Here is a 169,628-nt window from a genome sequence, read left to right as displayed (position 1 = left end):
CTCGACACCGCGGAAATGCTTGGGCTACCGAACCCCGGCGGAGGTCTTTCGCAAGAAACTACTCGCGCAAATCCGACGTGTCGGCTAGCGTCCAACGCGCAAGTCGCAGTTCGGCGTGAACCTACACCGCAAAGTTAAAGTGTCCTGTTTCTGCAAAGTTGGAATGTCATTCTCCCCGCGTCTGAACGGCGTTTGGGAGTTTGCGGATGGGACTGATTGCGATGAGCGAGCGTGATCTGCAGCGGATCGAGATTTTGTCGAAGGTAATCGCCGGCCGGATGACGTTGGCGTCGGCGGCGCATGTGCTTGACCTGAGTACGCGCCAGGTGCGTCGGCTGCTGGATCGAATACGGACTGACGGCGCGGCGTCGATCCGCCATAAGGCGATCGGCCGGCCGTCGAACCACCGGATCGGTGACGGCGTTCGGGATTATGCGGTGACGCTGGTTCGTGAACGTTATGCGGATTTCGGTCCGACACTGGCGGCCGAGAAGCTTGCCGAGCGCGATGGATTGCGAGTGTCGCGCGAGACGCTGCGTCGCGGGATGACGGAGCCGGGTCACGGCGTGAGGCCTGTGGCGAGCTGGTGCAGATCGACGGGTCCGAGCATCGCTGGTTCGATGACCGTGGTGATCCGTGCTCGCTTTTGCAAGCATGACGGACCTTTAGCGCGAAGTCCTCCAGACGATCCGCGAGCGATGCACGAGACTTGGAATGGGGCGCTGAAATCAGCGCCCCAAGCTGTTGTCGAGGTCGCGGCTACCCGACAAGCGCGTTGTCGGCACGCTTGATCGCGAGGATGGTCGAGCGTGGCAATTTGCCTTCGCCATCCGGAAAGGGCGCATCGGGGTGCTGAATGCCGACGAACATCGTCCGCTTGTCCGCCGACCAGGTCGTGCCGGTGACTTCGGACCCCTTCGGGCCTGTGAGGAAACGTTCGATGCGGCCGGTCGCCGGGTCGCCGGCGAGCATCTGGTTGTTACCCTGGCCGAGGAAGTCGCCTTCGTTGGTGTCTTCGCCGTCCGTCTGGATCCACAAGAGGCCGGTCGAGTCGAACATCATGCCATCAGGCGAGTTGAACATATTGCCGGAGTTGATGTTGGACGAGCCGGCATAGGCATCCTTGTGAATGTCGGGATTGCCGGCCATGACGAACAGGTCCCATTTGAACTTGCCGCCGGCATGGTCCTCATTTTCCGGATACCAGCGCACGATCTGGCCGTAGGCGTTTTTCTCGCGCGGGTTGACACCGCCGACTGGCATTTCGTCGCCGCCGGCATTCTTCTTCACGCCACGATTGGTGTTGTTGGTGAGCGCACAATAGGCCTCGATGGCGACGGGGTTGACGGCGACCCACTCCGGCCGGTCCATGGTCGTGGCTCCGACCTTGGAGGCGGCCTGCCGGGTAAAGACGCAGATCTCGTCCATCTTCATGCCGGTCGTTTCCGGCGTCAGCGCCAACCACTCGCCATTGCCGTCATCGACGAACTTGGCGACGTAGAGCGTGCCATCGTCAAGCAGTTTGGAGGTGTCGCCGCCTGGCACGTAGATGCCGTTGGAGACGAATTTGTAAAGGAATTCGCCACGTTCGTCGTCTCCCATGTAGACGACCACCCGACCATTGCGGGCAATCACGACGGCGGCGTTCTCATGCTTGATGCGGCCGAGCGCAGTACGCTTGATCGGGGTGGACTTAGCATCGGACGGGTCTATTTCCACGACATAGCCGGCGCGGCGCGGCTCGTTCGGGTTTTTCGACACGTCGAAACGGGGATCGAAAACCTCGTAGCCATACCGGGTTTCGGCGGCGATGCCGTAGCGCTTGAAGTCGTCGGGCATGGCAAAGTTCGGATCGGACGAGCCGAAATATCCGTTGAAGTTTTCCTCGCAGGTGAGATAGGTGCCCCAAGGCGTCTTGCCGGCGCCGCAGTTGTTGAAGGTCCCAAGACAGTCGGTGCCGTTCGGATCGGCGGCGGTCTTGACAAGATCGGAACCAGCGGCCGGACCGGAAATCTTCATCGGCGTCAGATGCGTAATACGGCGGTTGAACGGGCTGTCGAGCACGATTTCCCAACCGTTTTCGCCTTCGGCGACTTCCATGACGGTGACGCCCTGAAGGTTCTGCAGGATCTTCACGTCGTCCGCGCTCTTCGGCATGCCCTTTTCATTGTGCGGAAGATTGATTTCGTTGTTCACATATTCATGGTTGACGGCGATGACCTGACGGCCGCCGATCACGAACAGTTCCATGCCGTCGGTGTTTTCGCCAAAGACCTTATCCGAATTTTCGACGCTGACGCCGTTGGCAGGATCGACATCCGGAACGTTGGAAAACAGCGGCTGGCCCCACTTTGCGAGCGGCTTCCAAGCATAGCCTTCCGGGACATGCACGGTGTTGTCGGTGAAGATGGGAATCGGCTTGAACGCGAAGCGCGAGGCAGCGTCCTGCGCCTGGGCCGAGGTGGAGGACATCAGATTTCCGAGCGTCCCCATGGCGGCGGCAGCCGAACCGACGGCCAGGATACCGCCGAGGAAGCCGCGGCGCGAGACAGCCGATTCGACGACACGATCGAAATCGGTTTCGGCCGGCGGTGGATTTTGCAGTTCATCCCATTCGTCCCAGGACAGTTTGCTGGTGTCTATATTAGCCATGGCGCTTCTCCTTTGTTGCTTTTTGGAACAATTCCAACAGCGGCTTTATCTCCGTAAGATCACATCCGGATGATGTGCGAATAGCTGTTGGCATGAGGGATGAAACCGTTTCCGAGAGGCCATTCATGGTAATTGGCCAACTCCAACCATCTTTCCGCCAGCGACGCGCAAGCGGGAGCATGACTGCGGTGGTGACTAAGTGCTCTCTGCGTCACCAATGCCTTTGATCTGGTGCTGCAGGCTCATGCGATCCAGCGACGCAAACGGCAGGTTGATAAAGATGTTCAGGCGGCGCTCCAGCCCAGCCAGCACCTGGATAAAGGCCTGCTTGCGTTGCCAACCCTCGTCTTCGACGAGGATCGGGTCCGGACAGCGCCAATGCGAGGTGATCGGCAGGCCCGGCCATTCCGGAAGCGGTTCGCCGGCGGCGGTATCGCTGAGAGTGAAGACAAAATCCAGGTCGGCGGCGCCAGCATCCGCAAAGGCGCCGAAATGCCGCGGCTTTATATCTTCGATTGGGTAGTCTGCGTTTCGAAGCAGCTGCAGAACGGTAGGCTCTATCACCGGCGCCGGATCGACAGCAGCGCTGACTGCTCTGAACCGTCCTTTGCCAATCTTGTTCAAGATTGCTTCAGCCATCACGCTACGTGCGGAATTGCGGCGCGATAGAAAGAGCACGCGATAGATTCCGTCGTGCATCAATCCCCCCTCGGATCGAGTTATCGGAAATCAATCGAGCTATGCCAAGGTTGGGTGACAGTTTTATGAAAGGAAGTGACTTGTGACATGCCCCGGCCACGCGAACTCAGACAGAGCACAAACCTGCCTTGTGACCGAGCGCATATACGACATCCTCGCTCCGGACTTGTGGGAGGGAACTGCGGCCTCAGCCGATCGACTTACCCGACTATGACGTGCGGCACAAAACGGGACAGATTTGCGGTTATTCGAGAGCGGTCCTCGCGGACGGCAAGGCCGCAGGCGCGGTCACCGACGATCCAGCTGCCGAGCACGGCAAAGCCGTTATCGGTTTCGAAAAGCGGTGCATAGGCCTGAACGATGAAGCCTTCCTCGCCATAGTCGCCGGGCGCGGAAACCAATTCCCGCCCCTCTCGAAATATCGTGACGTTCTCGCCTTCTCGCGACAACAGTGGTTTGCGAACGTAGTCGGTCAGGGTCGAGGCCGCCGGGTCATCGGTAAAATAGCTGGGCAGCAGGTTGGGGTGATTGGGGTAGCGCTTCCAGAGCAGCGGCAGAAGCCCTTTGTTGGAAAGCACGGCCTTCCAGGCGGGCTCGACGAAAACATCGCCAGAGCGCGCCAATTCGCGAGCGAAGGGCTCGCGCAGCATGAATTCCCACGGATACAGCTTGAAGCAGCGGTCGATCACCCGATCCTTGAGGTCGGTGTAGCGGCCCTGCGCATCGATGCCGATCTCCCGAATATCCAAAAGCTCGACGCGATGGCCCGCCTGGACCGCACAATCCATGAGATAGACCGTCGTGCCACGATCCTCCTCATTGTCGGTTATCGCTGCGAAGTGGAAGATCGACTCCTTGGGAAATTGGTCGAATGCCTCGACGAGGCTTTCCTGCAGGAAATTATACTGGTCCGCATCCTTGGGTAAAACACCCAAAGCGATCTGATCGGTCAGCCAGTTGAACTGGAAATAGGCGGTCTCGAACACCGAGGTGGGGGTATCGGCGTTGTATTCGAGTAACTTGACCGGGCCATTGCCATCATAGGCAAGATCGAAACGGCCGTAGAGGTGCCGGTCGCGGCGCTGCCACGACCGCTGCACCACATCGCGCAGGTCTTGCGGAATGGCCAGCCTATCGAGCGACTCTTCGCTGCTGACGATCTCGCCGACCAGATCCATGCACATATCATGCAGTTCCTGGCTGGGCTCCTCGATCTGCATCTCGATCTCATCGAGGGTGAACGTATAGGCGGCATCATCGAGCCAGTAAGGCTCGCCATACATGACATGAAATCCGAAGCCGACGGCGCGCGCCTTGTCACGCCAGTCAGGACGCGCCGGGAGAGTGATGCGCTTCATGTCAACCGCCGAAACTGAAGGACGAACGGCCCCCGAAGCCTTGTCGGGCAACGGTGCGGGTATTGACGTTGACCGGCTTGACGCTCTGGCGCGAGGGCGCAGTCACGCTGTCGCCGCCTGAGCGAACGGTGGTTGTGACCGTCTGTCCCGAGCGGTTGCGATAAATCGGCGTCGAACCGTAATAGGAACCGCTCTGCTCCTGGCGCCGGCGATAATCGTAATAATCGCCGATGTTGTTTAGCGCCGAAGACATCATGTAGCCTGCCAGGAACGGCACGAAGAAGCTGCCGCCTCCGCCGCTATTGTTCGGGGCAGTGCCGGCCGGCTGTTCGGTGCACTGGCCGGTACCGTATTCGGCCTCGCAGGCGGCCATCCCGTTGAACCGTGGCGCGACGGCGAGATGGGCGCGCATGGCATCCTGATAGCCGGCCTGGCAAACCTGCCGATCCATCCCTGCAGCCACGCATTGGTCGACGGAGGTGAACATGACCTCCGAAGGAGTCTGATCGCCGCAGCTGGACAAGGCCAGGGTCGAGGCAGCGATGGTGCCAAGGGCCAGGAAAGGTCGCCTGTGCCCGCTCATGCGTCTGCGCATCTTTCCCTCCCTCAATAGGTCATGCAGGCGGCGTTGAGGATACCGACGACGAGCGCGATGCCGCCGCCCCATATGCCGGCGGCGATATCGTCGGCAGTGATCTTTTCATGGAGGTCCTTCATGGTGAAATTGGCAATATAGAAAGCAAGGATCTGCGCCAAAATTCCTATTACCGCCCAAATGATATAGTCGACGATGCTGACCGAATTGGCTGCGGCCGAAGCCAGAGGCAGGCTGAAACCGACAAGGGCGCCTAAGAATGCTGTGACTGCCGCAAGATTGCCGGCGCGAATGAGCTGAACCTCTTTTTGCGGCGTTAGCCAGGTGTAGATCACAGTGAAAACCCCGTATGCGGCAAGACCGACGGCGAAATAACCAAGGAATGCAGGCAGGCCCGCCACGTAGTCGAGCATCGAAAAAATCCTCCGTTAAAATTTCTAGGCCATCAGACGCGGCGAACGTCGGCCGGAGCCAGTCCGTAACCGATCAGAAATTCCACCGAGCTGCCCGCCTGGGTCTGCCCGAGATCCAGGTCGCGTTCGACATTGATCAGAAGCATTTCGCGGGTCGAGCCCAGCGGGCGGTAATACAGCATACAGGTTTGGTGGATTGAGCGCTGCGCTTCACCATCATTGACCTTTTCGACAAATTCCACCAACTGCGCCCGCTCCGGGCCGTCGCCCCAGAATCGATTATAGAGGATGCCATCGGCGTCATAGGATGGTTGGCCGATCAGGCCGCTCGGTCCGGTCCAGCGGTTCCATTCGCTCGGGCCGGCGGGCACCACGCTGTCCCAAGGCTGATAAAAGCTGATGTCGTCGATCGCTTCACCCGGCTTGCCCGACGCTGACATTACCTGAATCATCCGGTTCTCTTCATCGTAGTAGCGCGACAGAACAGTCGCTGCGTCGAGCGAAACCTCACCATAGCCGGCAATGATGAACGGCCCGCTTCGGGGCAACGGCATAGCCAGTTCGCCGCCCAGCGCATCGGCTTCAAGGGAGAGGAAATCGATTTCAAGCGCCCCGCCGATGGCCGCGCTCAACGGGCCAAGCTCTTCGGGTAAGGGCTTCTCATTGTTGTTTCCGCCGAACCAGCCGATCATGTCACGTCTCCCATTCGAGCCCAGGCGATGGCAGCGGGATCTAGCCGTATCCCGCTGATGTAGTAAAGGGTCTCCCCGCCATGCATCAGCGTCTCGTCCCGGCAATTCAGGTCGGTTACGCCGTGGCTCAGCATGCCTACGAGCGTCACATTATGCCGACGCTTGAGGCTCAAAAACACCTCGCCATAGGACAGCGGCGTTTGCAAGGGCGGCACCGCCAGGGAAAAGGCGGTGTCGGTGGAGGCAGCCGACAACAGCCGTGCAGCGATTTCCGAGGAGCCCGGGTCACGCGCCGAACGCGACAGAAGTTCCTCGGCGAGCGAGCCCACCGCTTCGACGCGCGGCCGCAGCTGTTTGACCATCTGTGCCGTGCGGTCATCGGCGAAATAGGCCACGATATGGGCATTGGGCGCGTGATCCTCGGCAATCAGGACTGCGGCCAGCGTTTCATCGTCATTGGCGCCGCGCGCGATGATCGCACGCGCCTGGGCCACACCGGCCCGCATCAGAGCGTCGGCATCGGCAAGCCGATCGCTTCTGATATAGTCAGCGTAGTCGGCGGCGGGATTTTCCGGCAGATCCTTGGCAACCAGAACGCTCATCGGTTCGTTAGCATGGCGTTCGGAATGCAGGAGTCGCAGCGTCTGGTATGTCTGCCCCTCTTGCCAGCCCAGAACGATGATATGGCCGGCGCGTTCGCTGTAATCACCCAATCCGCGCATGCGATTCCTCCAGATCGTACCAATAGCTGTCAACAACTTGCCAAGAACTGCAGTAAAGATGGCAATCCCACCAGGAAGAACGACCAGGACGGCGATGATCCGGCCGGGTGCTGACTTTGGAGAAAGATCGCCATAGCCGACAGTCGTTGCAGTGACCATATAGTAATAAAGGAAGTCGACCGGGTTGCCGACGAGATCGCCCTCGCCTGCCAGCATAAAGAGCAGGTAAGATACGATTAGATGGAGAACGAGGATAAGAAAAACGGCTGACCATGCCAATTCGCCGAGCGAAAGATATATACGCCGCAGAAATGAAGCGATAAATGGCAAGCGATTCACCCCGTTGCTAACGTGCACCCTACCGAAATTTATTTCGCGCGCCAGACCTTTAAGTTGTAAACCGACTACCCAGATATTTTTGACGCTCTAACCGATGGAGGACTTTTTGGAGACCTGGAACCTCACCACTTTAACGCGCCTGTTCGCCGCCGATCCGGAGGCGCTCGGCGATGTTGATGTCGCCGTACCCGAACACGGGGACGTCTTGTGCGTAACGCTGAAGGAAAAAGGCGATCTTGACGTTTTCGTCACGGTGAGCGGCGAGCGCGACATCCTCGTCAGCGTTGTTCTGGTGCCGTGCAAGGAGGTGCCCAAAAGAGAGGCCTTCGAACGCATGGTTCTGAAGACGCATAAGTTCGTGCCACTTTCCAGTTTCGGCATCACCACGATCGACGGTGAGGAATGGTACGAATTGTTTGGCTCGCTTTCAGCACGGTCGCCGGCCGAGACCGTCGTCGAGGAAGTCGCAATTCTAGCTGCCAATGCGGTCGATGCGGCGCATATGATTGAAGAATGGAAAAGCGGGGAGATTGCAGCGTGAGCACCTGGGGAAAGATTTTTACCGCCATTCGAGGCGGCATCAACGAGGCAGCGGAAGCCGCCGCCGACAGCCAGTCGATGCGCATTCTTGACCAGGAAATCCGCGACGCCGAACAGTCGCTGCGCCGGGCGCGATCCGATCTGGCCGGCATCATGGCATCGAACAAGAGCGTCATGCGCCGGCTTGAAGAAAACCGCGCAAAGGAAACCAAGGATACCGACAGCGCCCGCGCTGCGATCTCCGCGGGCCGCACCGATCTCGCACAGGGTCTCGCTCAGCGCATTGCCAACAGCCGCGCCGAAATGCAGCGAGACCAGGAAGAGCTCGACCGGCTGCTGCCCCGCCAACAGCAGATGCTGCGCACTATCCAGGAAACCGAGTCGCGCATTGCTCAGATGAAGCGCGAGGTGGAGAACGTCAAGGCCAACGAGTCGCTGCTGCGCGCTCAGTCGGCGATCGCCCATAGCCAGTCGGGCATCAACACCCGTCTCGGCAGCGCCGTCCAAAGTCTCGAACGCATCAAGAAGCGCCAGGAAGTCACCGCCGGACGCATCGAAGCCGGTGCGGAACTGGCCGCATTGGAAAATGGCAGCGATCTCGACCGTCAACTGCGCGAGGCCGGCATCGGCAGTTCGAGTGAATCTGCCGACGACATCCTTGCACAGCTGATGATACCGAAGCATTCCGCCGAGCCGGTCCTGCTGCCCGCCCCCGCAGACAACAAGAAGTGATAATTTCCGAAGCGGCCGCCCTGTCAGCAGATTGATTTTTGAAGACAGAAGCGGCCGCGAAACTTCCGGAATTGCAGCGAGCAAATCGAAGAATGATGCGGCTCCTGCCTTTGATCTCGTGAGACCAGCGAAGCCGTGCTCGCCTATGACGCAATCGCGATCATGAATTTGCGGCATCGAATGCGGCTTTGAACCGAAGCTCTCGCAGAGATAGGCGCCTCCTGAACAGTTCTGGATGAAACACGTTTGAATGGCGATCGCCACGGGACGCGCATCAGCGCTTCCCGCCTTGCGCTTGCAGTCAAAGCACGCTAATTGGCGCCTGTAATGTTATTACATGACAAACCGTGCACGAGTTGTGCGGGCCAATCGAAAGGTTTAGCGAATGAAACAGGCGATCACGACTATCGGCTACGCACTGGCTGTATCCGCAACATTGACATTTGCAGGAACGGCAGGCGCCCAGACATCTTCAGGAAACAATCACAGCCACAGCCATTCCCACGATAAGAAGGGGTCGGTGCATGATGGGTATTTCGATGACGATCAGGTAAAGGCGCGTCAGCTGTCGGACTGGGAAGGCGACTGGCAGTCGGTCTACCCCTATCTTGTCGACGGAACCTTGGATCCGGTGATGGCCGACAAGGCGAAACATGGCGACAAGAGCGCCGGGGAATATCGCGCCTACTATGACACGGGATACAAGACCGACGTCGACCGGATCGTCATCAACGGAACGAAGGTTACGTTTTTCCGCGGCAAGGACTCCGTCACCGGAGACTATGAGGCGGATGGGCACGAAATCCTCACCTACAAGAAGGGTAATCGAGGGGTTCGTTTCGTCTTCAGCAAAAGCGCCGGTGATGACGCCGCACCTCAGTTCATCCAGTTCAGCGACCACATCGTCGCCCCCGAGAAGGCCGACCACTACCATCTTTACTGGGGTAATGACCGCACCGCGCTGCTGAATGAGGTCACCAACTGGCCGACCTACTACCCCGCGAACCTGAACGGCAAGCAGATTGTCGAAGAGATGCTGGCCCACTGACCAGCCGGGGCAACCGCACGCGGCCAAATCGGGCGCCGAGCGCCCTCTCAAGCACGCAGCATCCGGCGGTTTCCCGCCGGGTCTCCTCCCCGAAGCTGCGGCGCGTCGAGGAACCTTTGGCAATCACCAAAGTTGAGGTTTCGAAGTCTCCAGCACTAGCGACTTCGGCGAAGAGAGCCTCCACCTGTGTGAACAGCTTGAGCCGCTTCGCGCCACCGCAATCGACGACAACCCGGGCATTCAACATGCACGTCGAAACGACAATGTTCGAGCCGAGCGACTGGGTCCCGAACAACCAGCGCCTTCCTGTATTGCTTTACAAGGGGCTTGTTGACGACGACGGACCTTGTGATTTCGAAGAGCGCTTCGCGGCAAGCGGTTGGACAGGCATCTGGACAAACGGTGTCTTCGATTATCAGCACTACCATGCCGGCGCACACGAGGCGCTCGGAGTGTCACGGGGTAGTGCCACCCTCTTGATCGGCGGTCCCAGCGGTCAAGCAATGAAGGTCATGGCGGGCGACTGTTTGGTGCTTCCGGCCGGGACAGGGCACCAAAATCTCGGCTGCACGTCGGACTTCCAGGTCGTCGGCGCTTATCCCAAGGGACAGCATGCCGACATTCAGACTTCGGCTGCATCGAGCGACATGCTGGCAAAAATCGCGTCCGTACCCCTCCCCCACAGCGATCCCGTTCAAGGTCCGTCGGGATTTCTCACCAAAAGATGGCACTAGCTGTTCGCCGCCCAATCACGCGGCCACCATGACGACTCTCATGCAGGTCGCCCGGAAGTGTGCAGCGGTTAGGGACAACGACATGCATAAAAACAAAGAGCTAAAGCGCGTCGCATGAATCAAATTTGATGCGACGCGCTTTAGCTGACACCGAGAAACTGCCTGAGCTCGGCAGTGTGAGGATTGGCGAAGACATCCTCCGGGCGGCCTGCTTCGTGGATCCTGCCCTGATGCATGAAGACGACGCGGCTGCAGACGTCGCGAGCGAACTTCATCTCATGCGTGACCATCAGGAGCGTCATTCCCTCGGCGGCAAGCTCGCGCACGACGGCCAGAACTTCGGCGACCAGTTCCGGGTCGAGCGCCGAGGTAACCTCGTCGCAGAGAAGCGCGGTCGGCTGCATGGCGAGCGCGCGGGCGATGGCAACACGCTGCTGCTGGCCGCCCGAGAGCTCATCCGGATAGGCATCGAACTTCTGACCCAGCCCCACCCGCTCCAGCATCTTGCGGGCGGTCGCTTCTGCCTCGGCCTTCGGGGTCTTCTTGACCACGGTCTGCGACAGCATGACATTGCCGCCGGCGGTCAGATGCGGGAAAAGGTTGAACTGCTGAAAGATCATGCCGACCTTGAGGCGCAACGCCTTCAGATGGACTTCGTCGTCGAGAAGCTGCGCGCCGGCCACGGAGATGGAGCCGTCGGTAATGGTCTCCAGACCATTGATGCAGCGAAGCAGCGTCGATTTGCCCGAGCCGCTCTTGCCGATGATGGCAATGACCTCACCAGGCTCCACATTGAGGTTGATGCCCTTCAGCACCTCGTTGGTCCCGTAGTTTTTGCGGACGTCAGTGATTTCGATGAGCGACATTGAGTTTTCTCTCCAGGATCTGGCTGCTTTTTGACAAGGGCCAGCAAAGGGCAAAATAGATGAGCGCGACGAGCCCATAGACGGTGAAGGGCTGGAAGGTGGCGTTGGTGACCACGGTGCCGGCTTTCGACAATTCGACGAAGCCGATGATCGAGGTCAGCGCCGTCCCCTTGACGATCTGAACGGAGAAACCGACGGTCGGCGGTATGGCGATCCTCAGCGCCTGCGGAAGGATGACGTAGCGCATCTGCTGCAGACGGCCCATGCCAAGGCTGGCCGAGGCTTCCCATTGCCCCCTCGCAACCGCTTCGACGCAGCCTCGCCAGATTTCGGTGAGGAAGGCGGCACTCCATAAGATCAGCGCCAATCCCGCCGCAAGCCAGGCCGGCACGTCTATCCCGAAGAGACCGAGACCGAAAAAGGCGATGAACAGCTGCATCAGCAGCGGCGTACCCTGGAAGAGCTCTATGTAGTATTTCGCAAAAGCCCTGGCGGCCTTGCGCCTGCTGATGCGGAGGAATAGCAGACACAGGCCAACAAGACCCCCGCCAACGAACGAGACCAGCGAAAGAAGGATCGTCCAGCGGGTGGCAAGCAGCAGGTTGCGCAGGATATCCCACAGTGTGAACGTGATCATCGTGCTGTTCTCCTCGGGAAAATGAACCCGCCGATCAGACCCAGCACCTGCCGGAGCAGGATCGCCAGCACGAGATAGATGGCGGTCGAGACGATATAGGCCTCGAAGGCCCGGAAGGTTCGCGATTGTATGAAATTCGCCGCGAACGTCAGATCCTCGGCGGCGATCTGCGACACGACCGCTGAGCCGAGCATGACGATGACCACCTGCGACGACAGCGCCGGCCAGATGCGCTGCAGCGAGGGCACGAGAACGACATGCCGGAAGGTCTCGAAACGTGTCATGGCAAGGCTCTCGCCCGCCTCGAACTGGCCTTTCGGCGTGGCCTGGATGCCGGCACGGATAATCTCGCAGCTATAGGCGCCGAGATTGACGATCATCGCGAGGTTGGCGGCCGTCAATTCGGAGAGCTGGAGGCCAAGCGACGGCAGACCGAAAAAGATGAAGAAAAGCTGGATCAGGAACGGGGTGTTGCGGATCAGTTCGACATAGGCCGCGACGACCGGCTTCAGCCAGGCCGGGCCGAGCGCCCGCACCCAGGCGCAGATGATGCCGAGAGAAATGCCGAGCACTCCGCCGACCGCGATAAGCTCCAGGGTGATCAGTATGCCCTTGATGATCTCAGGGTAATATTGAAGCAACCAGCTGAATTCGAAATGGTAGCTCAAGGAATGTCCCCTCTTGCGGTGACGGAGCGCATGTCATCCAGCCTAGCGGGAGACATGCGCAAGATCCTGGTTCGTTACAGATCGGCCGGCAGATCGGCGCCGAGCCACTTCTGCGATATGGCGTTCAGCGTGCCGTCGGACTTGGCAGCAGCGATAATGCCGTTCACCTTCTCCAGGAGGGCGGACTGTTCCTTGTTGAGGCCGATGTAGCAGGGTGAGTTCTTGATCAGGAATTTCAGCTCAGGACGCTTGGGAGGATTCTTGGCGAGGATCGCAGCCGCCACGACATTGCCGGTGGCAATGATCTCGACCTGGCCAGACAGGAAGGCCGAAATCGTGCCGTTATTGTCCTCGTAACGCTTGATCGTCGCATCGGCCGGCGCGATCTTCGTCAGTTCGAGATCCTCAACGGCGCCGCGCGTAACGCCGATGCTCTTGCCTGCGAGATCTTCCGTCTTGGCGACCGCAAGATCGGCGGGTCCGAACACGCCGTTAAAGAACGGAGCGTAGGCAACAGAGAAATCGATCACCTTTTCGCGCTCTGCATTCTTGCCAAGGCTCGATATGACCAGATCGACCTTGTTCGTCTGCAGATACGGCACCCGGTTGGCACTCGTGACCGGCACGAGCTCGGTCTTGACGCCCAGCTTTCCGGCAATGAGATTGGCGACGTCGATATCGTAGCCCATCGGCGCCATATCGGTGCCGACGCTGCCGAAGGGCGGGAAATCCTGGGGGACAGCGACACGCAGCGTACCGCGCGCCGAAATGTCGGCGAGAGCATCGGCGTGGGACGGCGAGTTGAAGCTGAAGGTCGCGGCCAGGGTCGCGATTGCGAAGAGGACTCGTCTTGTCAGCATGTGTTCATTGCTCCTTTGAGGTTGTGGTTTTTAGGTCCGATTGTTGGAGGACGGCTAAAGCCGTCTTGGGCGGAAGCGACAGGGAATTGCGCAGATCCGAAAGCGGATCCGGCCGCGCCGTGAGGTCGAGGCCCATTTCAACTTCGTCAAGATGTTCGACGGAGAGCGCCGCAGCTCTGACGAAATCGCCCGCCCGCATGGCCTCGAAAATGCGGCAGTGCCCCTCGTGGGACTGCGCTGCATGAAATTCCGATTGATAGAGCATCGAAATGAGGATTGTTCGGGCGGTCAGATCACGCAGGATATCGACGATGATGGCATTGCCGCTCAATTCTGCGATGCGGATATGGAAATCGCCCATCAAATAGGTCAGGCGCTGGCGGTCGCCCGCTGCCATCGCATTTCGTTCATCGGTGAGATGCGCTTCGAGGGCCTTGCTGCCCTCGTCCGTCAGCGCGCGCATGCTGCGCAGCAAGCCGGCCTCGACGACACGCCGTGCCTCATAAACCGCGATCGCATCTTCAGCAGACGGCTCGACGACAAACCAGCCCCGCCTGGGGCTGACATGCACGATACCGCGTGTCTCCAGGCGCATCATCGCTTCACGGACGCGGGTGCGGGACACGCCGAAGAGTGCCGCCAGCTGATTTTCGCCAAGGCGCGTACCAGGCCTGATCTTGGCAGAGAGGATGCCGGAGACGATCGTCTCCTCGATCGACTTCTGCGTGCTCTCGGATGTGTGACTATCTTGCATACAAGACAGAAAGCAAAGCGCATGCCAAAATCCTGCGCTCAGGATTTCAGTATGGCTCGGATGCTTTGCGGAGAATTTGCCTGCCGGGAATGCAGACTGAACGTAATTTAGGCGAGCAGCCCCTCCCCGACAGCGACCTCTCGATCTCCGGCCGAGCGCGGCGCCGGCGCCCGAAGTCGCCGAACTGCCGCAGTCTTTCGCTCCTTCTTAGCTGAAGCTCGAGGTCTTGAGGAATTCAGCCAGCCGTTCGGTCTTCGGGCGGACGAACATTTCCTTGGGATCGCCCTCCTCGCAGATGACGCCCTGGTTCATGAAGATGACACGCGATGAAACTTCGTAGGCAAAGCGCATCTCATGGGTGACGAGCAGCATCGTCATGCCGTCGGAGGCAAGCCCCTTGATCACCTGCAGCACCTCGCCCACCAGTTCCGGGTCGAGCGCCGAAGTCACCTCGTCGAACAGCATCAGCCGCGGCGACATGGCGATGGCACGGGCGATCGCGACGCGCTGCTGTTGGCCGCCGGAGAGCTGACCTGGATAATGGTTGGCGCGGGCGGAGAGGCCGACACGGTCGAGCCATTTTTCCGCAATAGCGCGGGCCTCCGGCTTCGTCATCTTCTTCACCTTGACGAGGCCGAGCATAACGTTTTCAGCGGCACTCATATGCGGAAACAGATTGAATTGCTGGAAGCCCATGCCGGTCAGCGCGCGCTGGCGGGCAATCTCCTTCTCGCTCTTGCGCCGCCGTGTCGCGCCGTCAACGCGATAGCCGATCTCTTCGCCATCGAGGCTGATCGTGCCTCCCTGAAATTCCTCGAGCATGTTGACGCAGCGCAGCAAGGTGGTCTTGCCGGAACCGGACGAACCGATGATGGAGATGACCTCGCCTTCCCGGACGGCGCAATCGACGCCTTTGAGGACTTCGTGGATGCCGTAAGTCTTGCGCAGACCCTTGATGTCGAGAATGGTCTTGGCCATCGGAAAGTCTCCTCAGGACGGCAGGGCGGTCTTGCGCTCGACATATTTGCCGAAGTGCTCAATGCCGTAATTTACGATGAAATAGAGACCACCAGCCAGAAAATAGAACTGGAGGCTCATGAAATTGCGCGAAATGATCTCTTGCGTGCGCAGCAGAAGCTCGGCGACGCCGATAACCGAGAGCAGCGTCGAAGCCTTCACCATTTCGGCAGCCGTATTCACCCAGGCCGGCAGGCACTGGCGCACGGCCTGCGGCCACAGCACCGAGGTAAAGGTCTGGGTAAAGGTCAGGCCGATCGCCTTGGCGGCTTCGGTTTGCCCCTTCGGGATCGCCTGAAGCGCTCCACGCACGATCTCGCCGACATGGGAAGAGCAGAAGATGGCAAGGGCGAGCACCCCGGCGGAGAACGGCCCGAGATCGAGACCAACGGCGGCGGAGACGTAATAGCTTGCCAGGACGAGCACGAGCACCGGCGTGCCGCGGATGATATCCGTATAAGCGCGCACGATAAGGCGTAAAATCACGCCGCCATAGACGAGCGCCAGGCCGACGAAAACGCCGAGGACGGAGCCCGCGAGAATGGCCAGCAAAGAAATCGACACCGTCATGGCCACGCCGTTCATGATGACGTAGCGGGCGATCCAGAGTTGTTCGAGAAATGTGTGAGACATCGGGATTATCTCGGCAGGGCCAGACGGCGCTCGACGAAGCGCATCAAGGCGGCGATGAGGAAACAAGTCGCGACATAGAGGGCTGATGTGACCATCCAGGTTTCTATGACGCGGAAGCTCTCGACATTGATCTTGCGGGCGGCAAAGGTCAGTTCGGGCACGGCTATTGCGGCGGCGAGCGAAGTGTCCTTGAAGAGCGAGATGATTGTCGAGGAGAGCGACGGCAACACGTTGCGCAGCATCAGCGGAGCGATAATCGAACTGCGGATTTGCATTCCCGTCAGGCCTATCGCAAGGCCGGCTTCCGTCAATCCTTTCGGTATCGACAGCAGTCCGGCGCGGAACACCTCGGCCAGATAGGCGCCGGAATAGAGGGAGAGAACCAGCACAAAGCTTTTGTACTTGTCTAAGCGCAAACCCATCTGCGGCAGCGCGAAAAAGGCAAAAAGCACCAGGACGAGAATGGGCAGGTTGCGAATGACGGTGACATAGACGCGCGCCGGCACGAGCGCAAAGCGGTTCCTCGACGTCAGCGCGAAAGCCACGAAGAGACCGATGGCCGCGCCGATCAGGATCGAGATCACTGCAAGGCCAAGGCTGAGGGCAAGTCCGCTTAGAAGAAAGTCGAAATTGCGCCAGACGGCAGCGAAATTCAGCGTGTAACCCATGCGGCCCTTTCAGATCAGAGCATGCCGTAGAACGTACGAGCGGGCCGGACGACGTCATGCTCCAACCATTCGATTCGAAAACAGGATTCAGATCTTTGCCCGACCTGAACCAATATCATTCTGTTCCAGCGGAGCGGGATTGCGCTCCCGCTCCCGCATCCGGGGTTACTTGAATTCGACCGGAAACCCGATCTGCGGTGGCGTCAGATCCTTGCCGAACCAGGTCTTGAACGACTTGGCGTAAAAATCGAATTCGACCCCGGTCATCGCTTCGTGGAGAGCGGTGTTGACGAAGTTCAGCCAGTCCTGATCGCCGCGTTTGACGGCGCAGGCATAGGTCTGGGGATTCCAGCCGTAGCCGGCGTCCTTGTAGCGGCCGGGGTTCTGCGTCATGTACCAGGCGAGCGAAGACTGGTCAGTGGCGGCGGCGTCGGCCCGACCGGACTCCAGCGCCTGATAGATCAGGTCGACGGATTCGTACTGGTCGACGGTTGCTTCGGGCAATGCGGCATGCACCATAGACTCGGCATAAACATTCTGCAGAACCGAGATGGTGACCGAGGAACCTGCCGTCTTCAGCGCGGCATAGTCGGCATATTTTCCGTCTGCCTTGAGCATCAGGCCGACACCCTCGCGGTAATAGGGAATGGTAAAGGCCACCTGCTGGGCGCGTTCGCCGGTCACGGTCATGAACTGGCAGGTAATATCGACCTTGTCGGTGGTGATGTTCGGGATGCGGGCGTCCGAGGACTGGTTGACATATTCGATTTTCTCAGGATCGCCGAACAGGGCCTTGGCGATGATACGGCCCATGTCGACATCAAAGCCCTGAAGTTTGTCGTCCGCGCTCTTGAAGTGCCAGGGCGCGTTGGTGCTGCCCGTGCCGAGGACGAGGTGGCCGCGGGCCAGCACTTCATCAAGTTTGCTGCCCTCGGCCAGCACAGGCGTGGACAACAAAGCGGCGGCGACGAGCGATATCACGCCGGTGCGAAAGAAAATGGTCATGGCGTTCCCCTTATGATGGTTCCCATTATTCCAATATAATGGACGCATGTCTGTTTTACTGGAATAATGTATCAAGTGCCATCAGGGCTGAATTGTCAATGGGTCATGCCGAAAAAACGCGCAGCAGTGCGCGTGGTGATTTTTTTGGCAGTGCAGCATTGCACCGCTTGCGGGGCGGACCGCTGGCTCCGTTCTACCGTTTCGGTTTGCCAAAGTTAATCGAAGCAAAATGCGCGGCGTTCTTGGCGCGGAGGCGGAATGCAACGAGGTCGCCGAAGCGCCTTCGGAAGAACTCTCCTATAAGAAGTGTTTCCGATCAGTCCTGGGGCGCGGCTCCCGTTGACTGAGTTGTACGGGAATATCGTCGCCGGGAAGCCAGGAGTCAGAAATGTCTCTGGTTCGCTCAGGCGGCGCCGATACCGGCGGCAAAAATCGCAATTGAGCGGCGAAGATGGGCAAGCAGCGCCGCCCGATCGGGCCAGGCCTGCGCACGGCCCTCCGGCGGTCCCATGCCCCCGAAGATCATGTCCATCAGCATGCGGGCGCCGCTCACCGGGTCATCCAGGGTGAGCCGGCCCTCGGCCCGGCGATCGCTCAGCCAGTCAGCCAGTTCCTGTCGGCTGGCAAGCATGCCTTCCCGTTGCAGGATATCGACAAGCTCAGGGAATTGCGCTGCTTCACGGAAGACGAGTTGCAGGAAACCGGCGCGGTCCGCATCTCTGTCCTCGCCCATGTCGAGCATGAAGATCCGTTCAAGGCTCTCCGCGATCGAACAATCTTCGGCAGGCCGCGGCAGATCAAGCATCAATCGCCGATGTGCAGCGACGACGGCGGCGAACAACTCTTCCTTGCTCTCAAACAGACGGTAGAGCGTCTGTTTGGAAACGCCCGCATCGGAGGCGACGACCGAGGTCGTGCTCCCGGCATATCCATATTTCACAAAAGCCCGGCGGGCGACTTCGACGATCTGCAGCCGCTTGTCTTCGTCGGTGGAGACTTTCGGCCGGCCTCGTCTGCGCGGCTCGCCTGCGGGCTCATCCATAGCTTTCATGATTGTCTAAGCCGCCCCGCCGAAGTGCATGCCGAAGACCTGAGACAAGCCAGTACGATTTCTGAAGACTAATGTGTGAGGTTGTAGCATCAGCAATTTCGGTTTATAGAACTCATCAGTTCTGTAATGCGTTGCTCCTACCCGTTAGCGATGGAGCGCTTATGACGACCATTTTTGCTGCAACATCAATCTCTCCCTATTCTTATAGTAGGAGCTAGACGTCCGCACCCGAGGACATCTTTCGTGTAATACGGTTTCAGAAAATAAATCAACCACAACCCAGCAGTTCGCCGAACACGCCTCCAGCAGCGCCGTCAACTTATGTCGCAGGTGATGGAATTGTCGACGAACCGATTCTCGGATCAACCCTGAGTATAAATCCGCCCCCTCCGCCATCAGAGTGGCGGGAGACGGCTCGATACCCAATATAGGAAGATCGACCCAATTTTGGTCACTTGACAGGCCCGCAAATAGCTCGCCGAGGCCCCTGAGATCCAGAAGTATTAACTATATTGCAGCGTTCTTGCGGAATAATGATCTACGTAAATCAGGCGCCTCGAAGAAGAGACGCCTCAAGTTATTTGGAGACGGTCTTGGCATTTACTATTGCCCGCAGTTTGGTGGCCTTCGGCGTCGCTGTTTCAACCGGCATTTTCATGTCGATCGGGTTGCAGCAATCGGCGCTCGAACGGCTGAAGGTCAACGGCCCGGTTTATGAGCAGGTGGTTTACGGCAAGGATCTGATCGCCGATATTCTGCCGCCGCCGCTGTTCGTGGTCGAATCCTACATGCTGTCTTTCGAGGCGAGTAAATTTCCCGAACTGAGCGAGACCAATCTCGCCAAAATCGCAAATCTCAAGGCCGCTTACGACGACCGACGCGCCTATTGGAAATCAACGCGGCTGCCGCAGGCTTTGAAAGACGAGCTCGAGAACGATGTGCTCGCCAAGGGCGAGGCATTCTGGGAGGTGATGAACCGCGCGGTCATCCCGGCCCTGAACGCCAGGGACGATAACAAGGCGCACGGTGCGATCGAGCAACTGCGCGTCGCCTTCCACGCACATCAGGACGCGGTCGAGAAGCTCGTTGCAAATTCCGACGCTTTCCTGAAGGGCGAAGAGAGAAATGCCGCCTCGGAGATTGTCACCTGGACGATCTACGCGGGCGCCGCGGGCTTCGGCTCCTTCGCCCTGCTGCTGGTCGGCCTCTATCTTCTGCGCCGCCGGGCCATCGTGCCGCTGGATGGCATGAAGGCCTATATGGGCAACCTCGCCGAAGGCGATTTTTCGACCGAGGTCCCCTACGCCAACCGCTCCGACGAAATCGGCGCCATGTCCAAGGCTGTGGCGGTTTTCCGCCGCAACGCGCTGGAGCGGCAGGACGCACAGAAGCGCGAAACGGCGCTTCGCGATCAGGAATTCCAGCGCGAGCGCAGCCAGATGGCCGAAAAGGCTGCCGAGGAGCAAAGCCGAGAAAGGGTGATCGATCAGCTGACTTACGGCCTGGACCAGCTCTCGCTCGGCAATCTCGATTGCCGGATCACCACAGCCTTCGCCCCCGCCTACGAAATGTTGCGGGCCAAATTCAACGACAGCATGAATGCGCTTGGCGCCTCGATGGCGCAAATCGCCCACACTTCCAGACAGGTGGGCAGTTCTTCCGCCGGTATCACGAATGCCGCCGACAGCCTTGCATTACGCACCGAACAGCAAGCCACGATGCTCGAAGAGGCGACCGCCGCGCTCGTCGAAATGAACGCCAAGGCCAAGGACGCTTCCAATCATGCCGGCAAGGCGACCGGCATGATGGCTGAGACCCGCAGCAGCGCCGAACATTCGGCCGCCGTCGTTCGCGATGCGATCGCCGCCATGCAGAAAATCGAAGGCTCCTCCGCCCAGATCGGCGCGATCGTCAACGTCATCGACGAGATTGCCTTCCAGACCAACCTTTTGGCGCTCAATGCCGGCGTCGAGGCCGCCCGCGCCGGCGAAGCCGGCAAGGGTTTCGCCGTCGTGGCCCAGGAAGTGCGTGAGCTCGCCCTCCGTTCGGCCAACGCCGCCAAGGAGATCAGATCTCTGATTTCCAGTTCATCGTCTGAGGTTTCCACCGGCGTGGAGCTCGTCAACCGCACCGGCAAGGCGCTTATGGAAATCGAAGGCCAGGTCGAGCAGGTCGCCGGCCTGATCGCCCGCATCGTTTCGGTATCTTCAGAGCAAGCCGTGGCGATCGGGGAAATCAACGCCTCCGTCAATGCGCTCGATGAGGTCACGCAGCGCAACGCTGCCATGGCTGCGGAAACCGTCTCGGCCTGCCGCGCGCTCGGCGGCCAGACACAGACGCTCGAAGGGGTTGTCAGCCGCTTCCAGATCGATGCGGCAGCTGCCGGGTCGAGATCGCCGAAAGCGGCTTGAGATGGCCGACCGGCGAAACGCATCTCGCCGCGCCTGCCCGTCATCTCAGCTCGTCACGGTCGCCATCACCGCAACGCAGTCGCCTGGTTTGACGAGCCCCGGAAAATGCCGGGCGCAGAGAATACCGTCCATGGCGGCGTGGATCTCGCGCGGCGCCTCACCCGTCCGCCCCGTCGGATAGATGCGAGCGATGACCGCACCCTCAGTGACGACGTCACCGAGGTCGATGACGGCTTCGATCAATCCACCCTCCTCCGCGAAGGAGAAACAACGGCCATCCGGCATGTCCAGCCAGGTCGTCGCACCGGTATCGACGGCGCCGGCGACGATCCCCGCATGTCGCAGCACGTTTATCACGCCGCGTTTGGCGATCGCCGCACTTTTGGCGGTCGCGGTGCCGCCGCCGCCGAGTTCGGTGGTGATGAAGATCTTGCCCATTTCCTCGGCCGCCGTGTCGTACATGCCGACCGCATCGATCTCCAGCATCTTCATCGAATAGGGTGCGGCAAACGCCGTGACGAAGTCGAAGGCTTTTTGCTCCTGCTGCTTGTTGGGCAGAATGTGCGCGGCACAGAAGGGCAAAAAATCGAGCGTCTTGCCGCCGGAATGGAAGTCGAGGACGATATCCGCCAGCGGCAGAAGCACACGGCTGAAATAGTCGGCGATCTTCTCGGTCACCGTGCCGTCCGGCCGGCCGGGGAAACTTCGGTTCATATTGCCCCTGTCGATCGGCGACGTCCTGGTGCCCGCCAGGAACGCCGGATAATTCATCGCCGGCACGACGATGACGGCGCCGCTTACCTCGTCAGGCTTCAGCGAGCGGGCGAGATCGAAGAGCGCGATCGGTCCCTCATACTCGTCGCCGTGGTTGCCGCCGGTCAGAAGCGCCGTCGGCCCCTTGCCGTTCCTGACGACCGTTATCGGGATCATCACCGATCCCCAGGCGGAATCGTCGCGGCTGTAGGGCAGCCTGAGGAAACCGTGCTGGACGCCCTCGGCGGCGAAATCCACCGTCGCGCTGATCGGCGACGGCCGCAAGCGGGTCTCTGTCATGACAGCCTCAATCCTTGACCATCAGCTTGCGCGGCACGTTGGCGAGGCACTCGACACCGCTTTCGGTGATGAGAATGCTCTCCGTCGTCTCAAACCCCATATCGTCGAGCCAGAGGCCTGTCATGAAATGGAAGGTCATGCCGGGCTTCAATTCCGTCCGGTCGCCGGGGCGCAGGCTCATGGTGCGCTCGCCCCAGTCCGGCGGATAGGAAAGGCCGATCGGGTAACCCGTGCGGTTGTCCTTGACGATGCCGTATTTCTTCAAGACCGCGAAGAAGGCGTTGGCGATATCCTCGCAGGTGTTGCCGGGCTTGGCGACCGCAAGACCGGCTGCCATGCCTTCCAGCGTCGCTTTTTCGGCATCGAGAAACGCCTGCGTCGGCTTGCCGAGGAAAACCGTGCGCGACAGCGGCAGGTGATAACGATTGTAGCAGCCGGCGATTTCGAAAAACGTACCCTCGCCCTTCTTCAACGGCCGGTCGTCCCAGGTCAGATGCGGTGCCGATGCTTCGACGCCGGACGGCAGCAGCGGCACGATCGCCGGATAGTCGCCGCCGATGCCGTCGACGCCGCGAGTGCCGGCGTCATAAATTTCCGCCACCAGGTCGCACTTGCGCATGCCGACCTCGATCTTGTCGAAGATGCGGGCATGCATCGCTTCGACGATGCGGGCCGCATTGCGCATGTACTGGATTTCGGTGTCACTCTTGACCGCGCGCTGCCAGTTGACCAGCGCGGTCGCATCGACGAAACGCGCGTTCGGTAGGTGCTTCTGCAGCGCGGCGAAGGCTGCGGCGGAGAACCAGTAATTGTCCATCTCGACGCCGATCGTCAGCTTGCCGAAGCCGCGCTCCGTCAGGATGCCGGAGAGATAGTCCATCGGATGGCGCTCGGTCGACTGCACGTAATGATCGGGATAACCGACGATATTGTCGTGGCTGAGATAGGCGGTGAGCTTGGCGCCGTTGGCGTCCTGACCGCGGCCGAACCAGATCGGCTCGCCCTGCGGTGGCACGATCACCGCCTGATGAACGTAGAAGGACCAGCCGTCATAGCCAGTAAGCCAGGCCATATTCGAGGGGTCGCTGACAATAAGCAGATCGACGCCTCTCGCCTCCATGGCACGCCGTGTCTTTTCCAGGCGCTCGGCATATTCTCCGAGCGAGAACTTCAGATGGGGCTGGGTCATATCTCTTCCCTTCTTGTCCGGCGCCGCGCCGGTCAGCTTTCGAATGTGGTGCCGGTATTCGTCGCGCCGGCGCGGGCAAAGGCGAGCGTGGCGATGGCGGTGTCCTGAATGCCAGTTCCCGTGAGGTCGGCGATGGTGATCTGGTCGCTACTCGTCCTGCCCGACATCCGCCCGGCGACGATCCGGCCGAGTTCGGCGAAATCGGCATCCCTATTGACGAGGCCTGCTTCGATCGCATGGTGCAACTCGCCCAGCCGGCGGGTCTGCTTCAGGCTGTCGGCGACATAGAGACCGGCGCCGGCTATGGCCGCGGGATCGATCTCGTTCTTGTGCTCGGCATCCGATCCCATGGCCGTCAGATGCTGCCCGGCTTCGAGCCAGCCGGCGTCGATGATCGGTTTTTCTGCCGGCGTGGTGGTCACGATGATGTCTGCGCCGGACATTGCTTGCCGCGGGTCGGATATCGCGTTGACGGGAAAGCCGAGCCTGGCCGCCAGCTCCGCAGCCACGCCCTCGGCCCTCGCCGCATCCCGCGCCCAAATCCTGGCGTCACGGATCGGCCGCACCAGCGTCAGCGCTTCCAGCTGCAGCCGCGCCTGCATGCCGGCGCCGAAGATCGCCGCCACGCTGGAATTCTGCCGCGACAGATGCTTCGCCGCGACGGCGCCGGCCGCGGCCGTGCGCACGTCGGTGAGATAGCCGTTGTCGAGGAGCAGCGCCTGCACCAGGCCGGTTCGGCTCGACAGCAGCACCATCATGCCATTGGTGCTCGGCAGACCGATTTTTGGATTGTCGAAGAAGCCGGGGCTGATCTTGATCGCAAAACCCTCGATGCCGGGCACGTAGGCGGTCTTCACATCGACCTCACCCCGATACTCGGGAATGTCGAGCCGCAGGATCGGCGGCATGGCGACCGCTTTCGTCGCAAGCGCGGCGAAGGCCTGCTCGACGCAAGCGACCACGTCGGAATCGAGCCCCACAACCTTGCGCAATTCCGCTTCCGTCAGAATAATCATTCGGCTCATGGGTTATCCTCCGCGAACGCCGCACCCTCGCCGTTGATCACCCCACGGTGCTGTTCCATGTCGACATTCCGTCCCGAAAGGATCGCAACGACCGGGCCGCCGGAGCGGGTCTTTCCGGCCAGCAGTGCTGCGATGCCGACTGCGCCCGCCCCCTCGACAACCTCGCCCTCGCGGGCATAGGCATGGCGCATGCCGGCTGCGATCTCCGTCTCCGTCAGCAGGACGACGTCGTCGAGAAGTGCGCGGCACATGGCGAAGGTCACGCGGTTGTCGAGGCCAATGCCGCCGCCGAGCGAGTCGGCAAGGCTCCTCACCTCCTCGACCTGCACCGGCCGTCCGGCATCGAGGCTCGCCTTCATCGCCGCGCCCTGTTCCATCGTCAGGCCGATCACCTTCGTCTTGGGATTGACGCCCTTGACCGCGGCGGCGACGCCCGCCGCAAGGCCGCCGCCGGAAAGCGGCACCAGCACCGTGGCCACCTCAGGCAAGGCGTCGACGATTTCGAGCCCGAGCGTCCCCTGCCCGGCGACGACGTCAGGATGGTCGAAAGGCGGGATCATCACCAGACCCTCCTCTCGCACCAGCCGGTCCACTTCCTGCTGCGCCTCGTCCTGCGATCGGCCGACGATGCGCACATCGGCGCCGAGACGGCGGATTTCCGCAACCTTGTTCTCCGGCACCAGCCGCGACATGCAGATCGTCGCGACCGCGCCTTGCGCCTTCGCGGCATGGGCAAGCGCCCGGCCGTGATTTCCGGTCGAGGCGGCGACGACGCCGCGCGCCCGTTCAGCCGGTGACAGTGACAGCACCGCATTGGTCGCCCCGCGCAGCTTGAAGCTGCCCGTCGTCTGGTGATGTTCAAGCTTCAGCCAGACCGGAACGCCGGCAATCTCGGCAAGCGACGCCGACTGCACCATCGGTGTTTCGACGACCCGGCCTTCGATCCGCCGCGCCGCCGCACGAATGTCCTCCAACGAAACCGGCAGGGCGCTCGCCATGATCTCAGCCTTCCCCATAGGACCTGGTCATCAGCTGACCGAGCTCGGGCAGCGCCCGTTCATCGCCGCAAAGCTTCAGGCAGGCCCAGGCGGTTGCGAGATTGCTGGTCACCACCGGCTTGCCGGTCTCGCCTTCGATGCGGGCGGCGACCTGTGCGGCGCGGAGAGCAGTGCAGGAGATGAACAGCGCGTCGGATTGCGGCGCCAGCGCTTCACGCGCGAAGGCGGCGATATCATCCGGCGCAATCCGCGCCATCTCGCGGTCGTCGCTAAGGCCGAGGCAGGTGAAGCGGTCGATCGCAAAGCCGAGATCCGCGAAATAATCCGCCATCGGCCGGCTGGTCTCGATCGTATAGGGCGTCAGCACCGAAATCCGGCGGGCGCCGAGCGCCTTCAGGCCCTTCACCGCCGCCGCCGTGGGCGTCACGACTGAAGCACCCGGTTTCGACGCGTGGATCGCCGCCTCGATATTGCGGTCGCCGATGACGACCGAGGCGGAGGTGCAGGAATACATGATCGCGTTCAGCGACTCATCCGGCAGGATCAGCCCGGCGCCTTCCGTCAGCGACGGCTGCATCTTCAAAAGGTTTTCAGGCGTCACCGGATTGGTGTAGTGGATGCGGCTGACATAGACGCCGATGCGGTCGCTGGCGACCATGCGCTGGAAGTCGACTTCGGTCGTGTGGTCGGTCGCCAGGATGACGAGGCCGATGCGCTTTTCGAGTGGCCGGTTGTCCAGTCGCGGCCGCCGGCTGGCGGAGATGATTTCGATCCTTGTCATGTCAGTCATCCATCCTGGCGTAGCGCTCCTCGAGCCAACGCAATCCGAGGACCGAGATCAGGCTGATGACGAGGAAAAAGACGCCGACCAACGTCATCGGCTCGATATAGCGATAATTGCTGTTGGCGATGCTCTTTGCCTGGTTCATCAATTCGAGCACGGTGATTGCCGAAAGCAGCGGCGTTTCCTTGAACATGGCGATGAAATAATTGGCGAGCGCCGGGATCATCGGCGGGATCGCCTGCGGCAGGACCACGTGGATCCAGGCCTGGCGCGTCGTCAGATTGGTGGCCTTGGCCGCCTCCCATTGTCCGCGCGGCACATTCTCGATGCCGGCGCGATAGACTTCGGCGGTATAGGTCGCATAGTGAATGCCCATGCCGATGACGCCGGCGGTGAGCGGCGACAGCCGGATGCCGATATCCGGCAGCACGTAGAAGATGAAATAGAGCTGCACCAGCAGCGGCGTGCCGCGGATGAATTCCGAGACCAAACCGACCGTGCGTGAGACTGCGGCGACCGGGGATCGCCGCACAATGGCAAGCGCCAGCCCGATGACCATGGCGACCGCAGCGCCGAGGACGGTGGCAAGAATGGTGATCTTGAACCCTTCGAGAAGGGTCGGCATGATCTGCCAGACGAAGTCCCAATCCCATTCCATCTGGTCAGGTCCTTATGCCGTCGACGCCACGCGCCATCCGCCGCTCCAGCCAGCGCATTGCCGCCGAAATCGCCAGGGCCATGAGAAAATAGAGGATGAGGATCGTTGCGAAGGGCACCAGCGTATTGCCGGTCTGCGCCCGCACCACCTGCGCTTGGAAGGTCATGTCCGTCAGTGAGATCAGCGACACCACGGCCGTGCCCTTCAATAGCTCGATCGCATTGTTGCAGAAGGTCGGCAGCATCAGCGGCAGCGCCTGCGGCAGGATGACGTGGCGCATGCGCTGATAGCGCGACAGGTTGAGCGCGACACAGGCTTCCGACTGTTCGCGCCCGACGGCCTTGACGGCGCCGCGCACCACTTCCGCGCCATAGGCGCCGACATTTAGGCCGAGCGCCAGCACGCCGGCCTGCAGCGGCGTCAGTGTCACGCCTGCGAAGGGCAGTACGAAATAGACCCAGAAGAGCTGGACGAAGATCGAGGTGCCGCGAAAGAATTCGATATAGGTTGTCGCCAGAGCCCGGACGGCAAAGAAGGGCGACAAGCGGCCGAGGCCGGCCAGGAAAGCCATGACAAGCGCCAGCGCCGAGCCCATGACCGTCAGCTGGAGCGTCACCAAGGCGCCCTGAAGGATCAGTGTCAGATAGCCGGACCATACCGACATCGGCAACTCGCTTCTCTGGAGATCATTTGAGGAGCACGCCGGCCGTGGCATGGCCGGCGTGCTCACATCAGGTTACTTGGCCGGGGCGCAGAGCTTTTCGCGGCTCGTTGACATCGCCGCCTTGGCCGAGAAGCCGTAGGGTTCGATGATCTTGGCGAATTCGCCGGATTCCTTCAGCTTCTTCAGCTCGACGTCGAAGGCGTCACGCAGCGCGACATCCTGCTTGCGGAAAGCGGCGCCGTCGCAATAGACCGGCGCATTGACGACGGGGGCGACGGTTTCGAGATTCGGATCCTTCGCCTTCGCCATCAGATCGTGGATCGACAGGACCGGCAGCGAATAGACGTCGATGCGGCCGTCCTGCAGCATCTTGATGCCGCTCTGCCCATCCGGAACGACGATAACGCGGTCACGCGGCACGCCGGCTTCCAGCGCCAGCTTCTCTTCCGTGCCGCCGCCCGGCGCGCCGATCTTGGCATCCGGATTGTCGGCAATATCCTTGTAGCTCGTCAGCTTCAGCGGGTTGCCCTTCTTGAGGGCGAAGGCCTCGGCATCGCAAAGGATCGGTTCGGAATAGGCAACGGCGTTGCAACGCTCGGGCTTCATGAAGAGGCCGGCGGTGATCGCGTCGTGACGGCCGGCCTGCAGGCCGGGGATCATCGCGCCATATTCCGAGATCGAGGCGACGACTTCCTTGACGCCAAGCTTTTCGAAGATGGCACGTGCCACGTCGGGCGCGGCGCCCGATACCTTGCCGTCTGCGCCGACGGCGGTGAACGGCGGCTCGTTGGCGATGGCGATGCGGGCAAAACCCTGTTCCTTCAGCTGTTCGAGCTTGTCATCGGCAGCGGATGCCGGAGCGGCCGCCGTGATCAGAAGCGCCGACAGGCTGGCGGCGCTCAAAAAATATCCTGCTTTCATCGTTCCCAACTCCTCTGGCTTTCTCTTTGAGTTTTGTTCTTGCGGGCAATGTCTGAGGTCAGACGCGGTGCCCCGCCGCAATGATCTTGCGCAGGAAGGTCTGCGTCCTCTCCTGCGTCGGATTGCGAAAGATATCGCCCGGCTTGCCTTCCTCGACGATCTTGCCGCGATCGAAGAACAGCACGCGGTCGGCAAAATCATGGGCAAAACCCATCTCATGGGTGACGAGAAGCATCGTCATATCGGTCTCGGAGGCAAGCTTCCGCATGACGTTCAGCACCTCCTCGACCAGCTCCGGGTCGAGTGCCGAGGTCACCTCGTCGAACAGCATGATCTTCGGCGACAGCGCCAGCGCCCGGGCAATGGCGACGCGCTGCTTCTGCCCGCCGGAAAGCTGCGCCGGCACGCTTTTCGCCTTGTCGGCAAGGCCGACCATATCCAGAAGCTCCATCGCCCGCTTCTCGGCCTGCGGCCGCTTGATGCCCTTGGTCAGCATCGGCGCCAGCGTGACGTTGTCGAGGACGCATTTATGCGGGAACAGGTTGAAGTGCTGGAAGACCATGCCGATCTTTTCCCGCATGCGATGCAGGTGCCGCTCATCGGCCGCCACCAGCCCGCTGCCACCAGGCATGTGGTAGAGCTGCTCGCCGTCGACCTCGATGTGGCCGCCGCTGATCGTCTCCAGCGTCATCAGGATGCGCAGGATCGTCGTCTTGCCGGAGCCCGACGGCCCGATCAGCGCCAGTTTCTCGCCCGGCATGACATTCATCGACAGGCCGTCGAGCACGGTCAGCGGACCGTATCTCTTGACGATGTTGTCGATGCGGATGATGGGCGCAGGCATTCATGTCTCTCCTTGTTGAGACAAGCAATGACCTAACGATGACGGCCTACGAAAATCATGTCAATTCGCAAAATAATATCATGACAATTATTCTGCACCTGCCGGGAAATGCGGCAGCGTCAAATCGCAAGCAGCAGTTCCTCCGGATTTCCCTGCGCCAGCGAGGCAACGATCCCGAGTCCTGTCCGCAGCTCGCCTTCCGTCGTCGAGCCGAGCGAGATGCGCACCGCCGGCGTCCAGCCGTGATCGGTGGTGTGAAAGGATTTGCCCGGCGCGATCGCCACGCCGCGCAACCTTGCCTGCGACACGAAACCATCCTCCGTATGGCTGCCGGACAGCGGCAGCCATACATGCAGGCTTTGCGGGTGCGTTCGATAGGACAGGCCGGCCAGCATCTCCGCCGCGATCGCGTGGCGTCCGACAAGAGCGCGGCGCTGCCAGTTGACGAGTTCCATCGCCGTGCCGTCGCTGACCCAGCGGCTGGCGATCTCGGCCATGGCAGGCGTCGCCATCCAGCTGGAGACGAGATGCCGGTTGGCGACGGCAGCGACATAGCGGTCGGGCGCGACGAGGTAGCCGATCCTGAGGCCTGGAACGGTGATCTTCGTAAAGCTCGTGACGTAGAGCGTGCGCTCCGGCGCAAAGGCCGCCATCGGCGGCGCCCGGTTCTCGACCATCGGACCGAGAATATCGTTTTCGATGATCGCTATGTCATGCTTGGCGGCGACGGCGGCAAGCGCCTGCCGGCGCTCGGCACTCATCAGCGCGGCCATCGGATTGATCACCGAGGGCTGCAGGAAAATCGCCCGGATCGGCCCGATCCGGCAGGCCTCGTCCAGCGCTTCGGGGATCATGCCTTGCTCGTCGATCGCCAACCCTTCGAGGTGCAGGCCGAGATAGCCGCAGAGCGGCACCAGCGTATGGTGGCTGACCGCTTCGGTCGCAATCGTCGAGCCGGGCGGCGTGACGCTCATCAGCGCCACCGTCATGCCGGAAGTCGCGCCATTCGTCAGGCTGATGTTCAGCGGCGACACGTCGAGCCCGCAGCGCGCCAGCCATTCGGTGGCGACGACGCGGTGCCGCGGAAACACCATATTCGGTCGGAACGACAGGGCCGAGCTGGAAGGCAGGTTTTCGGAAAGCCAGCCGAAGGCCTGGCGCATTTTTTCCAGATGGATCTGCTCGCAGACCGGCTTCAGGATCGACAGATCGATCACCTCGCCCAGCCGTTCCGGCAGATAGGGCGGCTCCGGCTCAGGCGGCCGCGTCTGCACGAAACTGCCGCGGCCGATCTCGCCTGAGATCAGCCCCCGGCGGCTGAGCTCGTCATAGGCGCGGCTGACCGTCTGCACGGAAAGATGCAGATCATCCGCCAGCTTGCGATGCGGCGGCAATTGCGCCCCGTCGGAGAGCTTTCCGTCGGTGATCGCGTTGGCGATCTGCTCGGCGAGGGAGAGATAGGCCGGCCGGCGGAGTTGCGAGGGATCGGGGCGCCAATTTGTCATGATTTCAACAGTGCTGAAAATCAGTCCAATTGACAATGCCAAAATGCGCTCCCATTGTCTTTTCGCTGCGTTTGAAATGATTTCTTTATAGAAGAAACCACCATGAAGCTCGACGCCATCGACCTGCGCATTCTCGACGCCGTCCAGCGCGACGGCCGCATCACCAAGCTGGCGCTGGCCGAAAGGGCCGGACTGTCGCCGACGCCGTGCTGGATGCGGCTGCGCAAGCTTGAAAAGGCCGGTATTATCACTGGCTACCACGCCCGCATCGCCCCGCGGCGCATCGCGCCGGTCGCCAGCGTGATGATGGAAGTGACGCTCGCCAATCATCGCCAGGCCGATTTTGAACGCTTCGAACGTACCATTGCCGCAATCCCCGAGATTGTCGCCTGCTGGTCGGTGGGTGGCGGCGTCGATTACATTCTGAAGATCGTGACGGCCGATATTGACTCCTACCAGCGACTGGTCGATGGGCTTCTCGACCGTGAACTCGGCATCGACCGCTATTTCACCTATATCGTCACCAAGACGGTGAAGGAGGAAACAGTCGTTCCGGTCTCCTCCTTCGCCGCGTCCGGCGGTGGCGAAAGCGCTTCCTAGACAATCTCTCTATCCGGCGGCTGTGCTTTAGCCCGTTTCTCTCTTTTCGCCATCGCCCAAGGACAATCTCTCGTCCGCTCCTGTGGAAGACTTCACGTCACCGCAACTAGGAGATTGGACATGACTGCCGTTTTTGCCCGCCCCGCCTATCACGACGCGCTGTCGCGGCTCGCCGATCGTCATCTCCTGCGCGATCTCGCCTATGTCGGCGGCCGGTGGATCGCCGGGACCACGGGAAAGAGCTTCGCCGTCACCGATCCGGCTTCTTCGGCGACACTCGCCTGGGTTGCGAGCCTCGGTGCCGAAGAGACGGCAATGGCGATCGATGCGGCGTCGGAGGCCCTTAGCGCGTGGCGCGCGATCCTGCCGCAGAACCGTGCGGCGATCCTGCGCAGATGGCACGCGCTGATGCTTGCGGCGAAAGAAGATCTGGCGCTGATCATGACGCTGGAACAGGGCAAGCCGCTTGCCGAAGCCCGCGGCGAGATCGATTACGCCGCCTCGTTCATCGAGTGGTATGCCGAGGAAGCCAAGCGGCTGAACGCCGAAAGCGTCACCAGCCATCTGGCTGGGGCGGAAATGATCGTCCGGCGCGAGGCGATCGGCGTCGTCGGCGTCGTCACTCCGTGGAACTTTCCTTCCGCCATGCTCACCCGAAAGGCGGCCGCGGCACTCGCTGCCGGCTGCACGGTCGTGGCCCACCCCTCCTCGGAAACGCCGCTTTCTGCCCTCGCGCTTGCCGAACTCGGTGAACGCGCTGGCATTCCGGCCGGTGTCTTCAATGTGGTCACCGGCCATGCCGCAACGATCGTCGGACGCATGTGCGCCGATATCCGCCTGCGCGCGATGAGCTTCACCGGCTCCACCGAGGTCGGCCGCCTCATCGCCGCGCAATGCGCGCCAACGATGAAGCGGATGGTGATGGAGCTCGGCGGCCACGCGCCGCTGATCGTCTTCGAGGATGCCGATGTCGCAAAAGCGGTCGAGATCGCCGTCGACGCCAAGTTCGCCACATCCGGCCAGGATTGCCTTGCCGCCAACCGCATCTTCGTCCAGCAACGCATCGCCGATGCCTTCGCCAAGGCTTTTGCCGCCCGCATCGGCGCGCTGAGGGTCGGCGCAGGGCTTGAGGATGGAAGCGAGATCGGGCCGCTGATGCATGAACGCGCCGTCGTCAAGGTTGAGGAGCAGGTGGCCGAGGCGCTGGCGCAGGGCGCCCGGCTCGTCATCGGCGGCAGCCGCCACAAGGCCGGCCGGCTCTTCTATCAGCCGACGCTTTTGACGGATGTGCCGGCGAATGCGTTGATCATGCGTGAGGAGACTTTTGGGCCTGTAGCGGCGTTGACCACCTTCGACACCGAAGACGAGGTTGTCGCCCGCGCCAACGATACCGAATACGGCCTCGTCGCCTATGTCATCACCGAGAACGGCGCCCGGCAGATGCGTCTCGGGCGCGCGCTGGAATACGGCATGGTGGCGGTCAACCGCGTAAAAATCACCGGCGGCCCCATTCCCTTCGGCGGCTGGAAGCAGTCCGGCATCGGCCGCGAGGGCTCGCGCCACGGGCTCGAGGCCTTCACCGAGCTCAAATATCTCTGCATCGACACCGCCGCCTGAGCACCCAATTTCAAGAAGAGGACAGGACATGCTCGACAAAAGCAACGAACTCACCGCCTGGGACCGCGATCACTTCTTCCACCCCTCGACCCATATGGGCATGCATGCGCGCGGCGAGACGCCGACGCGCGTCGTCGCCGGCGGCGAAGGCGTCTACATCACCGATACGAGCGGCCGCAAAAGCCTCGATGCCTTTGCCGGGCTCTATTGCGTCAATGTCGGCTACGGCCGCCAGAAGATCACCGATGCAATCGCCGAGCAGGCGAAGAACCTCGCCTATTACCACGCCTATGTCGGCCACGGCACGGAAGCCTCGATCACGCTGTCGAAGATGATCATCGACCGCGCGCCCGATGGCATGAGCCGCGTCTATTTCGGCCTCTCCGGTTCGGATGCCAACGAGACCAACATCAAGCTTATCTGGTATTACAACAACATCCTCGGCCGCCCGGAGAAAAAGAAGATCATTTCGCGCTGGCGCGGTTATCACGGTTCCGGCGTCATGACCGGCAGCCTCACCGGTCTTGCTCTCTTCCACAATGCCTTCGACCTGCCGCGCGCGCCGATCCTTCACACCGAGGCGTCCTATTATTTCCGCCGCCCCGACCGTTCGATGAGCGAGGATCAGTTCTCGCAATATTGCGCCGACAGACTGGAGGAGATGATCCTCGCCGAAGGCCCCGATACCATCGCCGCCTTCATCGGCGAACCGATCCTCGGCACCGGCGGCATCGTGCCGCCGCCGCAACGTTACTGGCAGAAGATCCAGGCGGTGCTCGACAAATACGACATCCTGCTTGTTGCCGACGAAGTCGTCACCGGCTTCGGCCGTCTCGGCACGATGTTCGGCTCGGATCACTATGGGATGAAGCCGGATCTGATCACCATCGCCAAGGGCCTGACCTCCGCCTATGCCCCGCTTTCCGGCAGCATCGTTTCGAGCAAGATGTGGCAGGTCCTGGTGCAGGGTTCCGATGAATTGGGAGCGATCGGCCATGGCTGGACCTATTCCGCCCATCCGATCTGCGCCGCCGCCGGCATCGCCAACCTTGAACTGATCGACGAAATGGAGATCGTGGAAAATGCCGGCAAGACCGGCGCCTATTTCCGCTCGGAACTGGAGAAGGCAGTGGGCAGCCATCGCAACGTCGGTGACGTCCGCGGCGACGGCCTGATGGCAGCCGTCGAATTCGTCGAGGACAGGGATGATCGGAAATTTTTCGATCCCGGCCGCAAAATCGGTCCGCAGGTCGCTTCCGCCCTTCTCGAACGCGGCGTCATCGGCCGCGCCATGCCACAGGGCGACATCCTCGGCTTTGCGCCGCCGCTCTGCCTGACGCGTGAGGAGGCGGACATTATCGTCAAGGCGACAGCGGACGCGATCGACAGCGTCTTCAAGAACATCTGAGGAGAAGCCGCATGACGATCCCTGAAAAGATGGCAGCCGTTTTGCTCACCGGCCACGGCGGATTGGAGAAGCTCGTCTACCGCACAGACGTCCCCGTTCCGGCGCCGGCGGAGGGCGAGGTGCTGATCCGCGTCACCGCCTGCGGCATGAACAATACCGACATCTGGGTACGCCAAGGCGCCTATGGCACCGAAGACGACCCCTCCGCAATCTCGACTTGGCGCAGGCAGGGCAATACGCTGACATTCCCGCGCATTCAGGGCACCGATACGGTTGGCCACATTGTCGGCGTTGGCCGCAGTATCGACCCCGCGCGCATGGGCGAACGCGTCATGGTGGACTTTTCGATCTACAATCGCGATGACGACAGTCTCGCCGACATCGACTACATGGGTCATGGCCGCGACGGCGGCTACGCCGAATATATGGCGCTACCGGCCGAAAACGCCCATGTCGTTGCAACCGATCTGACCGATATCGAGCTCGCCACCTTCTGCTGCGCCTATCTGACCGGCGAGCGCATGCCGGAACGGGCGCGGCTTGCCGCCGGCGAACGCGTCCTCGTCACCGGCGCCTCGGGCGGTGTCGGCTCAGCAATCATTCAGCTCGCGCGCGCCCGCGGCGCCATCCCGATCGCCATCGCCGGACCGGGCAAGGAGGCGGCGATGCTCGATATCGGCGCCGAAGCGGTCGTGACCCGCGGCAAGGGCGATCTGGTCGAAGCCGTTCATTTCGCCAGCTGCGGACAACCGATCGACGTCGTTGCCGACCTCGTCGGCGGGCCACTGTTCAACGATCTCCTGAAGATCTTGCGACCCGAAGGCCGTTACACGACGGCCGGCGCCATTGCCGGCCCGGTCGTCCAGCTCGATCTCAGGACCATGTATCTGAAGCAATTGGAGCTGCACGGATCGAGCCAGGGAAGCCGCGCCGACTTCCGCCGCCTCGTCGGCTATATCGAAAGCCGGAAGATCCGGCCTCTCGTCGGCGGTGTCTATCCGCTGTCTGAATTCCATCGCGCCCAGACCGAGTTCATGGCGAAGAATTTCGTGGGCAAATTGGTCGTGGTGCCCGACCGAGGATAAGGCGACATTCCGATCGCGCCACTGGCGAACCTTATCGGCGTATCGGCGTTTCACGGCCATGGACAATCGTTGCGATCACATCCGCCATTCGTTGCGCCAGGGAATCTGGGGCGTCTCTGCGGCCTTGAGGGAGGCGAAACCCGCAGTCGCGCCAGAAGGTCTCTGATGCCGACCGCCAAGACGACATATCTCACCCCTGCCGAACTCGAAAAGATTCGCCGTGCTGTGGGCATAGCACGGCTGATGGATACGGCGGTCCGACTGCCTTTTATCGGTGTACGGATCGGCGCGGACTCGGTCCTCGGCCTGATCCCGGCGGTCGGCGACGTTGCCGGCTCTCTCATCGGCCTTTTCATCATCGACGAGGCACGGCGCCTTGGCCTTCCTGCCCACAAGCTCGCCCGCATGGCGGTCAATCTCGGCGTCGACGCTGCCTGCGGCACGGTTCCCCTGATCGGCGATCTCTTCGACGTCTATTTCAAGTCTCACCGCCGGAACGTCGGCATCATCCTCGACCACTTCGGTGTGAGCGAGGAGGAACTGAACCGCCGCATGTGACGCAGCCGGCGCCCGCAATAGTGGACTGCATTCCTCTAAATGCGCGTCGGATCAAATTAGATTCATGCGACGCGCTTTAGCCCTCTGTCTTTGTGCATGTCGTTGTCCCGGAATCGCTGCACACTTCCGGGCGACATGCGCTAAAGCTCAGTCAGAGCGCCAGCCGTCTTCACGGCGTGGTCGAGAACAAATTGCAGCTTGGCAGCGTGGCCAAAACCCGGCTCATCCGGCTGCCCGTTTCGCACGGCCTTTGCAAAACGCTGGAAGTTGGTGATGACCGGTTCGACCTCGATCGTGCGCCAGATCGCCTTGTCGGCATCGGCGCCTTCGCAGACCCTGAGAGTCGAACCCTCAGGCGTATGCACCACCTCAAGGGCGCCCCTGTCCCCATGCAGGCGCAGCCGCAGCTCGTTCAGATGGCCGGTTGCCCAGCGCGTCGCGTGGATGACCCCTGCCGCACCGCTTTCGAGTTCGGCCATCATCAGGAAACTGTCATTTGCGTCGAGGTCGTACTCGCCGATCCGGTTTCCGGGGCTCTTGTCGAACACTTTGAGGTGCGATGCCGCCGCCTTGACGTCGCTTCCGGCGGCAAAAACCGCGAAGTCGAGAATATGGATACCGACATCGCCGAGCACACCGTTGGAGCCATGCTTCGTCGACAGCCGCCAAAGCCATTGCGATTCCTTGGTCCAGTCGCCCCAAGCCTTCGAGACGAGCCAGCTCTGGAGATAGGACGCTTCGAAGTGGCGGATCGCGCCGAGGCGCCCGTCCAGCACCATCTTGCGGGCTGCCTGCAACGGCGCCACGTTGCGATAGGTGAGGTTTACCATCGTAACCTTGCCGGATGCCGCCGCGGCGTCGGCCATCTCCTTGGCCTCGCGGTAGTTGACCGCCAGCGGCTTCTCGCAGAGCACATGCTTGCCGGCGCCGAGTAACTTCATTGTCGTGGAATAGTGGGCGCGATCCGGCGTCACATTGGTGACGGCGTCAAACTCGCCCCAGGCAAGGGCGTCATCAAGCGACGTGAAAGTCAGCGGGATGTCGTGCCTGAGCGCGAAAGCCCGCAGCCGGACCTCGTCCGTATCGACGGCAGCGACAATTTTGACGCCGGCGATTTCGGAAAAATGCATGGCATGGGTATTTGCCCATCCTCCGGTTCCGAGAATGATCAAGCGCATTCTTATGTCCTCATGGTTGTTCATCGATTGCGTGAGCGGCAGCGAGATCATCGCGGCGTCTGCGGCGCCGAACGCGGCGCCCGCGCCCACGGCGTCTCATCTCTTATCGGTAACCGGCTTCGCCGGCCAGGTGCAGTTTCGGGCCGCGTTCGACGATCGGCTCCAGCGCCTTTTCTACCGGCACATTTGGAGCGTCGGTAATGGCAGTCAACGCCGCTTCAGGGTTATAGGCCCACTTGACGCCGTTGATCAGCACCTTCTGGATGGTGGCGTCATGATAGGTCGGATAGGTCTCGTGGCCGGGGCGGAAGTAGAAGATGTTGCCGGCGCCGCGCCGCCAGGTCAGGCCCGAGCGGAACACTTCGCCGCCCTGGAACCAGGAGATGAACACCGTTTCCAGCGGCTCCGGCACCGAGAACTGCTCGCCGTACATTTCCTCGTTCTCGAGCTCGAAATGCTCGCCGATGCCGGCGGCGATCGGATGGCGCGGATTGATCGTCCACAGCCGCTCGCGCTCGCCCGCCTCGCGCCACTTCAGCGCGCAGGGCGTGCCCATCAGCCGCTTGAAGATCTTGGAGAAATGACCGGAATGCAGCACCAGCAGGCCCATGCCCTCCCAGACGCGCTTGGCGACGCGTTCGACGACGACGTCGGAGACGGCGCCGTGATCCTTGTGGCCCCACCAGGTCAGCACGTCGGTTTCGGCAAGCCGGGCTTCGCTCAGCCCATGCTCCGGCTCCTGCAGCGTCGCCGTCGTCGCCGAGATGGCGGGATCGGCATTCAGCGCATTGGCAATCGCCGTGTGCATGCCCTCGGGATAGATGCCGCGGACGATCTCATTGGTATTCTCGTGGATGTTTTCACCCCACACAACGGTGCGTATGGTCACGTCGTTTTCTCCTTGTCGTTTAAAACGGATCGAGTCTTGGGAGGAACATCGATCCTGGGAAGGTCAGGCAGCCTGCATGGATTGACGCTCGAGCGCGCGGCCCGAACGATCGAAACGGTGGACGTGGCCGGCAAGCGGGGCAAGGCCAAGCAACTGGCCCGGCTCGTGACGGGAGACACCGGCCTCGCGCACGATGAGCGGCTCGTCTGCCCCGATATCCACATAGACGAAGCTATCGGAGCCGAGGATTTCCGAATGGATAACCGTGCCGCTCCAAACCGGTGACTCGGGCGCGATGCGAACATGCTCCGCGCGCACGCCGATCGTATGGCTGCCATAGGGCTCTGCCAGTCCGGCCGACAGGAAATTCATTTTCGGCGAGCCGATGAAGCCAGCCACGAAAAGCGAATTGGGGCTTTCATAAAGCTCCAGCGGCGTGCCGATCTGCTCCACGACACCGTCCCGCAGCACGCAGATCCGGTCGGCCAGAGTCATGGCCTCGACCTGATCATGCGTCACATAGATCATCGTCGTGTTGTGCATGCTGCGATGAAGCTTGGCGATTTCGAGCCTCGTCGCGACGCGAAGCGCCGCATCGAGATTGGACAACGGCTCATCGAAGAGAAAGACCTTGGGGTCGCGGACGATCGCCCGGCCGATTGCAACGCGCTGACGCTGTCCGCCGGAAAGCTGCCGCGGCAGGCGCTCGAGGTACGATGAGAGCTGCAGCATGCCGGCCGCCTGTTCGACGCGCTGGCGGCACTCGTCCTTGGTGCGTCCTGACAGTTTCATGCCGAACGCCATGTTGTCGAAAACAGTCATATGCGGATAAAGCGCGTAGGACTGGAATACCATGGCGATCCCTCTCTTCGAGGGCGCGTGCTGGTTCACCATCACGTTGTCGAAGGCCAGCGTCCCCGACGTAATGTCCTCAAGGCCGGAGATAAGCCTGAGCAAGGTGGACTTGCCGCATCCCGACGGTCCCACGAAGACCATGAACTCGCCGCGGCGGATGTCCATCGTCACGCCCTTGATCACCTCGAAAGCGCCGAAGCTCTTCCGGATGTTCTCCAGTCGGATTTCTGCCATGTCCCACTCCCTCAACCTTTGACGCCGCCGGCGGTCAGCCCCGAAATAATCCGGCGCTGGAATATCAAAACGAGCACCACAACCGGCACGGTAACGATCACCGAAGCCGCCATGATATTGCCCCAGGGGATCTCGAATTCGCTGTTTCCCGAAAGCAGGGCGATGGCAACCGGGACAGTTCGCTGCGTATCCGACGATGTGAATGTCAGCGCAAATAGGAACTCGTTCCACGCGGTAATGAAGGCGAGCAGCCCTGTTGTCACCAGCGCCGGCCACATCAGCGGCATGAACACCTGGGTGACGATGACCCATGGCGAGGCGCCATCGACGATCGCCGCTTCCTCGATCTCTATCGGCAATTCACGCATGAAGGTCGTCAGTACCCAGACGGTGAAGGGCAGCGTGAAGATCATGTAGGAAAAAATCAGCGCAAAGGGCGTGTTGAAGATGCCGATCCAGCGAATGAGCTCGAAGAGGCCCGCAAGGACGGCAATCTGCGGAAACATCGACACCGAGAGGATGGTCAGCATCAACAGCGCCCGTCCGCGGAAGTGCACCCGTGCCAAGGCGAACGAGGCGGTGACCGAAAGCAACAGCGACGCTGAAACCACGACGCAGGCGATCATCGCGGAATTTGCAAGACTGCGGACGAACCCGCCCTGGCCCATCACGGACGTATAGTTGCTGAACGAGATCGAAGTCGGCCAATAATCGACTTTGAAAAGGGCCGTGCCGGTCTTCAGGCTCGTGAGGATGGCATAGTAGAACGGAAAGACCGCGATGATGACGATGACCGTGACGAGCAGATAGAAGAGCGTATTCTTGGCGATCGACGGCAGCATCAGCGTTCCTCCCCGCCGAGCCTGACGCGGCCGAGCCAGATATAGAAGACGGTGACGGAGGCAATGATCAGGAAGAGCACCGTCGATGCCGTGGCGCCATAGGCGAACTTGTCGAAGTCGAACAGGTTCTCGCGCGCCATGACCGACATGGTCTTCGTCTGCGCATTGTTGGGCGTCAATACATAGATGAGATCGAAGATGCGCATCGCGTCCAGCATCCGGAAGATCACGGCAACCATGATGGCAGGGCGGATCAGCGGCAGCGTCAGGCGCCAGAAAACCTTGATCGGATTGACGCCGTCGATCTTGGCGGCCTCATAGATATCGCCCGGAACCATCTGCAGTCCAGCAAGGATCAGAAGCGCCATGAAGGGCGTCGTCTTCCAGACGTCGACGATCAGCACCGCGACCATCGCTGTCTCAGGATTGGCGGTCCAGGCAATCTTCTCGCTGATCAGGCCGAAGCCGAGCAGGACATCGTTCAGGATGCCGAACTGGTCGTTGAGCATCCAGGCCCACATCTTGGCCGAGACGATGGTCGGGATCGCCCAGGGAATGAGGATTGCGGCCCGTACGATCCCGCGCCCGACGAATCGTGCATTGAGCACGAGCGCGACGATCAGCCCGAGCATGGTCTCGAGCACCACCGAAAGGATGGTGAACTTGGCAGTGTTCCAGACGGCTTTCCACCAGACCGGATCGGCAAGCAGCCCCCGATAGACGGTCTTTCCGCTCTTCAGCGTCACCCACGACAGATAATTGTCAAAGCCGACGAAGCGAGCATTGCCAAGCTCGTTGAGCGAGGCATTCGTGAAGCTGAAATAGATCGTTCTGAACAGCGGCCATCCGGCGACGATTGCCAGGATCAGCAGCGTCGGTGCCAGAAACATCCAGGCGGATCGAACACGCTCGGATCGCAGCTCAGTCGCGGCTCTGAGAGTGGAAATCCTTGGTTCAACTGCTTGCGGAACTACGATTTCAGTCATGAAACGCCTATCCCCTGTTCAGCCACTCGGAGACTGGACCGACGACCTGACGGCCGCCGATCCCGGAACTTACCAGGCATCGCCCTTGAGGGTCGTCAGGTCGGCTTCGAGAAGCTCGAGGTTCTCGGCAGCTGAGCCGCTGCCGGACAGGGTGTTGTGCACTGCCGTCCAAAACTTCGAAGAGACTTCGTTGTACTTTACCTTGGCGGTCGCCGAAGGACGCGGCACCGCATCCTGGAAAATCGGTTTCCAGTTCGGCATGAAGGGCTGCGCGGCGGCCACATCCTTGTCGTCATAAAGGTCGGTCAGCGTCGGCAAATTGGACAGCTCGATAGCACGGGCCTTTTGAACATCCTTCGACGCCAGGAATTTTACGAGCGCGATGGCTGCTTCCTGTTTTTCGGAATATTTCGACACCGCCAGGTTCCAGCCGCCGAGTGTCGAGGATGGCTTGTCGCCGGCGGCTGCAACCGGCAGCGTCGTCACGTCGAACTTGCCCTTGACGGCGCTGTCGGCGCCGTTGCCGAGGGAATAGGCATAGGGCCAGTTGCGCATGAAGACGGCATTGCCGGTCTGCCAGACGCCACGCGACTCTTCTTCCTGATATGCGAGCACGCCCGGCGGCGAGATCGTTCCGATCCAGCCCTTGGCGCGTTCAAGCGCTGCTGCCGCCTTCTCGTTGTTGATCGAGATCGTCCCGTCCGGCTCGACGATCTGGCCGCCACCCGACGACTTCACCCATTCCAGCGCGTTGCAGGTCAGCCCTTCATAGGAATTGCCCTGGAAGACGTAGCCCCAGAGATCCTTCTGTCCGGCCTGACGCTCCTTTTCCTCAATCTCCTTGGCGGTTGCGGCCATCTCGTCCCAGGTCTTCGGCGGCTGCTTGCCATATTTGTCGAGCAGGTCCTTCCGGTAAAACAGCGCCGGAGCATCGGTAAATAGCGGCAGCGCCACGAGCCGGCCGTTGACAGTCTGCGAGGCGATGATCGACGGGAAGAACTTGCCGGCCACGTCATTGGTGGCCTCCTTCAGATCGATAAACTGGTCGGCGAGCTGCGGCGCCCAGATGACGTCGGTCTGGTAGACGTCTATGTCCTTGTTTCCGGCGGCAAGCCACAGGCGATATTGGGAAAACTGCTCGCTGCTCGATGAGGGCATGGTCACCAGCTTGACCTGGTTACCGGTCTCCTTCTCGAAAATCGCCAGCTGCTTGTTGAGGAATTCGACGTTTTTTCCTGTGGTGTTGGCGGCAAATGAAATTTCAGCGGCATGGATCGGACCGGCAGCGATCGCGACGCCGAGCGCGAATAAAGCCAGAGCAAGCTTTTTCATAATTTCCTCCCAGAAATTGAAATCGATTTGGCAAAGAGAACATTGCAGAAGCTCGGAACGGCGTCAAGACACCGAAACAGCTTCTGGCAGTTGCATTTTAGCGAACAAAACGATTACCGCACCAAGCAAAACGCGTAGTTTCGGTCTTGTAGCGGACATTTTGAAGCGGAACAATTGAAAACGTTTTCAATTGTTCCGCCAGTTGGCACTTGCCCGTTGCGCATCGTCAACGCATCGTCCATTGATTGCGCGGACAAAGAAGACACCGATGAAACTTCGTGAATTTGCAAAGCAGCTAGGGCTTTCTCCGACGACGGTCAGCCGCGCACTCAGCGGCTATCCGGAGGTGAGCGAAGCCACGCGCGCAAGGGTTGCCAGCGAAGCAATGCGGCTCGGCTATCGCCCTGATATCAATGCCGTGCGCCTAAAGACCGGACGAGCCGGAGCGATAGGCGTTATGATGGGACGTTCGGGAGAAATTCATTTCGCTGAATTCGTGTCTGGGATGGCGCAACGCCTGGAAACCGCCGACACGGATATTCTCATCACACCTATCACCGCGCACAATGATGAGGACGAGATCCAGGCCTATCGACGACTGGTCGAGAGCCGCCGGGTGGATGCAGTAATCATTCATTCGCCACGTCCCAACGACCCACGGATCGAGATGCTGAACAGCCTCGGCGTGCCTTTCCTGGTTCACGGCCGCTCGGAGACGGAGCACGTTCATGCTTGGCTCGATATCGATAATGAAGGTGCCGTGCGCCGAGCCACCGAACACCTGCTCGATCTCGGACACCGGCGCATCGCCATGATCAATGGTCTGCGGGGCAAGACTTATGCGATCCATCGCGAGCAGGGATTTCGCATAGCCCATCAGGAGCGCGGGCTCACCGCAGATCCCAATCTGATGGTCTGCGATAAATTCTCCGACGAGAGCGGCTTCCGCCATGCCCGCTCTTTTCTCGAGAGTGCGAATGCACCAACCGCCATCGTTGCCGGTTCCACCATGACAGCGCTTGGCGTTTATCGCGCCGTCCGTTCGCTAGGGATGACAGTGGGACAGGACGTTTCCGTTATCGCCCATGACGACGTCTTCCCTTATCTGACGGCCGAAAACATGGTGCCTTCGCTCTCGACCACGCGATCCTCAATGCGTGCGGCGGGAACGCGTTGCGCCGAGCTAACGCTCCAGCTTATCGCTGGGCGGGCCGTAGACGAGATCCACGAATTGTGGCCGGTTGAGCTGATCCTGCGGGAAAGCACCGCGCCGCCGCGCTGGCGTTGAGCACCCCCTCACCAAACCGCTCGCCAGCAGCCGATTAGGGCCGGTGTACCGGCCGAGTGCGAAGTGACGCATACTTCCTACCACTCGTACCATTCAGGTTGCCGATCGCATAGGAGGACACAAATCGCTCTGCCGAAAATTCGGGCAGTGTCGCGCTTCTTTCTCGACGAAACGGCGCGGCTCCGAGCTTCCCACTGACAACATCGGTGCTATCGCCAAACACCAGGGCACTACTGCAGTGCAGCTCAACCGGCATGGCGTCTCGCTCCACCATTGGCACGCACAAGCGCCATCAGCATCGGGCCGATCGCAAACTCGCCCCTCTCGGTCCTGCGGGTCAAATCGCGGAGATAGCCACCAGGCGAATTGATATGTCCTCCCCTTTCCAGAATGCAGGCGATCACTGTCGCAGCGTTCTCCGGTCCCATGCCCACACAAGCTTCCTCATAGGCCGAGGGACTGACGCCGAGCATCGAGCGCACAATGACGGCGGCCGACATCAGATCTCGCCAGCTGTCGATCGTTCCGCCCGGCCCATAGTCGACAATCGCAGGGCAAGCCTGGAGAACGAGACCGAGCGGGAAGGATTTCAGGCTATTGCCGGCCAGCGAAGCGGTCGTGCCCGGAGCCTTGCTGTCCGTTCCTATGGACGTCCTCGGCGGCTCCCGCCTTGCCTCACCGAGCGGCTCGGCCTTCGGGTCCTTGCCGGCCACTGCCTTTTCGCCCTGCTTCGTCTCGAAGCTTGGTTCAAGTTCAGATATGGAGTCGGGGTTTGAATTCTGTTTGTGACGCTCAATTTGAGACTCATTGGAGTCTATTTTTTCCGTTTTAACACGTCTTTCCAGCAGGTTGACGACTTCGTCGCGCAGCAGCCCCATCTCGTCGAGCAATGCTGTCAGCTCCTCAACGCCTGCCACCCGCGGAATCCTGGCGACAAGCGCCCGAAACATCGTCGTCATCTGCTCCCAGTCTCCGGGAATCGCTTCCTCGATAGCTGCCGAAATCAGCTTGGAGATATCCCGGCGGCAAATCGTCAGGCGCTCCCTGGTCACCCTCAGCAGCTCCCGATCGGCGGCCGCTTGGGCTGCCAGACCTTCGATTTCGACTGCGCGAGCGAGAAGCGGCGCGACGCTGAAGCCGAAGGCCTCACCAATCACCCCTTCCCTGTCGCGGCGGACATAGCGCTTTCCATTCGGGCTGTCCTTGCGCAGGATCAGGCCGGCCTCCACCAGCACGGCGAGATGCCGACGCAGCGTCGCCGGGGTCATTCCGCGAGCGCGAAGCGACAGTTGCGCGTTCGAAGGAAAGACGATCAGACCTTTCTCCTCGGAAACCTCGTCATCTGGATAAAAGCTCAGAAGCGCATCGAGCACGGTCAGCGCCCGGTCGGTCACACCGAGTGCCGGCCGTGCCTCGCAGATTGCGCGAAACAGTTTCCATTTGCTGCGTTTCATCCCCGGCTCGATCGCCTCGGCCAATTGCTGGCTTGCCAGCATGCCGAGCGACATCGGCCGCCGCCCAAAGGGCGTCGTCACATATCCACTCTCCATTGCCTTCACCTTCGTTCAGGCAAAAGAAAACCATCCACCAATTTGGTGCCTAAGACTCTTGACTGTGATTCGTGGAAATGCGATTCTCGATGTGCTTAAGATCTGAGAAGGGCTTCCACGACGGCGTCGTTGGGGGCCTTTTTCTTTTGCGCGCTACGCTCCTCTGTGCTTCTTGAATTCCTGGAACAGGCCTTGCAGCCGTTCCTGGACGAATTGATCGAAACCCGGCGCCGTCTTGCCGTCGAAGACGAAAGTAGCGCCGGCTGCAGTCTTCTTGATCATCACGGGAACGCCGCTGATTTCGGTTTTGGCCACCGCCGGCTTCGGCGTGGCAGTCTTCTTCGTCGCCAGAACCAATGCCCGGTGAAAGCGTTCGTCGCTCGAAATCTTGCGCGCGTCGTCCGCGGACAACTCCGCGATGATCGCCCCGACGTGGGCTTTCTCCAGCCGCTCGCCCAGCTCCAGCCAGCGGCGGCGGCCGATCTCGGGCGCAGCACCGATGGCGTTGATGAGGTCGAGAGGCACCTGCCGCATGACGATCAGCATTCTCGACAGCGCCGCCTTGTCGACACTGAGCGCTGCCATGATGACATCCCGGCCGAAGCCGCGTTCCTCGAGCCGCGATGCAAAGAGCGCGCGCTCGATATAGGAGAGATTGGTCCGGGCGCTGTTTTCCTGCCCCTGGCTGACGACCAGCTGGTCATCCGTGAGATCGCGCACGACCGCACGAACCTTGATGCCGAGGTCCCTGATGGCCGCCAGCCGTCGATGGCCGTAGGCGACCTGATAACGTCCCTTGGCTTCGGGATGCGGACGCACGAGGATCGGAACCTGCTGCCCGTGTTCGCGGATCTGCTCGACGAGATCGGCCAGTTCGGCCGCGTCGATCGCAAGGCGGTCGCTGACGAAGGAGGCGTCGATCAGGCCCGGGTCGAGTTCGATGATCATCTGGCCCGCCGCAAGCTGCCGTTCCAGCTCGCTTGCCCGCTCCATCTTCTCAGTGATGTTGCCGAGCGTCTTCGTAATGCCGCCGACCGGCACGCCGACCCGTTCCTGCGGCACGAAGCCAGCGATCGGGCGATTGTCGCGGGGCGCGATCGATTCCACCCTTGCCGGGTTCGGAGCGGAGATTTCGATGAGATTCTTGCGCGCCATTTCTATCTCCTTCCCCAGGTGGAGCGAATGTGCGCTTCGATCTCGCCATTCACGAGGTTCAGCGACTCCAGCGCCCGGTCATAGGTTCCGCGCGTGAACTGCGACCGCTCGACCTCATAAAGGGTTTGCTTGGTGACGCCGGCGTCGGCGACGGCCGTCGATTTCACCATGGCGTTATGGAGCATGCGATTGCCGAAGATCGCCCGCATGAAGCCGGTCATCTGGCTCTGCGGTCCGTCATTAGGCTCGAACCGCGTCACGAGATAGCGCATCCAATCATAGCTGGTGCGCCCGCCGGCCCTCTCGACGACCGACATGAGCTCGCTCGTCATTGTCAGGAACTGCGACATCGACATGACGTCGAGCATCTGCGGGTGAACGGTTATCAAGACCGAAGTCGCCGCACAGAGCGCCGACATAGTCAAGAAACCGAGCTGCGGCGGGCAGTCGATGACCACGATGTCGTAGAGGCTTTCGATGTCGGTCAGCACCTCGCCGATGCGGGCGAAGAACATCGTCTCCGCCGTGCCGGACGCCATCGCCTTCGGCGTCTCGTGCTCGAATTCCATCAGCTCGAGATTGCCCGGGATGAGATGCAAATTGGGCGTATAAGTGGCGCGCACGATATCGGCGATCGGCCGCGGATCGTCATAGCGGATCGCGCCATAGATCGTCTCGCCTTCTCCGACGTCGAATTCCGGCTGATGACCGAACAAGGCTGATAGGGAAGCCTGCGGATCGAGGTCGACGGCGAGTACGCGGTAGCCCCGCAGCGCCATGAATTGCGCCAAATGCGCAGCAGTGGTGGTCTTGCCCGAGCCGCCCTTGAAATTCATCACGGAGACGATCTGGAGCTTTTCGCCTGGCCTACGGGCGGGCACATATTTCGGCGTTCCGTTTCGCTCGTCGAGAACGCGGCGGATCCGGTCCATGTCGGTTGCGCTATAAAGCCTGCGTCCGTTTGCCAGCGGATCCGGTCCGTGGCCATCGGCCGCCACCTGCCTGAGGTAACCTTCGCCAATGCCGATGAAGGCGGCGGCTTCCGCCGGCGAGAAGGTCCTGATCGTCTTCTGGGAAAGCGGCGGAAAGATTTTTGCCTGATGCTGCTGAAGTTGATAGGACAACTCCTTCGCGTCTGTTGCCAGAAGCGACGGGAGATGCTCTTGATCGTCTTGAAGAGCAAGACTCGGCTGCATGATCGTTTTCCCAGGCAACTGCGCAATTTTGAACGAAAGCGCTTCAGTTGCGCAGTTACTATATGCCGCGATTCGTGACCGAATTACAAATGCTTAACCAAAACGCGCGTTGAGGCGCGCGAAACCGGGCCGGAAATCCAATGGTTGCGCGGACAAATCGGCGGGTGATTCGCAGAAGCCGAGGCGCTGGAAGGCAAGGCCGACGTCCCGCGTTATGCACATGAAATTCATCGATTTTCGCGAGGCCCGCCGCCAGGACTGAAAGGCCCCCGGCCGACTATTGCCCGTCATCTTTCAGGTAGTTCTGACCGTTGATCACCAGAAGCCCATCGGAACCCTTGTCCGGTTCGAAAACGCTCAAGCTTTCCGTCTTGCCGCTCGTATCGGTCAGGTCGAGGCGATAGCCGGAAAGCCTGTAGCGTCCGCTGGCGCCGGGCCGATTGCCTGATGTGCTGACACCGGTTTGCGATCCGCCGATTTCATTGGTCATCGAGGCGGCGGACCAGCCGGTGCGTTCGAAAGTGCCGTTGCTGTGCAGCGCCAGGGTACGGCTTGTGGCGACCGAGCCGGAGGAGGTGGCGGTCATGCCGCTCAAGGCGAAGGTATAGACCCATTCGCCGTCGAGCGTGGCGCCGTCCTCGAACGGCGGTACCGCACGGTAATCCTCGTCATCGATGACAAGGTCGTCGCCCTTCTTCGAGAATGTCTTCGTCTCGACCTCGATCGTACCGTAAGGCGAAGTGACGCTGCGCATCTCGATCGACCCGACGGGTTCCAAGGATGCGCAATCGTATCGATGAACGTCATGTTTCGCCGCGCATCAAAGCCATGATCGCATCGGTATCAAGGCCTTTGCCAGCGTGACCGCGCAACTCTTCCAAACGGCTCGACGGCCGTTTCTCGTCGGCGCGCACGAGAACGACGCGGCCGTCGGTATCACGGTGAAAATCGACCCTGCTGCCAGGGACGATACGGAGCATATCCCGCACCGATTTGGGGGATAGTCACCTGCCCTTTCGCGCTAACGATCATGGCCATATTCAAGCGCCTTTGTCATACTTTCTCTTGGAAAGTACTCACCTCAGCAGCGGAATTTCGAGCCTCATGCTCGCCGCTAAGCCGCCATCGATCGATAGAGCCAGTCGGAGAGCTTTTGGGTCGCCACGCGCGCGCCGACATGCGGCAGCAACACATCACCCATCAGTTCGACCCCGAAATACGGGGTGGAAGGATCGCTTATCACCTGCCGCTGGTCTTCGTTCGCGGCGAGATAGATCCGGGCGATTTCGTCGATGCCGAACTGTTCGGGGCCGCCGATCTCGATGATATGCCCCAAGGGATCTCCGGTTGCCAGTTCCGCCAGGAATGCCGCGACTTCCCGAGCCGCGACCGGCCTCATCGGGGCCGGTGGCAAGCGGAAGACGCTGCCTTCGGCGCCGGTGTCGATCACGCCGTTGATGAATTCGTAGAACTGCGTCGAGCGGAGGATCGTGTAGAGCCGGGTTGAAGCCCGGATGAGATTTTCCTGCACCGCTTTGGCGCGGAAATAATCGCTTTCCACAAGGCGCGGCGTGCCCACGACGGAGAGCGCGAGATAGTGCCGGACGCCGGTTTTCGTCGCGGCCGCGAGCAGGTTCTTCGTCGAAGCCTTGAAGAAATCGAGCGCCGAATTGTCGCCGAAGGAGGCAGCATTGGTCACGTCGACGACGACCTCAGCGCCTGTCATTGCCGCTTCGAGGCCCTTGCCGGTCACCGTATCGATGCCGAGCGACAGAGATGCGGCCGTGACGTCGTGGCCCGAGCGCCGTAGATCCGCCGTCAGTTGCGTTCCGATGAGGCCGCTTGCTCCCGCTACCATGATTTTCATCTCAGCCTCCTCTGCTGCATCGCCTGTATGCTCGCGCGGACGGAGAATGACCGGAACGCCGGACGCCTTCCATCATACTCGAGGTCGGACATCCGAGACGCAGGGCATAGCGCAGCCAACCCAAGGTCTAGGATGTCTGATCGGAAAGATTGAGAAGCCCGCCAGCGGCCGCGAAATCCAGCTACATACCCGCGCAATGTATGGGTTTCCATGAGTTGCGGTTGTGATGCACCAGGACTACGGTTCCACTATGAGCGCGCCGGCCCCGAAATGGAAAACAACTACTGTAGGAAACACTGACGCCCCGCCGGCTTTGCCTGTCCGGCCGGAGCGGTTGATGGAGAGGGTCTGGTCGCACCGCCCGCCATTCCTGCGTCTGACGCTTTTCTTCCTCACCTATGTGCTCGCCTGCGGCTTCGCCCAGTCGCTCGCGATCGTGCCGGGAACCGGCATTTCCATCTGGCCTCCGGGCGGGCTTTTCATCGCCACCCTCATCCTCGCCTCCCGGCCCAGCTGGCCGTGGTGGATACTGGCAGGCTGTCTGGGCGAGATGTTCAGCAATGTCCTGTGGTTCCATAGTCCGCAAGCTGCGGCCTTCCTGATCTATGTCGGCAACGCTCTCGAAGCGGTCGTCGCGGCATGGCTCGTCAACCGGACTTTAAAGCCCCCGATCCGGCTCGAAACCCTGCAGGAAGTTGTTGCATTCGTCGTCATCAGCGCCGGAATTGCGCCGGCCGTCAGCGCGACCATCGGAAGCGCCACACTTGCCTGGTTCAGCATCCAGTCGCAATCCTTCCTGACGGCCTGGCCTTTATGGTGGATTGGAGACGCCACCGGTGTCCTGATCGTGGCGCCGCTGGCGCTGGTTCTCTTCCACAGCTGGCGCGGTAAGACCCAGCTATCGACCGGGCAATGGGTGGAAGCAGCCGTCCTGGCGCTGATCTTTCTCGGCGTCGCCGCGCTTTCGCTGAGCGGCTACCTTCCCTTCGCCTATATCATCATGCCGCCTCTTCTCTGGGCCGCGGTCCGCTTCGAATTCAAGGGAGCGGCGGTATCGCTCGTGCTGCTGGCACTGATTACGGCGATCTTCACGATAGCGGGCGCCGGTCAATTCGCGGGCGGTCCGGAATCCCAGAAACACAAGCAGGTCATGCTGCAGCTTTTTCTGGCCATCTCGGCGTTTTCGGCCCTCATCGTCGCCGCCATATCCCGCCAGCATCAACTGGCAGGGATTTCGTTGCGACAAAGTGTGGACGCCTTGCGCGAACGGGAACGGGAGCTCTCGCAACTCGTGGACATGGTGCCGAGCCACGTCTGGCGACTGACGCCCGAGGGCGAGCCGACCTTCTTCAACAAGCGCATGGTCGATTTCCTCGGCCTCGACGTGGCGGATTCTGACAAGCCGGATATGAGCCGGCTGGAAGCGGTCCTTCGAGCCATCGTTCATCCCGATGATGCAGGCGAATTCAAGACAGCGCTCGACCATTGCCTCGTCACCGGCGAGGTCTTCGCCATGCGCTATCGGCTGCGCCGCGCCGACGGCGCTTATCGATGGATGTCGAGCCGCGCCGAGCCGCTGCGGGATCAGGCGGGCAATATCCTCCAGTGGTATGGGCTTTGCCACGACATCGACGATCAGGTCCGCGCCGAAGAGGCACTCAGACAAAGCGAGCGGCAGCTGCAGCAGATGATCGATGCCGTTCCGGTCCGCGTGTGGAGCGTGGAGCCTACGGGCGGAGCGACCTATTTCAACAAGCGGTACCAGGACCATTTCCGGGCCGTCATCGCCGATTTCGACGCTCTCAGCGAGCCACGCATCGAAGAGCTGCTGCAGCAGCTGATCCACCCCGAGGATGCGTCCGACGTCGCACGCACGCTGCAAAATTGTTTTGAAAGCGGCAGCGGCACTGCGATGCGGTTCCGCTGGCGCGAGAAGGATGGCGTCTACCGCTGGGCCGAATGCAGAGTGGAGCCGCGACGCGACGATGACGGAACGGTCGTGCAGTGGTACGGCGTTTCCCTCGATGTCGACGAAGAGGTGCGTGCGCTGGAGGCATTGCGTGACAGCGAGCGCGAACTCTTACAGCTCGTCGACATGGTTCCGGTTCACATTGCCCGCATGGCGCCCAATGGCGAGCCAACCTTCTTCAGCAGGCGCACCCTGCAATCCATCGGGATGAATGATGTCGCAGCCTGGGATAAACGCGATCTCAGCCGTTTGGCGGTGATCATCGGAGCAACCGTGCATCCCGATGATGGACCTCGCATGCGCGAGGTGCTCGCTCGTGCGCTCGCGACCGGCGAGCCCTATACGATAAAGTATCGCCGGCGCCACGCAGACGGCGCGTATCGGTGGATGGAGGGGCGCGCAGAGCCCTTGCGGGATCAAAATGGAACGATCGTGCAGTGGTATGCCGCTGCGATCGATATTGATGACGAAGTACGTGCGCAACAGGCCCTACGCGAGCGGGAACGGGAGTTGTCGCAGCTCGTCGACATCGTCCCCAGCCTTCTCTGGCGCTTGAATGCGGATGGCGAGCCGACTTTCTTCAACAAGCGGCTGATCAATTTTCTCGGCCCGGACATTGCAGACACAGAAAAGCCCGGCATGAACCGGCTGTCCGCCATAATAGAAGCCGCCATCCATCCCGAAGACGCGGAGAGCCTTTCCGAGGCGCTGAAGCATTCCTTCGCCACCGGCGAGCGTTTCTCGAAGCAGTATCGCCTGCGGCGCGCCGATGGCGTCTATCGCTGGGTCAAAGGCAGCGCCGAGCCGCTCAGGGACGAGAGCGGGCGGATCATTCAGTGGTATGGCCTGACGCATGACATCGACGATCAATTGCGCATCGAAGAGGAGTTGCGCGAGAGGGAGCGTTCGCTCTGGCAGATCGTCGAAACCCTGCCGGCAATGATCGATTGCGCGGCTCCCGACGGAGAACCGGTATACCGCAACCCCCAGCTGCGCGACTTCCTCGGTTATAAGCTGGAAGAACTGGACGGCAAGGGAAAGACCCGGTTGGACGGCACGCTCGACGCCGGCGTTCATCCCGACGACGTGGCGAGCGTCAAATTGGACTATGCCCGTTCATTGCGCACCGGCGAGCCCTATGCGCGCAGGCATCGTTTGCGGCGGTTCGATGGCGAATATCGCTGGGTCGAGACACGCGCTGCGCCGATGCGCAATGCCGAAGGCGTGATCGTCCAATGGAATGTCATCTGCCTCGATATCGACGCTGAAGTTCGGGCGGAGGAAGATCTGCGTCAGGCTCGAGAGGGCCTTGCGCGGGCGAGCCAGGTGGCGAGCCTTGCTGAGCTTTCGGCCTCGATCGCCCACGAGGTGAACCAGCCGCTGGCAGCCGTCGTCGCGAACTCGCACGCCTGCCAGCGCTGGCTGATGGCCGACCCCCCGAATATGGAGCGGGCGCAGCGGACGGTCGAGCGCATCATCCGCGACGCCAATTCGGCCGCCGATGTCGTCAGCCGCATCCGCGCCCTGTTCAAACAATCCGCAGACAGGAAGATCCAGACGACGCTCTCCGGCGTCATCGAAGAAGCACGCAACCTCATGGCCGACGAGGCGTGGCGTCGCCGCGCCCGTATCGACCTCGCGGTCGATCCCAACCTACCATTCATTGCGATCGACCGTATCCAGATCCAGCAGGTTCTCATCAATCTTATCCGCAACGGCATCGAGGCAATGGATGCCACGGCAGACGACAGGATTGTCGGAATCCGCGCCCATCAGGTCGGCAACCTGCTGCAGACCGAGATCAGCGATCGCGGCCAGGGCATAGAGTTTCCCGAGAAGATATTCGACCCCTTCTTCACGACTAAGGAACACGGCATGGGCATGGGTCTGGCGATCTGCCGCTCAATCGTCGAGCTGCATGGCGGACAATTGTGGGCAGAGAAGAACAATCCGCACGGAGCAACGTTGATCTTCACCTTGCCGATAGAAACGAAGGCGGCGCCATGACGGCCGATGACCATATCGTCTTTATCGTCGATGACGATGAACGCATCCGCGAAGCGCTCGGCGAGCTGCTGGACTCGCACGGCATGCGCGCCGTTGCCTTTGAATCGGCCGGCGACTATGTGAGAGCGGACAAACCCGATGTGCCCGCCTGCCTCATCCTCGATATCGAGCTGCCCGACATCAACGGCCTCGATCTGCAGAGGCAGATCGCCGACAGGGACCATCCGCCGATCGTCTTCATCACCGGCCATGGCGACATTCCCTCCTCCGTGCGCGCGATCAAGCATGGCGCAGTGGATTTTCTGACCAAACCTTTCAGTGACGCTGACCTCTTGAAGGCAATTCATGCGGCACTCGCCGAGGATCGGGAAAAGCGATCGGGACGCGCCGAGCTCGACATGCTGAAACGACACTATCTCGACCTGACGCCGCGCGAACGCGAGGTGCTGCCGCTCGTCGTCAGCGGCCTTCTCAACAAGCAGGCGGCGGCAGAACTGGGGATCAGCGAAGTCACGCTGCAGATCCACAGAAGAAACGTGATGCAGAAGATGGCGGCGGCATCGCTCGCCGACCTCGTGCGCATCGCCGAGAAACTGGAAATACCGATAACCCACTCGCGCCGGGTGGGAGGGAATTGAACATGAACAAGACAAGACATGTCGTGGCAATTGTCGATGACGATCCAAGACTGCTGGAATCGATGAGCGACCTTCTGGAATCGGCGGGGTATGTCGCCCGCGGCTTCTCGTCGGCGGGCTCGCTGCTCGTCAACGGGCTGTCGGACCTGGATCTGCTCATCACAGATATTGGAATGCCTGGCATCGACGGCTTCGAGCTTCGTGACCTGGTGAAAAAATCGCGTCCCGAGTTGCCGGTGTTCCTGATCACGGGCCGCCACGAGATCGCGGATCAGGGCCGCGCTCAAGGCGCCAGCGGCTTCTTCCGCAAGCCATTCGATGCCCAGGCCCTGATCGCGGCCATCGCCAATGCCTTGCACACATCGAGAGATGGAGGGTGACATGAGAGTTGACCAGCCGTTCGTTCGTAGATCGGCATCTTTATCAGCGCAGCGCGGATGTGAAGAGGATCAGCCGCTCGTCATGATCGTGGACGACGACGCCTCCATTCGCGAGGCGCTGTCGGAGCTGATCCTGTCGGCCGGTTTTCAGCCGGTCAGCTTTGCTTCGACCCGCGAACTGCTCGACGCGGATATATTGGACAGACCCGGCTGCCTGATCCTCGATGTGCGCATGCCGGGAGCAAGCGGTCTCCACCTTCAGAGCCACCTGGCCGAGAACGGCATTGCCAAGCCGATCATCTTCCTGACCGGTCATGGCGATATCCCAATGACCGTCCAGGCGATGAAAGCTGGCGCCGTGGATTTCCTCACGAAGCCGGCGCGGGATCAAACGCTGCTTGATGCCGTGACCGCCGCCATTTCAATGGACGGCGAACGACGGGCGGAAGCGGCGATCGCCAAGCGCAATATCAAGCGTTTGGAGACGCTGACGCAGCGCGAGCGCGAAGTTCTGCACGAAGTGGCGCGCGGACGTCTCAACAAGCAGATCGCTTTCGACCTTGGCATCAGCGAAGTGACGGTGAAGCTGCATCGCAGCAACGTCATGCACAAGATGGAGGCCGCCTCGATCGGCGAACTGATCCGGGCCTGGGAAACGTTGCCGGCACAAATGCGTCAGGCGGGCGCGCGTTAGCCTCTTTTACCTGATGCTTTCCAATGACGACGAATACCGGCCTACCACACGATCCGCCTGTCCATTTAATGCGCCCCGTATCCGATTCGCGTTAAAAAAGACGACGCGGCGCCGACAGTGGGTTTCGGCTTCGCACCCATGCGTTATCTCTAAATTAAAGCTCAGGGATATGACCTCATGCCCAGCTTTGAATTTTGCGAGGAGATCACGCCTGAACAATCGATCGTCAGCCACGCCTTCCCCTGAAACCAACGCCTTCGACAGCGAAGCAGCCTTCTTGTCGGCCATGGGGAACGCCAAACGACTGCACATTCTGCATCTGTTGACCGAGGGAGAAGTGTCGGTGACCGACCTGGCCGATGAAGTGGGATTGAGCCAATCGTCGACTTCGCAGCATCTGGCAATTCTTCGAGAACACGGACTCGTGCAGACGCGAAGAGTTGCTCAGACGATCTATTATTCCCTTCAGTCCGCCGCGGCGAGGACGATGCTCGATACGCTCGCCGATATCTTCGGATCGCACGGACACTCCGCCGGAGAACGCGTCCGATCCGGGCACCTGACGAAATGACCATGTTGCTCTTGCCGCTCAGTCGCTGATGAACGTTTGATGTACGCCTCCTAGACCAGGGTGTGGTTACGCCTCCATTGCGATTGGAGATAATGGACCACATCAGCAAGGGAAGGGTCAGGAGAAGGCGATCATGGACGTCTATGAGGCAGTCACAAGCCGGCGGTCGGTGCGCGGATTCAAAGACAAGCCTGTCGCGAGGGAAGTGCTCGAGCGTGTGCTGTCCGCGGCAGCCTGGTCGCCGTCAGGATCGAACATCCAGCCGTGGAACACCTACGTGATGACCGGCGCACCGTTGGCAGAGCTCAAGACAACAGCCGTCGAGCGCGTGGCCCATGGCGACCACTGGGACAAGCGGCAGTATGAGATGTACCCAACGGCGCTGAAATCCCCTTACGGGGAGCGCCGGTCCGCCTTCGGCAAGGAGCGCTACAGCGCGCTCGGCATTGCGCGCGAGGACTGGGAGGCCCGCCAGCGGGCGGCGATCGCCAACTGGAACTGTTTCGGCGCGCCCGCCGCCCTGTTCTGCTACATCGACAGTGAGTTGGGCCTGCCCCAATGGGCCGACGTAGGCATGTATCTGCAGACCGTCATGCTGCTGCTTCGCGCCGAAGGTCTGCACAGTTGCCCGCAAATGGCGTGGTCGCAGGTTCGCGAGACGGTCGCGGAGGCCCTGTCCCCCCCGGACGGTCTGATCCTCTTCTGCGGCATGTCGATCGGCTACGAGGACCCTGCGGTAAGTTACGCCCGTACGGGCCGTGCCCCGCTCGCCGAGACGGTCACGTTCGTCGGCGAATAGCTGTTTGCGCTCAAAGGACGCGAGACCCTTTCGATAATTCTGCGTATGATACGTCCTTTATCATGCGGGATACTGGAGAACGCCATGACCACGCATAAAGTAGGCTATCTTATCGGCAGCCTCGCCAGGGACTCGATCAATCGCAAGCTCGCCAAGGCATTGGTGCGGCTCGCCCCACCGGAACTTGAAATGTCCGAGATATCCTTCAAGGACCTGCCGCTCTACAGCTACGACTATGACGCCGACTACCCTCCGGCCGGCAAGGCATTCAAGGCCGCAATCGCGGCTGTCGACGCTGTGCTGTTCGTCACTCCCGAATACAATCGGTCCATACCCGGCGGGCTGAAAAACGCGATCGACTGGGCGAGCCGCCCCTACGGCACCAACTCGTTTACACGCAAGCCGTCGGCGGTCATCGGCACGTCGCCGGGCGCGATAGGCACAGCCGTCGCCCAGCAGAATTTGCGCAGCGTCCTTAGTTTCTGCAACTCTCCCCAGATGAATGCTCCAGAGGCCTACATCCAATTCACTCCGGGGCTGATCACCGATGACGGCGAGGTCACGAACGACAGCACTGCCGATTTCCTGCGCACGTTCATGCGGGACTTCCACGCCTTCGTCGCAAGGGTTCGCTCGGTGCTGCCGAAAGATGCCTAGAAAAGACAATGGCGCAGGTCCCCAGTGGGTCTTGTTCACGTCGAGCAAAACCGCTGCGAACTTTTGTCGGAATTGTTCTATAGCCGATTGGCCCGCAACAAGGTGGCTCGCGACAGATATCCCGCAAGCGTCCCATCGGCTGACCTGACATGGAGGCCCGGCATCTCGCCGGAGAGGATGAGCGCCAACGCTTCGTGAACCGTAGCGTCAGCGGCGATCTCGGCATCGCCGTTGGACGGTTCCGGCGCGGTCATGATCGTCGATACGGCAATCAAGCTCAGCCTCTTTATGGCTCGGTCGGGGCCGAGGAAGTTCTCGACGAATTCGTTGACGGGACGCGCAAGAATTTCCTGTGGGCTATCATATTGAAGAAGGCGGCCATCCCGCATGATCGCGATGCGATCGCCCATCTTGATGGCCTCGTCGAGGTCGTGCGTGACGATGACGACAGTCTTCTTCACCTTCCTCAGAATATCCCGGAATTCGTCCTGAAGCCGAACGCGCGTAATCGGATCGATCGCGCCGAACGGTTCGTCCATCAGCATGATTGCAGGGTCGGCGGCGAGAGCGCGCGCGAAACCGACGCGCTGACGTTGCCCACCCGACAATTCGTGTGGCAGGCGCTGCCGCATGATGGCCGGATCAAGTCCCACCAGATCCAGGAGCTCGTCGACCCGGCGATCGCTGCGCGCCTTCTCCCAGCCGAGAAGCCGCGGCACGGTCGCGATATTGCGTGCGATCGACATATGCGGAAACAGACCGACCTGCTGGATGACATAACCGATGCTGCGGCGCAGCTCTCTCTGATCGACCCGGGCGATATCTCTGCCATCGACCAGCACCCGTCCCGCCGTGGGTGTCTCCAATTGATTGATCATGCGCATGGTCGTGGTCTTGCCGCAGCCCGAAGGACCGATCAGGGCAACCGTCGTGCCGGCTTCGATCAGGAGATCGAGATTGTCGACCGCATGCTGGCCGCTTCCGTCGTAATTCTTCGTAACATGGTCGAGATGAATCATCCTGATATCCGCTTTCGGCCGCTTAGCGCCGTTGAGTGAAGACGCGCTCCAGGGCGCCGAACGCCAATTCCGCAAAGATCGCCAGCAGGGCTATCGGGACCGCTCCGACGAGAAGGCGCGGCATGTTCATGATGGCAATGCCGGCATTGATGAAATCGCCAAGCCCGCCACCGCCAATGAAGGAGGCGAGTGCCGCCCCGCCGATGACCTGGATGGCACTCGTCCTGACGCCTGACAGGATCGCGGGAACGGCCAGAGGAAGTTCGATCTCCCATAGCATCTGCCTGGCGCCCATGCCCATTCCGTCGGCCGCATCGATTACCGAGGAGTCGATCTCGCGGATGCCGATGATCGTGTTCAACAACAATGGCGGCACGGCAAGGACGATCAGGGCGATCACCGACGGCAACAATCCGATGCCGAGGAAGGGCATCGTCGCCGACAGGATCGCAAGGCTCGGTATGGAGCGCAGGGCGCCGGCGATATTGACCACGGCAAAGGCAGCGCGAGGTGCCCGTGCGACGACAAATCCGAGTGGCACGGCAATGACGAAGGCGATGCCGAGCGATAGGACGCACATCAGAAGATGGCGATTGAAAGCGTTGAAGAAAGTGCCGGAGTTGTTGAAGATCCAGCTGAATGCATCGATCACGATCATGCCGCTTTACCTCCACTGCGCCGACGCAGCAGCTTTTCGAACGATGCAAAACAGTAGTCGGCAAAGAGCGCCAGAAATGACGTCAGCAGCCCGCCTGCTATGATCTTTTCAGGAAACCGCTGGTCGATACCTTCGAAAATGATGACGCCGAGCCCTCCGGCATTGATATAGGCGGCAACGGTCGCGATGCCGATGACCGTCACCATGGCGATGCGGATACCGCCGACGATATAAGGCATCGCCAGCGGCAGCTCGACTTCCCAGATCCGCCGTGCCGTGCCGTAGCCCATGCCATTGGCAGCTTCGAGTATGTCACGCGGAATTGCCTGGAAGCCCATGCCGATATTGCGGATCAGGATCATTAGCGAGTAGGCGGCAAGACCGGTAATGGCGGGCGCCGCCCCGATACCCATGATGGGAATAAGGAGCGCAAACAGCGCCAGGCTTGGCACCGCAAACAGGATACCGGTGAAGATGACGATGGCCGCAAAACTCCGCGGCCGCCTTGCCGCCCATATCCCGACGATCAGCGAGATCACCAGCGCAATGCCGACCGAGGAAAAAACGAGATAGAGATGCTCCAACAGCGCTTCGAGTAGCCGGTCGAGATGTTTAGGGACCCATTTCATTGTCGAGACCTCCGCGTCCGAGCGCTCGTTCGCCTGTCTACCATGCGATCCCCAATCTGCGATCGGCGTCGTCGGCTCTCTGCGGCAGGACATCGTAAGCGGACGGAGCGACCGCCGAAAATCGTCTGAGGCCGAGCCGTTCCAAAACCGCCGTTCCCTCAGGCGTTTCATGCAATGTCACGAGGCTTTGCTGTAATGCTGTGGTGATGTCGACAGGCAATATCTGCGCGGCAACCAATAGCGGCGCGGGAAGCGGATCGGTCGTCGCAAGAATACGAAGACCGTCGATCTCGTCGCGTTCGTGCATCCACAACAATTGAAAGGCATAAGCGTCGATCGCGCCCGCATCGATCCTGCCATCCTTGAGGGCTGCGACGATGCCTGAAGGATTGAGCAGCGGTCCAACCGTCGCGCTCTGCTTCATCTTGCCGGGAAACCGGCCGGCGAGGTAGGAGCGCACCGCGTGGTAACCCGATTGGGAATCACGCACGGTCCAGCCCCAGCGTGCCGCAGCGAGATCCGCCACCGCGTTCACCGGACCGGTGGAGGCGACGAGTATGTGGCTGGCATAGAGCGGCTGATCCCAAGACCATGCCTCGCTCGAGACGGGTGCGGCAAGCACAGTCGGCCTTGCTCGTTCAGGCATGCGTGAAAACGGATAGCCGCACATGAAGACCGCGCCCATGTCCGGCCTCGCCCACAATTCCGACAGGGGGGCTGGCGCTGCATAAGCGATGATATCGAGTTCGATGCCAGAATGCACGCTGACCAGCGCAAACAGCGTGTCCCACAGGCCGCGAATGCGCGGACTGAGATTATACATTCTCGAACAGGCGATCGGCTTGGACATCACCATGGCAATTATGCGAACCGCAGGCGCTGGCCGATATTCATCTCTCTGGCCTTCTCCACCATGGCAGCACCGAGCGCCACGTCGGTCGTGCTGAGGCCGCGGTGCCAGAACAGGATCGTCTCCTCGTCGCTCTCGCGGCCGGGTTTCATGCCGCAGACGATCTGGCCGATTTCGGCATGTAAGTTCTCGGCCGTCACCTTGCCCTCATCGACGTGACGGCGAAGCGCTCCGAACGGTTTGCCGGGGCCGCATTGTCCCCAATCGTCGACGACGACCTTGTCCATGATATCGGTGAGATCGAATTCAAGCGCGCTCATCGTGCCATAGGGCACGACGAAGGCTCCCTTCTTCACCCATTCGGTCTTGAACAGGGGCGCCGGTTCCGGCAGGCGGCTGGCCTCGACCATGATATCGGCACACTTGAGGCAATCTTCCCAATTGTTGGTGACGATGATCCTCTTGCCGAGATCCTTCTCAAGACGCTTTGCGAAGGCATCGCGACTTTCCGGACGGCGCGAATGCACGCGGATTTCATCGAAGTCGAAAAGATGATCGAGAAGGCGGACATTCCAGTAAGAGGTTCCGCGGGCACCGATATGGCCGAGAATCTTGCTGTCCTTGCGGGCGAGATATTTTGCGCCGAGGGCGGTCACGGCACCCGTGCGCATGTCGGTGATATCAGTTGCGTCGATGATGGCCTTCGGCACGCCCGTGTTCGGGTCGAAGAGGTTGAGGACAGCAAGCTCCGAAGGCAGGTCGACTTTGTAATTGTCGACGAAGTCACCGACGACTTTGACGCCGGCATAATTCAGCGCTTTGACATAGCCGCGAAGCACGTTGAAATGGCCTTTGTCGGAGCTTTCCGGCACAAGATGGACACGCGGCTCGATGACGGTTTCGCCCCTGCCCTGCGCATCCAGCGCCTTCGCCACCGCATCGAGAATCTCATCATTCGTCAGCGCCAGCGCCTTGGCATCGAGGGCGTTGAGATAATCGATCCAGATTTCTTGCATTTCCTGCTTCTCCACAATCCTGCCCGGCTGATGAACGGAAGGATTTCGAACAAAACCCTATGAAGGATGACCGCGCCAGACCGCGGCCGGATTGATATCCGGCCGCGGGCGTGACAATCATTTCGGCAGCAGACCGTTTTCCTTGAGGAATTCGACCGCCACGTCCTTGGCTTCCTCGTGATCGGTCTCGACCTTGGCATTGAGGACCCGCATCTTCTCATTGTCGAGATGGGTGCCGACCGCTTCCAGCAGTTCGGCAACTTTCGGATTGGCCTTCAGCACGTCCTGGCGGACAACGGGGGCCACGTAGTAGGGCGGAAACAGACCCTTGTCGTCTGCCAGCGGCACCAGGTTCTTCGAGCCGATCTGCCAGTCAGTCGCCGCACCATTGGCGACGTCAATATCCTTTTGTTCCAGCGCATCATAACGAAGACCAAGCTTGGCAAACTGCTTGAACTCCTTGAATTCGGCGTCGTAGACACGCTTCAGGCCGGGCAGGCCATCGGCGCGGTCGGGAAATTCAGCGCCGCCACCGAAAACCAGGGTCTTGGAAACCTTGGCGAGATCCGACAGGCTCTTCAGATTGTTGGCTTGCGCCGTTTCCTGCCGGACAACGATGACGTAGCCGTTGTTGATGCCGCTCGGCTTCAGCCAGGTGAGGTTGAACTGCTTGGCGTAGAAATCCTTGACCTGCGTGTAGACCTTGTCGGCATCGGTCGACATCTCACCCTTGACGACGGAAGCGAGCGCCGTGCCGGTATATTCCGGATAGAGATCGATCTCGCCGGCCACCAATGCCTGGTGAGCAATCAGCGTGCCGCCGAGATTGATCTTGCGCTCGATGGTGATGCCGGCATTTTCCAAAACGGCGGCATACATTTCGGCAAGGATAAACTGCTCGGTGAAATTCTTGCTGCCGACCTTGATGGTCTCTGCGGCTGCAGGCTGGAACATGGTGGCTGCCATGATGCCGGCTGCAAGGATGCACTTTGTCCAATTTTTCATAGTCATTCCCTCTTGTTGACTTTTCACTGAACGAACCGACAGCATTCCCCAGAATAACCGTCAGCATGACCGGTCGGCGCCCTGCCCTTCTTTCCGGGGCAGTGGCGAACCGGGCTTATTGGGGGCCAGGCCCGATCAATGCGGCAATTGTCGCAAAATCCGGCCCTTGCGCGCGATCCTCTTCAAGCGGCGGGACGTGGTTGCGTACGAAAGCATAGGCTTGCGCCGATCCCTTGCCCAATTCGCCTGAGACGCCTCTAAGCTCGACGGCCTGTACCGAGGCGATCAGTTCGATAGCGATCAGATAGCGCAGGCGCTCGATGATCGCCTGCGTCTTTGCCAAAACGCTCGGGGCCATCGACGCCTGGTCTTCGATGCCATCGGCGACGGGAAAGGGCGAAAGCGAAACCGGCATGGCCAGATGACGGATTTCAGCTTCCATGGCCGAGACGGTCTTTTGCACGGTCGCAAAACCGGTACGGCTCTGGCCCATTGGGGTCAGGAAGCGTGGGAGGTCGGACATGCCGGGCGACATGATTTTCATGATCCGATAGGCGGTGCCCGCCGCGCAATGCGCCATCGCCTGCCCCAGCCTTTCCCAGGCGAGCACAAAGGCGGTCATATCAAAATTGCCGTGTGAAAGAATAACGCCCTCGGATGCGATCACGACAGGATTGTCGCTGGAACTGACGAGCTCAATCTCGGTCGCCTGCCTTGCCTCGTCGATCGCATGCCTCAGCGCACCCCAGACCTGCGGCGTGCAGCGGTAGCTCAAAGGATCCTGGAGACGTCTTGCTGCATCGGCGGCGAGCAAGGAGCTTCCCGAAAGCAAATCCATTAACCGAGCGGCGACACGGCGCTGTCCAAAGGCCGGTCTCGCGGCCAGAGCGCGGTCGTCGAAGACGCTGACATTGGCCCGGAACGCTTCGAAATTGACGGCAATCGCCTTCAGAGACCAGTCGAAGAGCTGCTCGATATCCTCAAGCGCCAGACAGGCGAGGCCGATGGAGAGACTGTTGGCCACGACAAGCGCATGCCCGTCCTTCGGCGCCAATTCGAGAGGCTTCAGACCGGCCCTTTCAAGGGCGATGGCGGCCGGCAGTACGTCGCCGCCAAGCTCGATCTCGCCGAAGCCCAGAAGCCCCCGGCTCATATGGGCAAGCGGAGCCAAATCCGCCGCGCCGATCGAGCCCAGTGACGGGACGACAGGATGGACACCTGCATTGATGGCGGCAATCAGACCGTGGAAGACTTTAGGAGAAACGCCGGACCCGCCCGCCGCCATGCCGGCGGCCCTGACGGCCATCATCGCCCGCACGGTCTCCTGCGCTAGCGGTTGTCCGACGCCGACCGCGCGGGCTTGCGGCACACGCATCTGGAACGCCACCAGATCTTCCGCCGCAAGTCGTGTATCGACCCCTGCTCCCAGTCCCGTCGTTAGGCCATAGACCGGCAGATCCTTTTCCGTATAGCGATCGACGACGGCGCGCGCGGCCGCAATCCGGACCTCGACCTCGGCGGATACTTCGATAATTGCGTGACGACGGGCAATTGCTGCGATGTTCTCGATAGTCGGCGGCGCCGCGCTGAAGATGACTGATGGAGAATGGGTGGCGCTCACTGTTTCTCTCCGAGAATGGCGACGGGCTTAGAGGGACCCTTGCTGGACCGTGCTTCCAGCCGATATTGAGCGCCGGGATAGTATAACAGCGCGCAGGTGACGACGGCCTCGCCCGACCAGGTTCTTCGAAAGACGCGCAGGCAAGGGTGATCATTCTTCAGGCCGAGATATTTGCGGATGGCCCTATCCGGTTTGACGGCCTGGACGATATGTTCGAACGCCGTTATCGGTGCGACCTTCGTCAGATATTCGTGCGGTGTCATTCTGCCGAAGTCGGCCGACAGATAGTTCGGCGCGACCAGCGGATTGACGTAGCGCTCCTCGACCTGAATGGGCTGGCCGTTTTCCACGTGCACGATCAGCGAATGCATCACTTCTGCGCCGAGGGTCAGTTCGAGCGCGTCGGCGACATTGGCATCCGCCTTCATCAAGCCGGCCTTGACCACCACCGCCTTGTGCGTGTGCCCCCGCTCCAATATTTCGTCGGCTATGTTGCGAATTTGAAGCAGATCGACATCGAGGTGCTTTGGCGACACGAATGTTCCGATCCCGGCGGATCGTTTGAGAACGCCCTCGAACATCAATTCCCGCAGCGCCCGGTTCGCCGTCATTCGGCTGACGCCGAATGCCGCCACCAGTTCGCTTTCGGAAGATACCCGGTCTCCCGGCTGCAGCTTGCCCTCGGCGATGTCGGCCAGGATCTGCTCCTTGATCCTGATATAATGGCGTGCCTCGCCGGAGACCGGTTTGACCGCTTTCGTCATGACAACCTCGCCAAGCCGTTGTCGAGGATGATAGCGCCCCGCGAAGCAACGAGCCCCCTGAAGCGAATCTCGGCGCCGTTGTGCCATATCTGCAGGGTGATCCTTTCCCCGGGAAAGATCGGCGCGCTGAAACGCGCCGCGATCGCGCTCAAGTTAGTAGCCATGCCTGGATCGATGGCAGCGACAATGGCGTAGCCCGCGTGGCCGAAGCTGCACAGCCCATGCAGGATCGGCCGGTCAAAGCCGCTTCTGCTCGCTGCCTGCGGGTCGACATGCAGCGGATTGAGATCACCGTTCAGGCGGTAGATGAGAGCGGCGTTTGCCGGTATGTCGACATTGAATTCGATGTCCGGCTCTCCGTCCGGGACCTTGGGCAAAGGTTCAGGCGCAGATCCCGCCGAACCGCATCCACCGTCGCCGCGGCACGCATTCGTCTGGACGATCGTCGCGATCGGCTCACCCCCGTCCGCGGTTGTGATCAGGCGCTCGAAGCTGACGAACATTCCCTTTTCAACGCCGCGATCGACTACCGAGAGGACGCGTGAGCGAGAGATCAGTCGCACATCGAGTGGGACCGGGCGGTGGATCGTCAGGCGATGTTCGGAGTGCACGAGACGCGCCCAGTCGACGCCCGTCTGCTGCATCCATGGTCCTGGATGCGCTATGATATTGGCAAGGGTCGGCGCAGTCACGAGATCGCGCTCATAGACATAGCTCAGCGCCTTTTCGTCGAGCGCGTTGGAGCCGTAGCCAACCGAAAGCGCGTAAAGGATGGCATCTCTTGCGGTGACCACATGTGTTGCTTGCGGCACCGGGAAGTCGAGGATGGATTGGGCCGACAGCGTCACGATGCGGCGCCCCCGGATGTCGCGGATTTGCGAACGCCACCGGACAGGCGGACGCCGCCGTCAACGGACAGCAATTCGCCGGTAACGAAGTCTGCACCCTGAACAAGCCAGACAATAGCGCCGGCAACGTCGTCCGGTGTCGCGACCCGGCCGAGCGGCGCGGTTTCCGAAAATCGCTTGGCAATGGCTCCATAGGCATCCGGCCCGAGCGTGTCGCGCATCCAGCGCGTATCGATGATGCCGGGGCAAACCGCGTTCACCCGGATATCGGGACCGCAGGTGCGCGCTAGCGCCATTGTCAGCGCATTGAGCGCGCCCTTGGAGGCCGTATAGGCAAGCGAACTGCCGCCGCCCGTAAAGGCAACGTTGGATGAGACATTGACGATCGCACCGCCGCCGCTGTCACGCATGGCAGGCACCGCCGCCCGGCACATCTGATAGGCACCGATGACATTGACGCCGAAAACGCTCTGAAAATCTGCGGCCGACAATGTCTCGAGATCGAAAGGATCCGATTTGACCGTAGTTGCGGCATTGTTCACCAGGGCGTCGAGCCGACCCCACCGGTTGACGGCCGTCGCGACCATCCGGCGGCAGGCCGCATCGTCGGCAACGTCGGCCTGGACGATCTCGACCTGCGCGCCCAGGCTGCGGCAGATATCGGCCGTTTCATCGGCCTCTTTCTTGCTGCGACTGTAATTGACCACCACCCGCGCACCGCCCTCGGCGAACTGCTTCACGCATGCAGCCCCGACGCCTGTTGCGGAGCCCGTGACGATGATGACGGCTCCATTGATTTTCATGGGGCAAAGTCCTTCATGGCGCGGGTGGAAAACAGGCGCGCGTCCATCTGTTTCAGTTGGTCCGACACAGCGACGCCCTTCGGCAGGCGGTCGAGAACATGGGCGGCGAGATCGATGCCGGGGGCAAACTCCGTCAGCGTCAGGCATCCGTCGATCACTTGAAAGACCGCCCGCTCGGTGACGACGAGCTGTGTCTGCCCTTCCGGCGCAAAGGCCGGGCTCGAACTGATCTGGTCGACATGGTCGACGATCTTGCAAACTCTGCCGTCCCGGATGATGTCGAGCCTGCCGTCGGCAACCGCAATTTCCGCGCCGCCGGCCGAAAATGCGCCGAGATAGACAACACGCCCCGCCGTCTGCGAGATATTGGTGAAGCCACCGACGCCAACGATGGAATTGTTGAAGCGGCTGACATTGACCGCACCACACCTATCCACCTCGGCCATGCCGAGAAAGGCGATATCGAGGCCGCCGCCGTCGTAAAAATCGAACTGCGATGCCTGTGGGATGATAGCGGTCGGATTAACGGCGGCGCCGAAGGACAGCTCCTCGGCCGGTACGCCGCCGATGACGCCGGATTCGATCGTCACCGTATTATCATCGAATCCCTCTTCGCTGGCGATGCGGCCGATCCCGGCCGCAATGCCGATGCCGAGGTTGATCGTCGGGCGATGGAGCGTCGCCAGTTCCAGGAAAGCACGGCGCTGAATAATCTTATCGGCCGACAGCGGCGCCGGCTGCAAACGGCTCACCGCCATCCGGACGCGCCCGGTATAGGCGATATTGTCCGTTTCGGCGAAGCTGACGCCGTGCTGGGCCGGATTTTCGCAGACGACGACATAATCGACTAGCGCCGCCGGGATGCGAACATCGCCCGGCGGCAGCGAGCCGCGTTCGGCAATCCGCTTGACCTGCACGATGACGATACCGCCGGAGTTTCGGCCTGCTTGGGCCATGGCGAGCACGTCGAGCGGAAAGGCTTCGTCCTCGAGGGTGATGTTGCCGTCTTCGTCGGCCGTCGTTCCGCGCAAAAGCACGCAGTCGAGCGGCATCGAAGGATAAAGCAGCCATTCTTTGCCGCGCAGCGACACACGCTCGACAAGCGCGCGCGGCGTCGTCGCATTCATGCGGCCGCCGCCATGCAGCGGGTCCATGAAAGAGCCGAGCCCGATATGGGTGATCACCCCAGGCTGACCGGCGGCAATCGCGCGATAGAGCTGCGCGATGACGCCTTGCGGCCAGCAATGCGCCTCGATTTTCTCCTCGATCGCCAGCCTGCCAAGGCGCGGCGTTCCCCGCCATCCCCCGGCAATCACGCAGGCGACGAGGCCTTCATAGCCGAAGTGCCCCATGCCGCGCGTATGACGATCGCCTGTACTGGCAGCAAACAAGAGCGTTAGATTGCGGGGTTTTCCAGAGGCGATGAAACGGTCCTCGACAGCAGCTGTGATGGCCTCGGGATGGCAGCATCCTCCAAAACCCGAAGCAGCGACAGTCATCCCGTCCTCGAGGAGATCCGCAGCTTGCTGTGAAGAGATGACCCGCATGACGACCTTGTTTGCGACCGACCTGTATATACAGGCTACCCGCTGATCGTTTCGAAGGCAACCGGAATCTTTGCCGGTATTTTGGGCAAATCGCCTCGATCAGCCGATGTCAAGCAGTGCCATCAAGCAAAGCCCAAGAGCCGCCAGAGCCAGCAGCGACAGTGCCGCCGCTGCAAGGACCCGGCCGCCGGTATGGGCGACGGATCTCACATCGACGGAGAGGCCTAACGCGGCCATGGCGGTGACGGTAAAAGCGGCGGAGACAGCCGACATCCCGGTCAGCAGCGGTGCCGGAATCGCGTCAAAGGAGCGAAGCGTCGCCATGGCTGCAAAACCGAGGATGAACCATGGCAGAACATGGCGGAGATTGAATGCGGAGCCACCGGGACGCCGGCCATGAACTGCGCCGAGCACAAAAATGACGGGTCCGAGCATCATCACGCGGATCAGCTTGACGAGCGTGCCTACCTGGGTGCTGACGGCTCCGGCAGAGGCCGTGGCTGCCAATACCTGCGGCACGGCATAGGCTGTCAGTCCTGCGAAGACGCCATATTGTACGGTGCTGAGGCCCAGGAGCAGGTGCAGAAGCGGCAGCGCCAGCACCGCACCAACGCCGAGCAACGCGGTAAAGGCTATCGAGGCAGCGATATCGTCGGGTTTGGCGCCGATGACAGGGGCTGCAGCGGCAATCGCAGAATTTCCGCAGATCGAGTTGCCGCACGCAACCAAGGTCGCTAGGTCGGTCGACAGCCCCAATAGCCGCCCGATCAGAAAGCTGCCGGCCAGGGACAGAGCAACCAGGGGGGCAATTCCGCCGACAAGCGGCAATCCGGCCTGCCGGATGGCAGCCGCGCTGAGCGAGGCGCCCAGCAAAACGACGGCAATCTCGAGAAGCGTCTTGGCGGCGAAGTGTATGCCTGGAGTGAAAGTCTCCGGAAGACGGACCGAGGAGCGCACGGCAGTGCCGATCAGAATGGCCAGCACGAGGCTCTCGATCCAGTGCGCGCCGAAAATCATCAGCTGCAACTGCCCGACCAACTGCGCAATGAGCGTGACTGCCGCGCAAAGGAAAAGTCCCGGCAGGACAGCAGGAAGCCACGCGGAACGTGAGACGGAAACGAACATAGGCAAGACCTTGTGGAATGCTCCACTGTCCCACACCCAATTGTCGACTTCTATTGAATAGATTAATATGATTCATTCGACAAAATCGAACGATTTTCTTATGACCTTCGAACAGCTCTCCATTTTCGTCGCGGTTGCTGAACGCGAGCACCTGACCAACGCCGCCTCGGCGATAGGCCTCACGCCATCAGCCGTCAGTTCCGCCATCCGCAATCTCGAGGCCTCCTATGGCGTCGAGCTTTTTCACCGTGTCGGACGCCGCATAGAACTGACATATGAAGGGCGGGTGTTTCTGGGGGAGGCAAGAGCCACACTCTCGCGCGCAAAAGCCGCAGCGCTCGTCCTGTCCGATCTCGGCGGCCTGCAAAAGGGTGAGCTCGTTGTTTTTGCCAGTCAGACGATCGCAAGCTATTGGCTGCCAGCGATGCTGATGCGTTTCAAGAACCGCTATCCGGGCATCGAGTTGAAGCTGATGATCGGCAATACCGCCACGGCGGCAAAAGCGGTTCTCGATGGATTGGCGGAAGTCGGTTTCGTCGAAGGCAGCGTTGATGAGCCGGCGCTGAATGTTCAGCCGCTTGCCGAGGACGAACTCCTTGTCGTCGTCGGTCCGCGCCACCCCTGGGCGCGTGGCAAACCGATCGCTGCGGCGGAGCTGGTTTCGGGCACGAAATGGGTAATGCGGGAAAGAGGGTCCGGAACCCGGTCGGCTTTCGAGGCGGCGATTTCAAATCTCGGCATCGGCCCCGCAGATCTGACTGTCGCACTTGAGCTGCCATCGAACGAAGCCGTCATATCGGCAGCAAGAGAAGGCCTTTGCGCAACGGTCGTTTCCGGCGCCGTGGCCGCGCCGCTCTTGATGCAGGGGCTGTTGGTAAAGGCGCGCTTTCCTTTGCCGTCCCGCCAGTTCGCAATCCTGCGGCACAAACAAAGACACTCCAGCCGGGCCTCGTTGGCGCTGGAAACGATTTGCCGCGAGGACAAAACTGCCGAAGTCCAAAATCGGGATGACTGGACGCTTTAGACTAGATCGAGCGCAGTTCAGATTTCAGCGGAAGCGCAGAACTGCACCATCCCTTTGTTTTTGCATCTCCTGCGGCCGGAATTTGCGAATGGCGGCGGCTTCCATCAGCCAGCGGCCATGCCTGACCGATTTCGCCGCGACCATCCGATCGCCGACGGTCAAAAGATAATTCGGGCGGATTATCGGTGCCAGGGAAAGGCTCGGGCCCGCCAACGCTTTCGTCGGCGATCAGTCGCCTGCACTCAGCTGACAGGCCCTTCGAACATGCGAGATGTTGGAGAATGCCACAACAACGCATAACGTCGGTGTCGCCTGACAACCAGGAAATGGCTACCGCCATGCGGCAGCGGCCAGTCCCGATTTTTTTGAGCGGCGTCTCTAAGCGAAGGCGTAAGACCCATCCGGCCGCTTCGGCACCCGCCGCTGCCAGTGGATATACCCTTCCTCCTCCATTGCCTTCTCGTCCATCTCGACGCCCCAGCCGGGCCGGTCTGGGCGCAGCTCGAGATAGCCGTTCTTCGGCAGATAGGGATCGACGACGTAGCGCGTTTCCCCCTGCCGCTTCTCGATATCGAGGCCGCCATAAACATAGGCCTGGCCCTTTGGCAACCGGTATTCGAGGATGCGGAAATTCTGGGCGGCGGCCGAAAAATGCACATTGACTGCCGTCGCCAGCGGCCCCATCGGATTGTGCGGCGCGACGCCGACGAAATAGGCTTCGGCGAGCGTAGCGATGCGACGCATTTCGCTGATGCCGCCGACGACGCAGATATCCGGCTGGATCAGGTCGGCGCCCTTGACCTGCAGCAGCCGCAGGAATTCGTTCCTGTTATAGAGCGACTCGCCGGTCGCGAGCACGCAGTTGAGCCCCTGCTTCAGATCGCCCCAGGCCTCGATATTCTCAGGACGCAGCGGCTCTTCGTAGAACAACGGATCATAGGGCGCCAGCGCATTGCCGAGCTGTCTTGCCGCGATCGGCTCGAAGATTTTGGCATGCGCGTCGAAGGCGATCTCGTATTCATCGCTGACCGTCTCGCGAAGCGAGCGGAAATAATCGGCCGAGGCCTTCACGACATTGCCCCAGCGATGGGAGTGCATATCGATGCGCCAAGGGCTGAGCTTGAAGGCGGTGAAACCCCATTCCTCCTTCAGTCGGTCGAACTCGTCGCGGGCGGCAGGTGCGTCCGGCGCGGTGTAGACTCCCGCATAGACCTTGATGCGATCGCGCACCTCGCCACCCAGCAGCTTGTAGACGGGGACATTCGCGGCCTTGGCCGCCAGATCCCACAGGCAGTGGTCGAGCGCGGAAATCGCAGCAAGGCCGAGTGCGCCCGGCGGGAAGCGGCTTTGCTGGATCAGCAGGTTGACGAGATAATCGACGCGTGTCGGATCCTGGCCGGAGAGAAAGCCGTAGAGATAATCGAGCAGCGGCGGCAGCGCCTTGTCGGGGCCGTGATTGTAGCATTCGCCCCAGCCCGTCAGCCCATCATCGGTGTCGAGTGCGACGATCACGCGGGGGCGGTCCTTGTCGCGGGTCATGAACACTCGCATGCGGTCGATCTTCATCATTCTGTCCTTCTAGTGTTTGAAATAACTGCGGCGCGCCACGCGCGTCTGCACGTAGAGGTGCTCGTTGTAGGTTCCTGGATTGTAGGAGCCTGCGGCCTCCGGCACGGGAACCGAGACATTGCCGCCGCTCGGAAAGCGGGCGACGAATTCCTCGTCGATATCGCAGCCGAGCCCCGGGGCGTCGGGAACGGCGATCAGCCCGTCCACCTGCTCGGGATGCGGCACGATCGTCTGGCGACGGCCGTCCCAGTCGTCGTCGAGCCGCTCGAGGATGAGCGCGTTCGGAATGGCGGCGAGCAGATGCAGCGCCGCATATTCCGCCACCGGCCCGAGCGAGCCCGAATGCGGTGCCATCTGGATGTGATGGGCCTCGGCCATGGCCGCGATCTTCTTCATCTGCGTGATCCCGCCGGCCCGGCCGGTATCAGGCTGAATCACGTCGACCAGCTCTCTTTCGATGAGTTCGCGCTCGCCAAAGATCGTCGCCGAGCGTTCGCCGGCGGCAAGCGGCACATGTGCAGCATCGCGAATGCGCCGGTAGCCGTCGAGATTGTCGGGCGCGATCGGATCTTCCACCCACATCAGTTCATAGGGTTCGAGCGCCCGCACCAGCCGGCACGCATCCGCAGGGGTCAGCCATGGCGGCCCATGCAGGTCGATGGCGATGTCCATGTCGTCGCCGACCGCCTCGCGCAGCGCTGCGACCTTGCGTACGGGATCGGCCACGCCGCCGCACTTGACCGCCTTTATACCACGCTGTTTGACCGCAAGCGCACGTTCGGGCGTATTGGCATGTGAATAGATCGGGATCTTGTCGCGCACCTTGCCGCCGAGCAGCATCCAGACCGGCACGCCGAGGGCCTTGCCCTTGATGTCCCAGAGCGCCATGTCAATGCCGGTCATCGCGCCGCCTCCGACCGTGCCGAGCATGCCGTGCCCCATCATTGCAATATGCAACTTCTGCCACAGGCGTTCGATATGGGCCGGATCTTCGCCGATGAGCAGCGGCGCCAGATCATGGACCGCGGTCTCGATCACGCGCGGCCAGCCGGAGCATTCACCGATGCCGGTGATACCCTCATCGGTTTCGATCTTCAAAAACAGCCAGTTCCTCGTGCCTCGCAGCTGCGCGGATGCACCGTCTCCCGAGCGCTCATCCGAGGCCCATTTGGACGGGTCGGGCTGACCGGCATGCATGAGAAACGTTTTGATGCCGATGATCTTCATCGCTGGGAACTCCCGTTCTTCAGATTGTCGGGAGCGACATAGCGAAAGCGCCGCGAATGATCGCGGTCGCGGGGATCGGGCCGCGGAATGGCCGATATCAGCGCTTGCGTGTAGGCGTGCTCGGGCGTGCGGCAGACTTTCTCCGCTTCGCCGATTTCGACGAGCTGGCCCTTGTACATGACACCGACGCGGTCGCACATGTAGCGGATGACGCCGATGTCATGGCTGATGAAGATATAGGCGAGCCCGAGTTCGTCTTGCAGGCGCATCAGGAGATCGAGCACCTGCGAGCGCACCGAGACGTCGAGCGCCGAGGTCGCCTCATCGGCGACGATGACGCGCGGATTGAGCGTAATCGCGCGGGCAATGCCGATGCGCTGGCGCTGGCCGCCGGAGAAGGCGTGCGGATAGCGTTCGCGCGCCCTGGGATCGAGGCCGACCTGCTCCATCAGGTGGCAAACACGCTCATCCAGCGCCCGTCCCTTGGCGATGCCGTTGACGAGCAAGGGCTCGCCGATGATCTGCGAGACGGTCATGCGCGGATTAAGGGAACCGAAGGGATCCTGGAACACCATGCGCAATTCGCGGCGCGCCGCGGCAAGCGTCTGGCCTTTTGCTGTCGCCAGATCGATGATGTCGCCGCTAGCGTTGCGATAGAGGATTTCGCCGGCGGAGGGATCGATCAGCCGCATGATCGAGCGGCCCATGGTCGTCTTGCCCGAGCCGCTCTCGCCGACGATGCCAAGCGTTTCGCCCGGCAGAAGCGAAATCGAGACATCATTCAGCGCTTTCACCTCGCCGAAATCCATCGACACGTTGCGCAGTTCGAGGATCGGCGCTTTCGTCCTGTCGAGCGGCGGGCGCGCCAGGCGGATCTCGGCCTTCTGCTCCAGCTTCAGCACCGAGCCGATCAGCATACGGGTATAATCGTCCTGCGGCGCATGAAAGATCTGCTCGACCGGCCCGTATTCCTTCGCCACGCCGTTGTGCATGACGAGCACGTTGTCGGCGATCTGCGCCACCACTCCCATGTCATGGGTGATGAAGAGAACGGCCATGCCGTTGGCCTTCTGCAGGCGGGCGATCAGGTCGAGGATCTCGGCCTGCGTCGTCACGTCGAGCGCCGTGGTCGGCTCGTCGGCGATCAGCAGCTGCGGCTTGCATGCGAGCGCCATGGCGATCATCGCGCGCTGGCGCATACCGCCGGAATATTGGAAGGCGTATCGATCCAACGCTTTCTCAGGCGAGGGAATCTCGACCTGTTTGAGCAGCGATATGGCCTCGGCGCGCGCCTCCGCCTTGCTCATCCTGGTGTGAAGGCGAAGCGCCTCGATAATCTGGTTGCCGACGGTATGGATGGGCGACAGCGACGACATCGGCTCCTGGAAGATCATCGCGATATCGCGGCCGCGGATCGCCCGGATCTGGCGACCGCGCGGATTGAGGCTGGTCAGATCGATCGAGCCGCCCTTCGGGTGGCTCAATGTGATCGAACCGCCGGCAATGCGGCCGGGCGCATCGACGATCTGCAGGATCGAGCGCGCCGTCACCGACTTGCCGGATCCGCTTTCGCCGACCACGCAGAGCGTCTTGCCCGGTTCGATTGCAAAGGACAGGTCGCTGACGGCGCGAAAGACGCCGGTGCGCAGCGGGAATTCAACGGTCAGGTTCTTCACCTCAAGCAGCGGCCTGCCGGCAATGGAAACGATTTCGGTCATGCCGGCCTCATTTGTTATAGGGGTCAGCCGCATCGCGCAGGCCGTCGCCGAGGAGATTGAGCGCCATGACGGCAACCACGACGGCACAGCCCGGCAGGAAGAGCCAGGGCGCCGTGGCGATCGAGCGGATGTTCTGGGCCTCTCGCAGCAGCACGCCCCAGGAGATGGTCGGCGGCTGCAGCCCTAGCCCCAGGAAGGAGAGAGAGGTTTCGGCCAGGATCATCGCCGGCACTGCGAGCGTGATCGACGCGATGATGTGGCTGGCAAAGCTCGGCAGCATATGGCGAAAGATGATGCGACTTTCGCGAACGCCATCCAGTCTGGCGGCGGCGACGAATTCCTCGGTGCGCAAGGACAGAAAGCGGCCGCGAACGACGCGAGCAAGCTGGGCCCAGCCGGTCAGCGACAGGATGATCGTGATCATCATGTATTGCAGCGTCGCGGGCCAATCCTGCGGCAGCGCCGCAGCCATGGCAAGCCAGATCGGGATCGTCGGCAGCGACAGCACGAAATCGATCACGCGCTGCATGAAGAAGTCGATGCGACCACCATAATATCCGGAGATGCCGCCAATCACGATGCCGAGCATCAACGACAGGAAGACGCCGACGAGGCCGATCGACAGCGAAACCTGCGAACCCTGTACCGTTCGGCTGAAGACATCACGCCCAAGCCGGTCGGCGCCGAAGAGCAGCAGCGGCGTCGTCTTGTCGGGCGACGCGATCAGATGAATGTTGGTGTTGAACAGGCCAAACACGGAATACTCGTAGCCGCGCCCGAAGAACTGAACATCGACACGCTTCGACGAATCTTCCTTGTAGATGGCGGCGAGTGTTTCCGGATCGCGGGTCAGCTTCATCGGATAATAATGCGGACCGAACGAGAACCCGTTCTCAGTATCGATCAGATGCAATTTCTGCGGCGGATGAAAGGTCGCCCGCGCGTTTTGCAGGTTCGGATCGTTGATGGCGAAGAAGCCGGGAACGAGGGCGACGATATACATCAGTACGGTGACGACGAGCGCCACCATGGCCAGCTTGTGGCGGCGAAAGGCCCACCAGATCAGCTGCCACTGTGATGCGACCGCGGCGCGATCCGGCTGAATGTTTGTAACGGCGATGTCGGCCATGTCAGGCTCCTATTCCAACCGGATGCGAGGATCGACCAGCGCCAGCAGGATGTCGCTGATCAGAGAGCCTATGAGCGTCAGCGCGCAGATCAGCAGAACGAAGGCGCCGGCGAGATACATGTCCTGCGCCATCAGCGCCTGCAGCAACAAGGGGGCTGCCGTCGGCAGATTGAGGACGATGGCGACGACGACCGAGCCAGAGATGAGATTGGGCAGCAGCCAGGCAATCGTCGAGATGAACGGGTTGAGCGCGATCATCAACGGATATTTCATCAGCAGCCGGAATTCCGAGAGCCCCTTTGCCCGTGCCGTCGTCACGTAGGGCTTCGGCAGTTCGTCGAGCATGTTGGCGCGCATCACGCGGATGAGGCTTGCCGTCGAAGAGACGGCCAGAATGATGACAGGAAGCCAGAGATGCGAGAAGAGATCGACCATCTTGGCGAAGCTCCAGGGCGCATTCTCGTATTGCGGCGAGAACAGCCCGCCGACATCCTGGCCGAATTCGACCGCCGCGACATACATCAGCACCAGCGCCAGCAGGAAGGAGGGGATGGCTAGGCCGAAAAACGTGAAGGCGGTGAAGAAATAGTCGCCGATCGAATATTTGCGCACGGCGGAAAAGACGCCGATAGGCAGGGCGATCGCCCACGTGGCAATCAAAGTCGAAAGCGCGAGAACCAGGGTCAGCGCCATGCGCTCCCAGATCAGGTCGGAGACCGGCTGCTGCCACTCGAAGGAAATGCCGAAGTCGCCGCGCGAGAGGATGCCCCACATCCACTTGAAATATTGGATGAGCATCGGGTCATCGAGTCCGAAGCGCTCGCGCAACTGGGCCGCAGTGTTCTGATCGACGATTTCATTGGAGGCCGCCAGTGTGGCAATATAGGTGGTGACATAGTCGCCCGGCGGCAGCTGGATCAGCACGAAAGCGAGGAAGCTGACGGCAAAGAGCGATGGAATCATCCACAGCAAGCGTTTGGCGATAAAGACCAGCATGGGCGCCTCTTGCATTGAACACCGCCCTCCGGACCTTGCCGGCTCTCATCGCCGGCAAGGCATCTCGGAAGGCGAACCGAAGAAAGCGCCGTACCGTCAGTACGGCGCTCGATCGAGATCAGCTCGTGAAGGTGAACTGCTGCGGCATCGCAGGTCCCGGATTGGGCCAGGACCAGCTATCCGGCTCCTTCTCGGGCACATTGCGCAGATTATTGCGGATGATGCCGAATCCGCCGACGGCGAGACAAAGTCCAACGGTCTCAAATTCCTCCGCGGCAATGTCGAAGATCTGCTTCATGATCGCGCCGCGCTTGTCGAGATCGGCCGTCGAACGCGCTTCGTCGAACAGCTTCATGCGCTTCTTCTGGCTTTCCGGCGGCTCTTCGCCGCGGGCGCCGTTCGAGGTGTACCAGAGCGTCCACGGAATGGCGTAACGCGACCCTTGCGGATGGAAGGCGAAGAAATCGCGCGGATCGAGCATCGGATCGAGACCGCCAGGACCCGGCCACACCGCCGCATCATGCGCATTGTCGTCGCCGCGGGTATAATAGAGCGCCCGCTCGATCGTGTTGACCTTCATGTCGATACCGATCTGCGACCAATGTGTTTTGACCAGTTCGAGCGCGTCGACCAAGTCGGGATAGAGCGTCGGAATAACGTCGATCGAGAAGAAGACTTTCTGGCCGTCGGGCCGAACGCGAAAGCCGTCGGGCCCCTTCTTGTAACCGGCCTGGTCGAGCATCGCGCCCGCCTTGTCAGCGTCATATTCGGTGAACTGACGTGCATATTTCTCGTGATACCAGGGATGGGTCGGACGCGGGCCGGCCTGGTAGGGCTCGCTCTGGCCGAAATAGACGATGTCGATCAGTTCCTGACGATTGATGCCGATCGAGAGCGCCTGCCGGAACGACTTGTCGGCAAACATCTTGCGCATGGCAGGATCTTTGTGAGTGATGTTGAAATAGATCTGGCACTGTTGCGAGGCGGAAGGCACGAGCGTCAGCAGACGATAGTCACCCTTCTGCATGTTCTGGGACAGCGTCGGTTTGTTGGCGAGCACGCTGATGTGACGCTCCTGAATGTCGATTTTTCCGGAGATCACGTTCAGCATCAGCGACTCGACGTCCTGTGAAATGCCGAAGTTGACTTCATCAATGTAGGGAAGCTGATTGCCCGATGTATCGACCTGCCAGAAATAGGGATTACGGCTCATGACGACCCGCGTTGCGCCGCCGACATAGGGCTCCCTGACGACCCAGGGATCGAGCGTCGGCTTGTCGACATTGCCCCAGCGCGTCGGGATTTCGATGTCGCCGCAGCGGCTGCGGAAGAGCTCCGTCCAGCTGGTGACGCCCGCCTTCTTGGCATCGGCCTCGATGCTGGGATTGTATTTCGGCAGGAATTGGCTGCAGTAATGCTTGGGGAAGAGCGTCGGATGCTGGCCGAGCGGCGTGGCGAGATTTTCGAGATAAAGCGCGTTTGCCGCCGCGAAGGTGAACTTCACTGTATAATCGTCGATCTTTTCGACGGTGACCGGCTTGCCGGCAACGGCAAGCTGCGCCGGCGTGGCGCTGTAAAGCTCGGTATTCTTGACGCAGTCCTCGATCGCGAAAACGATGTCGTCCGCCGTGAAGGGGTGGCCGTCCGACCAGCGCACGCCTTCGATCAGGTGGAAGGTGAATTGGGTAGCGTCATCGCTGACCTCCCAGCGCTCGGCGAGGTTCGGCTCCACGGCGGTGAATTCCAGGTTCCAGCGCACGAGGCTCTGGTTGCCGACCATGCGCAGAATGCCGTTATGGTCGGATGAACCGCGCAAGCCGCGGCGCAACGTGCCGCCATAGGTGCCGACCTTCTCGAACGGCGTCACGACCATCGGCTTCTTCGGCAGACGCTCGGCAAGCGGCGGCAGTTTGCCGTCCTTGACGAGCTGCGCCAGCGCAGGCGCTTCGCCGCCGGCGGCGAAGGCGCGACCGGCGATGGATAGTGCCGCGGCACCAGCCATGCCGCCGAGAACGGCGCGGCGGGTGACACCGCGAGACAGAATTTCACTGGGCATCGTTTCCTCCCCTTTTATGCCGAAACAAGCTTGTCCCGGCTGGTGCGGCGGGCTTCCTGGCCTGCCGTTTTGCGCCCTCCTCGGCGCTGGAAGCAAACCATAGACACGTTCTCAAATGATTACAAGTGTTGACAGATAATTACAGATTCGATAGCGATGCAGTATTAAACGGGGACACCAAACCCTTGGCGTCGCTGTCATGGATAGGGAAAGAAGAGAAACCTGTCACAAGCTGTATACCCGCGTCGCGGCCAGTGACAGCACGGCGCCATCCCGGCGCATGGTCTAGAAGGCATATCCGGCTTCTGCTCGCCGGGAGAAGAGCCGATGGGGCGAATCTGCCACATGGCGGGGGAGAAAAGAGCGATAATGACGTTTGCAATCGATGCCGTTTCGAACAGGGGCGCAACGCGCTTCAGCGACATTATCTACGAGAAGATCGTAGGGATGATCGCGGACGGCAACTTTCCCGTCAACGAACGGCTGCCGTCGGAGACCAAGCTTGCCGCCGATTTCGGCGCGTCGAGACCCGTCGTGCGCGAAGCGCTCGAACGCCTGAGGGCCGATGGCCTCGTCGTCTCGCGCAAAGGTTCAGGCTCCTATGTCCGGCAGCGGCCGGATTCGTCGGTGCTGAAAATGGTCCCGGTCGGCTCGCTTGCCGATGTCCAGCGGTTCTTCGAATTCCGCGCCGGTCTTGAGGCCGAAGCTGCGGAGCTTGCGGCGCGAAACTGGCAGCCCGCCGACAAGGAGCGAATTACGGAGGCGCTTCTTGCAATCGAACAATGTCTGAGGAACGGCGAACTGGGCGCCGACGAAGACCAGGCCTTGCACGATGCGATTGCGATGGCGACGGGCAATCAGTTTCACATCACCGTGCGCGAATGGTTCAAGCCGCATTTCGCCATCGGCCATTCGGTGACACGAAGCCTGAGCCTGAAAAGGACGCCGGCGCAGATCCGCAGCGTCCAGGATGAGCATGCGGTGATCGTGGAGGCGATCTTCGCGCGGCGGGAAACCGAGGCGCATGATGCGATGAAGCGACACATATTGAATGCGCGCGCCCGCATGTTCCAGGGGGTTTGAGCGATGATGGGAGGAGGAACTATGAGACGGGTTGCTGTGACGGGTGCTGCCGGACGCGTCGGGACGCTGCTGCGCCCGCTCCTTCGGCAGCATGTCGAGCATCTTCGCTTGATCGACGTTCATGAACCTGCGGATCTGGCTGAGAACGAAAGCTTTGTCGGCGCCGATCTGTCAAAGCTCGAAGAGGCGACGGCGGCTCTGGCTGGCATCGACGGCGTCGTTCATCTCGCCGGCCTTGCAGGCGGCGTCGACATGAACGCGATCTTGCAGGCGAATGTCCTCGGCACCTACAATCTTTACGAGGCCGCCCGGATCAATAAGGTCGAGCGGGTGGTCTACGCCTCCAGCAACCATGCGACCGGTTTTTATCCGCGCGGCCAGATCATCTCGCCGCTCGATCCCATGCGGCCGGACAGCCCCTACGGGCTTTCCAAATGCTGGGGCGAGCTGGTGGCGGGGCTCTACTACGACACTTCGGGCATCCGTTCTCTATCCATCCGCATCGGCAATGCCGGCACCTATCCGAACAGCGAGCGATCGATTGCGATCTGGATCAGCGCCCGGGATCTGGCGCAACTCGTGCGGATCGGGTTCAGCCATCCTTCGATTGCCGCAACGGTCGTCTACGGGGTTTCCGATACGGAGGAGAAATGGTGGGAGAACGGTCTGGCGGCGAGACTCGGCTACCAGCCGCAGGACCGGCCGCGCGATCACGCCCACATCGAGGATGGCGCGGAGGGCGCGGTCGCCCGCGCATTCCAGGGCGGCGGTTTCTGCGAATTCAATCACGACGGCACCATTCGCATGCGCGATGGCGAGGGTCTCGCCAAAAACCCGGAGACGGTCTCGTGACGACGCCGCGCATCATTGAACCGAAGATCCGTTCAGTGCTGCAGCAGCCGCTGACGGTCGGCGAATCGCCCGTATGGGACGAAGAGACCGGTGCTCTCTGGCTTGTCGACATCCTGGCGCCGGCAGTGCTTCGGCTTTCCCCCGAAGGCACGGTCGACCGCTTCGCAATGCCGGCCGCGGTCGGCTGCCTCGGGCTTTGCCGTGACAACAGGATCGTCGTCGGTCTTCAGACTGGCGTCCATATTTTCGATCCCGTCTCCGGCGATATCGAGTTTCTTTGCGATCCGACCGGGCGCCACGTCAACGGCCGCCTCAACGACGGCAAGGTCGGCCCGGATGGACACTTCTGGGTCGGCTCGATTAGCGAAGCCAAGCCGCAGGTGAATGACGCCGCACTTTTTCGCGTCGGAGCCGACGGCAGCGCGCGCGCTGTCGCAACAGGTCTAACGAGTTCCAACGGCCTCGCCTGGTCGCCGGACGGCCGGCGGATGTACCACTCCGACAGCCGGCAATGCTTCCTGCAGTCCTTCGACTTCAATCCGGCGACGGGCGAGCTCGGCGAAGCCCGCCGGCTTCGCAGCTTCACCGAGGAAGAGGGGCGGCCCGACGGCGCGGCCATAGATCGCGACGGGTTTTACTGGAGCGCCGGCGTCTCTGCCGGCCGTCTCAACCGGATATCGAACGAAGGTGAGATCGTCGAAATCTATCATCTGCCGGCGGCGGCGCCTACCATGCCATGTTTCGGAGGGCCCGATTTCAGGACGCTCTTCGTCACCAGCCTGTCGACGGACCGGACCGGACGTTTCGAGGCCGGCACGGTCATCGCCTTCGACGTGGATGCGGAGGGCTTGGCGCCGTTCCGCTTCGGCAATCACTCATTTTGATGGAAAGCGAACGGGGAGAAGAATGAGCATCGCAATCATGCGCAAGGCGCTGACAGGCGTGTCGGGCGTTCCCGTCACGGCCTATGACGGAAAAGGCGAAGTCGAACCGCGTATCACCGCGCAGGTCTATGGGCGGGTGGCGGCGGCCGGCATTCACAACATCGTCGCCGCCGGCAATACCGGGGAATTCTATGCGCTGACGCCGCAGGAAATCCGGATCGTCCACGAGGCGGCGGTATCGGGGGTCGACGGCAGGGCGCCGGTGACGGCGGCGATCGGCCGGTCGCTACGCGAGGCGATCGGCATGGCGAGGGATGCGGCGGCGATTGGGGCCTCCGCAGTCATGTCGCACCAGCCCGTCGATCCCTTCGCCGCACCTTCGGCTCAGATCGATTATTTCTGCAATCTCGCCGATGCCTGCGCCCTGCCGCTCATCGCCTATGTCAGGGCCGACGGCTTTGCGGTCGCCGATATCGTCCGCCTCGCAAACCACGGCAACATTGCCGGCATCAAATTTGCCACAACCGACCTGATGCTGCTGTCGCGCGCGATCCCGGCGGCCGATCCGAACGGTGCGCTCTTCGTATGCGGGCTGGCGGAGAGCTGGGCGCCGACCTTCACGGCCGCTGGCGCGCGCGGCTTCACTTCCGGCCTCGTCAACATCGCACCGAAGCTCTCGCTCGCGGTCCACGATGCGCTTGAAAATGGCGATTTCGGCCGTGCAAGAGCGATCGTCAACAAGCTCGAACCCTTCGAGCGGATGCGGACCAAATTCCGCAACGGCGCGAATGTCACCGTTGTGAAGGAGGCCGTCACCTATGCCGGCCTCGACGTCGGGCCGGTGCGCGTGCCGGGGCTGCCGCGGCTCGACCAACATGACCGCGAGCAGCTTCATCGATTGCTGGAAGGCTGGGAGGCCGACGGCGACATTCGATCCGACCCGGGCCGGCAGGACGCAAAGGCGGCCGGCTAGAACAGGACGATTTAGGCCGATCGGTCTGAATGCCGTTCCAGATTAAAGAGTTAGGCATGGCGCCGGACGCGCTCACGCTTTCGGCACCATGCTTTGAGTTCGACACGATTTTGACAAGCGACAGGATTGGGAGGTCTTGAAATGCTGAGACAAGTACTGACGACGATCGCAATCACCGGTGCCCTGATGGCCGCGCAACCCGCTTCGGCGGCGTCGCCGCCCAACATGCTGGTCATCGGCACCAACCTCACCGGCATCCGCACACTCGATCCGGCTCAGAACAACGCCCGCACGGTGTCCGAGTTGATCTCGAATCTTTACGACAACCTCGTGCAGCTCTCGCCCGACGACCTCAAGACGCTAAAGCCGATGCTTGCGACGAAATGGGAGGTCTCGGCCGACGGCAAGCTCATCACGCTGACCTTGCGCGACGACGCGGTCTTCCAGGGCGGCAACAAGGTGACTGCGGAGGATGCGGCCTGGTCGATCCAGCGCGTCATCAAGATGGGCCAGGTCGGCTCCACCGACGTCGCCCTCTGGGGCTTCACGGCCGATAACGTCGAAAAACTCGTTCGGGCGAAGGACGAGCGTACTCTGGAGATCGAATTGCCGCAGGCGGTGAATACGGATCTCGTTCTCTATTCCCTGGCCGGCTCGTCGATCGGCATCGTCGACAAGAAGACGGTCCTGGCGCATGAGGCGAACGGCGATTTCGGCGGCGCCTGGCTTTCGGCCAATTCCGCCGGCAGCGGTCCGTTCAGCCTGGCGCAATGGCGTCCGAACGATGTGGCAATCTTCAATGCGCAGCCGAAATACTGGGGCGGCAAGCCGGCCATGGCCCGTGTCGTCGCCCGCCACATCCCGGAGTCCGGCAACCTCCGGCTCCAGCTCGAAGCCGGCGACGTCGATGTCGGCCAGTATGTGGCGAGCGGCGATCTCGATGCGCTCGCCACCAACAAGGACGTGGTGATCGAGAACGTCCCGGGCCTCGGCTTCTACTATATCGCCCTCAACCAGAAGGACCCCGATCTGCAGAAGCCGAAGGTTCGCGAGGCCTTCCAGCATGCTTTCGACTGGAAGGCGATCTCCGGCAACATCATGCGTTATACCGGCTTTCCCTGGCAGTCGATGATCCCGCGCGGGATGATCGGCGCGCCCGAGGAAGCGGCCGTGCGCTATGATTACGACCCCGCCAAGGCCAAACAGCTGCTGGCGGAGGCCGGATATCCCAACGGCCTGAAGAAGGTGCTCAATCCCTCGGGAGCTCCAACCCTGCCTTTCGCGGAGGCGCTGCAGGCAAGTGCGCGCGCCGCCGGTTTCGATCTCGATCTCGTGCCCGGCGAGTTCACGCCCGCCTTCCGCGAGCGCAAATTCGAGGTGCTGCTCGGCAATTCCGGCGCCCGCCTGCCCGATCCCTTCGCTGTCGCCACGCAATATGCCTTCAACCCCGACAATAGCGACGAGGCGCGCCTCGGCAGCTATTATCTCTGGCGCACGGGCATGAAGGTGGACGAGCTCAACACACTCATCGACCAATCGATGCGGGAACGCGACACGGAAAAGCGCACCGACATCTTCAAGAAGATGGACGGCATCTATGCCGGCATGGCTTCGCCGCTCGTCATCTTCTTCCAGCGAACCGACCCCTATGTCATGCGCGCCAACGTGAAAGGTTATCACGGGCACACGACATGGTCGACGCGCTGGCATGATGTGACCAAGGAGTAGAGCGCGTGGCGAGCGCCGATCTGACATCGAAGCGGGAGGGCCGCCAGCCGGGAGGGAGCGGGTTCGCCGAGTCAGCCCCGCACCCTATGCTGAGCCTGCTGCGGCGGCTGGCGGGGCGCGTGGTGGCCGTCGTGACGACGCTGCTCGGCCTCCTCTTCCTGACCTTCTCGATGGGTCGCCTGCTGCCTGCCGACCCGGTGCTAGCTATCACCGGGGCGGAAGTCAGCAAGGAGGTTTACGACCGCGTCTACAATGAGCTCGGCCTCGGGCAGCCGATCTGGATGCAGTTCCTCTCCTATGTCGCCAAGATTGCCACCGGCGATCTCGGCATGTCGGCGACGACAGGTCAGCTGATCCTGACCGATCTGATGACGATCTTTCCTGCCACCATCGAGCTTGCCATCATCGCGATGATCATCGGAGCGATCGTCGGCATTCCCCTGGGCATCACCGCTGCGGTCCGGCGCGGGACGGTCATCGACCACATCGCCCGGATCGTCGCCCTTGCCGGCCATTCCATTCCGATCTTCTGGACCGGGCTGATGGCGCTGTTCATCTTCTACGCCAAGCTGAAGCTCGTCGGCGCGTCGGGCCGGGTCGACGTCTTCTACGAAGGCCTCGTCACGCCCACGACCGGTTTTCTGTTGATCGATGCGGCGATCGAGGGCCAATGGGACGTGTTCCACAATGCGCTCGGCCACATCATCCTGCCGGCCGCAACCCTCGGCTATTACTCCGTCGCCTATATCAGCCGCATGTCGCGAAGCTTCATGCTGGAGCAGCTGAGCCAGGAATATATCATTACCGCCCGGGCAAAGGGGCTTGGCACCCGCAAGGTCGTCTGGCGCCATGCCTTCCGCAATATCCGCGTGCAGCTCCTGACGATCCTGGCGCTGACCTTCGGAGGCCTGCTTGAAGGCGCGGTGCTGATCGAGACCGTTTTCGGCTGGCCGGGGCTTGGCCAATACCTCACGCGCGGGCTGCAGATGAATGACATGAATGTCGTGATGGGCTCGGTGCTGACGATCGGCGCCGTCTTCCTGACGATCAATATCCTGTCCGACGTCCTCTATCGCATCCTCGATCCGAGAACACGGTGACGCCATGACGATCTCCACCGAAGACGCAGACACCACCCATGCCGGCGGCTTTCGCAACTGGCTGCACGCGCCCGAGCCTCAGGGCTGGTTCCAGTCGTCGGCGCAGCAGATCCATCAGGGCTGGCAGAAATTCAGCCTTCACCCGCTCGGCCTCGCCGGCCTCGTCATCATCATGCTGCTGATCGTCGTGGCGACGGCCGCTCCCTTGCTGACGAGCTACGATCCGATCGTTCAGGATATGGCAGGGCGGCTTGCGCCACCCTCCGCTGAACATTGGCTCGGCACCGACAATTTCGGCCGCGACGTCTTTGCGCGCGTGATCTACGGCGCCCGCACGACGCTCTACATTATCATGCTGGTGACGATCATCGTCGCGCCGCTCGGCCTGCTGATCGGCACGTTCTCCGGCTATTTCGGCGGCATCGTCGACGAGATCCTGATGCGCATCACCGATATCTTCCTCTCCTTCCCGGGGCTGGTGCTGGCGCTCGGCTTTGCCGCCGCTCTCGGCCCCGGCATCACCAATGCGATCATCGCCATTTCACTGACGGCCTGGCCGCCGATCGCGCGGCTGGCGCGGGCGGAAACACTCAGCCTGCGAAAGGCGGATTATATCGCCGCTGTGCGCTTGCAGGGCGCGACGTCGATCGCCATCATCACCCGCCACATCCTGCCCATGTGCATTCCCTCGGTGATTGTCCGCGTCACGCTCAATATGGCCGGCATCATCATCACCGCCGCCGGCCTAGGCTTCCTTGGCCTCGGCGCACAGCCGCCATGGCCGGAATGGGGTTCGATGGCCGCCAGCGGCCGCGAATTCATGCTCGACAGCCCCTGGGTGATCGCCGCACCCGGCATCGCCATCGCGCTCGTCAGCCTCGCCTTCAACCTCGTCGGCGATGCGCTGCGCGACGTGCTCGACCCGAGAGGTTCGGAATGACGCAGCCCCTGATCGATATTCGCGACCTCGAAATCGCCTATGGCGGCGGCCACATGCGCGCGGTGCGCGGCGTCAGTTTTACGCTCGGCCAGGAAAAACTCGGCATCGTCGGCGAATCCGGATCGGGCAAATCCACCGTCGGCCGGGCGATCATGAAACTGCTGCCGCCGACAGCACAGGTCAGCGCCGAGCGGATGCGCTTTCACGACCTGGATCTCCTCAAGGCGAATGAGCGGACGATGATGACAATCCGCGGGCGGCGGATCGGCCTCATCCTGCAGGACCCGAAATATTCGCTCAATCCCGTTATGCGGATCGGTGAGCAGATCGCCGAGACCTACCGCTTCCATCATCCCAAGGTGAGCGCGAAAAAAACCTACGCCCAAGCGCTCGACATGCTCGAAGCCGTCCAGATCCGCGATCCCGAACGCGTCGCCCGCCTCTATCCGCATGAAATATCCGGCGGGATGGGCCAGCGCGTGATGATCGCCATGATGCTGATCGCCGAACCGGAGGTGCTGATCGCCGACGAGCCGACGTCGGCGCTCGACGTTACGGTCAGGCTCGAAATCCTGGCGCTGCTCGACGAACTGGTCTCCCGCCGCAATCTCGGCCTGATCTTCATCAGCCACGACCTCAACCTGATCCGCAATTTCTGCGACCGCGTCCTCATCATGTATGCCGGCCGAGTCGTGGAAGTGCTGGAGGCGCGCGATCTCGACAAGGCCAAACATCCCTATACCCAAGGGCTGCTGGCATCGCTGCCGACGATCGAGGATCCGCCCGCCCGGCTGCCGATCCTGAAGCGCGATCCCGCCTGGCTGAATGACCTCGCGGAGGCACCGAGATGATCCGGATCGACAATCTCACCATTCGTTTCGGGCACGGCGAGCGGCCTGTCGTCAAAAACGTCAACCTTGCCATCGAGAGCGGCACGGCGTTCGGCTTGGTCGGCGAATCCGGCTGCGGCAAGTCCACGGTTCTCCGGGCGCTTTCCGGCCTCAACGCCAACTATGACGGTCGCATCGCCCTCAACGGCGAGGCGCTGGAGCGCCAGCGCAGCCGGCCGTTCTATCGGCGGGTGCAGATGGTGTTCCAGGACCCCTACGGGTCGCTCCATCCGCGCAAGACCATCCGCTCGCAGCTGCAAGAGCCGCTGCGCAACCAGGGCTTGGACCGAAATTCCGGCGACGTGAACGCGGTGCTGCGCTCGGTTGGCCTCGACCCGGCGCTCAGCTACCGCTTTCCGCACCAGCTCTCCGGCGGACAGCGGCAGCGCGTGGCGATCGCCCGCGCCCTGATGCTCAATCCCGATGTCCTGCTCCTCGACGAGCCGACATCGGCGCTCGATGTGTCGGTCCAGGCCGAGATCCTCAATCTGCTTCAGGACCTGCGCAAAGAGCGTGGCCTCACCTATCTCCTCGTCAGCCACGATCTCGCCGTCGTCTCCCACATGTGCAGCCGCGTCGCCATCATGGAGGCGGGCGAGATCGTCGAACAGGTCGATATCGAGTCGCTGAGAAGAGGCGCAGTCGAACATCCCTATTCGCAGCGCCTGCTGCGGGCGAGCCGGATGTATGGCAGGGGATAGCTCCCCCTCCAGCCAAGAGACGGCTTGCAGTCCCAATAGCGACCGCCTCGCTCGACGTTGACCGCCAGCGGTTCAGCCTCGGCACGCTCTTTCCACGCCGGCCGCCCGCTGTCTGTACACCAGTGAACACTTGACATCGGCCTTGTTAAGGCCGAAGCCGCATTCGGCCGCGCATGCGCGGCCGTTTTTGCGAGGATTCGGGGAATGAAGACCAAGACGGCCGTCGCCAATACGGGTAACCTGATCATGACGGGCGTCCTCCTGATGCTGCTCGGCGATTTGCTGTTTGCGCTGAACGATGCAATGGGCAAGTGGTTGATGACCAGCTTTGCCGTCGGTCAGGTGCTGGTGATCCGCTCGCTCGGCGCTTTCATCGTGCTCGGACCGATGATCGCACGGCAAGGGCCGATGGCCTTGTTCCGCGTCGAGCAAAAAGGCCTCCAGTTCATGCGGGTAGCCATGGCGACCGGCGATGTCGCCCTGTTCTATGCCGCCGTCGCCTATCTGCCGCTCGCCGACGTGATGACCTTCTATATGGCCGGGCCGATCTATATCGCCGCGCTTTCGCATTTCTTTCTCGGAGAAAAAATCGGCTGGCGGCGCTGGCTTGCCGTGCTGGTCGGCTTCGCCGGCGTCGTCATCGCGCTTCGGCCCTCCACGGCGATGCTGTCGCTTCCATCCTTCTTCGGCCTTGCCGGCAGCTTCGCCTTTGCGCTCTCGCTTGTCATGAGCCGATATCTGCGCTCGACGAGCGACACGACGCTCGTGACGTGGCAGACGGTCGCCGCCCTCGTCACCGGCATCGGCTTGAGCATCGGCAACTGGCAGCCGGCCACACTCGTCGACTGGTCGGGCATGCTGCTGCTCGGCGTTGTCGCGACCTGCGCGCATCTGCTCATCACGCGCTCGCTGAAGCTCGCACCGGCATCGCTGCTGGCGCCGCTGCAATACACGCTGCTGCTCTGGGCGATCGTGCTTGGCTACATCTTCTTCAACGATATTCCCGACATGCAGATCGTCATCGGCGCCGCCATCATCGTCTTTGCCGGTCTCTTCATCTTCCATCGGAAGAACCTGAAGGAGACGGTGCCGGCCGAATCCGTCCCGCCCGACGGCCACTGAGATCAATCGTCAGCGACCGGCGGCGGCTCCCAGCCGAAGACACTGCGGCCGCCGAAACCGGCGGATTGGCGGAATTCGCCGGCGATGATTTCCTTGAGGTCGGGGCCGGTCACGTAGCGTTCCATCCGGCGGGACTGCTCGTCGAGGCGCTTCAGCGCCTGCAACTCCTCCTCCCGTCCGAGCTTGCCCTTCAGCACTGCCGATTTCATCACGCCGATCGTCTCGTCATAGACTTTGAGCGGGACAGGGAACGGGTGACGGTCCTTGCCGCCATGGGCGATCGAGAAGCGGGCCGGGTCGGAGAACCGGCAGGGTGCGCCGTGCACGACCTCCGCCACCATCGCCAGCGCCTTCACCGTGCGGGCGCCGACACCAGGAACGAGCAGCAGTTCCTGAAAATCAGCTGGCCCGCGATCGGCCGCCGCGGCGAGATTTCCATGCAGGCGGCGCATATTGACATCACTCTCGCGGACATCGTGATGGGCGGGCATGATCAGGTGCGGCAGCATTGGCTGCTCGGCGGGCTCGGGCGCCGGCTCGTCGGCGCGTTGCAGCGCCGCCGCCTCGCGGACGATCCTGTCAGGACCGAGGGTCGCCAGCAGATCGAGCTGGCCTCGCCGCGAGCGCTCGGCGCGCTTGTCGGCAAGATTGACGATCTCGCCCTGGCTCCGTCCCTCGATCGCCGCATGCGGCGAGTCGACGAAGCTCTCCAACCCCTCCGACAGCCAATGATAGCGCCGCGCCTGCCGCCGGTCGCCGTTCATGCCCTGCTGCACGACCACCCAATGGCCGTCGTCGGCGACGATGAAGCCGTGGAGGTAGAGATCGAACCCGTCCTGGAGGGCGGCACTGTCGACCTTGGCGATCAGGCGGCTGGTCGTCGCCAGCCCCTCCCCGTCGAGGCCGACGCGCTCGCCGATCGAAACGAGCTCCTGCGGCGTCTTGCGCGAGTGCTGGCCGCGTCCGCCGCAGACATGCAGGCCGAGTTCGCCGGCGCACGGCTTCAGCCCGCGCTTCAAGGCGCCGAGAACGCTTGTGGTGATGCCGGAGGAATGCCAGTCCATGCCCATGACGGCTCCGAAGGACTGAAACCAGAAAGGGTGAGCGAGCCGGCGCAGAAACTCATCGCGACCGTAATGATGAACGATCGCCTCGGTGATCAGCGTGCCGAGCCGCGTCATCCGGTCGCCGAGCCAATGCGGCACACGTCCCCCATGAAGGGGTAGATCGGCGCTGCCTGCTCGCTGTGACATTTCTTTTCCTTACATTTTCCATCGCCGGCGGCGATCGGGAACTCGGGAAAGTTCCGGGCGTTTGCTTTCAGTCGAAAGGCCGAGGCAACCATGACCGCGTTAGAAACCATGCTCAATCAACCCTACCTGCTTAGAACAAAAGCGCAACAGCCAGGCGGCGGTGAAAAACAGGAACTGGAAGGCTACGCCGAAAAAGCCGCCTTCCTGATCAATGGCAACCGGTATTTCGCCGAGCTGGCGCGGGCGCTGCGGCAGGCGCGGCGCAGGATCTGGATCGTCGGATGGGATTTCAATCCTGATATTCCGATGGAGCCGGAAAAATCCGGCGAAACCTTGGCCGAGCTGCTGCATGCCGTGGCAGAGGCAAATCCGGCGATCGAGATACGCATCCTCATCTGGACGCTCGGACCGATCTATTCGGGTAAGTCCCTGCAGGTGCTTCGGAAGAAAAACTTCCCGAGGAATGCCAGGATCGATCTGCGCTTCGATCTTCAAAACACCGTGCGCGGCTGCCATCATGAGAAACTCGTCTGCATCGACGATGCCGTCGCCTTCATCGGCGGCATGGACCTGACGTCGCGGCGATGGGATACGAGACGCCATCGCGCCAAGGAGGCGCTGCGACGCGACCCCGAAGGCGTGTCCTACGATCCGCTGCATGACGTTCAGGCGATGGTCACCGGCGACGCCGCCAGGCTGATCGGCGATATCGCGCGGCGGCGCTGGGAAAACGCCACCGGCGAAAACCATGGACCGCTTACCGAGAGCTACCCTTTCACATGGCCGGACGATCTTGCCGTTTCGCTGAAGCAAATCCCCGTCAGCCTCGTGCTGACGGAGCCGGCGACGACTTTCTGCGCCGGGGTCAGCGACGGAATCGCCTCGACACTCGATATCATCGCCCGGGCGCGGCGGCAGCTTTACATCGAAGCGCAATATCTCGCCTCCTTCCGCATCGCCGACGCCCTCGCCGCGCGGCTACAGGAGGAAGATTGCCCCGAGATTGTGGTCATCTGCACGCGCCGTTCGCACGGCCTGATCGAAAAACTCTTCATGGGCGGCAATCGCGACCGCGTCATTCGTCGCATCAAGCGCGCCGATCGCGCCAATCGGTTCAGGGTCTATTATCCCGTCGTGCCCGGGTCGCCAGTGCCCGGGTCGCCAAAGGACGACGGGGTGGACGTGCTCATCCATTCCAAGCTGATCATTGCCGACGACGAACTGATCCGCATCGGCTCCTCCAATCTCAACAACCGCTCGGAGGGATTGGATTCGGAATGCGACATGCTGCTAGAGGCCGGCAATGACGAACATCGCCGGCGAATCGCGGACTTGCGCGATCGCCTGCTGGCCGAATATCTCGGAACGACCCCGGAGACCTTTGCCGCGGCCTTTGCACGCAGCGGCTCGATCATCCGAGCAATCGATACGCTCAATGATGGGCCTCGAGGCTTACGGGAATTTGCCGTCGATCTATCGGGCAGTATTTCGCCCATAAGAGGCACCTCGCTCTTCGACCCGGCCCGGCCCTTCAGGCTCCTAGACCGACTGGGCCTCGGCGCGCTCTTCCGTCTCTTCGTCCGCCCCGCGTGACCGGCGCCGGAAGATCAGTTCGCTGACGACAAGAAGCGTGGTGCCAAGCGCCAGCGGAATAAAGAAATAGGCGCAGCGGAATGCAATCAGCGCGCCGATCGAGGCCTCCTGCGGCACGGCATAGGAGACCGTCGCCTCGAGTACGCCGAGACCGCCGGGGACATGCGTCGCGAGGATCGCGGAATTGGCGAGCACGTAAGCCGTCACCGATTTGAAGAAGGCAACGTCGCCGAAGACCGATAGCATCTGGTGCAGGCAGGCGGACACCATCATGAAATTGATCGTCCCGACCCCGATCTGGGCGAGCGCGATCGAAATTCGCGGCAGCTGAAACGACCAGTGCCAGAGCCGCAGCCTGCCGCGGATGAAAAACGCCAGCCCCGCATAGACGACCGGCACGACGAGCGCCAAGAGGCCGAAAAGGCGGGTGCTCGCCGGGTCGATGCGCAGCAGACCCCCGGCATCGCCGGGATTGACGATCAGGGCAAGGCCGCCGAGCGTGATCAAGCCGAGGCCGACGGTGACGCCGCAGAACAGGATGATCTTCGCCACGTCCACGGCCGTCAGGCCCCAACGGGAATAGTAGCGATAGCGGAAGGCGCCGCTGCTCAGACCCGCAAATCCGATATTGTGGCCGAGCGAAAGGCTGATGAAGGAGGCGAGCACGATCTTCCGGTAGGGCAGGGATTTGCCGAGCGAGCGGATCGCCAGCAAGTCGAAACAGCTCAGGCACAGATAGGATGCCGCCGCAAACAGGAGTGCTGTGCCGAAGCTAGGAAAAGGTATGCTGCGGACCGATTGAACGATCTGCTCCAGGCTGTACTGGCGGAAGATCCGATAGAGAAGAAAGCCCGCGATACAAAGGGCGGCAACGAGCAGTCCATTCCAGATTGCGGTTTTCAGGCTCATCGATTGTCCGTTTCGAGGTGCGAGCGCCACGGCTCGATCATCTGGAACGATCAAAAGAGTTTTGTGTTCCCCTCGGGGAGAACGAACCCTGTCTCTCGAGGGGAGACCAGCTTTAGCGGGCCGATGCCGGATAGATCGATCAAACTCCTGACCTATAACGTGCACAGCTGCATCGGCAACGACCGGAAGCTCGACCCCGGCCGCATCGCGTCGGTCATTGCCGAGGCTGGAGCCGATATCGTCGCCCTGCAGGAAGTCGATGTCCTGAGACATCGGACCGGCGGCGTCGATCAGGCCCATGCGATCGCCTCGCTGCTGAAGATGCAGGCGCATTTCCATCCGGCGCTGTCGGTTGCCGAGGAGCAGTATGGCGATGCGATCATCACCGCGCTGCCGACAAGCGCGGTCAAGGCCGGCCCTCTGCCCTCCATCGGCGAACAGCGCGGCGCGCTTTCCGTCGAAATACTGGTCGGCGACAGGAAGCTCCTGGTGATCAACACCCATCTCGGCCTTCGCGGGCGCGAGCGCATCCGGCAAATGACGACGCTGCTCAACGCGGGCTGGCTGCGCGGCACGGCGAACGAACCTCTTCCCTGCATTCTCTGCGGCGATTTCAATGCCATTCCATCATCGGCGACGTACCGACTTGCCGCGCGGTCGTTGAAGGACGCCCTGCTCGCGGGCAAGGCCCCCGCCAAAGCGACCTTTCCCTCCCGCTACCCGCTGATGCGTCTCGACCATATCTTCGTCACCGAGGATCTCGTCGTCAAAAAGGCCACTGTCCTGCAAAATCGGCTGACGCGGATCGCCTCGGACCATCTGCCTCTGTTTGCGGAAATCGGTTTCGCCTAATCGTCGGCGTAGCCCATCCGGACATCATGCCGTGGGCGCCGTGGGCTTTTATGCATCGAGCCTGCTTCAGGGGCGGATGGATATTCCAAAACTCCGTCCCGCAACCCTTAAGCGGCTTTCGCAATCTGTCGGCGGCAATGGCCAGTTCCTTGCCAATGCAACGCAGCAAAACCGCGACGCCGTCACGGCCAGGCTTGCCGATCAAGATCGTGCAAATCATCGGCCTCATCGACGACATCGCCTTTCAAACGAACCTGCTCAGGAACGGACAGGCGTGGCGCGGCCGCTGCCTGAGGGGGAGTCTCAATGACGGCTGTAGAGCGGCGGCGTCACATCCTCGTCTGCGAGGTCGGGATAAAGCTGCCTGCGGGTGCGGGCGAGAGCTTCCGCCTCCCGGCGATTCCGTTCCAGCAGAACGGCGGTGACGTCCTCAAAGGGCTCGCCGTCCGACAAGGCGACGCGGACGGTACCGCCCTGCGAGAGGAAGTCGCAGAAAGACCGCATCGAGCGAAGACGCGTCGTGATCTCGATATAGCGGTCGTCATGTCCAGCCATATTCATCTCCCTTCCAGACCGTAAGATGGCGCGAACACTTCGGCGAGAAGATGGCGCTCCTTTCAGCCATCCGTCGGACATCAACCTCTGGCAAACTTCCGGTTGATCGCGGCGGCGGCCAGGGGCAGCGCCGCGGTCGCCACAGTCCCGAGAGGCAAACGCCGGAGCCCCCTGGTGACGACGAAGGCTGCCGCCGTCGCACCCGCCAGCTTGAGCCATGGCCGGTCACCGAGTTGGGCATGGGCGCTGGCATCGGCCCAGCGGGCATTTTCGGTCAAGACGGTCGCGGCCTGCCGCCGGATCACCTGCAGACGGGCCTGGAGGTTTTCGAGCTCCTCCCGCAACTCCCGCAGATGGCCTTCCAGAGCATGTTCTTCGCAGGTCTCGACAGTTCCCGCCACATAGGCATCGAACGGAATCTCCCCCCCAAGCGTGGCGAGATAGGCGCGGTATTCGGCCTCGCTCGCGAAACCCTCGCGCCTGACGAGGTCAGGATTGATTTCCGCCTCCTCTTTATTTGCGAGCGGGATGCCTGCGTCGTCGAGCCTGTTGGCGGCGCCAGTGCCGGATTCGTTCTTGAACATGATGCGTCTCCCGTGTTTCCTCACCGCAGAACGCCCGATGGCTCAAATTGATCCCACTCGCCGACTTGGCGCCTGCGGGCCCACGCATGTCGCTGCCGCATACCGCTGCACACTTTTGCGCGACATGCTTCAATCAAAAAGCTCGCCGTGTCCAATCTGCTCTCGCTTGCCTGGCACCTCGCTGATGATCGGATCGTCGGCAGGATCGGGATCTTTTTTGTTGGCCTCGTTCAAAAACCGCGCGGCCTCGAGGAATGCGACCGATATTTCCTCGGTCCCCCATCCGGCTTCATTGGCGGCAGCAATCAGCTTTTCCAAAGCGTCGCGTGCAGCAGCGCTCGCTTCTTGGAAGCGCTGAGCGGGAGCTTCGGTTTTCGGCCGTGGAAAGGTCATCGTCTTCCCTCCATAGACTGGCTATCGAGGATGAACGCAGTTCCCGGGAAATGGATGCACCATGAAGACGATTTAGCTGCGGATGCGCCGATTTCCTCTATCAGATGACCGTTCGCAACAGAAACGGGGAACGCTCCAGCGGACGCTGGGCGAGGATTCTCAGCATCGCCGAACCCTGTATGCCGGTCGTGGTGCGCGAGCGGCCATCATGATAGACGACCGTCATCACCTGGCCACGAATATCATAGCGTATCTGTGCGATCGTCCGGGTGTGAACCGGAAAAACAAATTCGTCGGGCTCGGATATCTGCCCGGAGGTCTCCAAAGTCATCGCCCATGCCCCAACGATAATAGCGCCCCTGCCCTCATTTTCCGTGTTTCAGGCGCAGCCGGCTAGGAAATCGGAAGCGCCGAACGTCCCAATCAAGCACATATTGCCTCCACGGTCGCGTGACATCGGCGTGACATGCCGATCCGTGTTGAAAAACCTGTTTTATAACAGCAACTTAGGAAATCGCGGCACTGTTAAAGTCACGCAGTCAGTGCAACGTTTTCTCTAACGAGTGGGCGTGGGCGGCCTGCGGCCAGCATTCGACGGTGAGTGCGAGCGACCGGACTGCCTCGTCCGCCTCAAAAACCACGTCCCTCAACCGTTCGATCTCACGATCGAGTTCATACCCCTCCGCCAAGTCGAGGCCATCTCTGTCAAGCAGCCGCCTCGCAGTTTCGATCAAGCGTTCCGTCCGCGCGACGATAGCAAGAGCGCTGCGTATAATAATGTCGAGCATCCGGTTTTCCCTTATTGCGCCACAGAGCCTCGGGCAAAATCGGTGTGCTGACAATCCTGAAATCTTGTCAGATCCGCTGGCGCATCCTGTCGTAGAAGTCCCTGACGTCTCGCAAAGCGGATGGCTCGCGACGCGGCGAGGCAACGTGATGTGAAGCAAAGGCGAACACACCCGCGACAGCGGCCACGAGCATAACCATTGCAAGCGGGTAATGTTTGACCACGGCCTCGGTCTGATGGATCGCTTTTCCAGCACTGTCCTTCGCGGATCGCCCGGCCTCCAGCACCTGTTGCTGGAGCATGTCGATCTGTTTGCGCAATGTGCTCAATTCTACACGCAGGTCCTCTTCGGGCTGCCGGGGGACGCCGACGGATGCGGTGTTGGTATCGATAATGGCTTTCGGCACTGGTTCGCCCAGCTTGGCTCGCCTGGTGTCGAGGGTCGTCTCACTGTTCTTGCGCCGCGGCATTTTCACATCTCCCAAAATCAGCGTTCCGGCCTCGCGGTCCCTCCATGGAACTGTTTTGATAATCAATTGACAGCGCATGTCGCGACAACGCGCAACCTGCCTCGCGCTCGCGCCTCAATGATATTGTCGGACGCCTAAAGCTCGTCGCTGCGACGTCTTACTGCGTGTTTCAAAGCCAACAAGTGTCTGCGCCGCTCCAGCATGTAGTCGGCATAACCGACGCAGATAAACAGCAGTGTCGGGCCGGCGTAGATGACGATGAGAGCCAATGCAACAAGGATGAATGCGGTCGTCATGGTCTGTCTTCCATCATGTTGATCCTATGAAGCGACGGACCTCATCCCTTCGGCTGGTTAGTCCGCCGCCAGTCTGCCCCTCACTTCCGCCGCGGGTCATGGCCGTGGTGGCGATCATGCTCGCCGCCACCGCCGGAGACCTTGCTTCGCGTGCGTTTGTCCGGCTCTGCTGCCGGCTTCTTAATGTCGAGCGGCGCCTTGGCATTTTCATGCGAAGCGCCCGGACCGCCCTGGCGGATGGTCGCGGCGCTCTTCTTGGACGTGGACATCGATGCCTCCTAGCGGTCCTGCTGATAGCCCTGATGGCTGGTATTGATCTTACTGTTGCCTTGCTGACCCTTCTTATCCGGGTCTTCGCCGCCGCTTGCCATTGCGGCGTCTTCTGCTTTGGTCTTCGTCGGCTTGCCTGCGCCCTTGCTGCTGACGTTGCCGGCTGGAATCGGAGGTAGCCTGCTGCTCATCACGCCTCTCCTCAGTCGGGGTCTCGATTGGAGCTGTGATCAGAATACTGCTCGGTCTGAACCGTCTTGCCGTCCAGGCCGCGCTCTTTGGAATGTTGTGTCTTGTCGCGGTTCGACAGGACCATATTTCCGGGAAGCTGCTGTTCTTTGAGATCGGTCATGGCGCCGCTGCCATCGCCTTTTCCCTTCGCGCCAGCGCCGATATGTTTCCGGTCGGCATGTGCCATGGTTTTCTCCTTGGTTATCAAACAATCCAGATCCACCGAGGTTCCGGGATCGAAGGCAGGTCAGCCGGAGGGACCGCCAGGATGGCCCTACCGCTCGTCGAGATGCCGTCGCAACTCGTCCTTCTGGATGAAGCGGTCGGTGTTGCCCGGCTCGTGATCGGGATGCGATATTTCGACATCGAGATCATCGGGAAGCGCGAGCGCCTGCCTGGCGTTCATGATGCCGAGAGGGACACGCCCTTCTTCGGTATCCACCGCGACTTCGACCAACTGTTTCTTGGAAATCATCTCGGCGATCCTTTCCTATCTATTCAGAATCCGCCGGCTTCCTATTCGTTCCCTTGCCATTCGATTTTGCGGCCTTTCCTTGCGCATCGCCTCCGTTACGCGCTGGACGAGTGGGCTCGACATCATGTCCTCGAGCGAAACCGATAGCTTCGGCTTCCAATTCGGATAGCAGTCGCTGGTGCCGGGAATATTGGTCGGGTTTTTCTCATCTGTGAGATCGGCAAGGCGAACCGCGACGAGAAGGGATGGGGTTCTGGCGATGAAGCGATAGGCGCTGACAGTCAGTTGCCTCAGCGCCTCCAGACTTGCCCTTGCGTCAAGACGCTGCGGCAGGCCGAAACCGGCGGCCCCGAGCGCCGCCTTCAGGCGTCGCCGCTCGCGCCTGCGGTGTTCGAGATGCTTTTCAGTGAGATCCGGCGGCACGATGCCGTGCTCGCGCCGGTCCTGAATGTCGGCGCCGCGCCACCAGCCGGCCAGGGTCTGATGATCGTGCGTCGAAATGCACGCCAAGGCAAGAACGGGATAGGCAGCCGCCGGCTTGAAGCCGTCGTCGTCCTGTTCATAGGAAAGGATCCGATAAGAGAGAATTCGGGCCGCCGCCAAATCATCGGGCAGGTCTTCAGGGATCATCCCCAAGGCTTCGCCGATGACGAGGCATCGATGCTCGGCGGACGTCTCGGCAAGGATCTGCAGGAGCCGATCCTGGGGATAGCCGACATAGCCGCCGCCCTCCGGGCTGGCGCCGAGCGGCACCAGAAAGAGGCGGCGAAGCGCCGGGACATGGTCGATGCGGATCGCACCCGCATAGCGCATGGCAGCGCTCACCATACGACGGAAGGGAGACGTCTTCCCCGATGCGATCATGGAAGGCAGATAGCCGGCAAGATGCCAGTCCTGCCCGTCGACGGCGAAGGGATCGGGAGGACTGCCGACGGTGGCCTCAGAAATATAGACATCCGGCTCGCTCCATGTCGCTGAGCCGTCAACTGCTTCGCCGACGGCAAGATCGAGATAGAGCCCGATCCGCATGCCGGCCTTCCGCGCCCGCTCGGCCGCCTGCATCAGCTGCCGGTGGGCGAGCCATTGCAGCCACATATGGAAGCACACATCGTCTTCATGTTCATGTTCGAACTCGGCGACGGCAGCGCTGTCGCGGCGCTGGAAATCGGGCGGCCATTTGTGCCAGCCGGCGCCTGCGCCACGAGTCGCCATGGAAAGCGACAGGCATTCGAAAAGAGCGTGCCGCCGCAGGCTGTCGCCGCCTTGCTCGACGAAGGCGTCGAAATCCCGGGGATCAAAGGCCTTGTCGGTCGCGGCTCGCGCCCGCCACTCCGGCCAGAGATCCCGCAGCGCTTGAAGCTTGGTTCGTGCGACGCCGGCGTAATCCACGAGCTCGGTTCGCCGAAGGCGTTGCAGTTGCCGCTCGAGGTCGGCACTGCCGGCAAAGCCCGGCACGCGGTCGACGGCGATCTGGAGCGGGTTGAGATGCTGGCGGCTCGAGGGTTCATAGGGGCTGCAGCGCTCGGGATCGGCGAGAAAGGGCGCGTGAAGCGGATTGAGACCGATGAAATCGGCGCCAAGCGATCCCGCCAGATCTGTCATAGTGGACAGATCCTCGAAGTCCCCGATGCCCCAGTTGCGCGCCGAGCGAAGCTCGTAAAGCTGCAGGCTGATGCCCCAGACGCGCGTGCCGGAAAGAAAATCCGGGAGGTATGACTTTGGGATCTCCTTGCGCGTCGGCTTCGGCTCCTGCCGCGTCCCGGCCGTCTCGCGATCAGCCGCTCCCGAGAGGTCGACCTTCAGTGCCGAAAGCAGCTTGCGCTTGGTCTCGCTGGAGATCGCCACTTCCCGATTGTCGGGACTGGGCCTTGTCGGGCTGATGCCGTGCCGACGGGCGAGCCTTTCGATCTCCGCGGGCCTCATGGTTCGATCGCCTTCATCTCAGCCTCTTACGCTTCACTGATGCTCCAAATCACCGTCCAAGGTGCAAGATCGCCATCGTCATTTCGGCCGAGACGGAAGATCGTCTCGCCGTCCTCATGCTGAGCGCCGAGCGTCGCGGCCTCGTCACTGAGATTAGCCCTGAGGTGAAGGCGCCGGTTGCCGGCAAACGTCCAATCCACCGCCACCGCAGTGCCGGCCGATCGGTAAGCCGCATGTCCGGCGCCGCCTTTCAGCAAGGGAATGATTCTTTGACGTCGCAGATCGAGAAGCGTCCTGTAGAAATCGAGGGTCTCCGAGGAGGCGCGTTTCGACCAGTCGAGCTTGGCGGCAGCGAAGGTCGACGGCGCCGTCGGGTCGAGAAGCTCGTCGGCATCGAAGCCCGGCAGGCGCGACAGTTCCTCGCGCCGGCCTTTGCGGACTTTGTCGTTCAGATCCTCGTCGAAATCGCAGAAAAACGGAAAGGGCTCTTTGGCACCCCATTCCTCGCCCATGAACAGCATCGGGATCTCGGGCGCCAGCAGGTAGATTGATGTGACGGCCTTGATGGCATTGGCCGGGCTCGCTGCCATGATGCGGTCGCCGAGCGCCCGGTTGCCGATCTGGTCATGGTTCTGGATGAAGGACACGAAGGCGGTCGGCGGCAGGTGGCCGCTTGGCCTACCCCGGCTGCCGCCGCGGTAGGGCATATGCTCACCCTGGAACACGAAACCTTCCGCCAGCGCGCGGCCGAGTTTATCGGCATCGCCGGCGTAGTCGGCATAATAGCCGAAGGTCTCGCCGGTCGCAGCGATATGCAGCACATGGTGCAGGTCGTCGTTCCACTGGGCGGTGAACAGCCGCGCCGCGCCGTTCTCATCGCGTTGCAGCAGGTCGCTGTCGTTCTCCTCGTTCTCAACGATCAGGTGAACCTGCCGGTCGCCGGCCGCTGCCCTGACACGACGCGCGAGCGCATGCAGAAGATGTTCCCTGCTGTCGTCCTTGATCGCGTGGACGGCATCGAAGCGAAAACCATCGAGCCGGAACTCGGTGATCCAATAGACGGCGTTCTCGATGATGAATTCGCGGATCATCTCGGAGCCGTCGCCGTCATAATTGACGCCGTTGCCCCAGGGCGTCTTGTGATGATCGGTAAAGAGCGGCGCGTAGGACGGGATATAGTTCCCGTCCGGTCCGAAGTGATTGTAGACCGCGTCGAGGAAGACCGAGATGCCGCGCTCATGCGCCGCATCCACCAGCTCCATCAAATCTTCGGGCCGGCCGTAGCTGCTGTCTGGCGCATAGGGAAGCACGCCGTCATAGCCCCAGCTATAGCGGCCCGGGAATTCACTCAGCGGCATGATCTGCAGCGCCGTCACGCCCAGCTCCCGCAGATGGTCGAGACGCTCGATCGCGGCCTTGAAAGTACCCTGCGGCGTGAAGCAGCCGATATGCATTTCGTAAATGATCATCTCCTCCCAGGGCTGGGCTCTCCAGGCAGTGGACTTCCAGCGGTAGGCAGAAAGATCGACCACTTCGCTCGGGCCATGCACATCCTCAGGCTGGAACCGCGAGGCGGGATCGGGAACCTCGCGACCATCCGGCAGCACGAAACGGTAGCGCGTGCCGGCGCCGGCTTCCGCGACCACGCAGCGATGCCAGCCATCGTCGTCCGCCTGCATCGGACGGGAATCCGCGCCTTCGATCCTCAACGATACGCTTTCATGCAGAGGAGCCCAGAGGCGGAACAGAACGCCGTCTTCGCTGAGTGCGGGCCCGAACGTCATTTTGGTCAAGGGAGAGCCTTTGATGAATGGACGGATCTGGGTAACTGTCGCGGGAGCAAAAAGTTTCGTCCGCAAGCGGACGTGGGAAAGCGGCCGCCGTCACCCGCCAGCATATCGGCCACGTCGGTCGCCACAGGCCACATGGCGCACGCATCAGATCGCATCGGGCGCTGGAGGGCATAGATGCTATCGGTTTTGATAGCGTGACAAATGAAACCGACGGCAAGCGTGACAGTCGATGCTCAAGAATAGTAGGATTCTCTCTAGCAGCGCATGAACAAGGAGGCAAGAAACGGGACGCAAAGATGAATTCAACCCGGCGGATGAATATTGCTTTGCCCGTGGAACCGGCGAAGCACGTCGAGCATTGGCTGCGAACGCAAGTTGCGGCTACCTACGATGCTCATAAGGCAGCCCCCTCCAAAGCCAAGCCCGTCACCGAAGTCTGGAAGCGTCTAGAAGCGCGCATGGACGAAACCGATCAGGAGCAAAGGCAATACTGTGAAATATATTTTTGGCTTCGCTTCAATTTTACTTTTTACTGGAGTACATACGCAGAATTTACCCAAGAGTTTTCAGATAACATCGCTCCAATCCATCGAAAACAAGTGCCCAGCCTTCGGCAAAAGTTCGCCGGATGCCGCACTTGTATTTAAATGCGATGGAAACAGGCGAACCTTAAGGATCGCAAAGATACTTAGACTTGATGGCTCTTCGTACATGAAAGATCCAGATCCCCATGCAAAGGAGATCCTGCGAGATGTCGGCAAAATCATCAACGAAGATCTGAGTATAAAAAATCGACATCTAATGTTTTGCGATCCGACGGTAGATGCTCTCGGCAGATGCAAGGCCGTTTATATCCTCAGCGGCTCCAGGGATTTTGATGAGGCGGCTTTGGCGATAAACCCCAAAGACAATAAGATTGATAGCTTCTCGTACTTTCTGATCATCGCTTGGGAGCGAGGCAAATAAGAGGCGGATTGCCCCACCGCCGCCTAAGCCTTAGCCCAAGGTTCGGCCGCGCCTGCCGCTGGCTTCGTTCGTCACGCCGCAGCGACCTTGTCCCGGAGCGCTTCGTCCATGGCCGCCTGAAGCTGCTCCTGGGTGAACGGCTTCGTCATCCTGAGCATCCGGCCGAGCCCCTGGTCCTCGGTAAGCTCGACATAGCCGGACGCGAGGATTACTGGCAGGTTGGGGAAAGCTGCACGAAGGTGGCGCGCGAGCTCGGCGCCGGTCATGCCCGGCATGGCGTGATCGGTGATAACAAGATCGCACTCCTGTCCTCCGGCGAAGAATTCCAGAGCCTGGGAAGCCGATGCCGCTTCCCGCGGCAGGTGTCCAAGGTCCTCCAGCATCGCCACGGTTCCGGTCCTGACGAGCGCATCGTCGTCGACGACGAGAATGGCAAGCGACCGCGACACCGGCTTCACGGGTTCCGCGGCCGCCGGCACGACCGCCGGCTGCGCCTTGGTGAAGCTCTCGGCGACGGGCAGCCAGAGGGAGACGGTGGTGCCCTTGCCTCTCGCGCTCGAAATCTGGATCGAGCCGCCCGATTGCGCTGCCAGGCCATGCACCATCGACAGGCCGAGCCCGGTGCCCTTGCCGATCCCCTTGGTGGTGAAAAATGGCTCGGCGGCACGCAGGACCGTCGCCTCGTCCATCCCCTCGCCATCGTCCGAGACCGATATCTTGATGTAATTCCCTCCCGCAAGGCCGGTCGGCCGTGCCTCTTCCGCCGCCGCAGCGACCGTCACCGCACCGCCGCTTTCAAGCGCATCGCGCGCATTGACGAAGAGGTTGAGGAGCGCCAGCTCCAACTGATTGCTATCCACCAGCAGCGGCTCCAGATCCGCCGGGATGCGCTTTCGGATCTCGACGCGCGGACCGACCGCCTTGGCGAGCAGATCCTCGACGTTTTCAAACAGCCTGAGGAAGTCGACCGCCTGCGGCTTCAGCTCTTGTCGGCGGGCGAAGGCGAGCAGGCGCTGGGTGAGCGCCGTGCCGCGCTCGGCCGCCTGGATCGCGTTCGTCACCAGGCGTTCGCTGCGCTCATCCGCCGGCAGCCGCTTCTTCAGCAGGTTGAGGCTGCCGAGCACCGCCATGAGAAGATTGTTGAAGTCGTGCGCCACGCCGCCGGTCAAATGGCCGATCGTGTCGAGCTTCTGCGCTTCGAAGAGCTGTGCCAGCGCCTCCTCGCGCTCGCGCGTCCGCTGGTCGATCCGGTGCTCGAGTTCTTCATTCAGCTGACGCAACTGCGCCGCCGATGTTTCGAGCTCGGCGGTGCGCTGGTGCACCCTCGCCTCCAGCTCGGCATTCAGGCGTTCGAGTTCCCGCGTCTTCCTGTAGAGATCGGCAAAGACCCTGACCTTGGCCCTCAGCACCTCGGGCACGATCGGCACGGAGACGTAGTCGACGGCGCCGACCGCATAGCCGCGCAGCCGGTCAGGTTCGGCCAGCATGACGGCGGAGACGAAGATGATCGGCGTATTCTGATAGCGCGGGTGCTGCCGGATCATGCTGACGAGCTCGAATCCGTCCTGTTCAGGCATGCAGACGTCCACGAGGATCACGGCGATTTCAGTGCGCAGCAGGTGCTCGAAGGCTTCGCGGGCCGATTGCGCCTTGATGAGGTTTTCCTCGAGCTCTTCGAGAATGACTTCATAGCTCAGGAGCTTCGCGGGCTGGTCGTCGACGAGGAGGATGTTGACGGGGTTCATGGCCGGATCCTCAGCGGTGCAGCCACATGCGCAGTGCCGACAGGAGCTGCTCGGTGTTGACCGGCTTCGCCAGGTAATCCGACGCACCCGCCTCCAGGCATTTCTCCCTGTCACCCTTCATCGCCTTGGCCGTCAGCGCCAGGATCGGCAACCGCCGGAAGCGAGGCTCCGAGCGGATGACCTGCATCGTCTCATAGCCGTCCATCCCGGGCATCATGATGTCCATCAGCACGATCGCAACGGAGGGCTCGTTGTTGATGACGTCAATGGCTTCACTGCCGGTCGTAGCCGTCAGCACCCGCATGCCACGGCGCTCGAGCACGCTACTGAGGGCGAAGATGTTGCGGGCGTCGTCGTCGACGAGCAGCACGGTCTCGCCGACAAGATCCTCGTCCGAGCTGTGCAGTTCCTGCAATGTCGCCTGTTTTGCCGCCGGAAGATCGGCGACCACCCGGTGCAGGAACAACGCCGTCTCGTCGAGAAGCCGCTCGGGGGACTCGACACCCTTGACCACGACGCTGCGAGCCATGCTGTGGAGCGTCGCATCCTCCTCCGCAGAGAGCTCCCTGCCGGTGAAGACGACCACCGGCACCTCGCCGATCTCGACGTCGTCGCGTATCTGCTCCAGCACTTCGAAGCCCGACATGTCGGGAAGGGAAAGATCGAGCACCACGCAGTCGGCGGAATTGCGCCGCAAAGCGGCAAGCGCCTCGGATCCCGAGCCGACGCTGGTGATGTCGATGTCGTCATGTCCGAGAAGCGCAGTGACGCTCAAGCGCTCCGCCTCGTCGTCTTCCACGAGTAGCAACTGCTTGCGGCGCGGTTCGGCATAGGCTTTCAGGCGCGACAGCGCCTTGCCGAGGCCTTCGGGCGTCGTCGGCTTGCTCATGAAGGCGAAGGCGCCGCGCGTAAGTCCATGCTGCCGATCCTCGTCCAGACTGATGATCTGCACCGGAATATGCCGCGTCTGCGGGTTCTGCTTGAGCTGGCTCAGAACCGTCCAGCCGAGCATATCGGGCAGGAAGATATCGAGCGAGATCGCCGACGGCTTGTAATCCTGCGCGAGCGTCAACGCATCGCTGCCGCGCATCGCCACCAGCACCTTGAACCCGTTGTCGCGGGCGAGATCGACCAGGACGCGGGCATAATGCGCATCGTCCTCGACGACGAGCAGCACCGAGTCGCCGGCCTCAATCCGGTGACGGTCATCTGCAACGTGCTCGGCGGGCTTTTCGGCGCGGCGGCTTGCCGCCGCCTCGGCGAATTCTACGACATTCGCCGGCGGGACGGGCTTGGGTGCAACCGCACCGGCACCGACATAGGTCAGTGGCAGGTAGAGAACGAAGGTGCTGCCGACGCCGGGCGTGCTGCGCAGCTGGATCTCGCCGCCGAGCAGGTTTGCCAGTTCGCGGCTGATCGCCAACCCGAGGCCGGTGCCGCCATATTTGCGGCTCGTCGAGGCGTCCGCCTGCTGGAATGCCTCGAAGATGATACGCTGTTTTTCCGGCGGGATACCGATGCCGGTATCGACGACTTCAAAGGCGATCACCGACGGCGCATGCCGGAGCGAGGGGTGATCCGACGACCAGCCGCTCGTCGCCGATGCGACGCGAAGTGTCACGCCGCCCTGCGCGGTAAACTTGAAGGCGTTCGACAGCAGGTTCTTGAGGATCTGCTGGAGCCGCTTCGAGTCGGTGATAAGGCTCTTTGTGACATCGGCGCCGACCTCGACCGCGAAGGTCAGGTTCCGCGTCTCCGCCTCGTGCCGGAACGGTCGCGCCATCACTTCGAGCAGATTGTTGACGAAGATCTCCTCGGCATCGACCGAGACCGTTCCGGACTCGATCTTGGAGAGATCGAGGATATCGCTGATGAGGTTGAGCAGATCAGTGCCGGCGCCGTGGATCGTTTTTGCGAACTCGACCTGCTTGCCCGACAGGTTGCCGTCGGGGTTTTCTCCGAGCTGCTGGCCGAGGATGAGGATGGAGTTCAGCGGCGTGCGCAGCTCATGCGACATGTTGGCGAGGAATTCGGATTTGTATTTCGAGGTCAGCGCCAGTTCGGTCGCCTTTTCTTCCAGCGCCCGCCGCGCCTGCTCGATCTCCTGGTTCTTCGCCTCGACTTCGACGTTGCGTTCCTCGAGCTGCTGCGCCTTCTGCCCGAGCTGTTCGTTGGTCTGCTGCAGTTCGCGCTGCTGCGTCTGCAGTTCGGCGGCGAGCTGCTGGGATTGCTTCAGCAGGCCTTCGGTCTGCATGGTCGCTTCGATCGAGTTGAGAACAATGCCGATCGATGTCGTCAGCTGGTCGAGGAAAGAGAGCTGCAGCTCGGTGAATTCGCCGGCGGAGGCGAGTTCGATAACCGCCTTCACCTGCCCCTCGAAATGGACCGGCAGCACGATCGCGCTTCTCGGCAGTGTGGTGAACACGCCGGAACTGATCGGTACGACATTATCGGGCAGATTGGTGATGAGGATGCGGCGGGCATCGCTTGCGCATTGGCCGACGAGGCCCTGGCCGAAGTCGAGCCGCGGCGGATGCGCCGCCTCGCCCCCTTGCGCATAGACCGAAAGCAGCGACAGGAACGGTTGGCTCTCGTCGGCATCCACCTGGTAGATGACGCCCTGATGGGCGCCGACCAGCGGCGCCAGCTCCGACAGCAGCATCTTGCCGACCAGCGTCAGGTCACGCTGCCCCTGCAGCATGTTGGTGAAGCGCGCCAGGTTGGTCTTCAGCCAGTCCTGCTCGGTGTTGCGCTCGGTTGTGAGCCGCAAATTGTCGATCATCGTGTTGATGTTGTCCTTGAGCTCGGCCACTTCGCCGCGCGCATCGACCTTGATCGAGCGAGTCAGATCGCCCTTGGTGACGGCGGTCGCCACTTCGGCGATGGCGCGCACCTGCGTCGTCAGGTTGGCGGCGAGCAAATTGACGTTGCCCGTCAGATCCTTCCAGGTGCCGGCCGTGCCCGGCACGTTCGCCTGGCCACCGAGGCGGCCCTCGACGCCCACCTCGCGCGCCACCGTGGTCACCTGGTCGGCGAAGGTGGCAAGCGTGTTGGTCATGTTGTTGATGGTTTCGGCAAGGGCCGCGACTTCGCCCTTGGAGGCGACGGTGAGGTTCTGCTTCAAGTCGCCGTTCGCCACCGCCGTCACCACCTTGACAATGCCGCGCACCTGCTCGGTCAGGTTGGCGGCCATGACGTTGACGGTATCAGTCAGGTCCTTCCAGGTTCCGGCAACGCCCGGCACCTGCGCCTGGCCGCCGAGTTTGCCTTCCGTGCCGACTTCGCGGGCGACGCGCGTCACTTCGCCGGCGAAGGCGTTGAGCTGATCCACCATCGTGTTGATGGTGTTCTTCAGCTCGAGAATTTCCCCCTTCACGTCGACTGTGATCTTGCGCGACAGGTCGCCGCGCGCCACGGCCGTCGTCACCTCGGCGATGTTTCGAACCTGGGTCGTCAGATTGGCGGCGAGCAGGTTGACGTTGTCGGTTAGGTCCTTCCAGGTGCCGGCGACGCCGGGAACGACGGCCTGGCCGCCGAGCCGCCCGTCTGTGCCGACTTCGCGGGCCACACGCGTCACTTCGCCGGCGAAGGAACGAAGCTGGTCGACCATGGTATTCAGCGTGTCCTTCAGCAGCAGGATTTCGCCGCGCACGTCGACGGTGATCTTGCGCGACAAGTCGCCATTGGCAATCGCGGTCGCCACCTCGGCGATGTTGCGCACCTGTGCCGTCAGGTTGCCGGCCATCGAGTTGACGCTGTCGGTCAGATCCTTCCAGGTGCCGGCCACACCCGAGACCTGCGCCTGACCGCCAAGCTTGCCCTCGGTGCCGACTTCGCGGGCCACACGGGTGACTTCACCGGCGAAGGCGTTGAGCTGATCGACCATGGTATTGATGGTGTTTTTCAGCTCCAGGATTTCCCCCTTCACGTCGACGGTGATCTTGCGCGACAGGTCGCCGCGCGCCACGGCGGTCGTCACTTCGGCAATGTTGCGAACCTGGCCGGTCAAGTTTGAGGCCATGGAGTTGACGTTTTCAGTCAGATCCTTCCAGGTGCCGGCGACACCCGGCACCTGCGCCTGGCCGCCGAGCTTGCCTTCGGTACCGACTTCGCGGGCGACGCGCGTCACCTCCGAGGCGAAGCGGTTGAGCTGATCCACCATGGTGTTCAGCGTTTCCTTGAGTTCGAGGATTTCGCCCGAGACCGACACTGTGATCTTCTTCGACAGGTCGCCATTGGCGATGGCGGTCGAGACTTCGGCGATGTTGCGCACCTGCGCCGTCAGATTGCCGGCCATCGAGTTGACGCTGTCGGTCAGGTCCTTCCAGGTGCCGGCGACGCCGAGCACATTCGCCTGGCCGCCGAGCCGCCCCTCGGTACCGACCTCGCGGGCGACGCGCGTCACCTCGCCGGCAAAGCCGTTCAGCTGGTCGACCATCGTGTTGATGGTCTCCTTCAGCTCCAGAATTTCGCCCGAAACCGGGACTGTGATCTTCTTCGACAGGTCGCCCTGGGCGACCGCGGTCGCGACTTCGGCAATGTTGCGCACCTGGCCGGTGAGGTTGGAGGCCATGGAATTGACGCTGTCGGTCAGGTCCTTCCAGGTGCCGGCGACGCCGCGCACATTGGCCTGGCCGCCGAGCCGGCCTTCGGTGCCGACTTCACGGGCGACGCGTGTCACCTCACCGGCAAAACCGTTCAGCTGGTCGACCATCGTGTTGATGGTTTCCTTCAGCTCCAGGATTTCGCCCGAAACCGGGACGGTAATCTTCTTCGACAGGTCGCCATTGGCGATCGCGGTCGAAACCTCGGCGATGTTGCGCACCTGCGCCGTCAGGTTGCCGGCCATCGAGTTGACGTTTTCGGTCAGGTCCTTCCAGGTGCCGGCGACGCCGCGCACATTAGCCTGGCCGCCGAGCCGGCCTTCCGTGCCGACCTCGCGGGCGACGCGCGTCACTTCCGAGGCAAAGGCGTTCAACTGATCGACCATCGTATTGATGGTTTCCTTCAGCTCGAGGATTTCGCCCGAGACCGAAACGGTGATCTTCTTCGACAGGTCGCCATTGGCGATGGCGGTCGAGACTTCCGCGATGTTGCGCACCTGCGCCGTCAGGTTGGAGGCCATGGAATTGACGTTGTCGGTCAGATCCTTCCAGGTGCCGGCGACGCCCGGCACCTGCGCCTGACCGCCGAGCCGCCCCTCGGTACCGACCTCGCGGGCCACGCGCGTCACCTCACCGGCGAAGCCGTTGAGCTGATCGACCATGGTGTTGATGGTTTCCTTGAGCTCCAGGATTTCGCCCGAAACGTCGACGGTGATCTTGCGCGACAGGTCGCCGCGCGCGACCGCGGTCGTCACCTGTGCGATGTTGCGCACCTGGGCCGTCAGATTGCCGCACATGGCATTGACGCTGTCGGTCAGGTCCTTCCAGGTGCCGGCGACACCCGGCACCAGCGCCTGGCCGCCGAGCTTGCCTTCGGTGCCGACCTCGCGGGCCACGCGCGTCACTTCCGAAGCGAAGGAGCGCAGCTGGTCGACCATGGTGTTGATCGCTTCCTTCAGCTGCAGGATTTCGCCGCGCACGTCGACGGTGATCTTCTTGGAAAGGTCGCCGTTGGCAACGGCGATCGTCACTTCGGCGATGTTGCGTACCTGTGCCGTCAGGTTCGACGCCATCGAGTTCACGCTTTCGGTCAAGTCCTTCCAGACGCCGGTCACCTCGGACACCTGCGCCTGGCCGCCGAGCTTTCCGTCGGTGCCGACCTCGCGGGCGACACGCGTCACTTCCGAGGTGAAGACGCTCAGCTGCTTGATCATTGTGTTGACGATATCGGCCGAGCGCAGGAATTCGCCCTTGAGCGGCCGACCGTCGACATCGAGCGGGACGGTCTGCAACAGGTCACCCTTGGCGACCGCGGTGATCGTGCGCGTCACCGCCGTCGTCGGCCACAGGAGATCGTCGATCAGGCCGTTGATCGATCCTTCCATCTCGGACCAGGACCCGTCGGAAAGGCCGAAGCGAACCCGTGTGCTCGTTCGCCCGTCGCGGCCGACGACCTGGCCGACATGTTCGAGCTGCTGGGCCATGCGCTGATTGGCGGCAATAATGTCGTTGAGGGCGTCGGCGATCTTGCCGGTGATGCCGGTGAGATCAGAGCGCATTCGCACGGAGAAATCACCGCGCCTGACCGCGACCAGAACCTCGAGAAGCGCGCTGGCGTCATCGAACGCCATGGTTTTGTGATCGTGCCCATTGAGGCTCTCTACCGCGGCGTTGTCACGCGCGAATTCGCTGGTTTGGTTGCTCACGAAAATCCCCCTCTTCGACGACTGGTAATTTAGTGCTCAACTTAGAAAATGGTATGGGCCATCCCCGGTAGAGCTTATCATGATTTAGTATTCAAAATGAACTTAATAGCTGCATAAACCCAAAGCCCTGTACGAAGCCGACTTTGCCGTTTTTCGCGCAGGCTGGAACCGTTCTCCGCCGGCTGTCGTTTCCGTCCTGACAATGGAGAGCGACATGTCGAACGTCTCGAAGACCGGCAAGGAAGAGATCAACAACGCGACCAGCCCGACTACCTTTGGACAATCGGTCGAAAGCCACGCGCAGATCCAGGATGCGGCGGCGGAAGCCTCGCCCGATGCCGGCGATGAAATGCTCAACATCTACCGGCTGGAACCGATCGCCGCCCCCGACGATCCGAGATGGGACAATGCCCCCGGCCATGGCATCGTTGTCGTCGCCGCCAGAACGCCTGGCGATGCCAGGATCGTCGCCGCGGCGCGCGAGCTCGATTTCATGGAAGTGGATGCGGCGCCCGCCGAGGATGTGACGACGGCCAATGCCAGTGCCTTCCGCGATGACAAGCTCTATACTGTCATCGAGATCGACCGGAACAGGCGCGATATCAAACGCGGTATCGTCGAGGGTACGGTCTCGGTCGACACGATCCGGTCGGTTGAACCGGATTAGAGCCCGCCTCTTTCATTGGAGTTCTCATGAATACCGCCAATCTGCAGCTTAAGGGCCTGATCATGGCGATGGCGTCCATATGCGACGCGATCGTCGAGAAAGAACTGCTCACCCGCCAGGAACTCAATGCCGCGCTGTCGAAAGCCATGAAGGCCATTGAGGAAGACGACGATCACGAGCTTTCGGACGCCAACCGCGCTGCGATCCTGTTTCCTATCCGTGTCTTGCAGCTTGCCGAGCAGGCCGCCGGGAAAGGCGAGCAGCGAACTTTTTCGGACTATGCCAAGCTCGTGGGAAAGCTGAGCTGAGCATGTTCGAGGGAGGCCGGGCCGGCTGCGGATCCACCGCGGGCCGAGCACGCACGTCGCAGCTTGGCGGCGTTCCGAGGAACCCCCCACGCGATCCAGGCGTTTCTTGAAATGTTGAGATGTTCAGCGCCGCACCTCTTCGAAAATCCTTGTTGCAATTCAGTCGCAATTGCAGAATAGATAGATACAAGGCTCATCAGCAGTAATTGCAAATGCGTCGCATTTATATCGGTGAACTTGTTATCGGCCGTCGCTGCGTGTGCCGAACGGTTGATGGGGCAAAAGAAGGGAATATTCATGCTTAGTGGCCTAAGACGCAGAGTCCTAACCGGCATGGTGGCCGTTGCCGCACTCGGCCTGATGGCCGGCGGTGCCGCCGCGCAGGAGAAATTCAAAGCGGTGACCACCTTCACCGTCATTGCCGACATGGCAAAGAACGTTGCCGGCGATGCCGCGATCGTGGAATCGATCACCAAGCCCGGGGCCGAGATCCACGGCTATCAGCCGACGCCGGGTGATATTCAGCGGGCTCAGGGCGCCCAGATCCTCTTGTCGAACGGCCTCAATCTCGAGCTGTGGTTTCAGAAATTTTACCGGAACCTGAAAGATGTTCCCGACGTCGTGGTCTCCACCGGCGTCCAGCCGATGGGCATCAGCGAAGGCCCCTATAGCGGCAAACCCAATCCGCATGCCTGGATGTCGCCGAAGAACGCGATCATTTATGTCGACAACATCCGCGACGCCTTCGTCAAATACGATCCTGAGAATGCCGAGGTCTACAAGGCCAACGCCGATGCCTACAAGAAGGAGATCGAGGCGACCATTGCGCCGATCCGCGAGAAGCTGGGTACCATCCCCGAGGATAAGCGCTGGCTTGTATCGAGCGAAGGGGCCTTCTCTTATCTCGCTCGCGACGTCGGCTTGAAGGAGCTCTATCTGTGGCCGATCAATGCCGATCAGCAGGGCACGCCGCAACAGGTCCGCAAGGTCGTCGATGCCGTCAGGGCCAATAATATCCCTGCCGTGTTCAGCGAGAGCACGGTGTCGGACAAGCCGGCCCGGCAGGTCGCCCGTGAAACCGGCGCCCATTATGGTGGCGTGCTCTATGTGGACTCCTTGAGCGAAGCCGACGGCCCCACGCCGACCTATATCGACCTGCTGCGGGTCACCTCCGACACCATCGTCAAGGGTCTTGCCGAAGGCCTGTCGCAATGAACGCGATTGCTTCCCCCGTTTCACCCGCGTCTTTGAATGCGGGGGCTGGCATTTCCGTAAGGGATGCCACGGTCACGTATCGCAACGGCCACACGGCGTTGCGCGACGCCAGCTTCCAGACACCCACCGGCACGATCACAGCACTCGTCGGCGTCAATGGTTCCGGCAAGTCGACGCTGTTCAAGGCAATCATGGGCTTCGTGCGCCTCGCCAGGGGCGAGATTTCGGTGCTCGGCATGCCGGTCGCACAAGCGCTGCGGAAAAATCTAGTCGCCTACGTGCCGCAATCGGAAGAGGTCGACTGGAATTTTCCGGTGCTGGTCGAAGACGTCGTCATGATGGGGCGCTACGGCCATATGGGGATGATGCGAATACCGAAAGCGGCCGACCATGACGCGGTGTCCAAGGCACTTGGCCGCGTCAACATGAGCGAATTCCGCAAGCGCCAGATCGGTGAGCTTTCCGGCGGCCAGAAGAAACGCGTTTTCCTCGCTCGCGCGTTGGCGCAAGACGGTCGCGTCATCCTCCTCGACGAACCCTTCACCGGCGTCGATGTCAAGACCGAAGAGGCCATCGTCAAATTGCTCCGCTCACTGCGTGACGAAGGCCGGGTGATGCTGGTCTCTACGCACAATCTCGGCAGCGTGCCGGAATTCTGCGATCGCACGGTGCTGATCAAGGGCACGGTACTGTCCTACGGACCGACGGACGAGACCTTTACGCAGGAAAACCTCGAGAAAACCTTCGGCGGCGTGCTTCGCCATCTCGTCTTGAATGGCTCCGGCGGCAAGTCATATCCCGTCGGCATCCTCACCGACGACGAGCGGCCGCTGGTTCTGCGGGAGGGCAAGCTGCCTACGCCTGTCCCGGCGGACGAAACCGGAGAGCAGGGCTAATGGCCGCCATTCTCGAGCCTTTCACCTATGACTACATGCTGAACGCCATGTGGGTCTCGGCTCTTGTCGGTGGTGTCTGCGCCTTCCTCTCCTGTTACCTGATGCTTAAGGGCTGGTCGCTGATCGGCGACGCACTTTCGCATTCCATCGTGCCGGGGGTCGCCGCCGCCTATATGATCGGACTTCCCTTCTCGATCGGCGCCTTCTTCTCCGGCGGCCTCGCCGCCGCAGCGATGCTGTTCCTCAACCAGCGCACCAAGCTGAAGGAGGACGCCATCATCGGCCTGATCTTCTCCTCCTTTTTCGGGCTTGGCCTGTTCATGGTGTCGCTGAAACCGACTGCGGTGAACATCCAAACGATCGTGCTCGGCAACATCCTTGCAATCACGCCCGAGGACACGCTCCAGCTTGCCATTATCGGCTTCGTTTCGCTCGCCATCCTGCTGGTGAAGTGGAAGGACCTGATGGTCGTCTTTTTCGACGAGACCCACGCCCGTTCGATCGGGATCAATCCGACTCGGCTGAAAATCATGTTTTTCACGCTGCTGTCGGCCTCGACGGTCGCCGCACTCCAGACCGTCGGCGCCTTTCTGGTCATCTGTATGGTGGTGACGCCGGGCGCGACGGCCTACCTGCTGACCGATCGTTTCCCGCGGCTGCTTGTCATCGCTGTCGCGATCGGAGCGGCGACCAGCTTCGTCGGCGCCTATGTAAGCTATTTCCTCGACGGCGCGACCGGCGGCATCATCGTTGTTCTCCAGACGCTGATCTTCCTTGCCGCCTTCTTCCTGGCGCCCAAACACGGCATGCTGGCAAGCCGGCGCAGAGCCGCGCAAGCTCTGGAGGCATCCCCATGAACGGTCTCACCGTCCTCCTGGCGCCGTTCCAGTTCGATTTCATGATCAATGCCCTGATCATCTCGGTGCTGATCGCTATCCCGACTGCGTTGCTGTCCTGCTTCCTTGTGCTCAAGGGCTGGGCGCTCATGGGGGACGCCATGAGCCATGCCGTATTCCCAGGCGTGGTCATCGCCTATATCCTCGGCTTTCCCTTAGCGGTCGGCGCTTTTGCGGCCGGGATGGTCTGCGCGCTTGCCACCGGTTTTCTGAAAGATAACAGCCGCATCAAGCAGGACACGGTGATGGGCATCGTATTTTCGGGCATGTTCGGGTTCGGCCTGGTCCTGTATGTGAAGATCCAGTCCGAGGTACATCTCGATCACATCCTCTTCGGCGATATGCTCGGCATCGGCTTTCGCGACATCGTCGAGACCGGAGCCATTGCGGCGCTGACGGCCATCATCATCGCCGTCAAATGGCGTGACCTGCTGCTGCACGCGTTCGACCCGGCGCAGGCGAGAGCGGTCGGGCTGAAGGTGAACCTGCTTCACTACGGCCTGCTCTGCCTGATTTCATTGACGATCGTGGCAGCGCTTCGCTCGGTCGGCATCATTCTCGCCATCTCGCTGCTGATTGCACCAGGCTCCATCGCCTATCTGCTGACGCGCCGCTTCAGTACGATGCTCGCTTTTTCGGTCGCAATCGCGGTGATCACGGCTTTTGCAGGCGTCTATCTCTCCTTCTTTATCGATAGCGCGCCGGCCCCGACGATCGTACTTCTGTTCGGGATCGCCTTTATTGGAGCCTTCCTCCATGCCACGCGCAAGGCCGCACGGATCGAAACCCAAGAGGCAAGCTGAAGATGAACGACCGCCTGCCTCCGGAACGGAGCCTGCGCCCGCCGCATGTCCGGTGCTGTCGATTTTTGCGATAAGTTGATTCAATCGGTCTTGTTTTCCGGCTGCTCCTGTGGCTATACCCCGGCCGCATATACTCAAGCACCGGGGATTTCTTTGTGACCAACCTCAAATCGCTCCTGGCCGCCTGCGGCCTCTCCGCCCTGATCGGCCTTGCCGCAACGCCGTCTCTGGCGGGTTCGACCACCTATCCGCTGACGCTGGAAAACTGCGGCGCAGAGGTGACGTTCAAGAAGGCACCCGAGCGGGCGATCGGCCTCGGCCAGAACAGCGCGGAAATCCTGCTGCTGCTCGGCCTTCAGGACAAGATGGTCGGCACTGCCTTCTGGCCGAGCAAGGTGCTGCCGCAGCTCGCCGAGGCCAATGCCAAGGTCAAGCTTCTCACCGTCGAGATGCCGACCTTTGAATCGATGCTTGCCGAGAATCCCGATTTCGTCGCGGCGGCGCTGCCGAGCCTGGTCGGGCCGAACAGCAAGGTCGCCAAGCGCGAGGATTTTGACAAGGTCGGCGTCACCACCTATCTCTCGCCCAGCACCTGCCTCAGCACCAAGGATGTCAAGGACCAGTACGGCAGCCGCGCCGAGCTCTGGAACATGGATCTTCTCTACAGGGAGATTGACGAACTCTCGCAGATCTTCGATGTCGCCGATCGCGGCCAGGCGCTGATCGCCGATTTCAAGGCCCGTGAAGCCAAGCTGCGCGGAAGCGTTGCCAAGGACAGCCAGAAACTCTCCTACGTCTTCTGGTTCTCCAGCCCCAGCCCGTCGGCCGATGCCTATGTCGGCGGCAAGAACGGCGCCTCCGGCTTCATCGCCGACCTTCTCGGTGGACGCAATGCAATCACCGCGGATGCGGAATGGCCGACCATCGGCTGGGAAGGCATCATCGCCTCCAATCCCGATGTCATCGTCGTCGCCAGCCTCGATCGCAACCGCTGGGAGCTCGACAAGCCTGAGGCCAAGATCAAGTTCCTGAACACCGATCCTGCCGTCAGCCAGATCCCTGCGGTCAAGAACAAGGCGCTGGTCGTCATGGACGGCCAGGCCATGAACCCGACCATCCGCACGATTTACGGCGCCGAACAGGTGGCCGAGCAGATGAAGGCCCTCGGTCTGCTGAAGTGACCGAGGCAGGCCGTCTCTTCCGGCAGCTGGGAGCGGTCACCGCACTGCTTCTGGCCTCCCTTTGCCTCATCGCTGTCGCCATCGGCGTCAGCGTCGGAATCGGCGATCTGCCGATTCCGCTTGCGACCACATTCTCCGCCGTCACCAACCGGCTCGGCTGGACTGTGGTCGAGTTGAACCGCATCCACGAGACGGTCATCTGGGATTATCGGCTGAGCCGGGCGCTTGTCGCCGCCTTCTGCGGCGCGGGGCTGGCACTGTCGGGCGCCATCATGCAGTCGCTGCTGCGCAACCCGCTTGCCGAACCCTACGTGCTCGGCATCTCCGCCGGGGCTTCCACCGGCGCCGTCGCGATCGTCATCCTGGGGCTCGGCGCGGGTGCGGTGTCGCTGTCGGCAGGCGCCTTTGCCGGCGCCTTTGCAGCCTTCTTCTTCGTGGCGCTGCTTTCGAACGGCACACGCGGCGGCGCGGACCGCACCATCCTTGCCGGTGTCGCCGCATCGCAGCTCTTCAACGCATCGACCTCCTATATCGTGACCACTTCGGCCAATGCGCAGCAGGCCCGCGACGTCATGTTCTGGCTGCTCGGCAGTTTCGGCGGCGTGCGCTGGCCGGAATTCGCGCTGGTCTCGATCGTCGTCGGCATCGGTCTCGCCGCCTGTCTGGTCTATGCCCGCGTGCTCGACGCCTTCGCTTTCGGCGACGAAGCCGCCTCCTCGCTCGGCGTCAATGTCGGCCGCGCGCGCATGGCGCTCTTTGCGCTGACCGCGATGATGACGGCGACGATCGTCAGCATGGTCGGCTCGATCGGCTTCGTCGGGCTTGTCGTGCCGCATGTCGCCCGCTTCGTCGTCGGGCCGCTTCATATCCGCCTCCTGCCGGCCTGCGCCATCGGGGGGGCGATTTTCATGGTGTTCGCCGATATCGCCGCGCGCGCCCTCATCCCCGGCCAGATCCTCCCGATCGGCGTCGTCACCGCCTTGGTAGGTGTTCCCTTCTTCTCGATCATCCTCTATCGGTTTCAGCGCGCGTCATGAGCATCAAGGCCGACAACCTCACCTGGAAAATTGGCAGGAAGACCATTCTGGACGGCGTTTCCATGGAGGCTCAGCCTGGCCGGATGCTCGGACTGCTCGGGCCGAACGGCTCCGGCAAGACCTCGCTGCTGCGGCTTCTCGCCGGCCTGAAGCGGCCGCATTCCGGCCGTGTCACGCTCGACCGCAAAGATATCGGCAAGATCAGCCGCCGCTCGATCGCCCGGCGCATTGCCTTCGTCGAGCAGCATGCCACGACCAACGCCAATCTGAAGGTCGTCGATGTCGTCAAGCTCGGCCGCTTCCCGCACCGCTCCATGTTTTCCGGCTGGACCAAGACCGACGAAGAGGCGGTCGAAGCGGCGCTCGCGCGCGCCGGCATGGCGGAGAAGCACGACGACCGCTGGCAGAGCCTGTCGGGCGGCGAAAAGCAGCGCGCCCATATCGCCAGGGCGCTCGCCCAGTCGCCGCTGGAGCTGATCCTCGACGAACCCACCAACCATCTCGATATCCAGCACCAGATCGGCCTGATGCGGCTCGTCTCCGGCCTTCCGATCACCAGCATCGTCGCGCTGCACGATCTCAACCATGCTGCCATGTTCTGCGATGAGCTTGTTATCATGCAGCAGGGCAGGATCGTCGCCTCCGGCGCGCCTGAGGACGTGCTGAGCGAGAAGCTCCTGCGCGAGGTCTTCTCGATCGAGGCGCGCGTCGAAGCCTCGCCCTATCATTCGCGCCCGCACATCCACTATCTCAAGTGAGAGAAGCCGCGTAACGCTCTTACGTCACGATCTGCAGCGGCAAAGCAGTGGTCTTCTTGATAGTTTTCAGGACGATGCTCGACTTGACCGAGGCCAGATTGTCGGTGACCCGGATCATTCTTTCGAGAAACTGGCTGAGGTGATCGAGGTCACGCGTCATGACCTTCATCAGAAAATCGGCGTCACCCGTCTGCGAATAGCATTCCAGGATCTCCGGCGCGGTTTCAATGAAACGATGGAGCCGCTCGTTTCCCCCCTCCGTATGGGCTCTGAGGCTGACAAGCGTATGAGCGACAACGCTGAAGCCCAACTTTGCAGGATTGAGTATGGCCACGACATTCTGAATGTACTGCTCGTTGCGCAGCCTTTCCAAACGGCGTGCACATTGGGTGGCGGAGAGATTGACCTTCTGAGACAACTCGCTCTGCGTCACTTCGCTGTCTTGTTGGAGGGCGGCGAGCAATTTGATATCGAATTGGTCAAGCATGGCCACAGATCCGAAATGCGGTGAATTTCTGCGCATTGTAGCCGAAAGGCGCCGATTGTCTGCGTAAAAGTGCTGAAATGGGAAGATAATCGCAGAAATTCGCCGGAGAAGTTCAGTTAATCTCCGACCCAGCGTTACGGAAACGAGGTGGACTTGTGTTTGACCAATTGAATAACCGGCCAGCCGACAGCCTGCTTGCACTTATCAAGGCCTTTCAGGCCGACGATCGCACCGGAAAGATTGACCTCGGCGTCGGCGTCTATCGCGACACCATGGGGCGTACGCCGGTGATGCGCGCCGTGAAGGCGGCGGAGCAGTTCCTTCTCGAAACGCAGGACAGCAAGAAATATCTCGGCCCGGAAGGCGATCTGCAGTTCGTGCACCTGCTGCAGCCGATTGTCTTCGGAAAATCGCCGAAATTCGATCGCCGCCTGGTCGGCATTCAGACGCCGGGCGGAAGCGGCGCGCTGCGTCTCGGCGCGGAACTCATCCAGACGGCAAATCCATCGGCAAAGGTTCTGCTCGGGACGCCGAGCTGGCCAAATCATGCGCCGATCTTCAGCTCGGCGCGTTTGGCCGTAAAGGACTACGCCTTCGTCGACCTGACGTTACAGCAAGTCAAATTCGACAGCGTCGTCGATGCCCTGTCTTCCGCTGCGGAAGGCGATGTCGTCCTCTTCCACGGGTGCTGCCATAATCCGACCGGGATCGATTTCACCATCGAGCAGTGGCGGCAGATTGCCGAGCTTCTGGTTGCGCGCAGGCTGGTGCCCTTTATCGATCTTGCCTATCAGGGGCTTGGCGACGGTCTCGAACAGGACGCCGCACCGACACGCATGATCCTCGACGCGGTCGACGAGGCGCTGATCGCCTATTCCTGCGACAAGAATTTCGGCCTCTACCGCGAGCGTGTCGGCGCGCTCTATGTCATGACCCGCAACAACGATGACATCGGCAAGGCCGAGAGCAACATGGCCGCACTTGCCCGCGTGAACTGGTCGATGCCGCCCGATCATGGGGCGGCCGTCGTCAGGACCATTCTCGAAAGTCCCGAAATGTCGGCGATGTGGCGTGCCGAACTCGACGAGATGTGCGAACGCGTCAACGGCAACCGCGCAGCACTTGCCGCCGCCGCTCCCGATCTTGCCTTCATCAGCCGGCAGCGCGGCCTGTTCTCCAATCTTTCCATGTCCAGGGAAACGGCCGCAGCCCTCCGTGCCAGACACGGCATCTATATGGCCGCTTCCGGCCGTATGAACCTTGCAGGCATGCAGCCAACCGATGCCGGCGCCATCGTCACCGCACTTCGCGCCGAAGGCTGCCTGAAATGAGCGGGAAAGAAACGACCGGCCAGGCGATCGCCCGTTCGCTCGTCGCCCATGGGATCGACACGGTGTTCGGCATCCCGGGCGCCCACATGTATGATTTCAACGATGCCCTCTACGGCGCCAGTGACAAGATTCGGTTCATTCACACAAGGCACGAACAGGGCGCCGGATACATGGCCTACGGCTATGCCAAATCCACCGGCCGGATCGGCGCCTATACCGTTGTCCCCGGCCCCGGCCTTCTCAATTCCGGCGCTGCCCTCTGCACCGCTTACGGCGCCCACGCCCCGGTGCTCTGCATCACCGGCAACATCATGTCCCACCTGATCGGCCAAGGCAGAGGACAGTTGCACGAATTGCCCGACCAGCTCGCGACGATGCGCGGAATTACCAAGACGGCGGAGCGTATCAATCACCAGTCCGAGACCGGCTCTGTAATGGCCGAGGTCATCGGCAAGATGCTTTCCGGCCGCAAGGGCCCGGGCGCGATCGAAGCGCCATGGGACGTGTTTGGCCAATCCGGCCCCGATCTCGATCTTCCCATCGGCGCGAGCGCGCCTCATCCGGCCGTCAACCCCGACCGGATCGCTGCCGCAGCGGCACTGTTATCAGGCGCCAGGAATCCGATGATCATGGTCGGCGGCGGTGCGGCAGATGCCGGGGCCGAGATTGCCGTCCTTGCGGAACTGCTGCAGTCGCCCGTCACCTCGCATCGCTCCGGCAAGGGCATCGTCGCCGACGACCATCCGAATTATCTGAACTTCGTCGCCGCCTACGAATATTGGAAGAAGGTCGATGTTCTGATCGGGATCGGCAGCCGGCTCGAATTGCAGTTCATGCGATGGAAGTGGCTTCCCAAGGGTCTCAAGATCATCCGCATCGATAACGATCCGACCGAAATGGTTCGTCTCAAGCCCGATGTCGGCATCGTCGCCGATGCCGCGGCCGGAACGCAGGCGCTGGTCAATGCGCTCGCAGGTTCCCGTCGCGAGGATCGCACCAGCGAGTTCGCCGAACTCAACAACGAGGCCAGATCCCGTTTCTCACACGTGCAGCCGCAGCTTGCCTATCTCGACGCCATTCGCGAGGCTCTTCCAAGAGACGGTTTCTTCGTCGAGGAAGTCAGCCAGATGGGCTTTGCCGCCCGCTTTGCCTTCCCGGTCTATGGCCCACGTCAGTACGTGACATGCGGCTATCAGGACAATCTGGGTTTTGGCTTCAACACGGCCTTGGGCGTGAAGGTCGCCAATCCCGACAAATCGGTTGTTTCCGTTTCCGGCGATGGCGGCTTCATGTTCGGCGTTCAGGAGCTTGCCACCGCCGTCCAGCACAAGATCGCCGTCGTCGCCGTCGTTTTCAACAATTCGGCCTATGGCAATGTCCTGCGCGACCAGAAGCAGGCGTACGAAGGTCGCTATCTCGGTTCGGACCTCACCAATCCTGATTTTGTCGCCCTCGGCGAAAGCTTCGGCATCCGGTCATTCAAGGTGACGAGCCCCGGAGAATTGAAAAACAGGATCGAGGAAGCCCTTTCTCTCGAGCAACCTGTTCTCATCGAGGTTCCGATTGAAAAAGGATCCGAGGCGAGCCCTTGGCCTTTCATTCATCCGGCGCCGCACGCCGAATAAATCCCTGTCACGGGGACGGCCCCTCGAAAAAAACCGTCGCCAGCGGCGGCAGCGTCAACGACAAGGAGAAAGACCTGCCGTGGGCCGGCACGGATTCACTCGACAGCGCGCCATTGACGAGGCCGGAGCCGCCATATTCCTGCGCATCCGTCGTGATCCGCTCGATCCACACGCCATCGTCAGGCACGCCGATCCTATAGCCGTAACGCGGCACCGGCGTGAAATTCGATAGGACGAGCACCGATGAAGAGCGGTCCTTGCCATAACGGAGCATGCCGAGAACGGAATTGACAGCGTCATCGGCAGCCGCCCATTCGAAGCCCTCGGGATGAAAATCGCCGAACTGCAATGCCGGCTTGTCGCGGTAAAACGTGTTCAGATCCTTCACCAGGCGCTGGATGCCGATATGCGCCGGCCGGTCGAGCACGTCCCAGCTGACCGAAGCATCATGGTTCCATTCGCTCGGCTGGGCGACTTCGCTTCCCATGAACAGCAGCTTCTTGCCGGGATGGCCCCACATGAAGGCGAGATAACTACGCAGATTGGCGAATTTCTGCCAGTCGTCGCCCGGCATCTTCGCCAGCAGAGCGCCCTTCCCGTAGACCACCTCGTCATGGGAAATCGGCAGCATGAAGCGCTCGGAATAGGCATAGATCATGCCGAAGGTCATCGTGCCGTGGTGATAGCTCCGGTAGACGGGATCCTTCTCGATATAACTCAGGCTGTCGTGCATCCAGCCCATGTTCCATTTGATATCGAAGCCCAACCCGCCCTCTTCCGGCGGCTTGGTCACACCCGGCCAGGCCGTCGATTCCTCCGCGATGGTCATGGCGTGCGGGCAACGTTCGTGAACAATGCTGTTCAGGTGCTTGAAGAACTCCACCGCCTCCAGGTTTTCACGACCGCCATACCGGTTGGGGATCCATTCACCCTCGTTGCGGCTATAGTCGCGATAGAGCATCGAGGCGACCGCGTCGACGCGCAACCCGTCGACATGGTAGCGCTCGAGCCATTCGAGCGCGCTGGCGATCAGAAAGCCTTTCACTTCGTTCCGGCCGAGATTGTAGATCATCGTATTCCAGTCTCGATGAAAACCTTCGCGCGGGTCCTCGTGCTCGTAGAGCGCACTGCCATCGAAGCGGGCAAGGCCCCAGACGTCGGTGGGAAAGTGAGCCGGGACCCAATCGAGGATGACACCGATACCGGCGCCATGACATCGGTCGACGAAATAGGCGAAATCTTCCGGAGTTCCGTATCGACCGGTCGGGGCAAACAGCCCGAGCGGCTGGTATCCCCAGGAGCCGCCGAAGGGATGCTCCATGATCGGCAGTAATTCGATATGGGTAAATCCCATGTCGCGGACATAGGGAACAAGCCGCTGGCTGAGCTCGGCCCAATCGAGATAGCTGTTGCTGTCCTGCCGGTCGCGAAGCCAGGAGCCGGCGTGCACTTCGTATACGGAGATCGCGTCTTCGAGTCTGGCCTGCCGGTCGCGGCCTTTCATCCAACCGTCATCGGTCCATCGAAACGGCGTCGACGATGCAACGATGGAGGCGGTGGCCGGGGCAGCCTCGCTTGCCCGCGCGACGGGATCGGCCTTTTGCGGCAGGCAGGTTCCCTGCGCGTCGATGATCTCGAACTTGTATCTTTCACCGGGGGCGAGACGTGGGACGAACAGCTCCCATACGCCCGCCGATTGCCTCAGTCGCATCGGATTGCGGCGTCCGTCCCAAGCGTTGAAGTCGCCGACGACCGAGACACGTCGCGCATTCGGCGCCCAGACGGCGAAACGAACGCCCGGTATGTCATCAACCGACATCGCCACGGCGCCGAGCGTCCGGCTCAGGCTGTAATGGGTCCCCTCGGATATCAGGTGAAGGTCGAGCTCCCCGAGCAGAAGACCGAAGCTGTAGGGGTCCTCCGTGACCTGTTCCCCATCCGGCCATTGGATCCGCAACCGGTATCCCATTCTCGAACCCGTCGTCGCGGCGAACAGGCCGGAGGGGTGAGCGATGCTGAAAGGCGTTACCACCCTGCCGCTCGCCGCCTCGATGAGATCGATCGCTTCGGCGCCTGGCAGATAGACGCGCACGATCGTCATCCCGCCACTCTCGTGCGGTCCGAGGATCGAGAATGGATCGCCATGGCGCCCCTCGATCAAGGCCCAGAGCGCATCGTGTCCGATGCCTGAGAGAAGTTCCGAACGTTCGATATTCATGCATGAACCCCCGCTAAGCGCGATACGATGTCGGTAAGGCCGGCGAGCGGGATCGGCAGCCATTTCGGCCTGTTGCGGGCCTCATAGGCAATCTCGTAGGCGGCCTTTTCGAGAAGAAAGGCATCAAGAAGCCTCCGACGTTGATCGGGCGGCATGGCAAGCGCATTCGACGCCGACACCGCCCGCCAATAGGCATCGATAAAGACCGCCTCGGCATTGCGTCCGAAACGGGCGATGGCGTCGCGGCGGACCTCGTTTTCGTGTTGGGTGACAGCGTCATTATCGAGCTGGGCGGTGGCGACGAGATAGCTCAGCGACCTGAGCAGGCCGGCGACGTCGCGCAAGGGAACCGTCTTGGCGCGGCGCTCGGCCAGATTTTTCGTCGGCTCGCCCTCGAAGTCGATGATGACGGCATCGCCCTCGCTGACCAGGATCTGGCCCAGATGGAAGTCGCCATGGGTGCGCGTCATCAGCGCATGGCGAGCATTCTCCGCCAGCGTCGCGGCGAGTTCGACCAGTTCGGAGCGGCGCTCGAGAAGCGGGGCCGCGAGCAGGTCGATCGCCGGATCCGCGCCCACCGCGCGTTCGGCGAGCTTCGACAGCGCATAGGCGACCTCGCCGGCAACTGCCTTTTTGATCGCCTCGACTTCACCATCGCCGGCGACGACCGGGCTAAAGGCCTCATCCGTATTTTCTCCGGCAAGCACGACATGCAACTCGCCCAGTCTCAGGCCCACCATCGCAACGAAGCTGATCAACGAACGGAAGACGTCGTCGCCCGGTTGGACGGCCGGGTCGTTCAGTACGAGCTCGTCGGCGGCACGGCGCAGATTGTTCAGCATCCAATTCCAGGCGTCGCCCTGGTTGCGGACCGCACCCTGGACGATGATCAATGTCGAGCGGCGCCCGCCGGAATCGGTATGCGCGACCTCGCCAAGCAGCGGCGCCGTGTGGTCGTAGCCGACACGGGTGAGAAAGCGGGTCATCTCGACTTCCGGATGGATGCCGGGAAAGATGTGTCTGATCAGCTTGATCATCGCGACGTCGCCGACGATCAGCGAGCTGTTCGATTGTTCGGCCGAGAGCCAATGGACCGGCAGATCGTCGGTGATGGCGAGACGGTCGAGCCGTTCCGTGCCGAAAAATTCCAGCGTGCCGGTGCGGCCGGTGATGCGCGAGCGGTCGGCGAGCCCGCGAAGGATGCCGCGCGCCATCGGCTCGACGGCAAATCCATCTGTCAGGAAGCCGACGCGCCTGCCCTGGCGCACGCGCGCAAGCGCCAGCTGCTGGGTCAACGCTGACGGCTGCGCATCGTCCCAGGCGACCGTCAGCGGCAGCTGATAGGATTCGCTGTGGTTCGGCAGCACGACCTCCAGCTCGCCGAGCACGACGCCGTCGGCAAAGGGGATCGGCGTCGCGGAGATCAGCCTCGCCGTCTGCAGCGGCTGGTCCTTCGCCCCAAACCAGCGCCGCCTGGTAAGATAGGCGGGGAGGATTTCATTGCTGAGGACGCGCGCATGCCCGGGCTCGTCGACGAGATCGAGCAACCCGCGGCGAATGACCATCGTCACGAAATCGGGAAGCTGTTCGGGTGGCGCCGTGCGCCAGGCCGGCGGATCGGCATCGGCCTCCAGCTGGAACCAGAAGAAGCCATAGGGCGGCAGCGTCAGGAGATAGGTCAATTGGCCGATCGGCGGAAAGGGCGACATACCGGTCAGTTCGATCGGCACGCGGCCTTCAAAGCTCGACAGGTCGAGCTCCACCGCCTGAGGCAGTCGCGAGAGGTTTGCGACGCACATCAGCGTCTCGCCTTGATATTCCCTCAGATAGGCGAGGATCTTGCGGTTCTCCGGCGAGAGGAAGCGCAGCGAGCCGCGCCCGAAGGCCGGATGGCGGCCGCGCAATGCCAGCATCTTGCGCGTCCAGTTGAGCAGCGAATGCGCGTCGGTGCTCTGCGCCTCGACGTTGACGGCCTCGAAGCCATAGAGCGGATCGGCGATCAACGGCAGCACAAGGCGCGCCGGGTCCGTCCGAGAAAAACCGCCATTGCGGTCCGGCGACCATTGCATCGGCGTCCGCACCCCATCCCGGTCGCCGAGATAGATATTGTCGCCCATGCCGATCTCGTCGCCGTAATAGATGACGGGCGTTCCCGGCATCGAGAGAAGAAGCGCGTTCATCAGCTCGATGCGGCGGCGGTCGCGCTCCATCAGCGGCGCCAGGCGGCGTCTGATGCCGAGGTTGATGCGGGCGCGCTTGTCGGAGGCATAGGTCTCCCAGAGATAATCGCGCTCGGCATCGGTCACCATTTCGAGCGTCAGCTCGTCGTGGTTGCGCAGGAAGATCGCCCACTGGCAATTCTCGGGAATTTCCGGCGTCTGGCGCAGGATATCGGTGATCGGGAACCGATCCTCCTTGGCGATCGCCATGTACATGCGCGGCATTAGCGGGAAGTGGAAGGCCATATGGCATTCGTCGCCGTCGCCGAAATATTCGCGCGTATCCTCCGGCCACTGGTTGGCTTCGGCCAGCAGCATCACGCCGGGATGAGTGGCATCGAGGGCGGCGCGGATGCGCTTGAGGATCCCGTGGGTTTCCGGCAGGTTTTCGTTGATCGTCGCCTCGCGCTCGACGAGATAGGGGATCGCGTCAAGACGAAAGCCGTCAATGCCGGTCTCCAGCCAGAAGCGCATCACCTTCAGCAGTTCCTCCATGACAAGCGGGCTGTCGAAGTTGAGGTCCGGCTGGTGGGAATAGAAGCGGTGCCAGTAATAGGCGCCGGCCACCGCATCCCATGTCCAGTTGGATTTTTCCGTGTCGAGGAAGATGATGCGCGTTTCCGGGAATTTCTGATCGCTATCCGACCAGACATAGAAATCGCGCTCGGGTGAACCTGCCGGCGCCTGGCGGGCGCGCTGGAACCAGGGATGCTGGTCGGAGGTGTGGTTGATGACGAGTTCGATGATGACGCGGATATTGCGCTGGTGGGCGGCGTCGACGAAGGCCCTGAAATCCTCCAGCGTCCCATAGTCGGAGCTGACATTGCCGTAGTCGGCGATGTCATAGCCGTCGTCGCGTCGCGGCGAGGGAAAGAAAGGCAGAAGCCAGATGGCGTTGACGCCGAGCGCCGCGATATGATCGAGCTTGGCGTGCAGACCGGCAAAATCGCCGACGCCATCGCCATTGGCGTCGTAGAACGACTTGATGTGCAGCTGGTAGATGATCGCATCCTTGTACCAGAGCAGCGGCTCGGTGTTACCGGTGTTCATCGTGTCCATTCATGCCTCCGCTGCGCGAACGCGCCAGATCGCAAAGGGCAGAATGTGAGGATTGAGACTGATAGTCTGCCGTTTGCCGTTCCACCTGAAACGATGCCCGCCGACCAGATCCTCGGCGTCGAGCGCGCCGCCGTCCCCGAGCGACCACTTCCAGAGCGGCAGCTCGACGTCGCTCTGCTGAAAATTATGGGGATCGAGGTTGATCGCGATCAGCAAAACATTGTCGCGCGCACGGCTCGCCTTCTCGAAGAACAGGATGTTGTCATTCCAGGCGGGGAGCAGCGTCAGCCCGAGATGCGAATGCAGCGCAATGTTTTCGTTCCGGATGCGGTTGAGCATCCTGATTTCGGCAATGATGTTGCCCGGCCGGTCGTAGTCCCAGGCGCGGATTTCGTATTTCTCGCTGTCGGCATATTCCTTGCGCTTGGCATCGGGGCGCCCTTCGCACAGTTCGAAACCATTATAGACACCCCACAATCCCGACAGGGTGGCGGCGAGTGCGGCGCGGATCAGGAAGGCCGGGCGTGGCGCGTTCTGCAGAAAATCCGGGTTGATGTCATGGGTGTTGACGAAGAAGTGCGGGCGGAAGAATTCCTTCGGCGCCGTCTCGGTCAGCTCGCGCATATATTGCTCGAGCTCCCATTTGGCGTTGCGCCAGGTGAAGTAGGTGTAGGACTGGGAGAAGCCGATCTTCGCCAGCCGGTACATCACCTTCGGCTTGGTGAAGGCTTCCGAAAGGAAGACGACATCGGGATGGCGCGCCCTGATATCGCCGATCAGCCATTCCCAGAACGGAAAAGGCTTGGTATGCGGATTGTCGACGCGAAACAGCTTGACGCCTTGGTCGACCCAGAGCTGGACGATATCCCTCAGCTCCACCCATAGGGAAGGCAAGGCGTCCTTCGTGTAGAAATCGACATTAACGATATCTTCGTATTTCTTCGGCGGGTTCTCGGCATATTTGATTGTGCCGTCGGGGCGCCAGTCGAACCAGCCGGGATGCTCCGTCAGCCAGGGGTGATCCGGCGAGGCCTGGATGGCGAGGTCGAGTGCAATCTCCAACCCATGCCGGCCCGCCTCCTCGACCAGCCGGCCGAAATCCTCGAAATCGCCGAGCTCGGGATGGATGGCGTCATGGCCGCCATCTTCCGAGCCGATAGCATAGGGGCTTCCGGGATCGCCGGGTGCGGCCTTCAGGCTGTTGTTGCGCCCCTTGCGGTTGGTCGAGCCGATCGGGTGAATGGGCGGGAAGTAGAGCACGTCGAAGCCCATGCCGCGAATATCGGCCAGCCTCGGAATGACGTCGTCGAAGGTGCCATGCCGGTTCGGATCGCCGCTCTGCGAACGCGGGAAGATCTGGTACCAGCTGGCGAAGGCCGCCTCCTTGCGTTCCGCATCGACGGCGCTTGCCGTCGAGCGCAGCCGGAATGGCCGCCTGTCAGCCTTGTTCATCAGCTCGGATGTCTCTGGATCGAGCAGGATCGCCGTGCGCTCGGGATCGGAAGCCTTTTCGAGATTGTCGATCAGAGCCTGCAAATGGGCGCCGAGCGCTGCCGGCGCTTGCGCCTTCGCTGCACGAACGAGGTTTAATCCCTCCTGGAGCTCCAGCTTCAGGTCCAGTCTCGCATCGTTCTTCTTGGTCAGCTCGTAACGGAAGATCGCGAACGGGTTCTTCCACGCCTCGACGGCGAATTCGTAGCGCCCCATGCGCTCCAGCAGGAATTCGGCCCGCCAGCGGTCGTTCTCGACCAGTTGCATCGGCGTCTCGTTCCAATCCGCCATGGCGTCATGCGGCCGCCAGAGCAGGACGGCTGCGAGCGGGTCGTGGCCATCGGCGAATATATCCGCCTCGACGGTGACGGTCTCGCCGACCACGCGTTTGACAGGAAAGCGTCCGTCATCAACCCGCGGCATGATGTTTTCGATGGCAAGCCGCGCCGACGCCGTCGCCTGCTCGACCTCGAGGGCGGGCCTGGATATGATCGGCTCCGGCGCCTTGCCTTCAATCACCCGGGTCTCGCCTGCCCGCAGACGCAGGGCCGCGCCATCGGCGGCGACGGGTAGAAAACCGGAGGCGGCCTCGCGAAGCGCCGTCACCGGCGCAGGCGCGCTTCGCCTGAGGTCCCGGTTGAGCAGGATGAAGCGCACATCGGACGCGCTGCGAAGATCCTGCGCCTCGGATTGGACAAGCACCGAAACCGGCCCGCTGGCATTGCGGATCAGGCGAAGCGACGGAGCCCGCGCCTTGCCGGCCTTGCCGATCTCGCTGTTAGCAAGACGGATCTCGGATGAGATGTCGAAGGCGAGATCATGACGGAGCTTGCGCAAGCCCGAGCCATCGCCGTGCGTGGGATCAAGCGGCGTCGCCGCACCATATTCGAAACCCATGGGAACCATGAGGCCGCCGCCGAGCGAAGCGGCAAGCCGCAGCGCTCTGATGGCGCGCCGCTCGAGGATTTCGCGGCTCTCGGTCCCATGCGCGATACGCTTGGCGAAAGGCGGCTCGGGAAAGGCGATCTGCCAGCCGAGCGGCTCCTGGGTACGATGCTCCTCGATGAACCATCTCTCGTCGAGATCCCACCAGGCCATCGATGAAAAACATCCCGCGAAACCCGCATCGGCGATGGCGCTTCTCACCGCAAAATCAGTGCCGGGCGTCCAGGCGAAGAATTGCACCTCGGCCTTCTCTCGCACGCCCGCAATCAGCGATTTGAAAAAGGCCGGTGCCGCCCGATCGATGCCGAGCACCCTATACCCGGAGAGGCCGGCGTCGGACAGGCGCTGCAGCCGCTCGGTCCATTCCACCAGCAAATGCGACTGCTGCTCCGCCCCCACCGTGGTCATCGGCTCCGGCGGGTCGAACGGCGAGCGCCGGGGGTCGAGGGGGTGATAGCTCGCTTGTGGGTCCCGCGCTTTCCCGTCGAGCATCAGGTCCATCATCAAGCCGACGCCACTCTTGCCGGCGACCTCCGCCAGCCGCGACACTCCATCCGCAACCGCGCTTTCGAGCTGCAGTTCAGGATCGAGGCGATCAAAGTCTTGAGAGGAAAAGACGCTGCATTCCCCGCCCCTGTTAAAAAGGGGCGCCGTCAGCACATGGTCGAAACCGATATCCGCCGCATGGTCGAAAACCTCTCGCCATGCATCGGCCCCTTGGAGGAGCAGCGGATTGACATAATAAATCCGGGGTGGGGTGCTGAGTGCACCCTGTTTCACAGAGAGTAACATCGGCCGCCGCCTCGCGTTTGCTTTTGAGGCAAACTTCCTTTGGCGGAGGTTGTTCCACTCAACCCGTCAATTCACGGCTGTATGGGCGTCGCTGCCGGCATCGGATGCCAGGTTCCGCTCAATCACATTGGTAGGTTACGCGCGCCCTATCGAACCGGCGCGCGGCGATATCTTCCTTGCGCATGATCACGTAATAGGCGCCCGGTTGCGGGATGCCCGCATGGCGGTCGACACCGATCTGGAGGACGAGCTGCCAATCGCCGGCGGATTTCAGCAGCTCCTTTGCGGCATCCGTTTCCCAGGCCTCCCCCCTGCCACAGTTCACACCATTGGCGGCCAGCTGACTGCAGGCCTGGAGGCCGTTCTGCAGCGTTTGCGGGAAGCCGCCGAATTGATGATTGTCGCGATCGATCGCATCGGGCGTGCCGAACTGCTCCAGCCATTCCTGATAGGCTTCGAGCGCCTCGTCGTCATCGAGCGGAAAGGCATCCCACGATTTTTCGTTGGGCGGGATCGGCGTCAGAACGGTTCGCGCCGATATGCGCGCGGCTCGAAAAATGCATGTCCATTCATCTGAAGAAATCGAAGACAGCGCTGCGGGGAATGGCACTCGGACGAGTTCGGCACGAGGCGTCTTGTCCCATATTACCTGCCACCCCACCGAAGCCTCGGGGGTAAAATCTTCCGGCTGCTCCCAGAAATCATAAAATACCAGCAGGCGGCCTTCGCTGGGAAAGGCCGGGTCGAACCCTTCTTCCTTGCTGAGTTCGAAAAGATCGACCTGAGCAAAGAAGGCCAGCGGGAATTCCGCTTCGATGGCATCGGCCTTCGCCCTATATTCGCGGCTGAAGCGTTCGCCCTGTTCCGGCGTCATCCAGGAGCGCGGCTTTCTGGAATCCGCGAGAAGACGGTCGGCTTCCTTGCGATGTCCCTCGGCTCTCTGACCTGCATCCGGATAAGGCGGTCTTGTCGGCCACGCGCTCCCGCGCGGCAGATCGGGCCGGCCGCCGATCTTGGATGCTCCGAGCGAAATCGCATCCTCGTCGCTCTCAGCCGTGGCCAGGAGAATGGCGGGTCGCGCCTGCGCGACGAGACGGAAAATGACGCCATCAGGCAGATCGGTTTCGTACAAGGAGAGAAAAAGGGCCTCACGATTTGCGGGTAGAGATATTGCCGCCATGCGCTAAAAGATTCCCTGACTGTTCAAATCCGGAACCTATCGGGCGGTTGAGAGCGCATCAATGCTTCGATCCATACTCCTCACGATCGCACTGTCGGCTTGCGCTGCATGCGTCGCCTCCTGGAGCATCGAGACCGATCGCTCGACACCAGACAAGCACGGCCTGTTCGAAATCCGTGAGGAGGCCAGACGCTTTATCGCGCAGGAGAACGCCAAAAGACTTGAGCAGTGGGACGTGCTGGAACCCAATGCGAAGGTGCTGGTTCCTCGTTGCGCTGTGCCGCTTCTGGCTCAATGGATGCCGAAAAGCCTCGGCCGCTCGAAAGCCAGTGTGACGGTGATATGCTCAGCCGCCGTGCCGAACGGCGTGATGAAGCGGTGGGATGTGCATGTACCGGTGGAGCGGAAACCTGCCCCGTCCGTAGAGGAAGCAGGCTAACATTTGAGATATTGATGAAATTCTCGCGATTATACAAAGGCCACCGGACGTGAACCCATCGATAGAATTGTGCTCCTATCCCGGACTCGACGAGCGGATCGTGATCGTCAGGGCAGGAGACGAGGTGGATGCCGTGTTTGTCAGAACCGACAGGTTCAACGTCCTGATCGATACGCTCGGCACCCCTGAGCTTTGCCGGGCGGCACTGGATCTGTTGGAGGAAAAGGCCGAGGCCCGTGGGCTGATCGTCGTCAATTCGCATATGGATTGGGATCACTTCTGGGGAAACGCCGCCATTGCAGGGCGTGCTCCCATCATCGCGCATGCCGCAGCACTCGACCGTCTGCGCGATCCCGCGACACAGCAGGTCCTGACGGACAAGGCCGGCGAGGAATCGCGGTTTAGCGCTGTGCAGCTCATCGGCCCCGACATCACTTTCTCCGGCTCGATGGCTCTGAACGGTGGCGATCTGACGCTCGAACTCATTCACACGCCGGGACACACGCCCGACCATCTCGCCGTCTGGATTCCCGAGTTGTGCATCTGCCTCGCCGTCGACGCGGTTGAATATCCCATTCCCGAGGTCTGGAGCAGAAGTGCAGATGATCTTCGCCTGATCCGCTCCTCGCTCGAGCGTATCCGTGACCTTGATGCGAGGCTGGTTATCCCTGCGCATGGCAGGACGTCCTCTCCATCGACGGTTGATAAGAACCTCGCCTATTTCGAGACCCTGGCCGATCGTGTCGGATCCCTGAGCGAGAGCCGGCTCGCGGACGCTCAACTCGGCAGTACCAGTGGGTTCAGGCTCGAAGACCTCGTCGCCATTCCGGAGGACATGTCTTCGGACAGTTTCGCGTTTTATCGGAACTGCCATGAGACAAATCTCGCCGCCACGGTTCAGGCTCATATCGAAAAACGGAAATCCGCATAGCTGTCGCAAAGGGGAGGCCAGGACGTGAAATTGTTGGAGGGCGGACGGACCGGGCAGATCTGGCGCGACGGCGATAGCGTGATCAGACCATCAGGCGCATGGACGCCGACGGTGCATCGGTTCTTGCGCCATCTCAGGAATAGAGGCTTCCGCGCGGCACCGGAGCCCATCGCGATATCAGCCGAAGGCGAGGAAGTCGTCAGCTACGTCACCGGGCGCGTCTGCGAAGACCTCCGCGATCCCTTTGTCGGATCGGAGCGCATGCTGATATCGGCAGCGAGGCTTTTGAGCGAGTTTCATTCGGCCTCTGAAGGTTTTCTGGAAGCGGATGGCGAGATCAAGGCATGGATGCTGCCGCCGCAGGAGCCGCGGGAGATCGTCTGTCACGCGGACTTTGCGCCCTATAACGTCGCCACCGTAGATCACGAGGCTGTCGGAATCATCGACTTCGACACCGCCCATCCCGCGCCACGCCTGTGGGATCTCGCCTATGCGGTCTATCGCTGGGCGCCCCTCTCCGATCCCGCCAACCCGGCTGTCGTATTTGGTCTCGACGAGCAGCTGCGGCGGACGGAAATCTTCTGCACCGCCTATGGAGCGACGGTCGAAGAACGCCGCCGGCTTCCGGAGATGATCTGCAGGCGGCTTCAAGCCCTTGTCGATTTCATGCTGGCAAGTGCCGCAGCCGGAGACGAGACCTTTGCCGAGGATGTCTCGGCGGGAGACGCACGCCTCTATCTGAAAGACATCGGCTATGTCGGCATGCACCGGGATCGGCTTTTGAATGGGCTGTCCTGACTAAAGCGCGTCGCGATCTTTCGCTCCCTGCGCTTTAGCTCTTTATTTTCGCGCATGTCGTTGCCGCAAACCCGCTGCACACTTTTGCGCGACATGCTTTAAAGCCACTTCTTCCGACGGAAGAAGGTGAACAGGCTGAGGCAAAGGCCGCCGATCACGCCGAGCACTGCAAAATAGCCGTACTGGAATTTCAGTTCCGGCATGTCGTCAAAATTCATGCCGTAGATGCCGGCGATGGCGGTCGGGACGGCGAGGATCGCCGCCCAGGCGGCGAGCTTGCGGGCGATCGCGGTCTGTTCCGTCTGGCCGATCATGACGCTCGCCTCGAAGGCGAAGGCCAGCACCTCGCGCAGCGCGTCGATATCTTCCTGAACCCGGCGCACGTGATCGGTCACATCGCGAAACAGCGACTGCAGCGTCGGATCCATGCCGGGCAGGTCGATGTGCTCGTACCGCCGGCAGACATCCACCAGCGGCACCACGGCGTTGCGCAGCCGCAAGAGCTTGCGCCGCAACAGGTAAAGCCGTTCGATGTCGGATTTTTCCAACTGTTCGCGCAGCACCAGATCCTCGAGCTTCTCGACCTCCTCCTGCACGACCTCGATGACGGGCATGTAGTTGTCGACGATGAAATCGAGGATGGAATAAAGGATGTAGTTCTCGCCATGAGCAAGCGCGGCAGGCGTCGCCTCGCATCGCTGCCTGACTGCCAGGTAGGAAGAGGACTCTCCATGGCGAACGGAGACGACATAGCCGCGGCCGACGAACAGATGCGTTTCGCCGAAGATGATCTCGCCATCCTTCATATGGGCGGTGCGGGCGACGATGAACATCGCATCCCCGTAAATCTCCAGCTTCGGGCGCTGATGGGGCTGCGCCGCATCCTCGATCGCCAGCGGATGGAGATTGAACTCGGCCTGCACCTGGTGCAGCAGCACTTCATCCGGCTCATGCAGGCCGATCCAGACGATGGCATTCTCGCGGCTGCGCCATTCGCCGGCTTCTTCTATCCTGATGTCGCGAATGCGCTGCCCGTGCTGATATACGGCGGCAGCCACCACGCCCCGCCGCTCATGCGGCGGCGATGCAGAGCCGCTGCCGGCATGCGGAGAAACACTGTCCGGATCCATCAGCCGCTCCAAATCCTGCCCTCCTTCCACTCCCGCGCAGATCATACATCCGCAGGAAACGCCCATCAGGCGCCGCGCCGATCATAATGCTATTTCGTAAAACATTCATCTGCCTTGGCGTGGGGTGGCTGACCGGCCTCCTGCCCTCACGGCCGCCGACATCACGTGTCCGTGGAAATATCGTCCCAGTCCTGATCCAAGTAACCGATCAGCCAGTTGAGGGCGTAGTGGCGTTCGTAGACGACGCCCTTGTCCAATCCGGCGGGCGGATCCTCGCCCTTCAGCCGCGCATTCACCACAGCCCAATCGTAGCGGTAGATCAGGTCGGCGGCATCGAGCAGCTCCTTCTGCGGGCGCAGCTTCGCGCGGCGCATGAGCCCGTCCGTTCCCAGTTCGCGCAGTGTATCCGCGATGAACGGAACATCGCAAATATGGTCCGGACGTTCGAGTTCAGGGGTTATGCCGAGCGCCCACAACATGACGTGCGCGCCTTCGTAACGCCAGGTAAAGTTCACTCGATCCTGCTCCGATGGATTGGGATCGTCCATGAACGCCCGCTCCTTGGGGGTCAAGAACCCTGCCGCATCGAACTGCCGAATGAGAATCTGGCCCATCGCATGATCGCCGGTCTCGCCCTTCACGGCAACGATGGCAAGCGCGATGGCGCGCTGAACGACAGCTTTGTTATCGCGACGGGTGCTGCTGCTCTCGGTATCGATTATCGGCAGATGATCGATCGTCGGCACGCCTTCCGATTGAAGCTGAGCGACAGACCGCGCCTTGCCTGCTTGCGCCTCGTCATTGGGTTGAGAAACGGCTGCCTGCATCGGGAGGATCAACGCAAGAAAGGCAGAAAATATACGCTTCATCATCTTTTTGACTCCTGTCATCCCTGGCAGTGGTAGGCATTTTTAAGGGTGCGCGCGAAGCTGAACGTCAGGGAGATCGGCGAGTTTCGTGTAAACTGGTAAACGGCGTTTTACATGCCGGAACATACCGTTAAATTTATTTCGTTATAAAAGTCCTTGGTCGAACCGGCATGACACCGGGCCGAGAGCTGCCAAGGAAATCAAGGGCTTTGTCCAGAACTCCTCGAAGGAAGAAGGCGCCCGGCGATGCGGGGCGCCTTCATGCATCACGATGCAAAGGCCGGATTGCGCCGGGAGCCCATTCTCAAGACGAAATAGATCGCCCCGCCGATGGCGACGCCGAAGAACCAGCCATAGGTGCCCCACCAGTCCGGCAGAATCGAGGTGAAGGTCGGCAGGATCGAGGAGAACAGAGCGCCGGCCGCAAATGCAATGAAAGCATTGCCGTGCCATCCGTTCTGGAAACGAAACTCGCCATTCTCCTGGTAGAGCGCCTCGACGTTCAGCTGGCTCCTCCGGATGAGGTAATAGTCCACCATCATGATGCCGAAGATCGGCCCCATCGTCGATCCGATGAAGTTGACGAAATGCGCCGCACCGGTTTCCCAGGGAGCAAACGGGTAAAGCACGAGGGCGATCAATGCGGCGATGTAGCCGCCGCGCTTGAAGTTGATCTGGCGCGGGAAGACATTGGCGAAATCGAACGCAGGCGACACGAAGTTCGCCACGACGTTGATGCCGAGCGTAGCGACTGCGAATGTCAACGCGGCGAGCAGTGCCAGGAACCAGCTATCAAATTTCGCCGATATCATTTCAGGATGCAGCAGCACCTCACCATAGACGGTGAAGGCCGCCGTGGTCGTGACACCCGCAACAAGGCAGAAGGCCAGCAGGTTGATCGGCAGCCCCCAGAGATTGCCTTTCCTGAGCGCCTTTTCGCTCGTCGCATAACGCGAGAAATCGCAGAAGTTCAGGTAGAGCGCTGCGAAATAGGTGATCCAGGTGGCGGCCACCGCGGCAAGCGCCGCAAACGATCCGGGCTCCCCCGGCACGCCGGCATCTTTGGTCTTTTCGATCAGCACATCGCGCGGAATTTCCGAACCGAACGAGAAGGTGCCCGACTTGACGACCAGATAGACGGCCAGGATCAGCATCATGATCCAGACGGCGGGGCCGGCCCAATCCTGGAACTTGCGGACCGTTTCCATCCCCCGCTGAATGATCAGCAGCTGCAGCGCCCAGACGATGACGTAGCAGATGAGCTCGAGGGTCGAGTGGCCGAGCATCTGGCTATTCTGGTGGAAGGCGAGCAGGCTCTCGTTGCGGATCAGCAAGGCGACGATGGCGCCGGATGCGGCGGCGGTCTGCGCGCCGTACCAGAAGCAGGCGACCACCGCCCGGACCAGTGCCGGAACATTGGCGCCGAAGGTACCGAAGGAGGCCCGCGCCAGAACCGGAAAGGGCACGCCGGTGCGCACGCCGGCATTGCCGACCAGGCTCATCAGAAAGAAGATCACCAGGGAGCCGATGCCGATGGCGATGACGAAATTGACGAAGCTGCCGCACAGCAGGAACAGGCTCGCCGCCAGATAATAGCCCCACAGGCTGTGGACATCAGACGTCCAGACGTTGAAGATGCTGAATGCACCCCATTTACGCTCTGCGGCGGGTGCAAGGTCCTCGTTATACAACGAGGGAGACGGATCTCGAATGCTCATGAATGCCCTCCCATATCCCCTGTGGCGACTCGGCCACGGGAGGAAGTCTGCGCTTCATTTAGGCATCTGACAATTTAATAGCCATATTGTACACACTCTTGAATGACGGATGCACAGAGTCCGTCCTATTGCGAGCGAACGACGCGCCCGGCCAAACGAAACGGGCTTGCGACCGCAGCGCCAGCGGCATCGAAGACGAAAGCGCCGACATCGCCGGCGCTCGAGCGCTTGCCGCTCTCGAACGAGGCAAGCTGGGCGCCGAACTTGGCGAGCGATGCGTAGCGGTCGTGACCCAGCCCGTCGGAGGTCTTGATCGACGTGATGTCGATGACCCGGATCCGCGCCTTCAGTGCGGCCTCCTCGATGACGGGATTGTCGATATCGAGCCGCCCGACGCGCGGCCGCTCCCTGGCGATGAAACTCGAGGCCACGAGCGCCCGGTCGTCCTTGGACACCAGAAGGGAGATGGGGATCGGCATCGTGCCGATGTCCTTCAGCTGAGAGCGGAACACATCGACGTCGATATCGGGAGCGGCAAGCACCACCGCCAGCTTGCCGATTACGGCGTCGCGATGTTGCAGCTTGAGGTCCCGCACCGTTTCCATCACCAGGAACCCGCCCATGCTGTGCCCGAAAAGGATAATGCGCTTCACCCTGCCCGAAGACGAGAGCGACGTGACGAGGGAATCGAGTTCGCTGCGCGAAGAGAGCGCTGCATCGCGGTCGGCGACATAACCCGCGACCGACGCGGCCGAAGGCCAGGAAAACAGGATCGGAGCGCCCCGGATTTTTGCGTCCGCGGCGATCTGCGCGGCGCGATAAAGCGCTTCCTGATAGCTGTAATTGTAACCGTGGACGAAGATGCCGACCGTGCCGTCGGGCTGCACGGAGGCGAGCGCCTGCTGCACGAAAGCATCCTTTGGCAGCTGCTTGCGCTCGACGACGGCAAATTGTCGTTCCGGATCCGGCTTAGCAGTTGGATATGCGATAGTGGTATCCTTTCTCCCAGGAGGGACCGAAAACGCGTATCGCTCGTAAGTAAGCTTCTCGGCCCATGTGCTGCCGAACCCGCCGTGCACGCCATCGGGTGTCCTGTTGGTCGCGACGAGCACGCTCACCCTGTCAGGCCTCGTTTCGGAATGAGCCGCCGCGGTCAGAAGGACGGGCGTCAAGACCTCAGGCGACGGTCTCGTAGCGCAGCCGGTAAGCATCGCCAGGCCGATCGCGACGATGATCACCGGAGTCGCCTGTGGCAGGCGCAGTGGAGCTGCCTCTGGCAAGGCTTGGGGACCTGCCTCTAGCAGCCCCTTGGAATATCCTTCAACCATCGGCCTTGTCCGTCAGCACATTACGCGCTGTGGGATGGCATCACTTGCACCATCCCACCTTTTCGGTGCGGCCCGCGTTGCAGCGGCCGCCGCGGCGGCCGTAGGCGAGCCGCGGAAGAATGTCCTCATGCCTCTGCAGCGGTTTCGGCCCGGACGCCCTCGTCCCTCGGGATCCTGAACCAGGCGACGTAGAGCGCCGGCAGGAACAGCAGGGTCAGCGCGGTTCCGATGACGATGCCGCCCATCATCGCGTAGGCCATCGGCCCCCAAAAGATCTCGCGCGAGATCGGGATCAGCGCGAGGGTTGCCGCCGCTGCCGTCAGCATGATCGGCCGCATCCGGTGTTCTGTCGCCTCGATGACCGCCTGCCAGGCTGCGACCCCTTCGGCGCGCAGATGCTCGATCTGCACCACCAGGATGACGGAGTTGCGGATCAGGATGCCGATCAGCGCCAAAATGCCGAGGATCGCGACGAAGCCCATGGGGGCATTGCTCAGCAGGAGCGCCGCGACGACGCCGATCAGCGCCGTCGGCGCCACCGCGAAGACCAGGAAGAGGCGGCTGAAGCTCTGCAGCTGGATCATCAGGATCGTCGCCATCGTAAACAGCATCAGCGGCGCCACGGCCGCGATCGGCCCCTGCGCCTCGGCGCTGGATTCGACCGCGCCGCCGACTTCCACCTTGTATCCGACGGGAAGGTTCTTCTGGAACTCTTCGACCTTGGGCTTCAGCTGCTCGACGATCGTCGCCGGCTGCGTCGAGCCGATGACGGCCGCCTTGAGCGTGATAGTGGGCTGCCGGTCGCGCCGCCAGATCGTCGGCTGCTCGAGCTCGTAGCGGAAGTTCGCCACCGCCGAGAGCGGCACGACCTTGCCGTTGGAAGTCGAGAGCTGCAGGTTCTCAAGCGTCTGGATGGAGTCGCGCTCCGATGCTCTCGCCCGCCCGATGACGTTGACCAGGTAGATGTCGTCACGGATCTGCGTCGCCGTCGAGCCTTCGACGATGCCGTTGAGGGCGGTGGCGATGTCCTCCGAGGAGACGCCGAGCTGGCGTGCCTTGTCCTGCAGCACATCGACCTTGACCACGCGCGAGGGCTCGTTCCAGTCCAACACCATGTTCGACAGGAGCGGATGCGCGCCGACGATGCCGGCAAACTGCTGCGAGACGTCGCGGACCTTCTGGATGTCGGGACCGCTGATCCGGTACTGGACCGGCTTGCCGACCGGCGGACCTATGTCGAGAAGCTTTACGAAGGCGTCGGTGCCGGGGAAGGTCTTCGTCAGATAGTTCTGCAGATCCGCCCGCACCTTGTCGCGCACCTCGAGCCCCTTGGTGACGATCACAGTCTGCCCGAAAGAAACATCAGGCGTCTGCACGTCGAACGAGAGGATGAAGCGCGGCGCGCCTTGGCCGACATAGGTCGTCCAATGGTCGATGTCCTTGTTGCCGGCCAGCATCTCCTTTTCGAACTTGGCCATCTGTCTGTTGGTCTCGGCAATCGAGCTGTTATGCGGCAGGTTCCAGTCGATCACGAGCTCGGTTCTGTCCGAGTTCGGGAAGAACTGCTGTTGCACCAGCCCCATGCCGCCAACCGAAAGGCCGAAGACGCCGACGGTCAGCACGATGGTGATCCAGCGCCAGCGCATCGAGAGCCTCAGGAGCCAGGAGAAGACAGAGGCAAAGCGCCCCTTCTTGTCGTGATCCGATTTCATGGTCTTCGGCAGGATGGTGACGCCGAGAAGCGGTGTGAACAGCACCGCCACGATCCAGGAAACGAGCAACGACACCGCGATGACGACGAACAGTGTGAAGGTGAATTCGCCGGCGGCACTATTGTTGAGACCGACCGGGATAAAGCCCGCGACGGTGACGAGCGTTCCCGTCAGCATCGGGAAGGCCGTCGATGTATAGACGTAGGTGGCGGCCTTCTTCAGATCGTCGCCCGCCTCCAGACGAGCGACCATCATTTCCACGGCGATCATGGCGTCATCGACGAGCAGCCCGAGCGCGATGATCAGCGCGCCGAGCGAGATGCGCTGCAGCGAGATGCCGGAATATTCCATCACCACGAAGGTGATGGCGAGCACGAGGGGGATGGAAATCGCCACCACCATGCCGGCACGCAGGCCCAGGCTGATGAAGCTGATGACGAGCACGATGACAATCGCTTCGAAGAGTGCACGGGTGAAACCCGAGACGGCCTCGTCGACGACATGCGGCTGGTCGGATACGCGGTGGACATCCACACCAATGGGAAGATCGGCGACGACGCGCTTCATCTGCGCATCGAGCGCTTCGCCGAACTGCAGCAGGTTGGCGCCCTGCTTCATGCCGATGGCAAGCCCGATCGCCGGCTGGCCGTTGAAGCGGAACAGAGCCGAGGGCGGGTCGACGTAGCCGCGCTTGATAGTCGCGACATCGGTCAGCGGGAAGAAGCGGTCGTTGATGCGGAGATTGATCGACCTCAGGCTTTCCTCGGAGGTGAATTGCCCGCTCACGCGCAAGGCGATGCGCTCCGGCCCCGCATCGACGAAGCCGGATTGCGTCACGGCATTCTGGGCCTGCAGGGTCTGGATGACCGACTGCTGGTCGATGCCAAGGGCTGCGATCTGGCGGGTGGAGAATTCGAGATAGATCGCCTCGTCCTGGGCGCCGATCACGTCGACCTTGCCGACATTGGGCACGGTCAGAACCTCGGAGCGGGCGTCTTCCACCAGATCGCGAAGCTGGCGCTGGGTCAGGCCGTCGCTGGTGAAGGCGTAGATGTTGCCGAACACATCGCCGAAGCGGTCATTGAAGAAGGGACCGACGACGCCGCTCGGGAAATCGCCCTTGATATCGGCGATCATGTTGCGGATGCGCAGCCAGGTCGGTGCGACATCCCTGGCCTTGGTCGTCGGCAGCAGTTCGACGAACACGGTCGTCTGGCCGGCAACGGTCTGGCTCTTGGTGTAGTCGAGCGATTCCAATTCCTGGAGTTTTTTCTCGATCCTATCGGTCACCTGCCTTGTGACTTCCTCGGCGGAAGCGCCGGGCCACTGGGCGGTGATCACCATCGTCTTGATGGTGAAGTTCGGGTCTTCCTCGCGGCCGAGGTTCAGGTAGGACAAGGCGCCGGCGAGAATGAAGACGATCATGAAGTACCAGACGAGCGAACGGTGCTCGAGCGCCCAGTCGGAAAGATTGAAGGACTTCACTGGCTGATCTCCTGGTCGATCCTGATGGCCTGGCCATCCTCAAGTTTGTGCACGCCGGCCACGACCACTCGTTCTCCGGGAACAAGCCCTTCGGTGACGCGGACGCTTCCGCCGTCGACGACGTCGCCGTCGATCTTCACGCGGCGGAGCGCCACCTTCTTGGCTGCTACGTTGACGATCCAGACGCTGGCGCCGTCGGTGCCGGCAAGGATGGCCGAGGAAGGCAGCATGATCTCGGGATCAGCGGCGATGGTTGCGGAGGCTGTGATGACGGAGCCGAGCCGGAAGGGTGCAGGCGGATCGGTCAGCGCGATCTTGGTCCGGCTCGTGCGGGTGGCCGTCTCCGCCTCGGGGGCGATCTCACGCACGACGCCTGACGTGCGAATGGTCGGATCGAGCTGCAGCGTCACTTCGAAGGGCGCGCCGATCTTCAGTTTCTGGGCGGCCGCCTGCGGCACGTCGACCACGGCGTCGCGCTTGTCCGGCCGGGCGATGGTGACGACCGTCTGCCCAGCCGAGACGACCTGGCCCACTTCGGCCGAGGTCGCCGTCACGACGCCATCGAATTCCGCCCGCAGCTGCGCGTAGCCCAATTGCTCCTTGGCCTTGTCGAGATTGGCTTGTGCCTTGGCGACAGCGGCCACGGCGGTGCGTCTCGCCTGCTCGGCCTCTTCGAGCGAGGCCTCGGTACCCGAGCGCGATTCCACCAGCGCGCGCTGGCGCTGCTCCGTCGTCACCGCGTTTCTCAGCTGGGCGTCGCTGTTTTCCACGTCGGACTGGGCGCTGCGCACGGCAAGCTCCAGCGCCAGCGGATCGATAGCGGCGACGACGTCACCCTTCTTGACGACATCACCGACATTGACGTTGCGGGCGATCATCCGCCCGAGAATCCGGAAGCCGAGTTCAGTCTCGATCGTCGGCTGGATCGTGCCGGTCAGGCCGAGGCTCGTCGCCGGCGTCTGCCTCACTGTCATTGACAGTACCGGACGGGGGGCTTCCGCCGTGCTTTCCTCCTGCTTGGTGCAGGAGGAGATCATGGCCGCACCCATCATCAGTGCGATTATCTTCGGACGAATACTCACTTGGAAGTTTCCTTGACATAAGACACGATTTCACCGGGCCTGAGGAATTTGGTGCCGTCGGTCACCACGACGTCCCCCGCCGACACGCCCGACTTGACGACGAAGCTGCCGGTCTCGTATCCGGCGACGTCGATTGCCCTCACCGAAACCGCAGAGGATGCGGGATCGACGATCCAGACGGCCGGCTTGCCGCCTTTTGAGCTCATCGCCGACCAGGGCAGCTGGATGACGTCCTGCGGGACGTAACTGAATTTTCCGACGACGGGGGCACCGAGCGGAATGGGAGCATCGCTTGATACCGCGACTTTAACCCTGACGGTGCCGGTGGAAGAATCGATCGTCGGCGAAATCTCGCGAACCTTCGCCGTGATCTTCTGCGAAGGGTCCGACAGCAGGCTCACGGTGCCGTCGCCGTCGATCGGACGCAGGAACGCGCTTTCGACCACCTCGAAGACGGCGTCCCGGGCGCCGTCATGGGCAAGGGTGAAGACGACCTGCGCGGCCTGCGCCACCTGCCCGACCTCGGCATTGCGGGCGGTGATCACCCCGTCGGCGTCCGCCTTCAGCTCCGTGTAGGACAGGGTGTCCTGGGCGGTTTCCAGCAGCGCCTGCGCCGACTTCGTCGATGCCTGTGCCGTCAGAAGCGCCTCCTGCGCCTGGTCGAGCGCAGCGCGTGTCGTCACTTGTGTTCGAAACAGGCTCTGCTGGCGGTCGAAGGCAAGCTGCGCCTGCGTCTGCTGCGCCTCGGCGGACTGAAGATTGGCGGCGGCCACATCCAGGTCGGCCTTCTGCTCTTCCGGATCGATGCGAGCCAGCAGTTGCCCCGCCTTGACGGACTGCCCGACCTCGACCAGCCGCTCGACGATCTTGCCACTGACGCGGAAGGACAGATCGGTCTGCACACGGGCGCGGACCTCTCCCGTCAGCGCACCACCATCACTCAGCGGCTCAGACCTGGCGACGACGACGCCGACCTGCCGAGCGGCAGGTTCGCTCGGCCCGCCCTGCTCGCTGCAGGAGACGAGACCGATCGTGCATACGATCGTTGTGGCGACCAGAATGGTTCTCATAGTTGACCTCTTGCTCTCAACGGCAGCTGCTATATAATTGACTGACGTATTAGTCAATGAAACTTTTGCCACAGGGACGGGCAGTACAAAACAAGGGAGGCGACGCACGAATGGCAACTCAGAAGAAACTCACACGCGCGCAACAGAAGGCCCTGCGGCCCATCCAGATCCTGGATGCCGCTTTCGAGGAATTCGTCAGAAACGGGTTCGCCGGCGCCCGCGTCGATGACATCGCAGACAGGGTCGGCGTCACCAAGGGCACGGTCTATGTCTACTTCGAGACGAAGGAAAAGCTCTTCGAAGCCATGATCAGTCACTTCTCCGTCCCCTTTCAGGAACTGCTCGAAATCACCGCTGGCCTCAGCGGCAGCACCACCGACAGGCTGATGTCCATTCTCGGCCTGCTTTACGACCAGATCGCGGAGGATCGTACAACCCGCGAATTGACGCGGCTGGTCATTTCGGAAGGACAGCGATTCCCCGACCTGATCGATCGCCATCACGATGAATTCATAGCGCCGATCATCGCCAGGATCGACGCTCTCATCCTGGAAGGCGTTGCGTCAGGGGAATTTCGCGAAATTCCTGTCGAATTCTCCGACCTCGTGGTCGCGCCAATTCTGACGACAACGGTTCTGCGGCTGATATTCGACGATCGCCGCGTGCCGACGCCCGACAAGAAGGCCTTCATGCGGGCCTATTTCGACCTGCTGTTCAACGGGCTGCTTGCCGAACGTCGCTGATTGCGAATGACGAAAATATCGGCGCAAGCACATAGCTTTTCTAGAGTCTTTATGTGAAAACATCGAGTTAGCTTATGCTTCGAAGGTACGATCTGAATTCCTGGCGGAAAAAGTGGAACGTAAAGTCAATCTCAAGGATGTCGCACGCGATGCCGACGTGTCGCTGAGCACGGCCTCGCACGCCCTGAACGGAACGGCGCCGCTGACGATCGAGGTGCGGGAACGAGTTCTGAATTCGGCAAAACGCCTGGGTTATCTCGACCGCCGGCGAAAGAGGGCGACGATCGCCGCTTTGCACGTTCTGCTTCTCGCCATTCCCGACGATGCCGCGCCGGAGAGCGATCTCAACCTGGTGAGCTGGACGATCCTCAACGGTCTGCGCAGGGAATGCGAGCGTCGCGGCATCCGCATCGTGCCTTACGTCAGCAGCGGCCGGCGCATCGACGGCGCCGAAGTCAGGCAGATCGCGATATCAGAGCGCGCCGACGGCATCGTGGTGCTGAACGATGATCAGCCCGAACTCATCCGCAGCCTTGCCTCGGCCCATATGCCCGTCGTCATCGTCAACGGCGAAGATCCCGCCATGCTGGTCGATACGGTGACGCCTGAAAACCGCTTCGGCGCGCGGCTCGGCATCGAGCACCTCCTGGCGCTCGGCCACCGCCGGATCCTGCATCTGACCTGGAAGGGCCGCACGACCATCCAGCGCCGGTATGACGGTTTTTCCGATGCCTATTTCGCCGCGCAGCTTCCGGTGCCGAAAGACATGATCATCGAGGCCGAGGGATATGAGCCCCGGCATGGCGAAGCGGCCATCAACGCGCTGTTCGATCGCGACCCCACGCTGAAAGGCGCCACCGCCGTCTTCTGCGCGGCCGACAATCTGGCGCTCGGCTGCCTGAAAGCATTGGCCGATCGCAACATACGCGTGCCCGACGCGATATCCGTGCTCGGCTTCGACGACATCGTTCCCGGCGAGTTCAGCCGCCCGCCGCTGTCCACCGTGAGCGTGCCTACCGACCGTCTCGGCGCGGCTGCTCTCGCGCTCATCGAACAGCGGCTGATCGCCAACGATCCGCAGCGGCCGGCTCATCGCCTGGAGCTCGGCTGTCATCTCGTTCTGCGCGGCAGCATCGCACCGCCGCGCTGAACCGCCGGAAGAAGGGCTCGCAGCTTCCAAGCTCGCCTCAGCGCAAGCGCTCGGCCCGTAGCCGCGTATCCCGCGGGCTTTCTCCAAAGGTGCTGCGGTAGATAATGGAGAACCTGCCGGCGTGCGCAAAACCCCATATCGCGCAAATTTCGCGGACGGATTGCTGATTGGTCGGATCCCGCAGCTGCTCGCGGGCTGCCTGCAGCCGGATCGTGCGGAGGTAACCGGCCGGCGACGTTCCCCTGAAGGCCTTAAAGCCCGTTTGCAGCGCACGAAGGGAAACGCCGACACCATCGGCAACCATCGTCATGGTGAGGGGTTCCGCGATATTGGCATGCATGTAGTCGATGGCCCGCCGGACATGCCAAGGCGCAATCAACGACACATTTTTTTTTTCCAGATGGTCGGAAAAACGATGCCGGCCAAATCGGATCACAAGGTGAGCGAGAGTTTCGCTCATTGCCGCTGCGGCAAGGGGCGAAGATAGGAGTGGGCCTCCGTCGCGCATGCCCTGAACGATCGTCTGGAGCAGATTGCCGATGAGCTGTCCCGGCTGCGTTGCCAGATCTATCATAGGGTCGAGGTCGAGTGACTCGGAGAGTGGCTTTTCCACCAGTGAGGCGAGCACCCTCTTCACCACGTTCCAGTCCAGGAAGAGGGCGTCCGAGCGGTGAGGTCCACCCTGGACCACACGATCGCCGGCTTCATGATTGTTGGCCATAAGAAGATGACCGGTGCCGCTTTCGACCGTTTTCCTCCCTATCGACAGACGAAAGGATCCGGTATGCGGCATGAAAAACGCGAGATGCTGCGGAGACTCGTCAAGCGTTCGAATTGTCCAGGAACTCTGATACACCGAATGCAGCACCGTGAGCGCCTCGGTCCTTCGCAAGTCCGCGGCCCATGCAAATGTCCGGTCATTCTTCAAGGGCTGCGCGCCGAAAACCCCGTAACCAGCCGTAAAGGCCTGAACCATTGATTCGAAGCTGGTGCCTCCATGCGTGGGCTCGAATCCGTAACCCCGATATTCGGCAATTGCCATTTTCTCCCGTCTTAACGCATCCATGCCGCTCGGTTCTTTTCTTCTGCCGCCTGACATCATCGCGACTGGCCTGGCCAATCTTGATGGGTTAAGCAGGACCGGCAAAACCACGGATGATTTCGTTGCCCCGCAGAAGCAAAGCGTCCCCTCCACCTGCTTCACACTTACAGTGTAAATCAATATGTTTGGAAAATGAAGTACGCTCCGCTGGACCACGTTGCCCCACATTTCCTGCGAGAGACTGAGCCCGCGAGAGTAGCCTCCCGTAACGAACGGGACCTTTTGCGGTTGATCTGGAAGTCGCCCGGCATCGAGCGCTCCAGCCTGACCGATCCACTCGATCTCACCCAGCAATCGCTGCACAGAATCGTCGGCCGGCTTCATGACCGGGGAATGGTCGTCTTTTCCCAGTCGGAAAACCGGCGCGCCGGTCCACCAAGTCCGGAGCTGACACTGCGAAGGGAGTGGTGTCTGACGCTCGGCATTTCCATCAACGTCGGAACGATTGGCCTTTGCCTCATGGGTTTCGGCGAACCGTTGGACAATATGGAAATTCCCCAGGCCGGCTCGTCGCTATCCATGGAAATGGAGCGGATCGAAGCAGCCGTCGAACAGATCCTCGCCCGGCGCGGCGCCAAGCGGCGCGACATCCTCGGCGTCGGCCTCGCAGTTTCCGGCCATCGCATGCTGGATACGGCTTTCAATTGTCCCCTGCCGCTGGCCCATTGGTCGCTGATCGACCTGGCGCCATTGCTTGGGGAGCGGCTTGGCCTGCCGGTCTGGGCGGACAATGTCGCCAGGACTGCGGCCTTGGCGGAAGCAATTTTCGGCGTCGGGCGTGACGTTGCCGATTTTGCCTATGTCGCCCATCTTCATGGCTATGGCGGCGGCCTTGTCTCCGGCGGCATGCCGTTTCGCGGCAGTTTCGGAAATGCCGGCGAAATCTCCGTTCTTTTCGGGCGTCACGACTACGATGATCGCCCCGCTCTCAACCAGCTGCTCGAGCATCTTCGCGCCAAGGGGCGCAGCGGCCTGACCCTGAGGGATCTGAAGAACGAAAATATGGTGGAGTGGGATGGTGTCGAGGAATGGATCGACCGCGTCACTCCGGCCCACAATCGAGCCATCAACGCGATCTGCGCGATCTTCGACCCGGCATTGATCGTGCTTGGCGGCGAGCTTCCACATTCGCTTGCGAGAATGTTGATCGAACGCACCGAATTCAACAATCTGCCTCGGCATGGCGCATTGCGAGACGTTCCGGAGCTGTCAGTGGCCCAGATCATCGATGCCCCCGGCGCGATCGGCGCGGCCTTGATCCCGCTGTTCGAAACCGTTTTGTGACGGCGATTCAGGCAGCCCAGGCCGCGGTTTCCTTTTAAATCGGACTGAAGCGCACCGCAGGACCAGGTGCGGTGCGCTTCAGCAGGCGCGATGAGATGGGAATGCAGTCTTCAATGCTTGGGAGGTTTCCTCATCTCAACCCCGATAGGGGCTGCGCCAGGATTCATTCACTTCATTCCCGTGCCGGCAATGCCCGTCGTGATGTATTTCTGCAGGAACAGGAACACGACGGTGACAGGCAGCAGGCTGAGGAAGGTCATCGCCAGGATATAGTGCCACTGCACCGAGAACTCGCCCTGGAAGGCGTTGAGGCCCACCTGCAGGGTGAAATTCTCGCGGCTGTTGAGGACGATGAGCGGCCAGAGGAAGTCGTTCCAGCGCCAGAGCACCGAAAAGATTGCCAGAACCGCGAGAGCCGGCGCCGTCAACGGCAGGATGATCCGCCAGAAGATGCAGAATTCGCTCGCCGCATCGACGCGTGCCGCCTCGATCAGCTCGTCCGGTATGGTCAGCATATATTGCCGCAGCAGGAAGACGGCGGTGGGCGAAGCGATGGTCGGCAGGATGACGCCCCAGAGATTGTCAGCGAGCCCCACCCCGACGATGACGAGATAGGCGGGCACCATGACCACGGCGAGCGGGATCATCAGCGTCGAGATGATGATGACGAAAACCGTCGTGTCGCCGCGGAACTTGTATTTCGACAGGGCAAAGGCCGCCATGGCGTTGACGATCAGGGTCAAAAGCGTCGCAACGACGGTGACGAATACGGAGTTCTTGAGGAAGGTCAGGAAGCTGAAGCGCGTCAGCGGATCCGTGTAGTTCTTGGTGGCGACGGTCATATGCTGCACCGGCGTGATCCCCTTTACGTCGACGCTGACCGGCTGCCCCGGATTTGCCGGATCGACCATCTGGGCCTTGAGGCCGATGCGCCGGATCATCGCCATCTCGCGTGCCTGGCCGTCGATCGTGACCTGCCAGAGGCTGAGCGGCTTGTCGAAGCCGGGCACGGTCTGCTCGACCGCGGCGCGCGGCAGCAGCGTCGGCGGAAAGCGGGTGATTTCGGCCGCCGGCTTCAGCGAGGAGAGACCGGCCCAGAGGACGGGAACGAGCACCGCCAGCGTGCCGCCGATCAGCCAGGCCCACGACAGAATATCGGTGATGTCGATGCGTCCGGCCCGGCGCGTACGCGTCATGAAGCGGATCGGGTTCATAGAGCTGTTCATCTCAGGACTCCATTCGCTTGCCAAGACGCAGCTGGATGAGGGTGAGAACCAGAAGCACCAGCCCCATCAAAACCGAGGCGGCCGAAGCAAGGCCGAAAAGGCGAAGATCGCTGCTGAAGGCCATCTGGTAGATATATTGGACGATGAAGCTGTTGGCCGTGCCCGGCCCGCCGCCATTCGTCAGAACCCACGCCTCGTCAAAGATCTGCACGGACTTGATCATCAGCAGGATGAAGACAACCAGCAGGTTCGGCGCCAGCAGCGGCAGCGTGATCCTGAACAGCGTGCGGCGGGGCGAAGCGGCGTCGATGGAGGCAGCCTCATAGAGTTCCTTCGGGATCGCCTGGAGACCGGCAAGCAGGATGAGGGTGTAGAAACCCATGTGAAACCAGACGGAGACGACCACGACGAAGAAGCGCGACCAGCCGACATCGAGCAGGAAAATTTCGGGGGGAACGCCGAGCATCTGGAAGAAGGCGTTCAGCAGTCCGTTGCGATCGAGGAACCATTTCCAGATCAGGCCGATGACGACGGGCGACAGCAGAACGGGGTAGAAGAACATCGCCCGGAAGAAGCCGCGCGCGAAGATCGCACGGTTGAGGATCAGCGCCGTGATCAGCGCCACCAGCAAAGTGGCGGTGACGTTCAATGCGACGAACCAGAGCGTGTTCCACACCGCGGTCCAGAACAACGATTCCTGGCAGGTTCCCGGCTGCAGGTAGTTGCCGCAGGAAAGCAGGGCGCGGAAATTGTCGAAGCCGACGAAGGGTCGCTCCGAGACGAAAAGATTGGTGCCGCCGGTGAAGGCGTAACCGACCGCGATAGCGATCGGAAGGAATGTGAAGATGGCGAAGAGAACGAGGTTCGGCGCCAGAAACAGCCAAGGCATGCGCTTGCGGCCGACGAGGCGCTCGAACGCATTCATCGGAGCCTCGACCGCCTTCATCGCCGTGTCGCCCGCCTGGGAGAGCAATGCAGCAGCAGCCATGGTCAGCGCCTCCCCTGCCCCGATCGGCGGGCAAAAGCCAGGCCGCTTTCGGGATCGAACAGATGAACGCGGGCCGGATCAGCATCGATCATGATCCGGTCACCCTGAGCGGGCGCGAAATGGCCGGCTTCATGAATGATGATCTGCTCCTCCTGCCCGGCAAGATTGCCATAGACATAGGTCTCGGTGCCGAGTCCCTCGTGATACTGGACGATGAACGGCAGGCCCTTTTCGCCGGAACGGGAAAAATGCGCGGGCCTTATGCCGGCAAGCACGTCCTGCCCGACCGTGATGCCCGTGGGATCGACATCGCTGACGATCCTGCCGCCGCCGGCGACATCGATGACCACGCCGCTCTCGTCGATAGCTGCGACCTTGCCCTTGACGATGTTCATGCGCGGCGAGCCGAGGAAGCCTGCGACGAAGAGATTGCGCGGATGGTCGAAGAGTTCGAGCGGCGCCCCGACTTGCTCGACGCGGCCGGCGCGCAGCACGACGATCTTGTCGGCCATCGTCATCGCCTCGACCTGGTCGTGCGTCACATAGATCATCGTCGTCTTGATCTCGCGGTGGAGCTTGGTGATCTCCGCCCGGGTCTGGACGCGCAGCGCCGCATCGAGATTGGACAGCGGCTCGTCGAAGAGGAAAATGTCGGGCTCGCGCACGATCGCCCGGCCGATCGCCACGCGCTGGCGCTGACCTCCCGAAAGCTGCTTCGGGCGCCGGTCGAGATAGGGTTCAATCGCCAGCATCCTGGCGGCTTCGGCAATGCGAGCGTCGATCTCAGCGCGCTTGAACTTCAGATTCTCCAGGCCGAAAGCGAGATTCTTGCGCACGCTCATATGCGGATAAAGCGCATAGGACTGGAAGACCATGGCGATCTTGCGCTCGGCCGGCGAAAGGGCGCTGACATCGCGGCGGCCGATCGCAATTGCGCCCGACGTGACCTCTTCGAGGCCGGCAATGACGCGTAGCAGGGTCGACTTGCCGCAGCCCGACGGGCCGACGAAGACGACGAACTCGCCGTCCTTGATATCGAGTTCGACGTCATGCAGCACTTTGACGGAGCCATACGACTTGTTGACGGTGGAAAGTTTCAGTTCTGCCATGCCCCACTCCCATCAGGTGCCGCCGTTTCGAAGACGACGTCGATTGCGTTCCAGCCTTGCGGCAGCGGTGTCGGCCTATTGATCCGCACCTCGTTCATCAATGTCCCGGCAACGCCGGCCACGTAGGCGGCCGGCATACCGCCGGGATAGTCCCGCAGGCCGATCACCCGGCCATCCGCGCCCCGGGTCCAGGCATTGGCGCGTCCGCCGCCATCGGTCTTCGGCGCGAGATCGGCATTGGTCGGACGCAGGTCGTAAGTCCGGCCGGTGCCGAGCTGACCGGGCTGTTGATCGATGGAGATCCGGGCGAGCGACACGTTGCGGATGCCCGCCGGCGCGGCCGCGATGATGGTGATCGCCCCTTCCATGTGGCCGGTCATGTCTTCGACGATAAGATTTTCGACGGCGCCGGCAGGCCGTTCGGCAATACGATCGACGACGTTGACGGTCAGCGCCTCGCCCGAACCCCAGAAACCATCCGGTGTTTCCACGCACTCTACCGCGATACGCGAAAACCTCACATTCGATATCCGGCCGCCGTCGCGGGAGAAGATGCCGAGTGCCCTGTTGGAAGACGAAACGCTGCAATCTTCGAACACGACGTTGCTGACATCTCCATGCGTTTCCGTACCGATCTTCAGCGCGCAGCTAAGGCTCTGAACAGCGCAGCGGCGCACGAGAATGTTCTCGCATCGCCCGATGGCCACACCGTCGGGCCCTATGCTCGTCTTCAGGCATATGCCGTCGTCGGCCGTCGATATCGTGCAATCCTCGATGATGGCGCCGCGGCAGGCGTCGAGCACGATGCCATCGGTATTGGGCAGGCGGCGGTCGTTTTCGATCGTGACGTTGCGGACCGAAAGATCGGTGCAGTCGACGAAATGCAGCGTCCACATTGGCGAGCGGCTGATCGTGATGGCACTGATCTCGACCTCGTCGCAGCCTTCGAAGACGACGACACGCGGACGGAATTCGGCCGGGATGAAGGTGCCGACGCTCTCGTCGTCCCCGATGATGAAGCTCTCGCAGCCAGCTTCGATGCGCCCTTCCCCCGTCAGGGCGATCCGCCGCGCATCCCTCGCCACGATCATGCCGCGATCGGATTTTTCGGCGATCACAGAGACCGTCGTATGGGCGTAAGCCGCATAATCGGGAAGCGGCCGCAGGATGGCCCCGGCGGCAAGGTGCAGATCGACGCCGGAGCGCAGCCGAAGCCCCCGGCAGAGGTGGATGCCCGCCAGGAGCTCCAGGCGTCCGCCGCCGGAAGCCGAAAGATCGTCGATCGCCGCCTGCAGGCCATCGGTGTTGTCGCCGTCGAACGCCTTGATCGAGACGCGGGAGGTGGCACTCATTGGCGTCGGCCGCTTTCGATAAGAACTTCGGTCAGCAGCAGCATGGTCAGCGCCTGGCCGTAGGGCGTCGGCAGGTTCGGGATGCGACGGTAGAAATCGAGGTCATGGCCCATCGGCGTGCCGTCCGAAACGCCGTGGACGACGCCTTCCTCGTCGATCTGCGCCAGCACGGCTTTCAGCCCGCGCTCCGCATGAACCCGGTCGCTCTCGTCGAGAATGCCGGCGTCGATGGCGCGCAGAATGCCATAGGCGATGCCGGCCGTGGCCGAGGTTTCCAGCGGCGAAGAAGGATCGTCGAGCAGCGTCGTGAACATGCCGTCCGGCCGCTGATATGCTTTCAGGGAACGCACCTGGCTGACGAGGACGTTCGATAGGAACCGCCGGTCCTTCTCGCCGAGCGTCGGCACGAGATCGAAGAGCTCGGGAATTGCGACGGTGATCCAGGCATTGCCGCGGGCCCAGAAGGCATTGGCGAAATTGTGCCGGCCGTTGAAGGTCCAGCCGTGATACCAAAGCCCGCTCACCGGATCGGAGAGATAGCGTGTGTGGATCACGAACTGATAGACGGCCTCGTCGATCCAGTCGTTGCGCTGGCAGAGCACGCCGGCCCGGGCAAGGAACAGGCAGGCCATGAACAGCGTGTCGTCCCACAATTCGCCGTCGTTGAGTCGTTCCTTGACGACGTGCTGGAAGCCACCTTCCTCCGTCTTTGGCAGCTCTTTGACCAGCCATTCGGCCCAATCCTCGACGAGGGCGCGGAAATCCGGGCGGTCGACATGCTCGACAAGGATGGCGAGCGGCAGCATCGGCGCCGTGCTGTTGATCTGGCGCGGCGGCAGGCCGCGTTCGATCTGGGCGCTGTACCAGGCGACGAGCTCCTGCAACGCCTTCTGGTCGTTGGCGGAAATCGCGCGACGGAGGAAACCGTAAAGGCCGACGCCGACTTCCCAGTCCCATTCGTCGAACTGGATGCCCGAAGCGGCGCTGTCAGTCACGAGACCTTCCTTGATGCCCCTGAGCCGGCTGAAAGCCGTCGCCACACGATCGATCGTCGTCAGGAGAGCGGCGTTGTCGACAGATGCTATGTTCATGCTGAAGTCCTATGTTTTCTAGGAGTAAAACGGCCCGTCGGCGGCGGCGTCGAAGGTTGCGCTGTCGTGGGTGAGGATCGGGTGCGGCTGATCATGCGTGAACGGCCGGGGCTTGCCGGCTATCGAAAGACCGTCCGCATAAGAGAGGGAGAGCGCCGGGCCGCCCGGCGGTGTCAGGGAGAGATGCCGAAGCGCGGGATCGAAGGAAACCTTTGTCTGGCAAAGCCGCTCGAGGAAGGCTTTGAAGGCGTCGCCATTGCCGCATGCCACGATGGCCGCCCAACCGCAGAGCGGTCCGTAGGAGCGCGCCTCGCGGCCAGCCGTCGGGCCGTCGGTAACCCGCTCCAGGCCGTTCGACGCCCAGAGGGCGGCAAATCCCCCGCCCGACCGGGCGATCAACCACTTGTCTTCGACGATCAGATCGTCGAGGCCGTCGCGGCCGATATAGGCATGCGTCCAGGCGTGGCGTGCGTCACCCGTGTCCTGGACCAGCAGGGCGACATCGCGATGCTGGGCGACACGCGGCAGGATGCCGTTGCCGGCCCAATAGGACGGTCTTTGATTGCCCCAGGGATCGTCTTCGCCCGGATGGTTGACCCAGAGCCTTGCCATCGGATGGCCGGCGAGCCTGATATCCAGAACATGCTGCTGGTGTCCCTTCCGGCCGGTCTTGTGATCGACGACCGTCGAAAGCTGCGCCGCCTCGTTCTTGAACAGCACGAGCTTTCCGCTCTCCAGCCCCTGGCTGTAACGCGCCTCGACGTTTCTTCCCCGCGCCAGCGAAGCAAGCTCGGCCAGATCGGCCGGCGGCTCATAATTGCCGGCGCAGAACATCGTGAGTGCCGCGACACCGTTGTTGAGCCAGCCGGTGCCGAAGGCGACCTGGGCGAAGGGCGCAAGCTCGGTCAGCGGGCCGGCGCGCAGCTCCTTGTCGTAAGCGCGGCCCTGGGAGCCCGCGGGAACGCCTGCGAGCGTATGAAGCGCGATCATGCGGAAGATGAGGTCGATCTGACCGCGGGCGCGATCGGCGATCGCGCTCTCGGCCCAGCGCTCCAGCGCCAGCAGACCGATGAAATCGATCGGATAATAGGCGGCTGAGTTCCATTCCGCGAGACCATGGGCCTCGACGCTGTCGAACCAACGCCCAAGACGTTCGACGGCGAGTTCCGCCTGCTGCCGTCCGGTGCGGCCCGAGGCCGAGAAGACCTCGTCGGGCAAGAGAAGCCCGGCCAACAGCTGGCTGGTATGGAAGCAGAGCACATGGTTCTCGCTCCAGAACCACATGGCGTCATTGCCCGGCTCGTCGACCCAGTAGCGGTAGGAAAGGACGGAACGGCGGATGCGTTCGACCGTCGCGTCCGGCATCCGGTCGCCATAGGCGCCGAGCAGCCAGAGCAGCGGCACCATGATGAAATCGGAGCAATCCTCGCGCGCATCGATGGAGGCGAGGGTCGCGTCGATGATGCCATCGAAGCTTTCCTGGTCGATGAGGCCGGTTTCCATCATCGCGATGAGGCGCCCGGCGCGACTGGCGCCGAAGCGGGCGCTGTATTCCAGCGCCTGGCGCTTGCGCGCGGAAAGCGACGCCTCTACCGGCAATGGCGAGATGCTGCTCATGAAGGCGGCATCGATGACGCGAGTGACGGAGCCAGGACCGGAGCCGATCGTCATGTGGATGCCATGATAACCGTCCGCAATGCCGCAGACATCCTCGGCGACCAGACGGCCCTGATGGGCGTGAAGGGTCAGTTTCGCATGGGCGAGAACCGGCCGCTCATGGCCGTGGCCGACGACCTTGATCTCCACCGGCAGGTCGCGCTCGGGCGCGGCATCGAAGACGATTTCCAGCGGCTGGTTGACAAAGACGTCGCGCGCCGGGCGCACGCCTCGCACAAGGGCTTCCAGCTCACGCACCTCGTCCTGATCGAGCGCGACCGGCAGCAGAACCGAGAGCGGCTCCTTGCCCAGCATTTCGAGCTCGAAGAACCAGGTCGTATCGCGTTCCGCGAGATCTTCGGTGTGGACGAGAATCTCGTTGTCGCCGGCGTCGAGCGGCAGCACAATCTCGGTTGCGCTCTCGGTGTTGCGCTTGAACGGCTCGAAACGCACTGCCTCCTGCCCGTTGACCCATATGCGAACGCCGCCGCAGGTCTTGAGCGCGAGATTAAGCATGCGTGGGGCATCTGTCCTGAACGTGCCCTTCAGCCAGCGCCTGACATGTGTCGGCACATGCCAGAAGCTGGTGAATTCGACGCGGCGGTTCGAGCCGGGAAGATAGAGGCTTTCGGCCGGCCAGGAGGTGTCGGGGGCGAGATCGCGGCCGACCATGGTGGACCAGAAAGCCTTGCGGCAAGGCAGGTCGCCGACATCGACGAAACCGTTGATGAAGCGGTAGTTCACGCGATCTTCGGCAGGGGCCGGCTCGCCGGGAAAATAGTTTTCGACGAGGGTGGAAACGGCCCATGCCGTGATCGTCTGCCCCTCGGCCACGCTATAGGCTGGCGCCATGTCGTCCGGCTGCTTGATGCTTTCCGCTTTCACAGATCGCCTCCTCCGCAATCATATGAAAATATTTTCATTAGGTAATTTGAGTGCGTATTTTCGAAAATTTCTCAAAAACATCGCCAGTCGCGTAGAAAATAGCTTGACGGAACGAATGTCAAGTATATGAAATTCACTTAATCGATGGCCGATGCCGCGATTGATGAAAATGTTTTCATGGGAGGATGAAAATGAAAACGTATCTTTCAGGGGCTTTTGCACTGGCGCTGGCCACCGTGTCTTTCGCAAGCGCGGCCATGGCGGAAACCCAGACGATCACCTTTCTCTTCACCGACGACGACCAGGCCTATGTCGAGCGGATGGAAGCGCTGAGCAAGGAATTCGAGACGGCGCATCCCGACATCAAGGTGAATTTCGTCTCGTCGGGCTATGATGCCGTTGCCAAGCAGCTGCCGGTGCAGCTTGCCATCGGCGAAGGTCCCGACATCGCCAAGATCACCGACTGGCAGCTGGCCCCCTATTACCTCGACATGCGGCCGCTGATGAAGGATCCCGACGGTTTCGCCAAGCTGCACGGCGACAGCCTCAACACGCTTCGTTTCCCCGGCGTCAACGATCCGAGTTCGATCAACGGCTACGTCGCCTCGCAGACCTTCAACCTGCCCTTCGTCAACAAGACGCTGTTCGAGCAGGCGAAAGAACCGCTTCCGAAGCCGACCGCCACGCTGAAGGACATCGTCGAAGCCTCGGCGCGCGTCGCCAAGGCGACCGGTGCCCAGATCCCCTTCACGATGGACCGCTCGGGCCATCGCTTCTCGGGTGCTGCCTTCTCCTACGGCTCGAACTACGTCAAGGACGGCAAGTTCTCCTTCCCCGACGATGCCGCCAAGCGCTACATCACCGATCTCTACAACTGGACGAAGGACGGCTCTTTCCCGAAGGAAATGTGGGGGGCGGCCGGCGGAACCCAGTACAAGAACATGGGTGACGAGTTCGTCAATGGCAATGTCGTGACCTATCTTGCCGGCAACTGGATGGTCAATCCGTTCCAGAAGAAGATCGGCGACGCCTTCGACTGGACGGCGATCAGCGCACCCTGCGGCGATGCCGGCTGCTATGCGATGCCTGGCGGTACCGCGATCGTCGGCTTCAAGCGCACCAAGCATCCTGAGGCCGTGGCCGCCTTCATCGAGTTCCTCGGTTCCGAAAAGATCCAGCGTGAAATCGCCGAAAACTACGTCATCCTGACCGGCGCCGACATCAAGGATCCGCAGTACAAGCTCGACAGCCAGAATGCCAAGGACGCCATGGCCGTCTTCCTCGCCGCCCGCAACAGCGCGCCGCAGGCCGCCCGCGACCTGGAACGGCTCAAGGGATCTGGGGCCATCTACCAATTGATCGTCCAGCGGATGAGCCAGTTGATCGTCGGAGAGCTTTCCCTCGAAGACACCTTCAAGGCGATGAGCGCTGACGTTGACAAGGTCAACGTGGCACTCGCCGCCAACAAGTAACGGCCGCGCCTGTCTCCCATAGATTGCGCGCTGCATCAGCCACGGCCTCGCAACAGGCCGTGGCTGATCGTTTTTCTGATGCGCCCCGCCTCGCTCTGCCAATCGGGCGAAGCGCCGCGGCAGATGCGCGCGGGTGGAAAGGACGGGTCTTTGGCATCGTGACACGCGCTTCACGAGCGGCTATAGGCGTTGTCGGCCTGCGCGGCGCGCCGGCGTCAGGCTCAACTTACTGAAGCCGGCGAAAACCGGCGGCAGTCCAGCCCATTGAGGTGCATCTCCATGCCACTCGGCTCCGAGCATCCGCTGCGAAGGGAACTTCACAACGAGCTCCATGCGCGCCCCTCGCTCTACTTCGATGGCGATACCGATGTCTGGCACGTCGCCATCGTCGGCGAGAACGGCCCTCCTTCGCTGCCCGGCTCCCTGCCGGGATTGGAAGATGTCACCACGACCGGCGAGGGCAACCACGGCATCGGCCGCGTCGGCGACGGCCGGCTGAAATGGGAAGCCCATACCGAGTTTTTGACCCTCACCTTCGTCGTGCCGGCGTCGGCCGAACCCGGCAGCAACCCGCCGGAAGCCTTTCGAGCCTGCTGCAGCCAGATTGGCGGAAAGGTGATAGCGGCCGTTCGCGTGCTGGTGCGTGACGAAAAGGACGAGCGCACCCTAGAGAAACCCAAGCTCGACTATGTCGCTTCGCGGGTCGGCGGCGGCGACGCCGAGGTGCATTCGAACTTTCGACTGACCGACAGCGGCTTCGTCGAGTTTCTGTTCTTCAACCGCAACCTCAATGCCTATCGTACCGGCCGCATGGTTCGGCGGTTCCTGGAGATCGAGACGTATCGGATGATGGCGCTACTGGCGTTGCCGATGGCGCGCGAGACCGTCTCGAAGCTTTCCACCTTCGACCAACGCCTCGACCTCCTGATCAGCCATATGCAGAGTGCCGTCAAAGTCGACAAAGCGTTGTTATCCGAAGTGACGAGACTCTCCTCGGATGTGCTGAACTTCTCGGCACTCGCCCGCCACCGCTTCGGCGCGACGAAAGCCTATGCCGAGATCGTGGCGAGCAGGCTGTCGGAGCTTCGCGAGGAACGCGTCGAGCAAAGACAAAGGCTGGGCACGTTCATCGACCGCCGCTTCCAACCGGCTGTCCGCTCGGTCTATGCGGCAGAGCGGCGCCTCGACGAACTGGCCGAACGCGTCAGCCTGGCCGGAGACCTGCTCAGAACCACCGTGCAGGTTCAGCTCGAAGATCAAAATGCCTCGCTGCTGACCTCGATGGAAGAGCGGGCGCGCATCCAGGTGCATATTCAGCAGGCGGTCGAAGGCTTCTCCGTCATCGCCATCACCTACTACACCATCGGGCTCGCGAAGATCTGCCTCGAGAGCATCTCCGCCTTGGGTGTCGATCCACATGTGACGAAACTCGCCGTTCTTGGCGCCATCCCGCTCGTGCTCTTCGCCGTCTGGACCGCGGTTCGCCATGTCCGCAAAAGCATCACGGGCACGCCGCACGCTCCGGCAGCCGGAAGCCACTGACGCGACCGCCGCCCTTTCGAGGCGGCGGCGTTCTCTTCGCTGCGTTAGAGCCCTACCCGGTTAGATGGAAGCATTCTTGCGACGGCATCACGTCTTTGTTTTCGAGATATTACCGCCCGCCGAAGCCGGAGCCGACGGTGATGCCCTTGTAGATCACCCGCTGCAGCACGATCGCGAGAATGACGCCCGGCACCATGGATATTGTCGCGCCGGCCATGATGTAGTTCCACGAGGTGCCCTGCTGCGTCTGGAACAAGGTGAGCCCGAGCGGCAGCGTGGCTTTGTCGAGGCCGCTGGTGGCGATCAGCGGCCAGAGGAAGCTCTTCCACTGCGCGATGAAGGTGAACAGCGACAGGAGCCCGATCGCCGGCATGGCGAGCGGCACAATGACGGTGACCAGGATGCGCAGGCGAGACGCCCCGTCCATCATCGCCGCCTCGTCGAGATCCTTAGGAATGCCGAGGATGAACTGCCGCAGCAGGAAGGTGCCGAAAGAAGAGAAGGCGACCGGCAGGATCATACCATGATAGGTGTTGATCCAGCCGAGCTTGCTGACGACGAGGAAGAGCGGGATGACCAGCATCACCTGCGGGATCATCAGCGTGCTGAGATAGGTGAGCAGCAACCCTTCCCGTCCGGGAAACCGTAGGCGGGCAAAAGCATAGGCCGAGAGGCAGGAGACCACGAGTACGATCGCGGTCACACCGCAGGCGACGATGAAGGAATTCATCAGGAACGTGCCGAAGGGCAGCGAAACCAGCGCCTCGACGAAATTGCCCCACTGATATTCCTCAGGCAGGATGCGCACCGGCACGGCCAGCACTTCGTTATTCGAGCGCACTGCGTTCGACACCATCCAGAAGAACGGAAAGAGAAAGAGCAGCGCGATCAGCGAAAGTCCGGCATAGCTGATGAAGGTGCCGATCCGCCGCAGGATGCGGTGCCGGTTCCGAGACTGGGAGTGCGGGTGCCGTGAGCTCGCGTCAGTCGTCATAATGCACCCATTTGCGCTGCATGTGGAACTGCAGGATGGTGAGGCCCATGATCATGACGAACATTACCCAGGCCAGCGCCGAGGCATAACCCATCTGGAAATTGGTGAAGCCCTTCTGGTAGATGGCGAAGCCGAGTGTCGCCGTCGCCGAGCCCGGGCCGCCGCGCGTCATGGCGAAGATTTCGTCGAAAACCTGCAGCGAGGTGATGGCCGTCATGACGGTGGCGAAGAAGACCGTCGGCGAGATGAGCGGCAGGCGGATGCGCCAGAAGCGCCGCCAGGGCCCCGCCCCGTCGATCATCGCCGCTTCGAGATAGTGTTTCGGCACCAGGTCGAGCGCGGCGTTGAACATCACGACATTGTAGCCGACATTGGCCCAGAGCGTGACGAGCACGACCGCTTGCATGGCCCAGCTCGAACTCAGCAGGAAATTCGGCAGGCCGAGGCCGAGCCAGCGGATGACGTTGTCGGCGAGGCCGTCCGGCGTGAAGATCAGCAGCCACACCACAGAGGCTGCGATCGTCGGGGTGAAGGTCGGCAGGAAGAAGATCACCCGGAAGATCGCCTTGCCGCGCTTGAGGCTCGATATCCAGACCGCGAGCGTCAGCGAAATGATGATATTCAGCGCCAGATATTCCACCGCGAAAAACAGCGTATTGCCGAGGATGGTGTAGAAAGCGGGATCGACGGTAAAGAGCTTGATATAATTTTGGAAGCCGACGAAGGACGGCGTCGTCAGCAACTGCCAGTTGGTGAACGACAGTGCCAGCGACGCCAGGATCGGCAGCGCCATGAAGATCATGAAGCCGAGGAAACTCGGCAGCAGGAACAGCATGGCTGTCTGCGTCTCCGGCTTCAGAAGGCGCCGAGGCTGACCGGGCTGCAGGCTGATTTCGGCGACGGCGCTTTCCGACATCTCTTCCTCCGTGGGCGGCAAATCCCGCCGCCGCGCTCTATTACTGCGCGAGGCTCTGGATGGACTCCATCGTCTGCTTGGCGTCGGCGCTGCCGCCGAAGGCGGGCGGGAAATACTGGTTGAACAGGTTTTCCACCGCCGCCCAGTTGTTGGTGATCACATAGGGTACCGAATGCGCCAGCGAATAATCGAGCGCCTCGCCGCCATTGGTGATGTCCTTGGCCGCCACCTTGTACCAGGAGGATTGCGAGGCCGTTCGTGCCGGCAGCGCGCGGCCCTGTTCGGCGAGATATTGCAATGCCTCCGGACTGGTCAGCACCTGGATCGCCTTCCAGGCCGCATCCTTGTTCTTGCTCGTCGTGGCGATGCCGAAGCCGGAGCCCGCCGTGACAGCGGCAAGGTCCTTGTCGTCTTCGCGCGGCAGGGTGGTGAGGCCGATCTTGAATTTCGCCTTGTCCTTCATGCCGATGATCGACCAAGGTCCGTCGACATACATGGCGACGTTACCCGAATTGAACCGGCCCTGGATGAATGTGCCGACATCGGCGCTCGACGGCACCAGCGGCGCGATCTTGTCCTTGGCGGGAAAACCGATCACTTTTTCGGCGGCGGCAATGGCGCTTGGATTGGTAAGATCGAGCTCTCCGGCATCGTTGACATATTTGTCACCCCAAGCCGCCGCCAGGACGGAATAGTTTTGCGGAGTGATCCCGAAGCCGTACTTGCCGTCTTTTGTCAGCTTCTTGGCGGCATCGGTAAATTCGGCGAGCGTCCAGCCCGGCTTCGGCAGCGGGATACCTGCAGCTTCAAGCGCATCCTGGTTATAATAGACGACCCAGGGACCAACGTCATAGGGTAGACCATAAAGCTGCTTATCAACCGACATGCCGCCGATGATCGATGGCGTAAAGGCGCCGATGTCGAATTTGTCCGCCTCGATCCGTTCGTTCAGAGGTTCGAGCAAGGAATAGAAATTCGGCATCCGCAGCGACTGCATCGAAACGATGTCGGCGAGCTGGCCCGACGCCGCCAGCACCGGCAGCCGCGTCCAGTAATCGACCCAGCCCGTCGTCGTCAGCGTCACTTTGATATCGGGGTATTTGGCGGTCACCATGTCGGCCAGGTGCTGCCAGCCCTTGGTATCGGCCTCGGAACCGGTCCACATCTGCCAAGTCAGGTTGATCTGTTCGGCCGATGCTGTTGTAGCAAAGAGGCTGCCGCCGACTGCGGCAAGCAAAAGCGTTTTCTTCAGAACCTTCATGGGTTTCTCCTCCCTCCATGACGCAAAGAGCATGCGAATGCGACCGAGTTCACGCCTTGAGGACGATCTCGATCACCGGGACGGTAACGTCAGGTCGCCTGACCGGCAGTTCGAACGTGATCATGCCCTCCGGCACCATCACGCCGATATTGGAGTCCACGTCCTTCGTCGGGGTGAGCCAGCGCACTTCGCTGGCGTCGTGCAGGAACTGCGCATAGGCGATCCTGTCGGCGATACCTTCGATATGAATGTGGCGGTAGGGCCAGTTGTAGACATGCAGATAGATGCGGTTGCCGCGCTGGGTGTATCGGCAGCCGGCCGGCGCCGGGAAGCTGGACGGACCGGCTCCGTAGATCGAGCGTGCGTTGACGGCCATCCAGTCCTGGTAGACTTCCAGGGCGGCGATGGCGCGCGCATCGAAGGTGCCGCGGCCGGTCGGGCCGACATTCATCAAGAGGTTGCCGCCGAGCGCGACGGAATCGATGAGCAGCTGAATGATCTGCTCAGGGCTCTTCCAGCTGTCCTCGTCGCGGTGATAGCCCCAGGAGCCGCTAAAGGTATGGCAGGCCTCCCAGAGCACTCCCTGGCTGGCAATCGCAGGCGCCACGCGCGGCGTATACTGCTCCGGCGTCGTCACATCGGGCAGCTTGCCCGGCGGCAGGTCGAGTCGGTTGTTGACGATGATTTCGGGCTGCAACTCACGCACCAGATCCAGCAGCCGCTCGCTCTCCCAGTCCGCGCGCCCCTTACCGGGCAGACCGCGATATTCGCGGCCGGGATAGCTGAAATCGAACCAGATGATGTCGATACGGCCGAAGCCTGTCAGAAGCTCGCGCACCTGTTCGCGCATATAGGCGGCGTAATTGGCGATGTTTCGCCCTGAATTCAGCGCCTCGGCATCGGGATGGTTGCGCAAGGGATGGTGGACATCGATCGGAAAGTCAGGATGGTGCCAGTCGAGCAGCGAATAGTAAAAACCGATCTTCAGCCCTTCGGCGCGAAACGCTTCGACCAGCGGCGTCAGCAAATCCTTGCCGCAGGGCGTGTTCGGCGCCTTGTAGTCGGTCACCTTGCTGTCCCAGAGGCAAAAGCCTTCATGATGCTTGGTCGTCACCACGACATATTTCATGCCGGCAAGCCGGGCGCGGCGCGCCCAGGTCTTGGGATCGTAGAGATCGGGATCGAAATTCTCGAAATAACGCTGGTAATGGTCGTCGCTCAGTTCTTCGCGGTTCTTCAACCACTCATGCCGCGCCCCCAGAGCGTAAAGGCCCCAATGGATGAACATGCCAAGGCGATCATGGCTGAACCAGGCGTGCTTGCCCGCACCCAACGTTTCAGGATTTTCCTGCTGGCGTTCCGAACTCGTCACAGGTTTCTCCTCCCTGTTTTCCGGCTCGACATCATATCGAACCGGTTCGGTAACTGATCATCTTGCTTGATCCCGTGTCTGTCAAGCTGAAATTCGGAAATTGCCTGGAAGCAGCCGAGCGCTTCGATTTTAGCCTACAGACCGGGATAAGTTGCGCAGGACATGAAAATCTGACAGAAAAAGGGCTTTAGAACCGGTTCGATAAATATGACGACCATACGAGATGTCGCGCGCCTGGCAGGGGTTTCGATCTCGACCGTCTCGCTCGCGCTCAACAGCCCGAAACGGGTCGGCGCCGAGACGCTCGACCGCATCCAGCAGGCGATCAAAGCGACCGGCTACCGTATCGATCCGGTGGCCCAGACGCTGGCGCGCGGGCGCAGCTCGCTCATCGGTTTCGTGTCCGCCAATCTCGGCAACATGTTCTTCGGCGATATCCGCCGCGAGATCGAGCACCAGGCGCTCGACCACGGCTATTTCGTGCTGATCGCCGACTCCTCCGGCAGGGCTGATCTCGAACGGGCGCTCCTGGAGCGGATGGAAGCCCAGAAGATCGCCGGCATTGCGCTGGCAACAAACGGCCACGGCGAGGAATACGCCGCTTTCCTGCGCGACTTCAAAACCCCGATCGTCATGTTCGACCAGAAGGTAGAAGGTGCAGAGCGCGATTTCGTCGGTTCCGACAATCCGCTGACGACGACCATCCTGACCGAGCACCTGCTGCAGCTCGGCCACCGGCGCATCGCCTTCATCTCCGGCCCGCGCGGCCTGCACACCGCCGACCAACGCCTGAAGGGCTTCATGGACACGATGGCGGCCGCCGGCGTCGATGTCGATCCGTCACTGGTCACCGAAGGCGGCTACACCAGGTCCGGCGGCCATACCCAGGCGATGCGGCTGCTCACCCGTCGCGACCGGCCGACCGCCATCATCGGCGCCAACAACATGATGGGGCTCGCAACGCTGCAGGTGATGCAGGAAATGGGTTTTCGCTGCCCTGAGGACGTATCGCTGGCGATGGTCGATGACGTGCCCTGGAGCAATGTGATCACGCCGCGCATCACCATGGTCGTACAGGATGCGCAGAAGCTCGGCGAACTGGCGGCGCAGCGGCTGCTGGCAAGAATATCAAGCTCCGAGGCGGCCGCTGAGCCGCCGCAGGATTTCATCCTGACGCCGAGATTCGTGCGGGGGGAATCGACCAGGCGGCTGTGAGGACTTCCCGCTTGCCATTGAAAGATCCGAGAATTTGTCATACATGTGTGATGAATCGTAAATTTCGGAGTGCCGCCGGCATCCGGATCAAGGCCGATGCGGGGTGAAGGCGTGGCTATGCAGGAGAAGGATCGCGGCAGGGGCTCGGGGTCGCTGGTCTCACGGGTCGGCGAAAGCCTTCGGCAAGCCATTTTGAGCGGCCAGTATGCCGCCGGCGACAAGCTTCCGAGCGAGCATGAACTCACCGAAACGCACAGCGTCAGCCGAACCGTGGTGCGCGAGGCCGTCGCCGCGCTGCGTTCCGATGGACTGGTGGAGGTGCGACAGGGTGCCGGGATTTTCGTGATCAGCCCCGACCTGGCAATGTCGGGCCGGAAGGTCGACAAGGCCCGCGTCGCTTCCGATCTCGAAGTGCTCGAAATCCGCACGCCCGTCGAAATCGAGGCGGCTGGGCTTGCCGCGCTCCGCCGTTCACCGGCGCAGGAGGAGGCGATCTTTGAATGCCACCGGAAAATCCTCCATTGCATCGAGGCCGACCAATCCATCCGAGAGGCGGACCTGGAACTCCACGTCGCCATCGCCGAGGCGACGAACAATCCGCTGTTCAAGCACTTCCTGGAATCCCAGGGCTCGGCGATCATCCCGCAGTCGAGGCTTGTCCCGGAAACCAGAACCGCCGAGCAGACCGCCTATCGCAAGCTCATCCACCGCGAACATGAAGCGATCATCGTCGCGATCTCCGACAGGGACGATCAGGCGGCGCGCAACGCCATGCGCGAGCATCTGGTCGGCAGCCAGGCGCGATATCGCAACCTGCTGAAGGATCTGCGCAGCTTTACAAGCTGAGGCCGGCGGGAAGCCCCGCTGCTCTTCAGGCATCACAAGGCCAATCCTCCATCCGGCCGCAGCAAGCGAATCTGCTGGCCGATTGCGTCGCTGCGTCTATTGTAGCGGATACCGCGCGGCCGCAATCGGCATGCGGCATGGACCGGCTGTCCCCTCATCTGCGGCTGAAAGCCAGTTGAAAGCTTCGGCGTCATAGGAAAGGGCAGCATCGTGGAGGAGACACGGGTCAAAGGTGGCGAGACGACGATGCGGGTAAACCACTAGGAGGAGTTTTCCATGCGTTCTTCACGCAGCCTTTTTCACACCGTCGCTATTTCCGCCCTCATAGCTGCGGCATCGCTGACCACCAGCGCCGCCCACGCGGCCGACAAGATCACCATCATGGTCGGCGGTTATGAAAAGCAGATCTACCTGCCCGCCAAGCTCGCCGAATCCCTCGGTTACTTCAAGGACGAGGGTCTCGACGTCGAGCTTCTGAACGAAGCGGCCGGCGTCGATGCCGAGAACCAGCTGCTGGCAGGTGCCGTCCAGGGCGTCGTTGGTTTCTACGATCACTGTGTGGACCTCCAGGCCAAGGGCAAGTTCGTCGAATCCATCGTCCAGTTCAGCCAGGCGCCTGGCGAGGTCGAGATGGTGTCGAGCAAGCATCCGGAGATCAAGTCGCCGGCCGACTTCAAGGGCAAGAGCCTCGGCGTCACCGGTCTCGGCTCCTCGACCAATTTCCTGACCCTTTACATGGCCTCCAAGGCCGGCCTGAAGCCCGGCGATGTCGTCACCATTCCCGTCGGCGCTGGCAGCACCTTCATCGCCGCCATGCAGCAGGATCAGATCCAGGCCGGCATGACGACGGAGCCGACGATCTCGCGCATGATCAAGACAGGAGAAGCGAGCGTTCTCGTCGATATGCGCACGGTCGAAGCGACCCGTCAGGCGCTCGGCGGCACCTATCCGGCCGCCTCGCTCTACATGGAAACGTCCTGGGTCGACGAACACAAGGAAGAGGCGCAGAAGCTCGCCAACGCCTTCGTTAAGACGCTGAAATACGTCAACACGCATTCGGCCGCCGAAATCGCCGACAAGATGCCGAAGGATTTCTACGTCGGCGACAAGGATGGCTACATCAAGGCTCTCGAAGAGAGCAAGGGCATGTTCACGCCGGATGGCGTCATGCCGGAAGACGGCCCGAAGACCGTGCTTGCCGTGCTCTCGGAGTTCTCCAAGAACGTCAAGGGTAAGCAGATCGACCTTTCCAAGACCTACACGACGGAATTCGCCAAGAACGTCAAGTAAGTCAGTCGCGCCGCTCCCGGCTCCCAAGCGGGAGCGGCTCTCTTCGCTCACGGGCATTGCGTGCGCGCCCTCAAGCACGCCTCAGGTATCACCATGCAACAGGACAACAAACAGGTCCCGGCGATCGAGCTGATCAATGTCAGCCGCCGCTTCGTCTCGCCGACCGGCAAGTCGCTCACGGCACTGCGCGATTTCAACATGACGGTTGCCCGCGGCGAGTTCGTCGCCGTTGTCGGCCCCACCGGATGCGGCAAATCGACGACGCTCAACCTCGTGACGGGCCTCGCACGCCCCTCCGCCGGCGAAGTCCGGCTGATGGGCGGACCGATCACCGGCATCGATCCGCGCGTCGGCTTCGCGTTCCAGACCGACGCACTCTTCCCCTGGAAGAACGTCATCGACAATGTCATGGCCGGGCCGCTGTTTCGCGGCAAGTCACACACAGAGGCGGAAAAGAGCGCCCGCGACTGGCTGGCGCGCGTCGGCCTGTCGAAATTCCTGCACCACTATCCCCATCAGCTCTCCGGCGGCATGCGCAAGCGCGTCTCGCTGGCACAGACCTTCATCAACGAACCTGAAATCCTGCTGATGGATGAACCCTTCTCGGCGCTCGACGTGCAGACCCGCACAGTCATGCATGAAGAACTCCTGAAGCTCTGGGCGGAGCGCAAAGCCTCGGTGGTATTCGTCACTCACGACCTCGAAGAGGCAGTAGCCCTTGCGGACAAGATCTATGTGCTGACCGCCGGCCCGGCCACCGTCAAATCGGTCTATACGATCGATCTTCCCCGGCCGCGCATCGTGTCGGAGATCCGCTACGAACAAAGCTTCATCGATTACTGCAAGACGATCTGGGAAGACCTGCGCGAAGAGGTCGAAACCAGCTACCGCCGCGCAAGCGAAGCGGCCTGAGGGAGGATATCATGGCACACATCACGCTCGAGGCCGGGTCGGCCGCTCTCTTTCGTCCGGGCACATCCGATGCCGAGATCGAAGCCACCGCATTGAAGGCGATGCGCCGGCGCAACACGCTGGTGCGCTTCTGGCAGATCGCCATCCTGGTCTTCGTGATCGGCATGTGGGAGCTCTCCTCGCGCATGCAGTGGATCGACCCGTTCTTCTATTCGAGCCCGAGCGGCGTTCTGCAGCGTCTCTATGAATGGGCAACCGAGGGCACGACCGAAGGGTCGCTCTGGTACAATCTGTGGGTCACGATGGAAGAGGCGCTGATCGGCTTCTTCGCCGGTTCGATCACCGGCGTCTTCGTCGGCATCGGCCTCGGCCGCAACCGCTTTCTGTCGGATATCTTCTCCGTCTACATCAAGGCGATCAATTCGATCCCCCGCGTGGTGCTTGCGCCGATCTTCATCATGATCATGGGCCTCGGCCTGCCGTCCAAGGTCGCGCTCGCCTTCATCATGGTGTTCTTCGTCGTCTTCGCCAACGCCTTCCAGGGCGTGCGTGAGGCCGACCGCAACATGATCGCCAATGCCCGCATCCTCGGCGCCTCTGACTGGCAGGTGACCCGCACGGTGGTCATTCCCTCGGCGATGAGCTGGATCTTCGCCAGCCTGCACGTCTCCTTCGGCTTTGCAATCATCGGCGCGATCGTCGGCGAATTCGTCGGCGCCCGCTTCGGCATCGGCCAGTTGATCTCGATCGCCAAGGGCACCTTCGACGCGGCCGGCATGTTCGCGGCGATCCTGCTGGTCATGGTCGTCACACTCGTTGCCGAATACATCATGACGCTGATCGAGAACCGCCTGGCGAAATGGCGGCCGCAGCAGCAGCTCGATACACAATAATCGGATCTGCTTCCTCCCAAGGCAGATCAAGGGAAGGCCGGGCGTGAAAGCCCGGCCTTCCTGCGTTTGATGGCAAGGCCAGCCCACCCCGTTTCGTCATGCTCGGCCTTGTGCCGAGCATCTGCCTCCGTTCGATAGGGCAGCAGATCCTCGGCACAAGGCCACTGCTGTCCGGTTTAAATTCGTCACCATTGGAGGCTCATCTGGTGGAGATGGTGTGGCGGAGTGGCGGTGGGTTGCAGCAGGCGGTCGATCCTGCGGCGGTGCATGAGATTGGCGCGCACCAG

The 169,628-nt window shown here is 61.6% G+C and carries 152 protein-coding genes and 3 pseudogenes; 57 read left to right on the top strand and 98 right to left on the bottom strand.

Translation table 11 applies throughout. The features are described 5' to 3' along the window. Window positions 1-206 precede the first annotated feature (206 nt). Window positions 207-649: pseudogene (locus tag A7X77_RS25580) on the top strand (helix-turn-helix domain-containing protein); the annotation flags it as partial. A 110-nt stretch (window positions 650-759) separates the two neighbouring features. Here the strand turns inward: A7X77_RS25580 and A7X77_RS25575 are convergent. From A7X77_RS25575 to A7X77_RS25545, 7 genes are all read right to left on the bottom strand, one after another. Beyond that, window positions 760-2,652: a PhoX family protein gene (locus A7X77_RS25575; RefSeq protein WP_064685637.1), complete on the bottom strand. Its 1,893-nt coding sequence runs from the start codon at window positions 2,650-2,652 to the stop codon at window positions 760-762. Window positions 2,653-2,847: 195 nt separating this feature from the next. Further along, a complete protein-coding gene (locus A7X77_RS25570) occupies window positions 2,848-3,351 on the bottom strand; it encodes a hypothetical protein (protein WP_064685636.1) in 504 nt (167 codons plus the stop codon). Between the two features lie 200 nt (window positions 3,352-3,551). Continuing rightward, entirely contained in the window at window positions 3,552-4,709 is a 1,158-nt protein-coding gene (locus A7X77_RS25565; RefSeq protein ID WP_064685635.1) for a glutathionylspermidine synthase family protein, read from the bottom strand. 1 nt (window position 4,710) lies between these two features. Continuing rightward, window positions 4,711-5,304 carry a DUF1190 domain-containing protein gene (locus A7X77_RS25560; RefSeq protein ID WP_064685634.1) on the bottom strand — a complete coding sequence of 198 codons (594 nt, stop codon included), beginning with the start codon at window positions 5,302-5,304 and terminating at the stop codon, window positions 4,711-4,713. Between the two features lie 11 nt (window positions 5,305-5,315). Next, window positions 5,316-5,717: a DUF350 domain-containing protein gene (locus tag A7X77_RS25555; protein WP_064685633.1), complete on the bottom strand. Its 402-nt coding sequence runs from the start codon at window positions 5,715-5,717 to the stop codon at window positions 5,316-5,318. A 32-nt stretch (window positions 5,718-5,749) separates the two neighbouring features. Beyond that, complete coding sequence (locus A7X77_RS25550) at window positions 5,750-6,409, bottom strand: YjfK family protein (RefSeq protein ID WP_064685632.1); 660 nt, start codon at window positions 6,407-6,409, stop codon at window positions 5,750-5,752. Next, entirely contained in the window at window positions 6,406-7,461 is a 1,056-nt protein-coding gene (locus A7X77_RS25545; protein ID WP_064685648.1) for an ion channel, read from the bottom strand. Before A7X77_RS25545 ends, A7X77_RS25550 begins: the two co-directional genes overlap by 4 nt. Before the next feature lie 103 nt (window positions 7,462-7,564). Here A7X77_RS25545 and A7X77_RS25540 point away from each other — a divergent pair, with 103 nt between their 5' ends. The 4 genes from A7X77_RS25540 to A7X77_RS25525 all read left to right on the top strand — a co-directional run bounded on the left by A7X77_RS25540 (window position 7,565) and on the right by A7X77_RS25525 (window position 10,524). Next, window positions 7,565-8,011, top strand: a complete 447-nt coding sequence (locus A7X77_RS25540; protein ID WP_064685631.1) for a DUF2170 family protein — start codon at window positions 7,565-7,567, stop codon at window positions 8,009-8,011. Further along, window positions 8,008-8,742 (top strand): PspA/IM30 family protein, encoded by a 735-nt coding sequence (locus A7X77_RS25535; protein ID WP_064685630.1) that lies wholly within the window; start codon window positions 8,008-8,010, stop codon window positions 8,740-8,742. The genes A7X77_RS25540 and A7X77_RS25535 overlap by 4 nt, the downstream gene beginning before the upstream one ends. Before the next feature lie 385 nt (window positions 8,743-9,127). Then, window positions 9,128-9,790: a ZinT family metal-binding protein gene (locus A7X77_RS25530; RefSeq protein WP_064685629.1), complete on the top strand. Its 663-nt coding sequence runs from the start codon at window positions 9,128-9,130 to the stop codon at window positions 9,788-9,790. A 245-nt stretch (window positions 9,791-10,035) separates the two neighbouring features. Continuing rightward, the gene (locus A7X77_RS25525; RefSeq protein ID WP_064685647.1) at window positions 10,036-10,524 is read left to right on the top strand and encodes a hypothetical protein; all 489 of its coding nucleotides are present in this window, start codon (window positions 10,036-10,038) and stop codon (window positions 10,522-10,524) included. Window positions 10,525-10,664: 140 nt separating this feature from the next. Here the strand turns inward: A7X77_RS25525 and A7X77_RS25520 are convergent, their stop codons facing one another. From A7X77_RS25520 to A7X77_RS25475, 10 genes are all read right to left on the bottom strand, one after another. Further along, the gene (locus A7X77_RS25520; protein WP_064685628.1) at window positions 10,665-11,390 is read right to left on the bottom strand and encodes an amino acid ABC transporter ATP-binding protein; all 726 of its coding nucleotides are present in this window, start codon (window positions 11,388-11,390) and stop codon (window positions 10,665-10,667) included. Next, entirely contained in the window at window positions 11,368-12,027 is a 660-nt protein-coding gene (locus tag A7X77_RS25515; RefSeq protein WP_064685627.1) for an amino acid ABC transporter permease, read from the bottom strand. The genes A7X77_RS25520 and A7X77_RS25515 overlap by 23 nt, the downstream gene beginning before the upstream one ends. Beyond that, window positions 12,024-12,695 (bottom strand): amino acid ABC transporter permease, encoded by a 672-nt coding sequence (locus tag A7X77_RS25510; RefSeq protein ID WP_064685626.1) that lies wholly within the window; start codon window positions 12,693-12,695, stop codon window positions 12,024-12,026. Before A7X77_RS25510 ends, A7X77_RS25515 begins: the two co-directional genes overlap by 4 nt. A gap of 74 nt (window positions 12,696-12,769) precedes the next feature. Next, the gene (locus tag A7X77_RS25505) at window positions 12,770-13,555 is read right to left on the bottom strand and encodes a transporter substrate-binding domain-containing protein (protein WP_064685625.1); all 786 of its coding nucleotides are present in this window, start codon (window positions 13,553-13,555) and stop codon (window positions 12,770-12,772) included. Between the two features lie 4 nt (window positions 13,556-13,559). Next, window positions 13,560-14,309, bottom strand: a complete 750-nt coding sequence (locus tag A7X77_RS25500; RefSeq protein WP_064685624.1) for a GntR family transcriptional regulator — start codon at window positions 14,307-14,309, stop codon at window positions 13,560-13,562. 207 nt (window positions 14,310-14,516) lie between these two features. After that, window positions 14,517-15,287, bottom strand: coding sequence for an amino acid ABC transporter ATP-binding protein (locus A7X77_RS25495; RefSeq protein ID WP_064685623.1), 771 nt, complete (start codon window positions 15,285-15,287; stop codon window positions 14,517-14,519). Window positions 15,288-15,299: 12 nt separating this feature from the next. Beyond that, window positions 15,300-15,959, bottom strand: a complete 660-nt coding sequence (locus tag A7X77_RS25490; protein WP_064685622.1) for an amino acid ABC transporter permease — start codon at window positions 15,957-15,959, stop codon at window positions 15,300-15,302. Window positions 15,960-15,964: 5 nt separating this feature from the next. Continuing rightward, complete coding sequence (locus A7X77_RS25485) at window positions 15,965-16,627, bottom strand: amino acid ABC transporter permease (RefSeq protein ID WP_064685621.1); 663 nt, start codon at window positions 16,625-16,627, stop codon at window positions 15,965-15,967. Window positions 16,628-16,792: 165 nt separating this feature from the next. After that, the gene (locus tag A7X77_RS25480) at window positions 16,793-17,632 is read right to left on the bottom strand and encodes a transporter substrate-binding domain-containing protein (RefSeq protein WP_064685620.1); all 840 of its coding nucleotides are present in this window, start codon (window positions 17,630-17,632) and stop codon (window positions 16,793-16,795) included. Window positions 17,633-18,035: 403 nt separating this feature from the next. Then, window positions 18,036-18,683, bottom strand: coding sequence for a TetR/AcrR family transcriptional regulator (locus A7X77_RS25475; protein ID WP_064685619.1), 648 nt, complete (start codon window positions 18,681-18,683; stop codon window positions 18,036-18,038). A gap of 593 nt (window positions 18,684-19,276) precedes the next feature. On the opposite strand from A7X77_RS25475, the gene A7X77_RS25470 reads away from it, so the two are divergent. Next, on the top strand, window positions 19,277-21,094 hold the full coding sequence (locus A7X77_RS25470; RefSeq protein ID WP_064685618.1) for a methyl-accepting chemotaxis protein: 1,818 nt from the start codon (window positions 19,277-19,279) through the stop codon (window positions 21,092-21,094). A 45-nt stretch (window positions 21,095-21,139) separates the two neighbouring features. On the opposite strand, the gene doeB is transcribed toward A7X77_RS25470, so the two are convergent. The 10 genes from doeB to A7X77_RS25420 form a co-directional block, all read right to left on the bottom strand. Beyond that, window positions 21,140-22,147 (bottom strand): N(2)-acetyl-L-2,4-diaminobutanoate deacetylase DoeB, encoded by a 1,008-nt coding sequence (gene doeB, locus A7X77_RS25465; protein WP_064685617.1) that lies wholly within the window; start codon window positions 22,145-22,147, stop codon window positions 21,140-21,142. A gap of 7 nt (window positions 22,148-22,154) precedes the next feature. Further along, window positions 22,155-23,336 carry an ectoine hydrolase DoeA gene (gene doeA, locus A7X77_RS25460; protein ID WP_064685616.1) on the bottom strand — a complete coding sequence of 394 codons (1,182 nt, stop codon included), beginning with the start codon at window positions 23,334-23,336 and terminating at the stop codon, window positions 22,155-22,157. A 32-nt stretch (window positions 23,337-23,368) separates the two neighbouring features. After that, complete coding sequence (gene eutC / locus A7X77_RS25455) at window positions 23,369-24,361, bottom strand: ectoine utilization protein EutC (protein ID WP_064685615.1); 993 nt, start codon at window positions 24,359-24,361, stop codon at window positions 23,369-23,371. Next, on the bottom strand, window positions 24,358-25,359 hold the full coding sequence (gene eutB / locus A7X77_RS25450) for a hydroxyectoine utilization dehydratase EutB (RefSeq protein WP_064685646.1): 1,002 nt from the start codon (window positions 25,357-25,359) through the stop codon (window positions 24,358-24,360). The genes eutC and eutB overlap by 4 nt, the downstream gene beginning before the upstream one ends. Before the next feature lie 4 nt (window positions 25,360-25,363). Then, the gene (eutA, locus tag A7X77_RS25445; protein ID WP_064685614.1) at window positions 25,364-26,140 is read right to left on the bottom strand and encodes an ectoine utilization protein EutA; all 777 of its coding nucleotides are present in this window, start codon (window positions 26,138-26,140) and stop codon (window positions 25,364-25,366) included. Between the two features lies 1 nt (window position 26,141). Then, window positions 26,142-26,801, bottom strand: a complete 660-nt coding sequence (ehuD, locus tag A7X77_RS25440; protein ID WP_064685613.1) for an ectoine/hydroxyectoine ABC transporter permease subunit EhuD — start codon at window positions 26,799-26,801, stop codon at window positions 26,142-26,144. 4 nt (window positions 26,802-26,805) lie between these two features. After that, window positions 26,806-27,465: an ectoine/hydroxyectoine ABC transporter permease subunit EhuC gene (gene ehuC, locus A7X77_RS25435; RefSeq protein WP_064685612.1), complete on the bottom strand. Its 660-nt coding sequence runs from the start codon at window positions 27,463-27,465 to the stop codon at window positions 26,806-26,808. 72 nt (window positions 27,466-27,537) lie between these two features. Beyond that, complete coding sequence (ehuB, locus tag A7X77_RS25430) at window positions 27,538-28,386, bottom strand: ectoine/hydroxyectoine ABC transporter substrate-binding protein EhuB (RefSeq protein WP_064685611.1); 849 nt, start codon at window positions 28,384-28,386, stop codon at window positions 27,538-27,540. Between the two features lie 58 nt (window positions 28,387-28,444). Further along, window positions 28,445-29,230, bottom strand: coding sequence for an ectoine/hydroxyectoine ABC transporter ATP-binding protein EhuA (gene ehuA, locus A7X77_RS25425; protein WP_064685610.1), 786 nt, complete (start codon window positions 29,228-29,230; stop codon window positions 28,445-28,447). A 119-nt stretch (window positions 29,231-29,349) separates the two neighbouring features. Then, entirely contained in the window at window positions 29,350-30,735 is a 1,386-nt protein-coding gene (locus tag A7X77_RS25420; protein ID WP_064685609.1) for a PLP-dependent aminotransferase family protein, read from the bottom strand. 102 nt (window positions 30,736-30,837) lie between these two features. On the opposite strand from A7X77_RS25420, the gene A7X77_RS25415 reads away from it, so the two are divergent. The 5 genes from A7X77_RS25415 (at window position 30,838) to A7X77_RS25395 (ending at window position 36,003) form a co-directional block, all read left to right on the top strand. Beyond that, window positions 30,838-31,335 carry an Lrp/AsnC family transcriptional regulator gene (locus tag A7X77_RS25415; protein ID WP_064685608.1) on the top strand — a complete coding sequence of 166 codons (498 nt, stop codon included), beginning with the start codon at window positions 30,838-30,840 and terminating at the stop codon, window positions 31,333-31,335. 120 nt (window positions 31,336-31,455) lie between these two features. Then, complete coding sequence (locus A7X77_RS25410) at window positions 31,456-32,952, top strand: NAD-dependent succinate-semialdehyde dehydrogenase (RefSeq protein WP_064685607.1); 1,497 nt, start codon at window positions 31,456-31,458, stop codon at window positions 32,950-32,952. A 28-nt stretch (window positions 32,953-32,980) separates the two neighbouring features. Continuing rightward, the gene (locus tag A7X77_RS25405) at window positions 32,981-34,360 is read left to right on the top strand and encodes an aspartate aminotransferase family protein (protein WP_064685606.1); all 1,380 of its coding nucleotides are present in this window, start codon (window positions 32,981-32,983) and stop codon (window positions 34,358-34,360) included. Between the two features lie 11 nt (window positions 34,361-34,371). Further along, entirely contained in the window at window positions 34,372-35,445 is a 1,074-nt protein-coding gene (locus A7X77_RS25400) for an alcohol dehydrogenase family protein (protein ID WP_064685605.1), read from the top strand. 165 nt (window positions 35,446-35,610) lie between these two features. Next, the gene (locus A7X77_RS25395; protein ID WP_064685604.1) at window positions 35,611-36,003 is read left to right on the top strand and encodes a DUF4112 domain-containing protein; all 393 of its coding nucleotides are present in this window, start codon (window positions 35,611-35,613) and stop codon (window positions 36,001-36,003) included. Window positions 36,004-36,143: 140 nt separating this feature from the next. Here A7X77_RS25395 and A7X77_RS25390 read toward each other — a convergent pair whose 3' ends face one another. The 6 genes from A7X77_RS25390 to A7X77_RS25365 all read right to left on the bottom strand — a co-directional run bounded on the left by A7X77_RS25390 (window position 36,144) and on the right by A7X77_RS25365 (window position 42,319). Beyond that, window positions 36,144-37,181: a Gfo/Idh/MocA family protein gene (locus tag A7X77_RS25390; RefSeq protein ID WP_064685645.1), complete on the bottom strand. Its 1,038-nt coding sequence runs from the start codon at window positions 37,179-37,181 to the stop codon at window positions 36,144-36,146. Window positions 37,182-37,284: 103 nt separating this feature from the next. Then, complete coding sequence (locus A7X77_RS25385) at window positions 37,285-38,070, bottom strand: ThuA domain-containing protein (RefSeq protein ID WP_064685603.1); 786 nt, start codon at window positions 38,068-38,070, stop codon at window positions 37,285-37,287. A 63-nt stretch (window positions 38,071-38,133) separates the two neighbouring features. Continuing rightward, window positions 38,134-39,159 (bottom strand): ABC transporter ATP-binding protein, encoded by a 1,026-nt coding sequence (locus tag A7X77_RS25380; RefSeq protein ID WP_064685602.1) that lies wholly within the window; start codon window positions 39,157-39,159, stop codon window positions 38,134-38,136. 11 nt (window positions 39,160-39,170) lie between these two features. Beyond that, window positions 39,171-40,001 (bottom strand): carbohydrate ABC transporter permease, encoded by an 831-nt coding sequence (locus A7X77_RS25375; RefSeq protein ID WP_064685601.1) that lies wholly within the window; start codon window positions 39,999-40,001, stop codon window positions 39,171-39,173. Further along, entirely contained in the window at window positions 40,001-40,987 is a 987-nt protein-coding gene (locus A7X77_RS25370; protein WP_064685600.1) for a carbohydrate ABC transporter permease, read from the bottom strand. Before A7X77_RS25370 ends, A7X77_RS25375 begins: the two co-directional genes overlap by 1 nt. 69 nt (window positions 40,988-41,056) lie before the next feature. After that, a complete protein-coding gene (locus tag A7X77_RS25365; RefSeq protein WP_064685599.1) occupies window positions 41,057-42,319 on the bottom strand; it encodes an ABC transporter substrate-binding protein in 1,263 nt (420 codons plus the stop codon). 268 nt (window positions 42,320-42,587) lie between these two features. On the opposite strand from A7X77_RS25365, the gene A7X77_RS25360 reads away from it, so the two are divergent. Beyond that, the gene (locus tag A7X77_RS25360; RefSeq protein WP_064685598.1) at window positions 42,588-43,607 is read left to right on the top strand and encodes a substrate-binding domain-containing protein; all 1,020 of its coding nucleotides are present in this window, start codon (window positions 42,588-42,590) and stop codon (window positions 43,605-43,607) included. A 245-nt stretch (window positions 43,608-43,852) separates the two neighbouring features. On the opposite strand, the gene repC is transcribed toward A7X77_RS25360, so the two are convergent. The 6 genes and pseudogenes from repC to A7X77_RS25330 all read right to left on the bottom strand — a co-directional run bounded on the left by repC (window position 43,853) and on the right by A7X77_RS25330 (window position 49,375). After that, window positions 43,853-45,157, bottom strand: a complete 1,305-nt coding sequence (gene repC, locus A7X77_RS25355; protein WP_064685597.1) for a plasmid replication protein RepC — start codon at window positions 45,155-45,157, stop codon at window positions 43,853-43,855. Window positions 45,158-45,310: 153 nt separating this feature from the next. Further along, the gene (gene repB / locus A7X77_RS25350; protein ID WP_064685596.1) at window positions 45,311-46,312 is read right to left on the bottom strand and encodes a plasmid partitioning protein RepB; all 1,002 of its coding nucleotides are present in this window, start codon (window positions 46,310-46,312) and stop codon (window positions 45,311-45,313) included. A 2-nt stretch (window positions 46,313-46,314) separates the two neighbouring features. Continuing rightward, a complete protein-coding gene (gene repA / locus A7X77_RS25345; RefSeq protein WP_064685595.1) occupies window positions 46,315-47,508 on the bottom strand; it encodes a plasmid partitioning protein RepA in 1,194 nt (397 codons plus the stop codon). 277 nt (window positions 47,509-47,785) lie between these two features. Next, window positions 47,786-48,274: pseudogene (locus tag A7X77_RS25340) on the bottom strand (hypothetical protein); the annotation flags it as partial. A gap of 37 nt (window positions 48,275-48,311) precedes the next feature. Continuing rightward, window positions 48,312-48,546, bottom strand: a pseudogene (locus A7X77_RS25335) (AbrB/MazE/SpoVT family DNA-binding domain-containing protein). A gap of 76 nt (window positions 48,547-48,622) precedes the next feature. Beyond that, window positions 48,623-49,375 carry an SDR family oxidoreductase gene (locus A7X77_RS25330; RefSeq protein WP_064685594.1) on the bottom strand — a complete coding sequence of 251 codons (753 nt, stop codon included), beginning with the start codon at window positions 49,373-49,375 and terminating at the stop codon, window positions 48,623-48,625. 337 nt (window positions 49,376-49,712) lie between these two features. On the opposite strand from A7X77_RS25330, the gene A7X77_RS25325 reads away from it, so the two are divergent. Genes A7X77_RS25325 through A7X77_RS25310 form a run of 4 tightly spaced genes read left to right on the top strand, consistent with a single transcriptional unit; the run spans window position 49,713 to window position 55,063 of the window. Next, window positions 49,713-53,351: a PAS domain-containing protein gene (locus A7X77_RS25325; protein ID WP_064685593.1), complete on the top strand. Its 3,639-nt coding sequence runs from the start codon at window positions 49,713-49,715 to the stop codon at window positions 53,349-53,351. Then, window positions 53,348-53,989, top strand: a complete 642-nt coding sequence (locus tag A7X77_RS25320; protein WP_064685592.1) for a response regulator transcription factor — start codon at window positions 53,348-53,350, stop codon at window positions 53,987-53,989. The genes A7X77_RS25325 and A7X77_RS25320 overlap by 4 nt, the downstream gene beginning before the upstream one ends. Window positions 53,990-53,991: 2 nt before the next feature. Continuing rightward, window positions 53,992-54,369, top strand: coding sequence for a response regulator (locus tag A7X77_RS25315; RefSeq protein ID WP_064685591.1), 378 nt, complete (start codon window positions 53,992-53,994; stop codon window positions 54,367-54,369). 1 nt (window position 54,370) lies between these two features. Further along, complete coding sequence (locus A7X77_RS25310) at window positions 54,371-55,063, top strand: response regulator transcription factor (protein ID WP_064685590.1); 693 nt, start codon at window positions 54,371-54,373, stop codon at window positions 55,061-55,063. Window positions 55,064-55,069: 6 nt separating this feature from the next. Here the strand turns inward: A7X77_RS25310 and A7X77_RS33600 are convergent, their stop codons facing one another. Next, window positions 55,070-55,351, bottom strand: coding sequence for a hypothetical protein (locus A7X77_RS33600; RefSeq protein ID WP_197486893.1), 282 nt, complete (start codon window positions 55,349-55,351; stop codon window positions 55,070-55,072). On the opposite strand from A7X77_RS33600, the gene A7X77_RS25305 reads away from it, so the two are divergent. The 3 genes from A7X77_RS25305 to A7X77_RS25295 all read left to right on the top strand — a co-directional run bounded on the left by A7X77_RS25305 (window position 55,275) and on the right by A7X77_RS25295 (window position 57,090). After that, window positions 55,275-55,634, top strand: coding sequence for an ArsR/SmtB family transcription factor (locus tag A7X77_RS25305; RefSeq protein ID WP_064685644.1), 360 nt, complete (start codon window positions 55,275-55,277; stop codon window positions 55,632-55,634). The two genes, A7X77_RS33600 and A7X77_RS25305, sit on opposite strands and share 77 nt — an antisense overlap. Window positions 55,635-55,767: 133 nt before the next feature. Next, window positions 55,768-56,433, top strand: coding sequence for a nitroreductase (locus tag A7X77_RS25300; RefSeq protein WP_064685589.1), 666 nt, complete (start codon window positions 55,768-55,770; stop codon window positions 56,431-56,433). Window positions 56,434-56,517: 84 nt separating this feature from the next. Continuing rightward, window positions 56,518-57,090, top strand: coding sequence for an NADPH-dependent FMN reductase (locus A7X77_RS25295; RefSeq protein ID WP_064685588.1), 573 nt, complete (start codon window positions 56,518-56,520; stop codon window positions 57,088-57,090). Between the two features lie 77 nt (window positions 57,091-57,167). On the opposite strand, the gene A7X77_RS25290 is transcribed toward A7X77_RS25295, so the two are convergent. From A7X77_RS25290 to A7X77_RS25235, 12 genes are all read right to left on the bottom strand, one after another. Beyond that, window positions 57,168-58,109 (bottom strand): ABC transporter ATP-binding protein, encoded by a 942-nt coding sequence (locus A7X77_RS25290; protein WP_064685587.1) that lies wholly within the window; start codon window positions 58,107-58,109, stop codon window positions 57,168-57,170. A 22-nt stretch (window positions 58,110-58,131) separates the two neighbouring features. Beyond that, a complete protein-coding gene (locus A7X77_RS25285) occupies window positions 58,132-58,767 on the bottom strand; it encodes an ABC transporter permease (protein WP_064685586.1) in 636 nt (211 codons plus the stop codon). After that, window positions 58,764-59,396, bottom strand: coding sequence for an ABC transporter permease (locus tag A7X77_RS25280; protein WP_064685585.1), 633 nt, complete (start codon window positions 59,394-59,396; stop codon window positions 58,764-58,766). The genes A7X77_RS25285 and A7X77_RS25280 overlap by 4 nt, the downstream gene beginning before the upstream one ends. A 37-nt stretch (window positions 59,397-59,433) precedes the next feature. Further along, complete coding sequence (locus A7X77_RS25275) at window positions 59,434-60,252, bottom strand: phosphate/phosphite/phosphonate ABC transporter substrate-binding protein (RefSeq protein WP_064685584.1); 819 nt, start codon at window positions 60,250-60,252, stop codon at window positions 59,434-59,436. A gap of 5 nt (window positions 60,253-60,257) precedes the next feature. Beyond that, complete coding sequence (locus tag A7X77_RS25270) at window positions 60,258-61,262, bottom strand: ornithine cyclodeaminase family protein (RefSeq protein WP_064685583.1); 1,005 nt, start codon at window positions 61,260-61,262, stop codon at window positions 60,258-60,260. A gap of 117 nt (window positions 61,263-61,379) precedes the next feature. Continuing rightward, window positions 61,380-62,267 carry a glycine betaine ABC transporter substrate-binding protein gene (locus A7X77_RS25265; protein ID WP_064685582.1) on the bottom strand — a complete coding sequence of 296 codons (888 nt, stop codon included), beginning with the start codon at window positions 62,265-62,267 and terminating at the stop codon, window positions 61,380-61,382. A gap of 115 nt (window positions 62,268-62,382) precedes the next feature. Next, window positions 62,383-63,888, bottom strand: coding sequence for an HAL/PAL/TAL family ammonia-lyase (locus A7X77_RS25260; protein ID WP_064685581.1), 1,506 nt, complete (start codon window positions 63,886-63,888; stop codon window positions 62,383-62,385). Further along, window positions 63,885-64,652, bottom strand: a complete 768-nt coding sequence (hutC, locus tag A7X77_RS25255) for a histidine utilization repressor (protein WP_064685580.1) — start codon at window positions 64,650-64,652, stop codon at window positions 63,885-63,887. Before hutC ends, A7X77_RS25260 begins: the two co-directional genes overlap by 4 nt. Further along, complete coding sequence (locus tag A7X77_RS25250; protein ID WP_064685579.1) at window positions 64,649-65,500, bottom strand: MaoC/PaaZ C-terminal domain-containing protein; 852 nt, start codon at window positions 65,498-65,500, stop codon at window positions 64,649-64,651. Before A7X77_RS25250 ends, hutC begins: the two co-directional genes overlap by 4 nt. Further along, complete coding sequence (locus A7X77_RS25245) at window positions 65,497-66,303, bottom strand: SDR family NAD(P)-dependent oxidoreductase (protein WP_064685578.1); 807 nt, start codon at window positions 66,301-66,303, stop codon at window positions 65,497-65,499. The genes A7X77_RS25250 and A7X77_RS25245 overlap by 4 nt, the downstream gene beginning before the upstream one ends. Then, window positions 66,300-67,850 carry an acyl CoA:acetate/3-ketoacid CoA transferase gene (locus A7X77_RS25240; protein WP_064685577.1) on the bottom strand — a complete coding sequence of 517 codons (1,551 nt, stop codon included), beginning with the start codon at window positions 67,848-67,850 and terminating at the stop codon, window positions 66,300-66,302. Before A7X77_RS25240 ends, A7X77_RS25245 begins: the two co-directional genes overlap by 4 nt. Window positions 67,851-67,949: 99 nt before the next feature. Further along, window positions 67,950-68,975 (bottom strand): YeiH family protein, encoded by a 1,026-nt coding sequence (locus tag A7X77_RS25235; protein WP_064685576.1) that lies wholly within the window; start codon window positions 68,973-68,975, stop codon window positions 67,950-67,952. Window positions 68,976-69,075: 100 nt separating this feature from the next. On the opposite strand from A7X77_RS25235, the gene A7X77_RS25230 reads away from it, so the two are divergent. Next, window positions 69,076-69,999, top strand: a complete 924-nt coding sequence (locus tag A7X77_RS25230; RefSeq protein WP_064685643.1) for a LysR substrate-binding domain-containing protein — start codon at window positions 69,076-69,078, stop codon at window positions 69,997-69,999. A 378-nt stretch (window positions 70,000-70,377) separates the two neighbouring features. Here the strand turns inward: A7X77_RS25230 and A7X77_RS25220 are convergent, their stop codons facing one another. The 6 genes from A7X77_RS25220 to A7X77_RS25195 all read right to left on the bottom strand — a co-directional run bounded on the left by A7X77_RS25220 (window position 70,378) and on the right by A7X77_RS25195 (window position 78,694). Beyond that, window positions 70,378-71,565 carry a galactarate dehydratase gene (locus tag A7X77_RS25220; RefSeq protein WP_064685642.1) on the bottom strand — a complete coding sequence of 396 codons (1,188 nt, stop codon included), beginning with the start codon at window positions 71,563-71,565 and terminating at the stop codon, window positions 70,378-70,380. A gap of 12 nt (window positions 71,566-71,577) precedes the next feature. After that, window positions 71,578-72,795 (bottom strand): mandelate racemase/muconate lactonizing enzyme family protein, encoded by a 1,218-nt coding sequence (locus A7X77_RS25215; RefSeq protein ID WP_064685574.1) that lies wholly within the window; start codon window positions 72,793-72,795, stop codon window positions 71,578-71,580. Next, window positions 72,792-74,513: an ABC transporter ATP-binding protein gene (locus tag A7X77_RS25210; RefSeq protein WP_064685573.1), complete on the bottom strand. Its 1,722-nt coding sequence runs from the start codon at window positions 74,511-74,513 to the stop codon at window positions 72,792-72,794. Before A7X77_RS25210 ends, A7X77_RS25215 begins: the two co-directional genes overlap by 4 nt. A gap of 7 nt (window positions 74,514-74,520) precedes the next feature. Further along, the gene (locus A7X77_RS25205; RefSeq protein WP_064685572.1) at window positions 74,521-75,642 is read right to left on the bottom strand and encodes an ABC transporter permease; all 1,122 of its coding nucleotides are present in this window, start codon (window positions 75,640-75,642) and stop codon (window positions 74,521-74,523) included. 9 nt (window positions 75,643-75,651) lie between these two features. Further along, the gene (locus A7X77_RS25200) at window positions 75,652-76,638 is read right to left on the bottom strand and encodes an ABC transporter permease (RefSeq protein WP_064685641.1); all 987 of its coding nucleotides are present in this window, start codon (window positions 76,636-76,638) and stop codon (window positions 75,652-75,654) included. A 118-nt stretch (window positions 76,639-76,756) separates the two neighbouring features. Then, entirely contained in the window at window positions 76,757-78,694 is a 1,938-nt protein-coding gene (locus A7X77_RS25195) for an ABC transporter substrate-binding protein (RefSeq protein WP_064685571.1), read from the bottom strand. Window positions 78,695-79,063: 369 nt separating this feature from the next. Here A7X77_RS25195 and A7X77_RS25190 point away from each other — a divergent pair, with 369 nt between their 5' ends. The 10 genes from A7X77_RS25190 (at window position 79,064) to A7X77_RS25145 (ending at window position 88,967) form a co-directional block, all read left to right on the top strand. Then, window positions 79,064-79,777, top strand: coding sequence for a FadR/GntR family transcriptional regulator (locus A7X77_RS25190; protein ID WP_064685570.1), 714 nt, complete (start codon window positions 79,064-79,066; stop codon window positions 79,775-79,777). A 21-nt stretch (window positions 79,778-79,798) separates the two neighbouring features. After that, window positions 79,799-80,629, top strand: coding sequence for an NAD-dependent epimerase/dehydratase family protein (locus A7X77_RS25185; RefSeq protein WP_064685569.1), 831 nt, complete (start codon window positions 79,799-79,801; stop codon window positions 80,627-80,629). Next, window positions 80,626-81,513, top strand: a complete 888-nt coding sequence (locus tag A7X77_RS25180; RefSeq protein WP_064685568.1) for an SMP-30/gluconolactonase/LRE family protein — start codon at window positions 80,626-80,628, stop codon at window positions 81,511-81,513. The genes A7X77_RS25185 and A7X77_RS25180 overlap by 4 nt, the downstream gene beginning before the upstream one ends. Window positions 81,514-81,535: 22 nt before the next feature. Next, window positions 81,536-82,486 (top strand): dihydrodipicolinate synthase family protein, encoded by a 951-nt coding sequence (locus A7X77_RS25175; protein WP_064685567.1) that lies wholly within the window; start codon window positions 81,536-81,538, stop codon window positions 82,484-82,486. Window positions 82,487-82,627: 141 nt separating this feature from the next. Further along, a complete protein-coding gene (locus tag A7X77_RS25170) occupies window positions 82,628-84,214 on the top strand; it encodes an ABC transporter substrate-binding protein (protein ID WP_064685566.1) in 1,587 nt (528 codons plus the stop codon). A gap of 5 nt (window positions 84,215-84,219) precedes the next feature. After that, the gene (locus A7X77_RS25165; protein ID WP_064685565.1) at window positions 84,220-85,314 is read left to right on the top strand and encodes an ABC transporter permease; all 1,095 of its coding nucleotides are present in this window, start codon (window positions 84,220-84,222) and stop codon (window positions 85,312-85,314) included. A 4-nt stretch (window positions 85,315-85,318) separates the two neighbouring features. Next, window positions 85,319-86,254, top strand: coding sequence for an ABC transporter permease (locus A7X77_RS25160; protein ID WP_064685564.1), 936 nt, complete (start codon window positions 85,319-85,321; stop codon window positions 86,252-86,254). After that, window positions 86,251-87,105, top strand: a complete 855-nt coding sequence (locus tag A7X77_RS25155) for an ABC transporter ATP-binding protein (RefSeq protein ID WP_064685563.1) — start codon at window positions 86,251-86,253, stop codon at window positions 87,103-87,105. Before A7X77_RS25160 ends, A7X77_RS25155 begins: the two co-directional genes overlap by 4 nt. Then, window positions 87,102-87,845: an ABC transporter ATP-binding protein gene (locus A7X77_RS25150; RefSeq protein ID WP_064685562.1), complete on the top strand. Its 744-nt coding sequence runs from the start codon at window positions 87,102-87,104 to the stop codon at window positions 87,843-87,845. Before A7X77_RS25155 ends, A7X77_RS25150 begins: the two co-directional genes overlap by 4 nt. A gap of 204 nt (window positions 87,846-88,049) precedes the next feature. After that, window positions 88,050-88,967, top strand: a complete 918-nt coding sequence (locus tag A7X77_RS25145; RefSeq protein WP_064685561.1) for a DMT family transporter — start codon at window positions 88,050-88,052, stop codon at window positions 88,965-88,967. Between the two features lie 2 nt (window positions 88,968-88,969). Here the strand turns inward: A7X77_RS25145 and A7X77_RS25140 are convergent, their stop codons facing one another. Further along, window positions 88,970-90,220 carry a DUF763 domain-containing protein gene (locus tag A7X77_RS25140; RefSeq protein ID WP_064685560.1) on the bottom strand — a complete coding sequence of 417 codons (1,251 nt, stop codon included), beginning with the start codon at window positions 90,218-90,220 and terminating at the stop codon, window positions 88,970-88,972. Between the two features lie 90 nt (window positions 90,221-90,310). Here A7X77_RS25140 and A7X77_RS25135 point away from each other — a divergent pair, with 90 nt between their 5' ends. Then, complete coding sequence (locus tag A7X77_RS25135) at window positions 90,311-91,813, top strand: phospholipase D-like domain-containing protein (protein WP_064685559.1); 1,503 nt, start codon at window positions 90,311-90,313, stop codon at window positions 91,811-91,813. Here A7X77_RS25135 and A7X77_RS25130 read toward each other — a convergent pair. Next, complete coding sequence (locus A7X77_RS25130; RefSeq protein ID WP_064685558.1) at window positions 91,760-92,722, bottom strand: lysylphosphatidylglycerol synthase domain-containing protein; 963 nt, start codon at window positions 92,720-92,722, stop codon at window positions 91,760-91,762. The genes A7X77_RS25135 and A7X77_RS25130 overlap by 54 nt on opposite strands. 123 nt (window positions 92,723-92,845) lie before the next feature. Here A7X77_RS25130 and A7X77_RS25125 point away from each other — a divergent pair, with 123 nt between their 5' ends. After that, window positions 92,846-93,574, top strand: a complete 729-nt coding sequence (locus A7X77_RS25125) for an endonuclease/exonuclease/phosphatase family protein (protein ID WP_064685557.1) — start codon at window positions 92,846-92,848, stop codon at window positions 93,572-93,574. 303 nt (window positions 93,575-93,877) lie between these two features. On the opposite strand, the gene A7X77_RS25120 is transcribed toward A7X77_RS25125, so the two are convergent. The 13 genes from A7X77_RS25120 to treZ form a co-directional block, all read right to left on the bottom strand. Next, window positions 93,878-94,129: a hypothetical protein gene (locus tag A7X77_RS25120; RefSeq protein ID WP_064685640.1), complete on the bottom strand. Its 252-nt coding sequence runs from the start codon at window positions 94,127-94,129 to the stop codon at window positions 93,878-93,880. Window positions 94,130-94,209: 80 nt separating this feature from the next. After that, window positions 94,210-94,713: a hypothetical protein gene (locus A7X77_RS25115; protein ID WP_064685556.1), complete on the bottom strand. Its 504-nt coding sequence runs from the start codon at window positions 94,711-94,713 to the stop codon at window positions 94,210-94,212. Between the two features lie 129 nt (window positions 94,714-94,842). After that, complete coding sequence (locus tag A7X77_RS25110) at window positions 94,843-95,106, bottom strand: hypothetical protein (RefSeq protein ID WP_064685555.1); 264 nt, start codon at window positions 95,104-95,106, stop codon at window positions 94,843-94,845. A 100-nt stretch (window positions 95,107-95,206) separates the two neighbouring features. After that, window positions 95,207-95,437 (bottom strand): hypothetical protein, encoded by a 231-nt coding sequence (locus tag A7X77_RS25105; RefSeq protein ID WP_064685554.1) that lies wholly within the window; start codon window positions 95,435-95,437, stop codon window positions 95,207-95,209. Window positions 95,438-95,645: 208 nt separating this feature from the next. Then, window positions 95,646-95,894: a hypothetical protein gene (locus A7X77_RS25100; protein ID WP_064685553.1), complete on the bottom strand. Its 249-nt coding sequence runs from the start codon at window positions 95,892-95,894 to the stop codon at window positions 95,646-95,648. 67 nt (window positions 95,895-95,961) lie between these two features. Next, window positions 95,962-96,363: a hypothetical protein gene (locus A7X77_RS25095; RefSeq protein WP_064685552.1), complete on the bottom strand. Its 402-nt coding sequence runs from the start codon at window positions 96,361-96,363 to the stop codon at window positions 95,962-95,964. Window positions 96,364-96,497: 134 nt separating this feature from the next. Then, window positions 96,498-96,659: a hypothetical protein gene (locus A7X77_RS33595; protein ID WP_170964797.1), complete on the bottom strand. Its 162-nt coding sequence runs from the start codon at window positions 96,657-96,659 to the stop codon at window positions 96,498-96,500. A gap of 80 nt (window positions 96,660-96,739) precedes the next feature. Next, on the bottom strand, window positions 96,740-96,928 hold the full coding sequence (locus A7X77_RS25090) for a hypothetical protein (RefSeq protein WP_064685551.1): 189 nt from the start codon (window positions 96,926-96,928) through the stop codon (window positions 96,740-96,742). Between the two features lie 9 nt (window positions 96,929-96,937). Next, window positions 96,938-97,120, bottom strand: a complete 183-nt coding sequence (locus A7X77_RS25085) for a hypothetical protein (RefSeq protein ID WP_064685550.1) — start codon at window positions 97,118-97,120, stop codon at window positions 96,938-96,940. A gap of 11 nt (window positions 97,121-97,131) precedes the next feature. Then, the gene (locus A7X77_RS25080) at window positions 97,132-97,347 is read right to left on the bottom strand and encodes a hypothetical protein (RefSeq protein ID WP_064685549.1); all 216 of its coding nucleotides are present in this window, start codon (window positions 97,345-97,347) and stop codon (window positions 97,132-97,134) included. Window positions 97,348-97,434: 87 nt separating this feature from the next. Next, window positions 97,435-97,635, bottom strand: a complete 201-nt coding sequence (locus A7X77_RS25075; RefSeq protein WP_064685548.1) for a hypothetical protein — start codon at window positions 97,633-97,635, stop codon at window positions 97,435-97,437. Between the two features lie 15 nt (window positions 97,636-97,650). Beyond that, a complete protein-coding gene (gene malQ / locus A7X77_RS25070) occupies window positions 97,651-99,558 on the bottom strand; it encodes a 4-alpha-glucanotransferase (RefSeq protein WP_064685547.1) in 1,908 nt (635 codons plus the stop codon). Window positions 99,559-99,584: 26 nt separating this feature from the next. Beyond that, a complete protein-coding gene (gene treZ, locus A7X77_RS25065; RefSeq protein ID WP_197486892.1) occupies window positions 99,585-101,342 on the bottom strand; it encodes a malto-oligosyltrehalose trehalohydrolase in 1,758 nt (585 codons plus the stop codon). 501 nt (window positions 101,343-101,843) lie between these two features. Here treZ and A7X77_RS33195 point away from each other — a divergent pair. Further along, the gene (locus A7X77_RS33195) at window positions 101,844-102,317 is read left to right on the top strand and encodes a hypothetical protein (RefSeq protein WP_156668155.1); all 474 of its coding nucleotides are present in this window, start codon (window positions 101,844-101,846) and stop codon (window positions 102,315-102,317) included. Between the two features lie 71 nt (window positions 102,318-102,388). Here the strand turns inward: A7X77_RS33195 and A7X77_RS25055 are convergent, their stop codons facing one another. Both A7X77_RS25055 and A7X77_RS25050 read right to left on the bottom strand, forming a co-directional pair. Beyond that, a complete protein-coding gene (locus tag A7X77_RS25055; protein ID WP_064685544.1) occupies window positions 102,389-104,062 on the bottom strand; it encodes a response regulator in 1,674 nt (557 codons plus the stop codon). A gap of 10 nt (window positions 104,063-104,072) precedes the next feature. Next, entirely contained in the window at window positions 104,073-110,372 is a 6,300-nt protein-coding gene (locus A7X77_RS25050; RefSeq protein WP_064685543.1) for a HAMP domain-containing protein, read from the bottom strand. A gap of 202 nt (window positions 110,373-110,574) precedes the next feature. Here A7X77_RS25050 and A7X77_RS25045 point away from each other — a divergent pair, with 202 nt between their 5' ends. The 9 genes from A7X77_RS25045 to A7X77_RS25005 all read left to right on the top strand — a co-directional run bounded on the left by A7X77_RS25045 (window position 110,575) and on the right by A7X77_RS25005 (window position 118,133). After that, complete coding sequence (locus A7X77_RS25045) at window positions 110,575-111,039, top strand: hypothetical protein (protein WP_197486889.1); 465 nt, start codon at window positions 110,575-110,577, stop codon at window positions 111,037-111,039. A 26-nt stretch (window positions 111,040-111,065) separates the two neighbouring features. Beyond that, complete coding sequence (locus A7X77_RS25040; protein WP_064685541.1) at window positions 111,066-111,347, top strand: hypothetical protein; 282 nt, start codon at window positions 111,066-111,068, stop codon at window positions 111,345-111,347. A gap of 297 nt (window positions 111,348-111,644) precedes the next feature. Next, window positions 111,645-112,562 carry a metal ABC transporter substrate-binding protein gene (locus tag A7X77_RS25035; RefSeq protein ID WP_064685540.1) on the top strand — a complete coding sequence of 306 codons (918 nt, stop codon included), beginning with the start codon at window positions 111,645-111,647 and terminating at the stop codon, window positions 112,560-112,562. Then, the gene (locus tag A7X77_RS25030; RefSeq protein WP_064685539.1) at window positions 112,559-113,458 is read left to right on the top strand and encodes a manganese/iron ABC transporter ATP-binding protein; all 900 of its coding nucleotides are present in this window, start codon (window positions 112,559-112,561) and stop codon (window positions 113,456-113,458) included. Before A7X77_RS25035 ends, A7X77_RS25030 begins: the two co-directional genes overlap by 4 nt. Further along, window positions 113,458-114,315, top strand: coding sequence for a metal ABC transporter permease (locus tag A7X77_RS25025; RefSeq protein WP_064685538.1), 858 nt, complete (start codon window positions 113,458-113,460; stop codon window positions 114,313-114,315). The genes A7X77_RS25030 and A7X77_RS25025 overlap by 1 nt, the downstream gene beginning before the upstream one ends. Next, on the top strand, window positions 114,312-115,157 hold the full coding sequence (locus A7X77_RS25020) for a metal ABC transporter permease (RefSeq protein ID WP_064685537.1): 846 nt from the start codon (window positions 114,312-114,314) through the stop codon (window positions 115,155-115,157). The genes A7X77_RS25025 and A7X77_RS25020 overlap by 4 nt, the downstream gene beginning before the upstream one ends. A gap of 155 nt (window positions 115,158-115,312) precedes the next feature. Next, window positions 115,313-116,338, top strand: a complete 1,026-nt coding sequence (locus tag A7X77_RS25015) for an ABC transporter substrate-binding protein (RefSeq protein ID WP_064685536.1) — start codon at window positions 115,313-115,315, stop codon at window positions 116,336-116,338. Next, window positions 116,335-117,375, top strand: a complete 1,041-nt coding sequence (locus A7X77_RS25010; protein WP_064685535.1) for a FecCD family ABC transporter permease — start codon at window positions 116,335-116,337, stop codon at window positions 117,373-117,375. The genes A7X77_RS25015 and A7X77_RS25010 overlap by 4 nt, the downstream gene beginning before the upstream one ends. Continuing rightward, a complete protein-coding gene (locus tag A7X77_RS25005) occupies window positions 117,372-118,133 on the top strand; it encodes an ABC transporter ATP-binding protein (protein ID WP_064685534.1) in 762 nt (253 codons plus the stop codon). The genes A7X77_RS25010 and A7X77_RS25005 overlap by 4 nt, the downstream gene beginning before the upstream one ends. Before the next feature lie 19 nt (window positions 118,134-118,152). On the opposite strand, the gene A7X77_RS25000 is transcribed toward A7X77_RS25005, so the two are convergent. After that, window positions 118,153-118,620 (bottom strand): Lrp/AsnC family transcriptional regulator, encoded by a 468-nt coding sequence (locus A7X77_RS25000; protein ID WP_064685533.1) that lies wholly within the window; start codon window positions 118,618-118,620, stop codon window positions 118,153-118,155. A 155-nt stretch (window positions 118,621-118,775) separates the two neighbouring features. Here A7X77_RS25000 and A7X77_RS24995 point away from each other — a divergent pair, with 155 nt between their 5' ends. Next, on the top strand, window positions 118,776-119,951 hold the full coding sequence (locus A7X77_RS24995; protein WP_064685532.1) for an amino acid aminotransferase: 1,176 nt from the start codon (window positions 118,776-118,778) through the stop codon (window positions 119,949-119,951). Beyond that, a complete protein-coding gene (locus A7X77_RS24990; protein ID WP_064685531.1) occupies window positions 119,948-121,576 on the top strand; it encodes a thiamine pyrophosphate-dependent enzyme in 1,629 nt (542 codons plus the stop codon). Before A7X77_RS24995 ends, A7X77_RS24990 begins: the two co-directional genes overlap by 4 nt. Window positions 121,577-121,583: 7 nt before the next feature. Here A7X77_RS24990 and glgB read toward each other — a convergent pair whose 3' ends face one another. The 4 genes from glgB to A7X77_RS24970 form a co-directional block, all read right to left on the bottom strand. Then, window positions 121,584-123,794 (bottom strand): 1,4-alpha-glucan branching protein GlgB, encoded by a 2,211-nt coding sequence (glgB, locus tag A7X77_RS24985; RefSeq protein ID WP_064685530.1) that lies wholly within the window; start codon window positions 123,792-123,794, stop codon window positions 121,584-121,586. Beyond that, a complete protein-coding gene (gene treS, locus A7X77_RS24980) occupies window positions 123,791-127,072 on the bottom strand; it encodes a maltose alpha-D-glucosyltransferase (protein ID WP_064685529.1) in 3,282 nt (1,093 codons plus the stop codon). Before treS ends, glgB begins: the two co-directional genes overlap by 4 nt. Continuing rightward, complete coding sequence (locus A7X77_RS24975) at window positions 127,073-130,300, bottom strand: alpha-1,4-glucan--maltose-1-phosphate maltosyltransferase (protein ID WP_064685528.1); 3,228 nt, start codon at window positions 130,298-130,300, stop codon at window positions 127,073-127,075. A 118-nt stretch (window positions 130,301-130,418) separates the two neighbouring features. Further along, window positions 130,419-131,432: a YwqG family protein gene (locus tag A7X77_RS24970; protein ID WP_064685527.1), complete on the bottom strand. Its 1,014-nt coding sequence runs from the start codon at window positions 131,430-131,432 to the stop codon at window positions 130,419-130,421. A gap of 109 nt (window positions 131,433-131,541) precedes the next feature. On the opposite strand from A7X77_RS24970, the gene A7X77_RS24965 reads away from it, so the two are divergent. Genes A7X77_RS24965 through A7X77_RS24955 form a run of 3 tightly spaced genes read left to right on the top strand, consistent with a single transcriptional unit; the run spans window position 131,542 to window position 133,648 of the window. Next, on the top strand, window positions 131,542-131,919 hold the full coding sequence (locus A7X77_RS24965; protein ID WP_064685526.1) for a hypothetical protein: 378 nt from the start codon (window positions 131,542-131,544) through the stop codon (window positions 131,917-131,919). A gap of 49 nt (window positions 131,920-131,968) precedes the next feature. Continuing rightward, window positions 131,969-132,850 (top strand): MBL fold metallo-hydrolase, encoded by an 882-nt coding sequence (locus tag A7X77_RS24960; RefSeq protein ID WP_064685525.1) that lies wholly within the window; start codon window positions 131,969-131,971, stop codon window positions 132,848-132,850. 24 nt (window positions 132,851-132,874) lie between these two features. Beyond that, window positions 132,875-133,648 (top strand): phosphotransferase enzyme family protein, encoded by a 774-nt coding sequence (locus tag A7X77_RS24955; RefSeq protein ID WP_064685524.1) that lies wholly within the window; start codon window positions 132,875-132,877, stop codon window positions 133,646-133,648. A 98-nt stretch (window positions 133,649-133,746) separates the two neighbouring features. On the opposite strand, the gene A7X77_RS24950 is transcribed toward A7X77_RS24955, so the two are convergent. The 7 genes from A7X77_RS24950 to A7X77_RS24920 form a co-directional block, all read right to left on the bottom strand. Further along, entirely contained in the window at window positions 133,747-134,790 is a 1,044-nt protein-coding gene (locus A7X77_RS24950; RefSeq protein WP_064685523.1) for a magnesium and cobalt transport protein CorA, read from the bottom strand. 149 nt (window positions 134,791-134,939) lie between these two features. Continuing rightward, complete coding sequence (locus A7X77_RS24945; RefSeq protein ID WP_064685639.1) at window positions 134,940-135,650, bottom strand: DUF4272 domain-containing protein; 711 nt, start codon at window positions 135,648-135,650, stop codon at window positions 134,940-134,942. 263 nt (window positions 135,651-135,913) lie between these two features. Beyond that, window positions 135,914-137,365 (bottom strand): NCS1 family nucleobase:cation symporter-1, encoded by a 1,452-nt coding sequence (locus A7X77_RS24940; protein ID WP_064685522.1) that lies wholly within the window; start codon window positions 137,363-137,365, stop codon window positions 135,914-135,916. A 125-nt stretch (window positions 137,366-137,490) separates the two neighbouring features. Further along, window positions 137,491-138,693: an alpha/beta hydrolase gene (locus A7X77_RS24935; protein WP_082928862.1), complete on the bottom strand. Its 1,203-nt coding sequence runs from the start codon at window positions 138,691-138,693 to the stop codon at window positions 137,491-137,493. A gap of 125 nt (window positions 138,694-138,818) precedes the next feature. After that, the gene (locus tag A7X77_RS24930) at window positions 138,819-141,890 is read right to left on the bottom strand and encodes an efflux RND transporter permease subunit (protein ID WP_064685520.1); all 3,072 of its coding nucleotides are present in this window, start codon (window positions 141,888-141,890) and stop codon (window positions 138,819-138,821) included. After that, the gene (locus A7X77_RS24925) at window positions 141,887-142,972 is read right to left on the bottom strand and encodes an efflux RND transporter periplasmic adaptor subunit (protein WP_064685519.1); all 1,086 of its coding nucleotides are present in this window, start codon (window positions 142,970-142,972) and stop codon (window positions 141,887-141,889) included. The genes A7X77_RS24930 and A7X77_RS24925 overlap by 4 nt, the downstream gene beginning before the upstream one ends. Continuing rightward, window positions 142,969-144,042 (bottom strand): efflux RND transporter periplasmic adaptor subunit, encoded by a 1,074-nt coding sequence (locus tag A7X77_RS24920; RefSeq protein WP_064685518.1) that lies wholly within the window; start codon window positions 144,040-144,042, stop codon window positions 142,969-142,971. Before A7X77_RS24920 ends, A7X77_RS24925 begins: the two co-directional genes overlap by 4 nt. 110 nt (window positions 144,043-144,152) lie before the next feature. On the opposite strand from A7X77_RS24920, the gene A7X77_RS24915 reads away from it, so the two are divergent. Together A7X77_RS24915 and A7X77_RS24910 are read left to right on the top strand one after the other, a co-directional pair. Continuing rightward, complete coding sequence (locus A7X77_RS24915; RefSeq protein WP_064685517.1) at window positions 144,153-144,785, top strand: TetR/AcrR family transcriptional regulator; 633 nt, start codon at window positions 144,153-144,155, stop codon at window positions 144,783-144,785. Window positions 144,786-144,897: 112 nt separating this feature from the next. Further along, window positions 144,898-145,935 (top strand): LacI family DNA-binding transcriptional regulator, encoded by a 1,038-nt coding sequence (locus tag A7X77_RS24910; protein ID WP_064685516.1) that lies wholly within the window; start codon window positions 144,898-144,900, stop codon window positions 145,933-145,935. 37 nt (window positions 145,936-145,972) lie between these two features. On the opposite strand, the gene A7X77_RS24905 is transcribed toward A7X77_RS24910, so the two are convergent. After that, window positions 145,973-147,001 carry a helix-turn-helix transcriptional regulator gene (locus A7X77_RS24905; RefSeq protein ID WP_064685515.1) on the bottom strand — a complete coding sequence of 343 codons (1,029 nt, stop codon included), beginning with the start codon at window positions 146,999-147,001 and terminating at the stop codon, window positions 145,973-145,975. A gap of 168 nt (window positions 147,002-147,169) precedes the next feature. Here A7X77_RS24905 and A7X77_RS24900 point away from each other — a divergent pair, with 168 nt between their 5' ends. Then, window positions 147,170-148,321 (top strand): ROK family transcriptional regulator, encoded by a 1,152-nt coding sequence (locus tag A7X77_RS24900; protein ID WP_064685514.1) that lies wholly within the window; start codon window positions 147,170-147,172, stop codon window positions 148,319-148,321. 167 nt (window positions 148,322-148,488) lie between these two features. Here A7X77_RS24900 and A7X77_RS24895 read toward each other — a convergent pair whose 3' ends face one another. Genes A7X77_RS24895 through A7X77_RS24870 form a run of 6 tightly spaced genes read right to left on the bottom strand, consistent with a single transcriptional unit; the run spans window position 148,489 to window position 156,628 of the window. Further along, the gene (locus A7X77_RS24895; RefSeq protein ID WP_197486891.1) at window positions 148,489-149,535 is read right to left on the bottom strand and encodes a carbohydrate ABC transporter permease; all 1,047 of its coding nucleotides are present in this window, start codon (window positions 149,533-149,535) and stop codon (window positions 148,489-148,491) included. A gap of 13 nt (window positions 149,536-149,548) precedes the next feature. After that, window positions 149,549-150,535, bottom strand: coding sequence for a carbohydrate ABC transporter permease (locus tag A7X77_RS24890; RefSeq protein WP_064685512.1), 987 nt, complete (start codon window positions 150,533-150,535; stop codon window positions 149,549-149,551). A 2-nt stretch (window positions 150,536-150,537) separates the two neighbouring features. Beyond that, window positions 150,538-151,644 (bottom strand): ABC transporter ATP-binding protein, encoded by a 1,107-nt coding sequence (locus tag A7X77_RS24885; protein WP_064685511.1) that lies wholly within the window; start codon window positions 151,642-151,644, stop codon window positions 150,538-150,540. After that, window positions 151,632-152,996, bottom strand: a complete 1,365-nt coding sequence (locus A7X77_RS24880; RefSeq protein WP_064685510.1) for a glycoside hydrolase family 28 protein — start codon at window positions 152,994-152,996, stop codon at window positions 151,632-151,634. Before A7X77_RS24880 ends, A7X77_RS24885 begins: the two co-directional genes overlap by 13 nt. Further along, a complete protein-coding gene (locus tag A7X77_RS24875; protein WP_064685509.1) occupies window positions 152,993-154,087 on the bottom strand; it encodes a glycoside hydrolase family 88/105 protein in 1,095 nt (364 codons plus the stop codon). Before A7X77_RS24875 ends, A7X77_RS24880 begins: the two co-directional genes overlap by 4 nt. Window positions 154,088-154,105: 18 nt before the next feature. After that, window positions 154,106-156,628 (bottom strand): hypothetical protein, encoded by a 2,523-nt coding sequence (locus A7X77_RS24870; protein ID WP_064685508.1) that lies wholly within the window; start codon window positions 156,626-156,628, stop codon window positions 154,106-154,108. A gap of 191 nt (window positions 156,629-156,819) precedes the next feature. Between A7X77_RS24870 and A7X77_RS24865 the strand changes: the two genes are divergently transcribed. Continuing rightward, window positions 156,820-158,100 (top strand): ABC transporter substrate-binding protein, encoded by a 1,281-nt coding sequence (locus A7X77_RS24865; protein ID WP_064685507.1) that lies wholly within the window; start codon window positions 156,820-156,822, stop codon window positions 158,098-158,100. Between the two features lie 279 nt (window positions 158,101-158,379). Beyond that, window positions 158,380-159,642, top strand: a complete 1,263-nt coding sequence (locus A7X77_RS24860; protein WP_064685506.1) for a DUF3422 domain-containing protein — start codon at window positions 158,380-158,382, stop codon at window positions 159,640-159,642. Window positions 159,643-159,751: 109 nt separating this feature from the next. On the opposite strand, the gene A7X77_RS24855 is transcribed toward A7X77_RS24860, so the two are convergent. From A7X77_RS24855 to A7X77_RS24840, 4 genes are read right to left on the bottom strand one after another with little or no spacing between them, the layout of a single operon-like run. Then, window positions 159,752-160,636: a carbohydrate ABC transporter permease gene (locus tag A7X77_RS24855; RefSeq protein ID WP_064685505.1), complete on the bottom strand. Its 885-nt coding sequence runs from the start codon at window positions 160,634-160,636 to the stop codon at window positions 159,752-159,754. Continuing rightward, a complete protein-coding gene (locus tag A7X77_RS24850; RefSeq protein WP_064685504.1) occupies window positions 160,626-161,552 on the bottom strand; it encodes a carbohydrate ABC transporter permease in 927 nt (308 codons plus the stop codon). The genes A7X77_RS24855 and A7X77_RS24850 overlap by 11 nt, the downstream gene beginning before the upstream one ends. A 40-nt stretch (window positions 161,553-161,592) precedes the next feature. Then, on the bottom strand, window positions 161,593-162,813 hold the full coding sequence (locus tag A7X77_RS24845) for an ABC transporter substrate-binding protein (RefSeq protein WP_064685503.1): 1,221 nt from the start codon (window positions 162,811-162,813) through the stop codon (window positions 161,593-161,595). 49 nt (window positions 162,814-162,862) lie between these two features. Further along, a complete protein-coding gene (locus A7X77_RS24840; protein ID WP_064685502.1) occupies window positions 162,863-164,185 on the bottom strand; it encodes an alpha-L-fucosidase in 1,323 nt (440 codons plus the stop codon). A 207-nt stretch (window positions 164,186-164,392) separates the two neighbouring features. Between A7X77_RS24840 and A7X77_RS24835 the strand changes: the two genes are divergently transcribed. From A7X77_RS24835 to A7X77_RS24815, 5 genes are all read left to right on the top strand, one after another. Then, the gene (locus A7X77_RS24835; protein ID WP_064685501.1) at window positions 164,393-165,400 is read left to right on the top strand and encodes a LacI family DNA-binding transcriptional regulator; all 1,008 of its coding nucleotides are present in this window, start codon (window positions 164,393-164,395) and stop codon (window positions 165,398-165,400) included. Window positions 165,401-165,517: 117 nt separating this feature from the next. Beyond that, window positions 165,518-166,246: a FadR/GntR family transcriptional regulator gene (locus A7X77_RS24830; RefSeq protein ID WP_064685500.1), complete on the top strand. Its 729-nt coding sequence runs from the start codon at window positions 165,518-165,520 to the stop codon at window positions 166,244-166,246. Between the two features lie 276 nt (window positions 166,247-166,522). Further along, window positions 166,523-167,536 carry an ABC transporter substrate-binding protein gene (locus A7X77_RS24825; RefSeq protein ID WP_064685499.1) on the top strand — a complete coding sequence of 338 codons (1,014 nt, stop codon included), beginning with the start codon at window positions 166,523-166,525 and terminating at the stop codon, window positions 167,534-167,536. Window positions 167,537-167,629: 93 nt separating this feature from the next. After that, the gene (locus tag A7X77_RS24820; RefSeq protein ID WP_064685498.1) at window positions 167,630-168,448 is read left to right on the top strand and encodes an ABC transporter ATP-binding protein; all 819 of its coding nucleotides are present in this window, start codon (window positions 167,630-167,632) and stop codon (window positions 168,446-168,448) included. 11 nt (window positions 168,449-168,459) lie between these two features. After that, entirely contained in the window at window positions 168,460-169,341 is an 882-nt protein-coding gene (locus A7X77_RS24815) for an ABC transporter permease (RefSeq protein ID WP_064685497.1), read from the top strand. The last annotated feature ends 287 nt before the right edge of the window (window positions 169,342-169,628 follow it).

The organism is Rhizobium bangladeshense, from assembly GCF_001662075.1.
Taxonomy (GTDB): Bacteria; Pseudomonadota; Alphaproteobacteria; order Rhizobiales; family Rhizobiaceae; genus Rhizobium; species Rhizobium bangladeshense_B.
This window is presented reverse-complemented; position numbering and strand designations above follow the sequence as displayed.

What these genes read in the sequence shown, in the direction of transcription:
- glgB (WP_064685530.1), bottom strand. Translation starts at nt 123,794, where the DNA reads ATGAATATCGAACGTTCGGAACTTCTCTCAGGCATCGGACACGATGCG.
- A7X77_RS25330 (WP_064685594.1), bottom strand. Translation starts at nt 49,375, where the DNA reads ATGAAAATCATGGTAGCGGGAGCAAGCGGCCTCATCGGAACGCAACTG.
- A7X77_RS25295 (WP_064685588.1), top strand. Translation starts at nt 56,518, where the DNA reads ATGACCACGCATAAAGTAGGCTATCTTATCGGCAGCCTCGCCAGGGAC.
- A7X77_RS24865 (WP_064685507.1), top strand. Translation starts at nt 156,820, where the DNA reads ATGAAAACGTATCTTTCAGGGGCTTTTGCACTGGCGCTGGCCACCGTG.
- A7X77_RS25400 (WP_064685605.1), top strand. Translation starts at nt 34,372, where the DNA reads ATGACGATCCCTGAAAAGATGGCAGCCGTTTTGCTCACCGGCCACGGC.
- A7X77_RS25365 (WP_064685599.1), bottom strand. Translation starts at nt 42,319, where the DNA reads ATGAAAAAGCTTGCTCTGGCTTTATTCGCGCTCGGCGTCGCGATCGCT.
- A7X77_RS25215 (WP_064685574.1), bottom strand. Translation starts at nt 72,795, where the DNA reads ATGAAGATCATCGGCATCAAAACGTTTCTCATGCATGCCGGTCAGCCC.
- A7X77_RS25490 (WP_064685622.1), bottom strand. Translation starts at nt 15,959, where the DNA reads ATGTCTCACACATTTCTCGAACAACTCTGGATCGCCCGCTACGTCATC.
- A7X77_RS25185 (WP_064685569.1), top strand. Translation starts at nt 79,799, where the DNA reads ATGAGACGGGTTGCTGTGACGGGTGCTGCCGGACGCGTCGGGACGCTG.
- A7X77_RS25110 (WP_064685555.1), bottom strand. Translation starts at nt 95,106, where the DNA reads ATGACCTTTCCACGGCCGAAAACCGAAGCTCCCGCTCAGCGCTTCCAA.
- eutB (WP_064685646.1), bottom strand. Translation starts at nt 25,359, where the DNA reads ATGGCGAGCGCCCTGCCGGTTTCGTTGGAGGACATTCGTGCGGCGGCG.
- A7X77_RS25405 (WP_064685606.1), top strand. Translation starts at nt 32,981, where the DNA reads ATGCTCGACAAAAGCAACGAACTCACCGCCTGGGACCGCGATCACTTC.
- A7X77_RS25570 (WP_064685636.1), bottom strand. Translation starts at nt 3,351, where the DNA reads ATGCACGACGGAATCTATCGCGTGCTCTTTCTATCGCGCCGCAATTCC.
- A7X77_RS25055 (WP_064685544.1), bottom strand. Translation starts at nt 104,062, where the DNA reads ATGAACCCCGTCAACATCCTCCTCGTCGACGACCAGCCCGCGAAGCTC.
- A7X77_RS25025 (WP_064685538.1), top strand. Translation starts at nt 113,458, where the DNA reads ATGGCCGCCATTCTCGAGCCTTTCACCTATGACTACATGCTGAACGCC.
- A7X77_RS25515 (WP_064685627.1), bottom strand. Translation starts at nt 12,027, where the DNA reads ATGATCACGTTCACACTGTGGGATATCCTGCGCAACCTGCTGCTTGCC.
- malQ (WP_064685547.1), bottom strand. Translation starts at nt 99,558, where the DNA reads ATGAGGCCCGCGGAGATCGAAAGGCTCGCCCGTCGGCACGGCATCAGC.
- A7X77_RS24945 (WP_064685639.1), bottom strand. Translation starts at nt 135,650, where the DNA reads ATGATGAAGCGTATATTTTCTGCCTTTCTTGCGTTGATCCTCCCGATG.
- A7X77_RS25475 (WP_064685619.1), bottom strand. Translation starts at nt 18,683, where the DNA reads ATGAAAGCTATGGATGAGCCCGCAGGCGAGCCGCGCAGACGAGGCCGG.
- A7X77_RS25525 (WP_064685647.1), top strand. Translation starts at nt 10,036, where the DNA reads ATGCACGTCGAAACGACAATGTTCGAGCCGAGCGACTGGGTCCCGAAC.
- A7X77_RS25540 (WP_064685631.1), top strand. Translation starts at nt 7,565, where the DNA reads ATGGAGGACTTTTTGGAGACCTGGAACCTCACCACTTTAACGCGCCTG.
- A7X77_RS25555 (WP_064685633.1), bottom strand. Translation starts at nt 5,717, where the DNA reads ATGCTCGACTACGTGGCGGGCCTGCCTGCATTCCTTGGTTATTTCGCC.
- A7X77_RS25505 (WP_064685625.1), bottom strand. Translation starts at nt 13,555, where the DNA reads ATGCTGACAAGACGAGTCCTCTTCGCAATCGCGACCCTGGCCGCGACC.
- hutC (WP_064685580.1), bottom strand. Translation starts at nt 64,652, where the DNA reads ATGACGAAAGCGGTCAAACCGGTCTCCGGCGAGGCACGCCATTATATC.
- treZ (WP_197486892.1), bottom strand. Translation starts at nt 101,342, where the DNA reads ATGACGTTCGGGCCCGCACTCAGCGAAGACGGCGTTCTGTTCCGCCTC.
- doeB (WP_064685617.1), bottom strand. Translation starts at nt 22,147, where the DNA reads ATGACAGAGACCCGCTTGCGGCCGTCGCCGATCAGCGCGACGGTGGAT.
- A7X77_RS25080 (WP_064685549.1), bottom strand. Translation starts at nt 97,347, where the DNA reads ATGGCACATGCCGACCGGAAACATATCGGCGCTGGCGCGAAGGGAAAA.
- A7X77_RS25220 (WP_064685642.1), bottom strand. Translation starts at nt 71,565, where the DNA reads ATGAAGATCGACCGCATGCGAGTGTTCATGACCCGCGACAAGGACCGC.
- A7X77_RS25130 (WP_064685558.1), bottom strand. Translation starts at nt 92,722, where the DNA reads ATGAGCCTGAAAACCGCAATCTGGAATGGACTGCTCGTTGCCGCCCTT.
- A7X77_RS24845 (WP_064685503.1), bottom strand. Translation starts at nt 162,813, where the DNA reads ATGAAGGTTCTGAAGAAAACGCTTTTGCTTGCCGCAGTCGGCGGCAGC.
- A7X77_RS25500 (WP_064685624.1), bottom strand. Translation starts at nt 14,309, where the DNA reads ATGCAAGATAGTCACACATCCGAGAGCACGCAGAAGTCGATCGAGGAG.
- A7X77_RS24875 (WP_064685509.1), bottom strand. Translation starts at nt 154,087, where the DNA reads ATGAACATAGCATCTGTCGACAACGCCGCTCTCCTGACGACGATCGAT.
- A7X77_RS25145 (WP_064685561.1), top strand. Translation starts at nt 88,050, where the DNA reads ATGAAGACCAAGACGGCCGTCGCCAATACGGGTAACCTGATCATGACG.
- A7X77_RS25320 (WP_064685592.1), top strand. Translation starts at nt 53,348, where the DNA reads ATGACGGCCGATGACCATATCGTCTTTATCGTCGATGACGATGAACGC.
- A7X77_RS25370 (WP_064685600.1), bottom strand. Translation starts at nt 40,987, where the DNA reads ATGACTGAAATCGTAGTTCCGCAAGCAGTTGAACCAAGGATTTCCACT.
- A7X77_RS25410 (WP_064685607.1), top strand. Translation starts at nt 31,456, where the DNA reads ATGACTGCCGTTTTTGCCCGCCCCGCCTATCACGACGCGCTGTCGCGG.
- A7X77_RS25090 (WP_064685551.1), bottom strand. Translation starts at nt 96,928, where the DNA reads ATGTCCACGTCCAAGAAGAGCGCCGCGACCATCCGCCAGGGCGGTCCG.
- A7X77_RS25230 (WP_064685643.1), top strand. Translation starts at nt 69,076, where the DNA reads ATGACCTTCGAACAGCTCTCCATTTTCGTCGCGGTTGCTGAACGCGAG.
- A7X77_RS25210 (WP_064685573.1), bottom strand. Translation starts at nt 74,513, where the DNA reads ATGACCGAAATCGTTTCCATTGCCGGCAGGCCGCTGCTTGAGGTGAAG.
- A7X77_RS25395 (WP_064685604.1), top strand. Translation starts at nt 35,611, where the DNA reads ATGCCGACCGCCAAGACGACATATCTCACCCCTGCCGAACTCGAAAAG.
- A7X77_RS25075 (WP_064685548.1), bottom strand. Translation starts at nt 97,635, where the DNA reads ATGATTTCCAAGAAACAGTTGGTCGAAGTCGCGGTGGATACCGAAGAA.
- A7X77_RS25300 (WP_064685589.1), top strand. Translation starts at nt 55,768, where the DNA reads ATGGACGTCTATGAGGCAGTCACAAGCCGGCGGTCGGTGCGCGGATTC.
- A7X77_RS25045 (WP_197486889.1), top strand. Translation starts at nt 110,575, where the DNA reads ATGGAGAGCGACATGTCGAACGTCTCGAAGACCGGCAAGGAAGAGATC.
- ehuC (WP_064685612.1), bottom strand. Translation starts at nt 27,465, where the DNA reads ATGTCGGTATGGTCCGGCTATCTGACACTGATCCTTCAGGGCGCCTTG.
- A7X77_RS24915 (WP_064685517.1), top strand. Translation starts at nt 144,153, where the DNA reads ATGGCAACTCAGAAGAAACTCACACGCGCGCAACAGAAGGCCCTGCGG.
- repC (WP_064685597.1), bottom strand. Translation starts at nt 45,157, where the DNA reads ATGGAGAGTGGATATGTGACGACGCCCTTTGGGCGGCGGCCGATGTCG.
- A7X77_RS24825 (WP_064685499.1), top strand. Translation starts at nt 166,523, where the DNA reads ATGCGTTCTTCACGCAGCCTTTTTCACACCGTCGCTATTTCCGCCCTC.
- A7X77_RS33600 (WP_197486893.1), bottom strand. Translation starts at nt 55,351, where the DNA reads ATGGCCGACAAGAAGGCTGCTTCGCTGTCGAAGGCGTTGGTTTCAGGG.
- A7X77_RS24855 (WP_064685505.1), bottom strand. Translation starts at nt 160,636, where the DNA reads ATGACGACTGACGCGAGCTCACGGCACCCGCACTCCCAGTCTCGGAAC.
- A7X77_RS25175 (WP_064685567.1), top strand. Translation starts at nt 81,536, where the DNA reads ATGAGCATCGCAATCATGCGCAAGGCGCTGACAGGCGTGTCGGGCGTT.
- A7X77_RS24975 (WP_064685528.1), bottom strand. Translation starts at nt 130,300, where the DNA reads ATGTTACTCTCTGTGAAACAGGGTGCACTCAGCACCCCACCCCGGATT.
- A7X77_RS25035 (WP_064685540.1), top strand. Translation starts at nt 111,645, where the DNA reads ATGCTTAGTGGCCTAAGACGCAGAGTCCTAACCGGCATGGTGGCCGTT.
- A7X77_RS25495 (WP_064685623.1), bottom strand. Translation starts at nt 15,287, where the DNA reads ATGGCCAAGACCATTCTCGACATCAAGGGTCTGCGCAAGACTTACGGC.
- A7X77_RS25235 (WP_064685576.1), bottom strand. Translation starts at nt 68,975, where the DNA reads ATGTTCGTTTCCGTCTCACGTTCCGCGTGGCTTCCTGCTGTCCTGCCG.
- A7X77_RS24885 (WP_064685511.1), bottom strand. Translation starts at nt 151,644, where the DNA reads ATGGCAGAACTGAAACTTTCCACCGTCAACAAGTCGTATGGCTCCGTC.
- A7X77_RS25170 (WP_064685566.1), top strand. Translation starts at nt 82,628, where the DNA reads ATGCTGAGACAAGTACTGACGACGATCGCAATCACCGGTGCCCTGATG.
- A7X77_RS25120 (WP_064685640.1), bottom strand. Translation starts at nt 94,129, where the DNA reads ATGGCTGGACATGACGACCGCTATATCGAGATCACGACGCGTCTTCGC.
- A7X77_RS24820 (WP_064685498.1), top strand. Translation starts at nt 167,630, where the DNA reads ATGCAACAGGACAACAAACAGGTCCCGGCGATCGAGCTGATCAATGTC.
- A7X77_RS25195 (WP_064685571.1), bottom strand. Translation starts at nt 78,694, where the DNA reads ATGCCCAGTGAAATTCTGTCTCGCGGTGTCACCCGCCGCGCCGTTCTC.
- A7X77_RS25390 (WP_064685645.1), bottom strand. Translation starts at nt 37,181, where the DNA reads ATGCGCTTGATCATTCTCGGAACCGGAGGATGGGCAAATACCCATGCC.
- A7X77_RS25105 (WP_064685554.1), bottom strand. Translation starts at nt 95,437, where the DNA reads ATGACTTTGGAGACCTCCGGGCAGATATCCGAGCCCGACGAATTTGTT.
- A7X77_RS25415 (WP_064685608.1), top strand. Translation starts at nt 30,838, where the DNA reads ATGAAGCTCGACGCCATCGACCTGCGCATTCTCGACGCCGTCCAGCGC.
- A7X77_RS25150 (WP_064685562.1), top strand. Translation starts at nt 87,102, where the DNA reads ATGATCCGGATCGACAATCTCACCATTCGTTTCGGGCACGGCGAGCGG.
- A7X77_RS25310 (WP_064685590.1), top strand. Translation starts at nt 54,371, where the DNA reads ATGAGAGTTGACCAGCCGTTCGTTCGTAGATCGGCATCTTTATCAGCG.
- A7X77_RS25190 (WP_064685570.1), top strand. Translation starts at nt 79,064, where the DNA reads ATGACGTTTGCAATCGATGCCGTTTCGAACAGGGGCGCAACGCGCTTC.
- eutC (WP_064685615.1), bottom strand. Translation starts at nt 24,361, where the DNA reads ATGAGCCGAATGATTATTCTGACGGAAGCGGAATTGCGCAAGGTTGTG.
- A7X77_RS25575 (WP_064685637.1), bottom strand. Translation starts at nt 2,652, where the DNA reads ATGGCTAATATAGACACCAGCAAACTGTCCTGGGACGAATGGGATGAA.
- A7X77_RS25160 (WP_064685564.1), top strand. Translation starts at nt 85,319, where the DNA reads ATGACGATCTCCACCGAAGACGCAGACACCACCCATGCCGGCGGCTTT.
- repA (WP_064685595.1), bottom strand. Translation starts at nt 47,508, where the DNA reads ATGCAGCCGAGTCTTGCTCTTCAAGACGATCAAGAGCATCTCCCGTCG.
- A7X77_RS25000 (WP_064685533.1), bottom strand. Translation starts at nt 118,620, where the DNA reads ATGCTTGACCAATTCGATATCAAATTGCTCGCCGCCCTCCAACAAGAC.
- A7X77_RS25325 (WP_064685593.1), top strand. Translation starts at nt 49,713, where the DNA reads ATGGAGAGGGTCTGGTCGCACCGCCCGCCATTCCTGCGTCTGACGCTT.
- eutA (WP_064685614.1), bottom strand. Translation starts at nt 26,140, where the DNA reads ATGACAAGGATCGAAATCATCTCCGCCAGCCGGCGGCCGCGACTGGAC.
- A7X77_RS25245 (WP_064685578.1), bottom strand. Translation starts at nt 66,303, where the DNA reads ATGAAAATCAATGGAGCCGTCATCATCGTCACGGGCTCCGCAACAGGC.
- A7X77_RS25270 (WP_064685583.1), bottom strand. Translation starts at nt 61,262, where the DNA reads ATGCAAGAAATCTGGATCGATTATCTCAACGCCCTCGATGCCAAGGCG.
- A7X77_RS24920 (WP_064685518.1), bottom strand. Translation starts at nt 144,042, where the DNA reads ATGAGAACCATTCTGGTCGCCACAACGATCGTATGCACGATCGGTCTC.
- A7X77_RS24860 (WP_064685506.1), top strand. Translation starts at nt 158,380, where the DNA reads ATGCCACTCGGCTCCGAGCATCCGCTGCGAAGGGAACTTCACAACGAG.
- A7X77_RS24890 (WP_064685512.1), bottom strand. Translation starts at nt 150,535, where the DNA reads ATGGCTGCTGCTGCATTGCTCTCCCAGGCGGGCGACACGGCGATGAAG.
- A7X77_RS24905 (WP_064685515.1), bottom strand. Translation starts at nt 147,001, where the DNA reads ATGGATGCGTTAAGACGGGAGAAAATGGCAATTGCCGAATATCGGGGT.
- A7X77_RS25205 (WP_064685572.1), bottom strand. Translation starts at nt 75,642, where the DNA reads ATGGCCGACATCGCCGTTACAAACATTCAGCCGGATCGCGCCGCGGTC.
- ehuD (WP_064685613.1), bottom strand. Translation starts at nt 26,801, where the DNA reads ATGGAATGGGATTGGGACTTCGTCTGGCAGATCATGCCGACCCTTCTC.
- A7X77_RS24880 (WP_064685510.1), bottom strand. Translation starts at nt 152,996, where the DNA reads ATGAGTGCCACCTCCCGCGTCTCGATCAAGGCGTTCGACGGCGACAAC.
- A7X77_RS25040 (WP_064685541.1), top strand. Translation starts at nt 111,066, where the DNA reads ATGAATACCGCCAATCTGCAGCTTAAGGGCCTGATCATGGCGATGGCG.
- A7X77_RS25100 (WP_064685553.1), bottom strand. Translation starts at nt 95,894, where the DNA reads ATGCTCGACATTATTATACGCAGCGCTCTTGCTATCGTCGCGCGGACG.
- A7X77_RS25140 (WP_064685560.1), bottom strand. Translation starts at nt 90,220, where the DNA reads ATGTCACAGCGAGCAGGCAGCGCCGATCTACCCCTTCATGGGGGACGT.
- A7X77_RS25095 (WP_064685552.1), bottom strand. Translation starts at nt 96,363, where the DNA reads ATGCCGCGGCGCAAGAACAGTGAGACGACCCTCGACACCAGGCGAGCC.
- A7X77_RS25155 (WP_064685563.1), top strand. Translation starts at nt 86,251, where the DNA reads ATGACGCAGCCCCTGATCGATATTCGCGACCTCGAAATCGCCTATGGC.
- A7X77_RS24935 (WP_082928862.1), bottom strand. Translation starts at nt 138,693, where the DNA reads ATGGTTGAAGGATATTCCAAGGGGCTGCTAGAGGCAGGTCCCCAAGCC.
- A7X77_RS24835 (WP_064685501.1), top strand. Translation starts at nt 164,393, where the DNA reads ATGACGACCATACGAGATGTCGCGCGCCTGGCAGGGGTTTCGATCTCG.
- A7X77_RS25280 (WP_064685585.1), bottom strand. Translation starts at nt 59,396, where the DNA reads ATGAAATGGGTCCCTAAACATCTCGACCGGCTACTCGAAGCGCTGTTG.
- A7X77_RS25285 (WP_064685586.1), bottom strand. Translation starts at nt 58,767, where the DNA reads ATGATCGTGATCGATGCATTCAGCTGGATCTTCAACAACTCCGGCACT.
- doeA (WP_064685616.1), bottom strand. Translation starts at nt 23,336, where the DNA reads ATGACCCAGCCCCATCTGAAGTTCTCGCTCGGAGAATATGCCGAGCGC.
- A7X77_RS24895 (WP_197486891.1), bottom strand. Translation starts at nt 149,535, where the DNA reads ATGAACCCGATCCGCTTCATGACGCGTACGCGCCGGGCCGGACGCATC.
- ehuB (WP_064685611.1), bottom strand. Translation starts at nt 28,386, where the DNA reads ATGAAAGCAGGATATTTTTTGAGCGCCGCCAGCCTGTCGGCGCTTCTG.
- A7X77_RS24815 (WP_064685497.1), top strand. Translation starts at nt 168,460, where the DNA reads ATGGCACACATCACGCTCGAGGCCGGGTCGGCCGCTCTCTTTCGTCCG.
- A7X77_RS25360 (WP_064685598.1), top strand. Translation starts at nt 42,588, where the DNA reads ATGAAACTTCGTGAATTTGCAAAGCAGCTAGGGCTTTCTCCGACGACG.
- A7X77_RS24830 (WP_064685500.1), top strand. Translation starts at nt 165,518, where the DNA reads ATGCAGGAGAAGGATCGCGGCAGGGGCTCGGGGTCGCTGGTCTCACGG.
- A7X77_RS25550 (WP_064685632.1), bottom strand. Translation starts at nt 6,409, where the DNA reads ATGATCGGCTGGTTCGGCGGAAACAACAATGAGAAGCCCTTACCCGAA.
- A7X77_RS25290 (WP_064685587.1), bottom strand. Translation starts at nt 58,109, where the DNA reads ATGATTCATCTCGACCATGTTACGAAGAATTACGACGGAAGCGGCCAG.
- A7X77_RS25135 (WP_064685559.1), top strand. Translation starts at nt 90,311, where the DNA reads ATGACCGCGTTAGAAACCATGCTCAATCAACCCTACCTGCTTAGAACA.
- A7X77_RS25380 (WP_064685602.1), bottom strand. Translation starts at nt 39,159, where the DNA reads ATGGCAGAAATCCGACTGGAGAACATCCGGAAGAGCTTCGGCGCTTTC.
- A7X77_RS25520 (WP_064685628.1), bottom strand. Translation starts at nt 11,390, where the DNA reads ATGTCGCTCATCGAAATCACTGACGTCCGCAAAAACTACGGGACCAAC.
- A7X77_RS25375 (WP_064685601.1), bottom strand. Translation starts at nt 40,001, where the DNA reads ATGCTGCCGTCGATCGCCAAGAATACGCTCTTCTATCTGCTCGTCACG.
- A7X77_RS25265 (WP_064685582.1), bottom strand. Translation starts at nt 62,267, where the DNA reads ATGAAAAATTGGACAAAGTGCATCCTTGCAGCCGGCATCATGGCAGCC.
- A7X77_RS25200 (WP_064685641.1), bottom strand. Translation starts at nt 76,638, where the DNA reads ATGCTGGTCTTTATCGCCAAACGCTTGCTGTGGATGATTCCATCGCTC.
- A7X77_RS24850 (WP_064685504.1), bottom strand. Translation starts at nt 161,552, where the DNA reads ATGTCGGAAAGCGCCGTCGCCGAAATCAGCCTGCAGCCCGGTCAGCCT.
- A7X77_RS25480 (WP_064685620.1), bottom strand. Translation starts at nt 17,632, where the DNA reads ATGACCATTTTCTTTCGCACCGGCGTGATATCGCTCGTCGCCGCCGCT.
- A7X77_RS24900 (WP_064685514.1), top strand. Translation starts at nt 147,170, where the DNA reads ATGAAGTACGCTCCGCTGGACCACGTTGCCCCACATTTCCTGCGAGAG.
- A7X77_RS25030 (WP_064685539.1), top strand. Translation starts at nt 112,559, where the DNA reads ATGAACGCGATTGCTTCCCCCGTTTCACCCGCGTCTTTGAATGCGGGG.
- A7X77_RS25005 (WP_064685534.1), top strand. Translation starts at nt 117,372, where the DNA reads ATGAGCATCAAGGCCGACAACCTCACCTGGAAAATTGGCAGGAAGACC.
- A7X77_RS25085 (WP_064685550.1), bottom strand. Translation starts at nt 97,120, where the DNA reads ATGAGCAGCAGGCTACCTCCGATTCCAGCCGGCAACGTCAGCAGCAAG.
- A7X77_RS33595 (WP_170964797.1), bottom strand. Translation starts at nt 96,659, where the DNA reads ATGACGACCGCATTCATCCTTGTTGCATTGGCTCTCATCGTCATCTAC.
- A7X77_RS25125 (WP_064685557.1), top strand. Translation starts at nt 92,846, where the DNA reads ATGCCGGATAGATCGATCAAACTCCTGACCTATAACGTGCACAGCTGC.
- A7X77_RS25315 (WP_064685591.1), top strand. Translation starts at nt 53,992, where the DNA reads ATGAACAAGACAAGACATGTCGTGGCAATTGTCGATGACGATCCAAGA.
- A7X77_RS25565 (WP_064685635.1), bottom strand. Translation starts at nt 4,709, where the DNA reads ATGAAGCGCATCACTCTCCCGGCGCGTCCTGACTGGCGTGACAAGGCG.
- A7X77_RS25560 (WP_064685634.1), bottom strand. Translation starts at nt 5,304, where the DNA reads ATGCGCAGACGCATGAGCGGGCACAGGCGACCTTTCCTGGCCCTTGGC.
- A7X77_RS24990 (WP_064685531.1), top strand. Translation starts at nt 119,948, where the DNA reads ATGAGCGGGAAAGAAACGACCGGCCAGGCGATCGCCCGTTCGCTCGTC.
- A7X77_RS25115 (WP_064685556.1), bottom strand. Translation starts at nt 94,713, where the DNA reads ATGTTCAAGAACGAATCCGGCACTGGCGCCGCCAACAGGCTCGACGAC.
- A7X77_RS25420 (WP_064685609.1), bottom strand. Translation starts at nt 30,735, where the DNA reads ATGACAAATTGGCGCCCCGATCCCTCGCAACTCCGCCGGCCGGCCTAT.
- A7X77_RS25020 (WP_064685537.1), top strand. Translation starts at nt 114,312, where the DNA reads ATGAACGGTCTCACCGTCCTCCTGGCGCCGTTCCAGTTCGATTTCATG.
- ehuA (WP_064685610.1), bottom strand. Translation starts at nt 29,230, where the DNA reads ATGCCTGCGCCCATCATCCGCATCGACAACATCGTCAAGAGATACGGT.
- A7X77_RS25530 (WP_064685629.1), top strand. Translation starts at nt 9,128, where the DNA reads ATGAAACAGGCGATCACGACTATCGGCTACGCACTGGCTGTATCCGCA.
- A7X77_RS24965 (WP_064685526.1), top strand. Translation starts at nt 131,542, where the DNA reads ATGCTTCGATCCATACTCCTCACGATCGCACTGTCGGCTTGCGCTGCA.
- A7X77_RS25240 (WP_064685577.1), bottom strand. Translation starts at nt 67,850, where the DNA reads ATGCGGGTCATCTCTTCACAGCAAGCTGCGGATCTCCTCGAGGACGGG.
- repB (WP_064685596.1), bottom strand. Translation starts at nt 46,312, where the DNA reads ATGGCGCGCAAGAATCTCATCGAAATCTCCGCTCCGAACCCGGCAAGG.
- A7X77_RS25275 (WP_064685584.1), bottom strand. Translation starts at nt 60,252, where the DNA reads ATGGTGATGTCCAAGCCGATCGCCTGTTCGAGAATGTATAATCTCAGT.
- A7X77_RS24940 (WP_064685522.1), bottom strand. Translation starts at nt 137,365, where the DNA reads ATGAGCATTCGAGATCCGTCTCCCTCGTTGTATAACGAGGACCTTGCA.
- treS (WP_064685529.1), bottom strand. Translation starts at nt 127,072, where the DNA reads ATGGACACGATGAACACCGGTAACACCGAGCCGCTGCTCTGGTACAAG.
- A7X77_RS25485 (WP_064685621.1), bottom strand. Translation starts at nt 16,627, where the DNA reads ATGGGTTACACGCTGAATTTCGCTGCCGTCTGGCGCAATTTCGACTTT.